This is a genomic window from Nostoc sp. DSM 114167 (assembly GCF_052692655.1).
Genome location: NZ_CP195116.1, coordinates 1,940,001 through 2,170,686, shown reverse-complemented (window position 1 = coordinate 2,170,686; position 230,686 = coordinate 1,940,001). Strand labels below are relative to the sequence as shown.

Below are 230,686 nucleotides of genomic sequence, written 5' to 3'. Positions count from 1 at the left end.
ACAGGGCAGAGAACATCGAAAATGCGATTGCTGCTTCTACTGCTGCTTTAACTGTCTTCACCAGAGAAGCTTTGCCTCAACAATGGGCAACAACGCAAAATGAACTCGCTGGTGCTTACTGGTATAGAATTAAAGGAGACAAGGCAGAGAATATCGAAAAAGCGATTGCTGCTTCTACTGCTGCTTTAACTGTCAGAACCAGAGAAGCTTTGCCTAAAGATTGGGCAGTAACTCAAAATATTCTCGGAGCTGCCTACAAGGATAGAATCAAAGGAGACAGGGCAGAGAACATCGAAAATGCGATTGCTGCTTTCACTGCTGCTTTAACTGTCAGAACCAGAGAAGCTTTGCCTCAAGATTGGGCAGCAACGCAAAATAATCTCGGACTTGCCTACGAGGATAGAATCAAAGGAGACAGGGCAGAGAACATCGAAAATGCGATTGCTGCTTTCACTGCTGCTTTAACTGTCAGAACCAGAGAATCTTTGCCTCAAGATTGGGCAATGACGCAAAATAATCTCGGAATTGCCTACAGGGGTAGAATCAAAGGAGACAGGGCAGAGAACATCGAAAATGCGATTGCGGCTTATACTGCTGCTTTAACTGTCAGAACCAGAGAAGCTTTACCTCAAAATTGGGCAAGGACGCAAAATAATCTCACTGGTGCTTACAGGGAGAGAATTAAAGGAGACAACGCAGATAACATCGAACAGGCGATCGCTGCTTCTACTGGTGCTTTAACTGTCTTCAGTAGAGAAGCTTTGCCTCAAGATTGGGCAGGTACGCAAAATGAACTCGCTGGTGCTTACGGGTATAGAATCAAAGGAGATAAGGCAGAGAATATCGAAAAAGCGATTGCGGCTTATACTGCTGCTTTAACTGTCTACACCAAAGAAGCTTTGCCTCAATTTTGGGCAATGACGCAAAATAATCTCGCTGGTGTGTACATCCAGAGAATTAAAGGAGACAGGGCAAATAACATTGAAAAAGCGATCGCGGCTTGTACTGCTGCTTTAACTGTCTACACTAGAGAAGCTTTGCCTCAAAATTGTACAGAAACTTTGTGGATACTGGGGATTGCTTACCAAAACACAAACCAGTTTCCCAAAGCTTACAATAATTTTGAGTCTGCTATTGCCACTATAGAATCTTTACGAGAAGAAATAGTATCTGGAGAAGAAAGCAAACGCAAACAAGCGGAACAGTTTAACAAAGTTTATCGCAGCATGGTAGAAGTTTGCTTGGAATTAGGTAATATCACGGCAGCGATTGAATATGTTGAGCGTAGCAAAACCCGCAATTTAGTTGAACAAATCCTCGAACGCGACTCTAAAAACATTTTCTCTCCAGAAGTATTCACTCAATTAGAAAAATACAGAGATGAAATAGCCGTAGGACAATATCAAATCCAAAATGGCAAAGCTGAAAATCCAAAAGTCCTTGCCCAACATCTCCAACAGTTGCGAAACCAGCGTAATGAATTGCAAAACCAATACTTACCTATTGGTTATGGTTTCAAATTTGGCTCATTCCAACCTTCTTTGGATGAGCTTACAGCCATTATCGAGTGGTATATTCTCAATGATAAAATTCTGGCGTTTATTGTCACAAAAAAGGGAGAGGTAACAGTTTGGCAATCCCAACCAGAAGATAGAAAAGCTTTGACTGATTGGATAATTCAATATTTGCAGAATTACTACGAGCAAAAAGACCAATGGCTGAATAACTTAGGGGAAGAACTTAAACAATTAGCCTCAATTCTGCACATTGATGAAATATTAAACCAGATACCGACGCACTGCGATCAACTCATCCTCATTCCCCATTTGTTCTTGCATTTATTCCCTCTTCATGCAATTCCAGTAAATCAAAATTCTGAAAATTCGCGCTGTCTTCTAGATTTATTTGCTGGTGGTGTGAGTTATGCACCCAGTTGTCAACTACTGCAACAGGTGCAACAGCGCAAACGTCCTGATTTTCAATCCCTGTTTGCAATTCAAAACCCCACAGGTGATTTAAACTATACAGATTTAGAAGTAGAAGTTATTCAAAGTTACTTTAATACTTCCAACGTCCTGAAAAAAACAGACGCGACACTGACAGCAATTAATCAATCTAATTTAAATAATTACCACTGCGCCCACTTTAGCTGTCATGGCGAATTTAACTTAACAAACGCCAGTAAATCAGCCCTAATTTTGGCGAATGCACCCGTCGCAGACACACCAGCAAAACCCGACTCCGAACGTTACCTGAATTTGCGAATAGGGGAAACCGTCGAGTTAGAAAAATGCCTTACCCTAGATAAAATCTTCGCTCTCAAATTAGAAAAATGTCGCCTCGTCACCCTTTCCGCTTGCGAAACTGGATTAATTGATTTTGACAATGCCAGCGATGAATACATTGGTTTACCTAGCGGTTTTCTATTAGCAGGTAGCCCTAGTGTCGTTAGTTCCCTATGGAAAGTAGATGACCTTTCCAGCAGCTTTTTGATGATTAAATTCTACGAAAACTTATTCAAACTCGGTCGATTGGAAGCAGGAGATATTGCTATAGCCCTTAAGCAAGCTCAAAACTGGCTGCGAAATCTGACTATTGAGGGATTAGACATATTTCTGGAGGAACACAAAACCCAGATTGAAAAAGTCCTTGCTCAACTAAGAGTAGGACAACGCATCATATTTCAAGAATCTTTGAAACTAATCAAGCAACATCAACCCCTACCTTTTGCAAATCCATACTACTGGGCTGGATTTACAGCTTCTGGACTTTAATCACCAGGTTCCGATACTTTACAAAACTTTTTCGCACCCAGTTTAAAAACACAAATACTTAGTGCAGTCGCAGTACCTAGAGGAATGCCTGCACTAACAGCCAATGGTTCTACAATTGGAGCAATTAATCCAGATTCCAAAAATTGTCTAACTTCCTCCTGACAGAGGAATTGGCGGCTTCTTTCGAGCAAATCATTTAACGATTTATCTGCTTGCTGTGCAGTCTCACGCATAACAAGCAGTGGAACTGCATCGTCTAAATAGCCTTCACACTCTTCTATAGTATCCAAAGCTGCTAAAGCCCCTGGACTATCCGCCAACTGGCTGCGAAACTGAGTAATTTCCTCTGGTGTAACAGTAATCATCTAGTTTTAACCAGTCAATAAATACACAAAAACCTTGAGTAATTATACATCTAATGCCGAATCTAGAGATGTGGTGCTGACACGATATCAATAGTAGAAGTAATTTTGGAGTGCGATGTCTACGACGGGCTACGCCTACGCCCATTTTCAACAACCAGAAAAATTCACCTAGATACTTGGTTAATTAACACATTTTTCTGGTGCTTCTATAACTTTAATTCCAGACTAAAATTCCCGAACAATATCTTGCCCAATTCCTTAAAATCTGACCCAAACAACTGGAATATACTAATCTTCGCCTTCTCGCACACAGGAATAATCAACTTCACCAAATGATAAGGTTGACTTTGATTTGTTGTTGAGGCTATCCTCAACGATTCTATGATTCCTCCTAAATCTCCCAATAACTTCACATCCTTTCCAATTGCTTGTTCAAACACTAACAAAATCAATTGTAATTTTCGGGTTAACTCGATCGGGATGGGTTTATAACCTAATTGGGGAGTAAGTGCAATTAATTCGCTAATTCCTTGAATATTAACTCGATATTTCTCTATTTCCTCTTCGCCTTTAATTTCCTGTCCTAACCACCCGTAACAACGAGAGCAAAATCCCGCAGGCGAAAGCCTAGCCATCACAGGTAAACGGGAACCACAATGAAGACATTCTTCTATTAATAGCTGTTTGTGAATCAAACAAAGTTCCACATCCTTAAATGACCATGATAATGGTTCATAGATAGTTTTGTTTTCCTGCATCCACTCTTCCCAACAACAAGGACACCAAGCGCGATAGTTCCGAAATAACCCCTTGTCATAAATCATTCCTTTCCAGCTTAAAAGGGTCAAAAAGCGTAAATCCTGACGCATTGTTAACTCTTCTAAGACAGTAACTAACTTTCCTGTCATTTCTCGCATTCCGTTGATAATCGGTTTAGCGTCGCTATTTCCCAATAGGTGACTCAGATTTTTTGACAATAGCTCAGATTTATCCTCATCTTTAAGAATAAGTGGCGCAATTTCTCCCATAACGAGCTTCTGAGAGGTTAAACAATGCGCCTGCGCTAAACGATGGAGATAGCTACTAAAACTTTCTGCATGGGGAGTTCCCACTGCCACAGGTTCAAGAGAAAATAACCGACTCCGTTGCGGAATTTCTGGAGGTTTTAGGTTCCAATTTTCTGAGTAAATAGTCATCCCTCTGGGATTAACCTAAAGGCTAGTATTTTAGTTTTAACAGCCAAATTTCAGGAATTAGTTTCCGATTCACTCTTAACCTCGATACCGTAATTAACAAAGAGATCGGAGACAGATATCTCCAAAGCTGCGGCTAACTTAACAATATTTTTTAACGAAGGGTTACGCTCTCCGGTTTCGATTCCTGAGATATAGTTGCGATGAAGTCCTGACTTTTCAGCCAGTTCTTCTTGGGATAAATCTAACTCTCGCCTTCGCCGCCTAATCGCTTTGCCAAAGCGGTACTCAATACTGGAGTGTTTCTGCGTCACCAAACAATACTGAACCAGTATCGCCATTAAATCCATCTACTATAAGTGGATTTTTGCACAATATAAGTGTTATAAAGTTAATTAGTATAGCATCAGGCAAGCAAGTTCCTAACTTTATGGTCTTATTTTGATAGATTCATAAAATAAAGCGCTTTGCGCTTACTAAGGAGTATATGAAAGAGCAATTTGAACAATGGGTTGCTCGCCTTCAAATATCCGAGGCAGGGCAAAAAATTATTGAGAAAGTTCGCTCATCTGAGCCATCCCGCCGCGTTGGTGGCGGTAGCAAGAATGTTTCGGGACGCTACCCTAGCCGCAAGATGGGAGTCACGATTCAATTTGAGTCTCATCGGGTTGAACTGCCAATTATCTATCAGTTAGAACACGATCAAGATGTTCTAGAATTCTACGATCAACCACCACAAATTAAACTTGACTATCAAGCAAGTAATGGACGTAGATTAGGCGTTTTACACACCCCAGATTTCTTTGTCATCCGAACCAATTCGGCTGGTTGGGAAGAATGTAAAACTGAGCATGATTTGAAAAAACTAGCAGAGAAAAACCCCAATCGTTACTTTTACTCTCAAGAAGATAATCAATGGCATTGTCCGCCAGGAGAAGACTATGCTAACCAGTTTGGGCTTTATTACCGCATTCGCTCAGATCGGGAAATCAAGTGGGTTCTGCAACGTAATCTGCAATTTTTAGAAGATTATTATCGCTCAGAATCTCTAGTAGTGGAAGAAGCGATCGCTCAATCACTACTTGCAGTTGTGTCATCTCAACCAGGAATCACTTTAGCAGAATTACTCAATGGGTCAACAGGAGCTAAATCTGACGATATCTACACCTTAATTGTTCAAGAGCGAATCTATTTTGATTTAAATGCTACACCACTTGCGGAACCAGAAAGATGTCTAATCTTCCGTGACGAACAAACTGCTAGTGCCTATAGGTTAATGGTTGAGCAGCCAAGTGTAAATCTTCCGGCTATCTCTCCTGTAATCAATATTGTTACTGGAACGCCTGTTAGTTGGGACGGCAAAGGTTTAAATATCATCCATGTAGGAGAAACAGAGGTTATACTTGGCGCAGAAAATAATCAGTTAATTGAACTCAAAAAAGCTATATTTGAGAATCTGGTTCGCCAAGGAAAAATCACAAGTCTCCAAGCACCAGATAAAACAGCTATTAGCACAGAATCTTGGCAGCAATTTTATCAAGCTAGTCCAGAAGACCAAGCAGAAGCTCTTGAACGCTACAGAAGTATCGAACCTTATTTAAACGGACATCCCCCAGAAAACGAAACAGTACCAGCCCGTACCATTCGTCACTGGAAAGCTAAATATCTAACTGCACTTCAAAAATACGGTTGCGGCTACATTGGGCTTTTGTCCCATCGCAGTGTCAAAGGTAATCGTCAGCGCAAGCTGCCCGAAGACACCTTAAAAGAGATGGAGAAGTTTATTTTAGAAGACTATGAAACTCTTAAGCAAAAAAGAATGTTGGAGGTTTACGGGGCTTTAGTTCGAGCTTGCGAACAATCTAGTGTAATTGCTCCGAGCTATAAAGCATTTACCAAAGAAGTAAAACGCCGCACTGGTTACGAACAGACTAAAAAACGCCAAGGTCATCGTGCCGCCTATCAGCATGAATCCTTCTATTGGGAGCTTACTACAACTACCCCAAGACACGGCGATCGCCCTTTTGAAATTGGACATATAGATCATACTCAGTTAGATGTAGAGCTAGTTTGCTCTGATACAGGTCGCAATCTTGGCAGACCTTGGGCAACATTTCTCGTAGATGCTTATTCACGGCGATTGCTGGCAGTTTACCTAACGTTTGACTCACCCTCATATCGTTCTTGCTTAATGGTGCTAAGAATTTGTGTCAAGCGTCACGGCAGGCTTCCCCAAGTTGTAGTGGTAGATAACGGTGCAGAGTTTCACAGCGTTTATTTTGAAACACTACTAGCTACTTTTGAATGTACAAAAAAGCAAAGACCCCCAGCCAAAGCTCGTTTTGGTTCGGTTTGCGAACGCCTATTTGGAACTTCCAATACTCAATTTGTCCATAACTTACTTGGTAATACACAAATAACTCGTAATGTCCGCCAAGTGACCAAGTCAGTTAACCCTAAAAATCTAGCTGTATGGACACTTGGTTTACTTTATGAATATCTTTGTGCTTGGGCTTACGAAGTTTATGATACAGACGAACATCCGGCACTTTTCCAGAGTCCGAGGGATGCGTTTGCTGCGGGTATGGCGATTGGAGGCAGTCGGGTTCACCGCATGATTTCTTACGATGAAAACTTTCAGATTCTTACCCTACCTACAACATCAGAGGGAAAAGCAAAAGTTCAAGTTGGACGTGGTGTAAAAATTAACTCAATCTACTACTGGTCTAATAGTTTCCGCGATCCCCAAATTGAAAATACCTCTGTTCAGATAAGATATGACCCGTTTAATATTGGTATCGCTTACGCCTTTGTTCGAGGACAGTGGGTACAGTGTGTCTCTCAATATTATGCAGAACTCCAAGGCCGTTCAGAAAAAGAACTGAAGTTAGCTAGTATCGAGTTACGCAAACGCTCTTCAAATCATACACAACAATCTAAAGTTTCGGCTAAGAATTTAGCAGAATTTTTAGCGTCGGTAGAAGCTCAAGAAGCTCTATTAGAACAGCGTTCCTATGATGCAGAAGTTAAGGAAGTCTTCAGAGTAATTGAGGGCACAAAAGCGGCAACAAGCCGTAACGAACAACCAAAACTTATTCAAGTTACTTTTGGCAATACCGATTCTCAAGCGGATGAAGATGAAGCGATCGTCCCAGAAATACTTGTAGTTTATGAGGAGTTTTAATTATGACAAGACTTAATGGATTTCCTCTTGAACTCCTCACACGACCTACTACAGAAAGGCTTGCCTACTTTAAGCAATACACTGTAGCGCATCCTCGACTTAAAGAAGTCTATGAAATTCTCATGCGAACAATTGCCGAACCCGCAGGAGCATCATTTATCTTTGTCTATGGCCCTAGCGGTATCGGTAAAACAACTTTGTGGCAAAGAGTTGAGCAAAAATTAAAGGAACTAGCATTACCTAAACTGGAAAGCGATCGCGCTCGTGTTCCTGTTGTTGGTATTGAAGCTCTAGCCCCAGAATCGAGATACTTCAACTGGAAAGAATACTACACACGCGCCTTAATTACCTTGGAAGAACCATTAATCGATCACAAGTTTGATTATGGTGTGCGTGGTATCTCTCGCAATGATTTTGGCAAAATTAATGTTGAGTCTAAAGTAGTTGCACCTGCTCTACGCAGAGCTTTAGAAAATGCTCTCATCCATCGTCATCCAGACGTATTTTTTGTAGATGAAGCACAACATTTTGGGAAGGTGGCAAGCGGATACAAGCTACAAGATCAATTAGACTGTCTCAAATCTTTAGCAAATATGACAGGCATCTTGCACTGTCTATTAGGAACATACGAACTACTTACATTCCGTAATTTGAGCGGTCAACTCTCACGTCGTAGTGTTGATATTCATTTCCGCCGTTATTGTGCTGATAGTCCAGAAGATGTACAGGCTTTTAAGAGTGTGTTGTTAACTTTTCAACAGCATATACCACTAGCAGAAACTCCAAATTTAGTTGATCATTGGGAATATTTTTACGAACGTACTTTAGGATGTGTTGGCACACTGAAAGATTGGCTGATACGCGTTCTTAATGATGCTTTGGATCGACAAGCAACAACAATCACTCTCAAAAATTTACAAAAACGTGCTTTGTCGGTTGCTCAGTGTCAGAAAATGTTCAAGGAAATTCAAGAGGGTGAACGACAATTATCTGAAACAGAAGCAGATGTGCAAAACTTACGCTCTGCATTAGGACTTGGCGCAAAACCAATTGTGCTACCCGAAGAAACCCCAAAAACTACTCGTCCGCCAGGAAAGGTTGGCAAACGCAAACCTAAAAGAGATCCCATCGGAGTGCAGCAAGATGTTATCTAGTGTATTAGAAACATACGAATCTTGGGATTTTAAAAAGCCATTAATTCCACAACGTAGTCGCCTCTATCAACCTCAACCTGTAGGTCTTGGGACTCCTTACATAGAGAGTTTAACAGGTTATATTGCACGGATAGCAGAGTTGCATGGAGTTCTTCCAGGGGTCTTGATGACTAGAGAAATTGCTCCGCTTGTCAATAAACTATATTTCCAAAATGGAGCTAATCGAGGTTTTCGTGAAATATTCAATCGTAGTCAAGCGTTAAATGGCATGGGAGAGATGGCAGCAGATTTAGTTCAAGTGTTACAAAAATTGACGCTTAGAGATGACTTGCGTTTTTTAACCATGCTGTTTTGGTCTAACATTTTGACTCCACGCAATTTATTTCGCACCAACAAAGCTTGGTGTCCAATTTGTTATCAAGAGCGGCATCAAAATGGGCAGGTAGTTTATGAGCAATTGCTTTGGACAATCAACCTAATTACAATTTGCCCTCAGCATCAAAAACCCTTGGTTGATCTTTGCCCTCACTGCAATCATAAATCACCTTTATTAAACTGGCACTCAAGACCTGGTTACTGCTCAAAGTGTGGAGAGTGGTTAGGCGCAAATCAATGCCTTAATACATTTACAGATGGTGAAGCATCAATAAAATTACAGTTGGAGTGTCAGTCTTGGGCTGCTAATGTTGTAGGAGAGCTAATTTCATCTGCTCAATGCTTTGAATCTGCCCCATCAAAAGAAAACATTACAAAATCGTTAAATTTAGTTATTGATAAAGTTGCACAAAATAATGCGGCTGCATTTTCTCGTATTATTGGAGTGCCAAAAAACAGTTTGTGGATGTGGCAGTCTACTAACACCTTGCCAGAACTAAATATCCTTCTGAAGATTTGTTACGAATTAGAAATATCTTTGGTAGAATTTCTTACTCCAGAAAATCTGATTACTAAATCTTTTACAAAAATCTCGCAGAAGTACCTCCAGCTTCCTCGCACACTAAGGGTATCTCCAAAAGTTTTCGACCAGCATAAGGTAAGAGATGCTTTATTAGCAATACTTGCAGGTAATGAAGAACCACCACCAACAATGGAAGAAGTTGCAAAGCGTTTAGGTCATCACAATAGAACTATTTCTAGACACTTTCCAGATTTGTGTAGTGCTATTTCTGCTAAATGTCGTAATTACAATAAAGCTTGCCGTCTCAAAAGCATAGAAAAACTTTGCAGCGAAGTTAGAGAGATTGTCCTTAGCCTTAATGCTCAGGGTGTGTATCCCACAGAAGGTCGCGTTTGTGAATTAATGCCAAATCCGGGGTGTTTTAGATATAAACAAGTCCGCGCTGCTTTTAATGATGCACGACGTGAGTTTGGTTTGTAAGCTGTTATATGTAAAACTATGACAGCTTATATAACTGGAACCATAACCTTGCCACCCTTTATTGGAAGCATAAGCTTGCCGTTGCGGCAAAGTTATGGGTAAAGTCACAAAAAAACCGCCAAATTGACGGCTTTCTAAATATGGGCAGTACCAGACTCGAACTGATGACATCCTGCTTGTAAGGCAGGCGCTCTACCAACTGAGCTAACCGCCCGTTTGACTAATCCTTAACTAATATAGCAAAACATTTCATATTGCGCTAGTAGTTTCAAGAAAATCTTTTTTTCTCTTATACTGACTCAGTATTCAGTCACTCAGGATTTAGGATGCCCTCTGGTCGGACGCACGATCGCATTACTATGTATGCTCTGCCGTTGGTGGCGGGTGTTACTTTCTGGCAGACTCGCAGTAGCAATGCGACTTTGTTGGTTGCAGGCGGGTTTCTCTTTGGTGGGCTGATGTTTGGCCCCGATTTGGATATTTACTCTGTGCAATTCCAACGCTGGGGTTTCTTGCGCTGGATTTGGCTACCTTATCAAAAAAGTCTGCGGCATCGTTCTTTTTTATCCCACGGGCCGATTATTGGCACGATTTTGCGGATACTTTATCTGGGGTGTTTACTTGCTATTTTGGCAATTTTCGTTTTGGCGATCGCTCAAAGGTTATGGAATCTGAGTTTTAGTTGGCAAGATTTGGGACAAACTTTGGGGCGATCGCTCGTGCAATACGATACTGAATATATCGCCTTGTTTTTGGGTTTAGAACTCGGTGCAATGAGTCATTCTCTTAGCGATTGGGGGGGATCAGCTTATAAACGGTTTAAAAAGCAGGGGGTTCGGGGGTTGCTTCCTAGTGGCAAAATTAAGAGGCGGAAAGTGAGGAGTGGCGGTCGTCGGGCGAGAGTGAAGAAATAATTTTTTTAAACGCAAAGGGACGCTAAGGGAAGCGCAGAGGTACGCAGAGGTATGGAAAAGGAAAATGAGAGTTTGGCGGCGTTGCAAGAATTAATTGAGGTGGTGGCGAAGTTGCGATCGCCTGATGGTGGTTGTCCTTGGGATTTGGCGCAAACTGCGGAAACTTTGACGCCCTTTGTGATTGAGGAAGCTTATGAGGTGGTGGATGCGATTAAGAGTGGGGATAAGGGTGCGATCGCAGAGGAGTTAGGCGATTTATTATTACAAGTGGTATTGCAAGCCCAAATCGCTAGCGAATCGGGGCAATTTTCTCTCAAAGAAATTACTCAGGGGATTTCCCAAAAGTTGATTCGCCGTCATCCTCATGTGTTTGGTGATGTGTCGGTGGCCAGTGTGGATGAGGTGCGGCAAAATTGGGAACAAATCAAAGCGGAGGAAAAGGGCGAAGCATCTCCAGATGCCCAAAAATTTAGTGCTAAACTCGCTCGTTATGGACGTACCCTTCCCCCACTGACGGCGGCGATGAAAATTTCTCAAAAGGCTGCGGCGATCGGGTTTGAATGGGAAAATATTCAGGGTGTTTGGGATAAGTTTCATGAGGAGTTGGGAGAGTTCGAGCAAGCTTTAGCTGAGGAAACACCGGAACGGCAAGAAGCAGAATTAGGCGATTTACTATTTGCAGTCATTCAGTTAGCGCGTTGGCATAATCTTGACCCCAGCACCGCTTTACAAGGCACAAATCAGCGCTTTGTCCAGCGATTAGAAAAAATGGAGGCGGTTGTTGACCGTCCTCTTTCTGATTACAGTTTGCATGAGTTAGAAAACTTGTGGCAACAGGCAAAAGCTCAACTGGCGAAAGAAGGGAATGGAGAGTAGGGAATGGGGCATTGGGCATGGGAAGAGACAAGGTAGACAAGGTAGACAAGGTAGAGGGGGGAGACTTGGGAGAGATTTATTCAATAATTCCCCCTTGTCCCCCTTGTCCCCCTTGTCCCCCTTGTCCCCCTTGTCCCCCTTGTCCCCCTTGTCCCCCTTGTCCCCCTTGTCCCCCTTGTCCCCCTTGTCCCCCTGCTCCTCGGTCACTGAGCGTAGCCGAAGTGCTGCTCCCCTGCTCCCTTCTTCAAGATTTTTCAACGTCAAACCACTTATCATATAGCGATTGATAAGTGCCATTTTCTTTGAGACTCAGCAAAGCCTGATTAATTGGTTTGCGGTAGGGACTGTTATTGGGCAGAATGATGCCATAGCTTTCTTCACGCAAGATACTGCCTACAATCTCTACTTTCCCTTTGCCTTCATTGGCAGCATAGAAGAGGAGTACAGGTGCATCAAACACTACGGCATCAGCTTTTTTTGTTTGCAGAGCATTATAAGCTTGCTCAATTTTGGTAACTTCTAAAACTGAAATCTTATGTTCTCGCAGGTATGTGGCGGCTGTGCTACCCGCAGTTGTGGCTACTACCTTGCCGGGTAAATCATCTATACTCCTGATATCGCCCTGAAGCTGTTGCACTGTCAAGGAGGTAGTCGCGCTGGCTGTAAAGTAGGCGGCAAAAAGTACTCCGATGAACATCCAAACAATACCTACTAAGCGTCCCATTACTCCCTTGGGCATTTCATCAGCTTGGGTTGCTAAGGTGGCAGCCGACCACCAACAGGCTTTGAAAATGCCAGGAAAGTATGATTTGGGAATCATCCCATCTTTGTGATGACGCTCAGATAACCAAATAATGTGGGCTGCTACGATAATTAACACTAGGGCAACGCCTATTACTTGCAAAAGGCTACCGGAGAAAAACAATTGCAAAATATTTGGGAAGGCACTGTTGTTTTGCTCTGGGTTTCTCACCATAATTTGCAGCCCCCCAGCAAAAATAGGTAATGAAAAATCAAAATTTTGCTCGCGTTCGGCTGTAATTGAGATGGCTGAAATTCCCAAGTTGGCTTTGCTTTCCTTAATAGCCGAAAGCACTTGCGGCACTGTGGAATATTCTATAAATTTAGACTCTACACCTATTTGGTTAGCGATTTTGCGCCAGAGGTCGATACTGAATCCTGATAGCTCACCTTTGTTTGATAGCACAAAAGGCGGTATAACTCGTGTCGCTACTAATAACGGTTGTTGGAGTTGTGGTTTTTGGGCTACTCCTGGGGACGCCATTAACAACAATGCCAGAATTCCACCTATTAATCCTATGCAGGTATACAGTGCTAAGGAACGCTTGGTTTTGTTTTTCGGGTCATATCTGCCAATTAGGCTGTTTTTCCGAGCCATAAATTGGCGAAATCTACTAGCGATCGCATTTATCATCTGAATTCTCTCAGGGTTGTGTGCATAATCTATTTATCATGCCCACCCTATACCAAAGATCGCATTCATCATCTCCATAAAACCGATTTTTTTCAAATTTACGGCGACTGGAGATAAAGGGCGGGGGAAATAGATATTTCTTCCCTTTCCCCTTTCCCCTTTCCCCTTTAACCTTTCCCCTTTCCCCTTTAACCTTTCCCCTTTCCCCTTTAACCTTATTGTGTGTAATTCACTTTCTAGAACTCGCGCAAAACAAACTTCTATCTTTTGAGCAATAGTTTTGAGATCGGCTTTTAGCTAGGGTAGATTTGGGTTTATATTTAGCCTAATGTTTTCTCTGGTGTGCCCTTCTTAGTCTTGGCAAAGTGAGCAATATGGATGTAGACGATTTCAGTCAACAAATAGAGACATTGCGCTCATGGGTAACGGGATTCCTGCAAAAAACTACAAGTGAGGCGTATTCACAGCACGAGCTAACAGCAGAAACTTTTGAGGAACTGCAAATCACTTTGGAAGAACTAAAAGTTGCCTCCGAGGAACTACAAGCAACACGAATGGTAGTAGAGAAAGAACGTCAGCGCTACCAAGAATTATTTGATTTTGCGCCTGATGGTTACTTGGTAACTGATACATTCGGCATTATCCTGGAAGCTAACCGTGCTGCTACTGTGCAACTCAATGTTTTACAGCGATTTTTGATTGGCAAACCGCTACTTACTTTCATTGCCCAGTCAGATCATCAAGCTTTTTTTAATTACCTAACTCAGTTGCGGCAGCTCGACCGAGGTGGAAAATGGGAGGTGTGTTTACAACCACGAGAAAAAATCTGTTTTGATGTTGCTTTGACAGTAGTTACCGTTCGTAACGAAAAAGATGAGCCAGTTGCTCTGCGCTGGCTAATGCGTGACATTAGCCAGCGTAAGCATTTAGAGTTGCAGCGCCAGCAGTTATTTGCTAATGAGCAAGCCGCCCGAATTGCAGCCGAAGCCGCAGAAAAACGCTCTAATTTTTTAGCTGAAGCAAGTAGTGTATTGGCATCTTCCTTGGATTATCGCACTACCCTAAGGAGCGTCGCGCAATTAGCAGTGCCTACTCTTGCCGATTGGTGTATTGTGGATGTCATCGAAGATAATTTGCCAATCTTTACTAACCCAGTCATCGTTGCATCTGAACCAGGAAAGCAAGCACTGCTAAGAGAACTCCAACAACGCTATCCAATTTCTATTGATGCTGATTACGGGCCACCGAAAGTTTTACGGACTGGTCAGCCGGAACTGATTACAAATATTCTTGAGTCTTCATTACAGAAAAAGTCCTCGAACGAGGAACACTTTAGTCTGCTGCGCCGACTCGAAATTAAATCTCAGATGATAGTACCACTATTAGTACGCGAACGCAAACTGGGGACAATTCTATTTGCGTCTGCACAACCAGAACGCCATTACACGACTGTAGACCTAGAAATGGCTGAAGAACTTGCTCAACGAGCAGCATTCGCCATTGATAATGCCCAGCTTTATCGGCAAGCCCAAGAAGCTAACCGCATCAAGGAAGAGTTTTTAGCGATCGTTTCCCATGAACTTCGTACACCTCTCAATTCTATGCTGGGTTGGGTTCAACTAATACGTACTCGCAAATGGGATGAAGCAACTACCTCTAAGGCATTGGAGACAATCGAGCGGAATGCTAAACTTCAAAGAAAACTGATTGAAGATATCCTGGATATCTCACGCATTGTACAAGGACAAATTCGCCTAAATATCCGTAAAGTTGACCTTGTACCGATAATTCAGGCGGCAATTGAAGCTGTACATCCCACATCTGAAATTAAGGATATTCAAGTTGAATTTAATCTTGATTCTTCAGTTGGTCAAGTTATGGGTGATGCCGAACGCCTACAACAAGTTGTCTGGAATTTGCTCTCTAATGCCGTCAAGTTCACACCTAACGGAGGGCGAGTTGAAGTGCATTTGGAACAGGTAAATTCAAATGTCCAGATAACTGTCTCTGACACAGGTAAAGGAATTAGTCCTGACTTTCTACCTTATATCTTTGAGCGTTTCCGTCAAGCTGATAGCACAACTACTAGATCGGACAATGGTTTGGGGTTGGGGCTAGCAATTGTACACCATTTAGTAGAAATGCACTCAGGCACAGTCTGCGCAGTTAGTGAAGGGGAAGGAAGGGGAGCAAAATTTACAGTGTTGTTGCCTCTGGTAGAACCGCAACCAGAACAGTTAATTAAAGAAAGTAAAGAAAAAGTCGAGAATCTCTCAATACTCAACGGCTTGCAAATACTTGTTGTCGATGACAATGCAGATACACGCGAGTTAATTGCCTTCATTCTTGAAAAGTCTGGAGGGCAGGTGACGGCAGTTAGCTCAGTAGGTGAAGCTCTAGAAGCACTAGAACGATTAAAACCAGATGTGCTAGTCAGTGATATTGGAATGCCAGATGAGGATGGTTATTCTCTGATTCGGAAAGTGCGGGTGCAGGAAACAGAGCAAGGGGAGAAGATTCTAGCTGTAGCACTAACGGCATTTGCTAGAGAAGAAGAACACAAACTAGCTCTGGAAGCCGGATTCCAAGTTCATGTATCCAAGCCAATTGAGCCAGAAGAGTTGGTGAAAGTGGTAGCGAACCTGATCAAAAATAGCAAACAAGTTTAATGCACAATTAAGCTTTTGGTAACAATTGCGTTCGCCAAAGCTACAATTGCGTTCGCCAAAGCTACAATTGCGTTCGCCAAAGCTACAATTGCGTTCGCCAAAGCTACAATTGCGTTCGCCAAAGCTACAATTGCGTTCGCCAAAGCTACAATTGCGTTCGCCAAAGCTACAATTGCGTTCGCCAAAGCTACAATTGCGTTCGCCAAAGCTACAATTGAGTTCGCAAAATCTACAATTGCGTTCGCAAAAGCTACAATTGCGATCGCAAAAGCTACAATTGCGATCGCCAAAGCTACAAATGCGTTCGCAAAAGCTGCAATTGCGATCGCATCTGTAGTAGAAGTAGATGCAGACACAATACTTCTCGGTTAAAGGGAAAAGGTTAAAGAAACTCAAAATCCTTTCCCTTTAACCTTTACCCTTTTCCCTAAGAGTGCAAAAATATATTTTTGCAAGAGGTCTACTTTACAACAATAATGGACGTAACTGGATTCGAACCAGTGACCTCTACGATGTCAACGTAGCGCTCTAACCAACTGAGCTATACGTCCTTAACTACACAATTATCAATAGTAGCATATACTTCTCTAATAATGCAAGATAAAAGACCAAATCAGGCGAACTCGATCGCTCCCTAAGTAATCGAGTGAAGTATTTGTTTGATTTGTAAAAAGGTTGCACCACTTGCTACTAATCAAACAAATAAGTCAAATCCTTTTTCCTTTTGCCTCCAGCAAGACTGCCTAATTTTCTGCAAACATCTTTAAGTTTCTCGAATCCAAAATGCCAATCCTCCCCCACGGCCGCGAGCTGCAATGAAATCTTCTGTGACTAAAAAGAAGCCAAAGAACGGTAGTTTCGCTATAGGTTGGTTGTAGAAATCTTCTGTTTGAACTTTACCACCACGGATTGCTCTGTTGTAAATAACACGACCAAACAAACTGATAATCATCTGGTTAAAGTCAAAGGCCAATAAATTTTTCTTCCCGAAATATTGCACTGGCCCCGTGAGTTTCAGTGAAACTGGGTTAAGCTCAACCTGATTAGCAATTTCGCCTCTGTCTGAATTTTGTTCCAAAGTGGCATTAAAGGAAAGATGAATTGTCATGAACTTGGGTACATAGAAACCGTTGCCTAAGACAATTTTGCCGCTACCTCTGTTTTTCTTAGTGCCAGTGACAAAGCAAAGTTGCCATTTACCGAGCAGAAACTCAAAAGGATAAGTCAACTTTTGTTGCTTGCCAGTTTTTTCTGCTTGTAGCAATGCCTTTACTAATATTTCAGCACTAGGGCGTATACTTTTTGGTTCTCTATACTTAGCCGCAGCTTGGGATAGCACGTTAATAAAGTCAAATGTCGTTTTAGGTGTTAAATTAGCCGTCATGAAGCCACTCTAGATTTAACTACTTCTTGATTTTCTGATAGATTGTAGCGTTCATCCGCAAAAACCCTAATTTCTCATTGCTCCTCCCTTTCCCTGTGGGAGAGGTTCATCGAACTCACGTTAATAAAATCTCCAGCCTCCTGCCTACTAAGACTTGATATTCTCTATCTTCACCAAGGATTACCAACCATTGTAAATCCAGCCCAATAATAAGGATGCATAAGTGATTCATCAGCACTATCAGCAGGTAAAGGCAAATTTCCAACTCCTCCTAAACCTTGCACTTGTCCATCCTTGACATAAATTTGTCCTTTGAGCATAGCTACCTGAGCCTGTCTGAGAGCTTCTGCCTTGATTGGAGTTGTCTTTAAATTCTCATAAAATTTTGTCATCAACGCCGCTGTGCCAGCATCATTAACCGACCAAAGACTAGCAACACTAGTTTTCACACCTGCCAGCACTGCTAAACCTGCAAATCCCAGTTCGGATTCTTCATCCCCTAAAGCTGTTCTACAAGCACTCAGCACGAGCATTTCAACTTCAGGTTCATTCAAGCGCAACTGTCGTAATTGATTCAAGCGTAACTTGTCTTCCCACAGTTGAATATAGGAATTATTCAAAGCACCCCTAGCAAAATCGGCATGGGTTGCCATGTGAATGATTCCAAAAGGTTGTTGGCGGCGGATAGTTTTGAGATTTTCTAAGGTGGCTTGCTTGTCTAACAATAATTTGCCCTGCCAGAGTTTAGATACTAGTGTTGATAACTCAAGGGGGACTGCTGGTAAAGGCTCTTGTCCCTGAGTACTCTGAGAAATCCCCAGCGCTAAAATTTGAGATTTTTTGATGTCTTTATAGAGGGTATTAGTCAAACTAAGACTAGGCATTAAGCCAATACTATATTTTTCTACTAGAAATCCTTTACCATCGTGAAGTGCTGCCATTGGGGTTGAACGTAAACCAATATCTGGTAAAAAGACCAGATTATTGATTCCTCTCGCCTGTAAATCTGCCTCTAGTGGTGCAATAATCCAGCGATAAAGTTGTTGAGATGAACGCAAATAACCGGTGCGGCGACGGTTTTGTGGACTAACGATTTGGTCGCGAAATTCTTGAGCTACTTGCAGAACTTTGGTTTTTGTTGTTTCTGGGATGCGCTTGCGGATAGGATCGCCTTTTCCAGTTACTACTACAACTTCTAGTTGGTCGCTATCTTTTTCTGCTACGGTATTTAACTGTTTCGTAAATTTTTGAACTTTGCCTAAATTTACTTCTGGTAGAATTTCCACAGGGACAAAACTGATGTATATAAATGCAGGTTTAATACCAGTAGCTTCTTCAATTTTACGAGCAATTTCTTTGGCATCATCTAGTGTTTTGATTCTAGGGCTGGATATGCCTAAATGGTCGGCAAAATCATCTGTGAAATTGTCTTCGGGAGTGGGGTCAGTATTAAGAACGGAGTTATCAATCTTAGGATTATTGAGGACAGGGTTATTCGGTTTACTTGGTAGATTGCATTGGAATGTGCAGGGGTCAGGACTTGGGGTAGGACTTGGAGTAGGAATTGGGGTAGGAATTGGGGTAGGACTTGGAGTAGGACTTGGAGTAGGAATTGGGGTAGGACTTGGAGTAGGAATTGGGGTAGGAATTGGGGTAGGACTTGGAGTAGGACTTGGAGTAGGAATTGGGGTAGGAGCCTGACTGACGTTGATTCCTATCTGTACAGGTGCAGAAGAGGAAACGCCGTCATTTGCGCTAATTACAAAGGCATTTAGCGACCCATTTGTATCTGCTGGAGGTGTGTATACCAAAGTATCGCCGCTAGATAAGGTTGTAACGCCAGGGATGACGGGAACGCCATTGACAGTGATATTTCCCGTATTCACGACATCGATCTTGATGGAGGTGATGTCATTATTAACATCGCTGACCAGTGGAGCCAAACTAGAGAACGTTAAGGTAACTGGTTGATTAGTCTGGGTATCGGGTAGCGATGAGTTTGCTGTTAATGTCGGCGGTGTGTTGACAGATGTAATGGTGATGCCGGTTGGTGTACCGCTAGCATCTCCACCATTTGGCAAGACTGGAAAGCTATTAGCGATTATTGAATTGTCACCTGTATTAATTGATCCTGCTGTACCATTGACACTTGCATCACCGACGATAAAATCTACATTGTTTGGGCCACCATCATGGCGAATGCTAACAGTACCTCCTGCTGAAGGTTGAACGTTAGTACCTCCTTCGCCAGTAAAAAATCCACCAGTTGCGATCGCTTCACCGGTTCCAATTCCTTGAATCAGTCCGTTGGTTAGCACTTGCACATTGCCACCTTGAACTGTATTTCCATCAACAAAGTCGTCTGCGATCGCCTGGGTGTTGATGTTGGTAAAACGAATATTGCTACCAAATGTATTGGTAGTCTGTAAAGTAACGTTGCCAGATGTCAGGTTTCCAGTTCCATCGACTCCAAGGGCGATCGCTGAGGCGTTAATGGCATCGTTCACGGTGATATTATCTGTGCTAGTTAAACTAATCGCGCCAGCTGTGCCGATAAAATCGCCACCTCCATCTTTGACTACAGACGAGTTAATTGCCCCTGTGGTAATACTGCCGCCTGTGGTTGTTGCGACTACATCGCCAGCCTGACCTGAGTTATTAGCATCATTTGAAAAAGAATCAATCCTACCTGTGAGAATATTGCCTGCGGCAGTCAAACTGACTGTTCCAGCAGTATTAATAGTATTAAACCCTTCAGTGTTGCTGGTATCGAGATTATTTAGAGTAATCCCACCACTGCTGCTTGTGACTGTAATATTACCTGCCAAGTAGCCTTGGCCACTGGCGATAATGTTGCCCGCAACGATGTCGCCAGTCGCAGACAAGTTGACATTGCCACTATTGCCAGAAAAATCAGTAGTTGTATTGAGATTGCCCAGTGATAAACTAGCTCCAGAAATGTTAATCGCTCCTCCAGTTGTCTGGATGGTGTTGGTGGGATTGACAAAGTTTACAGAACCAGTTTGTGAGGAGAGGTTGAAGCTACCGCCAGCACCCAAATTTAATGTCGCGATACCAGGAGTCGTTACTCCGGCTGTAGCTCCGGTGATGTCATCGATGGTAATGTTCCCTGTAGCTTGTAAGTTGATATTTGCACCTGAAGCGGCGATCGCACCCCAAGAAACTGTATTCGCCCCAATATCTGCATCGCCAAAGGCAATATTGCCTGCTGTAGCATCAAAATCACCTGTTCCGGCTGCACCATCGATAATTGTCAATGTGCTGGGGTCTACTAATAAAGTGCCAAAGTTGCCATTGACGGCTGAAGTATCTACCAAACCGTTGAAGGTCAAGAAATTTTTGCCTGATACTTCTACAAAACCACCATTGCCAAAATTTGCTCCTGCACGAGCCGAAATTTTTCCAAAATACTGGGTTGTGTCGTTACCCCAAACAATTACCCGTCCGCCATTTCCATTCAAATTACTATCTGCATTAATAACGGATTTTGAATCCACATAAGTCCGATCTGCGTTGGGTAAAGTCCCCTTACCTTGATAATCGCCACCAATTAGCACAGTACCACCGCCATTATTCCCAGAGGCGTTAATATTGGCATCAATCACCGCGACTTTTTTACCCAAAGCAGTTACCGTACCGCCTGTTTGACTCGCTGTATTAACTGTTCCAGAAACAATCGTTGTACCTGGAGTTATGGGAATTGTCACATTAGAGTTTGTCAATTTTACAGTTCCATCAGGATTGGCAGTTAACCCTCTGTTACCAACTGTCAGCAATTCGGGTATTGAGGCGATGGGAATTGTCCAGTTATTGGGTTGGCTGCTACTAGAGGCGAGGGGCTGAATTTCTAGACTCAGCAGATTTCCTGGCTGACTGAGACGCACCCAATTTTGTCCTGGTACTGATGTAACGTTAATTTGCCCTCCCGGTGCTGAAAGTTGCCCGGTGTTGACTACAGTACCGCCGAATAAATTCAAATTTTGCCCAGCACCTACTACCAAATTTCCAGCATTGGCGATCGCTCCTGGTTGGTTCATACTAAAGGCAAATCCGTTGGGGTTTCCAACTAAATTTATGTAATCATTAACACCAATAGCATTGAACCAACTGCTGCCAAAACCGATGCCGTTGGCTGTTGTCACCGTGAAAGCACTAGGCACATTTAAACTAGCGTTTGCTCCAAAAACAAATCCGGCTGGATTCATCAAGAAAAGGTTAGCATTGCCACCTGTCACCTGAATTAAACCATTGATAACCGAGGCATTCCCGCCTGTAATTCGACCAAGGATATTTTGCAGCGCCGGACTAGCTTGAAAGTTGGCAATTTGTTCTGGCGAAATCCCAAACTGTTGAAAGCTGTGAAAGAGGTTTGCACCATCTCTTGAAGTTGTGCCGCCGGTGATATCAAGTCGATTGCCGTTGGGAGTTACAATTGTGTTTGTCCCATCGTTAGCAGGAACTATTTGTTGTGCTTGGGCCAATTTGGGATTTACCAGCGAGGCAATAATTAAGACTGAAGCGGCGATGTTGTGTAGTAGAGGTTTTTTGCAGCGTAATCTGAAGCGACTTGTGGGCAATTCTACCTCGATTTGTAACTTGTCTGCTAATCCGCGCCGCCAAAGTGCTTGAGCGATCGCTCGTTTAGACCAGAGTATTTGTTCTTTTTGTCTAGTAACAGAGATGCTTTGAGAATGGTTTCGGTAGAAATAAAGTGGCTCTTTGACTCGGCGCACTTGGGCTACTTCTGAAAGTCGCAGACATAGGTCATAATCATAGGCACAGCAAGAGAACGATTCGTTAACACCTCCCACTCGGTCATAAACCGATCGCCGCATCAAGCGGAAGTGGAAAGTCATGAAATCTACCAACAGACCCGATCGAGAGTAAGGAATGTTACAGCGATGACCATAACCGATAACTTTGCCGTTTCGATCGATATTTAAGTAGTCAGTGTAAACAAATCCCGTTTCTGGATGGCGATTGAGGACTGTAGCGGTTTGAGCAAGAGCTGTGGGGGCAAGGATATCATCATTGTCTAATATACCGATGTAAGTGCCGCTAGTTTGGCCGATCGCTGCCTTACAAGCCGCAGCAACTCCTTGATTGTCTGCCTCCACCACCCGCACTCGCCCATCTTTTTGAGCATAAGCGCGAGCGATCGCCACCGATCCATCTGTAGAGCCATTATCCCAAATTAGTAGCTCAAAGTTTTGCCATGTTTGCGTTAAGACGCTAGCGATCGCTTCTTGAAGGTAAGACTCCCGATTGTAATTGACGATGACAATGGAAATCAGTGGTGACATCGAAGTTTTCCCAAGTTTTCTACCTGTTACCACAATATAATGCTAAGGACTATCACTTAGAAGAAATCGCTGTTAATTTATAGTTTTAGTTACAAATCTTTTGAAATTTGAATATCAAAAATATGATATTGAAATACTCATACAGCCATAGCACACTCAAAAATCAAAATCAGCCCAGTCGTTAAATAAGGCACTCCACTGAAGAGAAATGAGAAAAGAAACAGAAACTGGTGTTCAGCCTAGAGCAACGACTCAGCAAAAAATTGTCTATTTATTTCATCAGTTAGATAATTGCTGGAGTTTGGCAATTACTAAATGCAGTCAGCACAGTTTCAGCTTTCGGTGCGGCTTGCTAATTCTGCCTGCGGTCTGGATTGTAACTGCAAATGGACTGAGAGCTAGAGCTAATATTTTTACACCGGACTCGATTCAAAATAGCAGTCAGTCAGAGTTACAAATAGTACAGTCAACAGAACCTACTCCAGCAACTAACCCCCAACCAGAAACACCACAACGGATTCGGGTTCGGAAAATTCAGGTTGTAGGTAGCACAGTTTTTCAGGAAAATGATTTTAATCCAGTAGTGAAACCGTTTGAAGAACGGGATTTAACTTTAGAAGAAATCAGACAAGCCGCCGATGCCGTTACCCAGCTTTACCTAAATAAAGGCTATATAAATTCCAGAGCAATTCCAGATACTCAACAATCTAGTACCGCAAATGGTATTGTGGTAATTCAAGTGTTGGAAGGGCGTTTGACAGAGATTGACATCCAAGGGACGCGGCGATTAAACCCATCTTATATTCGTAGTCGCATCCAACTAGGTGCTGGTATTCCTCTCAATACTGGTAAGCTCGAAGAACAACTAAAATTATTGCGACTCGATCCCTTATTTACCAATGTGGAAGCGAGTTTGCGTCCAACGGGTAAGATTGGTCAAAGTATTCTCGTTGTCAGAGTTGAAGAGGCGAAAACTTTAATTGGTAGTTTGGGTGTAGATAATTATTCGCCTCCCAGTATTGGCGCGGAAAGATTGGGTGTTGAATTGCGATCGCGCAATTTAACCGGTATGGGAGATGAGTTAGCTGGCTCCTATTACCATACACTCTCTGGTGGTTCCGATGCCTTTGATTTTAGTTATCAGGTTCCTGTGAACGCCATGAACGGCAAAGTGCAGATTCGAGCCGCATTTAATCGCAACGAAATTACTGAGCCACCCTTTGATGCCTTTGACATTCGGGCAAACCAGGATCTTTATGAAATCAATTATCGTCAACCATTGGTGCGATCGCCCAGAGAAGAATTTGCCCTATCTTTAGGATTTACCTATCAAGATGGTCAAACCTTCCTGTTTGATAACCTCGCAACTCCCTTTGGCATTGGGCCTGATGCCAATGGCGTTAGCCGCACCAGTGTAATTAAATTTGGTCAAGATTATATCAGGCGCGAACCAAAAGGAGCTTGGTTTTTGCGATCGCAATTTAATTTTGGCGTTGATATATTAAACGCAACTATCAACAATGACCCCATACCCGATGGTCGCTTTTTTAGTTGGCTAGGTCAAATACAGCGCGTGCAGCAACTCAGCAACGATCATCTGTTGCTGATCCAAGCAGACTTGCAGCTGACACCAGATAGTCTTTTACCTTCCCAGCAATTTGTCATTGGTGGCGGACAATCTGTAAGGGGATATCGCCAAAATATCCGTTCTGGGGATAATGGATTTCGGGTAGCGATCGAAGATCGGTTTACAGTCCAGCGTAATGAATCTGGATTATCGACAATTCAACTTGCGCCATTTGTGGATATGGGAGCAGTTTGGAATCAGTCTGATAACCCCAATCCGCTACCCAATCAAACTTTTTTAGTGGGCGCAGGCTTAGGATTAATATGGAATCAGGCAATGGGAATTGATAATCTCTTTTTGCGGCTCGATTATGGATTTCCATTTATCGATCTGAGCGATCGTGGTAATAACGCTCAGGATGATGGTTTTTACTTTAGCCTTCGCTATCAACCCTAGCTAAAGACTATGGTAATCATAACTAATTCTGCGGGCATCATATTATTTGAGCCGGATTTGAGGAAGTCGAATTTAATCAGCAAAATGCTCTAAAACGCTCTTTCACTTACTCCTTTTGGTAGATGACGCACTGATTTCAGTATTTTCCACAGTTAATTAGCTGTTCTTCTGCTTTATCCTAATATTGAACTAAAAAATTAACTTCTTTCTTCAGGAATTTGAATTTTATCCTGTGTATATACACAAAGGGATAATTTTTAGTTTATAAATTTAAGAAGGGAAGAATTATAAAAGAAAAGTTATGACACAACCTAACTCTCAAGACAAAAACAGCTTTCTTTACCCTCGTAGTCGGTATTATGGTAAATTTCAGCCAGAGAATTTGGTGTTTAATGCTAACCTCCAAGAATTCTCTCAAAAAATTAGTTACATCACTTCCCTAGAAACAGGGGGAAAATTGTCTCAAGAAGACGCTTATCAGCAAATTAAGTCTCTTTGGAAAGAGTTGAAACATAGCAAAAAACAATTGTCTATTGGCGGAAATCAAGAAATTTAAACTAATAAGAAGGAGGCATTGGTAATTTTTTTAAATCTAGTGCAAAAAGACTATTGCAAAAATACTTGAGCCGCCCAGAAATTGATTTTAGGGCGGTTTTTTGGCTTTTGCAAGAAGTATCTTTTTCGTCATGTTAATTCTACTTGGTTTACAAAAGTATCTCTTAAAGAATCCGAAAAGCAACAACTTTATTTTGTAGCTTATGATGTACTTACAAAAGCGAGATTTAGCGATCGCCATAAAGTTTTTCAACAGGAGTTAAGCTATGACGCGGCGACTGACTCAAGAGCAATTATCACAAATAGTTACAGAAGTAGAAGGTCTGCAATTGCGTCGGGATGCGGAACTAGACCAACAGCAGGTTAAAGAAATTTTACAGGAGTTGAATTTACCGCCAGAGTTATTAGATGAAGCGCTGATTCAGTTAAATCGCCGCCAAGCACTGGAAGTACAGCAACGCCGGAATCGATGGATTACCTCTGGAGTGGTGGCAATTGTAGTAATTGTCATTGCATTTACAATATTTTTCATGCAGCAGCAAAGTTCTACACTTTCTCGTGTTTCCACTCAACAAGACCGCATCACTTTGACACAAGATAATGGCGGCGACTTAAAGACAATTTCTCGCCAAACCAATCCAGAAGTGTTGTATCGTGTCACCTTAAAGGATGCACCTTTGGGTAAAAAGCTGGCTCTCTCTTGTAATTGGATTGACCCAAGTGGTCAAATTGTCAAGCAAAACAACTATCAAACCCGCGAGATTAATACGTCTGTCTGGGATACCCAGTGTCGCTACACCATTAACCAGGCTACAACTGTTGGCAATTGGAAAGTGCAAATGTTCCTAGAAGGTCGGCAGATTAGCGATGCAACCTTTGAAGTTAAATAGTCTAGATGGGTATCCCGCATCAGTTTCTTGGCTATTGGGGTTACGGCGCTCAACAAAAGTTGGAAGCGCTGTTAACTAGTGTTTTGGAAAACCTCTCTCCAAACCTCTCCCTTACAAGGGAAGAGGCTTTGAACTTTCCCCCTTCCCTGCAAGGGAAGGGGGTTAGGGGATTAGGTCAGAAAAATTATCCTTTTCCCATCTGGAATGTTGTTCATATAGGACTGGATGGCAATTCCCCACCGCAACAAAATCAAATTGCTGCCATCTCCGCATCAGGATTATTTAGTTCACCCGATGCTTGGGTAATCCAAGAAAACAACTGCCTAGTTTTGGGAAGAGAACCTTTCGGAAGAGTTCCTTTGTATTGGACTGTGCAAGAACAAATAATTTGGTTTGCATCCCAACTGCAATTACTTTTACCGATTTTGCCACAATCAGAAGTTAGCATTCCTGGGTTATATGGCTATAGCTGTTTTTCTTACGTTCCCACACCCTTAACTCCTATTAATCAAGTGTTTGCAGTGACGGCGGGGACAGAATTAGTTTGGCAGAGCGATCGCCAATCAGGTAAGCTGCTAACACCTGAATCTAAAAAAATCCACTCATGGCGGGAAGCGCCAAAACAGTTAACAGATGAAGCTACAGCAATTACTGAATTGCAAACTCTCCTTAAAAACTCCATTGAGCGACAAATTGCCGATTTAAAGGATGAGCCTGTCGGGGTGTTTCTCTCTGGCGGACTCGATTCTTCAGTAGTGGCGGCGCTGCTAGTACAAGCAGGGGTGAAAGTCCGCGCCTACACTTTGGATTTTGGGAACGCAGGGATTCCAGAATATCCATACTCTGAACAAGTCGCCCAATTTCTCAAAATTCCACTTGTTAAAGTTGCAGTAACCCCCAGTTCCATCAAGAATGCTTTAATTCCGACTGTACAAGCATTAGATTTGCCCTTTGGAGATGGCGTGTGTGTGCCGTTATATCTTCTATCTCAAAGAGCGAGTCAGGAAACTCAAGTAATTTTTAACGGTGAAGGTGGAGATCAATTGTTTGCTGGTTGGACGAACAAACCTTTAATTGCCGCAGGTGTTTATCAAGCAGAAAATCCCGCCGGACAGGAAACTTTTATCCAGCAATATCTCCGCACCTTTCACCGTCTTGGGGGATACGAATCTCAAGTTTATCAGCCGGAGGTTTATGCACATATCCAAAATTTGCATCCTGAAGATTGGCTATTGGCGGCTTTAGATCGCGATGAGTGTCCATCTTTGCTGCATCGCCTCCGCCGTGCCAGTTTGATGCTCAAAGGAGCGCAGAATATCCATCCCCGTGCGACTGCATTGGGGTTTGCTCATGGGTTGTGGGTGCGATCGCCTTTTTGTGATTTACCTCTAGCTGAATGGACATTCCGCCTCTCTGGAGAACTCTGCTTACAGGGAGCTTGTGAAAAATATATCCTCAAACGGGCTGTAGAAAATTGGCTTCCACCCGAAATTGTCTGGCGACAAAAACGGGGTATGGGGGTTCCCTTAACTTCTTGGTGTTTAAATGATTTTTGGCATCAATTGGGCATTTGGCTAAATCCAGAAAGACTTCGCGCCAACAATCACTTTTATCCTCACATTGCGGCACAAATCGTTGAAGGCAATTTAGGAGCAGCTATTCAAGGACGACGGATTGGTGAGACTCTCTGGTTACTAATTATGTGGCAACTTTGGCGATCGCACGTTTTAAATGAAGAAATAACTAAACAGTCTTGGGATCATCCCTTTTGGTTACATCGTTGGCTATGGAGAAATTACAAGCGATGGCAAGGTTAGATAAAAAAGAGTTAGGAGTAGAGACGCGATTAATCGCGTCTCTACAACAGTTAGGAGTTAGGAAGGAGCAATTAATTTCCTCATCTTTCCCATTCTCCAGGGAACTTGCCGAGGAGTTACTGAATAACTACGGTTCTCCGCTTTATGTTTATAATGGCGATCGCTTGCGCGAAACTATTGAGCGAATTAGCAAAGCAGTCGGTTATCCTCGCACGCAATTTCGGTTTGCCAGTGTTACTAATGGCAATATTGCCTTGTTAAAAATTTTTCGCTCCTTTGGGTGGGGACTTCATGCTAATACACCAGGAGATATTTATCTGGGATTGCAAGCTGGTTTCGATCCTAGCGAGATTGTTTATAGCGGCAGTAATTTGAATCAGGCTGAGATGATACAAGTCTTGAATTGGGGAGTTACAACTCTCAATTTTGATAGCCTCGCTCAATTACAGTTGTGCTGCAAAGTTTTGCCCAAACGCAGAGAGAAAAATATTCGGCTAGGTTTACGTCTCAATTTGCCAGAAATTACCGGAGATAGCCGCATTGGTGTACGTCCAGAGGAATTTGATCGTGCGATCGCTTTAACTGGTGAAGTGGGATTAAAGCTGAGTGGTTTACACTTCTATCGAGGAACGGGAACTAACGCCACAGCAGCTTTTACCCAAGTAATTGATACGCTAATCGCCACAGCCCAAAAGTTACCTGATTGGGAATATTTAGATTTTGGTGGTGGCTTTGGCTATCCATATCATCACAACAAAACAGCCTTTGACTGGGAAATATTTGGAGCTGAGTTAACCGAGAGAATTACTTGTTTAGGACGGGAAATTGATTTGGTGATTGAACCGGGACGAAGTGCGATCGCTGGATGTGCAACAATGCTTGCTCAAGTTGTTTCGGTGAAATGGCAAGGAGAAAAACAGATTGTTGGAGTTGATACCACAGTTGCTAATCTTTCAGTACCCTCAGTACACGGCGGCTACCGAGAAATTATCACTTGGAAACTTCCCTACTCTTGTACAGACGCGATTAATCGCGTCTCTACTCCCCATTCTCTATTCACAACTGATATTTGTGGTAACACTACCTATTCACGAGATTATCTAGGGAAAAATTGTCAACTCCCAGCGTTAGAAATTGGCGATATCGTTGCCATTCTAGATGTCGGTGCTTATGGTTATGCAATGTCGTCTCACTTTTTACACCGTCCTAAACCTGCTGAAGTCTTGCTAGAAAATGGCACACATCGGCTGATTCGTCGGCGCGAAGATTACAGTGTTTTATTAACAAATCAGGTGTTAGATAATTAACATCAAATAACCATTATGAAGTGTATTAACTGCGGAACTGATAATAGACTAAAAGACCGGACAGCTAATCAAGGTCGGTGTATAAAATGCAATCATCTCTTTGCCTTTGAACCGACTAGTATGAGTAATGTTCAGATTACCGATCCTTTTTTTGCAAAGGCGATCGCTGACATTTCTGCAAATAACACCTTATTTTTTACACCCAAGCAGCTGCTTTATTTTCTAGATAATCGTTTAAAAAAAAGCTCAAAGTCAATTTCACGATTTGGCTGGTTACTTCCTTTTCTATTTATTAATCTTGTTACATCACTAACGATTTTTATACCGCTAATAGTAAATCTTGCGTTTATTAATTTTTTTCATGAAAGTAGCAAATCAACTAAACTCAATCTTGTAAGTCGCAAACAGTATGCGAGGAATTTACAAGTTATAGGAGGAATTATCCTTTCCATAGGAATTCTTGCTTTAAAGTCATTTCCCCTCTTTGTCATTATTGTTATTGTGGGAATGCTACCTATATATTTAGGAACTCGACAGCTAGGGCGAATCCAATTATTAACACAAGAATTTTTAATTTCTGAATCTCAGATTAACGATTGGCTAAATCGCTGGCAGCAAATAAATGGTTCGATTCTCAAAATTCTTCCTTCACCAAAGCAGGAAAATACACCAGCCACAATTAATCCTGACGTAACTGCTTACAGTTTTGATAGATTAGTCGTTTGTGATAGTGCTAGTATTGCTCAACTATTAATCGCTAATAATTTCCACTTTGAAAATAACTGTGCAATTCTCAGCATTACTGGATATCCCCAAAGCATTTTTGACATCACAATGCAAATGCTGCGGCGCAATCCCGATTTGAAAGTTTATGCAATACATGATTGCAATCCCCAAGGAATTAGTTTAGTTCATAATTTAAGAACCAATGCTAATTGGTTTCTCAATAGCGAAATTGTAATTATTGATATTGGACTAACGCCACGTCAAATTATCGCTACTAAGCGTGGGATGTTCATTCAATCCTCTCCAGAGTCGGCGCAAGCAGCTAAACAATTACCTGAAGAAATACGTCAAAGTTTATCTGCTGAAGAATTAGCATGGTTAGAATCTGGAAAGTTTGTAGAATTAGAATCTTTCACTCCCCAAAGAATAATTAAAGTTCTGCAAAAGGGTATTGCTGGTAGTCGAAATTTAGAAAGTGATGACAGTAGTTTGCTTTTAGTAGGCGATACAGGAAATGATATGTACGTTGTGCAAAGTTTTGGTTAGTATTCTCATTTCAGTTGTAGGGGTAATTCATGACTTGCCCCTACATGAATAAAGCGCAGTTTCACATAAAATTTGTTTAATTGATTTACAGATTAGATTTATTCAATTTGTTGGTTTAACCAAGCTTCTAAATCAGAAATAGCTGAAAAGTCTAACAAAGCCTCTCCTAATGCCTCCAATTGTTCAATAGATAATCCTTGAACTCGCTCAATATTAGATGAATCAATCTCACCGAAACGGCGATTTAGTAGACGTATAATTAAACGTTGTTCCCCTTGTTGTACAGCTTGCTCTCGGTCTTGTTGATAAAGTGGTTTTAATCGCATAATTAACTCCCGATCGTCTTCTTCTGAATTTTGATTAACTTGCAAGTTTTGCCGCAAGTTATAAAGTAATTCTAGCGTTGCTCTGCGAAATGGATGATTTGATGGTAGTGCTTCTAATTCATCTATTGCTTGTTTTTGTACTGTTTCTCGACCGTCAACTGAGAAGTAAAAATATCTCTAATATGCATACATAATTTTTAATTTATTTCAAACTTCTTTCCATAAGCATTTGAGGTTCGACATTCTCAACATTAGCGATCGCTTCTAACTGAGAAATCCCAGCGATCGCATCAACAATCTTACCTGATTTAGCACGCAACCAAGCGGTATGAGGCGCATAAGAAAGGCTTTGTGCAACTTCATAACCCGCTCGATTAATTACCTCATGTTGCGATTCCACATCAACGCTTTCAGCAAAGCGGATAAAAACCAGTCCAGTTGGTACTGCTAAGGAAGCATTGGATTCTAGTGTATAAACCGGACTCAATGTACCCTGTTCTGATTGATTGGGTTCGCCTGAAAAAACTGCGATCGCACCCTCGTTAAGTCGTAAAATTGCCCCTATTACCAAAGTACCGGGTTGATTATAGTGTACTGCGTAGTAGCCAGGTTTACGAATGTAGGATACAGCAGTGCGTAGGCTTACATCGCCACTAACGCGAATTTGTTCAGGATACTCAGAAAAGTAGTCTTTTTGAAATCTCACTTCACCAATCAGGGGTAGAGAGTACACCTGTAGAAAATACTCAACCGGAAAATAAAACATCTTTCTCAAGTTCTAATGATGTTATAGCGTTTTTCAGTGGTATGGAATACATTCTTTTCATCGTGATTCACAGTTAGTTATACGCCCCTACTGATAGTGAAGATTCTTAAAACAATCTGATTTTGAATCCCCTCTTTTCTGGAAAGACGAATCGAAGGTTTCTATGAACTTAGATAGATTAAATTCTGTATCGTAATACACATATAACACATGAAATCAGAAGCATCCATAAAGTAAACGTAAGTCTACAATACGTGCAGCAAGCTTTAAAAATAAGGCATAATACGGTTTTCCAATTCTCTTATGAGTGCTGAGTAGGGAATCCTAACTTTTTTACTCACGACTGGGAATTGTTATGCCCAATACTTCGGCTACGCTCAGTACAAGTGCCCAATGCCCAATGCCCAATGCCCAATACTTCGACTTCGCTCAGTACAAGTGCCCCATGCCCAATGCCCAATGCCCAATTCCCAATTTTCAAAACATTTTAGGAGATTAAACAATGGTTCAGGTTCGCTATGGTGGACAGAACGGCCAACAGTATGAATTTGCTATCAGTAACGAACACGTTGTAGTGCGTACCGAAAGCCGCAGCACAATTGTTGGTGCAAGATCCTTTGAAGTCGCACCTGTGTCACCTACAGCTCGTAGCATCCTCAATCAATTTGAGTTAAAAACCCGGTTTCGGCAAGCGGGTGTAGAAATTTTACAAGCGAAAGTTCCGAACCAGGGTGTTGCTTTGCGCGATATCGCGCCCGTGAAATTCTTAACAATGAGTCCGAAGTCCAATTTGCCGGACGTGTCTTAATCGATCCAGTATCCCAACAACCTGTAGTTTATACTGAAAACCTTTTTGTTAAATTTGATAGTGAAGAAGAGTTAAGAGTCTGCCAAGAGGTTTTAAGACGTTACAACTTAACAATTAAACGCCAACTTGAATACGCACGAAATGCTTATTTTGTCAGTGCCCCTACAAATACTGGTATAGCCGTCTTTGACATCGCCGAAAGACTTTTAAATGAGGAATCAGTTGAACTGTGCCATCCCGAACTAGCGCGCGAGTCACGCCAACGTCAGGTTTTTCCGCAGCAGTGGCATTTAAAGCAAACAACAATTAATGGTAAAACAATTAATGCCCATGCCAACGTTGAAGCAGCTTGGAAGTTGAGCAATGGCACGGGGACAATTATTGCAATTATCGACGATGGGGTGGATCTCGATCATGAAGAGTTCCGTTCCTCTGCCAAGATTGTTGCCCCGCGTGATGTCACACGTAAAACGAACAATCCCAGACCGGGAAATGATAATAACCACGGTACATCCTGTGCGGGAGTAGCCTGTGCAAACGGTAACTTTGGGGCATCTGGTGTAGCACCGGGGGCAAAACTCATGCCGATTCGTCTAGCTTCGGCGTTGGGGTCACAAGATGAAGCAGATGCTTTTATTTGGGCGGCTCAAAATGGTGCTGATGTTATTTCTTGCAGCTGGGGCCCAGCAGACGGTACTTGGTTTGAGCCAGACGATCCCGCACACAACCAAAAAGTACCTTTGCCTGATTCCACACGCCTTGCTATAGACTTTGCAATCAATAAAGGACGCAACGGCAAGGGCTGTGTAATTTTATTCGCAGCTGGCAATGGTAACGAAAGCGTGGATAATGACGGCTACGCCAGCAACCCAAAGGTAATTGCGGTGGCAGCTTGTAACGACTACGGCACAAGAAGCGCTTACAGTGACTTCGGTCAGGCGGTTTGGTGTGCCTTCCCCAGCAACAATGGTGATATTTCTCAAACCACTGGAATTTGGACAACCGATCGCTCTGGTGTACTTGGTTATAATTCGGGTAATCGAAATCTGGGTGAGGCCGCAGGCAACTATACGAACGAATTTGGCGGAACTTCTAGTTCCTGTCCAGGTGCAGCAGGTGTCGCAGCCTTGATTCTTGCTAGAAACCCAAATCTGCGTTGGGATGAAGTGCGAGACATTATAAAACGCTCCTGCGATCGCATCGATCAAGCTGGAGGTAAGTATGATGCCAATGGTCGCAGCCCCTTCTACGGTTACGGTCGAATCAATGCTCTGAAAGCTGTAGAATTGGCCAAGCCACCGCAAACATCACCCATCAGCAGGTTCCAAGCAGCGCAAGATGTGCCAATTAACGATCTCCAAACATCAACATTATCGGTGGCGATCGCTAATACCACCCTGCTGAAATCCATCAAAGTTAATGTAGACATCGAGCATACTTATATTGGGGATCTTGTAGTTACTCTTCTTCCCCCAGTGCAAATAGGCATACTTCCTATAAATCTGCACGATCGCCAGGGTGGAGCTACAGATAATATTAAAACAACTTATGACGAAGTAAACACCCCTAAACTTGCTGCTTTTAAAGGTAAAAGTCCCCAAGGAACCTGGACTCTGGAAGTTGCAGATAAAGCTGAAGGAGATACAGGAAAAATTCGCAGCTTAACCATTGAAATGGGATTTTAAATAGGTTTAGCACAGCTGTGTATTGGTGTCAACTTATGTTAAATAAACGTGAGTTCGATGAACCTCTCCCTCCCAATCTCCCTCTCCTAAAAGGCGAACGCGAGTGCGTCTTTGTAAGGAGAAGGAGGAGTAACGAGTAATATCATGTCCGGCTAATCACTTATGATTACCGTATCTGTGCAAAAATCCCAAAAGTCTCTTTCCCCCTGCTCCCTGCCCCCAGCAAGAACTGCCCTTTAAATGATAAGTCTTCAACCGGACATGATATAAGGAGGGTTTTTGCTCCCCTCTCCTGGTAGGAGAGGGGCTGGGGGAGAGGTCAAAATCGCACTCGTCGACCTCACGTTAAATAACTACATATTACGGAGCAAAAATCAAAATATTCTTCCCTGCAAGAACTTCCGCTTTGACGTTTCCGTGTTTCGCGCAGTCTGTAGCAGCTTCCGCCTTCCCTGCAAGAACTTCCGCCTTGACGTTTCCGTGTTACGCGCAGTCTGTAGCAGCTTCCGCCTTCCCTGTAAGAACTTCCGCTTTCACGTTTCCGTGTTACGCGCAGTCTGTAGCAGCTTCCGCTTTCACGTTTCCGTGTTACGCGCAGTCTGTAGCAGCTTCCGCCTTCACGTTATCACAAACAAGTAAGTAGGCGTAATTAAACGCGATCGCATAGATTACCAACCAGAATTACTGATTTAGCTTTGATTGGGGAGCGATACCTTCTCTAAGAGAGGCTACGATTACTCTTGTACGAAGTAAAAGTGCGTAGTTTACCGCCGTAGGCATCGCAACTAACCTTACAGCTAAAATACATGAAAATTGCTATAAACGAATAGCGATCGCAAAGGTTTAATCATCACACTACCCACAGTTGAGTAAAACGTTCAGCCGTCCATCCAACAATATCTGATACTTGCCCGTCACTAATTTCTACAATTCGTTTAGTACCATCTCTACGCTCTATTACATCCACTGAAAAAAATTGACTTTTAATGCGCTTGACACACTCAGAAACAATCTCTGGAATTTCTTCATCTGGTAAAGCGGCAAAAGGTTTACCATATACGACAAAGTAACGCATATATGATTTCATCAGATAAAAATCTTGATTTTAACCTAAAACTTATACATCGAATAATAAATGATCGGATAAAATTTATAACTCGTTTAACATCTTTAGAACCTCAAGATGAATTGCGAACAGAATTAGGTTCTATACTTTTAGAGACTTATAGTGGTACTCGACTGTATATTGATGTAGATGAAGGTATGGCAAATATTCTACTTTTCGATGCTAGCGATCCAAGTCAACCAATTAATCAAAACATCAAGGCAATTACTTATAAATATTTTATTTTTCCGAGGATGGAAGGTCAAGACTCACTTGCATCTTTACTGGTTCAGCCTATTTCTGATATTGAAGTGATTTCCCGCGATAATGAATATTATGGTTTTTATAGTATGTGTGGTTTTAGACTGAACTTTCCTAATAGTAAATCTTTATGTATAGGTACTTATTTAACTGCTGACAAAATACCAGGGGCTTGGATTTTAATGCCTGAAGAAGTGGATGTGAATTTGCGCTATCAAGCCATTACAGCAAAATCCGAATAAATATCAAAATTGCTCAATTGATATTTAGCAGCAATGAATTCCAAAATTGTTCAAAAAAATTGCTTCTTGGACTGATTTAACATTAACTGATAATCTCTTAATATCAATTTTTCCTGTATCATTGTCAGTCATTTTCAACAGGTAAATCGGCTCTACATTATTCTTTATACCTATTGCTAGTAAAGTGTCTCCTTGAGATGAATCTAACTCAACAGCTTGTAATTCTTTTTTAATACCTTCATAACCAATTATTTCAATTAGCAATTCTCGCACTTCCAAGTCATCTTCTTCTAATAACCATTTTGCTTCCCATTCTGTTGGAGGCAACTTACTGTATTTTTCTGGTAATCTTACACCATGATAAGCGTAGACACTAAAACCATCAGCATACTCAATAGCTGGTTCAGCTTCTGCATGTAACCGCTGTTGATTATCTAATAATAATTTTGTAGGGCGATCGCAAATAACGCAAAAATCACTATCTTCAATAATCCAACCACATTCTTGAACTAATGATTGAAATATTTTCCAGTCTTCTTTAAAATCACTAAGACCTGAGACAGAAAAGCCAAAATCAAACATGGCTGCCCATAAATGATTTTCGGGTTGTAAAGAATCATTAATTTGAGATTCCAGATAACGATATTTTTCAGGAAATTGACTATTTTCTGAAACTCTACTTTCTATTTTATTTAACAAATGCTTATATAGTTGACTGTTAAATGGTTCTCCTCCACCTTGACCGCAATAGATTATGTCTCCGAATTGCTCGTAAACTTTACTATCTATTTGTTCAAATAGAGGATTTTGTAGCTTTTCATATATGTGGTAAAATAGCAAATTATTTAAAGAAGTATCTTGATTATTTTCCCAGTTCTTTATCTTTTGAAAGGATAGATGGTTAGAGAGCCAATTGCACGCAGCGTCAGGACTATCACAAAAAGTAATTTGAGGAATGGGTAAACCAACCATTGCATAAGCATCTTTTACAGCGGACTCTGCTTTTTTTCTATCAATTCGCTGAGTAGAAAGTCTAATATTTTCCCATTTGCTTTTATAAACTGAGATTAAAGCTTCTTCTTCTGGAGTTAGTTTTTCAATTTTTTTATTGGACATGTTTGTGTGAAAACATAACAATATTAACTAAGTTGCCGCATTAAGAGCTTAAACCATTATTATTTCCATTAATTCTAAAACGGAATAAGCTACGTTTAGCGTCTGTTGGCGTAGCCTCTGGTAGAGAAGAGAAGCTTAACGAAGTTATCATCACAGATTACGTAAAGTGTAAAAATAAGAATTTGTACTTAATTGGGATGGCCACTTTATCTTTTAAAAGCGGCCATCTTATCCTTTAAGTGTCAATTTCTGGTGAGGTTACGGTTCACAATTTAGGTTAAATTATGGGTAAAAGCACAGTCTCGCCCGTCCGTTGCGGCAAGATAGCCACACCACAAGAAATAGATTTATACACTGTTTTAGCTGTATCACGTTAGTACAAAACTATTTCTCTTTGCGTCACCCCGTCCCAGTATAAATTAACTTTGAGTCACAGGCTCTTTCGCCAAGAACTTCTCTAATTCTGTCAGCGCATCAGCATCAACCTTAGTTTGCATTGGGCAGAACTTAGGCCCACACATCGAACAAAACTCAGCAGTTTTATAGATATCTGCTGGTAAAGTTTCATCGTGATATTCCTTAGCTCTTTCTGGATCGAGTGATAATTCAAATTGACGGTTCCAATCGAAGTTGTAACGCGCCTTAGAAAGTTCATCATCTCTATCCCTTGCACCAGGGCGATGTCTAGCAATATCAGCCGCATGAGCCGCTATTTTATAGGCAATCAACCCATTTCGCACATCTTCGGCATTTGGTAGACCCAAATGTTCTTTAGGTGTTACATAGCACAGCATTGCAGTACCGTACCATCCAGCCATCGCGGCTCCAATGGCTGAAGTAATGTGGTCATAACCGGGAGCAATATCTGTCACCAATGGCCCCAAAACATAGAAAGGTGCTTCAGAACACTCTTCCATCTGCTTACGGACGTTGAACTCAATTTGATCCATTGGTACGTGCCCAGGCCCTTCCACCATTACCTGAACATCATCTTCCCAGGCTTTGCGAGTTAGCTGTCCCAGAGTTTTCAACTCAGCTAATTGTGCTTCATCTGAGGCATCATGGGCGCAGCCAGGACGCAGGGAATCTCCTAAACTGAAAGAGACATCGTACTTTTTGAAAATCTCAACAATGTCTTTAAAGTGGGTATAAAGCGGGTTTTGTTTGTGGTGATGTAGCATCCACCGTGCCAAAATACCGCCGCCGCGAGAGACAATACCAGTGATGCGATTTCTCACCAAGGGCAAATGCTCAATCAAAATCCCCGCATGGATAGTTTGATAATCTACTCCTTGCTGGGCGTGCTTCTCGATGATATGGAGAAAATCATCAGCAGTCAGGTTTTCGATGGTGCCGTGGACGCTTTCTAAAGCTTGATATACTGGCACTGTACCAATGGGAATAGGTGAAGCTTTGATAATTGCGGTACGAATTTCATCCAAATTACCGCCACCTGTGGACAAATCCATCAGAGTATCAGCACCGTACTTCACCGCCAGATTCAGTTTATCAACTTCATCCTGAAGATTAGAAGAGTTGGGGGAAGCGCCGATATTAGCATTTACCTTACATTTAGAGGCGATGCCAATAGCCATCGGCTCTAGATTAGTGTGATTAATATTAGCGGGGATAATCATTCTTCCCCGCGCTACTTCGTCACGAATCAGATCGGCCGGGAGATTTTCCCGTTTGGCGACGTAGTGCATTTCTTCGGTGATAACACCTTGGCGGGCGTAGTGCATTTGAGATACATTAACCTGCCCACGTCGTTTAGCAACCCATTCAGTCCGCATATTGTGATTCCTCAATAAACAGCTTCCCTCCGCTGGTATTACCCAGACTCAGGTGTTAAGGGTGTGATCTCAGCCTCGTTATGTAGGCACCCCTAGCATGGATGTAGTGTAGCACCTTGGTTATGTCTGGGAGCAAAGGTGTTAACAATTTATGAGGTAACACAATTTTGGATTTTAGGGTTTAGGCGCGAATTTCATTTGCACAAGGACGACCCTGTTCAATATCGGTAATATTAGCAAAAGTTGTTTCGGCAATATTGTAGAGAGCTTCTGCTGTAAAAAAGGCTTGATGTCCGGTAATCAGTACATTGGGGAACGTTGTCAAACGCTGGAAAATATCATCTTGAATAATTTCGCCAGACAAATCCTCAAAAAACAATTCCGATTCTTGTTCGTAGACATCCACACCAAGGTAGCCAATTTTACCAGACTTTAATCCCTCAATTACAGCTTGGGTATCAATCAGCGCTCCTCGGCTAGTATTAATTAGCATCACACCTGGCTTAATTTTTTCTATAGCTTCAGTGTTAATCAAGTGATGCGTTTCGAGGGTTAGAGGGCAATGCAGGGAGATAATATCAGACTTGGCAAATAGCTCAGGTAGTTCTACATACTTTCCACCCAACACTTCCAATTCTGGATTGCGATAAACGTCATAGGCGAGTATGTGACAGCCAAACCCCTTCATAATCTGTCCTAAAATCAGACCAATTTTGCCAGTGCCGACAATCCCGACTGTGCGCTCATGCAAATTAAATCCCAACAGTCCATTTAAGGAAAAATTGCCTTCTCGGACACGGTTATAGGCACGATGAATTTTGCGATTTAGGCTTAAAATCAATCCTACAGCGTGTTCTGCTACCCCATAAGGTGAATAGGCGGGAACACGTACAACGGTAATTCCTAAATCTGCTGCGGCTTGTAAGTCTACATTGTTAAACCCCGCACAGCGAAGGACAACCAGACGAGTTCCCCCTGAGGCGAGAAGTTCTAAAGTTAGGGCATCAACCCGATCGTGGACAAATACGCAAACCGCCGGAAATCCGTCAGCCAGGATAGCCGTATCTCGATTTAAACGGGGTTCAAAAAACACTAACTCGTGTTGGATAGGAGAATTTGCAGCTGACAAAAACTGGCGATCGTAGGCTTTTGTACTGAAAACTGCTACTTTCATGCAAAACCTCAGACTTTATGTATGCTGCACGGTGTTCGAGTACATAATACGTTGACGTTTAGAAAAGCGATGTCTACAACGAGCGTAGCTGCGGCATTTTAAACATTTTTTAATCGTTTACTCTGGCAGGATAAGTTAAATCAGCGATGTCTACGATGGTCACTGAGCGACTGGTGAGCGAAGTCGAACCATGCCGTTCGCGGAGCGTCTCGTAGAGAAGTGCGGGCTACGCCTACGCACTTCGGTTAAATGGAACTGCTTCTAATACTGCTCGCTTTGTGCATTTTTAAATCGGAATTGGGTTTGGGGAAAAGGTTAAAGGGTAAAGGTTAAAAGTTTTTTGTTTCCCTTTTCCCCCGCCCCTTATCTCCTTCTTGGGGCCCCACCTTCCCCTTTTCCCCAAAACCCGACAAGTATTGGAACTGCTCCAAATTACTACAAATATGCAATGCCGCATTTCGCTCATATTTCCATCACATTTATTCTTATAATTTTGCCGAGCGGCTAATAGTCAATTTTGACAGAAACGAAATGACAGCAACATCTGAAAAAATCATCCAGCTACGTGAATGGTAGAATAGACCTCTTGGCATTTGTGCTTTTTGCACTCTTGGCAAAAAGGGTAAAAGTTAAAGGGGAAAGGGACTTTTGCAGAACCTTTTTCCCCTTCCCCTTTCCCCTTCTCCCGACAAATGCCAAGCTAATATACAAACATCGAAGGTGTAATTTATTTGAGGACATCATTTAACTTGTGCTGTAGTTGTGTGAGGTTTTTACAATTTTCAAGCTTGGAGTTTATCCCATTCTGTATTAAGATGCACATAACAAGACTGCCCTCTAGTCCGCCCAAGTAACGATAGGACTACAGGGGTGAAATACAACAGGTTTCAAGGAAGGTAAAGTACACAAAGATTCGTCTCAAAGCCTGATATGAAGCGCGTTTTACTCCTGGATTCTGCTGTATATCCAGCTTCACAAAGAAAAAGTATAAGTCAGGAATATGTTTATGAGTAGCTTAATCTTATTATTAATTGGTTTAGGAACATTATTCTTGGTTTTCAATACTAGAGATGAAATTAATCGCATTACTGCTATGATCAGCGGGACAATTCTTTTGATTTGGGGTTTGGCTCTAACTCCCTTGTCATTTCAATTACTAATTGAGATTGTTTCAGTTTTAGCAGCTTTCTCTGTTTGTATGCGTTGTTTAGGTTGTGGTTTTAACCGCGATTGATTTTTCACTTGATAACTTATAAGTTTAAAGTAAAATTTATAAATTCTGCTTCTATTGTTAAAAGAGGATTCAAAAGTCAAATGCCCCATGCCCAATCATTACCGATATATTATTTTTTACAAACCATACGGCGTTCTCAGCCAGTTTACAAAAGATACTCCCACACATAGCACCCTAAAAGATTATATTGATGTGTCTGATGTGTATCCTGTGGGACGTTTAGACTGGGATAGTGAAGGATTGCTGCTGTTAACCAACGATGGACAATTGCAACATCGCCTTGCTCATCCGCGTTTTGGTCATAAACGTACTTACTGGGTACAGGTAGAGCGAATTCCAGATGCAGAAGCTATCAAAAGGTTGCAAACAGGTGTGGAAATTCAAGATTACCGCACTCAACCAGCAGAAGTGAAGTTATTACCAGAAGAACCACAGCTACCTGAACGCACCCCACCAATTAGATTTCGTAAAAATGTACCGACAGCTTGGCTGGAAATGACTTTGACAGAGGGAAAAAACCGCCAAGTTCGGCGCATGACTGCGGCTGTTGGATTTCCGACTTTGCGACTGGTCAGGGTCAGCATTGCTCACCTACAATTAGATGACCTACAATTGGGTCAATGGCGCGACCTCACCGCCTCTGAGATCCAATTTCTGCATAATTTTAATAAATTGAAAAGTTTTCCCTCCAAAACCGTCTCATAATATTAAATCTATCGCGTTCAATTTCTTTATACCGCAAATTACCAGCCAAGCTCCTCCAGAGGAGATTAACAACAACGGTGTTAACCAATCACCCCAACGCACATATAAAGTCTTTGTCTGTCGCCGATAAATTGTTTCAGCATGAGTTTCGTAGGTATTATATCCAGACATCCACAAAGTTCTGCCATGAGGATCTATAAAGGCTGAATATCCGGTATTAGTTGCTCGTGCTGACCAGCGATCGCTTTCAATTGCCCGCATGATATCCTGTGCATGATGCTGGAATGGCATGGATGCAGTGTAATGGGCATCGTTAGAAGAACTGACAATAAATTGTCCACCCGCCGCCGCTTGACGGCGAAATTGTTCGGGAAAAGCAGATTCATAACATATACTAGCGATCGCCCGACCAAAAGGAGTGTCAAATAGCTGATTTGCTGAACCAGCTACTTGGTGTGCATCCAAAGGCGACAAGCGCTGAACTATTTTGCCTAAAATGCCTTCAAAGGGAATATATTCTCCCAAAGGTACTAATTTAGCTTTGTCGTAGCGGCTGACAATCTCACCTTTACTGTTGAAAGTAAACAAACTAATTGTATAACTATCTCCCCGTTCGCCAAAAGCCCCAATCCAAGCAACTACACCTTTTTCTTTCACGGCTGCAACTAAGGCCGTTTCCAGCAAATTACGCTGGAAAACAGGTAAGGCTCCTTCTGGAGTCAGGACTGCATCTACACCTTGGTCTGCTAAAGTGAGATATCCATTAGTATAGTTTTCTTGGGCGCGACGAAACCCTTCGGAACTTCGTAAAAGTCGGTTCGGAATATTACCTTGAATAATTCCCACTTTTAAGACTGCTTCTGGGGGTTGAGCAATGGGACGGCTATATAAGATAAAGCCTATGAGGTGTAAACTTATTAATAATCCTGTGGCAGTAACTAAGTATTTATTAACGAACCGCAGAGGCGCAGAGAAGCCAGTGCGCCCTTGCGGTTCCCCGACTTGTAGCAACTGGCGCGACACAGAGGAAATTCTCTCTGCGCCCTCTGCGTCTTGGCGGTTCATCCATCCTTCAGCAATTAACCCATTCACAGCAACTATTGCTGCTGTCACAGTATTAGGCCCAGAGAGTTGCCCTAGATGTACAATTACGAGATTATGCGGACTTTGGGTGTAAGCAAGGGAACTCCACCACAAAGGCCCAGCACTCCACAGACTCTCTAAGCCGCACCACACGGCTGTACCAATCAGTATACGTAGCCACGGTTTTTGCCCGCTTAGGCGAACCATTACAGCCGCCCAAATAGTAACGAATACCCCTCCCAATACAGTGATAAATCCCCAACAAAAAATCGTGATTGCCAAGCTTGGCAACCAAGGAACGCCCAACCAAGTCATCGGATGAATTCCGGTAATCCACCAGAGGGCGACACCGTGAAAACCAATACCCCAGAAGAAAGCAGGAGGGAATTGGTTTTTGCGTTTGGTCGAAGTGACAACTAACACCCATAAAGGAACTATGGCAATCCAAGCCAATAACCATGCACCTACTGGGGCCACAGTTAGCCCCATTAAAATGCCGCTACCTAAGGCAATCCAGTAAGGGAGTAAGGAAGTTAACCTCTCCCCCTGCCTCCCCTGCAACGCCAGCTCCCCCTGCTTCTTACTCTGCTTCTTCTGCATCGGCAGCATCAGGTGGAACTACTGCCACTCCGGTAATGGCATCGTCTTCATCTAAACGCTGCACTCTAACTCCAGTTGCCGATCGCGATTGGATCGAAATTGCATTCACCGCTTGACGGATGATAATACCGCGATTTGTCACCATCATGATTTCATCATCATCGTTGTTCACAATGCGTAGGGTTGCTAGCTTGTCTTTGGTTTTACGATTTTTGAACTTGGTTGCCATTAAACCCTGACCAGCACGATTTTGCAGCCGGAATTGGGCAACTGGAACGCGCTTACCATATCCTCCCATTGTAATTACCAACACCCAAGGGCCAACTATGCCACTGCTAGGCACTTCTGCGGACTCTTCAGTAATTTCGGTAATTTCGATATCTTCTGTTTCGATTGTTTCGATATCTTCAATTTCTGCTTCTGCAACATCCAAACTTTCCAGAATTGCTGCGGGGAGAATATCCATACCCACGAGTTCATCTTTATTTTTGAGTTTCATGGCTTTCACGCCACGAGTTGCCCTACTTAAAGGACGCAGTTGTTCGTGGTTGCATCGGAAGTGAATCGCCATCCCGTGACGAGAACCAATAATTACACTATCCTCGACTCTAGCGCGTCTCACCCAGCGCAGTTGGTCGCCTTCTTCTAAGGAAATGGCAATCAAACCATTGGCGCGAATGTGACTAAAGGCTGCCAATTCGGTTTTCTTGATATTGCCACCTTTGGTGAGCATAACCAAATATTCTTCGTTGCTAAACTCGTCAACCGGTACAATCGAGGTGATTTTTTCTTCTTTGGGAATCGGTAGCATCTGAACGATTGGTGTGCCGCGACTGGTACGCGAACTCACGGGAATTTGGTACGCTTTTAAGCAGTAAACAACACCACGCTCACTAAAGAATAAAATACTATCGTGATCGCAGCAAGTCAAAAAATGCTCAATGGTATCATCATCTTTCACCTTGGCTGCGGCTTTGCCTCTGGTAGCACGGCTTTGGGCTTCAAAGGTGTTAATTGGCATCCGTTTGATGTAGCCTTGCTCTGTCACCAGAATTATCGCTTTTTCATTGGCAATGAGGTCGCGATCGTCTAATTCGCCTTCCCCTGGTAATATCACCGTGCGGCGGGGTGTAGCAAAGCTAGTTTTCAGTTGTGTGACTTCGGTTTCAATGATTTCTAGCACTCTCTCCCGGCGTGCCAAAATATCTTGTAAATCGGCAATTTTCGCTTGTAATTCTTCGTGTTCCAGACGAATTTTGTCTGCTTCTAAAGCAGTCAAGCGGCGCAATTGCATTTGTAAAATCGCATCTGCTTGTACTTCTGAGAGTCCGTAAGTTGTGATTAATTCGCCTTTGGCTGTGGGTGCATCGGGAGCATGACGAATTAAGACAATAATTGCATCTAAATGAGACAAGGCTATTAATAACCCTTGCAGGAGATGGTCGCGTTCCTCTGCTTTCCGCAGTTCGTAGCGGGTGCGTCTGGCAATGGATTCGATGCGGAAATCTAAAAAGACGGTTAAGAACTGCTTGAGGGTGAGTACTTGCGGTTCACTATTTACCAACGCCAGCATATTCGCGCCGAAGTTGGCTTGCAGTGGCGTTTGCTTGTAGAGGTTGTTCAGCACGACGCGGGGATAAGCATCACGTTTGAGTTCGATCACAACTCGCATCCCGTCGCGATCGCTTTCATCTCGGATATCTGCAATGCCTTCTAGCCGCTTCTCGTTTACCATTTCGGCGATTTTTTCAATCAGCGCCGCTTTATTGGTTTGATAGGGCAATTCGGTGATGATAATTGCTTCTCTATCTGGGCGTCCCCGTTGTTCAACGGTTTCAATGTTAGCGACACCACGCATGGTAATAGAACCACGTCCGGTAGTGTAAGCTTCTCGAATGGCAGATGTTCCTAAAATCTGCGCCCCAGTCGGAAAGTCTGGGCCGTGGACATAGTGCATCAATTCGATGTCGGTGATTTCGGGATTGTGGATTATTGCCACCAAAGCATCGATCAATTCGCCTAAGTTGTGGGGGGGAATGTTGGTGGCCATACCCACGGCAATCCCAGAGGAACCGTTGAGCAATAACTGGGGAATCCGTGCTGGTAAAACTGTCGGTTCTTGCTGGGAACCGTCGAAGTTATCGGCGAAATCTACGGTTTCATACTCGATGTCGTGGAGTAGACCAGCACTAGTCAAAGCTTGCAACCGACATTCGGTGTACCGCATAGCGGCTGGCGGATCGTTATCTACCGAACCAAAGTTACCATGCCCGTCAACTAATGGCGATCGCATGGAAAAATCTTGCGCCATCCGCACCAAGGCGTCATATACTGCCGTGTCACCGTGGGGGTGATATTTACCCAATACTTCACCGACGACACGGGCGCATTTCTTAAAGGGGCGATCGTGGAGCAGACCTAGCTCGTGCATTGCGTAGAGAATGCGACGATGCACAGGTTTTAGACCATCCCTGGCATCTGGCAGCGCCCGACCCACTATCACGCTCATGGCGTATTCCAGATAAGACTGCGACATTTCGTTTCGCAAATCTGTCGGGATAATCCTCTCCTGTGAGGTTGTCATAACCTAAAAATCTCCAAAAATCGTAGATTTTAGCTCTTTTACTCAACAAAGCGCAAAATTATTCTAAATTGCTCTTGAATAATTGCTATAATTTGATACAATTTTAGCATATATTGCTTTTTTATGCCTGGGCAGCTAACTCAGCCGCTTATTTAATCCGTAGCTTCTCTCTGGGATTTGAGTTGAGCTGCGATCAGAGGAACTTTCGGGGCAAGAAAAAATCCCATCAAACTGGCAAAAAGGATTGGTGTAAGGGGACTCAAGTTAGTCAGTTTTGACAGTAGCAAAGTCGTACTTATTGGTGTGCGGGTTACAGCTGCGTTGACAGCCGCCATTGTACAAATCATGGCCAGGGCAGGATCGAGTCCTGGAATTAAAACTGCTACTGCTTTACCAATGCAAGCACCAGTGAAAAATAGCGGAATGATGAATCCACCGCGCCACCCACCTGTTACCGTAATGCTAATGGCAGCCATTTTCCCAAGAGCTAGAGTTAAGAGAAAAACAGCACCAAAGTTAGCTCTTAGGACTGAATCTAACTCTTCATGTCCAAAATAACGGGTGAGGGGTAATAAAACTGCTAAAATGCCAAGTCCCACTCCTGCTAGTGTTGTCCGCACATAAATGGGAACAGGAGTTGATGAAATGCCCAAACGTGAAACAGCTTGCCAAAAGGCATCGCAGCCGCGAAAAATGCCCATAAAAATCCATCCCGCCACTGCCCCGATCGCTCCAAAGGCGATCGCGATCGCAAAATCATCAATCCTTTCTAAGTGATACTGAGGAAAATGCCAAGTGGGGGCAATACCCAAATGTGTAATTGCTGCAAACACCAGATAGCTAGCACAACTCGAAACAATGGCTGGCATTAAGGCTTCGTAATATTCCACAATATGCTCGTGGTGCAAAATCTCTAAGGCGAACATTGCACCGCCAAGAGGTGCGCCAAATAAGGCAGTGAAGCCAGCGGCCATTGCTGCTAAACTCATAGTTCTGAGGTCTTCACCTTGGAGTTTTAAGCGATCGGCAATCCAAGTACCAAAAGAACCTGTTACCTGTACCAGTGGCGCTTCTGGGCCAGCACTACCGCCTGCCGAGATGCTGACTAGAGAAGCAAGAATCATTGAAGGATTTTTGCGAACATCTAGGCGTCCGCCACGAAAATGAATATTATCAACAATCACAGCGATTTCACCGGGATTTCCCAAAAAATGAATCACCAGACCGATAAGTAAACCGCTAAGTGGCATCACTATCAGCAGGCTAAAACCCTCAAATCGCTGGAGTCTGTGAGTTAAAAACTCTAGAACATTCCAATACAACGCCGCAAATAGACCACCAGCAGTCCCCACGACTATCCAGCGGATGACCCACTGCGAAATCATTAGGGGATTACGCTTTACCAGTCCAAAAAGTTGAGCAAATGTCCAGCGTTGAGTTTGATTACTAGCGGGGGGCTTGTTTGGTAACACTGCTTATTTCCTATTTGTGAAACCTAGAGTACTGAATATTTACGCTTTTTATGGTAAAGGCTATTTAGTTTAGTGAATTATTTATTTCTTGTATTTACTATATTTAAATATTATCTATGCAGCAAAACCCGCATTTTTAGTGAATGCCTACCTTTACGATGAGGCATATATAAAGTCGAGCTAAGTAAATATTCTATATTGAGTTAGTTATAATGTTATTTAGATATTTCCTATTTTGAAGCCAAATACCCAAGGGTAAAGGACAAAAATTCCTTTCCCTATAGCCCATCAAGTGTTCCCTATTTTCTAATTAGTAAGACTAGCCCTTTTCAGGTGAGCATATATACTATCAAGGTTTTTACGGCATTTCAGGCTTCGGCTGGAATTGAATAAAGAATTTATGGATTAAACTCTAAATTTTGGAACTCTAAATTAAGCGATCGCAGCCGCCAAAATACCAAAAATGGCTTAAAATATCATTTTTTGGATAGTACAAACGTTCATATTGAAAGGGCTAGTAGTAAGACTTACGCATTGACAAAATAACTAAATTATGAGTTGTGGATTTTCGACATTCAAGCTCAATTTTTCAACTCTTCTTTAGCAATGTCTATGGCAGATGTTTGCCTATGTGACTGATAAAGGATGATTGAAATTAGCTTGAAATTAGTTTTTTGCGAATCTACACGCTGATGAATTTTAGACGGACTTAAGACTTAGATAGTCCTAAGTGCTTGGATAAGTAATATTTGCAGGTCGATTGAAAGGAGGATATTCATCAAAAATTTCTAACCTTCAAGAGTGAGAAAAGTATGTCGAAAGCCTCAATTTTCGGCGAACTTTTGTGCCTTTAAGCACTAAAAGTTGAAAACTTAAAGTTACTGCCAAACATCTATTAAGGAAAAAGAAAGTAATGACACATACTATCATTGGAACCAATGGAAATGACACCCTAGACGGCACTAACGACCCCAACATAATTAACGGTAAAGCTGGGAATGATATCATCTTTACAGGTTATGGTGCCAACGATACTTTAACGGGTGGGGGCGGTAAAGATACATTTGTTTTTTATAGGTCAGGCGGCGGCACTGATATAATCACTGATTTCGGTGGTGTAGGTAAAGGAACAAATCCAACAGCAGCAGTAATTGCGGAAGTCGATACGATCGAATTTTTGGATGAATTGAATGCGCGAAATTTGCTACTCACCCAAAATGGTAACAATCTAGAAATCACTTTTGAAAACGTATATGATACCACAAAAATCATTTTACAAAACTTCAAACTAGAAGACTTGGATAACCTGAAAGCTTCTGGTACAAGACCAGCCATAGGCAATATCTTGTTTAATGGGTTTGAGGAAACTAGTATCACTGATAGTTTTGATGTCCTGGATGCCAATACTGATACAAGCATCGCCACCAAGAATACGGTAACTTTCCTCAATGACCTGAATAACAACATTACAGGTTTAGACAACTCAGATGATGTGGTGAATGGTCAGGGGGGCAATGACAAAATTGATGGGTTAAGTGGTGACGATTTGCTGCGGGGTGGTACAGGCAACAATACTCTCATTGGTAGTCTGGGCAATGATACCCTTGATGCTTCCTATTCTTCTGGAAATAACATTCTCACAGGGGATGCAGGGGATGACTACCTTGATATTAGCTACTCTACTGGCAACAATACGGTTTCAGGTGGAGATGGCAATGATTACTTTTACACCCCTGGAGTTCAGGGTAGCAACATCCTAAATGGAGGGGATGGCAATGACTCCTTCAGTTTGTTTGTTACAGATACTGCTCTTTCTTCCTTAGCAACTCAAACGATAGACGGAGGGACAGGTGACGATTTGTTAACCGTCAATTCCAATGCGACTGAGGCAATCACTTCGACTTTCAATCATGCTACTAATACTGGCTCGATTACAACAGGCACATATCAGATTAACTATAAGAATATTGAACGATTAGATATCTCAGGCACATCCTACAATGATTACATTGTGGGGAGCAATGGCAATGATACCATCAGACCTAGTCCTGGTAACGACACTTTAACGGGTAGCGGTGGCAAGGATACATTTGTTTACGACACTTATAGATCGGGTGCAAGTAGTGATACAATCACTGATTTCGGTGGGGTAGGTAAAGGAACTAATCCAACAGCAGCAGTAATTGCCGAAGTAGACACCCTAAATTTCGCTGGCGACGGCTTAACTGCTCAAAATTTAGTGCTGACTCAAAATGGCAGCAATCTAGAAATCACCTTTGACGCGGACTCTAGTCCCAAAATCATCTTACAAAACTTTGCTTTAGAAAACCTGGATAACCTAAGCTTATCTACAGGAGCAACTGTCAACTCGGGCAATATCCTGTTTTCTGGCCAAACTACCATTACTGACAGCTTTGATGTCTTCAATGCCAACTCCACTCAAGGTACTCTCTTCAACAAGAACACAGTCACCTTCCTTAACGATCTGAACAATAATGTTAGTGGCTTTGACAACTCAGATGATGTCATCAATGGTCAGGGGGGTGACGATCTTATTGATGGCAAAAGTGGCAATGATTTACTGCGGGGTGGTGCAGGCAATGATACTCTTATTGGTGACGTAGGGAATGACATCCTCGTTGAGGATACTGGCAATAACTTTCTTGTTGGTGGTATTGGTGACGATAGTTTGAATGTTGACTCTTCAACAGGCAAGAACACCCTCGATGGTGGCGCTGGTGACGATACATTGTATGCTCGGGGTTCACAAGGCAATAACTTACTCTCTGGCGGCGATGGCAATGATTTTCTTGACGCCTCTGAGCTTGCTATTGCTGAGGGACACGACTTTATTGGCTCCTCAGGTAATAATACCCTCAATGGTGGCGCTGGTGACGATACATTGCGTGCTGAGTCTCCAAAAAGTAATAGCTTACTCTCTGGAGACGATGGCAATGATTATCTTTCCACCTCTGGCCTTGAGTATTATAGATCGGACTATAGTTTTAGATCCTCAGGCAATAACACCCTCAACGGTGGCATTGGTGATGATACCTTGCTTGCTGAAATTTCAACAGGTAACAACCTACTCTCTGGTGGCGATGGCAATGATTTACTCTCCATCTCTGGCGTTGTCATCGGAACCAGCAGTGGAGATATTTACGGTCCCTCCTCAGGTAATAATACCCTCAACGGTGGCACTGGTGACGATACATTGCGTGCTGAGATTTCAACAGGCAATAACTTACTCTCTGGTGGCGATGGCAATGATTCCTTGTATCTAAGCACCTCATCCCCAGATACTGTCCGCTCTTATTTAGTGACTCAAACGGTAGATGGAGGTCAGGCTGACGATTTGCTTTCCGTGGATTATAGCAATGCTACTGGAGGAATCACAACAACATTTAATGCCACTACTAACATTGGCTCAATGACAGCAGGCAAGTATCAAGTTAGTTATCAGAATATTGAAAGATTAAATATCTTAGATACAGCCTACGATGACAACATTGTGGGGAGCAATGGCAACGATACTCTCTCCATAGATAGTGGTGGCAAAGATACGATAGACGGCGGTAAAGGTGACGATTTGTTGTCTGTCGAATACAGCAATGCTACCACAGGAATCACAACAACATTTAATCCTACTACTAACATTGGAGCAATTACGGCGGGCAATAATCGCGTTAGCTATAAGAATATCGAAAGATTAAATATTTTAGGTACAGACTACAATGACTTCATTGTGGGAAGCAATGGCGACGATACGCTTTCTACGGGATTTGGTGGCAATGACACAATAGATGGGGGTAAGGGTGACGATTTGTTGTACTTCAATTACAATTACTACGATCCTAGTGAAGGAATCACAACGACTTTCAATGCTACTACTAATATTGGCTCAATTACAAAAGGCACGAGGCTAATTAGCTACAAGAATATCGAAGGATTAAATATCTCAGGTACACAATACGATGACTTGATTGTAGGGAGCAATGGAAATGATACACTCGATACGGGCTATGGTGGCAATGACACAATAGATGGGGGGACAGGTAACGATTCCTTGACTATCTATTTCAATAATACTACTACAGGAATCACAACAATATTTAATCCTACTACTAACACTGGTTCAATTACGGAGGACACGAGACTAATTAGCTACAAGAATATCGAAGAATTAAATATCAAAGGTACACAATACAATGACTTGATTGTAGGGAGTAATGGAAACGATACACTTGATGCGGGCAATGATGGCAAAGACACAATAGATGGCGGTAAAGGTGACGATTTGTTGTCCGTCGATTTTGGAAATGCTACTACAGGAATCACAACAACATTTAATGCTACTACTAACAAGGGAGAAATTACAGCGGGTAGGAGAATAGTTAGCTACCAAAATATTGAAGGATTAAATATTTCAGGTTCCTACTCTAATGACTTGATTGTGGGGAATAATGGTAATGATACCCTCGACGGTAGTAGTGGCAATGATACCCTCAAAGGTGGTAATGGTAATGATGTCCTCATAGGTAGCAGCGGTAATGATAGTGTTTATGGGGGAGCTGGTACTGATACCTTTGTTTTCAATACTTTTAGTGAAGGCGTCGAGCGCCTATATGACTTTGACACCACTAATGAACTAATTAAGATATCAATTTATGGTTTTCCTAATCACGATTTCTCACTAGGTGTACTTAAGACAAATCAGTTTACAATCGGAGCATCTGCAACCACAAGTAATCAGCGATTTATATATAACTCGACTACAGGTGGATTGTTCTTTGATGAGGATGGTAGTGCTGGTGTCAATACTCAGGTACAGTTTGCACAATTATCTCCTGGCTTGTCACTAACCAACAACAATTTTGTGCTTTTTACTCCTTATTAGCACTCTATCACTTGAAGCAGAAAAAATAGAAAATCGTCGAATTGCGATGTGCTTAAAACAGATAGGGGAGAAGAGGTAGTATTTTCTCCCTTATCTCCCCAAGAAGGATAATTTTTGAATACTGAATTAGTATTCTAATTACCCAAATAAGTCACTTCAGTTTTCTGCGATCGCACCCTATTTAACGAGAGTAAGGGTTATTGAAGGTTTCCCAAGCAGCAATAGCCGCCTTTTGCACGCGAAAGCTGAAGTCTACTAAGTCTTTCATCAATAAGTGCCAGTTTCTTTCAGCTTCATCCTGAATTACCGCCCAAGAGTTTTCTAAGCGATCGCGTTCTATCACTTTCCTTCCTTCAATTAATTCCCGTGCTTGGCGCACAACTTTCAAATAGGTTTCACGGGTGAGAGTACCTGCTGAATCAGCCTCAGCTTGAGCGCGTCTTTTTAGCGCCTCAATCAACGCTTTGGTTTCGCGCTTCACCTCATCAGTTTCACCAGCCATTTCGGTTTCCACTAATTTGTCGGTTTCAGAACTTATTTTTACAATTACTATGGATTCAGTAGATTCGATATTGTTAGAATTCATACTTAAAACATCCTTAATTGCAAAGTTTACTCTCCAATAAAAATTGCACCCTATCTTAATAGTCATTAGCCATTGATTTATTTTACAAATGACTAATGACTAATACTTCTCTACGAGAGGCTGCGCCAACGACTACGCGGTAGTTGAATCTCGACTTACTTCGACTACGCTCAGTACAAGTCGCTCGATTGCCGCGCAGCCGAAACTCAGTACAAGTGACTAATGACAAATTAATAAGCTTTTGTTGGCAGTTGTTGCTCTAATTTTAGCAATGCTGCAACTCGCATTTCTGTAGCCGGGTGACTGGAGAATAAGTTACCCAAAAACTGTCCAGAGATGGAATTGATAATTAATAACGGCTCATAAGCTGGATTAGCATTTAAAGGCATTTGCTTTGCTGAAGCTTCTAAGCGTTGCAATGCCCTAGCTAAGGCGCGAGGATTACCAGTTAATCTAGCAGAACCTGCATCAGCAGAAAATTCTCGCGTGCGCGAAATTGCTAGCTGAATAATTGTCGCAGCCAGTGGCGCAAGCATGACTGTTAATAAAACTCCTATTGGATTTCCACCTCTATTGTCATCTCGCGAACCACCGCCAAACCATAGGCTGTAACTAACCATTTGAGCTAAGAATGAGATCGCACCAGCCACAGTAGCAGCAACAGCTTGAGTGAGAGTGTCACGATTAATAATATGGGTTAGCTCGTGGGCGATAACGCCTTCGAGTTCATCCTCTGGCAACATATTTAAAATACCTTCAGTGACAGCCACAGCAGCGTGTTCTGGATCGCGCCCTGTAGCGAAAGCGTTAGCACCAGGGCTAGGAACGATATAAACTTTAGGCATGGGAATGTTAGCGCGATCGCTCAATCTCTGCACCATCCGATAAAGTCCTGGTGCTTCCCTTTCACTCACAGGTTGCGCTTGGTATACTGCTAGGGCAATTTTATCTGATTGATACCAAGAAAATAGATTTGTGACTGCTGCCAAGCCAATGCCGATAATCAAGCCACTAGAACCGCCAATTACCCAGTAACTAATTGCAATCAAAAGACCACTTAATGCCGCAAGCAAAGTAGCCGTTTTCAATTGATTTGTCATGTTTTTGCTCTCCTGCTAATGCTGTGTAAATTTTTCAGAAAACAGCATTACTTCAGCTACATTTTGATTTTATCCAGCTAAACTTAGATATATGGTAGAGAAAACCTATCAGATAAGTACGGTTTTCCTACTTAAGTTTTAGTCATAGAATAAATATTTATAGATAGTAAAAACGCATCTATCTATAGGAATAAATTGCTTATCTAGGCAGGAATTACGAGTGTGATGCTTAGATTGAGCTATGCCTAACTATTAGTTAAGATCCATTTACTTATAAAGATTCTGAGTCTATTCCTTGTGCTTGATATATCTGTTGGGAAAATAGCTGAAAATCCAATTCGCACGCCTTCAAAGCTTCAGTGGCTTGTGAGTATTTTGGGGCATCAAACAAATCGCGATCGCGGATTTTTGACAACCAAGAACGCAATTTATTTAATTCCGCCTCGTTCTCTTCTAATTCTGCAAAGGTGAGATTACCTATTTTCCGTTCCTCGCTCAATTCGCTATGCAAATCCCGACATTGCCCCAAAAACTCTTGATATTCTCGATCTGCCTGTTGGTGAAAACGATTTACCAACATAGCGTTTTGCTCGGGTTCATCAATCCAAATAGTCAATAAATCTGCTTCACCACCACCTGCTGTAATGTCTGCTTTCAATTCTGCCAAATATTGTTGCAAGTCTTCTCTATGCGGTAGCACGCACACCGACTGCTGTAGATAAAGTGCGCCCCAGCCCTTGAGTTTACGCCAAACATACACCCGTTGCGTTGAAGGCTGTGCGGGTACTTTGTACACCAATAAGTTCCAACACTTTCTGTCCATAGATAGATTGTAACAGGTGTTGCATTAAATTGATTTTATTGTTAGTCTACTTATGAAACAACTGTTGCATTCCAGAAAAATTATGAGTCTGAATCATCAAGTCGGAAGCTCACTTATTGGTTCTCAAGGGTTACAGAGTTGATGTAGTAAAAGCCAGTCAGTTAAACAGGAAATATGCAACTACAAAATAAATTTGTCCAGACAATTCCCGGCACTGTTTGGGTATTGGGATTTGTCAGTTTGCTGACAGATATTAGCTCTGAGATGATTAATTCTGTATTGCCCTTATTTTTGGTATCAGTTTTAGGGGCGAATGTTTTGACTGTGGGCATCATCGAAGGCATTGCAGAAGCAACAGCTTCAGTTTTAAAAATCTTTTCGGGAGCGTTGAGTGATTATCTCGGACATCGTAAAGGATTAGCGGTGTTTGGGTACGGCTTATCCACCTTTGTTAAACCACTATTTGCTGTAGCTACCAGTCCAACTGGGGTGTTAATAGCTCGATTTGGCGATCGCGTTGGTAAAGGTATTCGGGTAGCGCCCCGCGATGCCTTAGTTGCCGATTCTACTAATGCAGATGTACGCGGTGCAGCTTATGGATTGCGTCAATCCCTCGATACTATCGGAGCATTTTTGGGGCCTTTGGCAGCATTTGCTCTGATAACTGCTTCCGAAAACAACTTCCGCTTGATTTTTTGGCTAGCACTCATTCCTGGATTCTTCGCAGTCGCTTTATTAACAGTGGGAGTGCGCGAACCACAAACAAGTGAAACTCAAGGAAATCGAAGCAACCCTCTGCAATGGGAAGCTTTACGCAGTTTGGGTCAAGGATACTGGGTAATTGTAATAGTGGCATTACTATTCAATTTAGGTAACTCTAGCAATGCTTTTTTATTACTGCGAGCTGAACAAACAGGCATTTCTGCCTCACTCATCCCATTGACATTAATGGTGATGAACATCGCCTACTCATTGAGCGCTTACCCATTAGGAATACTTTCCGATCGCGTCGGTAAATTTGGGTTACTGGTGGGTGGATTTCTCCTATACGCTTTAGTCTATCTGGGTTTCGCTTTTGTGCAGACACCTTGGCAAGCCTGGGGATTGTTTGCCCTTTACGGTCTGCATTTGGGTATGAGTAAAGGATTGCTGTTAGCGCTAGTAGCAAATAGTATACCTGCAAATCTGCGTGGCACTGCTTTTGGATTCCTCAACTTAGCTGTGGGATTAGCGCTTTTACCTGCCAGTTTGCTAGCTGGTGGGTTGTGGCAAACACTGGGAGCAGAGGCGACATTTATTGCTGGGAGCTTGTTTGCATTGGCAGCTGTATTATTGTTAGTTACTCAAAAAAACAAATATTGAAAAGCAAAAATGGTATCCTTGATTTGAAATCAAATCAATGGCGATGGAGCTCGCCGAAACCGCCTTTTCAGTCCTAAAATTCATCACTGGAAGGCTGATGGCTCCTACTTTCCTTGCTAACTGCGGGAGAGTAGGGCTTGGCTAAATGCATTACCTGACTCCCCTGTAGAAAGTATCTGTCTACAAATCGCACCTCAAGGAGTCATGGTATGAAACACTTTCGTCAGTTTGAACCATTTATTGCCTTACCCGATCTAATCAAGTGGTTGCCTATTTCCTTTGTCGTTGGCATTCTTGCTGGAACGGCCTCGGCGGCTCTTTTAGCATCATTAGAATGGGCAACTAATTGGCGAGAATCACATCGGTGGATTATCGCCTTGCTTCCTCTTGGTGGCTTCTTAAGTGGTTGGATTTATCATCAATTTGGTCGGACTGTAGAAGCAGGAAATAACCTTTTACTCGAAGAAATTCATAACCCCAAAAAGATTATTCCTTTTCGTATGGCTCCTCTTGTTTTACTAGGAACAGACCTTACCCATTTTTTTGGTGGTTCAGCCGGTCGTGAAGGTACAGCATTACAAATGGGTGCTTCTTTGGCAGACCAGTTAACTAAAATATTGCATTTCCAAGGGGCTAATCGGCGAATTTTGTTAACGGCAGGTATCAGTGGGGGATTCGCTTCAGTTTTCGGTACTCCCTTAGCTGGAACCGTATTTGGTCTAGAAGTTTTAGCGATTGGTAGAATTCATTACGATGCTCTTTTTCCTTCTTTAATTGCTGCGATCGTCGGAAATCAAGTAACCTTACTATTTGGTTTAAATCATACTGCATACCGACACGCTCCCTCTATACCGACGCTCACAATTTGGGGATTGATTTCTGCGATTATCGCAGGTGCAATTTTTGGAATTATCGCGAGATTTTTTGCTAAAGTAACTCACCAAATTAGCCACTTATTTAAAGCAAAAATATCTTATCCTCCACTGCGTCTTTTGATAGGCGGTGCGATGATAGCAGTAATTGTTGGGTTGAGTGGTACGACTAAATACATTGGGCTTGGTATACCTACTATTGTTGATTCTTTTTTCACTCAACTACCTCCTTGGGATTTTGCAGCAAAATTGGGTCTGACTGCTTTAACTTTAGGAGCAGGTTTTAAAGGAGGAGAAGTGACACCTTTGTTTTTTATTGGTGCAACTTTAGGTAATGCTTTATCGTTGCTTTTAGCATTACCTGCACCACTGTTAGCAGGAATGGGATTTGTGGGTGTATTTGCGGGTGCAGCAAATACACCATTGGCATCCACGTTAATGGGAATTGAATTATTTGGTCTGGAATCGGGGTTATTTATTGGTATTGGCTGTGTAGTGAGCTATTTATTTTCAGGTCATTCTGGAATTTATTCTGCACAGCGTATTGGGTTGAGTAAATACTCTGCTGTATATTTAGAAGAAGGGGTGACTTTGGCTAATTATAGGCAACCGAAAATTGATTTACCTGATGATGGTGAAAAAGAAGGAGGTAATTCTCAGGAATAATTCTATGTATTCAGAGCCAGAAAGTCATTCTGCCAAACTTACTTAAAATGCTAAGTTGACAAGCACAACGTGAAGGCGATCGCACTTTATCTTAATCTAGAGAATGGGAAGTTTTAACCAATCCTATCAGGATCTCAATAAATCGGCGTAATCCCTAGCTCTTGTAATTCTTTGAATATCAATTTTTTGCACTCAGCTTGAGGATAATAGTATTTTTCAGATTCATAGAAGTCTTTTTGTTCTATTAAATAATAGGCATTTTTTTTGCTTTTTTCTTTAGAAAAGCTGAGAGGATCGCAATCAAATACATACCTTGATGTAAATAAATAGCATGGATGCTCTTCTTCATTTTTTATGTTCCAAATAACTTCTTGCTCAAAAGCAAAAGTTCCTTTTTCTATTGTTACTCTGACACCAAACGGCTCAATATCTCTAATTTTATCGCCAATATTACCATTGTGGCTATAATGATTAGTTTCAATTAATTCATAAAATTTTATACTAAATGAAGCTTCAGCAATTTTTGACACTGAATACTTTCCTTGAGCGGTAACAATAATTGCTTGTCCTGCTCCAGATCCCATATCTACAGTGCCATCTTCATTAAAAAGTAAATAATGAAAGTAGCTATAGTAGTGAGGATTTGCATTTAAACGACCGATTCCGAAAACGTTTTGCATAAATATCTATATGTGCAATAGATTAGAAACTAAAGTATAGCTTTTGAGTATGACTACTAACATAAAGATACAAACTATTAAGCTTGGCATTTTTTGAATTTATCCCTTGCACGTTCTACTACGTATTTTATTTACTAAATCCTAGCATCCAATTCTTCTAAAGCTTGAAAACTTCCTACTTGCCAACTACGTTCCACAGCAGCAGGGATCATCTCAGTAATCGCTATATCTTCAAAATTAGGACTGGTGTTAAATTTTATATATTTTCCCTCTTTCAGCAAATAAATAGAAAGGTTTCCACTGTCGTAAACCCATAGTTCTGGAACTTCAATGGCTTCATAAGCATCAAGAGTAGTTTTTGATGTCACATCAGTTTCAATTGCTAAATCTGGCGGCGGATCATCAGGCTGCAAGCGGCGATGACCAATCATTTGTTGATAATTCTGAATATAAAAGCAAGCATCAGGTTCAACTCCTGCTACACCTTGTCGTTTAAAGGTGGTGGAACCAAAAGGTTGATATCTGATATCTTTAGCCTTCAGCAATATTTTGACAATATCAGAAATTAAATCTTTGGGTATTTCATGTTCTGGTAAAGGAGCCATAATTTCTAAAGTACCCTGGCTGTAGGCAATTCGGGTAGTTCTTTTTTCTCCCAATTCTTGTAATATAGATTCAAATTCTTCCCAGCTAACATCTGGAATTGTCACTGTGCTACCAGGTGCTAACTGCATCCGGCTAACAGCTTTAAAAACGGGAATAGCAGTAGTCACGTCGCTTCGCTCCAATTCAAAATTCAAAACTTGTACTGAGCTTGTCGTTGGCGTAGCCTCTCCGCCAGGAGAAGTATTCAAAATTCAAAATCTATTAGGTTGCGGTGGATAATACAGCCCACCGTAACCTTTAGATTAATAGAATGAGTTTAACAAAAGTGGCTAAAAGCGATCGCTCTACACTTTAAACTTCTCGGTAATCCGTTTCATCGCCTCTTCCACATTCTCCCGGCTGTTAAACGCCGATATGCGGAAGTAACCTTCACCCGCAGCACCAAAGCCAGAACCAGGTGTCCCCACAACGTTGACAGTTTGCAGCAGCTTATCAAAGAATTCCCAACTGGATAAACCATTAGGCGTTTTTACCCAAACGTAAGGTGCATTCACGCCACCATAAACTGATAATCCGGCGGCTGTGAGTTTTTCGCGGATAATTTTGGCATTTTCTAGATAGAAACTCACCAATCCCTTGATTTGTGCCTGTCCTTCTTCGGAGTAAACTGCTTCGGCTCCCCGTTGGACGATGTAAGAAACGCCGTTAAATTTGGTAGACTGGCGGCGATTCCACAGTTTCCACAGTTCGACATCGGAACCATCGGCGGCTTTTGCTGTGAGTGTCTTTGGTACTACAGTTAACGCGCAACGGGTTCCTGTAAAACCTGCATTCTTGGAAAAAGACCGAAATTCGATCGCAACTTCTCTTGCACCTTCAATTTCATAAATTGAGTGCGGAATCGACGGATCGGTAATATAAGCTTCGTAGGCTGCATCAAAGAAAATAATCGAGTTATTAGCTTTGGCATAGTCTACCCATGTTTTGAGATATTCCTTGGTAGCAGTTGCGCCAGTGGGATTATTGGGAAAGCAGAGATAAATTAAATCGACTTTCTTTAACGGAATCTCGGCGGTGAAGTTGTTATCAGCTGTAATTGGTAGATAAACTAAACCCTCAAATTCGCCTTTATCGTTGGCATCCCCAGTATTTCCCACCATAACGTTAGTGTCTACATACACAGGGTAAACTGGGTCAGTAACGGCTATAGTGTTGTTATGACCGAAGATTTCTAGAATGTTGCCTGTATCGCACTTGGAACCGTCGGAGATAAAGATTTCGGAAGCATCTATGTCGGCTCCTCGTGCTTGGAAATCATGAGTAGCAATTTTCTCCCGCAACCATGCGTAGCCTTGCTCTGGCCCGTAGCCTTTAAAAGTATTGCGATCGCCCATTTCTTCTACAGCTTTAATCATCGCTGTGCGGCAAGCCTCCGGCAGAGGTTCGGTAACATCACCAATACCCAGCCGGATGATTTTAGCATTACTGTTAGCTTCTGCAAAGGCATTCACCCGCCGAGCAATTTCTGGAAACAGATAACCCGCTTTCAGCTTCAGGTAGTTGTCGTTAATAGTTGCCATTATCTAGATTATGAAAAAACGCCCTCAAACAGCTTACTGCTAATTGATGAGGGCGATAACTTTGTTATGGGGAGCAGGGAGGGAGGGAGTGAGGGAGTGAGGGAGTGAGGGGACAAGGGGACAAGGGGACAAGGGGACAAGGGGGACAAGGGGGACAAGGGGGACAAGGGGGAATTATTGAACAACTCTCTCCCAAGTCTCCCCCCTCTTCCTTGTCTACCTTGTATCTTCTCCATACCCAATGCCCCATGCCCAATTAGACATTTATCGGCTGTTTATTATCGGCTGAATAATTGTTGCGATCGCTAATTACAAATTCCGTGATGGTTTCTTTTCCTGTAATCAATCTTGCTCCACGATTACGGGTGAAATAGCTCCATGCCCACTGAATCATTACTACTAATTTGTTGTTAAATTCAATTAAGAAGTAGATGTGAATAAATAGCCAAAACAGCCATGCAACGAAACCTTTCAGCTTGGTAAAGCCCAAATCTACCACAGCAGAATTGTGCCCAATCATCGCTAAACTACCATGATCGGTATAAGTAAAGGGTGGTAAATTTTTACCTGCAAGCCTGTTTTGGACTAATGCTGCTACATATTCACCTTCTTGCTTCGCTACAGGTGCAACACCAGGTAGGGGTTTACCATTTTGATGAGAGAAATTTGCTAAATCGCCAACTACAAAAATATTCGGATGTCCCTTAATACTTAAGTCAGGTTCAACGATAATCCGTCCAGCGCGATCGCATTCTGCACCTGTGCGTTCTGCTAGAACTTTTCCCATTGCGGAAGCTTTCACACCTGCCGCCCATAATACCGTTTTTGAGGCAATTTCTTTAACTTCATCGCCTTGTTTGAGGGTAACAATATCATTTTCAATATTTGTCACCAACGTTTTTGTCTGCACAACCACACCCAAGCGCGTCAGTGATGCTTCCGCTTCTTGTGATAACTCTGGTGCAAAGGGTGGCAAAATCCGATCTAAACCTTCTAATAGCAAAATCTTGGCTTCTGATGTGTCGATGTTGCGGAAATCATCTTTGAGAGTTTGATTTGCTAATTCGGCGATCGCACCAGCTAACTCTACACCAGTTGGGCCACCACCCACAATTACAAAAGTTAACAAAGCACGGCGTTTTTCTGGATCGGTTTCTTTTTCTGCGGCTTCAAAGGCTGAAAAAATCCGGCTACGCATTTCTATCGCATCTTCTACAGTTTTCAAGCCGGGAGCAAATTCTTCCCAGTTGTCTTTGCCAAAGTAGGAATGCTTCGCACCTGTGGCGACAATTAACGTATCGTAAGGTATTGCTTCGTCACCCACAATCACTTTTTGCGCTTCTGGCTCGATGTTATTTACCTCTCCCAGCAGCACTTTTGTATTCTTGCTCTTGCTGAGAACAGAACGCAACGGTGAGGAGATATCAGCCGGAGATAGCGCACCTGTGGCGACTTGATATAAAAGGGGTTGAAATAGATGAAAGTTACGTTTATCAATCAGAGTAACGTTTACTGCCGCTTTGGCGAGTGTTTTTGCTGCATAAAGTCCACCAAAACCACCGCCAACGATTACTACTTTATGGGGTGGATTATTGTCAAGTGAATTTACCATAAGAAATATTATCGTGTATGCCGACTATTGTAACTATTCTTAACAGATTTGTATCAAAATTGTCATCATATATTTTGTATTGCTCTTTACATTTGAAAAAGTATTAAAGTAATCGAGACTACAGGATAAACAAAATTGTTTAAGAGAAAGGTACAGACAATAAGAGTTTGAAATCTTTCAATTTTTGTTTATCTATGTAGATTTATCAGAGGTAAATGTAGAATTTATGCAAGTTTAGTCAGAAATAGTTGACTCTGGTGTTTGTGTCAAACGTGGTGAATGAGTTCGCCGCCAACGCCTAAAGCCATAGATAAGAGCAACAAAAATTAACAAATAGGGGCTGTAAACAATTAACCAAATACCCAGTTTAAGTAAGCCAACGGAAAATGCACTCAAAGAATGGGTAGAGTTATTCCAAGTTTCCTTAACTTGCAAACCCAAAGCAGGTTGAGGGCTGGTACTAGAAACTGCTGCTTCTAGGTTCAGCGTAATTGTGGAATAAGCAACTTGATTTTTGAGGTTTTTCAGTTGGGCATCAATTTGTTCTATGGTTTGCCGGACATTACTCAGTTCTTGAGAAACACTAAGCACATCTCTAATAGAACCAGCCCGATCCATAATTTTTTGTAAATTGGCTTCAGTTTTTTGCAAATTAGTTAATCTGGCTTGGAAATCTACCAGGCGATCGCCTACATCTTCAGCAGTGATATTACGACTATTAACAGTGCCCAATTTAGCTAATTGTTCTAAAGTAGGTTCTAGCCGATCCTGTGGTATCCGCAATTGGATTGTTGCTGTGTAACGCGGGTTATCGTTTTTGGGTTGTTGTTGTTTCAACCCGATTAAATCCCCTTGCTGTTGATTAATAATTTGCGAAACAGCATCAATAGTCTTATCTACAGAGTTGACAGTCAAAGAGATTGCTGCCTTTTTGATGAGTTGGGGACGAGAACGCGCTATTGGTGCAGCTTCCGCCTTTTGGGAAATATTGTTTTCACGGGCACTTAATTGATTTACCCCGCCATTAGCTGCAATTTGAGGTACAGACTGAGATGCAGACTTACTTGCTGTCTGTTGGGAAGAGGCGCAACTAGTGAAAATCATCCCTCCCAATAACGCACTTATAAATAAAGCAGATGTGCGCGGTAATTTGGTCGCAGTATACATAATCTACCCCTAGATAGATGAAGTTAACCCTAGTATTACTGAATAAGAACTCAAAGCCTGTATTGTTGCAATTTATGTAACAGGGTTTGTCATTTTTATATTGTTTGATTTTGAAAACAAGTTGGATCTGCGATCACTGCTTGCAAATCTGCCTTTATACCAATTCAGAATCCCCTACGGTATCTGTCGATCAAAATTCTCTGGCGCTTTCAGCAGCCTGTCTCAATGCTAAAAAAGCTTCTTTTAGAGGTTGGCTAACGGCACTGTCTGGTTCTGTTAGCACTAGCTGTTGATAGGCTGATAAAAATTGCGATCGCAGCCTATGGAACAAATGCAGAAAGTGGCGTATAAAGCTGATACAATCCAAAACCACAATCTCTATGCCACCTGTGCGATCGTACATACTTGAGGCATATTCGGAAATACCTTCTTCGATCGCATCCGTCGTGATAAAAATATAGTTGTCAACCCGCTTGCCTGTGCTGTTGATTTTTTGCAAGGCACGGTCAATATCCGCTAAGGTGACACGCCGGGTCTTCATTTCATAGCTGGTAATCACCTTCTCATCATCAACTAAAGTAATTTCCAAATCTCCTAAGGCCCCAGTCTGCTCGTCTGCGGCGTTGTGGGATTCTAGAGGTAAAAAACGCTCCCCAATATATTGTTCTGCTACTTGATAGGCAGCAGCAACAATTAGTACAGGAAGGCGGCTTGAACCTCGACAAGCCAAATGCTGTTGCAGGAGTGTAACGATTTCTTCTGCTGACAGAGGTATTGCGTCTTCGGATTTCTTCAAGTCGGCTAGCAGTGTTTCCATGCGCTGCCGCTTCTCGTTCCGAGCAACAATCAAACAGCGAATAGTTTCTGCTAACAGATCCTCAGCAGTTATCCTGCCTTGATGAACATCATCAAGTAATTCCAGGGCGGCTTCGTAGAGTTTCGGCGGTCGTCCCACCAGATTGACTGCTGGGGTCAAGGTGATGTTGCGGTTACGTAATGCAGGGGTGAGGAACGCAGTTGTGGGATTGCAAGGCAGCTCGTGCTTGTTGATGAAGGCAGTGATGTAGCTTTCATCGTAGTAGCGCCCAGAGTAAGCATCTGATGTGCCTATTTCGGTGTAAGGCTTGCGGATATCAACATTCCCACGGTGAACCGTTGCCAAAGAGCAGGCAAGTAACAAACGAACCACAGCACGATTGCCTACATAGCGCGATACATAGTCAATTTTTTCGGCAATGCTGGGGTTGGTGACAATCGGTTGAACTATCGATGCTTCGGCTTTTTGTAAGGCTACATCAAGGATAGCTGCTGGGGTTGTGGACATGGAGCGATTTCTTCAACAGTAAGCGTGGAGATTGTCGGGTCATAATTGACCCAAAGTACTTCTTGCCGTAACTCCTTGATAGAATGGCAGTGCTTCAGGGGTGCTTTAATGCAGTTCCAGTCACCATATAGTTCCTGCATCAACGAACAATCATAGCCTGAAAGGGCAACTTTACCTTTAACTGAACGCAAAACATCCGCTAGTTGCCGATGTTCGTCATCGGTCATTTCATAAGCGTAAGCCTTGCTATCCCCACGGGAATCGTGCGGATAGGGGGGGTCACAGTAAAATAATGTTTCTGGACTATCGTAGCGTCGAATAATATCAATTGCTCGGTCGTTCTCAATTTGGACGCGTAGCAATCGTTGCACGATTTCGGGCAAATCCTCAACACTGCCCAGCCACCGGGAAACTGCACCAGCCATTCCAGCACGGCTAGTAAGTTTGCAGTGCGCCCATCGTCCTTGACTTGCGGTTTGTGCCAAGCCTGTTCTCACTTGTCGGGCCCGGACAAAAAATCGTCTAGCCCTTTCCAAGTCGGACAAACTCTTTTCTTCTTTGGTAATAGCAATCCGAAATTCTTCACGAGAAAACGGCGTTAACCCAATCGCCTCGATGAGTTGGTCTTTTTGGTCGCGTAGTACGCGAAAAAAGTTGACTACCTGACCATCAATATCATTGTAGGTTTCCACAGGCGAAGGCTCCCGGTTTAACAACACGGCTGCTGAACCGCCAAAGGGTTCGCAGTAGTGGGTCGTTTTTGACAACAAGGGTAAGAGCCAGTCTAAATGACTGTACTTGCCGCCATACCAACCAAATGCAATTTTCTTTGCCATGAAAGTCAACCTCAAAGGGAGTGCTTTACCCGAAACCGAGGATAAGGGTAAAACGCAATTTATTATATAGTGTTGAGAAATAAAGTATAAACAAACAAGAATACTTACATTATTTTTTCAGAGAATAATCTATCATTCTTGTTCGGTAAGGCGATCGCCACCATTGCAGTATCGCTCATCAACTTGGCCTTTTTCTCGTTAACAGTTCATCTGTGTTACTCAATTTGGGGTACAATCGTAAGCCTGCCAAGAAATGATGATGCTTGCTGACAGGAGATGCTTCTATGGCCCGGATGTATTATGACGAAGATGCCAATTTAGACCTTTTGGCTGGAAAAACTATTGCTATCATTGGCTATGGTTCCCAAGGTCATGCCCACGCTCTCAATCTCAAAGATAGTGGTTTGAATGTGATTGTGGGACTATATCCGGGTAGTAAGTCAGTTGCAAAAGCTGAAGCAGCTGGGTTAACTGTGAAAAATGTTGCCGATGCGGCCAATGCTGCTGATTTCATCATGATTTTGTTACCTGATGAAGTTCAAAAAACGATTTACAAAAACGAGATTGAACCCAATCTAGAAGAAGGGAATGTGTTGGCTTTTGCTCACGGTTTCAATATTCACTTTGGGCAAGTTGTACCACCGGCTAACGTTGATGTGGTGATGGTAGCACCAAAAGGACCGGGGCATTTGGTACGACGGACTTATGAAAGTGGTGAAGGCGTACCAGCGCTGTTTGCAGTTTATCAAGATGCCAGTGATCAGGCACGCGATCGCGCTATGTCTTATGCTAAAGGTATCGGTGGTACTCGTGCCGGTGTTCTGGAAACTACTTTCCGTGAAGAAACTGAAACAGATTTATTTGGCGAACAAGCGGTATTGTGCGGTGGTTTGAGTGCTTTAATCAAAGCCGGATTTGAAACTTTGGTAGAAGCTGGTTATCAACCAGAATTGGCTTATTTTGAATGTCTGCATGAAGTCAAGCTGATTGTTGACTTGGTTGTAGAAGGCGGTTTAGCCAAAATGCGCGACAGTATTTCTAATACGGCTGAATATGGCGATTATACCCGTGGCCCGCGAATTGTCACCGAACAAACCAAAACTGAAATGCAGAAGATTCTGGGCGAAATTCAATCTGGGCAATTTGCACGAGAATTTGTTCTGGAAAACCAATCTGGTAAACCAGGATTTACCGCCATGCGTCGTAAAGAAGCTGAACACAAAATTGAGGAAGTTGGTAAAGATTTACGGGCTATGTTTAGCTGGTTGAAAAAGGCTTAAGCACTTAAGTTGTGCTTTCACTAGTTTAAACACACAATTGCTTAGAAGCAGCACAGTTTTGACCTCACTTCCATTCCTCTCTCCTAAGAGGATAGAGGTTTTGAATCTTACTCCCCTTCCCTAGTAGGGAAGGGGTTGGGGGTTAGGTCTGTATTGGACTCAACTGCAAACCGCTATAGTATGCGACTGAGGCATATTCTGTTAATCTTTGACATCTTGAACAATCCGAAAACCAGCGTGCTGATAAAAATTGGGACGGAACCAGTTGCGGTAATATTTTAAAGCTTCTGTACCATTAGTTATCCAACATCCTCCTAACATCATTTGATGTTTATCATCAAAAAATATCGCAGAATTATCTTCATAAAGAAAATGAGGTTGATATCCTGGAAGCGGGTTTAAGTTATTATTTAACCATTCCCAAACATTCCCACGTAAATCATACAATCCCGAAGAACTTTTGGCTGTTTCTAACATCCCAACAGGACTAGGGGAGCCAAATTTGAAATTGAGATTATAATTTTCTACATCATCTAATAAACTATTACCATAAGTTGCTAAATGGTATTCTGCTTCACTCATTAAACGAGTATCTTTCCCTTGCCAACGACAATAAGCCATTGCTTCATAATGATTGACTTCTACAGGCCAATCTAGGGGTAAGTCGATTTCATCAAACATAGCTCGATATTTGTAGCTACCATTTTCATGTAACCAAAATTTGGGACTTTGAATACCGTATCGAGTTTTCCAATCCCAAGATTCTTCATCCCAATATTCTTGATTTTCGTAACCACCAGCCTTGACAAAATAAATAAAATCGGCATTGGTAATCAGATATTTGCTAGCGAAAAAGGGTGCAACTTCAACAGTGCGATCGCCATAATCAATATCCCATCCATAAGTTGAATCATCTAAAGCTTTACCAAGTTTTACTACCCCACCAGCAACTTCGATCGTTTCGTTCTGAGGAGTGTAACCATTAAAAGGAGCATATTGCCAATTTTGAGGACGTTTCACTCTCTCAATTGGTAGTTGACGAATTAACATCGAAGAAGTTTCAATGTGAATACGCTGGTGTTCAATCCCCATCATTAAAGCCCAAAGAGGATGATTGGGATGAATTGGCAAAGTAATTGGGATGGTTTTAATTAGTTCAGAAATTACAGAATATGCTTGTTCTCGATACTCCCAAGTTTGTGCAACTTGCGACCATTCCAGATGAGCGATCGCTGCATTCAACTCTTCTGGTTTTTCTGGATCTACTCCAATTTCAAACAAAATCTCATACTCTGGATTGAGGCGTTTTTCTAATAACCCTACCTGAATTAATTTATTGATGTAGAAAACAGCCGAATGTCCCAGATAAAAAATTAGAGGATTTCTCAAAGGGTCAGGATTGAGATAAAATGTCTCTTCCCCAACTAGACTTTTCAATAATATATCTTCCAGTTGCCAAGCATTCTCAAAGTAATTGAGGATCGCTTGGTTATTACAACTATCAAGTTTTGGAGGTTTAGCAGATTGTAGACTATTCATGGTCTAATTCCTATTAGTGAACGATGAAACAAATTAATTATCTATAATTCCAATTTGATTCCTGAATTTACTTGCATAAGTAAAAAATACGAAAAAAAACAATATGTACTAAGTTTTTTGAAAAAAAATACTAATCTTATCGGATGTGTTAAACACAATAGGATTTAAGCAGAAATCAATAAGATTCTTAAATATGACAGATTTATTATTTAATAGCAATACTTATTATTTAATATTAGTTTTTTAAATAGTACTAAAACTGCATCGATTTAGTGTAGTAATTCTGGGGTTTTGAATAATTTAATATTTGTTGAATAATTAAACTCTCAGCCAAGAAATCATTCAGTGGTAATCAATATAACTACAGCAGATTGCGGCTAACTGTAGTACACACTATTCGTCTCAAAGTTAGACATAAAGGCTATTTTACTTTTGAATTCTGCTATATATGATTAAATCTAAAGACTCTTGAAACTATTTATTACCAATGAAAAATTACAACTCTCTAAAGAGGGTTTTATTTGTCTTAACTTATTTAAAATTAAGGGAAAAATAATTGTAGGTTGAGTAGTGAAGCCCTCACTACAAACCTTTAATTGTTTGCATCGTCCTACTCAGGTGGGTAAAGTAATGACTACAATGCAAGATACATCTCCAATTATTATTGCACACCGAGGTGCTAGCGGCTATCGTCCAGAACATACTTTAGCTGCTTATGAATTAGCGATCGCACTTGGGGCTGATTATATCGAACCTGATTTAGTTTCCACTAAAGATGGTATTTTAATTGCTCGTCACGAAAATGAAATTTCTGAAACCACCGACGTTGCAATTCATACAGAATTTGCTCACCTGCAAACCACTAAAATAATTGATGGCGAATCAAAAACTGGCTGGTTTACTGAAGACTTTACCTTAAAAGAATTGAAAACACTACGAGCTAAAGAGCGAATTCCCCAACTGCGATCGCAAAATACCACTTATGATGGACTTTTAGAAATTCCCACGCTGCAAGAAATCATCAATTTAGTCAAGGTTAAAAGTGGCGAAATTAATCGGACGATTGGCATTTACCCAGAAACGAAGCACCCAACTTACTTTCAATCTATTGGGTTAGCCTTAGAAGCACCCCTACTTGCAACTTTAACAGCCAACGGTTATCAGGGAGCTAACGCACCTGTTTTTATTCAGTCTTTTGAAGTCGGTAATTTACAAGATTTATCCACAAAGACTGATTTACCTCTAGTGCAATTGCTCAATAACAGTGGTAAACCTTATGATTTTGTCGTTAGCGGCTGCGAACGCACTTATGCAGATTTAGTCACAGCATCAGGTTTAGCAGAAATTGCCAAATATGCACAAGCGATTGGGATTCACAAAAATTTACTGGTTCCTAGAGACAACAATGGTAAATTGCGTTCGCCTACATCATTAGTGATAGATGCTCATGCGGCTGGTTTGCTGGTTCATGTCTGGACTTTCCGCAATGAAGACTGTTTTTTGCCATTGGATTTTCAAGGAAATCCTCAAGGTGAATATGAATTATTTTTCAGCTTAGGTGTTGATGGCGTATTTAGCGATTACCCAGATACGGCAGCTTGCCACCGTACTCTTCAGTGGTAATTTGGTAAGGGAATAGAAAATCACGGCAAGATAACATGGTTTTACTTAAGTGGAAATCCTGTATAACAGCAATAACTTTCACCGCAATCAGTCTGACTGCATCTAAGTCGGCATTGGCGGTATCTTTATACTCAGTTACTGACTTAGGTAATCTTGCAGGAAAAGCCTACAGTTATGCTACAGACATTAATGACTCAGGTGAAGTAGCGATTAATTCTTTGGACAGTTCTTTTTTTTACAGTAATGGTTCGGTCAAAAAAATTAGTCCGTTACCTGGGGATAATATACTTGCAGTGAGTGGTATCAATAACTTGGGGCAAGTAGTTGGTAATTCCATCGGTAAGACCGACGGTGATAATAACGTCTTTATTTACAGTGATGGAACAACGCAAAATACTGGTCTTAAAGGCATTCCTTATGCCATCAATGACTCAGGTGAGGTAGTTGGCGGTACAACTGGTGGCGGTATATTCCCAAAACTTGCCTTTCCCAACGGAGCCGCTTTCCTATACAGCAATGGTACGACGACTATTATTAACAATAACTTAAAAGAAAATTATGTTGCCTATGGCATAAATAATCTAAGTCAGGTAGTTGGCATTTTCGGTTCTTCCGGCCGAGCCTTTTTATCCGACAAGGGTGTAATCACTAATCTCGGTACCCTCCCTGGTGACAGGTATAGTCAAGCAAATGATATTAATGACTCAGGACAAGTAGTTGGTAGTTCGGGACTCACTGGCGTAAATGATACTCGTGCTTTTCTGTATAGTTCCAGCACGGGACTCCAAGACCTCGGTAGGTTACGTCCTACAGATTTGTTTAGTACTGGTTTGGGGATCAATAATTTAGGTCAAGTAGTCGGATTTTCTGGTACTAACAATAACTTTTTTGCCGCAGACGGCAATGGTTTACGGGCTTTTCTTTATAGTGATAACACTATGTACGACTTAAATAACCTGATTGCTCCTGGCTCAGAGGGTGGCTTTACCTTAACAGCGGCATCTGCCATTAATAATAAGGGGCAAATTGTCGGTCGTGGTGCAGTTAATGGTGAATTACACGCCTTCCTCTTGACGCCAATCTCATCTGTCTCTGTAGCTGAACCAACTTCAGGTGTTCCTATTTTGTCGTTCGGCGCTGGTGTAATTTTATTTGCAGCACTTAAGCGCAAACCTCACTCTAAAAGTGCAGCCATATAGGAATCCGCTTTGATTCGGAAAAATTATTTGCGTGGTGCGCGTTCGCAAAGCGTCTCGCAGAGAAGCGCAGCGTAAGCGCAATAGGGAGGGAATAGGGAACAGGGAACAGGGAATAGGGAATAGGGAAGAAGGAATAAATATGTACTGAGTTTTTCCACGCAATCAAATACGAGTCCTATATAACAAAGAAGTTAATGCAATAACTTCAGGCAGACAAAATGATTACTTGGGAATATGGATTTATAAAAATGCTGGTTGAAAATCTTTAAGGATATGTCTCTAAGCCACGCTTCGAGACACATCTGTACTTTAAGCAAGAGATAACATCACTTAAGTTGTTCTTTATTTTCACAAACTAGTCATCACCTGAGCTAATTGATTAGATAAATCAATTACAGACTCCTGGGATTTTTTAAATAAAACTCCAGCTAAAAAATAATAATCGCCAGAATAAAATGCCATCTGATTTTTTTGGAGTTTTTCGATGTGCTTCTTCACTTTGGGGTCAGAGCTATAGTAGCCGAACTTTAAAGGTAAAACCATGAAGTTTTGAACATAATAACCATTTTGTTTTGCTATGTTCAATGTATTGATTGGATTAGAAAAGCTAGATATTAAAACCAATACATTTTCATAACCTAACGATAAAAGCTCGTTGGTAACTGTGGCTCCATCTACACCCCCAAACAGAAGCGGCATATAAATGTCGTTATCTGGTGCGGGTAGATAGGGCGGATTAGCTACAAGATACTCAGCATCGGGTTGAGAAGAATTAAACAAAGAAGAGTTGTGGATAATGTATTTATTAGTAAGATTGTATTCATCGATGGTTGAATTTGCGACTTTCCATGCAGAAGTATTTAATTCAAATCCCTGGATGACTCCATCAAATTTGTTTCTCAATAAGGAATTAATTACAGGGCTGCCATCTCCTGAACCAAACTCCACAATAGATTCAGAATTTTTACAATTTCTGATCACAAAGCTTTCTAAACAATTTGAGTAGAAATTAGATTCTTCAGGACAAAAAAAGATATCTTTCATTTGATTTAATTTCCAGGTGTAAGGTATAATCAATGTAATAGGTGGTTGTTTGTTACCTTGTATTCAGGCAAAAAAACTTTTCCTTTAGCAAAGGATTGCTAAAGAAATCTGAGCGCAAGTGAATTAGCAATAAAATGATTTAAGGATGTCAAATTAAAAGGCTAATAATAACTTGCTATTTTTGATTTTTTAGATTGCTTATACAAATAAGGCAGCTTATTCTGCTTCGCGTATCGATCGCACAACAGCACGAGCAGCGCGATCGCCCATTTGTTTCTCCTGGTCATAGCCAAGCAGCAGTTCCCACGCATCATTGGGATATCGTTCTGCCAAAGGCAAAGCTACATCATCTAACATCCAACGACCGTGGCGTTCATCTTCCTTGATGTGTAGTTCCCAATAACCCATCGCTGCTTCTGAGAGTCCCAAGCGTTGCGCCGCCGCCAGATAGTTTTTGTAAGTCGCAGGGCCAGCCACTTCAAAAAATGTCAACGCGCCACTGTAACGCAGGAAATAGCGTTTGCGATCGGTAGTCAAAAAGTTATGATTATCGCAAGCTAAGACTTCCCAAGGCACTAAATCGAAGTATCCTTCTGGTTCAGTGTTCATTCCAAACTCAGCCAGCATTTGAGCAAAAAAAGTCGAGTGCTTGCGGGCTAAACGACCATTGCCGTACTCTTCTAGTAGTACTCGCACCAGCGTACACTGCACTTCATTAGCAGCACCACCCAATACATAGCAAAGACGGCTACCTTCCACCAAACCATCAAAGGAACCGATCGCTAACAAGTGACGATAGCCAGCTTCAGTCATTTCTTCACGAATGTAGCGGCTATTCTCCGATAAAGGCGGATTTAAATCAGCAGATGCACGCTCAATTAAAGCTTGTTTGACATCGAGTTGTTGTAGTGCAGCCACATTGATTTGTGCTAGTTCCCACTGTTGCCAAGCAGCTTCAATTTGGTTGCGACAAGATTGCAAATATAGCGATCGCTCATTGTTATAATGCCGCAAATCGTCGTACCAAAAAAGCTTTAGCCGATTAATTCGATAAAGTATCCGTTGGAGAAAACGGTGAGCCTGTTCATCAGAGCGATCGTTTCCATAAGCAGCCCCAATTGCCATAGAGAGCGCCTGTTCAAACTCACTGGCTATTGAAGGATTTGCATCCAGTTGACGATCCAAATCCTCCATTGCTAGCAGTTCTATAAATTGCTCCTGGGCACGGTCGTATTTGGTAATTGTCCTTTCTTTAGTTTGCGTGCTATTTTTCGCAGCCTCAGTCTTAGGAAATATAACTAAATTGCTTTGCATGGAATCTTCGGTACTTTGGAAAAGTGAGAAATTACTTTCACCTCTAATATCTAGGTTTCCACACCAGTAGCTTTCTGTACCTCTTTCCCTGGTTATAAAGAAAAATTAAGTTTCAAAGGTAAGGGGCATTGGGCGTTAGGAGTGCTGAGTGCTGAGTGCTGAGTTAAGAGTTAGAAGTTAGGAGTTTTGTTTATCTCCTTGTCCCCTAACTCCCTCACTCCCTCACTCCCTGCTCCCCCTGCCACTCCCTACGGCACTCCCTTCTGTTGCTCGATCGCTTTACTAGGCGGAATCTGCTCAAGAGGAATCAGTGCTTCGATCACCGACTTCACAATTGGCGCGGCGACAGTAGAACCATAAGCACTTTCTCCTTTTGGCTCATCCACCAGTGCAAACACTACATAGCGAGGAGATTCCACGGGTAAAATAGCCACGAAACTGGTCATTCTCGCCCCTTTGATGTATCCGCCATTGGGACTAGCTTTTTGGGCTGTACCAGTTTTACCAGCAATGCGATATCCCGGAATTTGCGCCGGCTTACCGCTGCCTTGAGTAACAACAGTTTCCATCATTTCCACAACCTTTTGAGTTGTTGCAGTTGAGAAAATTTGCCGGGGGATAGTATGAGTGGGTGAATCATGCATCTGCCCTTTGCTATCAATCAACCCGCGAACTACATGGGGTGTAACTAACTTACCGCCATTAGCTAAAGCACCGTGCATTTGCACTAGCTGTAAGGGTGTCATAGAAAAGCCTTGTCCAAAGGAAGTAGTAGCTGGTTCAATTGGCGAAGCGATAAATTCTTCTTGACTTTTGAGCCGTCCGCCGACTTCAAAAGGTAAATCTGTATCAACTTTTTGTCCTAATCCCAATCGTTCTAACCAGTTGTAATAAATTGAAGGCTTTAAACGTTGGATAATTTGCACCATGCCAATATTGCTAGAATATTGCAAAATCTGAGCGATGCTGATTCGCCCATTACCATTATTCATGGCATTTTTGATGGTGTAATTAGCGACTCGAATCGAACCAGAATCATTAAACATATCATCTGGTTTGATGATGCCATTTTCCAGAGCGATCGCCACATTCAAAGGCTTAAAAGTCGATCCCGGTTCATAAAGATCCGCTACTGTCCAGTTTTTAAATAGTGAAATATCAGATTTAGCATATTCATTAGGATTATAAGTAGGCTGAGAAACTAGGGCCAGTAAGGAACCATCCAATGCATCCATGACAATTACCGCTCCACGTTTGGCGGCAAACTTCTGCATCTGCTGTTTAAGCGCAATCCGAGCAATTCGTTGCAGACGGCTATCGATAGTCAGTTGTAATCGCAAATCGTCAAAATGCAAAAAACCTTCGGGCGCCCGATCGGGCATTAAGTCCCCATTTCCCGACCGACTGAGCCGTACCGTTTGCACAGGACGTTCTAGCAACTTCTCTTGAGAGTATTCCACACCAGCTTGACCGCGGCGGTCAATGTTCACGTAGCCCACCACATCAGCAACCAAATCATCTGGCGGATAATATCGGGAGTATTTTTGAGCCCACTCCAAGCCATTTAAACGCAAAGAAATGACGCGATCGATAATTTCTTCTGGTAAGGCTGGCGCAAGTATAATTCCGCTTCTTTTGCTTTCAAAAGTTTTCACCAATTCAGCAGTATCTTTTGCCAAAATTGGCGCAAGTCGCTCTGCCATCTCTTCATTAGATTTATCAAACAGCTTGGGGTGAGCGTACAAAGTATATACAGGGCGGTCAATAGCCAACAGATCGCTATTGCGATCTACCACTGGGCGACGGGGCATAAAAGGTCGCACATTCACCATTTGTTGGTTGCGTGCATACTCAGTTAACTTTGGCCCCTTGACAATTTGGAGATTATACAAGTTAATGGCCAACCCCAACCCTGATGCCATTAATACGCCCCAAACGATGAACAGTCGGGACTTAGTGTTGGATGTTTGGTCTTGCATACTAGAGGCTAATTTTCCCAAAAGCCCTCGTTTATAACCCTTTTGTTGGCTTGTGAATGCTGGATTTTGAAACTTTCTGAATTTTGTTCTGCTTGGTGACTTCTGCATTGGGTTCGTCCTTTGTCCTCTCTTACAAAGTTAAGCCACTGCGTTGGACGGGTCTCCCGGCTTGAAGCAAGTGGCGTCTGATGCCTGCGGCGGGCTACGCCAACGAAGGAAACCTCCGCTCAACGCCAGTGACGCTCCTGCGTCGCTACCGCTGACGCTCGAGGACTTGCTCTAAGCGAAGCCATGCCGTTGGCGCAGCCTCTCGTAGAGAAGGCTTTACACTTCGCTATCGCTAACGCACAAGTCGGGGAACCCGCCCAAGTGACTGGCTCGACTTTGCGCTTTGTCTGTTGCCTTTTGTGATTAACCAGAAGTCTCAGTCCTAATGACTAATGACTAATGACTAATGACTCTTAGAGATTAATATCCCAGTGGCGAGAGTGTATGCGCTTGGGTTTCAGAATTTGGCGTTGTGTTAGGCGATGCTGATTTAGGACTCCCAGATGCGGGAGGCAAGAAAATCACCCCTTCAGGAGTTGGTGATACCAGCCCTGCTGTTGGTTGTTCTGCTTCATTAGCCATTTTATTTTTCAGCGTCGCGTTGGTTGTCGTTAGCAGCCGTTCGTGACGTTGGAGGTTTTGCAGTCTGCGATATGACTGACCCCAAAGCTCTTGAGAATAGACTGTCCAACCATAAACAGCAAGTGTCGATGCTACTAACAAGAACGCCACAACTGACGAATAACGATGAAAGGTATACAAGCGCAACAACCACAAAGGTGCAGCTCCAGAATTAGGCATTGTGGGAAGCCCAAGAAAACCTTCCTCCGGACTCTTTTGGTTCGCATTCAACTGTTCGTTGAGTGGTAATTGTTGTCTACCCAACTCTTTCACCGATTTAGCTATAACTGCCTTATTTGTGGGAGAAACCGCTAAATTTTTCGAGGAACGCTGTTGTCTTGAAGACGATACTGGTGTAGAAGCACTCCCTGCTGCTGACTCCATAGGCGCAGAACGTCGCCTTCCTAAAGAAAGGATAGAATCTCGCCGGAACCAATTACCCCTTGTAGAAACAGTAGATTTACGAGCAACTACCATAAATTTTTAAATTTTTTAGATGGAAAATACTGCACTTTTAGATTGATTGTCTTTTTTGCTAAGGTTTAAATCACCTTCTGTGCAACCAGCACACATAACAGACTATACCTTTTAACTTTTTTGATAGGTAGCTGTATCAATGTTTGCATCGCCTAGATATGCAATTGCAATCAGCGATTAGAAACTGGACAGCTTACCTTTTAGGTATCGCACCTAAAGTATGGCAACGTCAGGTAGCCAGATGCAATACTCTGTGAAAAAAATAAAATTTTTTGCTATCATAGCTCCGTTTGCTAAATAAGTTGGTATTTTTCGTTTTGCTCCTGAGTTAAGAGAAACTAATCAGGATACGTAATTCCAAAAACAATACCCCAAAGGAATGTTTTTTTTAAGTATGTAATCTCGCAGAATTTAAAAAAAGCAATAAATACGGTATCGTATTCAACAGGCGAAAAATTGTTCTAGCCACAATTGGTGAAAGAGGAGTTATGAAAACAAAAATCTTTGGTTTTGCTTTAATGTTAAGTCTGGCTGCAATTCTTGGGGCCTGTGAAGGTGGTGGTGGTGATGGTGCTGGTACTGCTACTCCAGCCGCTACAGGTGAACCAACTGATGCACCTGCTGTTAAGACTACTCCTGCCGCTACCCCAGCAGCAACTCCCGCAACGACTCCCGCAGCGACTCCCGCAGCGACTCCCGCAGCGACTACTCCCGCTAAACCTAAATAAGGCATCTTAAACTTTAGTTTAAATAGCGCCCAGAACTACTTAGTGACAGCATTCCTCACTACATAGCTCGAAATATCGCTCGAATTAATTGGATTGACGAAAAAACCTCATTTTTATGCTGGTTTATCAAAGCCGAGAGTCTGCTCAAATCTCAACTAAGTAGGGCAGGAAGTAGAGGACACTGGTAAAGAGTGCTGAGTTCCTAGTTCCGAGTGCTGAGTTAAAAGATCGCCCACGTTCGCGCAGCGTCTCGCAGAGAGGGGCGGGGCTTTTGCTATACTGCAAAAGTACTGAGTACTCAACTTCAAAACTCAGCACGGGCTAAACGCCCCGCTACCGCTAACAGCACCAGTATGGTAAAGAGGGTTATGTCCTTTACCAAGTGTCCTTCTGAAAGTCCCGCCCGCTCAAACGTTGTTCTCAGTCCAAGGGAGTTGAGTTAATCTAAGCTATTTTGTTAGGCAAAGACTTCTCTCATTTGGCATTTTAAATTACTTATACTACTGAGTTGTGAGAGGGTAAAAAAATTTATCGCGATCGCTGGCAATTGCTCTTGAGCATTCCTGTAGTCTATTCCGTATCAGGAAAGACTTGGTAATCTCCCTTGATATTGCCAGATTTTTATTGGGAAAATTTGGGTATAAGAAAAACAGATTTTCATCCTGCGTTGTGAACGTAGTTCAGGAGATGAGGAGAGTTAAAACGAGAAAATCTATAAAATTACTCAGCTTAATAGTAATTAGTGCTACTTTGATTTTTTTAAGTAACTATTGGAGATCGGCAGCAATAGCATTACCGCCACCAGAGGATACACCAGAAGAAATATTACGGACAAAGATTATTATAGAAGCGCGATCGCCTATTGATGGAAAATCCCTAACAGCTGCTGAGTATATTCAATTGCAAGCCCAGCTGCAAGAAGTCCCGCCACCAAAACTAGACCCCAAAATTCGAGAACAGATTTTCTTGCTTCGCTTACGTAAAACCTTGTTGCAGTTTTTTCCATTTTTAAATTTTTGATAAATTTGTCATTAGTCATTAGTCATTAGTCATTTGTCAAGAGTTATTCTCCCCCGTTCCTCTGCTCCTGTGCCCCCACTTCGGCTACGCTCAGTGACCACCTGCTTCCTCATCCCCCATACCCTATGCCCTATACCCAACGCCTCATGCTCAATACTCCATTCTGATGTAGGATAACGGTGGCGACAAAATTGCAAATAAATGTAAAGAATATATATAGATATTAAAAAAGTAGATTTAGTCAATCACGTTATTTCACTTAGGTAGCTTCATGTCCATGACCACGATCGCCCCTGAGCAGGTTAACAGCATCGTTTGGAATCAGCATAACGATCCCTTTGAAATACTAGGTTCTCATCCTATACAGCAAGACGGCAAAACTGTCTGGGCTGTACGGGCCTACCTACCAAATGCAAGTGCAGCATGGGTGGTTCTTCCCGAACAACGCAAGGAATACCCAATGCAACCAGTGCATCATCCCCACTTTTTTGAATGCACGATTGACACTCCAGAACTGGCAAACTACCAGTTACGGATTAAAGAAGGAGAACATGAGCGTGTCACCTATGACCCTTACGCTTTCCGTTCTCCCAACTTGACAGATTTTGACCTGCATTTGTTTAGTGAAGGCAACCATCACCGGATATACGAAAAGCTGGGAGCGCACCCTACGGAAATAGGCGGCGTTAAAGGCGTTTATTTTGCAGTTTGGGCGCCTAACGCTCGCAACGTTTCATTGTTGGGAGACTTCAACCTCTGGGATGGACGTAAACACCAGATGCGTAAAGGCCCCACCGGGGTTTGGGAATTGTTTATTCCTGAAATTGGTGTAGGAGAGTCTTACAAATATGAAATCAAAAATTTTGAAGGACACATTTACGAAAAATCCGATCCCTACGGTTTCCAGCAAGAAGTTCGCCCGAAAACAGCATCCATTGTCACTGATTTAGATGCTTATAGTTGGAGTGATGAAAACTGGATGGAAAAGCGGCGTCGTACTGACCCGCTAACTCAGCCCATCTCAGTCTACGAAGTACATTTAGGCTCTTGGTTACACGCTTCGAGTGCAGAACCAGCTAAACTTCCCAATGGTGAAACTGAACCAGTAGTTGTCGTTTCTGGATTAAAACCGGGCGCACGTTTTCTTACCTATCGGGAACTGGCTGACCGACTCATTCCTTATGTCAAAGAATTAGGATACACCCACATAGAAATGCTGCCCATTGCGGAGCATCCCTTTGATGGCTCTTGGGGTTATCAAGTAACTGGGTACTATGCCCCTACCTCGCGTTTTGGCAGACCCGAAGATTTCATGTATTTCATTGACAAATGTCACGAAAATGATATAGGGGTAATTGTAGATTGGGTTCCCGGTCACTTCCCCAAAGATGGACATGGTTTAGCTTTCTTTGATGGTAGCCACCTGTACGAACACGCTGACCCCCGTAAAGGCGAACATAAAGGATGGGGTACTTTGGTGTTTAACTACGGTCGCCATGAAGTTAGTAATTTCCTCGCCGCAAATGCCCTCTTCTGGTTCGACAAGTACCACATTGACGGGATTCGTGTTGATGCTGTTGCCTCGATGCTCTACAACGATTATTGCCGCGAACCAGGGGAATGGCTGCCCAACCAGTACGGTGGCAGAGAAAACCTAGAAGCAGCAGATTTTCTGCGTCAGGTAAATCACATTATCTTTAGCTATTTTCCCGGTATTCTCTCAATTGCGGAAGAATCCACTTCTTGGCCAATGGTATCTTGGCCAACCTATACAGGCGGACTGGGCTTTAACTTGAAGTGGAATATGGGCTGGATGCACGATATGCTGGATTACTTCAGCATGGACCCGTGGTTCCGCCAGTTCCACCAAAATAACATCACCTTTAGTATGTGGTACAACCACAGCGAAAACTTCATGCTGGCTCTGTCCCACGATGAAGTGGTGCATGGCAAGAGCAATATCATCGGTAAAATGCCAGGAGATACATGGCAGAAGTTAGCTAATGTGCGTTGTTTATTTAGCTATATGTTTGCTCACCCAGGCAAGAAAACCATGTTTATGAGCATGGAGTTTGGGCAGTGGAGTGAGTGGAATGATTGGAATGATTTGGAGTGGCATTTATTACAGCATGAAGCCCACCAACAGTTAAGAACGTTTTTCCGGGAATTGAACCATCTCTACCGTTCGGAACCAGTATTGTACACCCAGGATTTTGCTGAACCGGGGTTTGAGTGGATTGACTGTAGCGATAACCGCCATAGTGTAGTTGCCTTCATGCGTCGTGACAAGGATTCTGATGATTTTGCGGTCGTTGTTTGCAATTTTACACCGCAACCCCATTCTCACTACCGCATTGGTGTACCGCAAAAGGGATTTTATACGGAGTTGTTCAATAGTGATGCACGTCAGTATGGCGGCAGCAATATGGGCAACTTAGGTGGTAAATGGACAGATGATTGGTCTTTGCACAGTCGTCCTTATTCTCTGGATTTGTGTTTACCACCTTTGGGTGTGTTGATTCTCAAGTTGGATAAGAAGAAGACTGCTGAGGTAATTGGATAAAAATGTGGGGTGGGTGCTGCCCCAATACGCTTCGGTTAAAGGGGAAAGGGAAAAGGGAAAAGGTATTGGTTTTGAATACATCCTTTACCCAATACCTCCAAACCCATTCCCCAGACCACACTCGATTGTGAAAAATGCTTATCCGAACCGTATTGGGTAGACTTCTTGGCATTTGTGGGGAATTGGGTTTGGGGTATGGTTCGACAAGCTCACCAACCAGGGGAAAGCGGCTCATAAAAACCCTTTTCCCTTTTACCTTTTCCCTTTCCCCCCCTCTTGCAAAAGTTACTTTTGCAAGAGGTTTGGTGATGTCCCATCCTAAAGATAATTTCGCCTATTTACAGCTACTCAACCCAGTTTTCTAATGGACTCTGTGAAATTAAATATGCGTTATTACCTTTGTAGAGCCGTAGCATTGCTATGTCTCTACATTCTTTTATATAGCGATTTATTGACTCGCGATCGCTCTAAATTTTTTACCCGTAAAATTATACTTAGTACTCAGGGGAAGCTTACTACTGAAGTTTACGATGCGATCGCCCTATGCAAGTATTAGGTAGCGGGGGATATGGCTCAAAAGCCAAAATTTTGTATAGTACAAATGTATGATTTGTTAGCCTTGTCTTAGATATTTTATAATTTTATGACACAGATTAAGCCGGAAGTAAAGCGCACAGAAGAATTGCGCCAGTTATTGCAACAAGCAAGCTATGCTTATTACGTCCTAGATGCTCCAATCATGGAGGATGCAGTCTATGACCAGCTATATCGAGAATTGCAACAATTAGAAACTCAATATCCAGAATTGACAGCACCCGATAGTCCGACTCAGCGCGTGGGTGAGAGACCGGCAACACAGTTTACCTCGGTGCGGCACAATATCCCCTTGTATAGTCTGGAGAATGCATTCAATATTGATGAGTTGCAAGCATGGGATCAGCGTTGGCGGCGACAAGTACCGAAAATAGATGCAGTGGAATATGTCAGCGAACTGAAAATTGATGGTTCTGCTTTGGCTCTAACTTACCAAAATGGGATTCTAGTTAGAGGCACAACTAGAGGTGATGGGGTAACGGGTGAAGATATTACCCAAAATGTACGGACAATTCGCTCTATTCCCTTACGTTTGAATTTTGAAGGGTTAGAAATTCTCGAAAGAGTGGAAGTGCGAGGCGAGGCGTTTTTGCCGTTGGAAGTATTTAAACAAATCAACGAAGAAAGGCAAAAAGCCAGCGAGCAATTATTTGCCAATCCCCGCAATGCCGCAGCTGGTACACTCAGGCAATTAGATCCCCGCATTGTGGCTAAACGGCGCTTAGATTTCTTTGGCTACACCTTGCACATTCCTGGTAGGGATGACACCAGTATTGCTAATACCCAATGGGAAGCGTTGGAGTTGTTGGAAAAGATGGGTTTTCGAGTCAACCCCAAACACAAACTCTGTGCTTCGATCGCAGAAGTGGCAAAATATTACGAATACTGGGATACGGAACGGCTGAATTTACCTTATATGACTGATGGGGTAGTAGTAAAGCTGAATTCTTTTAAACTTCAGGAACAGCTAGGATTTACGCAAAAATTTCCCCGATGGGCAGTAGCCTTAAAGTATCCCGCCGAAGAAGCACCTACCCGTGTGGAAAATATTGCTGTAAATGTGGGACGAACAGGGGCATTAACGCCATTAGCAGAGATGCGCCCGGTGCAACTGGCGGGAACAACAGTTTCCCGCGCCACTTTACATAATAGCGATCGCATTGCTCAATTAGATATCCGCATTGGCGATACTGTGATTGTCCGCAAAGCTGGAGAAATCATTCCAGAAGTGCTGAGGGTAATCAAAGAACTCCGTCCGGCTGACACCGAACCCTTCCTTATGCCTACCCATTGTCCAGTTTGCGGCCAATTGGTGGTGCGAGAATCCGGTGAGGCGGTGACTCGATGCGTCAATGCTTCCTGTGCGGCGATTCTTAAAGGTTCCATTGAACATTGGGTAAGTCGTGATGCCTTGGATATTAAAGGCATGGGCGAAAAGCTAGTATATCAACTCGTTGATAAAGGTTTGGTGGATTGTGTTGCCGATTTATATGAGTTGACAGCAGAGAAGTTATCTGCATTGGAAAGGATGGGGAAAAAGTCGGCAGAGAAATTAGTGGATGCGATCGCCCAGTCAAAAAATCAACCTTGGTCAAGGGTATTGTATGGTTTAGGCATCCGTCATGTTGGCAGTGTCAACGCTCAATTGTTGACTCAGAAATATTTTACTGTAGAGCAGTTAGCAGCAGCAAAGCAATCAGATATTGAAGGCATTTATGGTATTGGTGCTGAAATTGCTCAATCTGTGTACCAGTGGTTTCGGATTGATGCTAACCAAAGGTTGATAGAACGCTTGCAAGCAGAAGGATTGCAATTAGCTGCCACCGAGGAAACAAAAATAGTTGGGGATGGTAATCAAAAATTTGCAGGTAAAACTTTTGTAATTACAGGTACATTGCCAACCTTGAAGCGAGATGAAGCGAAGGCTTTGATTCAAAAAGCTGGGGGAAAAGTAACTGATTCAGTGAGTAAAAAAACCGATTATTTAGTGTTAGGAGAAGATGCCGGTTCCAAGTTAGACAAAGCAATTTCCTTGGGAATTACGCAGTTAAGTGAGACGCAATTGTTGGAAATGCTTGAAGATTAAAATCAGGTAAATAGCCTGGAAAGCTATATATTTCGTGAATGAATCCAGGCAATTAACTCATACTTATCGATTAGCCCAAAAGTATAATCGCTCCAACCTGTATTATTTCCTTGGGTGATAAAATCTGCTTATGTTTTATATTTTTTCGACTCTGGTATCAATATATATTTAGCACTCCTTAATACTTAACTAATACCAATTCGTAATTAAGAAAGTCAGTTAGGATCTGGGTTTCGGGGTTTGAATCTGTTGCCAGATTTTAGAGAATTGGTATAAATATAACTTCATAATCCCTTTTGCGGAATTTTGATATCTTCTTGTGTATCAAACTTTATTGGCTTATATCTTGCTTCTAGAGCGAGTCTACAAGCGTCTTGATTCTCACCGGAGCGAGCAAAGGCGGAGCGTCTCCGGCTTTGCTCCTGTTAGCGGATAGCTAAGGTTTAGCCCATTGTGACTCCTGAATTCTTCAATCTCATTTATCTGAAAGCTGGGTGCAAGATATAAGCCAATACGAACAAAAACAATTAAATTTTTGTATATTTACAGAGATTTGTTATGAACAAAAGACAACAGGTTTTTAACGGCATTGTCTTGTGGTTGGGACTATTATTCCTGAGTTTAATGCTACAAAACTTTTACAGTGTATTGCAATATATTTTCTTTTTGCGAGTACCTATAATTGTTGGTTTATTGCTGTTATTCTTGCCAACAATTTCAGTGAATCCTGGTTTATCAGCAATGTTAAAAAACTTATTTGTACTGCGCGCTAATAATCAGTTGGTTGTAGTTATTGGAGGTGCAGTTTTAGCAGGACTCGCTACGATCCAAGTTTTCGACATCATCTTGTATAATTCTCATCTTCGTTTTGATGTACCTCAGCAGCAAGTAATTCCAGTATTTATCCAATATTTAATCGCTATTATCTTAAGTCTTCCAATTGCCATCAAGGCGACTCAGCTTTCTAAAAAAGAAATACAAGAAGCAGATTGTAGCTGGGAAGGTTGGGGAATTATATTTGGCATCATTGCAGGAGCTTTATTGTTAATAACCAATTACTTTAACAAGTATTTTTTTGAACATAATCAGTTTTTAAAACAGGTTTTATTGAAAATAATTTATTTTTTACCAGAAAGAATACAAAGGGGTTATGTAGATGTAGATGGTAATTTATCTTACGGGATTGCTGCAATCACCGTATTTTCAGTTTTTCTATTAATTGTTTATGGGTTAGGTTATTTTATCTTGAAACCTCGCCCAATTAGTAATAGGTTTGAAGCTCCTGCTCTTTTTTATATTACTCTCATTTTGTCAGTTATTGTAGTGTGGATAGGAGGAATTTCTTACTTTATTGATGTGTCTCGCATACCTACATTGCTATTATTTTTAGCAATTTCATCCGTTTCTTATGCTATTTTTCAGGTAGACCATTTTTACAAAATATACTCAAAAAATAACTGGCTAAAACCAACAAAAGAAAAGTGGATTAATATTATCTCTCAACGTCTGAAAAATCAACAAACTGAAGATAAAACTTTAGTAGTAGTTTGTGCTAGTGGTGGAGGTATTCAAGCATCTGGATGGACAGCTAAAGTTTTGACTGGTTTACAGCAAGAACTTGGATCTAAATTTACCAAAGCTATTGGTTGGATAAGCTCAGTTTCTGGTGGTTCTGTCGGAACAATGTTTTATTTGGATAGATTTGGAGATCGGGGTTATCCAGAAGAAAATCAATTAAAACAGATTTTTCAAAGCGCTACAGAAGATAGTTTGGATGCTACAGGCTGGGGATTTGCTTATCCAGATTTACTTCGTTTTGTTGGTTTACCTTTTGTCGTACCAAAAGAGAAAGATACTACAACTGAGCAAGACCGTGGTACTGCTATCGAAATAGATTGGAAAGGGGAAATGAAAGATCCCAAGGCAAGTTTAGGTAGCTGGAGCGATAAAATTGACCAAGGAATTATTCCTATTCCTATTTTTAATGCAACTTTAGTTGAAGATGGACGGCGTTTTTTAGTTAGTCCAATGACTTTTAGTCCGCACAAGGATTGCAAATCTATAGATTTTAATACCCTTTATCCAGAATATGATATTGATGTGACGACAGCCGCTAGATTATCTGCCACTTTTCCTTATGTATCTCCTGTGTGTCGTCCTAGTCAAGACACTAGATGGAATTATCATATAGGTGATGGTGGTTACTTCGACAACTTTGGTATTGGTACTACCATAGATTTACTGAATCAACTATTAGAAACTGAGCAATCTTCCCAAATTAAAAAAGTTGTTTTAATCCAAATAAATGCTTTTCCTGATGATGAGAATCCCCAAAAAGAAAAAGGCGCTCCGGGATGGCAGATGGAAGTTATTGGTTCATTGCTCGCTTTATTAAATGTTCGTAGTGATACACAAAACGAAGGCAATACATTAAATATAGAACTTTTGACAGACAAGTATAAATGCGGCTACAAGCATGATGAGCCGGAAAAAGTGCAGCAATTTTTAAAAGATAAATCTTGCCAAAAAGGAATACAAATTATGCATATTCCCATTAAATTCCCTCGTGGTAAAATTAATCCTCCACTTTCTTGGCAATTAACTCAAGAACAAAAAGAAGCTATTCAAAATGCATGGGAAGAATGGAAAACAAGCCACTCTGATATTATTTCTGAACTAAAAAAGATATTTCCAGAGTGATGAGTATTAATTCATAAAATGATTTAGAATTTCTGTAATAATCCTCTTCGATTTATAAGCCGCAGATTTCCGACCCTAAATCTCTCTCCCAAGCTTGGGAGAGGGACTTTGAAATTGCCTCTACTCAAACGGGGGCAAGTTATTCGGGTCAATACCTTGAGATTGTAAGTAAGCAATTAGTCGTTCTTTTTGCTGGCGTTCTTGTTCTGCGCGTTGGCGTTCTTGTTCTGCGCGTTGGCGTTCTTGTTCAATCTGTTCTACAGCCCACGGTAATAAATTACCATCTCGATCCCACCAGCGCAACCAATAACCAGTTCGCGCTTCTTTTGTTCCTTGCCAAGTTCCCAAAAATAAGCCCATTACATCAATCCAATGACGACCATTTTCGTCAGGTTGCTTTAACTCATAGCGCTTATTTTCCAGTTGATAATATTCTAATAAACCGCCATCAGGTTCAAAAATTATGTAGATGGAAATTTGCAAAATTTGCTCGTAGAAAAACCATTTTCCTGGTGGATAAGTTCGCTTTACCGAATATTCTCCACCGTCAGTATCGGATAAAAATTCAATAGCGATCGCCGGAATATCACCTTCTAAATTGGGTGTATAACTTTTGCGGTTAGCCACCACTTGATTAACCGATGGCACATAAACCCAGTCTGGTGCTTTGGCAACAAATTGCTCGTTGACTGTCGCACAAAGACCAAAGTTTGAAGCTATCAACATCTGAGGTTGGATGAATCCACTGATTTCTAGGCTTTCACGCAAAGCACCAGCTAAAAGTGGCTGACCGGTATTCTCCACTGGTTCATCCTCTAGTTGAAAATCTTTGGGTAAGGCTTCCCAAGAGATTACCAGTTCTGTTGGTGATTTGGCTTGGCTGAGTTGGGTTGCCATAAACACAGCATGAATTTATTCTCGATCTTATCGCAAGGGACTGGGGACTGGTGACTGGGGATTGGGTGAAAAGTCTTGTTGTGTCTAAGTTTTATCATCTGTTAATGTCCTAACCACGTTGGCTGTTGCTATATCGCAAGCGATACTAGGAGCAAAAAAAGGGGCAGAAAACCCGCCCCCCTATTTAACCAGGAAAGTAAAAATGCTCTAAAGCAGTACTTTAGCTAAAATCGGTTCCACACTCTTAGAAATCTCTGGCACATACACCTGTGAAACGTAGTCGGCAATCATCCTGTCGGTGTTGAATAACGGCGCATTTGTCTTAATGGACGTTTTCATCATCTGCACCCAACGATGGGGAATGCCTTGGGCATCTTGGTCATAGTATAGAGGAACGATTTCTTCTTCTAATAGCTGATAAAGCGATCGCGAATCAATCCCATCTTGCAATTCTTGATCGCTAGTATGAGCATCTTCACCAATTGCCCAACCGTTAATTCCTTTACCATCGGGCCCTGTTTGGTAGCCTTCGCACCACCAGCCATCTAAAACGCTGCAATTAAGACCGCCGTTGAAGCAGACTTTTTGTCCACTTGTACCAGACGCTTCCAAAGGACGACGGGGATTATTTAACCAAACATCCACGCCTTGCACCAATTTTTGACCAGTGTAAATGTCGTAATCTTCAATAAAGGCAACTCGGTTGATAATCCCGGAATTGTGACACCACTCCATCAAGCGTTGGATAATCCGCTTACCTTCTTCATCGGCTGGGTGCGCTTTACCTGCAAAGATAATTTGTACTGGACGTTGAGCATTACCAAAAATCTTCAGTGCGCGTTGGGCATCGCGCAAAATCAGATCCCCGCGTTTATAAGGGCTGAAGCGTCTGGCAAATCCAATAGTCAAGACATTGGGATCGAGTAATTTTTCTGTTGCTTGAATGAGTTCATAATTTTCGCCACGCAACTCCCGTGATTTCTTTACCTTATAACGGGTGAAGGCAATCAATCTTTCTTTGAGAATGAGATGCCGCGACCACAATTCCTCATCGGGAATCTCGTCAACTTTAGCCCACATTTTGGGATCGACGGCGCGATTTTTCCAGTCTTCTCCCAAATATTCCTCATATAAGTCACCTAACAAGGGTGCAGTCCAAGTGGGTGCATGAACGCCATTGGTAATGTAACCAATTGGTACTTTATCTTCGGATCGCTGCGGATAGAGAACTGTCCACATTTTACGGGAAACTTGACCGTGCAATTCACTTACGCCATTACAAGCACGCGACATCCGCAATGCTAAAACGGTCATGCCAAAGGGTTCCCAAGGATCGCCCAATCGCCTTGCACCCAATGCTAAAAATTGTTCGCGAGAAAGTCGCAATTGCGGCCAATAGCTGGCAAAGAAGGAATCGATTAAATCGGGTGAGAAGACATCATGACCAGCGGGAACGGGGGTATGAGTGGTAAATACGCAACTATTCCGTACCTTGGCTTCGATATCATAGAACGATTTACCAGTCCGCTCAATTTCTACCCGCGCAACTTCTAAGGTGCAGAATGCAGCGTGTCCTTCATTGAGGTGATAAACAGAAGGTTCAATTCCCAAAGCGTGTAGGGCGCGAACACCGCCAATTCCCAAAACTACTTCTTGAGCAATGCGGGTTTCCAAGTTGCCACCGTATAGGTGTCCCGTTAGCCAACGGTCAATGGGATCGTTATCGTGGCGATCGCTATCTAATAAATATAAGGTGACTCGCCCAACTTGCACTCGCCAGATTTGCACTTTTACAACTCGTTGGCGAACTTGTAACTCGATAGTCAGCGATTCCCCTTGCTCATTTTTAATCAACTCTAAGGGCATGTGGCCAAAGGGATTGTCAATATAATAATCTTCTTGCCAACCTTGGCGGTTCAAGCGTTGCCGAAAATAACCTTGGCGGTATAACAAGCCAACACCAACCAACGGCACACCCAAATCTGATGATGATTTCAAGTGATCCCCGGCGAGAATTCCTAAACCACCAGAGTAGACGGGTAGAGACTCATGGATGCCAAATTCGGCGCAAAAGTAAGCAATGGGGTGGTCTTTGGATACTTGCGGTGCAACTCGACTAACCCAGGTATCTTGCTGGTTAATGTATTGGTCAAATTCACGCGCGAGGGCGGATATCTGCTTTAGATAAAATGGGTCTTCTGCTAATTGCGTCAGACGCTCATAAGTTGCCGACTCTAAAATTGCGACTGGATTATGCCCACAGCGTTCCCATTCTTGGGGATCGATGCTTTGGAATAGAGAGATGCGATCGCCACTCCAACTCCACCAATAGTTATAAGCCAAATCTGCTAAACGTTTGAGCGGTGAAGGTAACTTTTCACTCAAGTGTCGTGCTGCGGTGATTGCACTGCTATTAGCCATACTAAATCTATGTCCTCGCGCTTAACTTTTTCTCTATGTATCGGGAACTGGGGAAGAAGCAAGGGAGCAGGGAGCAAGGGAGAATTTTCCCTTTTGCACCCTGCCCGATGCCTCTTTTCCATGCCCAGTCCCTTTTATTTACTCTTCAGGTTTATAACACCGGAGCCTTCACGTGCTGAATTCTCCCCTGAAGTTGGAACAGTTTCTCGACATCAAACCTTATCCAAGTAAATGGTTTGTATTGTTTTCGTCTTCTAAAAATTATCTCTACTTTTGGACAGATTTAATATGTTTTTTCTATCAAATTCGTTGACATTATTTTACTTTTTTTATTGTATTGTAAATATTTATTTACATTTTTACAATCAGCAACTAAAGTTATTTATATGTCTTGATAATAGTCAATTTTTAACTACAGCTACTTGCATCCTAATAATGCTTTTTATCTGAATTTCTTTTATTCCTTGGTAGTAAACCATTGTAGTGGCAAAAATTTCATAACATTTGTTACGGTTTTTAAAGTTTTTAATTCTGGTATATCTGGTTTTAATTGTTCTGCGATCGCTAATTTTGGTTCAGCTTGTGTAGGTTGAAAATTATATAAATAAACAAAAGCTAAATAAATCCATGTGTAAGGATTTTGAGCATCATATTTAGTTAATTCTTTTAAATTTTGGATTAATTCTGGGACTTGGCGCTGTAAAAGTTGTGATAAGACTAAAGTGTAACGCCAATTTAAATTACTTGGCTCCGTTTGCAGATAATAATTAGCCGCAAAATCAATTTGTTTTAAATAATCCTGAGTGGGATCGTATTGATTGAAATGACCTATCTGCGCAAAGATATTATTTAATTTACCCTGTTGTAACTCTTGCGCTAGCTGTGAAGTTCGGGTAACTAAATCTAAAGCTGGCGATTTTTCTACTGTTCCTACATCTGTCACATTTACAGTAGTATCTGGAATATTTAAAGATGTGGTTTTGTTGTTTCTTCTATCTAAATATAGTGCTGATAGCTGATATTTTCCTAGTGGTAGTGTTTTCGGAATAAATGTAGCTAAAGCTTCTTTCACTCGGAAAGTTCCTTCAGGATGACATTTGATGCCACAGTATAAATTACCTAAACCAATAGCGTGATCGTGATACCAGGATGATTGGCCATTTTGCCATTTTAACAGTAATATACCATTTTGCAAATCATTCCATGAACCTGTTATTTCATAGTTTACAGGATTGTTTTTATCTAAAATTAATTGTTGAGAAATCGCCACTTTTTCTAAACTAATTGCAGACTCGCTATTATTGATTTTTTCAACAGTTACAGGAGGATTTTTACAGTTATATAAACGCATTTTATCTCCATGAGGTAATATCCAATCACCCTGTAATTTCAAATCAGTAGAAGATTCGACTAAAGATTTTAATTTCCTTTTAGTCTCTCCACTTTCTCCAGGTCTATATGGTTCATTATCCCTAGTAATATACCAACAAAAATATTGTAAATCTTGCTCTATCTGAGATAATTTGGTTGTTAATTTTCTACCAGATACGCGAAAATCTGCTAATGCCCCAAAATAATTTAAAGTATACTCATTTATCTGTGGTGTAGAAACAGGAATTACCCCTAAATTAGACCTTAAATATAAATTAGTTTCGGTTATTTTGTGTATCAATTTTTCTAGAGGATATTCTTTAGCATCATTATTAGGTAGATGTCTACCACCCCATGCTTGAATTAAGGGTAATGGAAACAAATTGTTTAGTAAAACTATGCAACTTAATACTAAAGTGGCTAATCTCAGTCTATCAAAATATCTATTCTCAACTAAATTAAATAAATCCGCCAATATTAAACTAATTATTGGAAAGCATGGCAGAATAAATCTAATGTCTTTATTTGTGCCCAAAGAACAAATTATATAGCTACTTACTAAGGTAACTAATAACCAAATTCGAGCCGATTTATGGAGATTTGCTGAAATTAAATTAGTAGTAGATTTATATTTAATCAGATAAACCAATAAAATGCCAATACTCGCACATAATATTGGTAAACCAACGCTTTCTGGGATCATTTGTGGATAGTATAGCCATCCAGCAATAGTTGTAGGCGAAGGATCGCCCTCGCTTTTTCCAACGTGGTTAGCGTTTAATGCTGATGTAATAATTGTTAACCAATTTAAGCCATACCAAAAACTACAAATTAACCAAGCTATTATCAAAGATAAGCAAGCTTGAATTAGTTTGATAAATCTACGTTTTCTAATAAAACTAATTAATACCCAAATACTAGGAACTAAAATAAAAATAAAACCTGTCGGTTTAGCCAACAAGATTAAACCTATTCCAACGCCCAATAGGATAGTTAATGCCCATGAGAAAAACCCAATATAACTATCTTTCCAAATTGTCAGGACTGTAAAAGTTACTGTAACAATTGCTGTTAAACCATAATCTAATAAATAATCTGTCCGAATAATTCCTAAAATAGGAAATAACACACAAAATATGCTGGCAGTTATGCTAATTTTTCGATTGTCAAATAAAAAATTACCTAAATGATATACTGAAACTATAATCATTGCAGTATACAATAAGTTGACCAAACTTGCTTGGTCATATCCACGGCCAAACAACATCAAAAATGGAACAGTGCAAATATATACAAAAGGAGCGCGATAACTCGGAGTTAATTGCCACAGAGATAACCACCAATCTCCTGAAAAGATATTGAAGTTTTGAAAAATTTCATAATGACGTAATGCTATAGCTAAATGCGCGCTTTGATCGTAGGCTGGAATTGAGTCATCTATGAAAAACCAAGCTCTATCTATAGCTAATGCTATCACCCAAATTATTAATAAAATCAGATAATCTTTTCGATACTGAGAATGGTCAAAATTGCTCATATTAATTTGCTCAAAAACCAAGTTTAAACAATTATATATCTGTCATGTATCGACTTTTATTAATACCAAAATAAATATGTATAGTGAAGACCTATGCCGCTTCCAAAGGTCAAGAGATTCTAGTAGCGGAAGATTCGCCGATTCAGACGCTGGCCGACCTAAAGGGTAAAAAGCTCGCTTTTGACAAAGGCTCAAGCGCTTATTATGTGCTTGTGCGATCGCAAGCAAAAGTCGGACTCGATTTTAGTGGCATTAAACCAGTTTATTTGGCACAATCGAAGGCGCTGCCCCGATTCCGCCCAGGTGAAATCGATGCTTGGGTGATTTGGGTTCTCTACACAGCTACTCTTGTCCATTGCAGATTTAGAGAACATATTTGATGATAAAGCCTACTGGCGTGGCAAGACAAAAATAGTGCATAAAATTTAGCTCTTGTGGGGTGGGCCGGAAAGCCCGCCCGGACGGGTGAGGACACCCATCCCACAAGAAAATTTATTGCAACATTTAAGGCTTGCCACGCTACTACAGTTTACAGACTAAGCAAAACTGGATTTATTAATCTGACACTGACAATTTATACAGCTTTGCCTAAAATAGTTACGTTTTTAAACGCAAAGCGACGCTAAGGAAAGCGCAGAGGTACACAGAGCTTTTTTAGTGAGATTTCTATACTCACTCGCGCGTTCAAGATATCATCTGGCTATCTGAGCCGAATGCTTGCTCTGTAAGCCTAAATTTAAAGTTCTTGACGTGTCGGACGGATGATCATTTCATTCACATCAACATCACTGGGTTGCTCAATGGCGTATGCGATCGCACGGGCAATGGCATCTGCATCAATGGCGATTTCATAAAGTTGGTTAATTCCCGCTGCTGCGTCTTTATCGGTAATCGTGTTAGCAAGTTCGGTGGCAACGGCTCCTGGTGAGATATTAGTCGAACGGATTTCACCATTTGACTCTAACCGCAGCCCCTCAGAAATCGCCCGCACTGCGTACTTAGTGGCACAGTAGACGGCTGCTCCCGGAAACACCTTATGTCCGGCTACTGATGATAGGTTAATGACGTGACCAGACTTTTGCTGACGCATAATCGGCAACACGGCAGCAATTCCATAAAGAACGCCCTTAATGTTGATATCGATCATCCGCTCCCACTCCTCTACCTTTACTTGGTCGAGGGCAGAAAGCGGCATCAATCCGGCATTATTGATTAGCACGTCGATCCGGCTGTATGTACTCAAAGTTTCCTTGGCTAAAGCTTCCACTTGGGCGCTATCTGCTACATCCGTTACTTGATAGGTTGCAGTCCCTCCTGATTTAGCGATCGCTCCAACCAATTCTTTGAGCCGATCTTCGCGTCGAGCAGCCAGCATCAGTTTGGCTCCACTAGCAGCAAGTCGCTTGGCAGTTGCCTCGCCTAACCCACTGCTGGCTCCGGTGATGATTACCACTTTGTTTTCAATCAGAGACATATTTATTCCTGGGGATTATTGAGTATGGCTCGTGAAACATCGGGTGCTGTTTCAGATGAACTCAGCATTATTTAACCATATCAACTAGTTTGTATACTCGATCGACGTTTTTGGATCGCCAACATCACTAATCCGAACCGCTACAATACTTTTCGGGTAAAGCATTTTTAACTCGGAATCGGGTTTGGGGAAAAGGGTAAAGGGGAAGGGGAAAGGGCAATACACTAATGTTCTTTTCCCCAACAAGTTACGAAGCCCCTATTTTTAAATATGGAGAATAAAAAAAGAAGATTTTTAAGACACGTAGTGCGATAAGTAAGCCGCGTCCATATTTGAAACCCCTGCTTTTAAGTTACTGGTTCCCTTTCCCTTTCCCCTTTCCCCCTTTCCCTTTCTTCACCGTTCTTTGCCGCTTTTGCGAGTAAGTCACAGACTTCTTCATCGGTCGTTTGAGGAAAGCTTTCGTACCAAAGACCAACGCTCTGGAAAGGGTTGGGTCTGGAGATGCAAACGATTTCGTCAACCTCAGTTTCTAACTCTTGGCAAGTTTCAGGTGCAGCCACAGGCACAGCAATCACAATCTGAGCGGGTTGCTGTTTTCGCACAGTTACCACAGCAGCCCACATCGTTGCACCCGTTGCTAAACCATCATCTACCAAGATGACTGTACGTCCTTTCAAATCTTTTAAGGAGCGATTTTGGCGATAAAGGCGTTCCCGCCGCTCTAACTCCCGTTCTTCTTGTAGCGCTACCCTGGCAATTACTTCATCGGATATCTTCACCAGGTTAATAATATATTTATTGACTATCCGCACACCACCAGAAGCGATCGCTCCCATCGCTAGTTCTTCTCGATCGGGCACACCCAATTTACGTACCACTAAAACATCTAAGGGAGCATTTAAGGTTTTGGCAACTTCAAAAGCAACGGGTACACCACCCCTTGGTAGCCCTAATACCAGAACATTGGGGTTGTTAGCATAAGCAGTTAACTCTTTAGCCAAAACTTGACCCGCAAACCTCCGATTTTTAAATAGCATGATGTAATATTCCTAATTGGTTTTCAAAAAAATAAATAAATATTTACAATACGTTTGTTATTAGGCTATCAACTTCAAAAAATGGAGCAATTGAATAAATTCCAAACTTGTTGTTATAGTTCAGATGTTCTAAATCGATCTTAGAAAGCTAAATATTTCCTGTCCTCCACTAACGGAGCGACATCTTCAATCTACAGTTCTATCAAACGGATGAGTTAGCTTTAATGCACAAGATTTCTGCATCTTGTGTTGAGACTATTTTACTATTCCCCACTCAATATCCTTCCCCAAATGGCTTGTTGAAATGAGATTGTGACGTGGTTAACTCTCACTGTGGGGGGTTTACTGCTGTAGGTAACTGGTGTTAGCGTGAAGCAAAGTTATAGGGCGATCGCAAAACAAGGGTAATATGGAAAACCTAATGTTTAAGTAGGGGTGCATTTGAAAACTGCTATAAGTTTTGCCACTTGCTAACATTTACTGTTAGACTTTTACTGAGTATCTTTTTTACTATCAATTGAAAAAATACTTAATTGTTAGCAGATGCAAAAATCTATGAAAATCCAGTGATAATGCAATTGTTAATTCTTCGCATGTCCCCTATTGCAGACCTTGTGTTGATATTATCTTTACATTATCTCTAAATTGTGAACATAAGATAATGCACCATCTGCTTGTTCGTTATATAATGCTTAATATTACAGAAAAAAGTCATCAAAGTTACCCAATTAACACTTTTGAATAAAAATTAATAGGGTAGAATTACTGAATATGCTTGAAAATCAAAAGAAGGGTGTTTTTAATGATCGGCTTAACCAATTCAGAAAACGGCACAGTTAGCAGCACAGCAGCTACTAAGAGACTGGCAAGGGCGATGATGGTTTCTGGTGGACAGTTTTCACTGTTATTAGCTTGTTGTAACAGTGTTCAAAAGCAGGAGCAAGTGCTGAATTTGCTAACAGAATTTTCATCAGCAGATATCCACGAAATTTTGCTCTCACCTACTGACGAAAAATTATACACAGCTATTAAAAGTGAAATTGGTACTACTCAACCCGAAGCTTTGATGGTACGAGGCTTAGAATCTGTAGTGGCAATTAACCAACTGATTACTAGTACCAATATCATGCGAGATGAGTTTCGGAAACAGTTTCAGTTTCCCTTGGTGTTGTGGGTCAATGATGAAATTCTGCGTAAGCTAGTCTGGCTAGCACCCGATTTCAAAGACTGGGCAGCTAGTACTATTAGATTTGATGTACCGAATAATCAGTTAATTGAATCTGAACAACCTATTAGCGCTTAATATTGCCCGAAATTGCTTTCACAATCTTATATATGCTAAGTTGAGCCGAGCAAAACCGAAGCTCAGATTCTGTCAAATTATTTTCTAAAATTACTTTTATTTAACCCTCCTGACCAAGTAAGCTAAAAGCTCCTGAAAGCTATTTTCAAAATTAGAAGATAGTAAAAATTAAGGGTTATAACAATTAAAAATTAGACATCTTGCATCAAAAATAAAGAACTCTACCCCGCATTTGCTAAGGAAAACGCTCCCCTGCCCAAAACATCGGGGAGGATTTGGGGCAATACAGTTCGGTTAAAGAGAAAAGGGAAAAGGAAAAAGATGAATTCAAACCTTTACCCGCAAACCCATTCCCCTTTTCCCAAACCACAACAAATATGAAAAGTGCTTATCCGAACCGTATTGAGCGTGGGGTGTTAGAGACTTTTGTAAGAGGTTTTATTGATTGTTTTGTTATCAGCGTGCCGATGATAAAATGAACTATTTTACTAATACTATTTTACTAATATTTAAGTGCTTCAATGTTCATCTCATCGTCACCCTTACTTACAATTTTCTCGCTAACCATCGTCACAAATCTTGTTTGAAATAGCTGAATCAGCTCTCCCACTCAATAGGGATTTGAATCAATCCGTCCCCTTTTGACACTCCTGAGATAGTATCCAGAAGTTGGTCTATTTCTTAAGTTGAAGGTGTCGCCACTGCGGACTTTCCAAATTTTGTAATTGGAAAAGGTCAAAGGCTTTCGGGGTTCGCATACTTCTGGCAGATGATTGCCAAGTACAAAGTATGCCGCACCCCTACCCATAACTTTCACCAAACCGTTTTTATCCACAAGAACCGATGTACTTTCACTAACCGCTATACCTAAAACACTGCTAGATACACCATCCTTAATTTGACGGGCAATGAAAGTCATAATTCGACCCATTCTTTCCCGCCTGTCAAAATGTGTATCTACGATAGTTCCCTTCAAATTACTCCAATTGAAAAAATTGTAAGTAAAAGTAATGTCTCGGTACGGATCTTCGAGTGCGTCTCTAGTTTCAATGCCTTTTTCGGAAGAAGCGCAAGCATCATAGACACAATCACTTTGGATCATTGCACCTGCACTAGTGCCACCAATTCCACCTCCCTTAAGGTAAACTGACTTAACGGCAGCCTCAAGCTTGGTATCTTTCCAGTTGCGGATATATTGACATTGATCCCCGCCAGCAAAGAAAACTACATCAGCATTTCGGATTTTTTCATAAATCTCAGCTTTGTTTGCCTCTTGTCTATCCCTAACCAGAAGAGTTTCCACAAAATTTACGCCCTTCATGGCATAAATTAGCCGATTGTAATCGTGATTACCATTAGTGCGGAGAACTACAACATTAACTTTAGTGCTGGAGTTACTACCTCCCCTAACTTGGTTAATCATCCACTGGATAGCATCATCGACATCGGGGCCTCCCCCACCCAAACTCAGGACTGGGCCCGCTAAGGAGGGACGGACATCAAAGGAGGGAGTGGAGGAGCGAACATCAACAGTATCACCCAGGAAGAAGCGTTTCCAGCTTGCAATAAAACGGGTTATTAGGAAGGTTCCCATCTTCAACAACTTGATTCCTGTACTTTTCAAGCGCCTTGCTATGCTTGGGAATGCCTTTGTCATACTAAACTTCTAGAGCAAACTGCAATTATTGCTAGGCTGTGACGTATTTTAATTGCTTATTTATTCGTGAAATTTGTCCTTTGTCATTAATCATTTATCAGTTGTTGTGAATAACCAATTGACTTAGGACAGTCTTAACGAAAAATGTGCAATTTAGACGCGCACTAGCTTAACTGTGGCACTAGATCGGGTAAAATTTCCAGCGTACAGGTCTTGTACTGTTTGTTAACGCAAAATAACGCAGAGCGATCGCTAATTCTCTGCGTTACTGTGCAAAAATCTCTACATTGCTTGTAGCGTTTAATTCTGGTCAGATGAAACCTAAAATAGATTAGGTGTTGGTTGTCACTGTCCAGATCCTTCCGTAGTTACTGGGAATAGTTACCCAATATTCTGAATAACTGGGAACGCCGATTAAATTGTTTTCACCATTTAGTTCTTCCTGATAATTGCCAGCAATTGGGAACCAGAAGGGTACATCTCGATCGCGATCGCTAAAGTTAAGTGCTACTAGGCTAAACTTGTTACCATGTTTGCGCGAGAATAGCAGCACATTTTTGGAATGATAGCGGTCATAATCGTTGTAAAAGAAATGGTCGCCTTCGGTAAACTGCGGTTGCTGACTACGCAGTTTAATCAACTTACGTACTAAGGAAAGTACGCTCTTACCAATGGGGTCATAAAAATAATCCCATCGTACAGGTCGAAGCAACATCACTCTACCAAAACCTTGTTCTGGCAGGAAATAGTTTTCACCAAATTCCTGACCTTGCCACAGTAGCGGAATCCCTTTACCAGTGAAAATCCCAATTAGGTAAGGCTGGACTTTATACCATAAGTCACGATTACCTTCTTTTAATAAATCATTATCGCGGGCGATCGTACCAAAGTTACAAACAAAGCGGGAGTGGTCGTGATTTTCTATATATTGCAGTGCTGTTTTAGCAATTTTGTCACCATTGTTTGTAATCTCTGAAGGATAGCCATCTAGACCAAGTTTAAAGCCAAGATTAGCTAAATCACCTTTATTTCCATGAGCTACACTTTCAGCTGCACCAAAAGTTTCATTTTGCCAGGTAGAGTTGGTATAAGTTTGTTCGAGAATCTCCTTTGGCCCTTCTAATTGTTCAGCACACTGAATCAAATTGATCGTGTCATCCTTTGTGTCATTGTTAAAGAATCTCTGCCAATACTCGCCAGCTTGTCTTTTTTCTTTGACTGTTTTGTAAGTGTTAAAAACTAGGTTAGCGTAACCAACTCCTGTAGAACCATCCCAGTAATTGGGTACGCAGTCATAGCGAAAACCATCGACATGATAAACATCTAGCCAATGATAGTTGACTGTATAGAAAAAGTCTTGGGTAAACTTGCGATTATAGTCTGTACTTTCGCCAAATAAATCTTTAGCAAATTTTCCCATAAAAGGATTATCACGATACCCTAGTTTTCTGTAAACATAAGAGTAGGGAAAACTATCACCAGTGTGACCATAAACGGCATCTACAATTACAGCAATGTTGTTTTGATGTGCCGCATCAATTAAAGCCTGTAAATCTTTTCTGTTACCAAATCGTTCATCTACACCAAAATAGCCAATTGGTAAAAACCCCCAATCTACTGTTAAGGCTACATTGGAAAGTGGCATGATTTCCAGACAATTAACTCCCAAATCTGCTAGATAGCCGAGTTTTTCAATTGTTCCATCAATATTGCCGCCGAATTCATCAATCATCAATTCGTAGAGAACAATATCTTTTAAATTTGGAGTTTTCCAGGTTTTTTCTTTCTGGCTCCACTCATATTGTTGATAGCCAAGTGTGAAAGCGGATAATTTACCTACACCAAATTCTCTGGCAAAAGGGTCAATAATCCAATCTATTTCTCCCCGCTCGGGATTTTGTAAGCAATAGCGGTAAACATATCTACCTGGTTCTCCCCATGCAGATTTGACACTGGGTTTTGATTGAGTTTTGATATCTATTTGAGTTGACCAATAATCACCATACTCTGAGTCGATAGAATGCTTGAGTTCAAATTCTAAGGGTTGAATATCTTGGAGAAATTGATCTTTTTCGTGGATAATTTTAATTATTAGTCGATTTCCATCCTTTTGAGAAACCCAAGGCAAAAATAGTCCAAAATCAACAATACCGTTGGCTTCTCTAGCTCCTAGTTTATCTAAAGGAAGCAGTTTCATATAGTCATCCTTGATAATTAGCTTTTTCTAGTGTTACTGATTTCGGAATTCCAAAAATACAGCATAATTCAGGAGTAAAACACGCTTTCTACCTGGGTAACAGATTTAGCTTGTGTACCTTACCAACTTGAACTATGCTGTAATAGCTAAAACCAGATTAAATTTGCACTACTTCAGAAATTGCAGCAGTACCAGCTATAAACTTATCAAAGGTTGATTAAGGATTTATGCAAGTTCAAATAAAATTTTAGCTCCCCAACTTCTTGAAGAAATCGGGGAGGTATCTTACCACGGTATTTGCGATCGCTCTTGCACAACTTGCTGATATACTTGCTCAGTTTGCTTGGCTAGTTTTGGCCAGCTAAAGCGGCGCTCTAAATCCTCATAAGCGTTATCCACCAGCCATTGGCGATAACCTGGATTTTTCAACACTTCCAAAATTCCCCAAGCTAAAGAATCGGGATTGTTCACCCAAGTGACAATGCCTGTTTTGGTATGTTGTACCACTTCTGGAAAACCACCAGTATCAGAAACTACTACAGGTACACGAGAAGCAAAGCTTTCTAAAGCCACAATTCCAAAGGGTTCGTAAAGACTCGGAAAAACCGCACAGTCAGCGACAGTTTGAAATTTATCTAAGTATTCATCGGAGAGAAAACCGGTAAAATAGCAATGATGCCAAATTCCTAAATCCCAGGCTTGGCGCTTGAGATGGTCAGTATTGCCGCCACCAACGATTACAAATTTCACATTACCTCCCATTTCTGAAAGGATTTTGGGTGCGGCATTAAGTAATATGGGTATACCTTTTTCGTAAGTCATACGACCGAGGTAGTAAACTATTTTCTCTTCGTCTGCGGCAAATTGGCGGCGAAAATCCAGAGCATGAAAATCGATATGATGCTGTTTCTTTTCGGCTCGGATACCGTTATAAATGACATCGATTTTGTCCCAAGGACTATGTAGCGCTCGTTCTACTTCTTGGCGCATATAGTCGCTACAAACAATAATCCGCCAAGCGTTGTAAGCGAGCAAAGTTTCTTTGCCATTTATATAACTTTGAGTATCTGTGTGAATACCGTTATAGCGTCCGTATTCAGTAGCATGAATTGTGGCAATTAGTGGTATTTTAAAATTATGCTTGAGAGCGATCGCAGCATCTCCGACTAACCAATCATGGGCATGAATTAAATCAAAGGGCCCTTCTTCTAAAATCAATTTACCACCGTGATCTCCCATACTCAAGTTGAGATTCACTATCCAGTGGAAAAAGTCGTTGCTATATGCCACTGGCACTCGATGTATCTTTACTCCTTCAACTACTTCATACATCGATGCGTGACCAAACTCAGCTGTAATCAGGTGAATTTCATGTCCTAGCTTTACCAGTTCCGGGTACAACTCCGCCACATGTCGTGCAATTCCCCCAATAATCCTTGGTGGAAACTCCCAACTCAGTACCAGTATCTTCATCTACTAGACTCCCCAACACTTTATAAATATCTAACAAACTACATTTACCTAAAAATACAAGTCTGGCGAATGTAGTGAGTACTTTTACTAGAATTTTTAGATTTTTTAACAGTGATTTTGTTAAAGGCTATCGACTTTAAGCTCAGGATAAAAAGCAAGATATAGTAATAATTCGTAATGAAAACAATTGAGCCTCTGGCAACTCAGTTGTCAAGAAGGGATAACGACGGAAACTGCATGAACTCGATCCCGTCCTTGCTGTTTGGCTACATAAAGTGCTTTGTCTGCTGCATTAATCAAGTCTGGCGGCGAAATTTCGGAATTTGGCACAATGCTAACAACACCTAGACTAACGGTAACACGATCGCATACGCGAGATTGAGCATGGGGAATGGCTAAGTCGCGGACTGCTTGTCGAATAGTTTGAGCTACATAGATTGCTCCTTGAATCTCTGTATTAGGCAGAATGATAGCAAATTCTTCTCCACCGTAACGAGCAACTAAATCGGCTGGACGCTTAAGAATATTTTTGAGGGCACTTGCTAATTGCCACAAACAATCATCCCCTCCTAAATGACCATAAGTATCATTGTAGAGTTTAAAAAAATCGACATCTAACAAAATTAAAGACAGTGAAAGTTGCTCGCGTTTGAGTCGCTGCCACTCAGCTTCAAGATACTCATCAAATCGGCGGCGATTGGCTATTTGAGTCAAGCCATCTAGGGTAGCTAATCTTTGTAATTCTTCATTGGCTGCTTGCACTTGCTGGTAAAGTATTGATTGATGAATAGCGATCGCTACTTGACTAGCCAATTGCTGCAACAAATTCACTTCAAACGCTTGCCAATAACGAGGTGCGGTACACTGGTGAGCAATGAGTAAACCCCACAGATGCTCTTCATTCAAAATCGGCACTATTATAGCCGCTTTAACTTGATAGAGTTGTAATAACTCAAAAACCTCGGCTGAAAAATCAGATTCCTGAATATTATGGAAGACTTTAGGTAATCCCTGGTAATAGTCGCTAAAATCTCGTTTGAGCGAAAATGGGTGCATTGTCAGTTCTAATCTCTGAGGATAGTCATCACCCACTGATTTTGCCGCAAAATTCCCACTTCCGTCAGATTGTAACTGGTAGATAGCTACGGAATCTGAACCCAAACACTGGCGAATACTATTTACTGTTGTATTCAGAACCTCCTCCAAATTCAGTGATTGCCGAATCTGTTGAGTTACTTCAGTAATTAGCCGTTCTCCCTCTGCTTGCTGTCGCAACATCACTTCGGCTTCTTTACGAGTGCTGATGTCTTCTACCGAGCCAAGAATCTGCGTTGGAGTGCCGTTAGCATCTCTGGTAAATACGACTTCTCGTGTATTTAGCCAACGCCATTCTCCATTTTTGTGTCGGAATCGGTATTCAGTGGAAAGTACTTCATTGTCTTTAAGGTTGACAAAGCGAGTTGGTAAGTTATGGCAGAGGTATCGATCGTCTGGATGAAAGCAATTTATTAGCCACTGCGGATCTGCGTTACAAAATTCCTCTGGAGAGTAGCCTAAAATAGCCAGACTTTTCTGATTAAGATAGATACTTGTTCCTTGTAAGAGGTCAAACAAATACAAAATATGGGGTATAGTATTAGCAACCTTTTGCAGAAAGTCTTGACTGGAGCGCAATGCCTCTTCAGCTTTGCGGCGTTCCTGAAGTGCGACTTTATATTCAGTAATATCTCGTCCTTCAGAAATGAGTAGTGTCACACGCCCGGTTTCATCGAGTATGGGACGCAGTGAGAAATCAATCGCGATCGCTTGACCATCTCGACCTACAATGTCAATTTCATAGCGAATCGATTCACCATTAGCAGCAGCTGCGATCGCAGTTTTTAATTGCTCTTGAGTATTTAGAGAAATTGTCCACCACTTTGCTTCCCAAAAAGGCTTGCCAACTACTTCTTCCCGATTAATCCCAGCAAAGTCTAGTGCTGTTTGATTGGCTTCTAATACAATTCCATTCGGCTGAAGCAATCCAATAAACTGAATGGTTTGATTGAAAATCGCCCGGAATTTTTGCTCATTTTCACTTAAAGCTTGTTCTACCCGTTTGCGATCGGTAATATCTCGTCCAACAGATTGAAGTTCTACAATCGCACCTCGATCATCAAATATTCCTCGAACAATCCACTGCGTCCACCGCACTCCTTGGCAAGCTACAACGCGATTTTCAATTGCGATCACGGGATTTTCTAAGCTAATGGAATTTACCAGACTAAACACACGTTCCCGATCTTCCTCAAACACAACAGGTTCGTAGTGCTGACCGATAATTTTGTCTCGCTCCAGTCCAAAAAATCGACAGTAAGCTTCATTAATAAAGGTAAAAGTGCCATCTGGTAAGCCTCTAGCAATCAATTCTGTTTGGTCTTCGAGGATGGTACGATAAAGTTCTTCGCTCTCTTGTGCTTGTTTGCGTAAACAAAGCTCGTCATAGACATCGCTAATATCCAATACTAAACCCTGAAGTAGCTGAGTTTGTCCATCGGCACAAAAAACGAGATTGGCTTGGTTTCGTACCCAAATTATTCTGCCATCGCGCCTAATCATCCGATACTCAATCCTCAAAGGCTCTCCAGTAGCGATTGTAGTATTTACAGCTTGCCAAAGGCGATCGCGATCGTTTGGATGAGTGTAATCTAACCAACTATTGAAACCAGGATTCCAATCTTCGGGAGCAATGCCCAATAATTGTTTCAGTTGCGGACTAATATAAGCTTCATTTGCAGTGGTATTAATCGGTGAGATATATACAACGCCCGGAATTTGTTCTACCAGAGTGCGATATTTTCGCTCTGCCTCAGAGAGTTTTTCTTGGGCCTGCTTGCGACTCATGATATTTTGGCTAGTGGTATAAAAGTAGTGATTTTTCTCTTGTCAGTCCTTATATAGCAAGGGTTTACAGTCTCTGCTATCACTATATATTTACCACTACCTGAGAAAATATACTAACAGCAAGTTACCACAATACTACTCGCTTTGTGCATTTTGAACTCAGAATTTGGTTTGGGGAAAAGGTTACTGGGGTTGGGTTAAAGGTTTTTTCTTTCCCTTTTCCCCCGCCCCTTATCCCCTTCTTGGGGCCCCACCTTCCCCTTTTCCCTAAAACCCGACAAGTATTGCAAGTTACCACTATTTCTTAAAAGATGCTGGAATTTTTCACTTTCCTTGTGGTCTGGGGAATGGGTTTGCGGGTAAAGGATGTATTCAAAACCTTTTCCCTTTACCCTTTCCCCTTTACCCTTTAACCAAACCGTTTGTTTTTGGATAAACACTCTTAAATTAGCTTTGATCCAAGCGCAGTACTGCCATAAAGGCTTCCTGGGGTACATCTACAGTACCTACAGATTTCATCCGTTTTTTACCTTTTGCTTGCTTCTGCAAAAGTTTTTTCTTTCGACTGATGTCACCACCGTAGCATTTGGCTAACACATCTTTGCGCAAAGCCGGGATGTGTTCGCTGGCAATAACTTTACTGCCAATAGATGCCTGAATTGGCACTTTGAATTGATGGCGGGGAATTAGTTCCTTGAGTTTTTCTGCCATTGCCCGTCCGACGTTGTAAGCTTTATCTCGATGCACAATCATCGCCAAGGAATCGACGGGATCGCCGTTAATCAGGATATCCAACTTCACCAAAGGATTTTCACGGTAGCCAATGATGTGATATTCCATACTGGCGTAACCACGCGATCGCGATTTCATCTGGTCAAAAAAGTCAGTTACAACTTCCGCCAAAGGTAGCTCATAAGTAAGTGTAGTTCGTCCTTGGGCAAGATATTTCATATCTTTGAAGATGCCCCGACGATTTTGTGACAACTCCATCAAGGTGCCAACATAAGTTTCCGGGGTAATCATCTCTACTTGCACGTAAGGTTCTTCAATTTTTTCGCGATCGTTGGGAGAAGGTAAACGGCTAGGATTATCGATGTACAGTTCCTCACCTTTGATAGTAATCACCTTATAAACCACCGAGGGGGCTGTAATGATTAAATCCAGGTTATACTCTCGCTCTAGACGTTCTTGGACAATTTCCATGTGCAGCAAACCCAAGAACCCGCAACGGAAACCAAACCCCATCGCGCTGGAAGTTTCTGGTTCGTAATGCAGCGCTGCATCGTTGAGTTCCAGCTTTTCCAAGGCTTCCCGCAAATCTTCAAATTGATCGGCATCAATGGGGAACATTCCACAAAAAACCATCGGGTTCGCTTCTGCGTAACCTGGTAAGGGTGCCTCTGCTTTCGCCTTACTGAGGGTAATCGTGTCTCCTACCCGTGCATCAGCTACAGCTTTAATTGCCGCTCCCAAATAGCCGACTTCCCCAGCGTGCAGTTCATCAACTTGCTTTTGCGTCGGAGAAAGGACACCTAACTCATCAATTTCAAATTCTTTACCCGATGCCATTAAATGGATGCGATCGCCTTTTTTCACGGTGCCATCCATCACCCGGAAATACACAATTACTCCCCGGTAACTGTCGTAATAGCTATCAAAAATTAACGCTCGTAGGCGTTCATTTATCGTATTTTGCGGTGGCGGTATCCGCTCAACAACTGCTTCTAAAATCTCATCAATGCCAATTCCTTCTTTGGCAGAAGCCAGAATCGCCCCACTGCAATCTAGACCGATGATTTCTTCAATTTCGCCAATTACCCGTTCTGGTTCAGCCCCTGGCAAATCAATTTTATTCAAAACCGGGATAATTTCCAGGTTATTCTCTAACGCTAAATATACATTAGCCAAAGTTTGCGCCTCCACACCTTGGGACGCATCTACTACCAATAGCGCTCCTTCGCAAGCAACAAGAGAGCGGGAGACTTCATAAGAAAAATCCACGTGTCCCGGAGTATCAATCAAGTTCAGCACATACTGCTGACCATCTTTAGCTGTGTAGTTCATCCGGGCAGCTTGCAGCTTAATCGTAATGCCGCGCTCCCGTTCCAAATCCATATTGTCGAGAAACTGTTCCTTCATCTGTCGGTCTTCAACAGTGCCAGTAGCTTGTAGCAAGCGATCGGCGAGGGTTGATTTCCCGTGGTCGATGTGAGCAATAATACAAAAATTGCGAATGCGAACTGCGGGAACGTCAGTCATATACTATCTTTGCCTTAGCAGCAACCAAAGTTAAAAGGGCAATTTACTTAATGTATTTTAATGCTTTCTTAGCCAAGACGCTGCTAGCTTTTAGTGCTGAGTTAGGAGTTAAGAGTTATTATTTTTCCCCTGCTCCCACTTCGGCTCATTTCGGCTACGCTCAATGACCAACGCTCAGTGACCACCTGCCCCTCGGTCACTGAGCGACTTGCCTTGAGCGGAGTCGAAGCGAGTCGAAGTGCTGCTCCTCTGCTCCTCTGCACCCTGCGCCTCTTCACCCCATCTTGAACTTTTGATCTAAATAGGTGGACGTTTAAGAATATTATGAAGGTCTATTTGTCGCTGCTAGTATTCAACAGTTAGGAGCGTACAATAAATGTAAATAAGTACATCTAGGGATCGTGTCGGGATCGTGGGCAATTGCGACTGCTAATTGCCCGTAATTGCCAGATCGAGCGGCAAAATTTCTAGAGCCATTGTCTAGTCAGTTATATGAAAAATGCGATTTAAAACTTAAAACTGTTACTTTGGTGCTATTTCAGGGAACTATTGAACTGTGCCCTTGAAAATTTTTCAGCGAATTAGCCCAAATAAATGAATATAACTACTTTACAAAGCTTTAGACCAAACCAATTCAAAGAATTCAGAGTATATAAACCTATGAATATGAGAGAGAAAACTACCAAAGCGGAAAATACACCAGCCGATAAGGTAGAAATTGCTGTCCGCCTAGACTCCGAGTTACTAGAGCAAATTCAGCATCTCACCAATGACCCAAGTAAAGTAATTGAGGTGGCGATTCGCCAGTGGTTACGGGGTGAACTCCTTAGAGATGACGAACTAACGCGTACACCTGTGCGTACCCCTGTTCCTCCTCGCGGTGAATGGAACGATTAACGCCATTACCATTATTTAACTGTCAATGCAAGTTAAAAAAGTAAAGTTTGCCAATCTGGTTTTCAGAACACCAAAAAATACCCCATCAAACACAAAAAAGCTGTAAAAATTTATGTTTAAATTTCAGCGGCTTTAGTAAAATTACGGTCGGATACCCTTTGTCTATCCAACTCAATTAATGACTATTACTGCCAATTCCCAATTGTCAAATGTATTTTCCCAAAATCTGGAATCTATTACCAGTAAGACTGATGGCTCATTACCAACTCTAGGAGCCGAGTTAGTTTATACGCAAGATGGGGCAGGACGCTATCTGACCTTTTGTTGGCAGTACAGCGAACTCCTGGGGTTAAATACTGAAAAAATAGTTGACGAGCTGAACCAGACTCAAACCTTTGTCCCAGTCGATAAGGTTAGTTATTTGGAACGATTGCACCGAATTTTGACAAGTTTGGTGCCAGAAAGGTTTCAATGTTGGTTTAGCTACCACCAGGAATTATTTGAGTTGGACTTAGCGATCAGTCCGATTATGCCGAGTTTGGGAACCACTGCCACTACCGTTTTAGTGATGGGAAGGTTAGTACAAGCCACACTCAACAAAAAACAAGCGCGTGTGGCATCAAAAACGCCCACACAAATAGAGTTGGCTTTGCGATCGCAGCAGCACCAAAAACTGGTAAATCGCATTACCAGAAATATTCGCCGGACATTAGATTTAGATATTATTTGGCAACAAACAGTTGACAGTTTAGGGAAAGCACTGCGGCTAGAACGCTGCATTATTTGTCCTTATCAGCCCTCAAGCTCAAAAGTGCAGGTGAAAGCTGAGTATCGCCAGCCAGAACTCAAATCAATGCTTGGTTTAGACATAGATATAGCTTCTGAGCCTGCCTTTGCTCAAGCCTTGGCAACCCTAGAACCAGTTACGATGGAAGTGCCTGGATACAAAGAGTCTGGGCGGCAGAAAACTTTAGTAGTTGCGACTTGCTATCAAGACCAAGCTAATGGATTGGTTGCCTTGAATTGGCAGGATGAATGCTACACATTAACAGAATCGGAATTAGAACTGGCAAAAGAAGCAGCAGATCAATTGGGAACTGCGATCGCTCATGCTACTTTATATGAAGAATTAGAAATAGCGCGTCAAAAAGCCGAAGAAGCTTCCCGCCTCAAAAGCGAGTTTCTGGCTAATGTATCTCATGAAATTCGTACCCCCCTCAACGGTATGATTGGCTTTTTGAAGCTGATTTTAGAAGGGATGGCAGACGATCCAGAAGAACAAAATCAGTTTTTAGCAGAAGCTCATCACTTATCGATACATCTGCTGAATATCATCAACGATATTTTGGACATTGCCAAAATCGAAGCTGGGAAAATGGAGCTAGCTTACGCTCCAGTCAAGCTAGATGAGCTATTCAGTCATGTAGAAGGTTTCATGCGTCCCCAAGCCGAAATGAGAAACCTCAGCTTTCAGATGCAAATGCCTGCTACCTCCGATGAAATCATTGTTCAAAGCAATTACCAACGGTTGTTACAAGTCATGCTCAATTTGGTAGGTAATGCCATCAAATTTACCCATGAGGGTGGCGTTACCGTCAGCGCTGATTTAGTACTCAAAAAGGCGAACTTTCAAGAGCAGCAATTTCCTGGCATGGTGAGAGTACGTGTGGCAGACACTGGTATTGGTGTTTCCTTAGACAAACAAGATAAATTGTTTCAATTATTCTCTCAGGTGGATGGCTCCCGCACTCGCCAGTACGGCGGCACAGGTTTGGGACTGGCAATATCCCAGAAGCTAGTGGAGGCAATGGGCGGCGAGGTACATTTTTATAGTCTGGGCGAAGGACTTGGCTCAACAGTCACATTCACCGTGCCACTATATCAACAACCAGTCATGGTTTCGTCTAACGATAGCGACTCAACAAGTAGTGCTGAGTGCTAAGTACTGAGTTTAGATACTTGGCAATAGTGGGTTTTGAGTTTTAAACTTTAAAGTTTTTTAGTAATTATTATTTAACCCACCTTCTGCACTCAGGACTGTCATAATCGGTTATTGCAGCAAGACTTTCAGACGTTACGTAGCTGCTCCATGTCATGCTTACTACTTTTACCCCTCATTGTCATTGCTGTTATATTTAATAAACCAATTTGTACTACTAACAATTCCTGTTGTTAGACACTGGGTTTTGATCCTTTGTAGTTTCTCGTTTACTCTAGCTTGAAGAGAGTCTAAAATTCGTTTAGCCTTTTCTGTCATTGCAGCCGCATATTGCCTCGTTTTTGAAGTATCCTCTGTATTCGCCCAAAAATCTTTTTGCTCCTCAAACCATATTTCTGCTCTACTTACTTCATCAAATGTATAACCTAGTTCTCGTATGGCTTCGTCATTAAGCCGATCAGCTATACATAGACGCATACGCCATAAACAATCTTCTAAGGTGCCATAATTGTAGTCTTGCTTTTCACCGTCAGGTGCGTTATTATCCTGTCTTACAAATATCCACTTACTCTCATCTGAGTATTTGCTATTAACCATAAGCCTTTTCGTTATGGAATCGTTCTTTACGACATTAGTAAATAGTACAGTTTTTACCAAAACCCGAACATAGTGTCAAATGTCAATACGACCTCTGTGAGGGTTGGCAGCTTGCAAAAGAGACTTAACGGAAAAAGTCAGATTACTTATTACTCAGCACTCTTGAGGGGTATTGGAAAAAACCTTCCTTGTCCTCACCTGTTTGTGTTCTCTTCAGTACTTTAAAAGCTAAAGTAGAGTAGGAGGGCTTGCACGAGAAATTGTTCAGCTAACCTAATATCGAGTTGCTAAAACCAGCAGTGGTTGAGTCAAAAGTCATAAAAAACTGACGCCTGACAATCTAGCGGCAATTAGATTTAGGATCGATTTAACAAAGCTGGAAAATAAAACTTTGGATAATGGTTAATGAGTAAGGGTGCATTGGTTAGAGGGATCTTTATTATTCAATGCCCCATGCCCCATTCCCCATGCCCATCCCTAACTTAGCAGGTCTAAACTATGGAACTCACAATTGACAACGTTGAAACAGTCTTAGATGAAATGCGCCCTTATCTCATGTCTGATGGCGGCAACGTGGAACTCGTAGAACTTGATGGGCCCGTTGTCAAACTGCGGCTGCAAGGTGCTTGTGGATCTTGTCCCAGTTCTGCAATGACCCTGAGAATGGGTATTGAGCGCCGCCTTAAGGAAATGATTCCCGAAATTGCAGAAATTGAACAAGTGGTGTAAAAGTTAGGAGTTAGGAGTTAGGAGTTATGAGTTTTGAATTAACTCCTAACTCCTCATTCTTAACTCCTAACTATTTCTATGTCCCATCCTCTCTACATTGCTTTTATCTGGCATCAACATCAGCCGCTGTACAAGTCCCCTGGCAGCGGCGTTTCGCTATCTCCCAGTCAGCAGTACCGTCTCCCTTGGGTACGCTTGCATGGAACTAAAGATTATTTGGATTTGGTATTGCTCTTAGAGCGGTATCCTAAGTTACACCAAACGGTGAATTTAGTTCCATCGTTGATATTGCAACTCGAAGATTATATTGCTGGCACTGCTTTTGACCCTTACCTCACAGCCAGCTTGACACCGGATGAGCAACTCACCCAGCAACAGCGTGAATTTATTATCCAACACTTTTTTGATGCCAATCACCATACCCTGATCGATCCTCATCCCCGCTATGCCGAGTTGTACCAGCAAAGGCAGGAAAAAGGGCAAGCTTGGTGTTTAGCAAATTGGGAATTGCCAGATTATGGTGATTTGCTAGCTTGGCACAATTTGACTTGGATCGATCCGCTGTTTTGGGATGACCCGGAAATTGCTGCTTGGTTAAAAAAGGGTCGGAATTTTACTTTAAGCGATCGCCAGCGCATTTATTCTAAACAGCGAGAAATTCTTAGCCGAATTATCCCCCAACATCGGAAAATGCAGGAGGCGGGACAGCTAGAAGTTACCACCACGCCTTACACCCACCCGATTTTACCCTTGCTAGCTGATACCAACTCCGGTCGGGTAGCTGTGCCCAATATGACACTACCAAAGCAGCGCTTTCAGTGGGAAGAAGATATTCCCCGCCACTTGCGGAAAGCTTGGAACTTTTATAAAGAGCGCTTTGGACAGATACCTCGTGGTTTGTGGCCTTCGGAGCAGTCCGTAAGTCCACAGATACTTCCACACATTATTAACCAAGGGTTTAAGTGGATATGCTCAGATGAAGCCGTCTTAGGGTGGACGCTGAAACACTTTTTTCATCGGGATGGAGCGGGGAATGTAGAGCAACCAGAATTGTTGTATCGACCCTATCGCCTGCAAACCGCCGAGGGTGATTTATCAATTGTATTTCGCGACCATAGATTATCAGACTTGATTGGTTTTACTTATGGTGCAATGCCTGCAAAAAAGGCAGCCGCCGATTTAGTAGGACATTTGCAAGCGATCGCTAAAATGCAAAGAGATAGTCATAGCGAACAACCTTGGCTAGTTACCATCGCTTTGGACGGCGAAAATTGCTGGGAATTTTATCCCCAAGATGGCAAACCTTTCCTAGAAGCTTTATATCAAAGTTTGAGCGATGAACCTCGCCTCAAACTCGTCACTGTCTCCGAATTTCTCGAAGAATTTCCAGCCACAGCCACCATTCCGGGAGGACAACTACATAGCGGTTCTTGGGTAGATGGCAGTTTTACCACTTGGATCGGTGACCCCACCAAAAATCGTGCATGGGATTATTTGACAGAAGCTAGAATTATGCTTGCAAATCATCCCGAAGCGACGGAAGAAAACAACCCCGAAGCGTGGGAAGCATTGTATGCCGCAGAGGGTTCCGACTGGTTCTGGTGGTTTGGTGCAGGACACTCCTCAAATCAAGATGCCATCTTTGACCGATTGTTTCGAGAACATCTGTTTGGCATTTACAAGGCATTAAATGAACCTGTACCGCCCTATCTCAAGCAACCAGTAGAAATCCACGAAGCACAGAAAAACCACACCCCACAAGGATTTATTCATCCCGTCATTGATGGTAGGGGTGATGAGCAAGATTGGGACAAAGCTGGACGCATAGAAATCGGCGGGGCGCGAGGGACGATGCACAATAGTAGTGTCATCCAGCGACTTTGGTATGGGGTCGATCACTTAAATTTCTATTTACGGCTAGACTTTAAAAGTGGTGCTGCACCAGGACGGGATTTGCCAACAGAATTGAATTTGTTGTGGTTCTATCCAGAAAAAACAATGGTCAATAGCCCAGTTCCCTTGGCAAATGTACCAGATGCAGCCCCACTGAATTACCTTTTCCACCATCTTTTAGAAGTTAACTTGCTGACGCAATCGATTCAGTTCCGGGAAGCGGGAGACAATCATCAATGGCATCCCCGTTTCAGTCGCGCTCAAGTAGCAATAAATAGTTGTTTAGAGTTGGCAGTACCGTGGGCAGACTTGCAAGTTCCGCCAGATTATCCTCTGCGTCTGATTTTGGTGCTTGCAGATGAAGGGCGTTTTTCCAACTATTTGCCAGAAAATGCTTTGATTCCCATTGAGGTGCCTTAACATTTAATATTCTTGGTGTTATACCATTTCACGAAATACATATTTAGGGGCGTACATCTGTATGCCTCTACAGATGATTCATTGATGTTACAAAGATTTTTGAAAATCATATTTATTTAATTTTTTTAGTCTTAAATATATTTGGCTATGTTCAAACTATATATTTAGACTAGGTTTCAGAACGGAGAGGGCAGGGTGGTTTCATACGAAAAAAGAAAAATACATAAGTCTTGATTTCTCATGTATAATCATAGATTTTGACCCCTCTCCAAACCTCTCCCCGAAGCGGAGAGAGGCTTTGAAACCCATTTTTAGTTTTTCTCTCGTTACATAAAACCACCCTGGGTTTCAGAACGGAGAGGGGGGGATTCGAACCCCCGTTAAGTTTCCCTAAACAGACTTTCCAGGTCTGCGCCTTAAACCACTCGGCCACCTCTCCAGGTGTCACAAGTTCCGATCATACTATAAAATCCCAGAAAATGCAAAGATAAAGAAAGATATTCTAGATTGAATTTGATAGTCCTAATCCCAAAACGCAAATCCAGATGTCCCGTACATACACAATTAAAGTTCGCGATCGCGCCACTAACAAAACATACACCCTACAAGTGCCAGAAGACCGCTACATCCTGCACACTGGCGAAAAACAAGGGGTGGAACTACCGTTTTCCTGTCGCAACGGGGCTTGCACTGCTTGTGCTGTGAGAGTGTTATCAGGAGAAATTTACCAACCAGAAGCGATCGGCTTGTCGCCAGATTTACGTAAGCAAGGTTATGCCTTGTTGTGTGTGAGTTACCCCCGTTCTGACTTGGAAGTAGAGACGCAAGATGAAGATGAAGTCTACGAACTCCAGTTTGGACGCTATTTTGCTAGGGGAAGAGTTAAAGCAGGTTTACCCTTAGATGAGGAATGAAGAACAATTCAGAATTCAGGAGTCAGAATTCAGAATTCTGTCTCGATAAACAATTCAAAATCACCGAATTTTTGATGCCTGTAAATTTTGGTGAGTGGGTGCGAAAAATAGCGATTTTGGCTTGCTTATTGCTCTTGGTGAGTTGTCAAGGTAAAAACCAGCTGCCGAACAATGAAGCCCAGGTGAAAGTAGCGCGGGTAGTTAGTGGGCAAAGTTTGGAAGTTTTGGGCATGGCTGAACAACCAAATTTGATTTCCCAAGTGCGGTTAGTGGGTGTTGATGCACCAGATTTGCGACAACGCCCTTGGGGGGAAGCAGCAAAAGAACAGTTAGAGAATCTAATTGGTGGTGTAGAACAATCGGTAACGCTGGAGTTTGATTTAGAAGCAAAAGACAAAATCGGGCGAACTCTAGCTTATGTGTGGAAAAATAAGGTGTTATTGAATGAAGAATTAGTTAAACAAGGAAATGCAATGTTTGTAGGGCGATCGCCTAACCATAAGTATGACCTGCGTTTAGAACGTGCCCAACAATGGGCTAGACTCATGGGGCAAGGAATCTGGAACCCAGAAAAGCCCATGCGCCTCACTCCCGCCGAGTTTCGCCGCCAAAATCTTTGAGGAGCAGGGGGCAGGGAGCAGGGAAAGCAGGGGGCAGAGGAGCAGGGGAGCAGGGAAGCAGGGGAGGCAGGGGGGCTGGGGAAAAGGTTAAAGGTTAAAGGGAAAAGGAATAAATTTAATCTTTCCCCTTTTCCCCTTACCCCTTTCCCTTTCCCCATACCCAATGACAAATGACAAATACTTCGGCTTCTCTTCGAGACGCTACGCGAACGCTCAGTACAAGTGACAAATGACAAATGACAAATTTACAAATTTTTCTAGATATTGCGACAGAAGCGGCCTTGGCTGCTGGTGCTATTTTGCAAGGTTACTTGGGTAAGTTAGAAGATGCAATTATTGAAAAAGGACGCTCTGGTGATTTAGTCACAGCTGCTGATAAAGCTTCAGAAGAGTTAATTTTAGAAATTTTGCGTTGCCACTTTCCCCAGCATTCGATCCTCGCTGAAGAATCAGGGAAATTAGGTAATCAACAGAATGAGTACCTCTGGGCAATAGATCCTCTCGATGGCACAACCAACTACGCTCATCAATACCCATTTTTCGCCGTTTCCATCGGGCTGTTAATTAATGGTGTTCCCCAAGTTGGTGTAATTTATGACCCATTCCACAACGAGCTATTCCGTGCTGCTGCTGGCTTCGGGGCAACGCGTAACCGTCAGCCCATCAAGGTTTCATTAACATCTGAACTGAGTAAAAGCCTACTAGTAACAGGATTTGCCTACGATCGCCGCGAAACCTCTGATAACAACTACGCAGAATTTACTCATCTTACCCATCTTACCCAAGGAGTTAGACGTAGCGGTTCGGCATCGCTCGATTTGGCTTATGTTGCCTGTGGACGTGTCGATGGTTACTGGGAACGGGGACTTTCTCCTTGGGATATTGCTGCTGGGATAATTTTGGTACAAGAAGCCGGGGGCAAAATCACCGCCTACGATGGTACTGCTGTCAAAATTGAGTCAGGTAGAATTCTTGCTACAAATAGTTATATTCACGACTCTCTCAGTAACGAACTTTTACGGGTTCCGCCACTGTCAGCTTGGGTGTAACAAATGGGGGCTTTCTCTACGACTTTGGGTACACTAAAAGCAATCTAACTGCTCCCTTGGTGTAAAACTCTATATGTCTTTCAAAATAGATCGTGGACTATTTAAATATGATTTCATAGATCATCACGCAGTGCTGTGCGCTCCTGTTGATGCGGATGTCAAAGAAATTCGCAAACGCTATCTCCAAGTCGCCCGTCGTTTGCACCCAGACAGTAGTCTTACTGAAACGGCTGCTCAAAAACATCTCGGTAATGAATTGTTATCAAAGCTGGTTAACCCGGCTTACGAAAAACTCTCTGGCGATCGCACTCGCACTGAATATATTCTAATTTTGTCGCAAATTGGCAAGCGTCTGGTACAAGAATCGACTGCGGTAACTCTAAATACCGACTTGGCTAAACAGTTAGTTGAGGCAGCTAATATCGATCATTTCTATAAAACTGCGATCGCAAAACTAGCCCAAACTCAATATGATTCTTTAGAACAAGCACTGCAAGTCATTGCCCAAGCTAGTGAGTTGAATTTAGTGTATTTAATGCGGAGTGCGGGTAAAGCATCCGCCGCGCCGCCACCTGTTCAACCCAAAGTTCAATCAGGTACACCTCAACCAAATACAGCAAAAAATACACCACCACCAGCAGCACCAGCAGCACCAAAAGAAGACTTGATTGTAGAACAGTATATTCGTCGCGCTCAATCTTTGATTGACAAAAACCAATTTGCCCCAGCCAAAGTAGAGTTGCAAGAGGCCCTGAAGCTAGAACCGAAAAATAGTCGCTGTCATAGCTTAATTGCAATGGTGTATTTGAAGCAAAATCAGCTAAAAATGGCCAAAATCCACTTTGACAACGCTCTAAAATTAGATCCCAGTGACGAAACGGCTCTACAATGGAAACCTAAAATAGATAAGGCTTTAGGACAACAACCTAGCGATCAGAAGGTGACTTCATCCCCCAATAATGGAGATAAGCAACCAGATAAATCTGGTAGTGGTTTGTTCGGTGGTTTGTTTGGTGGGAAGAAAAAATAATGGTGTATCAACCAGCAGCGGGAGCCAGGGATTTATTGCCCTTGGATGTGGAGAAAAAACGCTGGATTGAAGATCGGTTACAGCAGGTGTTTCATCGCTGGGGATATCACAGGATTATCACCTCGACTTTAGAGCGGATGGATACCCTGATGGCGGGGGAAGCAATCCAGCGTCAGATGGTGATTCAACTACAACAAAATGGTGAAGATGATGAATTGGGACTACGTCCAGAATTAACAGCATCTATTGCTCGTACTGTTGTCACTCGGATGGCTGGTGTCACTTATCCACAACGGTTGTATTACAACGCCAATGTGTTTCGTCGCACTTGGGAAAGTAGGCATAATCGCCAGCAAGAGTTTTATCAAGCTGGGGTGGAATTGTTAGGTGCTGGCGGATTGTTGGCGAATGCCGAAGTCCTGCTGTTAGTAGCAGATTGTTTGGCAGCATTGGGTTTGCAGGGATGGCATTTAATTTTGGGTGAAGCGGGAATTACCCGATCGCTCCTGAGTGCCTTTCCTGCTAATTTACAGGATCGAGTTCGTAGTGCGATCGCTCATCTTGACCGCATCACCATAGATAATTTACCCCTAAGTGACAAACTCCGCGATCGCGCCCAAATCATCATGGATTTGCGCGGGCCAAGTACAGATGTGTTGCAAAAAGTTAGTAGTCTGGATTTAGATGAAGAACAGCGAGAGGCAGTGAATAACCTCAAATCCCTAGTAGAATTACTAGAATCAGAGAAAAAATTTCCGTTGATCCTCGATCTGAGCCTGATCCAAACCATAGATTACTACACTGGTATTGTATTTGAAGTTGTCAACGATACCGAATCCCAAGCCAGAGTTTTAGGGCGCGGTGGTCGCTATGACCAGCTTTTGGGGCTATATCATCCTCAAGGAGAAAACATTCCCGGAATTGGTTTTGGACTAAGTATCGAAGATTTATACCAAGTTTTGTTGTCTACTCAGCAATTACCACAAGAAACTCCAGCGACTGACTGGTTGGTAGCACCAGAGACAGCTAGTGCTAACGCCGCCGCCTTTGTCTATGCGCAAAAACTCCGAGATTCTACTGATTTGGTGCGAGTAGAAATTGACTTAGGAGGAAGAGATGCAGAGGCGATTCGCCAATATGCAAGCGATCGCCGCATTGCCCAAATTGCCTGGATCAAAGCTGATGGTTCGCCAAAAATAGAACCATTACGTTAACTAAGTTGGGCATCGGGCATGGGCCAAACAGGGCATGGAGAAGAGACAAGGTAGACAAGGAAGAGGGGGGAGACTTGGGAGAGATTCAAGAATTTCCCCTTGTCTCCCTTGTCCCCTGTCCCCTTGTCTCCCCTGCTCCCACTTCGGCTACGCTCAGTGACCGAGGAGCAGGTGGTCACTGAGCGTAGTCGTTCGCGGAGCGTCTCGCAGAGAAGTGCTGCTCCCCCTGCTCCCCCTGCTCCCCTGCTCCCCTGCTCTCCCCTCCCCTGCTAGTCTAGAAAGAGCCGATACAGAAGAGAGGGAATCGAGAACATGCCGCATACAATTGTTACAGAAGTCTGTGAAGGTGTTGCAGACTGCGTAGATGCTTGTCCAGTAGCTTGTATTCATGATGGCCCAGGCAAAAATGCCAAGGGAACAGATTGGTACTGGATTGACTTTGCCACTTGCATCGACTGTGGTATCTGTCTCCAAGTTTGCCCTGTAGAAGGGGCAATTCTTCCAGAAGAACGACCAGAGTTGCAAAAAACTCCGTAATAGTCCATAGTCAACAGTCAATAATGATGTTTGACTTGACCGTGCCAATTTTAGATTTTAGATTTTAGATTTTAGATTTTAGATTTTAGATTTTAGATTTTAGATTTTAGATTATTCCGGTTCATGCTCCGTCCGTTCGCGTAGCGTCTCGTAGAGAAGTCAAGCGGAACAAATCCAAAATCCAAAATTTAAAATCATTTTGCCCCGTACCCTACTTCGACTACGCTCAGTACAAGTTGTGGTCGGGGTCAATCCAAAATCCAAAATTTAAAATCCAAAATCGATTGATCAATGACAAATACTTCGGCTTTGCTCAGTACAAGTGACCAATGACTAATGACTATTTATTAGAAGTTCAAAATGTTCGCGCTGGATACATCAAAGATGTAGATATCCTGCAAGGTGTGAATTTTCAGGTTGCACCAGGAGAATTGGTGACAGTGATTGGCCCCAACGGTGCAGGTAAATCTACTTTGGCAAAAGCAATTTTTGGGCTTTTGATCCCCCACACAGGCACAATTACTTTCAAAGGTGAAAATATCGTGGGGCTAAAGTCCAATCAAATTGTCCAACGAGGAATGTGCTACGTACCGCAAATCGCCAATGTTTTCCCTTCTCTAAGTGTTGAAGAGAATTTGGAGATGGGTGCTTTTGTGCTTAACACTCCCCTGAAACCAATTAAAGATAAAATATTTACTATGTTTCCGAGATTAAGCGATCGCCGTCGTCAACGTGCTGGTACTCTCTCTGGAGGAGAACGCCAGATGCTAGCGATGGGTAAGGCTTTGATGTTGGAACCTAGTTTGCTGATTTTAGATGAGCCATCTGCTGCTTTGTCGCCGATTTTGGTGACACAAGTGTTTGAGCAGATTAAACACATTAATCAGGCAGGTACTGCGATCGTATTAGTAGAACAAAATGCCCGTAAAGCTTTAGAGATGGCTAATCGTGGGTATGTATTAGAATCGGGACGTGATGCGATCTCCGGCCCTGGTGAAGAATTGTTGAATGACCCGAAAGTGGGTGAGCTATATCTAGGAGCAGGTAAGAGACATTAACCCTTTTTTATCACTCTTGCCCCATTCAACATAACACCAGCTTAATATCGGAGCTTCACCAGTCTATAGCGATGACTAGGTTGGGCTGCGCCGACGCTATCTATAACTAATACAAAAGCCATAACATTACCTGCCACTGCCGCGACCGTCGTTTTCGATGCTCAAAGAATTCTCCCTAATAATCCGTTTCTGATCACATCTACAGCTAGTCGAGAGGCAAAACAGGACATTCATTCAGGAAAAACTGACTAAAATCTAAATTACCCGGATTTACCAAAATCCTCATTCACAATGACGCTCTCTACGAGACGCTAAAAGCGTAGCTTGCTTCCCCGTAGGGGTACGCAGACTCGCTTGCCGCCGGCGCTGACGCAATTCTGAATTACGTTATGGATGAGTATTTAGACCTCAACCATAAATTAAATGTATGGGTATCCAAAAATATATCGGTCGAATTAAAGAATCTGGACGGACTATTCGCCGTCATAGCAGTTTTTATATTGGATTATATGGATGGATATAAAAGATTCCTACGAATTAGTTGCCGAATTATTTATACTAAGTCCTAACAAGCACCAGTACTACCAACAAGGACAAAGGGCGATGAGGCTTTTTTTATCTTGCATCCTAGCCCAAGTTGTAGCCCCGTAAGCTTGCACAGAGACGTAAAGGACAGAGAAAGAAACTTTCTAGATTCTTAGCGTCTCTGGGATTATTTTTATCTTGGGCGTCCCAATGTAGTGATATATAAAACAGCTTCATCAGTAGGAATGCCTAAAACTTCATTTACTTGGTCGTCAAAGAATCCACCGATACCACTGACGCCTACATTCAGGTGCATTGCTGCTAAATTCAGGCGTTGTCCCAAATGACCGGCATCCATGTGTAAGTAACGGTAAACGCGATCGCCATATTGTGCGATCGCAGCTTTCAAATCGGCTGTGTGAAATAATACCGCTGCCGCATCCCGTCCTAATTCTTGTCCCAAACAGAGAAAATGTAACTCTCGCCGAAAGTTTTTAAACCGGATTTGGCGTAATTCTTGGGCTTTGGGGGCGTAATAGTAACAACCCGCCTCCAGTCCTTTGACTCCGCAAACAGCAATGAATGTTTCGATTAAATTTAGATCGAAGTAGTCTGGAGAAATATCTAAGCTTTGGTCGATGTAATTTTGCGGTTGGTAAGTGAAATCGAGTAAACTTTTCAATTCATCGAAGCTTAAATCATCACCATTGTAAGCGCGGGTAGAGCGTCGCTTATACATAGTGGTTTCCAGTTCTGATAGTTTTTGTCCCCAGTTTATCGGTGCGGTGGTGGTGGGAATTTTTAAACAGAAAGGAAAATTGTATTTATCCTCTAAAGATTTTTCTTGTTTAATAGTTGGTAGATTAAGATTACCAGTTACACCTGATTGGATCTGGGTATGTTGATGGAAATATGTTAGTAGTTCGCCATCAGGGATTTGAGGATAACTGGTTTCAGTAGCGGAAGGTAAAGCAGTACATCCCAATGGTAAATTTTGATTAATATCTAACAAGTCTGCCAGAGGTAAGACAGCGATCGCACCTTCTTGTTGCGGATCGATATAAAGCAGATCGTTAACCGATTCATCGACAAAGCCGCCGATTAAATGGGGGCGATAATCAGTAACCGCACCAGCTAACTCGATATTACCCAACAGATGTCCCGTATCCAGAAAAATCCGACGGTAAGCCCGATCTTCATAGCGCCACGCAGAACGATAGAATACCGCAGTCACAATAATTGCCAATTGGGTATTTTCTAAAGAAGGATGCCAAAAACAAGCTGCTTGCAGAGTTTGCCAAACATCACTTTCCCAATAATGCATGAGAGAATGAGATCGACACTGGTAATTATATAGACCAGACGGCAAAAACGATGTACCACGGGAAACCACATACACCTCAGCAGGGTATAATCCACCTGCACTAGGAGCAGCGCGTAAATACACTGCACTACCCATAGAAGGCATTCTCGCTGTCAATCCATAACTGCGAAACAATAGCCGTGAAAGTCTTTGCCACCATTTAGCATCTGGATTATTAGCATAAGCCTCTGCTTTTTCTTGGATATAGGGTTTGAGATCAAAAGTAGAGCCAATTTTGTACTCTTTAAAGGGTACTGGCTGTTTAGTCCAGTCTAACCGCTGACTTTTAGAGGCGAGAGTATCAGGGTTGTATTTAGTCCGTTCGTGATAATGCTGGGCAATCGATTGGTGTAATTCTGGCATAGTACTTTTAATATCCTTGAGGCATCCTTTTCTCGATCTTGGCATTCATTAGCGTCATTATTTCGTGTCAATTAGTACAATCCTCAAAGTCATAAAGTGGTAGATGATAACAATTGAATTGGGCATGGGGCATTGGGTATTGGTCATTTGTCATTAATTATCTATCCTCCTCTGCTCCTCTGCTCCCACTTCGGCTACGCTCAGTGACCACCTGCCCCTCGGTCACTGAGCGTAGTCGAAGTGCTGCCCCTCTGCCCCCCTGCTCCCCATCTTCTTTCGCAGTACCATATAAACGCAAAACTATCTAAGCCTGGATGTGCAATGATGCCTGTACGTCAAACTTTATCAAAGCCTGATATCCAACTTTCTTATTTAGAATGGAATCAAGGTCAAGAACCTTTACTGCTGTTACATGGCTTAGGCGATCATGCTTTGGTGTGGTCTAGTTTAGGAGATTACTTGGCGGCGGATTACCACATAGTTGCGCCAGATATGCGGGGACATGGCCAAAGTAGTAAACCAGAGATAGATTATAGCTTTGAAAGTGCGATCGCAGACCTTGAAGCGCTTATGGATAGTCTTGGATGGACTTTTGCCCATATTGTAAGTCACTCTTGGACAGGTAAATTAGCCGTCATCTGGGCAAGACAAAACCCAAAGCGTTTACGGAGTATAATTCTCGTCGATCCGATTTTTATCTGGAAAATGCCCAGTCTTTTCAGGGTAACTTTCCCGATGTTATATCGCTTCTTGCCTTTTCTTAAAAGTATGGGGCCTTTTGCCAGTCAAGAAGAAGCCGAACAACAAGCACGGCAATTAAAGCAATATCAAGGATGGACTTCTTTACAAAAGCAAGTCTTCCAAGCAGGAATAGAACAAAAACCCGATGGAAGTTGGGGCAGCAAATTTACTATAGCCGCCCGCGACGGAATTTTTGAGGCAGTCATGCAAGTGCCCGGTTTTACAATTCCCCTTGACATCCCTGCCCTATTCATTCAGCCAAAACAAGGATTAAACCGCCAAAATTGGCAAATTCAACCCTACAAAACCTATCTTCAAAACTTACGTATCTGCCAAGTTCCCGGCAATCATTGGCCGTTTTTGACACAACCAGAGGCATTTAACCAAACTGTGGCAGCTTTCTTGGCAGAACACAGATCAAAAATCTCATGATTATTAGACGGGATTAGTCATACAGCAACAGAAGAATTAATAGGAGCGATGTCTAGGGGGATTAGGCATTGGGAATTGGACAAACAGGGCGTTAGGAGTGCTGAATTAGGAGTTAGGAGTTAAGAGTTAAGAGTTAGGAGTTAGGAGTTTTGTTTATCTCCTTGTCCCTTTGTCCTCTAACTCCCTCATTCCCTCACTCCCTCATCTCCCTGCTCCCCCGGTTACTGAGCGTTGGTCATTGAGCGTAGCCGAAATGAGTCGAAGTATGCTCCCCTGCTTCCCCACTCCCTACTCCCCACTCTTCTGTCATGAGCCTTTGTATCAATCCCGTTTGCCCTAAACCAAATCACCCGAATAATCAGCAAAACCGCTTTTGTCAAAGTTGTGGTTCCCATCTAGAATTGCTAGGGCGTTATCGGGTGACGTGCCTGTTGAGTGACAAAACAGGTTTTAGTAAAGTTTATGAGGCATACGAACAAGATACCCCCAAAATTCTCAAAATACTCAAAGAAGATTTATCAGGCGACGCCCAAGCAGTAGAACTATTTCAGCAAGAAATAACGGTGTTGGGACAATTCAAGCATCCTGGAATTCCCAAAGAAGATAGTTACTTCCAGTATCAAACCCGAAATGGTTTAGTGTTGCATTGCATTGCAATGGAAAAAATCGATGGCTACAACTTAGAACAGTGGCTACAGCAGCAAAATAACCCCATATCCCAAGAACAAGCCATAGACTGGTTAAGACAATTGATAGAAATTTTAGATGTAGTACATAGCAAACAGTACCTACATCGAGATATTAAGCCATCTAATATTATGGTTAGACCCTCTCTTGAGAAGGATTGGGGGAATCTAGTACTGATTGATTTTGGCACCGCCAGTGAAATTAAGAAAACCTACCAAGACCAACTAAGCAATGGCGACAAGATGACAGCACTTATGTCATCTGGCTACAGCGCCCCAGAACAAATGAATGGTCAAGCAGCACCGCAGTCAGATTTCTTTGCTTTGGGACGCACTTTTGTATTTTTGCTGACAGGATATCATCCTTTGGAGATGTATGATGTCCAGCAAAATTTGTTGCACTGGCAAAATCATGCGACCCATATTTCACCTTTACTATTGAATTTAATTGATTGGCTAACAGCATCAGATATAGAAAAACGTCCTGCCAGTACTCAAGAAATTTTGCATTCCTTAGAAGAAATAGAAACTCAATTAACAGACACGACTCCGACAAATAGTAATATTCTAGAATCTTCTAATATTGAGCATTTCAATACAGATATTAATAACAACTCATCACCTCCAAATAAGCAGTCGGAAAAAGTGCCGTTATTGACTTTTTTTGCAGTTTTATTAGTAATATTAGGGTTACTTAGTATAGTTACTTTAGCCACACGCAAATCAGATTTTCCTGACACATCTTATTACAGACAATATCCAGAAAAAAAAGGTAATATAGATTACTTTTCTTATCAAGAAGGTAAGGATAGTCAGGGAAGAATAGCTGAATTTAATATAGCGGTTTTATCACTAAAATATAAATGGCTTTTAGGTAGCAACTTTCAAATTAAATCCAATGATGAAATTATTAGTGTTGACCTTTTAAAGTTGAATTTAGAACAAGAAGGTATAGAAAATATAATGCAAGCTCCCAATGAGATTATCTCTGTCGGTACAGCTTCTTGTAAAGGTGATAGATTAATTCAAGAACGTGTGGCTTTAGAACGTTCTAAACAAATACAACTTTTGGCTAAAAAATTATTTATTAATACACCAAGTGTCAAAATTGATCGCTTATTGAATTTGGGTCAATTCCAACGGAGTGATTGTCAGGCAAATCAGGATTTAACGACATATCAAACAAGTGTGATAATTATTGGTGTGAAAAGAGAATCATCAGGTGTCATTCTTGACGAGGCGCTACGGAATAGGTTAGAAAAGAAGCCTTTTGCTGATTTTAAATTAGAAGATTATTCTTTGGGATCTGCACAGAAGTTCAAGACTATACCGAGCAATTTATAAAATCTCTAGCAAAGTAAAATCAGTATATAGGCATATCTCTTATGGCTAGAGCAGCAGATATCAGCACCAAATACTGTATTTGTCTTTGTTGACAGATTACTAGTAGCATCTTCCCAACTAACTAGGACGGTTATTCGCACCGTGAGTTTTTAGGATGATTTGTCAAAATAAATGATAACTGGAGGTTCAAAATATGAAATTTTCAATCCAATCACTTTATACCTGGTATCGCAGTGTACTTCGTAACCCCAAATACCGTTGGTGGGTAATTTTAGGAACGTTGGTTTATTTGGTCAGCCCATTTGATGTTCTCCCAGATTTTATACCCGTTGTGGGAGAGATTGATGATGTTTTCCTCTTGACTCTGCTAGTTGGTGAGGTGTCTGGGCTAGTGATTGAAGGCTGGAAAGCTCGTAAGGGTGAGGTGGGTACTGAAGTACCTAATACTACTGAGGGTTCTACCTCTAGCTCTAGTGGAAGCACTATTGATGTTGATGCTGTTTCTGTTAAGTAGTTTTAACAACAAAATAAAATTGAATAAACCCCTGCTTTTGGCGTCTTAAAGTAGGGGATATTTTTTTAACGCAAAGGAACGCGAAGGGAAGCGCGGAGGATCGCAGAGGATGAGATAGAGTGACAGGGAGAGTTAGAGGTTGTTAGCTACGCGTTTAATACCTTCTTTGAGGTGGAGGACGTTAAAGTTAAGGAGAAGACCTAGTTTGCAATTTGCTAGTTTGAGATAGGTTAGGAGTTGAACGGAGTGAATTGGGTGGAAGGACTCTACAGATTTAATCTCTACAATTACTTGGTTTTCGACCATCAAATCTAATCGATAAACACATTCCAATTGCACATCTTGATAAACTAAGGGCAATGGAATTTGTTTACCAACACTTAACCCAGCCTTCTTCAACTCATAATCCAAGCACTCCTCATAAGCCGACTCCAATAAACCAGGCCCCAAAGCAGTATGCACCCTCATCGCACACCCAATAATCACCCCACTCAACTCATTCTCTCTCATCCTCTGCGTTCCTCTGCGCTTCCCTTTGCGCTCCTCTGCGTTTAAAAATCCTTCACAAATTCCGTCAAGAACCTGAACGCCTTCAAAATATAACTAGCGCAATCTCTAGGAGAAGTATTGTAAAACGATCGCCACGCACTCGCCTTATCCTCATCATAGCGATCGCTACGTTGACTATGATTCTCTAACCACGCCAATCGCACTGCATGACCGATTAATACATCCAACACGATATATCCTTCAATTTGCAGCTTGGGATTATTAGCAGCGATCGCTCCTAATTCGATTAATGCTTCAATATTTACTTGGCGGTATTCTGGAGCTTCGATTTTATTCAGCAAATGCTCAACTAACAGCGCAAAATTCCTTTCCCCGGCTGTCATTTCCGACAGCATTATCTCACTATCTAAACGATTGCGGCGCTCTAGTTTATCACCAATTACTAGACCTTTGCAATGTTGCATTAATAGCCAAACTTGCTTAAAAAATTCTTTTGGTACGCGCCCTGTCGCACCCTCGGCTTGGCGAAATCGCCGCCAACCACCTGGCGGAACTTCTATCCCTTCGGCGATTCCTGGTGACACTACCCAAGCTATATCACTTTCTTTTTGTTTGACGTGCAGCGATTCTTGCTGGCGCAACAGGTTACTCATGCCAGTATATCCAGTTAATACCTGGCGTAAGCGCATTTTCACTTCAAAGGGTGAAAGTTGCATTAAGCGATCGTAAGCTTCATCTTGAGTGACATGCAATTCCCGCGCTAGTTCGCTGGTGATTAATAAGATCAGATAGCCGACTCTCAAGGTTAGTAGTCCTTGGAATAGTTCGGGTTCTGAGCGAATTAAAATACCAACATAGATTAAAATTTCTTGTGTGAGGACCCGATCGCGGATATCCTCACGACAAAAATGATTAATTTTATCGGCAATTTCATCGTGAGACATGGGTACGCTAATCAAGGAGGCTTCGCTGTAAGCTTTACCCACAGCAATTTGCTTACCCCGCACCAAAATACTCGTGACTGCATCTGATAGGCTGATATCAACCATTTGCCGTAATCCCGCAGCCCGACGCACTACTGCCCAAATGCCTAAATCTCCAGCTTTGGTGTAAACTTCATCTAGTAAATCGCCTACGGTGACAGGATATCCTGGGCCACCATATCCTGTATCAAATTTCATTCCCTGCAAGCGAGTTAATGTTTGCAATAACTCGATTTGCTCGTAGATATTCTCTGATGAACGCAAATAAGAAAGCAATAACCCCAAGTTAGTTTCGTATTCCATTTGAAATTCTTGGGTATGTCCTAAGCGCCAGTTTTTCTCAGGATGATAAGCTAAATAATAGCAATGTGGGCTAGCATTTTTTACTGGCGATCGCGAGAATTCTGCATTTGGTAGAAAATCAATTCTTTGGATTCCGGCTGTTAACATTAGCTGATTTAGCCGCCCTAATTTCACCCGCACGCCGTTACAAATACCATCTTTGAGTTCTTGCATCAGTTCTAGTAATGCTTCCGAACCTGCTTCTAACATGGTGTGCGTCAACATTAAAGTCAGAGTCGGACGCCCTAAATCGCTCCAATATTTTTGAATGTAAGCTAGTTCGCTTCTAATTTGATCCAGCAAAAAATGGTAATCAAGAGTTAAGTAAAATTGTTGAGAGTCAGAAAAGGAAGGCAAAAATACAATTGTTTCACCACGAATCCGAAAGATTCTAGATGTTGTTAAACTTCGCAGCCGCCGCACTGGCCGTCCAGTTAAACCAAGTTTGTCGTTACGTCCAATTTGGGTATAAATAGCTGAAAATTCTTCAGCTTTTCTCACCTGAATCGGTTCTACTTGGGTAGGCGTTTGCGCTTCAATTCCGTGAACTTCTAGTTTCGTTTGTAAATCTTCATCTTCTGCTAACAAGGCAATTTGTACTAATGCTTCGCGCTGTTTGCCCACACACAAATGTCTTCCTAAAGGATCGATATCACCAACTGCGATTAAACCTTCACTCAACATTTCACCAAGAAAATATAAACTCTGCGCCCACACCAAGGGAATATTTTCATTGGGCAAACGTGGTTGCGTTTGAGGTGTTAATTTTTCTGTCTCTATGTTTTCTGCGGAAACATAATAAAGTTCTGGCAATAAACGCAAACCATTTTGTTCTATAAGTAATGATTCTAAAAGATTTTGGTATTTTTTAACTTGTTCTCGATCGCCGCGAAATAATCCGTCTAGAACTAAATAAGTGAAAAATAACGGCCATTCGCATTCAATATGCTCAAATTGCTTGAGTTCCCACGGTTCGTAGTGTAAACGTTGATTATCTTCTAAAACCGTTTGGTGTCCATCGCGCAGAAAGCGTTTGCAGCCGTATTTACCTGCAAGTTTGTTGATAATATCGTTTAAGGTGCGATCGCGTAACTCCAAATCTTCTACCGCAAAGGCAGGATAACTAATAATACTTAACAGCGCCGCATCAATTTCTTTGGAACCAGATTCTCTCGGTAATAGTGATTCTAGAGTAATCCGGGCACGGGCGATTTCATCTGCTAGCACATGAATTACCGATGCTTGACTACCACGCACACCAAACAAATCCAGTCCGTTGATAGCTTCTAAAGCAGCTTTTGCCATACCTACAGAACTGGCATTTAATTCAGCATTTCCCCGATTAATTTTATTACCGCGTTCCCAAATACCGTAATCTGGCGTGCGGTAAGCTCGTCCAATGTAGTAAACCAAATTTTGGACGAAATTTACTTCATCAATCGTATAAATTATTGGCAATCCCGCAGCCGTCATTTGTGCCAACATCAGCAAAAATATAGATGTGGCATCAAGTTGCAAATGTCCCCATTCGTCATCACCAACAACAATGTCACCCGTCGCGGTATTGTATTTGGCGTGCAGTCCATCTAGTAGCGACTGAGTATGTTTAAATGTCTCTACTTTATGAGCCTGTCGCATCATCGCAAATAACAACCCACGCATCAGTTTGATGACACTGTGTTCTAGTTCATAGGTGCGTCCTTTGTCGTCGTCAATTTTGCGGTATGCAAGTCCTAAACCCCAAACTGCCAAAATGCTGTAAACATTGTCTCGCACCCAGGCATCTGTATAATCGCCGTGGGCTGTAATCGCTGTGCTTGCAGGTAGTAAACCCGTAATCGGATTTTGCCGAGTCAGGATGATTGTTTTGATTTGCTGGTAGTAATAGTCCAGGCGAGTTAGCAATTTGGTAGATGTTTTCATGGTTTGGTTCAGAACAACTTGCAAAATTCGACCCTGTGACTGTGAACTGAATTACCTAAACCAAGTCAGAACAAGCTCTGTAATGGTTGATGGAAGAACAGCGGAGGGTAGTAAGTTTATTATTATCTCCTGTTAATAGGTTTCTAGGTACTTAATTTTAGTGATTCCGAACTAAAATATGATACTTACTCAAACTCTTCTTGACGTTTGTAATGTTTTATACTTAATTTACAATTTTCTTAAGGCATAATCAATTATTTTTGTTGATAGTTTAAATTAGATAAACGAGTGCTAATTTCAGCGAGCGATCGCCGAACGTTTAGGATGTTATGAAGCGGAAAGAATTTATTACGATATCTTTTACAGCACTACTACTGAAAGCCTGCAACCTAAATCCAATAAACAATCCAATAAACAAAGTTATGAAGGATGAATTTTTCTCTTATGGGCTAGACAACAAAGCTTCTTTCCCTTGGATCAAGCTATCTGAAGATGAGAGAAAAAAATATTTATCACCATTAAAACTCTTTAAAGTTTTGCGATCGCATAAAGTAGGGAATTTAGTTAAAACAATCACAAAGATTGCTATTGATGAATCCCAAGAAATTATTGCTTGTTCATCAATAGATGGAAAGGTAAGTATTTGGCATCTTTTATCTGGTGAGCTTATCTCATCTTACTCTCATGAGAGTTATAGTCGTTCGGTTGTAATTGGAGAGCAGGGTAATGTAATTAGTGGAGGTTCAGACAAGAGAATAAAAATCTGGAATTATTTGTCTAATCAGCTTTCACAAACTTTAGAGACACCAAATAATGTCGGATGTTTGGCGATCAATCTTAAAGCTAATTACTTGGCTGCGGGGATAAATTACTCAGATAAAGTAATTATATGGAATTTGAAAACACTTAAACAAATTGCTGAAATTAGTGGCGAAAGATTCTGGGAATTTGAGCTATTAGAATTTAATGATACTGGAGAACGGTTATATGCACGATTTGGACTTGGAGAAAATCGAGTCTGGGAAATGCCTTCTACAAAGCTTATTAGAGCTTTCCCTGATAGTCATTATGGAGAATGGAGTTACTCCTCAATTGACGATAGACAAAGGGTTCTAGCTACTGCATCAGATCGTGAGAACGAAGTTTATCTATGGGATACTGTAAGTGGCAAAAGAATACAAGTAATTGAAGCAGCACCAGCATCGGATGGTGGGCCATTTGATCCCAACCTTCTTTTAAATCATAACGGTAGTATTCTCATCACTGCTGCACTAAACGGAAATATCAGAATCTCATCTACTGAAAGCAAAGAAATTTTGCAAGAATTTCCAGGTGAACACGAATCAGAGATCAGTTCATTAGCTATCAGTAATAAGTATTTGGTATCTGGAGATCATGATGGAAATCTTAAACTTTGGCAATTTACTGCCTAAGAGAGCATTTATAAAATTTTTGTTTGTATATCTAAGTATAGAGAAAACTAGACACACCCAAGAGCGATCGCTAAAGCTCAAACACCTTACCGCGACTATGAAGTGAAACCTGCTAACCCATTTCTGATTCTTCATCGGTCCAGGTGACTTATGCATGAAGTTGCTTGATGCCAAATACTACTTGTATAGATGTAGTAATATTCCAGGCGAGTTAGCAATTTGGTAGATGTTTTTATGGTTTGGTTTAGAACTACTTGCAGAATTTAACCCCTTGAAGGAGTGGGTTTCTTGCACTTGGGCTATAGGGAATGGGACATGGAGATGGGATTCGTACCGTAGGGCATAGGGAAATGTTAATCTTCTCTAGAAATATCGAGCTCTGCGTGGGTGAAATAATATCGTGTCCGGTTAAAGACTTATCATTAAGACGGCAGAGGTGAGGGCTTTTTGGGCTTTGTGCATAGATTCGGGATATAACTAATTAGCCGGACATAATATCAGTGATGGGATGATGTCAAAAAATCAAGAGTGCTTAACTTTGAAGGATGAGCTTATGGTAGTCTAAACTAAATCACTACTCCGAGGTTATGCTTATGCTGGTATAAAGTAAATCATTTTTTAACAAAAATATTTATTTAAATAAATATAATTTTAATGTAGATATGTTTTAAGATTGATGTGTTTGTGTTAAATATTCAGCAAATAATTGCAGCCAAGAAAGGGAGGTTATCCTCAACTCAATCAAGTTTGATAAAATAAGACTTATGCACTTTACAAATAAATCATTTTATGCATATACATCAAGATTTCAGCCTTTTACAAAGCATATTTTATTAGTTGCGTAGACAGCATTTACCGCAGGCATCGCCAAAATCTACCTAGAAGCCTTGAAAAGCATAGTTGCTATTGTGCCTTCCTTGTCAATGCTTAAGTCATAAAAAATTAATCAGTTTGTTGACATAAATAAATATCCTAGTTTGCTTGATTAAACCTTAAGATATTTACTAAATAATAGTTTCAGAAAAACTTATTAATTCACTTATTAACATAAATAATTGAAGCCCTGATTTAGAATAATATTAACTTGAAAAAGCAACAATTGTTATTGCTGTGAATGAATTAGGTAATTACTATTTTATCAAAAATAGCAGAAGATAGAATCAAGGGCGTAAAGATATAAAAAAATTAAAAGTTTTTTATCCAACATTTTGTTCGTTTTTGAGAAAGAGAAATTTTAATCTTATAAAAGGAGTAACACAATGAAAACAGTTGGGATGTATCGTCGAGCTTATCCGAGAGTATCAGAAACTTTTATCGGAGAACAAGCACATAATTTACAAACATACAAACCGTTATTTCTGACTTGTAAACTATTAGCAGATATTCCTTTTGACAATATTGCTATTAGTAATAATGACCAATGGAAGATTAAGCAATTATTTCATATAATTTCTGCTTCACCAAATATGTTTGGAAAAGAAGCTGAACTAAAAAATCTAAAATTAATTCACGGACATTTTGGGCCAGATGGTATTTATGCAATGCGATTGGCAGAGAAATTAAATATTCCTTTCCTCGTTACATTTTACGGTTTTGATATCACAGTTTCACGTCGATCTATGTGGCTGTCAGGTAATCCAGCATTCTATCAATTTCTTTTGCATGAACAAGAATTAAAACAAAAAGCATCTAAATTTATCGCTTTTTCTAGTTTTTTGTATAAAAAGATGATTGAATATGGTTATCCTGAAGATAAAATTATTAAACTAAATAGTGGTATAGATTTAGAGAAATTTGCCCCAGCCAGTGAATCAAAAGGTGAAAGATATATTTTATGTGTAGGCAGACATACTGAAAAAAAAGGAATTGATACCCTATTAAAAGCTTTTGCCCGGATTGCCAATAAGCATCCAGATGTGTCAGTTATTCAAATTGGAAGTGGCACAATGACTGAAAACTTTAAAAGTTTAGCAGAGGAGCTTGGTATTAGTAATAGAGTCAATTTTATGGGGGCAAAACCTTATGAAGTGATTCAAAAAACTATGAGAAATGCAGAAATATTTTCTCTACCCAGTCAAACAGCAAAAAACGGTGATAGCGAAGGTTTACCCCTTTCAATATTGGAAGCCGCCGCTTCTGGTTTACCAATAGCTTCTACCTGGCATAGCGCTATCCCTGATGCTATTTTAGATGGAGAAACTGGCTTTTTAGTTGATGAAAAAGACGATCGCTCTCTCGCGGAAAAATTAGATATTCTTTTGTCCGATCGGGCTTTAGCTAAAAGTATGGGTAAAAAAGGACGAGAGTTTATTTGCGAAAATTTTGATATTCGCAAGCAAACTGCCAAGCTAGAAGCTATTTATGATTTAGTAATCAGTTAACGACACTCAAGTAAGAGTATCTCAATTTAGAAAGCTGAACCTCAAGCATTTGTTAATGAGCAGAAGTTTTCTGATGACTTGTTTAGAGACAACTCCCCTTTTTTTAGCCATCCGTATGGTTATTTATTCGCGATCGCCAGCTCTCACAGATTATATTAGTAGCAAAGCTGACTACGATCGCAGAATAATTCCCCAAAAAATCAAGGTAGCAAGCAAAAAATTTATCTAAAGCTACTAAAGATATAAAATTTTCTCAGTATCTACCGGACAGCGCTGTTCCGGGTTAGGATGATGACTAGCAATGCTTTGATTTAGCTATCGATATTGATTTGTTGAAATTTTATGGACCATAGTCCACAAGATGGCAGTATCAACCTCCTCTGAGCTGTGGCGAGGAAGTCTCCCAGCGCGGGGGAGACTTAGGAGATATATATCATGCTCACAGAAGATATTCGTGATTTGTTGACTGATACTACCGATTTAAACCAGTTGAAATGGGATTTAAATCGCTTGCAACCTGTGGATGTGGGAGACTACATTACACAATTGCCCGAACAACAACGGGCGATCGCATTCCGTTTACTGAACAAAGCTCAGGCAATTGATGTATTTGAATATCTGCCGACAGAGGTGCAGGAAGAACTAATTAATTCTCTGCATGATGTCCAGGTAGTGCAACTTGTAGAAGCGATGAGTCCCGACGAACGGGCAGAATTGTTTGATGAACTACCGGCTGGGGTAATCAAACGGCTATTACAACAACTGAGTTCAGAAGAAAGGCAAGCAACAGCAACGATTCTCGGCTATCCAGAAGGCACGGCTGGGCGGGTGATGACAACCGAATATGTCCGCTTGCGGCAAGGATTGACTGTAGGTGAAGCTCTGAGTAAAATCCGCCGTCAGGATGAAGACAAGGAGACGATTTACTACGCTTACGTCACAGATGACAACCGGACGCTGGTGAGAGTAGTTTCTCTACGGCAATTGCTGTTTACTTTTCCCGATGTTTTCATTAAAGATATTGCTAGCGATCGCGTCATTAAAGTTAGAACCGAAACCCCTCAAGAAGAAGTAGCGCGAATTATGCAGCGCTACGACTTAATCGCGATCCCCGTGGTTGACCGAGAAGACCGATTGGTGGGCATTGTCACCATTGATGATGTCATGGATATTTTGGAAGAAGAAGCCACAGAAGATATCCAAAAACTGGCGGGTGTGAGTGGTGATGAAGCTGCTTTATCTTCTCCCTTACTCACCATTCGCAACCGCTTACCTTGGCTATTGGGGATCATGGCTCTGTATATTGGTGCAGCCAGTGCGATCGCCCCTTTTCAATCTGTAATTGCCGCAGTGCCAGTTCTAGCAGTGATCATGCCGATTTTTTCTAACACTGGTGGTACTGTCGGTATTCAATCATTAACGGTAACAATTCGTGGCTTGGGAGTGGGAGAAGTAACAGCCAAAGATACCTTAAAAATTCTTCGCAAGGAACTTCTAGCTGGTTTAGGTACAGCCTTAGCTTTAGCCACAACGATGTTCCTGCTTTCCTTAATTTGGGCGCAACCCCAAGAACGATGGGTGGCTTTAATTGCCGGAATGGTAATGGCAACTAATACAATTGTGGCTGTTACACTCGGTACTTTACTGCCAATGGGTTTGACACGGCTGAAGCTTGACCCTGCTTTGATCAGTGGCCCGTTAGTGACTACAATGCTAGATACAATTGGATTTTTAACATTCCTCAGCCTAATTTCTCTAGCTTTAAATGTTTTTCATTTACCAACTTGAAGGAAATGGGGCATTGGGGATGGGGCATTGGGCATTGAACATGAAGAAGAGACAAGGGAGATAAGGAAGAGGGGGGAGACAAGAGAGAGACTTGTTCAATAATTCCCCCTTGTCCCCCTTGTCTCCCTTGTCTCCCTGCTCCCCCTGCCCCCCTGCTCCCCCAGTCCCCAATCCCCAGTCCCCAAATATGCCTACTACCACTTGGAATCGTCATCACGTTCTTTCCCTAGCTGACTTCACGGCGGCCGAATACGATACAGTTTTGCAAACTGCTGCCAGTTTTCAAGAAGTGCTATCACGACGGACGAAGAAAGTACCAACCTTGCAGGGACAGGTGGTGGCGAATTTATTTTTTGAATCGTCTACCCGGACTCGCAGCAGTTTTGAACTCGCAGCCAAACGTTTAAGTGCGGATACGCTGAACTTCGCCGCCGCCACATCTTCTATGACCAAGGGAGAAACAATTCTCGACACGGCAAAAACCTATTTGGCGATGGGAACTGATATTATGGTAGTCCGCCATCGAGAGGCAGGAGTACCAAATGCGATCGCGGCTGAAATGGATCGTCTCGGTGTCCGAGTTAGCGTCCTCAATGCTGGTGATGGTCAACATGAGCATCCTTCTCAAGCACTGCTAGATTTATTTACCATAACTACTCTAATTGACCCAGACCGCCCTCGACTGGAACTTTTGAAGGGGAAAAAGATTGCCATTGTTGGGGATATTCTCCATTCTCGTGTGGCGCGATCGAATATTTGGAGTTTAATTGCTAGTGGTGCCGAAGTGCATCTGGCAGCACCGCCGACTCTCTTACCTAAATTTTTTGCCGAGTTTATCTCGGAGGAAGTAGAAGACAGAAATTATTCCCCCAATCCCCAACTATTTCTACATTGGCAGCTAGAACCAGCTTTGCAGAATGCAGATTTTGTCATGACTTTACGTCTGCAAAAGGAACGGATGACGGCTCATTTGCTGCCAAGTTTGCGAGAATATCACCAACTGTTTGGCATTACAAGCACAAAACTGCAACTTTGTAAATCAAACGTCAAAGTTTTGCATCCAGGCCCAGTTAATCGTGGTGTTGAAATTAGTTCTGAATTGATGGATGACCCAGAATTTAGTCTCATTCAATCACAAGTTACCAGCGGTGTTGCTGTTCGGATGGCACTGTTGTATTTATTAGGCAGCGGCAAGTCCTAATAACAGGATAAACTCAAGTTTTTTGGTTATCATTCTTAGATTTGTTTAATTTCTATAGTTGGGCATATTGACAAAATTTGCTCGTTTTTAACTTGTTACCAATGCTATACGCCTAAGTTATGACTTAAAATCCTTGAATTTTAATTCTATTGGACTACCTCACAGAAAAATACATAATCTTATAGAAATCATGTATTCCTCCGCTCGTATGAGGACAAAATTCTCTAATCTTGGCACACTGGTATCGTAGAAGATCGGGATTTAATGACTTCTAGAAGTGTCCGAGGTAAATTATGAAACGAATTTTTTTGACGGCAGCAGCCTTACTCAGCACGCTATCTTTAGCTGCTCCCATTCCCGTCAAAGCAGAAAATTCCGCCCCTGTCCGCCGCTTGTTAGAAACTAGAGAATGTTCAGGATGCAATCTAGTAGGAGCTAACCTCAAAGGCGCTCATCTAATCGGTGTTGACTTGAGAAATGCAAATTTAAAAGGAGCTAATCTCGAAGGTGCTAACTTAGAAGGTGCAGATTTAACCGGCGCTAATTTAAAGTCTGCTAATCTCACAGAAGCATTCGTCAGCGATACCATCTTAAATAATGCCAATCTTACCAACGTGAATTTGAGTAATTCCCGTTTATATAATAGTGACGTAGATGGCGCTGTTTTAGCTGGTATCGATTTAAGCGGTGCTGATGTATTTAATACTGCCATTAGCATTGGTGGTGAATACTAATGGTAAGTGATGATTTCCAAGTTAAGAGTTAAGAGTTAAACTCTTAACTCTGCACTAACTAATTTTTATTCGCCAGTAATCGATAGTTCATTAACCCAGATTTTCGGGCAAACTCCACCTGGCGTTAACTCTGGCTCTTTTTCTACATAAATAATTGACTTCAAGAGTTCCAAGAAATCGCCAGCAACAGTTGCTGACTCAATACTCGTTTTTACTCCCTTGTTAACTAGCCAACCATCAAACGGCAAAGAAAAGGAACCTTGCAAGGATTTAACTCCAGCATGGAGAGCTTGTAAATCATCAATAAAAATCACATTTTCAGCAGTTTCTAAGCTCAACTCTTGCTCAGGAGTTGCTGTTGAAAATACGTGATAAAAATTGGGACTAACGCTGACTTTTGCACCAATACTAGCATTACCCGTTGGTTGGGCATTTAACCTTTTAGCGGTGCCAGCACTATGGAGAAATCCTGTTAAAATGCCATTTTCAATCAACGAAATTTGACGAGTAGGTGTTCCTTCGCCATCAAAAGTTTCGGCACCTACGTTAGCTGGGTGCAGTGCATCATCATAAACTGAAAGTAGAGGAGAAGCAATTTCCTTACCTAAATCATCAGGAGTAGATAGACTTTGATTGTCTAAAATACTTTGGGCATTGAATAAGTTAGAAAAAGCGCCCAACAGACTTAAGAAAGCTTCCGCTGAAAAAACAACTCGATATTTACCAGTTTTGATTTTTTCATAATTCAAGTGACTGATAGTTTTATCGGCAGTTTCTTTAATGCAACCATTAATATCTAGTTTATCTAAACTTTGGTTGATTCTAAAAGCGCCTGCACTGCGCGGTTTTTTGCCATCTTCCTCAGTTTTGCTATAAAGATAAACTGATGCCAAAGAGTGAGATTCAGTTCTTACTGCACCGTCGCTATTGAGATAAAATCTGTCAATATCTCTTTGAGACAAACCATTATAAGGTACACCTTTAATTGCTGGATGAGCTGCTAGTAATTCTTTTTCAGCTACCAACAATTTTTCTATAAGTTCAGCAACAGGTGCTTGAGGTGCTTTATGCGGGGGTTTACTTGGAATCGGAACAGTAGCCTCTGGACTAAAATCAGGAACGTTCTCTTTAACACCAAAGAAACTGGCTTCGTAGGCAGTTTTCAAAGCTAATTCCAGTCCCTTGGGGTCTACATCTGTGGTGCTGGTCACACCCATTGTATTATCTTCATTCCAAACACGAACAGTAACACCAGAGCGGTTTGAAGCTTTGACCTGTTTTGGCTCACCTTGGTCTACTTGCACGCTAGTGTCATCTACTGTTGAGCCATAAATGTCAAATTTTTTAATGCCAAGTTTATCAGCATTATCCTTAGCAGAATTTGCAATCTCATTGATATTCGGCATAGTCAATTTTGGATTTTTGATTTTAGATTTTGGATTGGAAACGATTCCATTTTTGATATTAAAGTTTGGATTTTGGATGTTATGACTTATATTTTTAGACAAATAACTCGTAATGCCAACTGCTTTGTTCTAGCCTGAAACATCTGCTCATTCACAATCCAAAATCCAAAATATAAAATCTAAAATTCTTATCGTCCCCCTACAGTAATAGAATCAACCTTGATGTGGGGTTGTCCTACCGTGGTGTAAATACTGCCACTGACCGAGCCACAAAAGCCTGGTGCAATTTCCAAATCTTGAGAACACATGGAAATTTTATTCATAATTTCCTTAGCTTCACCGATGAGAATTGCTCCTTTGAGTGGTTTGGTGATTTTGCCATTTTCAATTAAATAAGCTTCATCAACACTAAAGTTAAATTGACCTGTAGCACCAACGCTACCACCACCCATCTTTTTACAGTAAATACCTTTATCAACAGAGGCAAATAATTCATCAATGCTATATTCGCCAGAATCAATATAAGTATTACGCATCCGGCTAGCAGCGGCATAGGTATAATTTTGGCGGCGTCCACTTCCAGTTCTGGGGTGTCCGGTGCGTGAGGAACCTGTTCTATCTGCTAAAAAGTTTTTCAGAACGCCTTTTTCAATTAAGAGGGTTCTTTGAGCCGGCATACCTTCGTCATCCATGTCAATTGTCCCGAAGGCATTTTCAGAGCGCCCTTCATCCCAGGCTGTCAAACTTTCGTGGGCAATTTTTTCGCCTTTTTTGTCAGCAAAGGGAGAGGTATTGCGTTCTATTTGAGTGGTTTCTAGTAGGTGTCCGCAAGCTTCGTGGAAGATGACGCCGCCAAAGTGATTGGCCATAATGATGGGATAAGTACCCGATTCCACGTAATCTGCGTAGAGCATTTTTCCAGCCGATTCTGCTATTTTCTCGGCGGCTTGTTGAGAATCCCAAGTTCTCAAGAAGTTGGCATCACTAGTATTACCCGCGCGATCGCCAATTGAGGTACGATTAGCACCATCAGCACACAACAGGTTAAATCCTACTGACTGGGTAAGGCGAATATCACGGGCAAAAGTCCCGTCACTAGCGGCGATTAAAACTTCTTGCCAATCCCGGAAATAGGTAGCACGGCGCGATTGGACGTGGCTAGCTTTTTGCTTCAGGTGGGCTGTACCATCTAGGAGGATTTCTCCCATTTCTCGGATGGAGCTACACATCGGTAGCCATGCATCTTTACCTCTTTTGGTAGCGTAATCTCTAAGTAATTCTAGGTTGATTTCGGGGATGAAAGCTTTAGCAGTGGGTAGTTGTAATCCCAAGATAGAAAGACCTTTTTCTAAGGCTGCTTTCAAACCGGAAAACGAAAGGTCATTAGTGCTAACGTAGCAGTCAGCTTTGCCACGAAATACTCTGACTCCCGCGCCTGTAGACAGACTGGGTGAAATACTCGTGATAGCGTCATCTTCTGCAAGAGAACTAATATAGTTGCGACGCTCTAAAAATAATTCGATGAAGTCAGCACCAGCGGCGCGTCCTAGTCCCAGAAGGGTAGCCAGGGGGGCTTCCCAGGTTTCATCGAAACGCTCTGGTGTGGAAGAATATTGGAGAGTGGGAAGTTGATTCGAGAGAAGTAGCGTACTTGTAAGCATGGGTAGCCTCGTCTGCTGGTGTAGTTCAGAGATTTGACTGAAAAATCCTGGTGTGTTCAGTCTAACAAATGAGCAAAAGCCACAGTTGCAAGAAAAACGTGTGGATTTCCCTCCCCTTTAACAACGCCTTGGCAAATCCGCTCACAGACTAGAAATTTGGAGCTATTTGACGAAGAATTCAGAAGTCAAAATACAAAAGCGGAGCAAGGAAAGCTCCGCTTTTGTATCAGCGTAGGATAAAATACAGTTCTATTTATATATTTACTGGCACTTTTCTCAACTAAAGAATCCAGACTTTTCTTCTCAGGTTTATTTACGGTTTGCCACTCTTAGTGGAATTTTAACTGTTTCTTGCTGTTTGAAAGTCTGACCTAAATTAGAAGTTGGCTGTGTTGATGCTAGGTTCTTAAACAAGAGTTTTAGTGTTCGAGTAATAGTTTTAAGAATTTTCATTTTGCTAGCAGTCGGCTTTTCATCGTATCTCAAAACCATTGGAATTTCTACGATTTTTGGTTTGAGGGCTTTGGCTTTCAGCAGTAAATCTATCATGCAAGCAAATCCACTTTCAGTGAATAGATTGTCCCCATAATACATATCCAGTTTATTGAGGAAAGTACGGTTATACAGTCTGTAACCACAAGTGTAGTCTTTTACGCCTGGTACACGGGCGGCGATTCTGAAAAGCCAGCTGGCTCCGTAACTCATCAACTCTCTAAATTTTGATAAGCCTATGACTTTAGAACCTTTGCGATATCTAGATGCGATCGCAATATCATAGCTACCAGCTATCATAGTGTCATACATTTTTATTAATAGCTCTGGTGGTTGAGTATTATCACAATCCATCGCCGCTAAGAAATCACCTTCTTTAGAAATTTCCAAAAAAGTCGTAAAACCTGTTTTAATTGCTTGACCTAAACCAGCATTTTTGGGATGTTGGACTAATTTTAGTAATATACCTAGTGATTGAGATTCATCTATTGCAGTCTGAGCAGTTTGATCGCTACTGCCATCATCGACAAGAATCAGTTCTATCTCTATATTAAAGATTTGCTGCAATGTTTGAAACTTTTTGAACAAGGGTCGAATTGATTCTTGTTCGTTATATGCGGGTAAAAGAACAAAAAGACTCATAAAAACCTCGTGTGATTTTTCAATTCAAATGTGATTACTCAAATTTCAATAATTCAGTAATGGTGATTTTTTGAGAAATTCATCGACTTGTCGAACTACTGCGTTGTTATTGACGCTATCATTGACCAGCTGTGAGGTATTGACAACGAAAAAATCATCGTTTTCAGTACTCACTTTGGGAACAAGGCTGGAATAATTTAAAACTTGTAGTGGCTGTACTTTAATCGCTCGATTAATATGTGCCGCTACAATGTCATCTGCTTTGAGTTCGGGGAACATTAAACGTATACCTTGGAAAAATATTGGACGTAATTCGTCATCTGGTTGTTTTAACAACGGGTCGGTGGAAAGGATATATTTTGGTAGGAATGTCATGTGATACCCTGCTGTTTCTTGTAAAGAAACTAAGTTACTCATACCGATAACTCCAGTAAAAGGAATATTTTTATCGGCAATGTTCACTACGTAATAAGGAATTAGAGGTTTACGAGTAATGAGTACCATGCAGATTACACCCAGGTATTCTACTGTTTCAGTAGTGTCTGCAACTTTCACCAGTTCCCTCGCAGCAACCTGTTGCAAGATATTAACTGGCCCAGTAAAGATGACTTTATCAAAATGCTCTTTTTTACCCTGATATTCTACCCACATTCCACCTCCGGGATGAGGTGCGATATATTCAACCGCAACACCTTTGTGGATATGACCTCCAGCCGCATAAATTAATTTTTCTATATGGTCAAAAACAGTTTTATAACCGCCGGAGACATAACCAAGTTGTTCTTTATTTAATGAAGAATCGCGCGCTGAAAATAGTCGTTTGATATAAGCCCAAATAAAAACTGCTGAGATTCGCTTATAGTTTTCTCCTAATTTGGATAAAAGCAAAGGTTTCCAGAGTTTTTCGTATGTGTTTTTACCACCAAGTTTCAATAGCCAATCTTCAACTAAAATCTTCTCTAAGCGCCGCCAGTTATTCAGGCGCGAACCATATAGAAGAGTAAAAGCTAATCTGATTTTACCTATAAGTCCAAATAGAGGAAAACGCAGAAATTCTATAGTGTTACTAATAGAATAAAACTTTTTATTGTCATAAAAGCCTGTTAAACTTCTATGCCAACGCAGTTTATCTCCAAGACCAATATCTCTGATAAAATTTATTAAGTGAGTATCAGAAGGTAGGATGACGTGATAAAAGCGATCCCAAGTAAATAATCCGTAATCATGATAGGTAGTAAGTCCACCAAGCTGCTTATTACTATCAAAGACAGTGACTTTATGTCCTTGATGTGAAAGACGTTGAGCTAATACTAGCCCAGTGATACCTCCGCCAACGATACCTATATTCATAAATTAAATTTAGATTTTGTGAAAATGTTTTAGAAGATGATGTTCGGAAACTGTTAATATTAATAATTTGAATCATAAAAGATTAATGTACAACTAGAATTACGCCAGTTATAATAACGGAAATCCCTAACCATTGACTAAAAACAACCTCTTCTTTTAAGAGATAGTGAGAAGCAATGGGTACAAATGCATACATTAATCCTAAAACTGGAAAGGCTTGACTTAAAGGAATTGTCCGCAATACATAAAGCCACAATATAGTCATAAATGTATAGCAGATAAACCAAATTAAAAAATAACGAGATAATAAAAGATTTTTGATAGAGCTGCTTTCTCCTTTATTAGAGTTAGAGATGTAAAGTCCATACTTGAGTGAGAGTTGAGCAGTTGTTCCAAACAAAACAACAAGCATTAAATTTAGCCAAGTAAAAATACTCATTTTTAATTGTTCAAGTAATTATCTAAATTTGAGTTTTTTTATGGGGTTAACTACTAAAAGAACACCCAAGAAGATAGTAATGACTCCTACTATTCGAGTTAGCGTAATCACCTCATTAAAAAAGTAATATGAGCCGAAAAGTATCCCAACATAATTTAAACTCGTCAGTGGATAGGCAATACTTAATTTTACAGAGCGCAGAGCCAATATCCAATTTACTATTCCTAAACAGTAGACAGTAATAGCTAATGATAATTTTTGAATAAAATCCCAAGTAAATACTCCCTCATTTGTATAAATCATGGCATTTTTCATGAGCAATTGTCCAGAAATACTAAGTAAAATACTTACAAATAAAATAATATAAGGGGTTATTTTAAAGTTTGAATTTTGAGACATCGATTTCATAGTACTTTGCCTTCATCAAGATGGTAGGTATGAACCAAATAGTAAATAAAAAACCAGTCTTTTTAAATGTTTCATATCTCGGCAACACTTCTCTACAATTCGATTTCCACTTCAGTAAATAGACAACAAATTAGGAAAGCTATGTTGAAGTGACTGATATTAAAACGATCCTTGAAGCTTATGCCCTATTAAAAACTAAATATTATGTAGTATTCCAGGATAGTTGCTCTATCATGGCAGCGTTCGATATGATTGGTAGTAAAGCACGCTTAATTGTTTGACTGGATTATACTCCCAACCAAACCAGTTTATTGCTTGACAATTGGCACAATCAATTTAGAGTTTGCCTAACTGTAAATTACAGATATTTTCTGTGCTACCCAGGTTTGCTCTAACACTATTAGATTAGCGCGATCGCGATAATCTAATAGTGGATACAGACATAGAGAAATCTGAGAAGTTTGTCACAACTTCTCCATACATACACATTTGCAGTGTGCGTAGGTGTAGCCAGCACTTCGGCTGCGCTCAGTGACCATCGTAGACATCGTTGATGTTGAACTTTGATTCCACCCACATATTCAACAGATGCACCTAAATCAAAATGGATTACCATAATTTTTGATTAATCCATTCATTAACTTTCTATCAGTTGTATCCTGCTGTAGAAATCTTTTGAAGATACTATTGATATTCTCAAGCTATAAAACCTAGCTGGATTGAGAAATATTCTCTATTTGCTCCAAAAAAGTGGATTAATGTACTGACATATCATAAAACTTCTCCCGGCTCACAGACATATCTGTAATCTCGGCTGGCAATTAAGCCGATTTATAAAAGTAATGGTTTTTACTCAAATCGAGTATGTATACGTGCTCTTTTTGGGCATGGGAACACAGGAAGTAATATAAGTCTGACTGGTTGCGTAAATTAATAGAGAGATAAATCAATCTACACTACAGTAATACGCTTTACAGATTTATGGGGAATTTTACTGGATGTCCAAACGGAGCTTTTTTACAAAACAACTAATGCAAACTAGAGTTGGCTAATTAACTTGAAATTAAGATTGCTTGCATTGAATTTGAGATATTTCTACATCATCTAGTATTATTTTTGCTTGACTTTTCCGCGTAATTTTTTAAATAGGCTTTTTCCTCCAAATTTATTGTTACATGTAATTACTTACTAGAATACCATGAGAAAGGTATGTTGCAAATTTATCGCGATACTTTATCAAAAATTTATTTACTGACAAATACAATTAAACAAAAACTTCATAAAATAAAAATCTTCCACTATTCTTAATTTTTGCCAGGTAAATTTGTACATTTATGAAGTAATTTATGGTACTAAACTTGTATAAGTAAAGAGTTAGTATTAGACTCGATAATGCAAAGCTAAGAGTTAACTCAAGGAAAATTGAAACTCGAACAAGACTACTGGCGTTGACATTGTTACATAAGTTACATTAAATTACAAGCTGAATTTTTAGATGATAATCGAGAGTTTGAATTATTTTTTATCTACTCAGAAAATATTCATCTAAATTTACATATTTCAGATAGAGTTAGTAGTCTGCCAATTTTCCTTCGCTGGGTAGAGGTTTTTTTATTATTTGGACTGATTATCCTCATCAAGGTCTGATGGTAATCATGATTAACAATCCAAACTGAATCTGCCAAGATATTAATGCTTGAGTAAAATCAAGCTAATCGCTGCAAAGTAGGCAATTTCATTGGTACCCTTTTTGAACAAGCAGGTAGTAGCTCAAACAGGACATAGTGGTATAAAGAAAAACAACGCTAAGTTCTCTTGGTTGGATAGAGGTTTCTCTAGGTTGTTTTCCTATTGTTTGGACTCATTATTTTGCAAAAGTCTGTTGGTAATGACGAAGACAATGATTAATAATCCAAACTGAATCTGCCAAGGTGCTAATATTAAACTTAAGATCAAGCTAATCGCTGCGAATACACCTGCAAGATATGCTATTTCATCAGTACTGTTTTTGAACAAGTAGCCTGTAGCTAAAGCAGTACATAGTGGTATCAAGAAAAACAAAAGCATTTTCCTCACCTCTGAACTAAAGGTTGTAGTGTTTTTAGAACAAATTTTTTGGAAGTGTGGTTAATCTTACATCCAATCAGGTTTTGGCTACAACAGTCGAGCGAAATAAATATTATAGAAAATCAAGATTATGCAAGGTTGGATTTTATGCCAATTGGAATAATTATTGCAATAGATGAAGCGCCAAAAGCTTGACAACTATTTTTTATGTGTTTGAGTGTGTGCGTAGCAAGATTTAAAATGTGGTACGAGATGCTACGTGAAATTGCGTGGTGTTTAGTAACAGACAATTCCTGTGGGTGATGCTATTTTTGTCCTTCTCCTGACTCAGCCAAGCTAAATTGAAAGGGTTATAAAACTTGCGTATGGGTTTTGTTTATTTCGCCAATTACACTCTTGCGAACAATCATCTAGTAAATTAGCTTAAAACTTTGGACTTGCGCCAGGATAAGGATCTAGCATATTACCTTTAGAAGTAGCATTTTCATTTTAGACACCTAATGCTGAACATTCCTCAAATACTGGCAACTGAAATCAACCTCAAATCCCATCAGGTGCAAAACGCGCTGGAACTTTTGGCGGAGGGTGCAACAATTCCCTTTATTGCACGTTACCGCAAAGAACGCACCGATGAGATGAATGAAGTGCAACTACGCGAACTGGCCGATCGCTATACTTATTTAACAGAACTGGAAGAACGAAAATCGGTTATTTTAAGTGCGATCGCCCAACAAGGTAAACTTACAGATGAACTCAAAGCCAAAATCTCATCCTGCTTACAAAAAACCGAACTTGAGGATTTATATCTACCCTATCGCCCAAAGCGCCGCACCCGCGCCACTATCGCCAGAGAAAAAGGACTCGAACCACTAGCAGAGTTCATCAAGTCGCTAAATATCAAAAATGCTGCAATTGCATCCTTAGAATCAGAAGCGGCTAAGTATATTTCACAAACGCAGGGAGTAAAAACAGCAGAAGAAGCACTCAAAGGTGCTGCTGATATTTTGGCGGAAGAAGTAGCTGAAAAAGCTGAGTTACGCGCATATATCCGCGATTATCTTTTAGAGGAAGGGGTATTTGTCTCCCGCATCAAAGACGATTATCTTGAAGGTACAACCAAATTTGAGATGTACCGTAACTATCAAATTAAGGTAAAAAATATTGCACCACACAATATGCTGGCGTTGTGTCGGGGTGAAACTGAAAAAATATTAAGCTTTGAAATTGCTTTCGATGAGGATGCGGTACTTTACTATCTTGAGTCGAAAGAAATTAAAACCAAAGTCCGGACAATTCGAGATTTTTATCAGGCGATGCTGAAGGATGCATTCAATCGTTTGATGAAAGTCTCTCTTATGGGAGAGGTTATTGCTGAGAAAAAAGTTTATGCAGACATAGAATCAATTAAGACATTTGAAACTAATCTGCGGGAGTTGCTGCTGTCTGCACCAGCAGGGATGAAACCAACCCTGGCGATAGACCCCGGATTTAGAACTGGGTGTAAGGTTGCTGTCCTCGACCAAACGGGAAAATTTTTGGAGTACCAAGCGGTTTTTCCCCACCAAGCGGCTGAACAACGCGCTAAAGCAGCACAAACTGTCAAAAATTTAATTGAAAAATACAAGATTGAATTAATCGCCATCGGTAACGGTACAGCGTCCCGCGAGACAGAGGAATTTGTCACGCAAGTATTGCAAAATATAGAACGCAAACCAGTGAAGGTGATGGTGAATGAATCTGGTGCATCTATATATTCTGCAAGTACTGTAGCGCTAGAAGAGTTTCCCGATTTAGATGTTACCGTGCGCGGTGCAATTAGTATCGGCCGGCGTTTGCAAGACCCCTTAGCAGAACTAGTGAAAATCGATCCCAAATCCATTGGTGTGGGACAATATCAACACGATGTCGATCAGAAGTTGTTGAAAAAGAAATTGGATGACACTGTAGAAAGCTGCGTTAACTACGTCGGCGTAGACTTGAATACCGCTTCCAAAGAACTTCTAACATCCGTCTCTGGAATTACGGCAACAGTAGCCAATAATATTGTCGCCTATCGCAACCAGCATGGAGCCTTTAAAAATCGCCGACAACTTTTGAAAGTTCCGAAGTTAGGGCCAAAAGCTTTTGAACAAGCAGCGGGTTTTCTGCGGATTCGCGGCGGTGATAACCCTTTGGATAATACAGCAGTGCATCCAGAGAGTTATTCTGTAGTAGAAGCGATCGCATCCGATCTAAATGTGCCATTAAATCAAGTAACACAAATTGCCGAAAAACTCAAAAAGACCAACCTGAAGAAATACGTTACCGATAGCGTCGGCGAACCCACACTGCGCGACATTCTCAACGAACTCGAAAAACCAGGTAGAGATCCTCGTGCTGAGTTTAAGTATGCCACCTTCAAAGAAGGGATTAACGAAATCAGGGACTTGAAGGTGGGAATGGAACTAGAGGGAATCGTGACCAACGTCGCCAATTTCGGTGCTTTTGTCGATATCGGCGTACATCAAGATGGCTTGGTGCATATATCCCAACTTGCTGATAGATTTGTAGACGATCCCAACAAAATTGTCAAAGTTGGACAAGTAGTGAAAGTGCAGGTATTAGAAATCAACGAGAAACTCAAGCGGATTAGTTTGTCGATGAAAGCAGTTAAACAATAATTAGAAACAGCAGATGGCAGTTTATCAAGTTCGATTTATCAATCCTACACTTGGATTAGATCGCACCATTCCAGTACCAGACGATCAATATATTCTAGATATGGCGGAAGAAGCTGGTATCCGCTTACCATCTGGGTGTAAACAAGGCGAATGTTCTGCGTGTATTGCTAAACTTATTAGTGGTGAAATCGATCAAAGCGAGCAACAATTTCTGCGTCCAAGTGAAATACAGGCTGGTTATGTTGTTACTTGTGTAACTTACCCTTTGTCTGATTGCACTTTAGAAACCCATCAAGAACAAGTCTTATATAAATCAGCCCTTTACTATAAGCCTGAGTTGGGAAAACCTGAGTGATTTTTGCCTTGTGACATTAAATTAATCTTAAATTTCTAGGGTGTGTTAAGTTTGTTTAACGCACCCTTCAAAACATTGCGATATGTTAGACATCTTCAGAAATTAATATGTGTTATCCACAATCCTTATAGAGAGGTAGTACTGCTATGTCTTTACTCCTATGTCTAATAGACCTCTTGCAAAATTTACTTTTGCAAGAGGCGGTAAAAGGGGAAAGGTTAAAGGGGAAAGGTTTTTTTATTCCTTTTCCCTTTCCCCCAAACCCAATTCCCTACAAATGCCAAGAAGTCTAATGTATAGGCGTACAGATGCGCCCATAAAATGTATTTAAAACCGCTATATTTTTCTCAACGATAGGCCTAATGGTAGAAAGAAATTCTATCTTGCAAGGGAGGTGAAACCCTAGCAAATAGTCAAAGATGATATAAGAAGTCGCAAAAAAATCTCTAGTTATTAGGTAAAAACAATGTTGACTCCATTTTTAACCGCGCTAGCTACGGCTTTGAGCCTGTTGATTGTTGATATCGTTGTTCCAGGCGTTAATATTGCTAATTTCCCCGCAGCTTTGATTGCTGCTGTAGTAATTGGTCTAATTAACGGTTCGGTTAAACCAGTTTTGTCTGCTCTTTCTTTACCACTTAACTTTCTCTCATTTGGAGCATTTTCGCTCGTTGTCAACGGTTTATGTTTTTGGTTAGCAGCAGTGCTAGTTCCTGGATTCGCAGTTCGCGGAATTATTGGTTTCCTGCTTGGTCCAGTAATTTTAACTTTTGCTAACACCTTTATTAACAACTACTTTGTTGAAAGAAACCTTTTAACCAGCAGTGGTGATGTAAAGAATCAAGCTGAATTACCTTCTTCTAGATAAGTTTAGAACGAATAGAAACGCCAGTTAAATCACGTTTCTCACCTACATAAAATTTCCGAAGGTGGATTTCCTAATTCGGCATCTCAAATGTAATTAAACAAAATCACACAGTTGTAACATCATGAAATTAGTTCGTTTCCTTTTAGGTTTGTTAGTTCCCCCTTTAGGTGTTTTCTTGACAGTTGGAGTTGGCCCGACACTGATTATTAATATTTTGCTCACAGTTTTAGGTTGGCTTCCCGGTAGTATTCATGCAATTTGGGTTATAGCCAAGCATGACGAACAACTTAATCGAGAAGGGCGTATTTACTAATACGCAATATTAAAGCCCTCATTCCCAACCCCTTCTCCCAAATTGGGAGAAGGAGAGGTAATTTCAAAGTTTTTCAAGTCCCTCTCCCAAGCTCGGGAGAGGGATTTTAAGTGAGGGATTTTAATTTGTCAACAAAAGTAGGGTAAGAATTTCTTACCCTACTTTTAGAAGTCAATTAAACGTTAAAACAGTTTATTTATGAATAGTCTCGCGTTCTTTAGCAGCAGGTTCCTTATCTTTGAATAAATCAGCCGCCGTTAAAAGTAACTCTCTCAAAGTTTGTTTGATTTGGCGCTCTTTTCTGGCTAGAGATGTACCAGCTTCACCTAGTTTATCTTCTAGTTGCGATCGCTTCTGTTCTACCTGTACAGCCATCGATTCTGCTTGGGGACGAGCTTTATCATACCAGTGTTTCGCCTCGTCTAGATAATCTTGAACTTCCATATTCCGCCCACCATAGCGTGCAGCCATATTAGCTCGGACAATGGCTAGCTGCGCTTGCAGTTGCGCGTAACGTTTCTTTAACAACCCGACTTCTTCACTATCTTTAATCGCATTGATAGCAGAATCAATTGCAGTTTTGGTACTTGCAGGTTTTTCCTTACCCGTCTCTTCAATTTCTGCCAGAATTACATCAACCTCTTGTTGGAGTTGTTCTTCTTCACCATCCAATTGAGCCTGTAGCCGCTTAATATCTGTTTGAGTTTTAGCAATGTCTTCGTGTCTTTTGCTATTAATTCCTTCCAGCGCTCCTTCAATGGAAGCTGTCACTTCATCTTTGAGTTCGCTGCCTTTTTCTTGGAAGTTTTCAATTACAGCAGAAACAGCATCTTTCACAATGCTACGAACTTCAGTAGAACCTTGTTTAAACTCAGAAGCTACTTGAGAAACTGCGGATTTTACTATTTCTCGAATCCGCTCAGTTCTTAATTGTCCAGTTTCTTTTGCTTGTTGCAGGTCGGCTTGAATTTGTTGTTTGATATTGTTAGGCATTTTCAACTCGTAGTATTTAACTAATTGGGATAATATTTTCTAGAAATGTTCCTACATCCATATTATGGCGTAACCCAAACTAGCTTGGTACTTCCTTTAGATATAAAATTGCAATCCTAAAGAGGTGATGTGTAAGATATTGCCTATTTGTGAGATGATGAGTATTTAGTGGTAGTAATTGGAAGTAGAATATGTGGCAAGTAAATATTACTTGTTCGGATGATGCCTGGAAAATTTATGGTACTGAATTAAAAGCGATCGCAGCGAAATATCAAGGTGAATTGATTGGTTCCAAAAAAATGCCAAATGGTACGCGCATCATGTCTTATAAAATTGAGGATGTTAGCGATGCTGAAGCTTTTCAAGAAGATTGTGCAAATTTTGCTGGATTTACAACTGACTTTGAATCCCTCTAGTATTGGTTTTGATACTTCTGCCTACAACTAATATGTTCGCTGGAGAAATTAATTGAAGAAAATACTTACATTGATATTAGTAACATTTTTGTTATTAATCAGTACTTTTACTCTGCCTGTTAAAGCAGCAGACACAGTTAACGGCGAACAAATATTTAGCGTTCATTGTGCTGGTTGTCATATCAATGGTAGCAACATCATCAGGCGTGGTAAAAATCTCAAAAAGCCAGCCCTAAAAAAGTATGGTATGGATTCAATAGAGGCAGTTACATCTATAGTTACCAATGGTAAAAATAATATGTCAGCCTACAAAGATCGTCTCAACGAACAGCAAATTCAAGACGTTGCTGCTTACGTTATCGAACAAGCGGAAAAAGGCTGGCGTTAGAAAGTAGAGACGCGATTAATCGCGTCTGTACAAAAGTTAGGAGTTAAGAGTTAAGATTTAAGAGTTATTGATTATCGCTGTTATAAATGGTTCTTAAGAAGGCATAAAAGCTAAGAATGTTGTAATAAGATGCTTCCAAACTCACTAATTCTTCATTCCTCTCACTCCTAACTCCTAACTCCTCACTTATCACTCCTCCTAAACTTGAAAATGAACTTACCCACAGCTAGTCGTCTCCAATTTACTCCCGATTTGAATATCTGCCGGATATTAAATGGGATGTGGCAAGTCTCCGGCGCACACGGACAGATAAATCCCCAAGCCGCTATTGAGACTATGTTCAAATATGTAGATGCAGGCTTTACTACTTGGGATTTAGCAGATCATTATGGCCCTGCGGAAGACTTTATTGGTGAGTTTCGTTGCCAACTAATTGATACTCGTGGGAAAGACGCTTTATCTCAGGTACAAGCTTTTACAAAATGGGTTCCTCGTCCTGGGAAAATGACCAAGAAACTCGTCGAGGAAAATATTGATATCTCCCTAAGAAGGATGAATGTGCAATCGTTAGATTTGATGCAATTTCATTGGTGGGAATATCAGGATAAAAATTACCTGGATGCCCTCAAATACATGGCAGAGCTTCAGGCTGAGGGTAAAATTAAGCATTTAGGTTTAACTAATTTTGACACAGAAAACTTAAAGATTATTACTGAAGCGGGTATCAAAATTGTTTCTAACCAAGTGCAATTTTCCCTAGTTGACCGCCGTCCTGAAGTTAAGATGGTGCAGTTTTGTCAACAGCATGATATAAAGCTATTTACTTACGGTACACTGTGCGGCGGTTTGTTATCAGAAAACTATTTGGGGAAACCAGAACCGCGAGGATTTGATTTGTCCACTGCTAGTTTGAAAAAATATAAAAATACGATCGATGCTTGGGGTGGTTGGCAATTATTTCAAGAGTTGCTGGCTATCTTAAAGGAAATTGCTAATAAGCATAGGGTAAGCATTTCTAACATCGCAGTGCGTTACATTTTAGATCGGCCAACAGTAGGCGGTGTGATAGTTGGTGCCAGACTTGGTGTATCTGAACATATAGAAGATAACGCCAAAGTATTTAGTTTTAATTTAGATGAAGACGATCGCGATCGCATTAATGCAGTATCTCGTCAATCACGCGATTTGTATCAGCTAATCGGCGATTGCGGCGACGAATATCGGCGATAAAACTTTTGAACAGTTCAACAAAAAATTTAATAATCCTAGTTCCGTTTCCTGTTTACCTGGAAACATATAATCTTTTGCTTTATAAGGGGAGTTGGGGGGGAATGTCAAAATTTAATATGCTATACGACACTTTTCAAACATCTTCTTAGGCAACTATGATTAGTATTGGATCGCTGAGTGGGAAATTGCGATCGCGTTAATCTTAAATTAATCGCTCACAATGTAACCAGCTTATGCAATCCTTCAATATTACACTGCCAGATGCGATCGTTTAGACAACTATGATTATTGTTGGATTGCTGAGTGGGGAAATGCGATCGCGTTAATCTTAAATTAGGGACTTCCAAGAAATAAATTATCCACTCTTGTGGGGTGGGCGATACGAGCGCCCGTTGACAGGGGCGGACAAGATGTCCACCCCACAAGAAAAGTTGTATATTTTTTTATTTGTCAGTCCCTTAATTGATGACAATACCAGATTAACGAGTATCAAAGACTCGTTCATCCACCTCAGAACTCCGTTCATCCACCTTTGATACTCGTTCATCCACCTCAGAACTCCGTTCATCCACCTTTAATACTCGTTCATCCACCTCGGAACTCCGTTCATCCACCTTTGATACTCGCCTTGGCAAAAATCATTCGCGGCTATACAGACAAAACCCACCTCCGTGGGTTTCAATTTTCTGAGTCCGCGCAGGCGGACTTAGTTTGTGTAGCCGCGATTTCTAATCGCCCAGTATATTTATTTACAAAGGTCAGATACTCTCATACATCTGTTTATGCTTGACTAAAAGCTCTTGATATTTCTCATTTGTCTTTGCTTCTACCCACTTAGCTTTAAATATAGCTGCTGATTCCGCTTTCACTGCGTCTACTTCATAAGGAAGAATTTCTTTTTTATCACCTGAAGTATCCGAATTCTGTTTATATTTTCTGCCGCTTTTATGATTAGCATAACGGCGGGAGCGAGTATAACCCATTTGGATAAACTTTCGTGCCATATCCGCACCAACAAAATCATCTTGTTCTAGATAATCAAGAAACATCTCATAAATTTTTTCACTCGACTCTCTAGCAATATCAGGAGTTTTAAACCGCCAGTAGGGAAGAATTTCAGATTTGTATGGTTCAACCAAAAGTACACCCTGCTCACCCTTGCCAACACGATAGAGTTCAGGATGTTGGCGAAAATCAATATTTTTAAAGTCTAAAGAATAATCAAATGCCATGATAGATTTTTATTATGAATACTAAACTTTAAGTAAAAAGTTCAGCTTCTATCAAAGTATTGAGATTTTGTTCTACTATGCTATCTAGCACCCAAACCGCGAACAGTGTCCTTGCGCCAGGAAATCTGCGTAAAGTGCATCACATTGCCCTCAACGTCCAGGATATGCAAGCTTCCCGCCACTTTTATGGCACAATCCTGGGTTTGCAGGAACTCACAGGCGACGAAGTACCCGCAACCCTGGTGGAACTTGTTGCATCTGGGAAAGTAGCCAACTTCATCACCCCAGATGGTACGATTCTCGATTTATTTGGTGAACCAGAATTATCACCACCAGATCCCAATCCAGAGAAGACATTCACCAGAGCATACCATCTCGCCTTTGACATCGATCCGCAGTTATTCGATCGCGCGGTGACAGTAATCGGGGAAAATAAAATAGCGATCGCACATGGCCCTGTCACCCGCCCTACTGGTAGAGGAGTGTATTTTTACGATCCAGATGGCTTTATGATTGAAATTCGTTGCGATCCAGAAGCTAGTTAACTTAAGGGTAATAACAAAAGTATCTACTATGACCGCGAAACTCACGGAAATATTTAAAGTAATTGAAGATGCGATCGTAAAACCACCAATTCCACACGAACCATACAAGCAATCATTGAAAGCCTGGGCGATGTATTGTTTGCGAGACAAAGGTTTTATAGTCGCTTATGCTCAAAATGCCGACTTTGCCATTGAAAGAAAACGTGAAGAAAAGCTATATTTCAAAGTTTCAAATAGCCCCGATGATTTAGATAATTCTCTTAACTGGATTGTTTGGGATAGTGCAACCAAAAGCGCCAGTCTCATTCCTCAAAAAATAGACTGATGTCAAAACAGTCATCAAATGTTTCCCTGATTCTTTAACTATTCAGATGGATGTATTTTGACGAACTATCTTCCTTCATCAGACAACTGCTGCACAAATATTTGATGTTCTACTGAATTTAATCCCAACTGCAATACAGCCAATACTTGCTGCATATTGCCAGCAAGTAAATTAGATATTGACAACCACAAACCAGGAAATACTTGACTTTTGATAATTCCATCTGTGTTCACTTCTAAAGACACATATTCTCCTTGTTGCAGACCAAACCAATCTAATTTATTTTCAAATATTTGCCAAACGATGTATTCTTTTACCCCATTTCTACCATAGACTTTTTTCTTGTCATGTAAATCAATAGCAACACTACTAGCTGCTATCTCTATTACGAGTTCTGGCGCACCTTCGATGTAATCATCATCGCTGAAACGAGATTGTCCTTGAGATGTTGGTGTAATTAATAGCACGCCATCTGGTTGTGGTTCATTGTCTCGATCTAAGCGGACTGTTGGCTCAATTCCCAATCTCACACCAGGGGTTGATGCTTCATAAACTCCCAACCAAGTGATTGTATGGCCATGTGGTTCAGCATGACTTTCAAAACGTAATGGGGAAGCCAAGTATACAACTCCTTCAATTAATTCTGCCTTTTGATGACGGGGCATTGCTTGATAGCGTCGTTCAAATTCGTAGCGAGTGAGGCGATCGCCATTTTCTAAATGAGGAATTCGCTGCTTGAATGATAGATTGACCATGATTTTCTGCTCTGGCAAGGAGTTTTACTTTATTATGGCTTGAAACCTTAATTACGAATTACGTAGCTTGCTTCTCGCCTTTGGCGAGTATTACGAATTACGAATTAGTGTTGGGTTTCTCAAACACCATTAAATGCTGTTGAGGTAACAAGTTTTTAGTTTCCCGCCAAACCAAACCAACAGCTTGCATTTCTTTACGGACTTGCTTTTGAGTCATTTTGTGCAGACGTTTAATCATAATAAAAGGATTTTCACCGCGATACTCAACCAGCACTACCCTCCCACCTGGTTTAAGTGCTTTCACAATTCCTTGCATCACTTCTTGGGGATACTCAAGTTCATGATAAGCATCCACCATCAAGGCTAAATCGATGCTTTCAGATGGTAAATTAGGGTCAGTAAAAGTGGCTAAAACAGGCTCAATATTGGTGATATTTTTCTCTTTTTTGAATAACTCAATAATTTCCAACATTTCTGGTTGCACATCTACAGCCAACACCTTACCTGTTGTTAATAACGGCGCGATGCGAAAGCTTAAGTAACCTGTACCAGCGCCAATATCCGCCACCACATCATTAGGTTTGAGATTGAGGAGGCTGACTACCTTACTTGGCTGTTCTTCTCGCTCTCGGCTGGGACGTTCTAGCCAGCCAGCGCCAGTGTATCCCATAACTTGGGCAATTTCGCGCCCCATGTAGTATTTGCCGATACCATCTGGACTATGGATAAAACGCTGTTCGTAAACAGTGGTAGATGAAGACGCAGCTTGTGCTGTCAGGGTTGGGTTCAGCAACGAGCAACTCAAGATCGCAATAAGGGTTACTATAAAGTGGAGAAAATTTGACATTTGGTTATGACCGATCGGGATAGCTATAAGCAGCAATTAAAAGAATTTTATGGTAGTAGAACGACTTATGACTATGAGGAAGGTACTCGCCATCCTTTAGAAGCCAAAATTTTACTTGAATTTGTTCCACTACATTCGGAACAGAAAATCCTTGATGTCGCGACTGGAACGGGTTTAGTTGCGATACCCGCAGCCCAAAAAGTTGGTTCAGAGGGCTACGTGATTGGGATTGACATGACCCCTGGAATGTTGCATCAAGCAAGACTTAAAATTGCAGCAGCAAAATTACAAAATATCGAGTTGATTGAGGCGGATGCAGAATATTTAAACTTTAGCGATCGCAGTTTTGATGCTGTCTTTTGCTGTGAAGCAATTGTACTTTTTCCTGATATCCTTACTATTTTGCAAAAGTGGTATAGCTTCTTGAAAACAGGAGGGTATGTGGCATTTACCTGTCCTCCGGAAACTGCTTATATGGCATCTCTTCAGCAGAGGATCTGCGCTAGAGTTTTGGGCGAATCATTACCACATATTCTTGAACCACTGGGGACTCCAGAAAAATGTCGAAGTTTGCTCAATCAGGCAGGTTTTAGAGATATTGAAATTAAGATTGAACCCTCAGGACGTTACCGCCCTCTTAGGGATAACAAATTATCTTGGACAGCAATTAATATAAATTTTAAAGGTAATCCGTTATTGTCAAAATTATCACCAGAAAAATTAAATCAGTTGGAAGTTGAATACACTACAGAAATTGAGAAACTAGCAACCGATCGAGGTCTTTGGATAGACACTACAAAGTTCTTTGTTCGCGCTCGAAAATAAGTTGATGAGCTTTGCTGCTGAACTGACAGCTAAGGGCGATCGCACATGATAATCTTGCGGTTAATAATAACAATCACAGTTTAAGCTTCTAGACCGGTGTGTAAGTAAACATTTTCAGGATTTACTTGAACAGCCTCTTTAAAAATTTGTAATCCAACCTGTGGACGCTTATATGCAAAACCTGTCCCTAATGTTAGTGCCTGTACTCGCTGCACAGAAAGCAGCAGGTGATGGTTTAATTAAACCTCTCGGTCATCACGAGCTGCTGTTGGTGCTGGTGCAACTGTCACTATTGCTTCTCGTAGCGCGGGGATTAGGTGAGTTGATGCGCCGGATTAACCTCCCGCCTGTTGTTGGAGAATTACTGGCGGGTGTGCTGCTGGGCCCTTCTCTATTTGGTTTGCTCCTTCCCGGCTTACAGGCAGACATCTTTCCCAAAAGCCAAGAACAGTCTAATTTACTTTCGGTGATTTCTTGGTTGGGTGTGTTATTTTTGCTGATTGTGACTGGGTTGGAGACGGATCTAAAGCTGATTCTTCGTAAAGGTAAAACAGCTCTGTTGATTTCACTGGGCGGAATTATTGTCCCGTTTATCACCGGATTTGGATTAGGGTGGCTATTGCCAGATAGTTTTTTAGCCGACCCAGAAAAGCGATTGGTATTTAGTCTATTTATCGCCACAGCAATGAGTATTTCAGCAGTACCAGTGATTGCGAAGGTGCTGATGGACTTAAACCTGATTCGCCGTGACATTGGTCAAGTCACCTTAGCTGCTGGGATGACTGACGACACCATCGGCTGGATTTTACTTTCTGTGGTTTCAGGTTTAGCTAGTAGCGGCAAATTTGACTTTGGGACAATATTCCATTCTGTGAGTGCGGCCATATTATTTTTAGCGATCGCCTTTACAATTGGGCGTACCATCATAGACCAGATATTGCGGTGGGTTGATGACTATGTTGGTGGAATTGCCGCGAGTATGTCGGTTGTGCTGATTCTTTCGCTCTCGGCAGCAGCACTTACCCACGCATTAGGTCTAGAAGCAGCATTAGGTGCTTTCGTACTGGGGATTCTAGCAGGTCAATCCCGCCGCTTTAGCAATGAAGCTGGACACATGTTAGAAGTCTTCACAGCAAGCTTTCTAGCACCAATTTTCTTTGCTTCAGCTGGCTTGAAAGTTAATTTGCTCGCTCTGTTAGTCCCACAGACGTTGCTATTTGGTTTGATTGTTCTCGTTGTTGCCTGTGTTGGCAAATTTACAGGTGCTTACCTTGGTTCTCGTGCGGGCGGCTTGAGTCATTGGGAAGGTTTGGCAATGGGTTCCGGGATGAATGCTCGCGGGGCAATGGAAATTGTTGTTGCCACCATTGGTTTATCTTTGGGAGTGCTGAATCCCCAGATGTACTCGATTATTGTCATGGTGGCGATCGTTACTTCTCTAATGGCTCCACCCCTGCTGCGCTGGTGTTTGTCAAAGGTGGTTATGGGTGAAGAGGAAGCTCGACGTTTGCAACGAGAAGAACAGGATAGCCGCAGCTTTATCAAGCAGATTCACCGTATCTTAATACCTACTAGTGGTGGCCCCAACATCCAACTGGCGGCACAACTAGTCGGTTACATGGCTCACCAAAACTCGATAGAAGTTACATCTCTATATGCTCTGAGTGATAAGCAACCTCAAAGCAAAGCACGCCGGATGGAGGCAACCCAGGTAAAAGATACTGCCGCAGACCTTGCTCTAGCTGCTGTGACTGAGGAAATGCAGCTACCTGCTGATACCACCCTACAAACAAAAACGGAGTCGGGGCGTAATAAAGCGGAGGTAATTTTGAATGAAGCAAACAAAAACTATGACTTGATTGTATTGGGAGCTTCAGAACAGATCCGCCCCCAGAAAGCATTGTTCAATTTGCTTGTCGATCGGGTTGTCCAAGAAGCACCTTGTGCAACGATGGTGGTAAAGTCGCATCTACCCCAACCGAAAGGCGAGATATGCAAAATTCCTCAACAACAGCTTAAAAAGATTTTGGTGCCAACGGTGGGGACAGAATATAGTAAAAATGCTGTAGAGATCGCAAGTACGATCGCGGCTCAAACCGGGGCATTAGTGACGATCGTTAACGTAATTAATTTGCCACAGGTTGAGTATATTCTTTACGAACAGCGATCGCTAGCTCCAGTCAAGGAAATTGCTCACGATATGCTCGAACAGCAAGCAGAAATGGGCCGCAATCTGGGTGCTGATGTCAAAACTTATATTCTTCAAGGAAGCAGTCCAGAAAAGGAAATCCTCAAGTTTGCCCAAACCGAGGAAGTTGACTTAATTATTTTAGGGAGTAGTATCCGCATGGTTACGGGTCGCGTTTTCTTCGGTCATAGAGTCGATGCAATTCTGAGTAAAGCCCATTGTCCAGTAGCGGTAATTACTGTACCTTAAGAGTGCTGAGTGCTGTTAGCGGTAGCTCGGCGTTTAGCTCGTCCTGAGTATAAACCCAGTTGGTTTAAAGCTTTGAGCAATCAACACTGTCCTAATACCAATTGGAAAAAAGAATGCGACAAATAGACCATTTGTAGAGACGCGATTCATCGCGTCTTTACCCAAGAATATGTTCCAATCATTAATTGAATTGGTATAACATATCTGACTACAGCTATACATTAGACTTCTTGCAGAAGTCGGGGAAAGGGTAAGGGGTAAGGGGTAAGGGGAAAAGGCTCCCTAAACCTTTCCTCTTTAACATGAGTCCCTTTCCCCCAAGAGTGCAAAAGTTACTTTTGCAAGAGGACTATTTATTTCATAAACATTGCAAAAAAGAATGTAGAGACGTAGCTATGCCATGTCTCTACAAAGGTTCTAGATAACGCATATTTAATTTCACCAGATATCTAATGATTTGGTCTTAGCGCGAAGCTCTGGATGTTACCGATCTTTGTAAATTAGCTAAAGCGCGATTGTAATCCAAAATAGCTGTAACTCGATTACCTTCTGCTCTTGTCAGGTCATTTTCAGCATCAATTACCTCTGTTTGAGTACCCACACCAGCTTGAAACCTCAACCTTGCTAAATTCAGAGCTTCCCTAGCTTGATTTAAAGCCACACTAGAAGTCTGCACATTATTTAAATTGGATTGCAATTGAGCATAGTACTGTTCTACATCAAAGCGAATTAGGTCGCGCTGACTAGCAAATTGAGTCTCTGCGATCGCAATATTAGCTCTCGACTGAGCCGCTCTTGCTCTTGCTGCTCCTCCTTCAAATAAAGTTAGATTGCCTTGAAGTCCTACTGAATAGCCATCAGTAATGCTCGCGCCATCATTATACCGATCTAGCAGATTGTAGTTGCCTACCAAACTAACTTGCGGTCCTAGCTGTGAAAGTGCCTGTCGTCGCTGTTGCTCAGAAATATTACGTTGTGCCAAAAACTGTTGCAACTCTGGACGATTTTGAAACGCTTGGACAATACTTTGCTCTACCGTCTGCGACCAAAGACCCGCTAATTGTACGGGATCTGAGGCAGTGATATCAACTGACTGCGACAAACTTAACAACGTAGCAAGCTGACGACGGGCAATTTGCTGCTGTGAGATCGCATTAGTCAGTTGTTGTTGGGCGTTTGCTAAATTCACCTGAGCTTGCAGCACATCGAACCGCGTACCCACTCCAGCCTGTTCTCTAGCTAGAGTATCCCGCAAACTTGCCTGGGCATTGATCACAGCAGACTGATTAATTCTGACTAGTTGATCTGCTTGTTGCAAATCGTAGTATTGAGTGGTCGCATTCAAGCTAATTGTCAAAGACTGACTTTCAACATTTAATTCATCTACCCGTAGCTGTTCTTCGGCGGCTCGGATAGCCGCTTGTGTGTTCCCAGAAGTATAGAGATTATAATTCAGTTGTGCTGAACCATTAAAAGAAGTGCTGGCTTGAGACGAATTGCTCTTAAAACCATTACCATTATTAGTCACACTACTGTTAATACCAAGAGTAGGAAACAAAGCAGCTTGAGACTCGCGTAGCGCTGAACGACTGCGTTCTAGCTGTAATATAGCTACCTGTAAGTCTCGATTATTGCGTTTTGCGAGTTCCAAAGCTTGTGCCAAACTGATTGGCACAGTTCCCTGAATCCTTACTTCCTCCGGTTTAGTTGGAAATTGCAGAGGGTTGGGATTGGGGTTGAGGCGATCGGGAACTTGTACAGAGCTTGAAGAATTCTGTGCTTTTAGCTCAGTTGCTGCACTTACTGCATTTGGAAGAAGAATCGCCAACGCCACAGCAACCCAAGCAGAATGCACGAAGAATAAGCTGAAATTCATAATCTAGAATAGTCATTAATTAGGTTTTTTGAGGATATAATTAAAAGTTTTCATCCTGATTGACCTAAGAGATTTAAATCTTAAATTCCTCCTCAGAAGGTTAATCTTAACAAATTAGCCGACAATCAAACCATCCTGAACTCGAATAATCTTTCTGGTTTGAGCAGCGATATCAGGTTCATGAGTGACAATCACAATTGTGATCCCTTGGTCATTAAGTTCAGTCAGTAAATTCATCACCTCATGGGAAGTTTCAGTATCTAAAGCTCCTGTTGGCTCATCTGCCAAAACTAATGCAGGTCGGTTGACCAAAGCACGAGCGATCGCTACTCGTTGTTGTTGTCCGCCAGAGAGTTGACTAGGACGGTTAGCTATACGTCCCCCTAATCCTACCCTTTCTAAGGCTTCTAATGCCCTTTCTCGGCGTTTTGGCTTGGGCAAGTTAGCGTAAACCATTGGCAACATCACGTTTTCTAACGCTGTCGCCCGCGCCAATAGGTTAAATTGTTGAAACACAAAACCTATCCTTTGGTTGCGGATATAGGCTAATTCATCATCATCAAAAGTCGTTAGGTTTCTGCCTTCAAAAATATAATTTCCAGTTGTGGGACGATCCAGACATCCCAAAATATTCATCAGCGTCGATTTACCCGAACCTGATGCACCCATAATTGAGACATATTCCCCTTCCTCAATAGAGAGTTGAATTCCCTTGAGTATGGGAACGCTAACTTCTCCCAAGTGGTAAGTTTTAGTAATGGATTCCATCCAAATCATTGTTGGCATAAGAGTTAGGAGTTAGGAGTTAGGAGTTAGGAGTTAGGAATTACGAATTACGAATTATTTAGTCGCTTCTTAAAGCAGTAATTGGATCTAATTTTGCGGCGTTACGTGCTGGAATTACCCCAGCGATTAAGCCAACAGTTAACGAGAGTGCAAAGCCAGCAACGATCGACAATAAAGAAATTACAAAGGGAAATTTGAAACTGTTTGCAGCTACAAAGGCTAATAAAACGCCAGTCGCCATCCCAATACCTCCGCCGACAATGGAAATCACGATCGCTTCCGCTAAAAATTGATTAAGTATTGCCGAATTGGTTGCTCCTACAGCTTTGCGAATTCCGATTTCTCGCGTTCGCTCGACTACAGAAACTAGCATAATGTTAGCAATACCAATACCACCAACCACTAGAGAAATTCCAGCGATCGCTACCACCATGACTGTAAATAAACCCACAATACTAGTGAAGGTACTAACAATATCAGCTTGATTGGTCAGCCGAAAATCATCAGCTTGTGGCGGATAAATGTTATGACGCAGCCGTAAAAGATTGGTGACTTGAAACTGAGCGGCTTCTAACTGTTCCTGATTCGCGCCTTTAACTAAAATTCCACTTACAGAAACGCCTACTAGGGCATTATTCCCAACTAGTCTCTTGGACATACTAGTTAGAGGAATAAAAATCTGGTCATCTCGATCCATCGGCCCCTGAGCGCCTTTAGGTTCCATCACCCCAATTACTTCATAAGCCTCTCCCTGAATCCGAATTCTCTCACCGATCGGATTTACACCTTGTGCAAAGAGTGTTTTTTGAACTGTCGGGCCAAGAATGGCAAGCTGTGCAGCAGTATCTAGTTCTTCTTGGGTAAAATATCTCCCTTGTTGGGGATGAGTATTTCTGACTTCTGGGTAGTTCAAATCAGTGCCATAAATGGTTGTTGAGGTGTTTTGTCCTGCATAGACAACTTGAGCAGTGCGTTGGAGATAAGCAGAAACCAGCTGTGCTGATGGTGCTTGTGTAGCGATCGCCTTCGCATCTTCCCAGGTTAAGGTACTGCTAGAACCTACTCCTTGACGGACATTTCCGCTTCTTGCCGCACCAGCTAAAATTTGGATGACATCTGTACCCAATGCTTGGATCTGTTGCTCAACCCCTTTTTGCACTCCCTGACCGACAGAAGTAATGGCAATAACTGAAGAAATCCCAATAATCACGCCCAACATAGTTAGACCTGTGCGTAATTTGTTACTCCACAGAGTCTCTGCCGCCATTGTCAATATTTCCAGCAATGGTACTGTGCGGGTATTCTTCGCTTTATAAAAGCCCTTAAATATCTTAAACATAATGTTTTATTTAAAACTAACTTTAAGGGGAACCACCGCTTTGAGAACGACCACCCCCAGAACCGCCGCCTGAACGACTTCCGCCGCCTGCTCCTCTTCCGCCGCCACCACCGGCTCCACCTCCACCTAGACCTGGGAAAACTCCTCCTCTTGGTGTTGATTGCGGACGCGATCCTGGTGGGAAACTGAGCAATACTCTTTCGTCTCCTGTCAATCCAGACTTAACTTCGGTAAAGTTATTCGCAGTGACGCCAGTCTCAATGCGAGTGAACACAGGTCTGTTATTTTTTCCTTGCACAAACACGCCTGTAGCATTTTCTTGACGTACCACCGAGGCTGTTGGCACTACTAAAACATTTTGAACTTGACCGACTTGAAAATCTACTTCTGCATTCATCCCAGACCGCAATAGTCTTTGAGGGTCTAAAAGTGATACTCTCACTTCAAAACTGGTGACGTTTTGCTCTACTATTGCTTGGGCAGCAATTTGGCTGACTTTACCTTCAAAGGTTTTTCCTGGGTAGGCATCTGCTTTAATCGAGACTTTTTGACCAAGGCTGATTTTGGAAATATTTGTTTCCGCTAAATTGGCGACAACTTCATTTGTGGAAGCTAGAGACAAGATTGAAGAAGAAGAAGAAGAAGCTACTTCACTACTGGCAGTTGTGGGTGTTACGAAAGCACCGGGATCGGCATATTTCTTTGTCACCACACCATCAAAGGGTGCGCGAATAATCGTGTCATTGATTTCGGCTTGGATGTTTTGCAGCGAACCACGAGCCGATGTTACCTGGGCACGAGCGGCATTAATATCTTCTTGGCGCGTTCCGGCTTTCAGGAGTGCTAAAGCTTGCTGTCTCTGCTTCACCACAGCTCGTGCTTGCTCAATGTCTTCTGGACGCGACCCGGCTTTTTGCAGAGCCAGTGCTTGCTGTGCTTCATTTACACTGGCTTGAGCGCTGTCGCGATTGGAGCGGTTTTGGTTGAGAGTCTGAAGGGAAATACCGCCTGCATTGTAAAGTTGCTGATTGCGAGCAAAATCATCTTCGGCTTGGCGAAGGGCAGCTTGAGCGCTTTGCAAGCGTGCTTGTGCTTGGGCAATATCTTGAGAACGATTACCTGCGATCGCTTTTTGCAAATTCGCCTCGGCTTCGTCTAATGCTCCCTGTGATTGGGCAATATCTTGAGGACGATTACCTGCGATCGCTTTTTGCAAATTCGCCTCGGCTTGTGCCAATTGTCCTTGTGCAGAGGTAAGTTGTCCCCGAAGGTTGGAATCATCCATGTAAGCGACAATCTGTCCTTGTTTGACGATATCTCCTTCTTTTACCAATAGGCTTTTCAAGATGCCAGAATTTTTCGGGCTGAGATTGATTGACCGCTCAGGCTTCACCGTTCCGTTCGCTGAAACTGTAATTGTTAAACTCTGCCTTTCTACAGGTCTTGTCAGCACTCTGCGTCTGGCTTCTTGACGAGGAGCAACCGTTACTTGGTAATAAACGGCATAGCCAATTCCACCCAAAAGGCAAAGAGCAATTAGCCAAGAGAGCCAATTACGTCTGACCTTTTTTTTCTTTATCTCTGGAACTAAAACTGATGAATCTACGGTATTTGGTGTATCAATTTTCATATCATTTTGTCTATAAGGAACGGCTACCGAGCTATTTATTCACGGCTAAAACTATAGCCTGGTAGCCTAATACTGACAATGATTTTGAGTTTTTAGGGTTTTAAAGGTTTATTTGCAGTACCAATCCACTAGGAAGTCTGAAGTAATCATCATGCACTCTTACTAATCTCCCAGCAGGAACAATTTCCTGATTGGGAAGCAGAATATCCCCGTTAGGAAGTCTGAAGTAACCTCGATCGCGCAGTCTGACTACGGATCTAGCAGGAATAATTTGCCCATTGGGATATCTGATATCACCATTACCAAGTCTGACTACTCTGCTATTAAATTGGTTGTCACGATTCCAATTATCCCGATCTCTAGGGTTTCTGACTTCTACAGGATAGGATCTGCGATCGCGGTTCCAATTCTCTCTGTCTCTAGAGTTTCTGACTTCCCTAGAATTGGATCTGCCGTCGCGGTTCCAATCTCGATCGCGATCGCCACCAACGTAGACTTTCGTCTGGGCACTTGCAGGCGCAGTCAAGAGAGTAGGAACAACGATCAGGGCAGCAGCAGCTAATACAATCGATATCCGGTTTGGTTTCAACATAGAATTGACTCCTTATTTACATTAAAGTTCTATTCTGTCGATCTATGGATTAAGCAATCTTAGACAGTTGCTTTTTTTGATATCAAAGTGTTTAATATTTACCTCATCGTATAAATTCATACATAATAATTATCATTCAAAACATCAAAATTGATGTATGACCAAAGTCATTAGTAATTCCAGACTGATGTATGACCAAAGTCATCAATTATTGAGTATGGGGCATTAGGAGTGCTGAGTGCTGAGTGCTGTTAGCGGAAGCGGGGCGTTTAGCCCGTGCTGAGTTAGGAGTTAAAAGTAGAGACGCGATTAATCGCGTCTGTACAAGAGTTAGGAGTTTTGTTTATCTCCTTGTCCCCTAACTCCCTGCTCCCCTGGTTACTGAGCGACTTGCCTTGAGCGTTCGCGTAGCGTCTCGTAGAGAAGCCGAAAGGAGTCGAAGTATGCTCCCCTGCTCCCCCTGCTCCTCTGCTCCCCCTCTTTCAAGGGCAGGCTTTTAGGCTTTCGATAAATAGTTGAGAATGTTCTCAATTATTGAACGTAGTTTTAAGTTCTCAGACAATGGTTTTGGTTTTAAAATCCCAAAAATTTGTCTAATCAAAAAAACCTGCCCCAGAAAGCTGCTCCCCCTGCCCCCTGCTTTCTGCCTTTCTTTGTAAGATTTTGCTACCGTCAACAGCGCAGATCGTTTAAGCTAGCTGAAAGATTCTTTGATTAGTGGCTTAAAGGCGGTAATGTGCCTAAACATGTTCGTTTGATTTCTTTTCTAATGGTATGTAGTTTATGGAGTATGCCAAAAGCCGCTAACGCGCAGGCATTAATACCCCATACACTGCAACTAGATGCGACAAAGTTAGAAAAACAGGGATTGAGCTTGGCACAAGAGGCGGCTCAACTAGCTCAGTTTCAACAGGTTGATTTAGCTTTGCCACGAGCGCGGCTGGCTAGTCAACTCGCTCCTGGGAATGATAAAGTGTGGTTGCTCTTAGGTGGATTGCAGTTGCAATCCAAAGAATTTGATGGGGCGATCGCTAGTCTGAAAAAAGCGCAATCTCTCAACCCCAAAAATGGTGATATTTTGTTTGCTTTGGGTTCAGCGAATTTTCAGCAGAAAAATTACCAGGCTGCTGTTGTCAATTATCAAGATGGTTTGAAGTTAAAACCCAACGATCCAGAGGGTTTATTTGATTTGGGTAATGCTTACTATTTGCTGGGTAAATTGCCAGATGCGATCGCCCAGTACGATAAAGCCGTCTCCCAAGATAAAAAATTCTGGCCCGCGCTCAACAATATTGGCTTAATCAACTACGAACAGGGTAATATCCCCGAAGCGATTAAGCGATGGCAATCTGCTGTAACCCTTGAAAAACAAGCCGCAGAACCTTTATTGGCCTTAGCCGTGGCACTGTATACTAAAGGCGATCGCCAACAAGGACTAACCTTGGGAGAAGCTGCACTCCGTATCGATTCGCGCTATGCTAATTTGAATTTCCTCAAAGAAAATCTCTGGGGCGATCGTCTACTGTCTGATACGAAAAAATTCCTAGAATTACCACGTATTCAAGCAGCCATACAGCAACGAGAAAACTCATCATCAGCGCCTACGCCTAGAAAACAGCCGACTCAATAGGAGTTAGAAGTTAGGAGTTAGGAGTTAAAAGTTAAATATTTCAACTCCTCACTCCTCACTGATAACTCTTAACTCTCCTATTACCACTTGCCTAACAGTACCTTTTCGTAGTACATCTATACTAGATAAATACAGGAATTAGTTGCCCAAAAACATTGGCAAGCAAGTATTCCTGAAAATAAGTCGTTAATTCTCAGTGTTAGTCTGTGGGTAGAAGTGCGATGATTTGGTCAACGAACTGTTGATGGTCAACAACTGGCTTAGAAATGTAGCCATCAGCACCGCTTTGCTTGAGAAAGTTCTCGCGATCGCCTTCCATAGCATGTGCTGTTACCAGAATCACAGGTAAGTTTGCTGTTTTTGGATCGGATTTTAACATTTGTGTAATCTTAATTCCATCAACAGACTTGCCTTGGTAAACACTTCTGGAGAGAGAAACATCCATCAAAATCAGGTCGGCTTCTCCTGATTGGGCAATTTTGATGACTTCTTCCACATTTTCAGTGTGTTTTACGCCCAAGCCACCACGCTTGGACAAAATTTTGGAAAAAACACGAGCATTAATTAGATCGTCTTCGACAATTAAAACAGTTTTCATGAGAATTTTAGTTATAGAGGTGAAGAGATTCAAGAATTCCAGAATACAAAATTAAAGATTTGCAATCATGATGAAAAGAAGTCAGAAGACAGAATTCAAAATACAGAATACCCCAACACTCAAGTCAGGGGTAAGAGTCATGGAAAGAATTTTTTCTTTACGCGCGTTTAAAATCGCTTGCTCTAAACCTGAATTTTCTATCCAGTCCCACAAAATCCATTTTGAATTCCGTCTCCCGAATTATAAATTTTTCTTCGGTAAGTATCATGGCTACTAAGTTTATGTAGATTATACTCGTGTGCATCCTTTTTAATAGTCAATGTGCATCTTCGTCATCAAGGATGATACTACTGCTTTTTCTTCTGTGACTATCAAAATTTTGTTATGAATCTCATTTCATCCGTTATGCTGTGGTTGCCGCAGTGTTGAGTTCCATCGGCTTTTGTGTAGTTAAATTTCAGGGAAAAAACTCATGGCAAAACAGTTAAACCTTCTCTCAACGGGACAGGTAATTCCAACAGCCCTGCATACCGAGATGCAACGGTCTTATCTAGAATATGCCATGAGCGTGATTGTCGGGCGAGCGCTACCAGACGTGCGTGATGGCTTAAAACCAGTGCATCGGCGCATTTTGTATGCAATGCACGAACTCGGTTTGGTACCAGATAGACCTTATCGAAAATGTGCTCGTGTAGTGGGTGATGTGTTGGGTAAATACCATCCCCACGGCGACCAATCAGTTTACGATGCCTTAGTCAGACTGGTGCAGGATTTTTCTAGCCGCTATCCCTTGCTGGCAGGACATGGTAACTTTGGCAGCGTCGATAATGACCCGCCAGCAGCAATGCGCTACACAGAAACGCGCCTCGCACCGATCAGCCATGAGGGAATGCTGACAGAAATTGGTGAAGAAACTGTGGAATTTGTCGGTAACTTTGATAATTCCCAGCAAGAACCAACAGTGTTACCTGCTCAGTTGCCGTTTCTGTTACTTAATGGCTGTTCTGGTATTGCTGTGGGAATGGCGACAAATGTACCACCCCACAATTTGGGGGAAGTTGTTGATGGGTTAATTGCTTTAATCGACAACCCAGATTTGCCAGATGAAAAATTATTTGAGCTAATTCCAGGGCCAGATTTTCCCACTGGTGGGGAAATAGTTGGTGAAACGGGAATTCGGGAAGCATATACCACAGGTAAAGGTGGAATTCTGCTGCGGGGAGTCGCAACTGTAGAGGAAATTCCCGCCGCTAGGGGAAGCAAGCGCCGGACGGCAATTATCATTACAGAATTGCCTTATCAAGTGAATAAGGCTGCCTGGATTGAGAAGGTAGCGGACTTAGTCAATCAAGGACGCTTGCAAGGAATTTCCGATCTTCGGGATGAGAGCGATCGCGAAGGGATGCGGGTGGTAATTGAACTCAAACGCGATACCAATCCCCAAGAAGTTCTCCAGCATTTATATCAGCAAACTGCTTTACAAATGACTTTTGGGGCGATTCTGCTGGCAATCGTAGATGGACAACCCCGCCAGTTAAGTTTGCGTCAACTGTTGCAGGAGTTTTTGAGATTCCGAGAAGAGACACTGAACCGTCGTTACAATTACGAGTTGGGTAAGGCCCAAAATCGCGTGCATTTGGTAGAAGGTTTGCTGAAAGCGCTGTCTAATTTGGATGAGGTAATTCAAATCTTGCGCCAAGCTCCCGATGGGAGTACGGCAAAAATTAACCTTTGTAGCCGACTGGATTTGAGTGAGGTACAAGGAGATGCAATTCTCGCTATGCCGTTGCGTCGCCTCACTAGTTTAGAACAGCAAAATTTGCAGCAGGAATTTGAGCAGATCAGCGAACAAATTAGCTTATTGGAGCTATTACTGAGCGATCGCCGCGAATTATTGAAGGCGCTGAAAAAAGATTTGCGATCGCTTAAGCGCAAGTACAGCGATCCCCGGCGAACGAAAATTGCAGAGGAGCAAAAGTATAAGGTAGAGGAGCAGAAAGGCAGAGGGGCAGAGGGGCACAGAAGCAAAGGGGTAGAGGAGGAAGAACTTAAATCTTCAGAACCAGTAGAGGAAGCGATTTTAGAATTTACCCAACGGGGTTATGTCCGCCGCACCCAACCATCTGCGAGAAAGTCAAAAGCTGAAAATGGTCTGCACGATAATGACTTCATTATCCAAACTGTGTTGACTGACACAGGGAAAGACTTGCTAATACTAACTGGTGGCGGCAAAGTGTATCCGGTGAATGTGGGAGAAATTCCCCTAACTACTGGGCGTTCTCCACGAGGAAAACCTTTGATCACTATGCTCAGTAGTACTGCTCAAGGCACTCAAGAAGCTGTTGTCAGCCGCTTTTTGCTGCCGGAAAATCTCGAAACTAGACAGATGATTCTCTTAACGAAACAGGGAAGAATTAAGCGTCTGTCTCTGGGAGAATTCACTAACCTGACTCGGCGCGGCATCACGATTTTGAAGCTCAAAGACGATGATGAATTGTCATTTACCCAGTTCGCCAAACCAGGGGATCATCTGATTTTAGCTAGTTCCGGTGGGCGAATGTTGCGCTTTGCAGTTAATGATGAACAATTGCCGATCATGGGACGCACAGCAATGGGTTTACAAGCATTTCGACTATTGAGAAATCAGCAAATGGTTGGCTGTGTCACTGTCGGTAAAGATGACCAACTGCTGCTAGTTACTCAAGAAGGATATGCCAAGCGGATGGCTGCGAGTCAGTTAAGAGCGGCTAATCGCGGTGATTTAGGCACGCAAGCGCTGAAATTTGCTAGCAAAACTGACAACTTAGCTGGTATGGTCATAGCGATGCCAACTCTTGGAGACGCTACGCGTAGCTTGCTTCCACGAAGTGGTACGGCGGGCTACGCCAACGCATCTGGCGAAATAGCTTTAGTAACGAATAAGGAGCGGGTCGTGCGGATACCTGTGGAAACAGTGCCGCTCTTAGGTAGGGATGTCAAAGGTGAAAGCATCCTCCAACTCAACCGCGATGAAAAAATCATCACCGTGGCGGAAGTGCGATCGTAAATTAGGGTGATGTTCAACTTGCGACAAGCCAACTTGCAGGATTTAGAGGCACTAATCCAACTGCGTCTCGAACTCCTGCGGGAAGCTGGCGATATTAAAGGTGATGACACCACAAATCTAGCAGAAGCAACTCGAAAATATCTTGGCGAAAAAATACCGACGGGTGAGTTTTTAGCTTGGGTAGCTGAAGTGAATAACCAAATTGTTGCCACTAGCGGCTTGGTATTTTTTCAACGACCCCCTTACAACGGCAATTTCTCAGGCTTAGAAGGCTACATTCTGAACGTTTATACAATTCCGATGTGGCGAGGACAGGGAATTGCAACAGCATTATTAAAAGAAGTTATTAACTTTGTGAGAGCAACTGAGGCAAAACGCCTCTGGCTTCACGCCACTGAGGATGGTAAACATATCTACGAGAAGCTTGGTTTTGTCTCGACTGCAAAAGAAATGGAAATTGTCTGGTAGTCAACCTGAGTTCGGGATAAGGAAAAGGACAGGTAGTAAGCTGAAAATAACAACAAATCCAGCAACCTGTCCTATGTTTAGTTTAGATGCTTTGTTCTGTCATGTAGATGATTTCTGTAAAGCGTTTGAAGCTCAATGGCACAGAAAACTGTTAAATCATGGATGAATAAAACGTGTAAGAGCGAAAAGCTTGTGTTTAAGTGAAATAATGACAATTATCATCGCTTTTCATCAAAATCACTACCGGAATTTCAAACATTTTTATTTGAATCAGGTGAAACAGCAGTGGAGTTCTGCGTTTCCAGGTCTTCCTTCTTATCAACGATTTATTGAATGGATACCATCAACTTTAATACCTTTATGCGTCTATCTGAAGCATTGTTTCGGACAATGTACGGGTATCGGCTTTATCGATTCAACCTGCTTGAAGGTATGTCATAATCGTCGGATTTCTCGGCATAAGGTATTTAAAGGTTTAGCCGCTCGTGGCAAGACTTCCGTGGATTGGTTTTTTGGTTTTAAGCTTCATATTGTTGTCAATGAGCTTGGTCAACTCTTAAATGTGACTCTTACTCCTGGTAATATTGATGACCGTAAACCCGTACCAGATTTACTGTGTAAGCTTTTTGGCAAAATATTTGGCGTTAGCGAAGCTTACCGAAGGTATCGCGGCTATGTTTCTGAAAAACTTGCTTCTCAGCTTTTGGAAGAGTTCGGAATCCAATTTTTCGCTAAACCCCGTCGCAATATGAAGAATAGGCTGATGCGTCTTCATGACAAACTTTTGTCCCGTAAACGCTCAATTATTGAAACGATTAATGATCAACTCAAAAATATTTCTCAGATTGAACATTCTCGACACCGAAGCCCCGTTAATTTTTGCGTTAACGTTCTTTGCGGATTAATCGCTTATTGTCATCAACCTAAGAAACCTAGCCTTCAACTGGAGTGGCTTTTACCTCCTTATCTTTAACCCGAACTCAGGTTAGTCACTTAAATTATCAATAATTTTTCTATTTTAAAAGGCAAAATATATTTAAGATCAAGCGATTCAATTAAATTAATTGATAAATAATCTCAACAGTATAAAATTATTTATAAAGCTAAAAGTCTGAATCACATTTCTTTTACCTCAGAAACTCTTACTGAAGGCTGATGTTTTAGTCTGTATAAATAGCTATTTCTATTTATGTCAAGCTATGGAAACAAAAGTATAAAAAATGTTGTCTTTATGAAAATATTTGTTATATTAGTTTACATAAGGCAATAAACATTAAAAATTGAATTTGGAGTTCTAACCATGACAAATGCAACCACAACAAAAGTCACTACTCCCGTAATTGAAGATCGCAACGCTTGGCGTTGGGGCTTTACCCCACAAGCAGAAATTTGGAACGGTCGCTTGGCAATGATTGGCTTTTTAGCAGCCGTTTTGGTTGAGCTTTTTTCTGGTCAAGGCTTTCTACATTTTTGGGGCATCCTATAATAAGTTTTAATATTTAAGATGACCTATAAATAAAAAAACCTGGAGTGCTAATTCACTACCAGGCTTTTATTTTTTTGTCATTTGTTAGTTGTCATTTGTCATTTGTTTATTCACTAATGACCAATGACTAATGACTAGTTGACTACCGAATATATTCCTTGAGAACGCTGTTACGATTTGGATGGCGTAACTTGCGGAGTGCCTTCGCCTCAATTTGACGAATCCGTTCGCGGGTGACGTTGAAAATCTGACCGATTTCCTCAAGAGTTTTCATCCGACCATCATCCAAGCCGTAACGCAGTCTGAGGACATCACGTTCGCGGGGGCTGAGACTGTCGAGGACTTTTTCAAGGTCTTCGCGCAGAAGATTTTTGGAAACTTGGTCTTCTGGTGTCTCACCATCGGATTCAATAAAATCGCCCAATCGAGAATCTTCTTCTTTACCAATTGGCGTTTCTAATGAAATTGGTAACTGGGCAGATTTCGCAATAAACCGCAACTTCTCAATGGTCATTTCCATGCGAGTAGCGATTTCTTCCTCAGTGGGTTTGCGACCCATTTCTTGAGATAGTAACTTGGTAGTTTTCTTAATCCGAGAAATGGTTTCGTAAAGGTGAACTGGAAGCCGAATTGTGCGGGATTGATCTGCGATCGCGCGGGTAATTGCTTGACGAATCCACCATGTAGCGTATGTAGAAAACTTATAACCTTTTTCGTGGTCAAACTTTTCAGCGGCACGAATCAAACCGAGACTGCCTTCCTGAATTAAGTCCTGGAACGACAAACCACGATTCATGTATTTCTTAGCAATTGAAACTACAAGACGGAGGTTAGATTGCACCATCTTGTCTTTCGCCCGACGACCAACATGGAGGCGATAACGAAAGGCTGGTAGTGGCAGTTGTACTGCTTCTGCCCATTCACTATCTCGAGGATCGCGATCTAATTGCTCCGAGAGTCTTTCGCGTACTCTCTCTAATTCCAGCAAATCGGCTATTTTCCGCGCCAATTCAATTTCTTCGTCTGCCCGCAACAGACGAATTCTACCAATTTCTTGCAAGTAAAGCCGAATTGAATCTTCTGTGTAATGCTTTTTCTTGCTTTGTGTCCGACGACGCGATTTAGCGGCTTTTCCAGACTTTGCGTCGTCCTCATCAGACTGAGGCTCTAAAAATTCCTCGTCACCTTCATCTACGATCAGCAAGTCCTCTTCATCGTCTATTAAGAGTTCTTCTAACTCGAGCTCAGGCTGATTCATTATTTCTAGGTCAGGCTGATATATGCTTTCGAGTACGTTGTTAGCCTGGTTCATGCCGCGTTCCTCATGCTCCTTGCAGAATCAATTACTCAAGATGTGTTTACTGCTCTTTTAAACGAGCCAATTGCCAACCGAAAATAAACTTTTTGGCAGATTTGCCAGAGATATTTTCAGAGGTTTTAGACCTCCGGTAGGAGGGTTTTTACTTTAGTTTAAGCAACTACTAAAGGTGACTTGCTCACTTTAGTAAATGTTATATGTGTTGCTATCACATATTGCTTTCAACTAACTGGTCAAAAGAAAGACTCGCCTTTATCAAAAAATTTACCACTCTATACAAATGAGTTCATACTGTTGGCAGATTTTTGTATAAAGACTCTTCCGATTGTAGCCTGTTTCACAGAATTTGCACTCTTTTTGTGTATTAATCATGAATTCATTAAGCAACTTTTAGCTACTTTTACCAAAAAGACATTGAAAACGGGATTTATACCCTGGAATTTTTTCTCCACTTTTCGGAATTGCAGTGACGCTCTTATTACATTACGAAGTAAGTACGCTTGCTTATGCCGAATTTCATGTATTTTACACAACATTAATTACTGAGAAAGAGTGCAATATACGTTAACTCAGACTATTCGTCTTAACTACCCATTTTTACATTTCCTTCATAAATTAAGCATCCCTTAGACTAAAACGGGTATTGTCCTTGGGTAAATACAACAACCGTGGTGGTGCTTGCCTGAAAGCAGTTAACCTTTTACGTACTACCTACCTTAACTGAGGAGTTGAGGCGGTGGCAAAATCGACCCGATCGAAGATCGATTTAGGTTTACTAATTCGGTCTTATTCACACGTTAGCGCACTGTGGTGATTTCAGCCCTATGAAACTTGACAAACTTTTTTTATTGTATACAAGGATATTTTAATCAATTCAAAAACAATTTGTCCTGCGAACTTGCCAATCTCATCTTACTTTTAGGCAAAAGTACATTAGATACATACAAGAAGATCGCGATCGCCACAGCACTACATGAAGATATTAACAAGTTTTCAGCCTTCTGGTGTGTACTTCCAACAGCTATTATCTCGAACACAGAAAATCCAGCAGATTACCTGATGATTTAGTTACAAAATTTTTTTTACGTAAATTAAATGTAAATTTAAATACTTTAGCTTCGGTAATTTACTGTCATCTAATGATGAGAAATCCTCAAAATACTTATTAATTGCTGTTGGATAGATGATATTTAGTTATTTCCTTAAAGCATAACAAATGTGTTTCTAGCTAGTGGTTCAAATTAATCAGCGAGTCAGAGCAAAAAGTATTATCTGGACTAGCTTTCCAATAGAGTTGGTAGTTTTGCTAACATTTGAGCATTGATTGTTTCGACAATATTGACAATTGGTAAATTATATGGCTCTACAAGCAGAAAAATTGAAGTATTTGTAATTTTTGTAGTGTAAACTTATCACTTGTATGACAAGTCAAATTAATTTTTTTAATTGATTATTAGAGATTAATTCAAAATCAGAGTGGCTTTCAAAGTTGAAAACTGGAGACTATGAACTTTGCAAAACTAGCGTGGTGTTGGGGTGGTGTTTAGACTTGCAGGAAAATTAGGTGGCACAAGTACCTGGTCAACTACATGAACAATGCCGTTACTAGCTGGGATGTCTGGCTGAGTCACTTTAGCGTTGTTGACTGTGATTGAGTTGCTGGCGCGATCGACTGCGATTTTAACCGGACTACCCTCAACTGTTTTAACTTCTCCAGATGTCAATTGCTGCGAGGTAATTCCTCCAGGTATGACGTGGTAGGACAGAAGCTTGACTAATTGTTGTTTGTTTGCTGGTTGTAAGAGTTGGTCTAGAGTAGCTTTTGGTAAAGCAGAGAAAGCAGCGTCAGTAGGTGCAAATACTGTATAAGGGCCTGGTGTAGCCAATTGTTCAGTTAATCCGGCAGCTTGCACTGCTTGAATGAGAGTTTTAAACTGTCCTTGATTAGCTGCTGACTTTGCTAATTCTGCTAAATTTTGGGTGGCAATAGTGGGAGTAGGAGTTGGCGTGACGGGCAAGACAGTTGTTGAAGGGACAGTTGCTGTAGGAGTTTCTACAACAGGTTGAGCGCAGGCAGACAGAGCAACTAAGCTACCGATGCCAATAAAATTGAACAATGTTCCTACTATGCCTTTGCTCACTCTCATAGCTTTGTGTAGAATCCAGTTAAATAAGGAATTATTAACAATAGTTAATGAATTTGTGGATATAGTCACTCATCTAACGACATAATTTGTAGTAAAAATATTAATACAACAAGTTTATAAATTACATAATTTGTCATCCTCCAAAAGATGTAGTTTTTATATAATTTTGGCTATAAAGTCTTTAGCAAAATCTGTTGCAGGAATATCAAGTAATATTTCAAAGTTAAAGATCCCCGATTTCTCGAATAAATCGGGGATCTTGTTTTTTACGAATGATTTAGGACTGTTGGTACTTAGATATCTAGATCGGTGAAGTTGAGTTTAGAGCCATAGGTTTCGATAAATTCTCGTCTGGGTGCGACCCGATCGCCCATTAAAATTGTGAAGATGCGATCGGCTTCGGCGGCATCCTCAATTTCGACTTGCTTCATTTTACGAGTTTCTGGGTTCATGGTGGTGTCCCAGAGTTGTTGTGGCATCATTTCACCCAAACCTTTGAAGCGTTGGATGGTGTAGTTGGCGTTAGCCGGAAATTTGGCGATCGCTTGATTTTTTTCGCGATCGCTATAGCAGTACTCATGATTACGTCCCCGTTCTACTTTATACAGTGGGGGACAAGCAATATAAATAAAGCCTTGTTCGATGAGCGATCGTTGATATCGATAGAAGAATGTTAACAACAAAGTCCGAATGTGCGCTCCATCTACGTCAGCATCAGTCATGATGACTATCCGGTGATAGCGCAGTTGGGTGGAATCGAATTCATCACCTTTGACACCTAAACCGAGGGCTGTAATTAACGCTTGAACTTCGTTATTTTTATAAATTTTAGCGTCGTCGGTTTTTTCAATGTTGAGAATTTTACCACGTAGAGGCAAGATAGCTTGAGTACGGCGATCGCGTCCTTGTTTTGCACTCCCGCCGGCTGAGTCCCCTTCTACGATGAATATCTCAGATTCGCCAGGGTCACGAGAACTACAATCTGCCAATTTACCGGGTAATGGCGAAGATTCCAGTACAGATTTGCGTCTGACTAATTCCCGTGCATGACGTGCGGCTTCTGCGGCTTTAAAAGCTTGGATAGCTTTATCTAAAATCGCATCAGCAACGCTGGGATGAAATTCTAGATACTCGGTAAGGACTTCTCCTACCAAAGAATCGACAATTCCCCGGACTTCGGTGTTACCGAGTTTAGTCTTAGTTTGTCCTTCAAATTCGGGATCGGGGACTTTAACCGAAATTACCGCAGTCAAACCTTCGCGGACGTGTTCGCCACTGAGGTTGGGTTCATTTTCTTTAATTTTATTTCGTTTGCGGGCGATCGCATTTAATGTCCGAGTCAGAACTGCTTTTAACCCTTCTAAGTGCGTACCACCATCTACCGTGCGAATATTGTTAGCAAAACCTAGTACATTATCCGTGTAAGCATCAGTACACCATTGCAATGAAACTTCTACTTGTACGTTGTTGCGTTCTCCCTGCACATAGATAATTTCTTCATGCAGCGGTTGCTTTTCGCGGTTCATGTACGCAATGTACTCTTTAATGCCACCCTTGTACTCGTAGGTTTCTACCTTGGCTGTATCGCTTTTTAGTAGTTCTAAACGGTGGTCAGTAAAAGTAATTTTGACACCTGCATTCAGATACGCCAATTCTCGTAGGCGAGCTGATAAAGTGATGTAATCAAACTCAATGCTCGTAGTGAATATTTGGATATCTGGCTTAAAAGTAACAGAAGTTCCAGTTCTAGCTTCTTTGTAAGGCTTGACTTGCAGTTCGCTAACTGGGACACCACGTTCATAGCGCTGAAGATGAACCTTTTTATCTCGCCAAACCGTAACTTCTACAACTTCAGATAGGGCATTAACAACAGAAATACCAACCCCGTGCAATCCTCCAGAAACTTTGTAACCACCACCGCCAAACTTACCACCGGCGTGCAGTACCGTCATTACGGTTTCCAATGCCGATTTCCCAGTACGCGAGTGAGTATCTACGGGAATACCGCGACCATCATCTGTTACAGTCACCGAACCATCAGCGTTGATATCCACTTCTATATGAGTGCAATGACCCGCCAAAGCCTCATCGATTGAATTGTCCACCACCTCGTAAACTAAATGGTGGAGTCCTCGCGGCCCAGTGGTACCGATGTACATTCCTGGTCTTTTGCGGACGGCTTCCAGACCTTCCAGAACTTGAATCTGATCGGCACTGTAACTGCTCGTCATGTAAACTCTCCTGATGTGTGGGTTTAAAATCGCCGAAAGGCAAATAAAAGGAAAAACACTCCAAAATTGTAACACAAAAGCCTTGCTGGCGTCTGTAGGGCATTTTCAAGAGAAGTTTATACTGGGGTTGTAGTACCGTGGAAAAAGCCAAGGGAGGCAGGGGGGCATACTTCTCTACGAGAGGCTACGCCAACGACTGCGCTCAGTAACCGGGGGAGCAGGGGAGGCAGGGGGGCTGGGGAAAAGGTTAAAGGTTAAAGGGAAAAGGAATAAATTTAATCTTTCCCCTTTTCCCCTTACCCCTTTCCCTTTCCCCATACCCAATGCCTAATGCCCCATAACAAATGACAAATGACAAATGACAAATGACTAAATTAATTGTGATTTGTGGAGCGACGGCAACGGGTAAATCGGGTTTAGCTTTGGCTTTGGCGATGCGTTTGGGTTGTGTAATTCTGAGTGCTGATTCTCGTCAAGTTTACCGTGAGTTTGATATTGGGACAGCTAAACCGACTGTAGCTGAACAAAAATTGGTGCCGCACTATTTAATAGATATCTGCAATCCAGCAGATATGATGACAGTATCAGACTATCAGCAGCAAGCACAAGCTTTAATTGCTTCTGTTGGTGTTACACCACTGTTTCTAGTTGGTGGCACTGGTTTATATATACGTTCGATTGTCCAAGGAATGAAAATTCCGAGAGTTGCACCACAGATGGAATTGCGATCGCAGCTTGAGTCTCTCGGACAACCACAACTCCACGCAATTTTACAACAAGTCGATCCAGTTGCAGCACAAAAAATTCATGGCAATGATTCAGTACGAACTTTAAGAGCATTAGAAGTATATTATGTTACTGGATATCCGATTTCAGAACAGCAAGGGGAGAATCCGCCCAATTATCCGATTTTGCAAATTGGTTTAGATTGCGATGTTGAAAAGTTGCTTGCTCGTATTCAACAGCGTACTGAGCAAATGATAGCAAATGGTTTGGTCGCTGAGGTGGAGAATCTTTGTCAAAAATATGGCGCTGATTTGTCTTTGTTGAATACTTTGGGCTATCAAGAAATTAAACAATATTTGGCTAGGGATATTTCCTTAGATGAAGCGAAAGAATTAACAATTTTGCATACGCGACAATTTGCCAAGCGACAACGTACTTGGTTTCGAGCATATCCAAAAATTGAATGGTTTGATGCAGACGATCCTAATTTATTAGAGAAGGTTTGGCATCGGATAAATGAGTTTATAATTCACGCAAGTTAGTGAGAATTTTTTTATTCATTCATCTATTGAAATTATTACTGAAGATGAGTGCAATCGCAATCTCAGCCTATCGAATCTGTGTTTTTACTCCCATATCCTTTGAACTGGGTATATATCAAAGACAGCATCTATACTTAACAAAGGCATCTTTTCAACTATTGCCTGAGCGATTAAAATTCGGTCGAAAGGATCGCGGTGATGACTTGGCAAAGCTTCTAAAGCATAGATATGAGTCAATTCAATAGGTAATATTTGTAGATTATTCACTCGCTGTTGAGTTTCGATGAAATTTGGAAGCGACGAGCTTAAATTTAGCTTACCAAGCTGAGATTTTATTTGTAATTCCCAAACACTAGCCATACTAACTACCCAAGAATTGTTAGTATAAATTAATAAATTTCTAACTCTCTGCGATAGTTTGTCTGGGTTTCCTGCTGACCAAATAATTACGTGAGCGTCTAATAATAGTCTCATCCCTCACTTTCACCTAACCAAAATTTATCAGGTAAAGGTTCATTAAAATCATCACTTATCCAAATCTTACCTTGGTTTAAACTTAGTACCCGCTTTTGGTCTGTTTGTTGGGGTTGAGCATATTTTTGTGCGAGAAATTCGACAAAATCTAGCACCTCTTGCTGCTGTTCTGGTGCTAGGGTTTGCAGCTTTGCAATTAATTTTGAGGTGGAATCTAAAACTTGGTAAGTCATTTCACACTCTCCTGTTAAATGTCTGACTCTATGTTAATCTAGCCCCACAATTAACAGAATATCTGAATTCTACCATCATTCAACGTACTCCTTAGAAGACATCGCGCCTTCCGTACTTAAATTATGCGATCGCTTTTACTCACATTTGACTGCTATTCTTGCAACAATAGTAATTACAGCTATACTAACCAGCCTGCAATATCTACCTTGAATTTGAAAAAACTATGCTTACCCAAGATAAAAAACAACGCAACTGGAAACCTATTCTCAAAGCATTCGAGGCTGTCCTTGGCAAAAATGGTGTGGTGCAACGCCGCGAAGAACTCATTACCTATGAATGCGATGGTTTAACTGGTTATCGCCAACGTCCGGCTGTGGTGGTTTTACCCAGAACTACAGAACAAATTGCCCAAATTGTGAAGATATGCAATCAATACTCTATCCCCTTCATAGCACGCGGCTCTGGCACTGGTCTATCTGGCGGTGCTTTACCATTAGAAGATTCTGTTTTAATTGTCACTTCTTTAATGCGGCAAATCCTCAGCATTGATTTAGAAAATCAACGGACTGTTGTACAACCTGGGGTGATTAATAGTTGGGTAACACAAGCTGTTAGTGGTGCTGGATTTTACTATGCTCCTGACCCTTCCAGTCAAATTATTTGCTCTATTGGGGGCAATATTGCCGAAAATTCTGGTGGCGTACATTGTCTCAAATACGGTGTTACTACTAACCACGTTTTAGGATTAAAAATTGTCACGCCAGAGGGGGAAATTATCGATTTAGGCGGGCAAATTCCTGAAATGCCTGGTTATGATTTAACAGGTATTTTTGTTGGTTCTGAAGGTACTTTAGGAATTGCCACAGAAATTACTTTGCGAATTCTCAAAAGTGCAGAATCAATTTGTGTGCTGTTGGCAGATTTTACTAGTATTGAAGCTGCCGGGGCAACTGTTTCTGACATCATCAGCGCCGGCATTATTCCTGGTGGTATGGAAATGATGGATAACTTCAGCATCAATGCAGTTGAAGATGTTGTCGCAACTAATTGTTATCCCCGCGATGCTACAGCTATTTTGCTAATAGAAATTGACGGTTTAGAAGTTGAAGTTGCAGGGAATAAACAGCGAGTTACCGAAATTTGTCAAAAGAATGGGGCGCGGAATGTCACTTCTGCTACTGACCCAGAAACTCGGTTGAAATTATGGAAAGGACGCAAAGCTGCTTTTGCTGCGGCTGGACATTTAAGCCCAGATTATTATGTTCAAGATGGTGTTATTCCTCGAACTCAGTTGCCTTATGTTCTGCACGAAATTAAGACATTAAGTGAACAATACGGTTATCCTGTTGCTAATGTATTTCATGCTGGCGATGGCAATCTTCATCCGCTAATTCTTTATGATAATTCTGTGTCTGGTGCATTGGAACAAGTAGAAGAAATGGGTGGTAAAATTCTCAAACTTTGCGTCCAAGTTGGTGGTAGTATTTCTGGCGAACATGGCATCGGCGCAGAGAAAAGGTGCTATATGCCACAGATGTTTAGCCAAGTTGATTTAGAAACCATGCAATGGGTACGGCAAGTTTTTAATCCTAAAGGGTTAGCAAATCCTGAAAAGATATTCCCCACACCACGAACTTGTGGGGAAGCAGCAAATACATCGACACTAAAACAATTTGAAGGTGTGGAAAGATTTTAATAAGAAAGAATTAAGGAGTCAGAATGGGCTAAACCTTAGCTATCCGCTAACAGGAGTCAGGAGTCAATACAGTTCAGATAAAACCAAAACACTTGTAGAGACGGCGATTTATCGCGTCTCAAAAACCTACGATTTTGTACAAGTAGCGGTTTGAACCGTATTGAGTTAAAAGTTGGGAGTCAGAATTTATTAGGTTTTGGTATCGTCAAGTATATTCATAACTAAAACTGGCTCCGTATTATTTCAACTATCCTGACTCCTGACTTCTGAATTCTGAGTTCTGAATCATCATTTCTTTACATCATCCGGAGGATTACAACTTTATTTTGTAGTTATATATATTCCGATCGCACTAGGTCACGCTTACAAATGAATCGGGTTGCTCGCCGTTGTGTTGCTTACTTGCTGTGTTTGGGATTAGTAGTCACTTTAACAGTTTTTTTACCCTCTTCACTGCCAGTTTATTCCCAAAAAAACAGTCCTTTAACTACAGAAATTCGCGGCGTTTGGCTGACTAATGTTGCTAGTGGTGTACTATTTGTCCCTTGGGGTATTAACCGTGCTATAAATCAATTATCGACTCTCAACTTTAATACGATTTATCCTGTAGTTTGGAACCGAGGACATACTTTTTATAAAAGTGCTGTAGCCAAAATAACTACAGGTTCAGAAACTCAACCTTTGCTTAACTTCATGCACGGTGGACAGGATGTTTTAGCAAAAATAATCACACTTGCCAAAAATAAAGATTTGAGAGTCATTCCTTGGTTTGAATACGGGTTCATGACGCCGCATTATTCACAATTAGCAAGGCGTTATCCTGACTGGTTGACAATTGGACAAGAAGGTATAAACTCTATTCAAGATGTTCCACCAGAAGAAATCGACAATCTTTTAATCACTAAACAAGCTTGGCTGAATCCCTTACATCCACAAGTACAAGAGTTTATCCAAGGGTTAATTTTAGAAGTAGTCAGGGATTATGATGTGGATGGTATTCAACTTGACGATCATTTTGGGATGCCTGTACAGTTCGGTTACGATCGCTTCACTATTGAACTCTACCAGCAAGAACATCAAGGCAAAAGTCCCCCTAATGACCCTTTTAACCCAGAATGGATGCGGTGGCGGGCAGATAAAATTACTGATTTCATGGCAGAAATCTATCAAGCTGTGAAGGCAGTTAAGCCCAAACTCAAAATATCTCTGTCTCCCAACTATCAAGCTTTTGCTTATAAATACTATTTGCAAGATTGGGAAAATTGGGTAAAAAAAGGTTTAGTTAATGAGTTAATTTTACAAGTATATCGAAATGACAAAAAGTCTTTTATCGCTCAACTAGAACTTCCATCGATCAAATTGGCTCAAAGTCTAATTCCTGTAGGTATTGGGATATCAACAGGAACGGTAGGTAATCCGGTAAAAATGGCACAAGTTAGAGAACAGGTTCAGGTAGTGCGCGATCGCAATTTTGATGGTATCTCCTTTTTCTACTGGGAGAGTCTGTGGGGTTACATCGTACCGGAATCACCCCAACAGCGACGCAAAGGTTTTTTTGAGATGTTTAATGCAAAAACTGTCAGACTATTACAAACAAAGCAACTTTGATGCCATTCGCGCCTAATAATACTAGATTTGGCTTTACATTGCTGTGGACTTTAGCTACTTTTGGCGGATTTTTATTGAGTTTACTCTTAATTGAAGTCGGCGAAAAGCCAGATGTTGGAGTGGTAGAGGCTGCGATCGGCGGATTTGCGATCGCACTTCCTCAAGGCTGTCTTCTCAAACAACCTATATTTTGTATCAGGTGGATTTTGTCAAGTCTTTTGGGTTGGAGTATTATTACTGCGATCGGTATTGGTGCGGTGGGTTGGATTGTACCTAGCACTCAGATTCTTCCTTTGAGAATTTTGTCAGGGGCGGTTTATGGTGCCCTTGGCGGCTTGGGGATTGGATTGGCACAATCGTTAGCAATTCCCCAGCCTGTAGCTTGGCGATGGATATTCGTCTCTGCGGCAAGTTGGGCGGTTGCTGTCCCTGTGGGTTCTGCTGTAGGGATAATCTGGCGCTACTTAAGCCAGTTATTTTTAGGCGAAGTCATCGGCTTAGGCATCACTTGGCTGCTGGTTGGTATCCTCACAGGAATCAATGCTCATAAATTGCGATTATAACTCTTCTTATTAAGAATTATAAACTTAATTGATATATATTTAGGTTTGCACCTAGATATATGCAACAATCTTAAAAAACTGTTAAAAATAAATTGCAGTAAGTTTGCCCTCACCTGCAAATGTATTTTCACCTTCAAAAAGCAGGATTTTGTTAAGCTGACTTTTATTAGCTTTCCTAGATTTCTGACAAGAAGTAGAGAAAGAGCAAAATTTCGATGAGCAACAGCTGACAAGACTTTGCTATAGGCGCTAAAGTGCATCTACTACAAGCGTAACGACAAGAGAGCGCCTAGAAGAGTCAGTAATACAAGACAGGGACTCTCGCATGAATCTAAATCCAGTGGAATCAACTATGGAGTTGACAAAATTATCGCCACCTCAAATTCTTTTTGGCACAGAAGTAGATGAAAAAAGTAGTAGCGAGCAGTTTCTACTAAGCATGTACGATTCTGTACAGGCATCAATATTTGTAGTTGATGTTTTGGAGGATGGAGATTTTCAATATGTGGCTCTTAATCCCACTCATGAACGGTGGATAGGGATTCGCTCAGACGATGTTCGCGGCAAAAAACCAGAGGATATTCTCTCTGCTATTGATGCTGCAAAGGTGCGTCAACATTATGCGGACTGCGTGCGATTCGGCACAACTATTTCTTACGAACAATGTTTGCAATTCCAGGGAGTTCCCACTTGGTGGAGTACGACTCTCACGCCACTAAAGGATGCTAACTCCAAGGTTTATCGATTGATTGGTACTAGTAGCAATATTACTTCTGTAAAGCAAGCAGAACAAGCAATTGGACTCCAGGTTGAACGAGAGCAACTGCTAGAAGCGATCGCTGGACGGATTCATCAATCAGTAGAATTAGAGACAATTCTGCATCAAACAGCAATTGAACTGCGGCAATTTTTGAATTGCGATCGCGTGTTGATTTATCGTTTCGAGGCTGATGGTAGTGGAGTAATCATTGCCGAATCAACTGTAGCTACCAGCGATCCCCTATTAGGCAAAAACATCACCGATCCCTGCTTGAGTGGCAAACATCCAGAACACTACGGACAAGGTTGCATTCAAGTTATCGAAGATATTTATGCAGCCGACTTGCATCCTTGCCATATAGATTTCCTGACATCTTTGCAGATCGGAGCTAATCTCGTCGTGCCGATTTTCCAAAAGCAAGATATGTGGGGGCTATTGATTGCCCAGCATTGCCACCAATCGCGTCAATGGCAGCAAACAGAAACTGACTTACTCAAGCAGTTGGCAACTCAAATCGGCATTGCAGTCCAACAGGCAGAACTGCATCAGCAACTCCAGGATCTCAAAGCCAAGATGGAGTTACAAAAGCAGAAACACATCAATCAGTTGCAGCAGGTGCGAAACTTTGAAGCCTTGGTGCGACGGATGACAGAACAAATCCGCGACAGTCTCGATCAAACTCAAGTATTGCAGACACTTACCCAGGAATTAGCAAAATTACTAAACCTTGAGCGTTGCCAAATTGAACTCTACAGTACTTGTCAAACTCTAGTTACTATTGCTTACGAATACAGTATTAATTTGCCTCAATGTCAAGGATTAACCAAACAGATTGCAGATTATCTGGAAGTTTATCAGCCGTTGTTGCAAAAACAACCATTGCAATTTTTGGAAATTCTACCAGGATGGGAACCCAAGTTGCTAGTTATGTCCCAGATGGCTTGTCCAATTTTCGATCCTCAAGGAATTTTAGGAAATATTTGGTTGACAAGACGATCGCAAGAGGCTTTTGACGAATTTGAAATTGAGCTAGTGCAGCAGGTAGCAAATGAATGTGCGATCGCCATTCGTCAAGCCCAGCTTTACAAACAAAACCAGGCACAGGTAAAAGAACTAGAAAAAAGCGATCGGCTCAAAAACCAATTTCTCAGAACTTTATCCCAAGAACTGCGGACACCAATAACCAGCATTAGCCTTGCAGTCCAAACTCTCGAAAGTGTCCTCACACCAGCAGAAATATCAGAGATAGAAATAGTGCCGCAACTCTTGCAGATTCTGCATAACGAGTGTGGGCGAGAAAGCAAGTTAATCAACGACTTACTCACACTCACATATCTCGAAGCCGAACCCGATCCTCCAACCTTGATTGCCATTGACTTTCAAAGTTGGCTTCATCCCATTATCGAGTCTTTTCGAGACCTCACCAACTGCCAGCGACAGCAGTTAAACCTGACTGTAGATCGGGCGCTGCCACCTTTGGAGACAGATATCACTGATTTGGAGCGGATTGTCACCGAACTGCTCAACCATGCCTGCAAATACACCCCAGCTGGGGAAGCGATCGCAGTGTCTGCTCACTTAAGAGAGGATGCAGTCGAGCTTAATATTACCAATTCCGGAATAGAGCTTACCAACAATGAACTCTCACGGATTTTTGAACCTTTCTATCACCTTTCCAAACACGATCCTTGGAAACATAGTGGTACGGGGCTGGAGTTGGCATTAGTGCAGAAAATGGTCAGACATTTAGGCGGTTCAATTTATGTAGAGAGTGCAGCAGGTCAAACTACCTTTACCGTCAAATTTCCCCTTTAATTCGTTTTTTGGGCACGGCACTGGCAAATCTGTTAGAAGTTTGCTATCATGGTTTTTCGTGCGGGTGACTAGCTCAACGGTAGAGCAGTAGACTCTTAATCTATTGGTTGCGGGTTCAAATCCCTCGTCACCCACTATTCTCAGGCTTCTAAAATTGCCCTTGACTAATTCTTGACTAAATTGAGTCGGCAAACACCTCTTAAAGCCTTGTCAATCAAGGACAAACAGACGAAAAGTTTTGACTAATTTGAATAAAAACGCTCACTGCCCAGTAGCTTTCTCGTGTGTCCACTGGGCAGTTAAAATTTGAAGGCTCACACGCCAGGGGCCGCCTGACCTTATTCCCGGTTCCGGTGGTATTGCCTTGGCTTTAATATAGCAAGTGACAAAAACGGAATTATGACCAATGCGATTTAGGAAATTTGATAATCCCTATCATGCTGCTATTGACCGGGTATCGCGAATCCTATCACCAAAAACAATTCATAGGATTTTATTAGAGCCATATTACTTAGGCTGGCAGAAATTACCGCCAGACGTTTTTATAGCAGCTTGTATTATTGTCTGCTTACATAGAATTTCTAAAAGTCCATTAGCATTATTCACTTTTGGGAGTTATGCCACAAGATAAAATAATTCATTATGTCCCTGGGCATTGGGGCGGACAAGCATTTTTAACTGCTGTATGTGGAGAAAGAGTGCTTTATTATGAATGCTCGTCGCTAATAACTAATTGCCCAAGATGCCAAGATAAAAGGGCTGAGGTCAAGCCATCAGTAAAGAGCGTTGACCTGCCTAAGTGACGAAATGGAGATTTTGATTTATGGAGGATCTGAGTACTAGTAACGCAGCAAAACGCCGATTCTGCTGCACTTGTGGAAGATACTGCAAAGAAGATGAGCAGTACTTTCCTGAATCTGTAAATTGCCTTTGGTGCTACACCCTGCAAGATTTCATCAAGCAGAAGAGATTTTTCATAATCCCCCACGCCGCTAAATGACTAGAGTGAATCCCCACAGAATTACTTTTGAGGTGCTGGAGATTGAGGTTGTTCGCCAGCCGCAGGTTGTTGTACTAGATACCCCAGTGCGGCTGTGGCAAACCCGCCAATAGTACCAGCAACAGTGTGATTAATCACCCCAATGCTACCAAGGAAGTTAGCAGCACCAGCAGCCAACCCAAGAATTGTAGTGAGAGTATTTAGAGTAGATTTAGACATTTGAATTACTCCTCGTTAGTGTGTTCGTAGTATTCCCGGATTTTGAAATCAGAATCACGTTGTAAAAAGCTCTGAATGTCACGGGTATAAAACAGAACTTTTTTAAATTTGTGGTCAACCTTCTCGTTAAGTTGACCAAAAAGCATTTGCACAACATCTTTTCGATTTATATATTCTTGAAGATGCAAATCCAGTTTTCGATCGAGTTGGTCAATTCTTTTACCATTGTCAGCGTGTTCTTTTAAATCTTTCTCGATTTGAGCAATTGAAGAAGAAATACGGCTGATGCTGCTAACAACTTTAAAGCACACTCCAGCTAAAACAGAAGCGCTAACAAGAATCCCTAAAAATATTCCAGTAGACTCAAGGGTAATGGTTATCCCTGGAGAACCATTAGAGTTGGTAATAGCTATTGTTGGCGAAGTAGACATTATTTAAATTGAAATTATATTTTTCTCGCCCAGATTTTTCGTCCAGAAAAGTAGTAATTGCTAGATGAAGGATTCTTACCGATTACAGTAAATTTAAACTCATGCATTCCATCCGAGGGAATGAAAATATTTTTTTCAAGCACCCTATTAAATATGGTTGAACTACTGTAGAGATCGAGATCGCTAAAAGATGTCACCCCATTGATTTCTAGCTTTAGGATTCCTAAATTTGTGTACCCCACAGTCAATATAGAAAGAATGTAATTGCCAGCTTTTAAGTTTTTGTTAAAACTAAAACTGTCGTTAAGCGCAGGTGGGTCTTGGTAGATTTCAGTTCCGTAAGCAACACTGGTGTTTGTGTCAATTCTTATGGCTCCACCTGTTTTTATGGTACTTTCATCATGCCAGTGGGTGAAGTTAATTGGAAGCAATAACTCAGGCAATTCTTCTTGATTGAATAAAGGCATTAAGTCAACTCTCTAACTAAAGCATTGCCATTAGCAGCAGACCAAATACCACTAATTACGCCAGTGTAATGAAATGGTACTTCATAGTAACCACTAGGATTTAATTTTGCAGTAAAAGCGCTTGTTGTAGCTGTTGCACCAAATTCTAGATACAAAGTAGCCGTGCTATCGTTCCAAATCGTTGCACCTTTGCGGTTGGAATTAGCAGCAAGAATTGTCTCACTAGTAGTGCTAGCATCAACTGTAGTCGGGGTTGAAGTGCTACTGGTTGATTCAACCAATATCGCTGTAGCTGGGTTATAAAGAGCCATTATTCAATACACTCCGTGAAAGTTAATTTACAGTTACTAGCAGAAATAGCCGAAACCTTTCCAATATAAAGATTGGATTGGTTGATTTCGTAGCTGCCTCTTGGCTTTAAAACAATTCCTCTACCAATAGCGCCTTTGGATTTATCACCCAAAATCAAAGTGATATCGGAAGAAGAATTGTTTATAAAAGCTGCGTACTGTCTGTTACTGTTGGCGTTGAGAACTGTATCACCAACAGTAGCTGTTAAATCCTTTACTCCATGAGTGCAATTGCTAAATTTAGCAATTTCAATCGTGTTAGAGGAATTATTAATCATAATTAATCAGTGGGGTCATCAAGATTATCAACAAATAATGCTGTGTCAACTTTGACTCGCACTGTAAATTCAAACTCTGGCGCTTCTGGTGTACCTGTTATTTGTTGCGATGCAAATTGAATAGGTGGGAGATTAGCATCAAGCCTTGATTCGTTTACTTGCTCAGTAAGTGAGGATAGTGCTTGCATTAACTTAACAATGCCTTTGACACAGGATGAACCTAACGTTAAATTTGCGCCTGATTCTGTTACCAAACTCAAATTAAGTTTGACTTGATTATTCCCAACAAATTCAATCGAACCATCTGGTAACTTTTCGGCTAATGCGGTGTAGCTTAATGTGGTCATAAATTATTAATTTTGAATTCAATTGTTTCTAACTTGGCTCTAACAGTCTGAATCAATTCCTCTGTTGAGTCAGTTTCAGTGCCTGTGTACTCCCAAACCCCAAGGGTAATTTCTTCAATCCAGGGGAGTGCTTCAAAACGCAAGCGAAAATTGTCTGAGATTTTGGGAAATTGGACAAGCTCAATCGCATTGAGCTTGATCGTTCGGCGAGTGTAGTCTACTTCTGTGCTAGGAACTGCCCCCAATCCCTCAAAAATGATGGTGTCGTTGATTTGGATGCCATCAATTTGTTGATAAAAGTACCCGGCTCTGAGCCAACTTGGTTTAGCTTTGCTCGACGTTGCCCCTACCAAGAATAAATGTTTATCTGTCAAGTAAGGCAATTCAATCGGCTCAAGAATTGGCGCTCGAATGCGGCGGTTATTCAGGTTGCCTGTGTGCTTTTGGTAGTAGGTGAGTTCCCACGCTCCGGCAGCTTTGAGGTCAACTTGTAATGTCATCGCCTAACCACTCTTGAGCTAAATCGAAAACGTCGTTTCCTGCCTCATCCAAGAAATCAAGGAAAGTATCAGCGTGAATCTCACCGTTGATAAAGGCTGCTGTATACTTTGCCCTGACCATCATCAAATCTATTTCTTCCTGGATGTCTTCATCAGTTTGCCCAGGATACCAAATAGCTGGAGTAGACAAGTTAAGCATTATTCGCCACTAGCTGCGTAAGGATAATCTTCTGGCTCAAACCAGATGCGACCGTATGCACCGCCAACAGAACCCTTTTTAGCTGCGATTACAGCTTCTACCTTAGTTTTTAAGTTGGCAGGAGTATCGGCTGTGATTGGTGCAGTGAAATTGTATTGAGTGCCACCGCCTCTACTGCCCGATCCGTAGCGGGTATAAGCCCGACCGCTATCTTTAGCCCTAACGACTGCGGGGCTGCTATCGCTAACCATTGCCAAAATCCTAGCGGGTTTAAAGCCTCTGGGTGCTTCGGGGTCTGTAGCAACTGCGGCCAGTCCTAGAGGTGTGATGCCACCGAAGAAATCAATTGATTTTTTTGAGGCTTGGATGGTAAATGCTGCGTCTGCTGCGGCTAAAGGCGAAAGAACAGCATATTTAACACCGATTTTTGGCTGTCTGCGAGTAGCTGCACCGTCTTCTCTTATTGGTGCTTGATATGCCTCACGCGCTTTAGCATATTTCAACTGCTCCTCTAATTGTTTTGCGCTTTTGCGTCTGCCCATGTCAGTAATTGGTTGTAGTTTGTACCTATCTATACTTCAGTCATAGCAGGCAATATCACTCACTATTTCCAACCGGATAACATGTGTTGTCCGTCAAATTTTTGTGATGATTCTCCCTAAACTCGTTCAATGACACTTCGCAGGCGAGAGCCAGACCTAGCAACCAAGTTAATCGGATTTTGTTTGCCCCAGACTAGTAGTTGAGCAAAGCTGAACTTTACCGGAGCCGTTCTTCTCTTCACAAATTTTTTGACTGTACGTCCGTAAACTCGATGAGTTCCGGGACTTGTGGAATAAGTACGATCGTTGTCGATGAATTGCAAAAAATCACGGTCAAATGGGTGTTCTTGAATTTCTAATACTGCTCTGATGATTCGTTCTCCCTCAGCTTTACTAGGAACTAAAAGTTTTAATTCATAACCGCGTTCTGTATCAAAATAGGTACATTTGAAGTGTCCTTTGTGCCAGAGAAAGGGAGGAGTAGCAAAGATGCTTTTAATCTGTCTAGCAAGTCTTTCAGCATCGCTTCTACTAATAGTTTCGCTAGATTCATGCATTAATCTAAAGGTGATTTCCCCTTCTAGCTGAGGTGTTGATTCACTGCCGTGAATTTCAAAATCGTATGGTTCTAAAAAATAAAGTTTTACTTGGGGTTTGAAAGTCCGCTCTGATTGCACTTCAAACCAAGGAATACCGTATACAGGACGTTGTACGCTCTGCAATCTTCCTGCTGTTACTTCAAACAACCACATTCTCATCATTGTCATCGTTGAAGTATCTGAATCTTTCATCGTGCAAGCCACTTTTAAGGACTGCTTGGGAGTATCTAAACTATCCGATTCAGTATTTTTAAAATATTGATTTACTGCTTTATTATGCCAGAGTCTTACAGTGTCTTGTAAATGTTCCCATTCGTCAAAGTTATCTGGTAATGGCATTATTCATCAGTCCCCTCATCTGCTTCAAAATCCGTATCATTAAGTTCTATTCCGGTAGCGCTCGCTAATTTAGAGGCATCGAATGCCGCTTTAACTTTTGCTGCTTCTGGTGGTTGTACGCCTTGTTTTGAGTTATCTTCTTCACCCAAGGTTTTTGTTAACTCATTTTTTAGTTCTCCAATTTGAGCAACGTTTTGCTCTACAGAAACGACTTCAGAAGCCACCTGATCCACTTGAGAAACAACGTTAGTAACACCTTCTACTGTGGTAAAAAATTTATTGTGAAAGTTTGGCTGTGGATTGAACCACTTGTAAGCGCTTTCCCCAACTTCGCCCCATTTACGCAAAGCATTGCCGATTAAAGCTACATAACTGCCAACAACTTCTAAAGCACTTAATATTGAATAACCAATAGACTGCAAAGCATTGAATATGTTTGCAGTGGCTTGATATATTCGATTAGCTTTTTTGTAATTAGCTACTAATTCTGTATAATTTTCTTCTCCAAATATGGCTTTGAAAAAGTCGGCAGTCCATTCAGACATGATGCTTGCAAAACCAGATTCCTCACCTTTCTCATTTTTCCATTTAAACCCAACAGCTTGAGAGATATTATCAATAGCTGCAAATAGAGTTTGAGCTAAATTATTAGAAAGCATCAGGGCATTGTGGAAAGTAGTAATTAGAATCAGAATGTTGAGGATTCTATCTACTTGCAATGTTTGCCATAATCTAGTGAAAGTCCCAGATAAACCGCCAGGAAGTAAATCGCCCAGTTTTGTATTGATTAATTCTAAAAGTGCCAATTGTGCAGCATTAGCACCAGCGTTAATTTTGTCTAGAAGATTAGCTGTATTTTGATTATTGTTTTGGTTGATGTTATTAGCAGAATCATCTATTGCATTCCTCAAACATCCCCCAGGTTGAGAAATTTCGCACACAGCCCCTTGAGTTGTTTCTTTGTTTGCGGCTTGTACAGTGGGAGATTTTGCGATCGCGTCTGGTATGCCCTGTATCGCTGGCGTTAATGCCGCCAATCCCGTGGCGATAACTGTCAGGCGTTTGATCTGTTCATCAAAATCTTTCTTTTGCTTTTCTATAGTTTCGTTGGTTCTATCGGTTGCTACCTGTTCGGGTGTTTTCGGTATTGGTTGAGCTTTTGCCTTTGGTACGGGACTATTGCCATCACTAATCGGTATTGGTTGCGCGGTTTGTGGAACGTAGGGGGGATATGCAAACGTGGATGGATTCGTCGCTGTCGTTGCAGCCGTCCCTTCTGATATCGGCGTGCGAGGCACTGGCATATCTTCTGCCTCGGCGAATGGTAACGGCTGTGGCGCGTTTTTGATCGCTGGCAACATCCCACCAAGGTTTGACGGTTGGTGTTCTGGATTGGGTAAGTAGCTTGGCGCAAGTCCACCGTGACCAACAAACCCACGTGCCCCATTAGGCGTATTGTTTGAAGGCATTGATGGAGCAACGGATCGGGTTTCTCCCTTGTTTTTTCCCGCTGATGGCTTGCCAGAGGGAATAGTATTGTCGTTCCCGATCGGGGAGGAATCGTACCTATATGGAGAGTTATCGCGTGGCGGCGATGGTGAGCCATTTTCTGGGTATGCATCAATTACACCGTCTTGGCGGTTTACCGATACAATTTTCCACCTACTAGTTGAGTCCCCTAAATCCAGTACGTTGCTACCACTTGAGCTTATGAACTTTGCATTATACCGATTGGTATCTACTTGAGTTTCTTGTATGCCGATCAGCTGCCCGCGTAGCTCGAATGTGCGTGAGTCAGTAATCTCTCCGTATGAATTGAAATTTTGAAGAACGACAATGTATAAAACTCCCGGCGATTGACCGTATACCGTTGTCGTGTAGTTTGGGGCATAAGCTTCAAGATGTGCAGCAGTAGATGGTAGATTTTGAGCGAATAGCCAATCAGAAAAGAGCGAAGCCGCAGTACCACCAATCATTCCGCCGACAACGCCACCGATCGGCCCGCCGATCGCAGTGCCCGCGATTGCACCAATCCCAGTACCAATTAATCCAGCACCAGTACTAGTTACAGCTTGGGTAACAGACTGACCGACAACTAACCGCGTACCAATCGACAGGGCAGCACCGACGCCAGGTATAACCAATCTCCCCGCCGCTTGTGGTAACGCCCTTGGCAAGGCGCTAATCGCATTTCCCGCAGTCGTGGCGATTGCTTCACGTAATATTGCTGGGCGTGGCGTAGCGGTTGGCTCTACCAAGGAGTCGGCGCGTGCTGCTGTGCCGTTTAGTGTTGGCGGTGGACTGCCTGTAGATGGCAAAGGTTGGCGTTCGGGAGTAGATCGCTGGATTTGTGCAAGCGGTGATTCGCGTCGTGTCTGTTGAACGAACTCCGCTTCTATAACTTCACTTCCACTAATGCGGCTTCGTAGTTCGCTGCGTTGAGCTTGGGCGCGTTCGAGTAGTAACCTGTTTTTTTCATTAGTTTCAGCAGTTTCATATCTGATCCTTTGTTCGGCGGCTGCTTGCCGCTCTAGCCGTAATGCAATCTCGGCGGGACTTTCCTTGTATTCGTAATTTGGCAGCGTGCGCTCGTATCGCACACGAGCACTTATTGCTTCAAAGTCAATCGGATCTCCAGCCGCGACAGCACTAGCTGGGCGATTTGTCAGTGAACCGTGTAACCCCGCATCGCTGGCATCAAGTGAAGCAAATTGGCGTGGGTTTTCCATATTGACCCTTAATTTGCTTTAAACGAAGCAGGCAACGCAGTATTACTTAATGGCTGAATATACGTCCAGTTCTTGTTACTGCCACTGGCTTGATCGGGCGATACTTCCAGAGAAAAACGAACAATCATGCGCGTCTTTGCATCTGCTGATACCCAAAAATTATTCGCTTGACAAGCCCGTTCCGTGTATCCAGCCCCTTCGACGACGGTCAGTGTGGGGTTGATAGTAAAAAGTGCAGATCCCAACCAAGCCGCAAGTTTTTCTAATGTGTCGATCTGAGATGGAATATCTGTTGCTGGATTAAATGCTGTCATTTGAAGAGATTTATAAATAGTTACTCTTCATTTTTATGAGCCAATCAAAAATAAGTAAATGTTCCACTTTTATGTAGAAGTGGAGTATTCACGGATTACGCCAAACCATTGCCAGTAATACGATAGAGCCTATATTTGCTTATTGCAGATAGAAAGTAAATTCCACTTTTACCATTAGCCAAAGTAAAAGTGGAACATCCAAAAGTTGGTTCTTAATATGAAAAATAACAGAAGTGGACAAGCTGCTACATTGTCCAACGATGAATATTCTAAAATCCGTAGACAAATCGTAAGTGAAAAGTACAAAATCCTTTTCGCTTTGGGGTGGTATACCGGCGAACGCTGGGGAGCTTTGATTCAGTTAAAAGTTTCTGATGTTTATGATGCCGATGGTAAGCCATACTCAGAAATTACTTTCAGAGCTACCACCCGCAAGAAAGACCCAGACGGAAACAGCGAAACTCGCCAAGTTCCGATTCATGACCTGTTGCGTGAGCAGTTGAGCTACTACAAACCCGACAAAGACAGTGCTTGGCTTTTCCCTGGACGAGAAATCGAAAAACATATCTGTTGGCGTAATGCCTACGATATCCTCACTAGCGCTGTTGAGAAGGCCGGACTAGCAAGCAAAGGTGTTAGTACTCACAGCACTCGTAGAAGTTTTGTTACCAATCTGCATAATAACGGTATTAGCTTGGCAACCATTAAACGAATTACTGGACATAAAGACATCAAGTCTTTAGAGCGTTACATCGATATTGGTACTGACCAGTTAAGGGGCGCGATCGCAACTCTATAACTAAACCATGTGACAAAGTTTGCTCTCTTAAGTAAGCTGAGCTAGGACAACACCTAATATTCACTGCATCGGATTTACTCGCGATCGCACTTCACCTCTGACCAGTGCGATCGCTTTTTAAAGGAGAAAATATGACTACAACCGAAGAACAGACAACAGAAGAACTGACTGTAGAAAAACTGATTCTTGAATTACAAGACTTTCCCAGTGATGCACATATCTGCTTGACAGATGCCTACGGTGAAACGTTTACCATCATCGGTTTTGAGGCTGGGACTGACTGTGTGAATGTCGTCATCTCTGAGGATGATGAAGACGACGAGAACTAAACCCAAATACGGCAGGGTTTTCGCTACGTTAACAGTATGTAGTCTCATGCTGGTAGCTCAGTTTTTAGCTACTAGCATGATTTCTTGTATTTGCGATACTTGTCGATCGCACTCTGCCGGATTATAATGTCAGGCTTTTGCCAGTTGGTGCGGGAAGTAAGGTTTTGCAAGTCGTTTTTTGTGATCGTCAGATTTGAGCCAGACGCCATCGGCTCTAATGTCAGTGATAGTGGCGAAGGTTTCATTGAGCTTACCAACTAAAATTACTACTCTGTCTCCCACGCTGAAGTCGTGCCTGGGGGACTTGTCGCAACATTGTAAATCAGTAAATTGCAAGCTCCACCTACCCCGCCCTGGAACCTGGCAACTGGCCTCAGACATCTCATCAAAAATCATGAATACTGTAACCTCCCGCTGAAACGACATACTCCAGTAGGTAGCCTTCTCCTCAATCAAAGGTAGGGGGAGGTGATTGTCATCGAGGACAATCACCCCATCAGCACCCCCATCAGCACCCCCATCAGCACCCCCATCAGCACCCCTAGAATTGTTGCCTAACAAGGCTTCTGGCTGTCGCTGATTGTCGAGGCGCGAAAATTGCGCGTTATTTTTTTCTGACTCAGATTTTTGTTCTAGCGATTTTTCTGTACTTAGATAATCACCAACCTCTACATCGCTTGCTGTGCATGGGTCAATGGGGTGCTGGTCAGGGGTGCTGGTGGGGTGCTGGTGGGGTGCTGGTGGGGTGCTGGTGTATTCCACAATACTGCTAATCTCAGTAGATTGTGGTTGACCGCTAACAACGCTTTGAGATGTCACAGATTCGAGTACTAGAAAATAGTTGGTGGCGTATCCTTCTCGCGGTTCAGCCGAGATTAGCCCATCAGCGGCTAGTCCTAACAAACTGTTGCGGGTATGACTGTCTGAGTATCCCAGTCGATGAGCCAATTCTTTGGCGGTAAATTTTACGTTTCGATTCTTGCTGAAAAATTCTAAAAGTGCGTCTTTGGCTGATTGCTCGGAGACGCTTGACCCCTGTTCCGGTTCTTCTCCCAGAAATGTGAAGCTGATATCTTCGGGGTTGAAGTACATACGGTATTTCTTACCGCTTGATCGCGATCGCGATTTGTTGATCTCTAAAAGGCGATCGTAAGGGGTGGCAGTCTGGCTGTTGTCTTTGGTCAGCGTCCACACTTCCGAGACTGCGTTTCTGATCGCAGTTGTACCACGCACTCCGCCTTCACGGTTGGTATGGTGAATTATCAAAAAAGTGGTTTTGTGTTGAGTGGCCAGCCCAGTCATTTGCAAGATGGGACGGGCGTACTCCATCTGCGACTCTTGGTAAACAGAGTATTTGTTAGCGGTTGAGAGCGAGTCAATTACTACGAAGTCCGGTTGAAACTCCTTTAAATCTTGGATGAGTGCTGGCATATTCTCAGCGCTCCACCCAAAACGGACTCTCACGTATGGTCCGATATCGTCTTCGGAATAACCAAGAGATTGTAGGGCTTGTACCATGTCGCCTGGACTCTCGTCCCCTTGGTAATAAAGAATTTTTCGTTTCTCACCTGTGGCAATAAATTTTCCGAACTGAGTACCCTGAATCATTACTTTTGCTATTCCATAGGTGAATTTAGTTTTACCAATTCCACCATCTGCTGCTAGTAAAATTGTGGTGCTTTTTGGTACTAAGCCATTAACCAACCACTCACGAACGGTAGAACCTGCTAACTGCTTTAATTCCTCGTAGGTGAGTAAATTACTACACACAGCAGTAAGACTTTTTAGATAAAAATGTTCGAGAAAAGTTGTAGTAACTGAATGCTCTTTAGCCAGTTCATGCAGTTTCAGGAATCTAAACGATGGCTCGACTACTGTTGTATAAATACTTGTCACTTCTTCTAGTAGTTGGTCGTGTTTCCATCGCTGGTATTCATCTTTAGTTGGTGCAACTGGTGTATCGGTTACTGCTTTGATTTTGTTAGTAACCGTTGTAAAAATATCAACTAAATCTTGTTCCTCATCATAGGCTAACTTGATAGTCCGATGCCCTTCCCTGATGAGTTCGCGGCGTTTGGATTTTCTGATTACCGTGTCTGCTTGCTTATCGATATTTACGGCGGTAACTGTTCTGTCAACAAGAGTAGCTAGCTTGTTTCTTCCGCCAATTCTTGCTAGTAAATCATTATCTGATAACCAGCTACTAACACTTAACAAGTCTGTTGATTCACCTTTCTTGCAAAGTTTAAGGCACGCTTGATAAATGTCTTTGTGTGCCCCGATGTAAAAATGTTCTGGTCTTAATCTGTCTTTAACTCTATAGATTGCAGATGGGTCTAATAGAATGCCACCTAGTACAGCTTCTTCTGCTTCAATGTTTTGTGGTAGAAGCTTGCTGTCGGTAGAGCTAAAGTCTAATTCTTCAGTGTAAGAATAGGGAACAGCTACCATTTTACTGTCCCCCGATTAGCTGGTTTTGAATTATTTAATGTGGTAGAATATGGAAAAGTAACGGATATTCTACCGCCTAATCTTTCTAAGTATTTTTTCATTTTTTATTAATCTTTTTGTTTTGGATTCACCAGTTCCTAAATTGGTGAGTTTTTTTTTGCGTGTAACAAATCAATCGGAGAGTTGTAGATAAAGAAGAAAGTTATCTAACTCTTCCTCGGTCAGCAGCCGCCGCGATCGCACTCCATAAAATTTCTGCAAATGTTCTCGACCCTGGTCAACCGTCCAGTTCAATCGCTGCATTTCGGTATCTATCTGCTTCATTAAGTTGTCGATGTTTGGGGATGTTGGTTCATTGGTCATTAGTCGTTAATCATCGGGAACTTCGTGGCGATCGCACTCCGACTTAAGGTGAGGCAGTCGCCACGAATAAAGCCGTCTACCCCCGTGGGGTAAACGGCTTTATTGATTTTGTTGAAGTTGTTTTTCTAATTCCTCTTGCAGAGCTTCGAATTCTTGGATTCTTTCTTCGAGGCGTAGAGCTTCACCTTCAGCGTTCTGGATTAGATTCTGTAGGAATTGGATTTGATGTTTCTTGGATGCCAGCTGATCTTTATAGTCCTTGATCAGTTGGCCGAGCATTCCCCCAGTAATTGTTGATCCGGGACTGAAGAGACTTGATTGCGAGCTATCTGCTCGATTAACTCGCTCTTGCTGATACCAATAGCTTTCGCTTTCTCTTCCAGCATCTGCATGCCCTCTGGTGTCAGTGTGAACATGACGTTCTTTTTCCTCTCCCCGTGCAACGGTTTCCTCATTCTTAATACCCATGTACAACTTCTCCATTCTACCTATGTACTATGTTGACATTCTACCTATGTACTATTAGACTACCTATAGTTGTACATTGGTACAATTAATTTTGCAACACGACATCACTCCCCAACGCCTAACCCTTTGCGTTGCAACCGGAGAAAGCACCCGCGCCACCTTGCGCGGAAACACCCTGTACCTGATGCCCAATGACTGATGACTGACAACTGCATTAACCCATAAGTCGTAGCGTCGCAGGGTTGCAGTCCAATTAAAAAGCGATCGCCCATCTACCAAGACTGCGATCGCGAATCAATAATGCTTCGTATTTAATATGTAAGGAGATTTTACTAATGTCCAAGCCATTAGGCTACTACACGGCTTATACCCCAGGCGATGGTTCGTACCTGGAATCTTTGGAAAACAGGTATGGTGCTACGTTCGAGAAGATGACTAAAAAAGAAAAACTCTTTCTTGTGGCAGCCATCGCGGATCAACTCTCCGCAGAACAAGACGGTAATGCTCGTATCGAGATTAAGCAATTGCCTGCTGAGATGTACGAAAATTCGGTAACAGATAGCGACCTCATGGGCTTACTCGAAGCACTCATTGCACAAATTCGCTGGGGGCAACAACATGAGCCAGTTGTACACCACTCCTGAAGCCGCCAAGTTAACCAACATTCCAGAAAGTACAATCCGCAGTTGGTTAAGCCGACATCCTGAAGTTTTCCAGTTTAACGTTCACGTTGTCAGCGATGAACACAAGCAAAAGCTGTGGACTGAGGCGGGAATTGAACTGTTGCAGAGCCGACGTGCAACGAAAACTGCAACGGATGACGATGCAAATCTTGACGCAGAATCCGACGCACCCGATTTACTTGAGTCGCTCTTGGAGGAGGATGCACAGCGCCTAGCTAATGAATATTACCGACAGCTACCCGGTCGCACCTTGCAGCGGATAAAGCAGATGCGGTTTAATCCCACACCCGAACAACGCAAAATAGTCGAGTTGTCATTTCGCGCAGCGCTCAACGCCGGAACCGAGCATCTACTCTTGCCCACATATCAGCCGATGTTGCTAGAGGGAGGGGGAGATGAAACAGACTAAACAGCAACGCAGCAGTAAGGTTGTGCCGTTCACTGGGGAGTTTTACCCAGACATACCAGAACCCACGCCAGCCGGGAATAACCTCGCTGCATTTTTAGTCATGATCGCAGCTGCATTAGTCGCCGGCTTAAGCATAGGTGCAATCTCCACTTACCAGAGCGCGGATCAAGTCCAGTTGAGAGAAATGAAAGCCCAAAGCCAGCAGTTAGAGAAAGTTAAAAACCAGGTTTGTAATAGATAGGAGTTGACATGGGAATCCTTGCACGAATTACCAGTGCTGCAAAATCCAGCAGCAATAGTAGTGAGTCCTCGCTGTCCACGGGCGGCCACGGCATAGATAAAAATCGGGTACTGTCTCCAACAGATCCAAGTGTCGTAAACCCAATAAACGCGGGTACCTGGGAGACTGTCAGGACAGCACCAGTAAATCATACCCCGCGTTACTTTAACAAAGCGGAGGCTGATGCACTCAAGCGAGTTGCAACTCAGAAGAGAGAGGAAGCGCGTCAGGCAAAACGCGCTTACAAGTCTCTTAGAAAGCTGGAAGAATCAGACGCACAGGTACATACTGCTCATCGTACCTACATTAAAGGCGTTGCTGATAATGAACTTACCAAAAAACGCTCTGATGCTTCCACAGCCAGACATTTGCATACACTCAGACCAGAATACGCAAAACTAGGCTTTGGCTTAGACCGCGCTGAGGACAAGGCACAGCAACGGATTGATGAGTTAAGAGCCAAAGCTAAGGAACAATACTAATGGCAAAGGCGGTACACCTGGGGGCTTGGTTTCTCCTGGGGTGTATCGCCTCTAGCTCAGTGGCTTGGCTAGGGGCGCTGCATCCTGCTTTGTTTCGTGTGATGTGGGTTGTCTATATTATGTCTTTTGTGGGGTTAGCCCTTGCACTGCTGACAGATGATGCAATGAGAACGTTTCTCAAACTAGCAGAGCCAGACTATTATGCCTTGCTGATTGCGATCGCAGTTTCAATTGTCTTGGGAGGAATGCTGTCATGGCTGATAGGTGGTTAAAAACCAACTGTTTGCTAGCTAGTGCAACAGCTTTTTGGCTGACTGCACTTTCTCCAGTTCCCGCGATCGCAAAGGGAATTAGCTATAGTCTGGCGCTTGTTGCATCAGTGCAACTTGTCCAGGAGTCGCGCCGGCTGATTGTGCAGGATGCTCGACGCGCAGCGTTGGCGGCGATGAACCAAGAACTAGAGCAAACAGAATTTGCACTGCACACCCAGCAGCAAGAGCAAGCGCTCTACGAAAGCTATAGCGATGCACCGACTTACCCGCCGGAAGTTAAGCAAGAACTGACTACCAGCCTGGAACACTTATATAGAGAGCCGAGCGCGGATCGAACTGAGGAAACTTCCACTTCCACTTCCCAAAAGAAAGTCTTTTATATGGCGATCAAGTCACTTCTGGAAGTGAAAGGCAAAACCCATGTTATTGAAGAAATTTTAAAAATGGGTGGCCGTCAGTGGGAGGAAGCAGAACGTCTGTTGCAGCAAATTTTAGAGGAGGGACAGAGGAATGGATGGTAACGAAGTGCTGGGTTTGGTGCTTACAAAAATGGCAACGTCTCCAGTCAAGGCGGATCGAGATGCGATCGCGCGAATTGAGCGCGAATGCCAAGCGGATATTCTCAAAATTACTACCTCATTAGAGAACTCGCGGATCATTGCCGAAGCACTCAAGAGCTATGAACAGGGTAAAGGATTGAAGATATTAGCAACCGGTCTGTTTTGGTCTGGTGTTATTGGTATCGCCACTCTCTTTGTCAGACCTTCTTACGTCTGGTGTGGCGTGTCGCTGGGCTTTGTGTCTGGGATTGCTGGCAGAGTTATGGAGCCGTTCAAAAGTTAATTTGTTTGCGATCGCGCTTCTGGTTGAAAAGTGCGATCGCAGCTAAAAGAAAAACCAATTCAAACAAGTCAAAAATATCACACAACTGTTATGGGAGCTATCGACCAAGGAAAGGAAATTATCAAGGAGGCGATTCGAGCGACTCAAGCGGGTTTGGTGGCTCGAATTCCGGTTGCAGATGAAGCCAATTTAGTTGTATTTCAGAGAGCTTTAAGAGCGGCAGACGTTCAGCGAATGCTTATTCAAAAAGGGATTAGGGTTGAGTTTTATTTTCCTGAACCGCCAGTGGAGCAAGCCAAAAAAGCTATGTTGCAAGTTATCAGGAGTGCGTCTGCGGAAATTCAAGAAATTGTGTTTCCTGTTATTCCACAAGACTATGCGGATGCCGAGATAGCCTTAGCCAGTGCAGAAGTGCAACAAGCGCTCAATCGACGCGGTATTACTGCGTCACTCCGGCGACAGGGATCTCAACCAGAAATAATTGTTGCCAGCATCGACCAAGTGATTAGCGGTGAACTTGACCGATATATGAGGGAACGGGGAATAGGTGATGACTGACTTAAAAACACCTAATTGTATTAACTGTGGTTCTCCTAATGTTAGGTATGATTCAGAATTTGGTTTTTACAGATGTGAGAGTTGCTCAACACTTTGGGGCAACGATGAAGACGATCCAGATTATGACGAAGAACCACTAGACCTTGGGGCTTGTTGCGGTTGCGGCACTACCAACTCACTGGTGCGAAATATCCTCACACTCCACAAAAAAGCGCTAGTTCCCGGCACGGGTTGGGAGTGCTTCATTTGTGGCATACCCGCAAATGGCGCTATAGCTGTTATCTGTGATGATTGCCTAGCTCAACTCGAAGAAGGAAAAGAAGTGTTAAAACAAGCTGTTTACGGGGATGTACTAGGTAAACAACGATGTGATATCGCCCAGTTAACTGAAGATTTTGATCATAAGAACATACCGCATGAATAATGGGCACCGTGCTTGACACGGTAGCCATCATTTCAATCAGGATTTTGACTTCAGCCAAGTAGTTTTATCCCAAAGAGAAGTAGATAAAAACCTGCTTCCTTTTGGGATGGATTTTTCATGGAAATAAGCTAATGAAAAATATTGAACACCGAATCAAGGAGGCGAACGGACGACTCCGTAATTTCGGCATAAATATTGAGCAAGTTGGCAGCAGGCTTTACCTACGAGCAACGCTTCCACCAAAGCCACAATCAATAAAAAATAACTGGTATCAACAAAGAATAAATATTGCTGTCGCTACTTCGGACGGTGTAAAGGTTGCTGAAGAATCAGCCAAAGTCTTGAGGCTTCGACTAGACACTAAAACATTTGATTGGTCTAATTACATGGAATTAGAAGGCAAAGCGATTGGTCAGATTATTGAGGAGTTCGAGAAGGACTACTTCCAACGCCGTGCCAAAAATTTTAAATCAGAATCAACGTGGAGAGTTGAATATGCCACAGTATTTAAAACCTTAAACCCCAGTAGCCTGCTAACTAGTGAAGTTTTAAAGACTGCAATTTTAGCTACTCAACCAGATACAAGAACAAGAAAACGGTTTTGCTCAACGTTGGGAGCATTAGCTAAATTTGCAGGAATAAACTTTAACCCTAGCAAATACTCAGGTAAGTACAGCCCAGCAAGAAGAAAGCCTAGAGATTTACCTACCGACAATTTGATTGCCGAATGGTATGCCGAAATTCCAGATCATAAATGGCGATGGGTATTTGGAATGTTGGCTACCTATGGTTTGAGAAACCATGAGGTCTTCTTCCTCGACTTTGAGGAATTGAAGTCTGGCAACAAAATTATTTCTGTGCTTCAGGGCAAGACTGGCTACCGAAGAATATGGCCCTATCACCCCGAATGGTTCGACCAGTTCTCCTTAAAAAACGTAAAAGTTCCTGAGATTAACTGCGATCGCGATAATTCATCTATTGGCAGAACAGTCACCCAGAGATTTAGACGTAACGATCGGTTGCCATTTAAGGTTTATGATTTGCGTCACTGCTGGGCAATCAGAACGCTCGAATACGGGGTTGATATTTCATTGGCCGCGCAGCAAATGGGGCACAGTCTGCAAGTGCATTCGAGCCTTTACCACACCTGGACATCTGACCAGCATCACCAGAGAGCTTTCGACTTGGCGATGAACAAAAGCGATCGCCCAATGCCACCAGAGTGATAAATTTATAATTAACTTTGAGTTGAGCCAACCAGCATCTAGTATGCTGGGTTTTTGCATTGCAATAGCTGAGTTGTGTAGACTCTTAATCTATTGGTTGCGGGTTCAAATCCCTCGTCACCCACTACTTCCAGCCTTTCAGAAAAAACCCCTTGCCTAAATGAATTAAGGCTACCTTTGCAGGAGTAAGGGTTGTTTTTTAGTTTAGGAGTGGAAGGGAAGATGCCTGCGGTAGTCTACATCAAAGCTTTTTAAATATTCTCCACCCATAAAAGATTACTTGCGTAGCTACTAGTTTTCAGTGCGTTATAAAATTTTTCGTCTGCTGTTACCATCTGGCATTGTTGAGTAATAGCAAGGGCTAAGTATAAACTGTCATACACTGCACGATCTGTCTGAAGGGCAATATCTAAAGCAAGTGGCATTAAAGGTTGAGATATGTACACCTCTACAGGAACTGCATTTAAATCTGCTAATATTTGTCTTGCATTTTCAGCCGTGTCTTCACCACGACGGACTCGTTTCCACAAGACGTTTCCCACTTCTGGGAAGAAAAAATCTGGAACTAAGAAAGTATGATTACTTCCTACTAAACGCCTAGCTGCACCAGAGTAGACTTCAGGAATGAACCACTTGATAGCAATGCTAGCATCTAAAACATACTGACTCACCGTTCTCTATCCTCGCGGATAAGTTCAGTACTATCACTAAAAATTTTTCCTGTATATCTAACTTGAGCGCGTGCTACAGCTTCTCTGGTTCTTTCCATGTCGCCGCCAGTGTGGTAGTGTGTCGCTTTTTCAGTCGCTTGTTGTAGGATCTGCTTTAGTTCTTCTTGCAAAGACCTACCGTGTTGTTTGGCAAGAGTTTCTAGCTTTTCTAGAATAATAGGATCTAAATTTTCAACTAAGATTTGAGCCATAATTCTATGGTTGTTTTTTCTCTACTTTTATTCAAGATTTAAAATTAGTTTAGCAAGTGTAGACGCAAAGCAGCTTGTCTTGAGACATCACAATATTTCTGTAAAGCTAGGCTCCGGTTCTTTAAGCTTTCTTATGTGAAAATTAATATAAGTATTTTGGGGCTACAAATGTAGCTTGGATAGCAGGCAATCAATTGCAAGGGCGCCCGAATTCAATAAACAATTGCCCGAATTTAATATTGCGCTTCTCGCTTGATTGCAATATGGGAGTACAGCAAACACCAATATCCCATTCATAATGAGACATTTAAGGTAATTAAAAATTGGAGCAAAGCAAGTTGACTAGCTTCACTCCCAAATAATCTCAAAGTACGCGCAGTAAGCTGGGAATGCTTTCGATCGCTGATAAATTCTGAATTTCTGCCAAAGCTTGCCTAAAATTGCCTTCTGGCACATCATGGGTGACAACCACAATCTCTGCTAGTTCCCCTTGAAAGCCAGTTTGGACAACTGACTCTAAGCTAACGCCATAGTTGCCAAAGCAAGTACCCAATTTACCGATAACTCCGGGTTGGTCATTGGTGAGGAAACGGGCGTAAAATCGAGTTATCAACTCTGCCATCGGTGCAATTTGGCAGTATTCCTGATGCCCACAAGTTAATAATGGATTTGTAACTGCTGTATTAGTTTTGAGGACAGCAACTAAATTCAAAATATCCGACGTGACAGCACTGGCGGTTGCACCAGCACCAGCGCCGGGACCAAAAAACATTACTTGCCCAATAGGTTCTCCTTCGACAAGAATCGCATTATAAACGCCGTTGATGCTAGCCAAAGGATGGGCTTGCGGTACTAAAGTAGGATGAACTCTGACAGAGAGGGAGGATGAGTGAGTATCACGTTTAGCGATCGCTAACAATTTAATCACAAATCCCAATTTTTCGGCGTAGGCAATATCTGTTTTGCTCACTTGCCGAATCCCCTCAGTATAAACATCTTGGAGGTTGATGCGTCCTCCGAAACCTAATGATGCCAGGATGGCAATTTTATCAGCTGCGTCTAAGCCATCTACATCGGCTGTGGGGTCAGCCTCAGCATAACCCAAACGTTGGGCATCAGCTAAAACATCATTAAAGTTACTGCCTTCTGTTTGCATCCGCGTCAGGATGTAGTTTGTTGTACCGTTAACGATACCCGTTACAGTATGAATTCGGTTAACACTTAAAGATTGCTTTAGAGGTTGAATCACTGGAATACCACCACCCACAGCAGCTTCTAGCATGACGTATACGCCAGCTTGATTGGCAGTTGTGAAAATTTCTGCTCCGAAGCGGGCGATCGCTGCTTTATTGGCTGTGACTACATGCTTACCATTACTTAAAGCTTTGAGAATGAGCGATCGCGCCGGCTCCAATCCACCCATCACCTCGACAACTATATCTACCGCCGGATCGTTGACAATTGATTCTAAATCTGTTGTTACTACTTCCGTAGACAATTCTACTGCACGAGGTTTATCTAGCGATCGAACTCCCACCCGATAAATTTCTATCTCTTGCAACAATGGGTGACGCCCAGCACTATCTTGCAACAACTGCACTGTTCCCGTTCCCACGGTGCCTAATCCCAGTATTCCTAGTTTCACACCCATTTTGCACCCAATTTCACCAATAACAATTGTAGGTAGAGCGTTTGCCCTACCTACTGATTATCCTGCTTCCTTTGTCATTTGTCCTTTGTCCTTTGCTAATGACAAATGACTAATGACTAATGACTAATTTAGTATGTTTCTACGTGCCAGCGATGAGCTTTCTTAAGTTGCTTCTGGTAATCACTCCAGGTTACGCCTTCTTTGGCAGCAGCAGTAGTTAAGGCTGCATCAATACCTTCTTCCATACCTCGCAAACCGCAGATGTAGGTGTGGGTTTTTTCGTTTTTAATCAACTGCCACAATTCATCAGCATGTTCTGCTACGCGGTCTTGGATGTACATTCTACCGCCTTGAGGATTTTTTTGTTCGCGGCTAATGGCAGGAGTCAGGCGGAAGTTATCAGGATATTTTTGTTCGATTTCTTCCAGTTCTTCCTTATATAAAAGGTTTGGAGTTGTCGGCACACCAAATATTAGCCAAGAGAATCCTTTAAATTGGTATTCTGGGTTAGCTGCTCTTTCCGCATCTTTAAACTGACGCCACAGATAAGCTCGCATGGGGGCAATACCTGTTCCGGTTGCCATCATGATGACATTAGCATCAGGGTCATCGGGTAACAACATTTCCTTACCCACGGGCCCGGTAATTTTTACATCTGCTCCTGGTTCTAGGAAACACAGGTGTGTAGAACAAACACCGTAAACTGTTTCGCCAGTTTCTGGGTGCTTATATTCTAATTGGCGGACGCACAGTGATACTGTCTTATCATCCACATCATCGCCATGACGAGTTGAGGCGATGGAATAGAGTCTAAGTTTTTCTGGCTTGCCGTTCTTGTCTAATCCTGGTGGAATAATCCCAATACTTTGACCTTCTATATACTTCAAATCCCCAGCGGAAATGTCAAATTTCAGGTGTTGAACAATACCAATACCACCTTCTTTGACTAGGGGTTCATTAGATATTACTTTGCCAATAAATGGAGCATTGGGACGGTAAGTGTTAACAGGAACGTCACCGTGGTCTTTTTTGGCTTTCGCTTGAGTCATGGTGTTGCCTTTCTTGTCCTTGTTCTTGAGCTGTTCTTCAGCTGATGATTTAGCGAGGCCTTTGGCTTCACTACCAGCATTTACAGGTGTGGCTTTACCATTCCCTTCACTGTCAGCAGTTTCCCCAGATGTTGCTAACTCGCTGACAACGCTTGTAGCATTCCCAAGTGAGGCTTTACCATTAACTGGCTCTAGAGCAGTTACGGGTTGGATGCTAACAATTGTGCCGCCTAGACGAGTGATACGTCGCATTTCTTGATTCATGCGGTTGTAAGGCACTCTGATGAACACACTGCCACTTTTCCGAATTGGGTAGTTAGTTTGGTCGGTTTCTTCACTCTGACGCAAACCCACTACTTCATAAAGGAAGATGCGGCTACCTAATTCTGTGTTGGCAGCACCCTCAACAGCACCTTGATTGTACATTCGTTCTACCACTCCGATAATTTACTTAACCGTTTTTCAAAAAAAACTATTCCCCTACCTTGCCAGCTTTAGTTTACCGGATTTTCGTTTCACAAAACTGGAGAAAGAAGGAAAAACGGCATCATTAAATTAATGCCTTGCTAAGTACACTCACCAAAGACATGCAGGCATAGCAAAAAACACACCTGTTCACCTTCTAAGGTAAAGGATAAGTCTTGTGGAGAATGTTAATAATGAATCAATTTAATCTTTTTTTCGTTAACTACCACCCCCATTAGGGAGATAGCTTTTTACCTTAGTACCCTACGATCGACTCACAATCTGACAATAGTATATATTCTCGGAGGGTTACTTTGATCGCTAGAAGCTACCGCTTGAAGTAACCCTCCACAAGCTTCCCTTGTGCTTGCTTACTCCAGGGGTTGAAATCGGAGAATGTCAAGAAAGGAAGGTTTTCTTCCGATTGGTTTTACTTCTCCAAATCTACTACTCTTCTGGAATGTTGTTAGCTATCTTCATTACCTATCTATGGACAATTACATAACTAGGACAACTCCAGCCACAAATATCACGAGATAGACAATCATAATTTCAGCAACTGTAATTAGTTTCACTTGATGTGAAAAATCTGTCAACCTTGCATCAGTACTTTGCCATAACGTCAACGCTTCTATATGAGCATATTCATAAATTTACAGCCAATAATTTGGGTAATGCAAGTTATTTCCTCATTCGTTGGATAGATTTTTGCTTTGAGTAGATTAAGTATTGTCGAGTAATAATTACAATTTAGGAACATTAGAAAATTTGCGGCAATAATAAATTATACCTTATACTCTTGATTCTATAGAGTCACAAGTAGCAGACTGATAAAGGTGCAACACTGATGGGTAGTAACGATCCCCATTTTTAAATTAACAACTAAATTAACAAAAAAATGATTAAGTAACCACGTTAATTCTTCTTGAGAGCAAGCTTGTATGGGATACCCCCTTCTGTTAAAATCAAATATATCACTAGGATTAAATACTTACCGGCACCAACATTCAGGCTAGTCCGACGAGTAGCAACTTAATTACTTTGTTGTCTACTTGCTTGGTGTCTTATAGATGTGCTAGGTAGCAAGAACGCAGGATAAACCAAAGGGGTAAACTCCTGGCTTCAAAATCTGCTGTGTGAAAAATTATTGACACAACTTTAGTATTTTAGAGGAGATTTATGACAAGTAAGCCGGAACGCGTGGTACTGATTGGAGTAGCCGGAGACTCTGGTTGCGGTAAATCTACGTTTTTGCGTCGTTTGAGCGATTTGTTTGGTGAAGAGTTAATGACAGTCATCTGCTTGGATGACTATCACTCGCTGGACCGCAAACAGCGCAAAGAAACGGGGATAACGGCACTAGACCCCAGAGCAAACAATTTTGACCTGATGTATGAGCAAATTAAAGCGCTCAAAAGTGGTCAAGCGATTGATAAGCCGATTTACAACCACGAAACCGGCTTGATCGATCCGCCAGAGCGGATAGAGCCGAATCATATTATAGTTGTTGAAGGGCTGCATCCTTTATATGATGAGCGGGTGCGATCGCTAATCGACTTCAGTGTTTATTTTGACATTAGCGATGAGGTCAAAATTGCCTGGAAAATCCAGCGAGATATGGCTGAACGCGGTCATCGCTACGAAGATGTGTTAGCACAAATCAATTCCCGCAAACCTGACTTTGATAAATTTATCGAACCACAAAGAGAATTTGCTGATGTGGTTCTCCAGGTATTGCCCACAAACTTGATCAAAAATGATACAGAACGTAGAGTCTTGCGGGTACGTATGCTCCAGCGGGAAGGTAAGGAAGGCTTCGATCCAACTTACTTATTTGATGAAGGGTCAACAATCAATTGGACTCCCTGTGGACGCAAGCTGACCTGTTCTTATCCTGGTATGCAACTATACTACGGTTCAGATGTTTACTACGGTCGCTATGTCTCAGTACTAGAGGTGGATGGTCAATTTGACAACTTGGAAGAAGTCATTTATATCGAAACCCATCTCAGCAATACATCCACCAAATATCAGGGTGAATTGACTCACTTGTTACTCCAGCACCGCGAGTATCCAGGTTCCAATAATGGTACTGGTTTCTTCCAAGTGCTTACAGGTTTGAAAATGCGTGCTGCTTATGAGCGGTTGACAGCTACGGAAGCAAAGTTAGCGATTCAGGTTTAAAGCAGCAGTGTTTGTGTCAAAGCTTGTGGGGGCGCTTCCGGGTGCTCCTTTTTTTGTGTTATTAAATACATTTAAAATAAAAAGTAATTAGCATACATTTATCTTACTTACGGATATTTACCTTATAGTTAGTGGTTTTTATCAATATCAAGAAGATACTAACGACTGAAGTATAAATATTGTTATGATTTCAGAAATTAGTAGTTGAACTAAATACCCACATTTAGTCAACGAAAAAACTCTTGATGGAGGAATTTCTTTTGTCTCGTCGATATTTATTTACCTCTGAGTCAGTCACCGAAGGTCATCCAGATAAAATCTGCGATCAGATTTCTGATACTATTCTGGATGCCCTATTGACACAAGATCCGAGCAGTCGTGTCGCGGCTGAAGTCGTAGTTAATACTGGTTTGGTGCTAATCACTGGTGAAATAACCACCAAAGCTAATGTAAATTTCGTCAATCTCGCCCGGAAAAAAATTGCCGAAATTGGTTATACCAACGCTGATAATGGCTTTTCTGCTAACAGTACCAGCGTTCTGCTGGCTTTAGACGAACAATCACCCGATATTGCCCAAGGCGTTAACACCGCCCAAGAAACCCGCGAACAAGATAGTGATGAACAATTCGATAAAATTGGTGCGGGCGATCAAGGTATAATGTTCGGTTTTGCCAGCAACGAAACACCAGAACTGACACCATTGCCCATCAGTCTCGCCCACCGTATTGCTCGCCGATTGGCAGCAGTCCGTAAAACAGGTGAACTGTCATACCTGCGTCCTGACGGTAAAACCCAAGTAACTGTGGTTTACGAAGATGGACGCCCAGTAGGTATTGATACGATTCTAATTTCCACTCAGCATACAGCCAGTATTGGGGAAATTACGGATGAGGCGGCGGTACAAGCCAAAATTAAACAAGACCTCTGGTCAGCAGTGGTTGAACCTGTTTTTGGCGACATTGACGTTAAACCCAATCAGGAAACACGTTTTTTAGTCAACCCCACTGGCAAATTTGTCGTTGGTGGTCCTCAAGGAGACTCTGGTCTTACAGGACGAAAAATAATCGTTGATACCTACGGTGGCTATTCACGACATGGTGGCGGCGCATTTTCTGGCAAAGACCCCACGAAAGTAGACCGTTCTGCTGCTTATGCGGCTCGCTATGTAGCGAAAAATATTGTCGCCGCTGGGTTGGCAGAAAAAGTTGAAATCCAGCTATCTTATGCCATAGGTGTAGCGCGGCCTACAAGTATCCTAGTAGATACCTTTGGCACTGGCAAAGTGGATGAAGAAACCTTACTGGAATTAATCAACAAGCACTTTGAACTCCGTCCAGCAGGGATTATTCATACCTTCAACTTACGGAACTTACCAAGTGAACGAGGCGGACGTTTTTATCAGGACGTCGCGGCTTACGGTCATTTTGGGCGGGCTGATTTAGACTTGCCTTGGGAACAGACCGATAAAGCCGAATTGTTGAAGCAAGCAGCAAATGAGTCACTTTCGGCAGCAGTTGCTCAGGCAGTAACTTAAACTTATAGGCTACTACAAAAACTTAGTTTATCTACGTGAGGGTATTGGCAACTTAACAAGTTAGCAATACCCTCATTTTTTTGCTAGCCACCTGAATATCCACAAGCAAAACTACTACCAATACGGTTCGGTTAAAGGGGAAAGGGTAAAGGGGAAAGGTTTTGAATACATCCTTTACCCTTATGCAAATTAGATGTTTTTTAGCTGATTACGGATCGATGATGGTTTTTGGTTGCAAAGATACAGATTGCCCATTAACTGACAATGCTGTAGCTTCTAAAATCTGGCCGTAACGATTGCGAGTGCCGAATCCTTTGGCTTGAATTGTGTTTTTGATGTTCGCCATACTGGTTAGCTGTTCGCCTACATGGGGCGGGAACTTGACAATAGTGCCATTAGAGATAATGACTCCGTTAATTTCTCCTCGATGTCCCACCAACCAATTCTGAGGAGTTCCCTGTGCAGATAAGGTACTGTAGTTGCTCAAGCTGGGTGGTTGGGGGGCGGTTGTGGGAGGTTGTTCGACTAAAGTCTGTCCAGTTTGAGAATTGGTGATGCTTTTGGCTCTCACTTCCTGTCCAAAGCGAGTGGAAAAGCCAGGATCGCCAAAAATGCTCACTTTCGTGTTTGGGGTAATTATCCGCACTAAACTGTCCGCCATCTGGGGAGGAAATTTCACCTGTAGCCCGTTATTGAGTAATAGCCCATCCACCTTACCTTCAGGGTTGAGAAGATACTGTTTTACCTCTCCAGTGAAAGTGGTTCCGGCTGTGGGGGGTAATTGTGTCGGGGGTGCTGGGGGAATATCTAGAGGATTAGGATTGGCTAAATTGGCACTTGGGAAATTAGCTTCTAGCGATCGCCCGCTTGGTGTAGCATTACTAGCAAAAGTATTGTATGTCCAAAAACCGAAAAGTGCGATCGCGGCTCCGATGCCGCCACTAGTTAAAATTAACTTTAACTTGCGTTGGCGATCGCGCTCTCGGATTTGCTTGGCTTGAATCTGCTGTATTGCTTGTTGAATCATCTCTGGAGGAATTTGTACTTCTGCTCCAGCCTGCATAATTTCTTCTAAAGAATAATCCTGATTTTCTTGGGCATACAACTGAGCCGCTAGAGCGAAAACATCGGGAGCAATTTCTTTCGGAATGCGAACTTTAGAGTTATTCATCTACTTTAATTCAATTTAATCCCTAACTAGAACTGTAAGAGTGCAAAACTCGTGCCATAGATACAAGACACTTGTTAGCTAGTAAGGCAGGATGAAAATTAAAGAGGGAACAGGGAACGGGCAACAGGGAACAAAATGTAATGTATGGTGATTTAAAACCAACACATAACTTGCTACTTGATAGTTGTAGGGGTCTCTTACTCCCTCCAGGCACAGAAAATAGGAAAAACTATTCCCTGTTCCCTATTGCCTATTGCCTGTTCCCTATTGCCTATTGCCTATTGCCTGTTCCCTATTGCCTATTGCCTATTGCCTATTCCCTTCTTAAATGAGCAACTGGAATTTGGCATAGTTTTTGCGCTTCTAGAAGTTCTAACCCTTATTCCATGCAACCTATTGTGTTATCTCAACGTTGGACACTCCGGCGACAGCTAACAATCCTCAGCATCCTTTTTTTAGGTTTAAGTGGAGCTGCTTTATGGTTAGTGGTACAACTATTTGAAAGTCTGGAAGGTGCTGTTGTTGCCAGAAATCAGAGAGAATTAGCTTTTGCAAACACCAGACTAATTAAGCTGTTTTGGGAATCAAATCTTGGGCAAACACCAAAGCCAGGTAAGCCGTTGGCGGAACTTTCAAACGATGCCCTAACTGTTTTCCCAAGGGTAGAAGGCGGATTTTATCTGCTGCAACAAGACCAGCTTTTAGGCTATGCCTATCCTACCCACGGGGGTCCTGTCCCCAAAAAAGATATTCCTCCTGCTGAGCGAGACACAATTTTGCAATTGACTCGGAGAGCCACAAGCCAAGGTTTACCCCAGGAATTAGTATTGCACCCCGGTCTGGATATCTTGATACTGCGTGCTGACCCTCTACCTTTGTGGGGAGCAGTGTGGACGATGAAACGTATGCCTCATCTAGAAGATAGCAATCAAAAAGTTTTAAGTGTTTTCGTAGTTTTAGGAATTTTAGTTGTAGGAGTTTGGACTTTTTATATTGCCTTACAACTTCAGTGGGGAGTGCAGCGACTCCAGCAAAGTATTAAAGCAATGGAAGAGGATAAAGCTTCGCTAATTCCGCCGCTACCCGCAGAAATGGGACTGTTGGGAACTGCAATTAATAGTATGCAATACCATCGCCAAGAGTTAGAGCAGCGCTTGCACCGAGTTGAGCGCTTGGCTTCTCTGGGACAACTGGTAGCGGGGGTAGCTCATGAAGTCCGCAATCCCTTAGCTAGTATGCGCCTCAATTTGCAATATACAGAACGGCAATTAAAAAAGCAGGGAATTACGACTTTACCGATCGCTAGTTTACTAGAACAAGTAGACCGTTTAGAGATGTTGGTGCGACGGCTATTGTATTTTGACCAAAATCAGCAAGAAGAAATGGTAACAACTTCCCTAGAAGCGATCGCTTTTGAATCAGTTTCTCTATTACGTCTCAAAGCCGAAGAACAGGGAGTAACACTTTTTTATCGCTCTGCTGCTGAACCTTTGCCCCAAGTACCACTACGCCACCGGGAGTTAGGACAGGTGATGGTTAACTTAATCTTAAATGCCATCCAAGCAAGTCCACCAGCAAGCGAAGTTGAGGTTGGTGTCAGCCAAGAGCAAAACTACTTAGTGACTTGGGTAAAAGACACTGGTGCAGGTTTAGCACCAGAAGAACGCGATCGCATTTTCGATCCTTTTTATTCTACAAAACCCCAAGGAACAGGTTTAGGTTTAGCAATTAGCCACGAGATTGTCACCCGACACGGAGGGCATATTGATTTTAAATCTCAACCGGGTTGCACCGTTTTTAGCGTTTACTTACCGAAGAATCATAACGATGGCTAAAATTTTGATTATTGATGATGAAAAAGCCTTGCGTCAAGCGATGGCACAGATTTTAAAAGATGAAGGCCACGACGTAATAGAAGCGGGAGACGGAGAGCAAGGACTGAAGATAATTCAACAAAATACCACATCTCGTCCTGACTTGGTATTTCTAGATTTGAAAATGCCCAAAACTCAGGGTAATGCTGTTCTGAAAACTTTAGGTAGCAAAACGTTATTTGAACTGCCAGTAATTGTAATGACAGCTTATGGAACAAGTCGTACAGCCATTGAAGCTATGCAGTTGGGAGCTTATGATTATTTAACTAAACCCTTCGATTTAGAAGATTTAGTCAACTTGGCGCAAAAAGCTTTAGCTCATTCCCAAGCAGCCGCCGAGCAAATTGGTGAAGCAAATATTCAAAATCTCGGACAACCAGAAGAACTGTTGGGGCGATCGCCTAAAATGGCAGAAGTTTTTAAACTCATTGGTAGACTTGCCCAAGGAAACACCACAGTTTTGATTGTCGGCGAATCAGGTACTGGCAAAGAGTTGGTCGCTTCCACACTGCATAATGCTAGCCCTCGCAGTCGCGGTCCTTTAGTAAAAGTTAACTGTGCAGCCCTCCCAGAACATTTATTAGAAGCAGAATTATTTGGTCACGAAAAAGGAGCCTTCACTGGAGCGAATCACTTGCGAATTGGTCGCTTTGAACAAGCCAATGGCGGCACAATTTTTCTCGATGAAGTCGGAGAATTGAGCCAGATAATTCAAGGGAAATTGTTGCGAGTATTACAAGATAAATCCTTCGAGCGCTTGGGTAGTAACCAAACCAAAACTGTAGATGTCCGCATTTTAGCTGCCACCAATCGGAATTTAGAACAATTGGTACGCCTCAATCAGTTTCGAGAAGACCTTTATTATCGCTTCAATGTAGTACGAATTGAACTGCCACCTTTGCGCGATCGCCCCGAAGATTTAGAACAACTTACCCAACATTTTTTAAGTTCTATTGCCCTCAGAAATGGAATTAAAAATTTAGCAATTACCTCAACCGCCCTAGAAAAGCTCAGAGATTACGCTTGGCCAGGAAATGTGCGAGAACTCCAAAATACTTTAGAGAGAGCAGCAGTTTTTTCTGGAGGAAGAACCATTCTTTCAGAGCATCTCATTTTTAATCAAAAATATCAGATGAATTTGAACTTAGAACAAGCGATCGCTCAGTTAGAAATAAACTTTATCCGCCATGCTTTAGCACTTTATCCCCAAGAACCCCACAAAGCATTAGGAATTTCTGTCGAAAGCTTTGAACAAAAAAAGAAACAATGGAATTTATAGCAAAAACTTTCAACTTCTCGTTCCTTAGCAGAGCCAAGGAATGGCTTTGGCGAGGCTCCGCCTCCTTGGACTATAGGCAGAGCCTATAGATGGGCATTCCCATGCAGAGCATCGGAACGAGATAAAACTACTAACTCCTAACTCCTAACTCCTAACTCCTAACCAATGAATTCCTTAAACTCAGCATCTACACTAGAAACACACTTAGAAACTCAAACTGTTATTTACCCAACTCTACAGTATTTAGTTCGCTTTTTGCCGTGGAATGGTAAACGAGTATTCGACCATCTTCGAGAAGAATGTAAACACAATCCATTTATAATAGAAAATTCTGATTTCCATAACAGCGAAGTACTTTTAGACGATATTAAACCTAATTGGTACAGTCCCATCGCCCAGGAATTAAGCCTAAGTGAGCATCTTCTCGGACAAATATCAGTTTTATCAATCCCATCAAGACAACGTAAAGCCTTAACCTATCTAACTCAGTGGTTATCAAACTCTGGTTACTTACAAGAAACTCCAGAAGTTTGGGCAGATGGTAGTATCTGGAGTGCAAAAGAACTAGAGGCTGTAGTGCCTATTCTCCAAAGTTTAGATCCACCTGGAATTGGTACGCGAACCCTACAAGAATGTTTGTTAGTACAACTTAAAGACCAGCCTGAAAGCCTAGCTTTTTTACTAGTTAAAAATTATTTACAAGACATAGCAAACTGTATTGGCAATACTTCAGAGTCAAAGCAAAATTATCAAGTACTATTACAAAAACTGAACCAAAATATTAATGTTGACATCGAGAAAATCATCAATGCTATTCATGACATTCAAGAATTAGAACCCCGTCCCGCCAGAAACTTCGGCTGTTGCGACGCTTCCATCGTCACCCCCGATTTAAAAGTTGAGCTAATAGCTGGAAGTTGGCAAATTTCTTTAGCTTATGAAGTCAAACAACGTTTTTGTCTGAATTCCGAAGCCATTAAGCTTTTGCAGGAATCACCAAAATCAAGGCGAGATACCCAACAATTAGAAGCATTATTACAAAAAGCTAGAAATTTACTCACAGTTTTGCAACAATGGCAGGAAAATCTGCTCAAAGTTGGGAAATTTTTAGTTGAGCGTCAGCAAGTTTTTTTGCAGAGTCGGGATAAATTAGACTTAGTATCTACCCCTCAGCAATTAGTAGCTCAATCGGTGGGACTTAGTAACTCTACAGTCAGCCGGATTGTGCGGGGACGGTATATATTAGTTTGCAATCAACACAGCCAGATAATTCCGTTGCATTCACTATGTGTTCCTGTAGGAGTAGGCGGACGTACTCCTCAACAAATTCAACAGATGCTATTACAGTTAATTGCAGAAGAATCATCCGCCAATCCTTATACTGATGAGCAATTAGCCCAGCTTTTGAAAATTCAATTTTGTCTGCCAATCACTCGCAGAACAGTCACAAAATACCGTAAAATTGCCGGAATAAAGTCATCACATCAGCGCAAGTTGACTGATAAAAAGATGGGAAGCAAGAGCAAGAAGCAAGGAAGTCTCTTGAAATATCAAAGTTGAGCCTTTGAACCTGAACATTGCGGCTTTAAACCTAAACGTTGAGCCTTTGAAGGTGAACGTTGCGGCTTTAAACCGGAACATTGCGGCTTTGAACCGCAACATTGCGGCTTTAAACCGGAACATTGCGGCTTTGAACCGGAACATTGCGGCTTTGAACCGGAACATTGCGGCTTTGAAGGTGAACATTGCGGCTTTGAACCTAAACGTTGCGGCTTTGAACCTGGAAGTTGCACCTTTGAGCCTGAACGTTGCACCTTTGAGTCTGGAAGTTGCACCTTTGAACCTGAAATTTTAAGTTTGATTGTTGACAAATGACAAATGACAAATGACAAATGACTAAATCCAAAAATAAGCCAAGATAAGAGTCACGACAGTTAACGGTAGACCAAAACGCAAATGTTCCCAGAATGACAACTGATAACCAAGTTTTGCAACAGCCTCAGCAACAATTAAATTGGCAACTGAACCTAACAAAGTTAAATTACCAGCTAAAGTAGATCCTGCTGCTAAGAGTAACCAGGTTTTCGTGTCTGGATGGGGGATTAAATGTTGTAGTAACAATACGGCTGGAACATTAGAAACTAAATTTGAAAGCAGAGCAGTAATTCCTAATATGTTTAAGGGAGTATATACTAAACCGCTAAATAAATTCAATATTCCTAATTTTTCTACTCCAGCAGTCACAACAAATAGTCCAGAAAACATCACCAGTAAATCCCAATCTACTTTATTTAAAACTCGTTGCGGTTTGATTCGCCTAGTAATGAACAGTAAACCAGCAGCTACCAGTGTTGCTTGGGCTGGAGGTATCCCAATTAAAAATGCAATTAATAGTCCTCCTGTTATCAATAGGCTTTTAGTAAGCAACGGTTTAAATATGCGGTAACGCACGGGGGTTGCACTCGCACAAGACTTAGTAGAACGCACATCAGGATAAAGCCACCACAGTAACCCAATTTGGATTAACAAACTTACTAATGCGATGGGAGTCAATGCTTTTGCAAAATCGAGATAGCTGATACCAGAGAAGGAACCAATCAGAATATTTTGCGGATTGCCACTTAAGGTAGCTACTGAGCCTAGATTAGTTGCTCCCGCTAAGGCAAGTAAGTAAGGAATCGGATTGAGGTTCAAAGTTTGGGTTAAACCGAGAACCAAAGGAGTCAAAATTAGAGCGATGGTATCATTCAGAAAAAAAGCCGAGAGCATTCCACTGCCGAAAGTTAAAACAATTAGCAAACCTAAAGGGCTGCGGGTGAAGTGTGTAACTGTATCAAGGGTTAATTGGAAAAAACCAGCGTAAGCTAAGTTTGTGCTGATTACCATCATCCCAAACAGGAAAATCAGCGTTTTATAGTCTATCGCTTGCCATGCTTCTTTGAGGTCTAATACCCCAAATGCCATCAGCAAAGATGCACCAACTAAAGCAATACTGGCTCGGTTCATCCGCAAGCCAGGGAGATATCCTAAACCCAAACCGATATAAGTCAGTCCAATGATGATGTATCTGAAAACAATCATGATTTCGCTATATTCTTTTGATTAAGTAGTCATTGGTCATTAGTCATTGGTCATTGGATTTTAGTGCATACCTCGCCCCTTGTGGGTGGAAAAACTTTGTCTTTCATGGGGCTAATTCAAGCTGTGTTAAAGAGTGGGCGTGGTTTTTATTGGACTAATGACAATAACTAATGACTGCCCTAAGCGGTTTGATGTGATGCTTTTCTATTAACTCCTGTTTTTGTTTCAGGTACACAGAACCAAAAAACTGCCAAAGCTACAACTGCGATCGCTGCTAAAATCAAAAAACCAACATTGTAACCAGCACTTTTAACCACAAATCCAGCCAGCACGTTGCTCAAACCCGCACCAATTCCAATAGCAGTGTTGAGCATTCCTTGGGTAACATTAAAGCGTCCCGTGCCTTTAGTCAAATCAGCTACCATTAACACCGAAAGCACACCAAAAATCCCGCCTGCAATACCATCCAGAATTTGCACAGAAACGAGAAAATAGGGATTGCCCGAAAGCGTATACAGCACTCCTCGAATCGGTAAGACGGCAAAGCCCAGCAAAAATATGGGTTTTCGGGCTGTATGTGCGAAACGCCCAGCCAAGTTAGACACTGGAATCATCACTAACTGAGCCACAATAATACAAGCAGACATATAAACTGTGTCACTTGTGCCTTTACCCTGTGCCAATTCTTGACCAACTAGCGGTAACATAGCAGCATTGGCAAAGTGAAACAGAACTACTGCAACAGTAAAAAATAAGATTTGGCGATCGCTTAATAATTGCAATATGCCTTCATAGCGCTGGTGATGTTTTTGATTATCTTCCTCTTCTCTCTCTTCACCATCTCCACGCGCTAGTTCGTGGTCAATCTCTCTTTCGCGAATCATCCTCACTGAAATAATACTGCCCACAGCCATAGCTGCAACCAGGAAAAATATTGCTTTACGTGCAATAAAGTAACCCACTAAACCAGCGAGAGTAGCAGCTAGCAGATTTCCTGTATGGTTAAATGTTTCATTACGACCTACGCGCCTATCTAATCTCTCATGTCCTACGAGTCCCAGAGTAATAGCAGTAATCGCAGGTGGGAAAATTGCAGCAGCAATCCCAATCATAATCTGAGAGCCAATGACAACAGGCAAGTTGGGGAACAAGCCCATAGCAATAGAGCCGATAGAAACAAACACAGCCGCCAGTACAATCAACATCCGTTTTTGACGTAGCCTGTCAACCAATGCACCAGCTGGTGTTTGAGCAATAACTGTGGCAATTGTCGAAACTGACATCGCCAATCCAATTTGAGCCGGGTTCCAATTTGCTGAGGCTTTCAGGTAAATACTCAGATATGGCCCAACCCCATCGCGCACATCTGCGAGAAACACATTTAAGTAATCAAGCGATCGCAAACTCTTCTTACTCGGTCTTCGCTCTTTTTGCATAAGTCTTTAGTGGTATTTTGTCAGCTATGGAGAGGTCACAATACTCTTATGCAAAAATCGTGCCAAATCAATCTGAGTTTTCACGTCATGTAGAAAAGCCAACGGAAAACCTAACCCCCCAGCCCCCTTCCCTACAAGGGAAGGGCCAGGGTGGTTTCATACAAAGAAAGAAAAAACTTTGTGTAGTTGATTGGATAAGGCACGTTGTGCTTGAGGAATAGTTCGGAAACCAAAAAATCTGGCGATCGTAATGAAAAAGGTGTGCAAAATTGCCCAATTGACAGGAGCATTGCCACCACGACGCAGTGGAAAATCTTCGGAAAATGTAACATCTTTGACCCAGTGTAGCCGATTTTCAATTCCCCAGTGTCCTTGAGTATCAGCAAGCAATTGTTGAGCTTCGAGATGTTGACTACAAATGTAAAACTGACATTCGTGAAATGGTTGGCGATCGCGTTCACCCTGACGCTCGACAACAACAAACGTTTTGAGTCCAGCCCATTGATTTTGAAGTGATTCTGGAACTGCAAATACTTGGCAAGTGCGTTTGACAATTCTTGAATGCCGCGAATCAATAGCTGTGGCACAACTGAGTGGAGATGATTGAAGGAATTGAGTTTGAGCCATTTTGTAGAGTTTAGGCTGGTTTTCCTTCAATCCAATCAAATAATTATTATCAGCATTGATAATCAACGATACTGTTTTTTTTGACAGTGCAGAGCATCAAGGGTAAACATGACGCTAGAAGCTGTAAACTCAGATATTAACTGTTGCACAACCGCGACTTCACTGACTTGTTTATTAGCAAATGCTTGCATTTGGACAACAACACCACGTTGGTGACTAAATACTGACACAACCGAGATAAAGTTCTGATATGACTGGCTATAATCTGTCAGTGTGCAACGAATGCTCTTAGCATCAACTGCCAATCGTTCCTCTGGTTTTGGTGAGGCGATCGCCAATGCCCAAGTAAAAAATTAAGTCTGTTAATGGCTGAAAATCGATGGTTTTTAGTACCCGTCGGAATGTCGAGTATGAAGGAAACTTGATATCAGGTGTCAGTTGTAACATTTGAATCAAGCTTTGCCGATGTACGTTAGTAAAGTCCTCCAGTGGTCGATAACCCCAGTATCCCGTCATTGCTCCTAGTAATATCAGCAACAAAACTAACCATAGTTCGTGTCTTCGTCCTCGGATATGCCGATAGTCTGGCACTTGTTGTAACTGCTCGATCAGATTCATACTTCGCCTGTTGTAAATGTTTCATTACCCCCTATAAATCATTATTATTTTTCTCTGTTTGTATGAAACCACCCTGCTTCCCTACAAGGGAAGGGGGAGAAATCAAAGCCTCTCTCCTTGTAGGGGAGAGGTTGGGAGAGGGGTTTTCCATATCCCGTGAAAAGTCAGCCAAATCAATGGGCATCTGGGGAGAAAACCTTCTTTGTGCATCTGATGGGAAATCACAAAGATTTTCAGATTTTAATTGCACTTTTTTGTGTGGATATCAGTGCGATCGCAAAAATAAATCCCCTCTGCTTTTGCCATAGTAAAGCGATTACAAGGCAGAGGGGTTTCATTTTGATTAATATTTTTGTAGAGGCAGGTTTTAAGGATAATTCTGGTAAAAAACTAGTTTATTTGATTTAAAACCCACCAAAACCTATGTTGTATTGATTTTTAGCTGTGTAGTCAGTTGGGCTATTTCCAATCGGGAATTTCAGCGTCTTCACCACCAATCCCAATTCCAGTGTTAAATATTTCTGCATCAGTGAGATTTAGATCGTTCATTGATGCTTGATACACATTAGAATCGTGAATCGTAGCCCGAGTAAAATTTACTCCGTTGAGATTAACTTGCTTTAAATTCACATTGGTTACATAAGCAGATGTTAGGTTAGCACCTGCTAAGTTTGCACCAGTTAAGTCAGCACCTTCGAGATTAGCTCCTACAAGGTTAGCTCCTTGGAGCTTCGAGCCTCTCAAGTCAGCACCAATTAAATGAGCGCCACTGAGGTTAGCTCCTGATAGTTCGCACTTAACACATTCCCCAGTTGAAAGCAGCTTTTGTAAATCTTGTGGATTCTCGGCTCTAACCGAGCTAGCGAAAAATAGGGGTGTTGCTAAGGCCATGGCCGCTAATAGCTGGAGTTTCATAAATTTTCCCCCTTAATAATCAAGTTGCGTCCGTTCTGTCCCTCACAACTCTATTATCTCACTAAACTTCGTGAGGTCAATCTCTCTTGTGACAATCTATTTTCTGACAAGTTAGTTGCGATCTGAAACCCAGATAAAAGTAATGTCAAAAATGCCATTAATTCGGAATTTTTGGCAATTTTTACCGAATAATTCCTCAAAAACGCCCCCTCTTAAATTACTATTAAATCTTGAAAAATGAAAAGCTGGCGCTATCCGCTATAGCTAATTTTATGAGTATTTATACTTTATTTATCAATTGATAGTTTAGCTTAAGTCCTCAGAAATTCTCGCATATACTGGTTAACCAATTTTGGCTGTTCTTGCTGCACCCAATGGCCACAATTAGGAATGTACTTGATTTGAAAATCCCTGACATAAGCTGCGGTGTCATAGGTTAGTTCCTTACCAAGTGCAGGGTCATTTTCTCCCCAAATCATCAGTGTTGGCACTTCCAGAACGCTCCTATTTGGATTTACCATTCTTTGTTGAAAAATATTGCGGTAGTAGTTCAACATTGCTGTAAGGGCACCGCGTTTTGCAGCAGCATTTTTATAAGTGTCTATATCCGCTTTGGTGAAAGCACTCTTGTTAACTGCCATACTTTTAAAAGCTGTTTCAATAGCTTGGTAGTCTAAAGATTGTAAAAGTAATTCTGGTATCCACGGTAGTTGAAAGAGGAATATGTAATTGCTACGTAGCAACTGTTGGGGAGTGCGTAACCCTTGAGCAAATTTTGCAGGATGAGGCAGGTTAAGAATAATTAATTGTTCTAACATTTCGGGGTGAGCATAAGCAAAATTCCAAGCGATCGCACCACCCCAATCATGCCCAACTAATACACACTTTTCGTATCCTAATCCTCTAATTACTCCCTCAACATCTTTGATAAATTCATCCATGACATAAGCTGATTGCTCATTTGGCTTATCACTATCGTTGTAGCCACGCAAGTCAACGGCGACAACTTTAAAATTTTGGGCAAATTCTGGTATTTGATGCCGCCAAGAGTACCAAAACTCAGGAAACCCATGCAACATCAACATTAAGGGCCCTTCACCTTGGGTAACGTAGTGTAGTTTTACCCCATTGGTAGTTATATATTCGTGTGTCCAAGAAGTTTCTATTAAAGGCATAATTAATCCAAATTAAGCATTAAAAAACACTAAATAATAATACTGTACTTCATGACTGTAATATTATTTTGAGCAGTCTCACATCTATTAAAAGACAGTATTAAGATAGTGATTTTTTGCAAAAATATTAGACAATTTGCCTTGGGATAGATGTGAATCATGGGTAAATCTTGGTAAAAGGTAGATATAATTATCTCCAACTACCATGACACAACAGTTGACAAACCATGCTTCATTGTGGGTTGAGCGACTGGGACGATTTGGCTATGTTTCCAAGGGAGTAGTTTACGGTATAGTTGGATTACTGGCAGCACAGGCGGCTTTTGGCAGGGGTGGTAAAACAACTGATACCCAAGGCGCTCTCCAAACAATCGTCAACCAGCCATTTGGTAAGTTTTTGCTGGCTTTAGTTGCAATTGGGCTAATTGGATACGTAATCTGGCGTTTTGTACAGGCAATTAAAGACCCAGAAAATAAAGGTAACGATGCCAAAGGTTTGGCAGTGCGAATTGGTTACGCAGTTAATGGCTTGATTTATGCAAGTTTAGCCTTAAGTGCGGTGAAAATTGTTATGGGTACAGGCAGCGCTAAAAATAGTAGTGATTCTACTGAAGATTCGACAGCACGTTTGCTTTCTCAACCCTTTGGTGAATGGTTAGTTGGAACTGTGGGAGTGTTTGTAATTGCTCTAGGTTTTTATCAGTTTTATCAAGCTTTTAGTGGTAAATTTTGTAAAGAACTCAATTTAACTGAGTTAAGCAACACACAAGCCCAATGGGTAATGAGAATTTCCAGATTTGGTTTAGCGGCACGGGGTATAGTGTTTTGCATTATTGGTTGGTTTTTAATTGAAGCTGCAAGGCAATCGAACGCCGCTACCGCCGAAGGTTTAGATGAAGTATTACAGACGCTAGCTCAACAGCCTTATGGAGCATGGCTTTTAGGTATTGTGGCACTAGGTTTGGTTGCCTATGGGATTTACACAATAATACAGGCGCGGTATCGTCGGCTAGTCAATGTTTAGATGGTGCAGTGCCAAGAATTTCAATCAAACAGAATTCAGAAGTCAGGAGTCAGAATTAAGAATTAATTCTGTACGATTGGCAGACGAATAATCTGGTTTAAAACCCCTACAAAACAATAAAATTTGGCCCACTAATTGCTTCTGACTCCTGAATTGTGACTCCTGAATTCTTCTTCAAAGAAATGGCAATAATAGAAACTCGTGGTATTTGGTTGACTACTACTGATAGTCAAGTTCTCAGGTCAAAGGAAAGCATTGCTGAAGCGATGGATTTTCTGGCTGAGACAGGATTTAATGTGGTGTTTCCTGTTGTTTGGAATAAGGCGGTAACTCTGTATCCCAGTCAAATAATGCAGCAGACATTTGGAGTCGAAATTGACCCAATGTCTGTAGGCCGCGACCCTTTAGAAGAGGTGATAGTTGAGGCGCGGCGAGTCGGATTGAAAGTCATTCCTTGGTTTGAATACGGTTTTGCCAGTTCCTACAATTTAAATGGTGGCGTACTTTTACAGAAAAAACCAGAATGGGCTGCGCGTGATTTTAATGGCAACTTATTGAAGAAAAACGGCTTTGAGTGGTTGAATGCCCTCGACTCACAGGTGCAGGAATTCTTCTTGAACTTGGTATTGGAAGTTGTAAAGAATTATGATGTAGATGGGGTTCAAGGAGACGATCGCTTCCCTGCATTCCCGTGTGAAGGCGGCTATGATGAGTTAACTGTCAGCCGCTATCGCCAGGAATTTGATCGCAATCCGCCAGAGAACCCCAAGGATAGGCAATGGTTACAGTGGCGTGCAGATATTCTCACTGAATTTTTGGCGCGTCTCTACCGGGAAGTGAAAGGGGTGAATCCTAATTTATTAGTAGCGATCGCACCTAATATCCATGATTGGGCATTCCAGGAATATCTGCAAGACTCACCCGCATGGCTGAACCGGGGAATAGTCGATATGATTCAGCCGCAGATTTACCGCCGTGACTTTAGGAGTTACTGTGCGATCGTTGATAAACTAGTAAACCAGCAGTTTACAGATACAACACTGCCCAAGTTAGCACCGGGAATACTGATGAAGCTTGGCTCTTACTGTATTAGTGCAGAATATATGGTGCAGACAATTGAATACAATCGTCAACTTGGCATTCAAGGAGAGGTATTCTTTTTTTACGAAGGTTTGCGCGAGAATAACAATGCCCTTGCTAAAGTTTTGCGAAATGGGCCTTATGCTAAGTCTGCATCATTTCCTACTCTGTCAGATTTGAGTGCAGGTGGTGTGAGTCACAAGAGGACATCTTCTATTTGGTTAGGAGTGGAAAATTTGTTAAAAAAGATTTTTTAAGGGAAAAGGCGCGTGGAATATAAATTGCCAGTGGAAAAGGTAATTAATACTTTAAAAGAAGATTTACCGACACTTTTTGAAAAAGATATTTCCTATGACATTTATACACAGGATATCTATTTTAAAGACCCTGTAAATACATTCAAATACAAATTTAACTATCGCATTATATTTTGGACTTTACGATTTCACGCGCGGCTATTTTTTACTCATATTTACTTTGATGTACATGAAGTTTATCAGTCAGCCGAAAACACGATTTTAGCAAAGTGGACGGTGCGGGGAGTGTTGCGCGTTCCCTGGAAAGCAGGGTTGCTTTTTAATGGCTATTCAACGTATAAACTCAATCAAGATAATTTGATATACGAGCATATCGATACCTGGGATAGAAAGCCAAGAGAGATTTTACAACAGTTTTGGCAAAGACAAGGAAACAGCTAGTTAGCTATTATATAATCGACATCATATCAAATTGCTACGGTATGCTTTAGTCATTCGCTCACAAGGTACTGTTATCGATAAATTTCAGCATCAACTTTGTGAGCTTTCTTATCAATAGCCTCCCACTTTTAAAACATCCTCTAAGATCGAGTTAGAAATGAATTAATTTTTTTGAATTATTACGAACCTTGTAAAATGTCATTTATTGAACTTATACTCTGTTTTATTAAGTCTGTCATAGAAGTTCTTAATAATTCCAAATTTACTGTTGAAAAATTGAGTAGTCCCCAAGAATATAATAGGCTTGAAATACCAATAAATAAAGCTAATATTCTCCCAAAACAACCAGGATTTATTTCAATAAAAGCTAATTTAGATTGACCTATTACAGCAATCGTTATAAAAACAATTCCTACTATTAAAAAAGTGCTGTTTGGAGTGAAATCTGTCATTTTTCGATTAAAATATCTCAGCATTTTTATTGTAGCTATTATTAGTCAAAATTTCTGCTTCTGCTATATGCAAAAATATAAAAATTTTGCAACTCAACATTCACACCAACCTAATAAGCCTCTGGCTATTGCAGTATTGGTATTGGAACTTATGGTGTGCTATAATCTATAAAGATATATTTTGATTTAAAAACTTATTGAGCAATAAATAAAGTTGATTGCCTCAATTGTGTATCAATTTTTCTATCTTACTCAGATATTCAAGGAAAAACCTAGATTCTGCAAGAAGCGAACTACCTGATGTGTCTCTAGCAGAAATTCAGATATCGTGAAGTGGCAGTTTATTTAAACTCAATTTTGCTCTTGACGATTTTGCTGAAACTATGCAGTGGTAAAACTTTCAGCATCAAAAAACCAAAATATCATAACTCCTGTACTAGACGTTGATTTAGTTTATATATTAAACTACCTTAAGACTATAGGAATAGTGGGTTTTTATGGAAAGCGTCCAAAGCGTTAGTCAAGAGTTGAATGGAACAAGAGACACAGCACTAGAGCAATTACAAAAGTCTACTCCAGCAGAGTTCAAAAAAGACATTTTTAAAAAACTTAGAGGTGGATTTTTTGTAGTACTAGGATATTTATTATCACCGCTATGCTGGTGGAATGACCTACTATTCAATCTGCCAATAGCTTATGCTTTTGGGTATGTATGTAGTTTTCTTTCTCCAAAATTGCTTCTACCTTGTTCAATTATCGGATATTGGCTCTCTAACATTGTAGGAATTCTCTTGATGCAATTTGGTTCTAAGGACATTTTTCAAAATGAACCTCAAGAACATAACCTCAAAAAAGAATTGCTCACAGGTTTAATCTCTTCAACACTTTATACCCTGTTGATTATACTATTGCTCCAGTTGAAGATTCTTGATTCTCCCATTTTATTCTCCAACAGTTAATTTAGTTTATCACCTTTATACAAGGGAATTGATAGTATGGGCGCACTTCTATACGTCCATGCTATATCTATAGCAATTCGATTTGTTTTCTGAATTTCTTTGACAACTTGTTGTTGGTCTTTTAGGATCTTACTATTAGATAAGTTCCTTATCTCCAAATTTAATATTTTTGATTTACGAAGATTAATACTGATTTAACCAAAATGTAAGTCAGGCATTCGATGTTTCTGAGTCTCAGGATGGATAGTTAATCAGCAAACAAAAATATTAATTTTCAATCAAATTTTAAAAATTCACTTAAATTCAACAATTTTGGAGCCTCCTTACTTACAATTAATGGCAGCTTCCCATTCCATTTTTCTATTGCTTGCCTTTGCAGAATTTCTGGAGTTAAACCATCACGTAATAATCTGTGCATCTCAGCTTCTCCTTTGGCTAAATTAACTTTTGCTTCAGCCTCTTTTGTTGCTTTCAGTGCTATGAACTCTGCTCGTTTTGCTTCTTGTTCAGCAATCTGCTTTGCCTCTACTGCCTCACCAAACCGTTCAGAAAAATGGACATGAACTAGAGAAATATCATTAACTGCAACGTGATAGCTACCCAATCGTGTGGACAACGCATTATCTACTCCACTTTTGATTTCTCCTCGTTTAGTAATAATTTCTTCGGCAGTATATTTTGCTATTACTGCTTTTAGCACTTCTTCAACAGCTGGGTTAATAATCCGAATAACTACATTTTGTTCATCTCCAATTTCTTGAAAAATGGCATTTGCTTCCTGGGGAATAATATGCCAATTGAGAGCTATATCAGCGAAAACATTTTGTAAATCTTTGGAAGAAGCCTCAGTGGAAATTTCCTGTTTTTGGACTCTAACACTCAACTTTGTCACAGTATTGACTATAGGAATAATTAAGTGAAGTCCTTCTCCTAATATCTGGTTTTGTACTTCACCAAATTTCATTAATACACCACGTTCTCCTGCATTTACAATCACACAAGGTGTCAGGAATAGAGTTATCAGGAACAAAAGAGCGGTCAGTTTACCGGCACTGTTGAAATTTGTAAATTTTATCATCTGTGTGAACCATGTATGCATCTTGTATAGAGACACATATTTTAGGAGCTATAAGCTTCTTTCCGTCATGATTTTAGCTCGACTTTATCCAAAAAAAATTAACATGTCCCAGACAACATGAGTGTATCTATCATAAAAGCCCCACGCCAGATGAGTGTGGGGCTTGATGTGAGAAAAATTAAACCTGGCATCGAGCTATTTTTGCGTAGGGCGACCCCTAAACTATC

Annotated in this window: 190 protein-coding genes, 4 tRNA genes, 1 rRNA gene, 4 pseudogenes and 2 riboswitches (2 of these 201 only partly in view); of the genes and pseudogenes, 98 read left to right on the top strand and 101 right to left on the bottom strand. The window is 41.8% G+C overall.

Going from position 1 to position 230,686, the window contains the following annotated elements:
• Positions 1 to 2,774: the 3' portion of a CHAT domain-containing protein gene (locus NSTC731_RS09315; protein WP_445630557.1), read on the top strand. Its footprint begins 1,471 nt before the window's first position; only the last 2,774 of its 4,245 coding nucleotides appear in the window; its start codon lies off the left edge, out of view; the stop codon is at positions 2,772 to 2,774.
• Here the strand turns inward: NSTC731_RS09315 and NSTC731_RS09310 are convergent.
• From NSTC731_RS09310 to NSTC731_RS09300, 3 genes are all read right to left on the bottom strand, one after another.
• The gene (locus NSTC731_RS09310) at positions 2,771 to 3,139 is read right to left on the bottom strand and encodes a hypothetical protein (RefSeq protein ID WP_445630556.1); all 369 of its coding nucleotides are present in this window, start codon (positions 3,137 to 3,139) and stop codon (positions 2,771 to 2,773) included. The two genes, NSTC731_RS09315 and NSTC731_RS09310, sit on opposite strands and share 4 nt — an antisense overlap.
• Before the next feature lie 206 nt (positions 3,140 to 3,345).
• On the bottom strand, positions 3,346 to 4,335 hold the full coding sequence (locus tag NSTC731_RS09305) for a TniQ family protein (RefSeq protein WP_445630555.1): 990 nt from the start codon (positions 4,333 to 4,335) through the stop codon (positions 3,346 to 3,348).
• A gap of 50 nt (positions 4,336 to 4,385) precedes the next feature.
• Positions 4,386 to 4,673, bottom strand: coding sequence for a helix-turn-helix domain-containing protein (locus NSTC731_RS09300; protein ID WP_445630554.1), 288 nt, complete (start codon positions 4,671 to 4,673; stop codon positions 4,386 to 4,388).
• A 146-nt stretch (positions 4,674 to 4,819) separates the two neighbouring features.
• On the opposite strand from NSTC731_RS09300, the gene NSTC731_RS09295 reads away from it, so the two are divergent.
• Genes NSTC731_RS09295 through NSTC731_RS09285 form a run of 3 tightly spaced genes read left to right on the top strand, consistent with a single transcriptional unit; the run spans position 4,820 to position 10,048 of the window.
• Entirely contained in the window at positions 4,820 to 7,516 is a 2,697-nt protein-coding gene (locus tag NSTC731_RS09295) for a TnsA endonuclease N-terminal domain-containing protein (protein ID WP_445630553.1), read from the top strand.
• A gap of 2 nt (positions 7,517 to 7,518) precedes the next feature.
• Complete coding sequence (locus tag NSTC731_RS09290) at positions 7,519 to 8,670, top strand: ATP-binding protein (protein WP_445630552.1); 1,152 nt, start codon at positions 7,519 to 7,521, stop codon at positions 8,668 to 8,670.
• Complete coding sequence (locus NSTC731_RS09285) at positions 8,660 to 10,048, top strand: TniQ family protein (protein ID WP_445630551.1); 1,389 nt, start codon at positions 8,660 to 8,662, stop codon at positions 10,046 to 10,048. Before NSTC731_RS09290 ends, NSTC731_RS09285 begins: the two co-directional genes overlap by 11 nt.
• A 141-nt stretch (positions 10,049 to 10,189) precedes the next feature.
• On the opposite strand, the gene NSTC731_RS09280 is transcribed toward NSTC731_RS09285, so the two are convergent.
• A tRNA-Val gene (locus NSTC731_RS09280) sits at positions 10,190 to 10,262 on the bottom strand.
• Positions 10,263 to 10,374: 112 nt separating this feature from the next.
• Between NSTC731_RS09280 and NSTC731_RS09275 the strand changes: the two genes are divergently transcribed.
• A complete protein-coding gene (locus NSTC731_RS09275) occupies positions 10,375 to 10,962 on the top strand; it encodes a metal-binding protein (protein ID WP_445630550.1) in 588 nt (195 codons plus the stop codon).
• Positions 10,963 to 11,013: 51 nt separating this feature from the next.
• Positions 11,014 to 11,838 carry a nucleoside triphosphate pyrophosphohydrolase gene (gene mazG / locus NSTC731_RS09270; RefSeq protein ID WP_445630549.1) on the top strand — a complete coding sequence of 275 codons (825 nt, stop codon included), beginning with the start codon at positions 11,014 to 11,016 and terminating at the stop codon, positions 11,836 to 11,838.
• A 244-nt stretch (positions 11,839 to 12,082) separates the two neighbouring features.
• Here mazG and NSTC731_RS09265 read toward each other — a convergent pair whose 3' ends face one another.
• Entirely contained in the window at positions 12,083 to 13,273 is a 1,191-nt protein-coding gene (locus tag NSTC731_RS09265) for a transporter substrate-binding domain-containing protein (protein WP_445630548.1), read from the bottom strand.
• Between the two features lie 374 nt (positions 13,274 to 13,647).
• Between NSTC731_RS09265 and NSTC731_RS09260 the strand changes: the two genes are divergently transcribed.
• Complete coding sequence (locus tag NSTC731_RS09260) at positions 13,648 to 15,942, top strand: ATP-binding protein (RefSeq protein WP_445630547.1); 2,295 nt, start codon at positions 13,648 to 13,650, stop codon at positions 15,940 to 15,942.
• Here the strand turns inward: NSTC731_RS09260 and NSTC731_RS09255 are convergent.
• The 4 genes from NSTC731_RS09255 to NSTC731_RS09240 all read right to left on the bottom strand — a co-directional run bounded on the left by NSTC731_RS09255 (position 15,939) and on the right by NSTC731_RS09240 (position 22,650).
• Positions 15,939 to 16,298: a hypothetical protein gene (locus tag NSTC731_RS09255; protein WP_445630546.1), complete on the bottom strand. Its 360-nt coding sequence runs from the start codon at positions 16,296 to 16,298 to the stop codon at positions 15,939 to 15,941. The genes NSTC731_RS09260 and NSTC731_RS09255 overlap by 4 nt on opposite strands.
• Positions 16,299 to 16,419: 121 nt before the next feature.
• Positions 16,420 to 16,493, bottom strand: a tRNA-Val gene (locus tag NSTC731_RS09250).
• Positions 16,494 to 16,705: 212 nt separating this feature from the next.
• The gene (locus NSTC731_RS09245) at positions 16,706 to 17,326 is read right to left on the bottom strand and encodes a hypothetical protein (protein ID WP_445630545.1); all 621 of its coding nucleotides are present in this window, start codon (positions 17,324 to 17,326) and stop codon (positions 16,706 to 16,708) included.
• Between the two features lie 170 nt (positions 17,327 to 17,496).
• Complete coding sequence (locus NSTC731_RS09240; protein ID WP_445630544.1) at positions 17,497 to 22,650, bottom strand: CHAT domain-containing protein; 5,154 nt, start codon at positions 22,648 to 22,650, stop codon at positions 17,497 to 17,499.
• A gap of 208 nt (positions 22,651 to 22,858) precedes the next feature.
• Here NSTC731_RS09240 and NSTC731_RS09235 point away from each other — a divergent pair, with 208 nt between their 5' ends.
• The 6 genes from NSTC731_RS09235 to NSTC731_RS09210 all read left to right on the top strand — a co-directional run bounded on the left by NSTC731_RS09235 (position 22,859) and on the right by NSTC731_RS09210 (position 30,514).
• Entirely contained in the window at positions 22,859 to 24,673 is a 1,815-nt protein-coding gene (locus tag NSTC731_RS09235; protein ID WP_445630543.1) for a ShlB/FhaC/HecB family hemolysin secretion/activation protein, read from the top strand.
• Positions 24,674 to 24,974: 301 nt separating this feature from the next.
• Positions 24,975 to 25,229, top strand: coding sequence for a DUF7219 family protein (locus NSTC731_RS09230; RefSeq protein WP_445630542.1), 255 nt, complete (start codon positions 24,975 to 24,977; stop codon positions 25,227 to 25,229).
• A gap of 265 nt (positions 25,230 to 25,494) precedes the next feature.
• Positions 25,495 to 26,118 carry a DUF3859 domain-containing protein gene (locus NSTC731_RS09225; protein ID WP_445630541.1) on the top strand — a complete coding sequence of 208 codons (624 nt, stop codon included), beginning with the start codon at positions 25,495 to 25,497 and terminating at the stop codon, positions 26,116 to 26,118.
• Between the two features lie 5 nt (positions 26,119 to 26,123).
• A complete protein-coding gene (locus NSTC731_RS09220) occupies positions 26,124 to 27,935 on the top strand; it encodes an asparagine synthetase B family protein (protein WP_445630540.1) in 1,812 nt (603 codons plus the stop codon).
• The gene (locus tag NSTC731_RS09215) at positions 27,923 to 29,242 is read left to right on the top strand and encodes a diaminopimelate decarboxylase family protein (RefSeq protein ID WP_445630539.1); all 1,320 of its coding nucleotides are present in this window, start codon (positions 27,923 to 27,925) and stop codon (positions 29,240 to 29,242) included. The genes NSTC731_RS09220 and NSTC731_RS09215 overlap by 13 nt, the downstream gene beginning before the upstream one ends.
• 15 nt (positions 29,243 to 29,257) lie before the next feature.
• Positions 29,258 to 30,514, top strand: a complete 1,257-nt coding sequence (locus tag NSTC731_RS09210) for a hypothetical protein (protein WP_445630538.1) — start codon at positions 29,258 to 29,260, stop codon at positions 30,512 to 30,514.
• A 98-nt stretch (positions 30,515 to 30,612) separates the two neighbouring features.
• Here the strand turns inward: NSTC731_RS09210 and NSTC731_RS09205 are convergent.
• A pseudogene (locus NSTC731_RS09205) lies at positions 30,613 to 30,993 on the bottom strand (DUF4351 domain-containing protein); the annotation flags it as partial.
• A 49-nt stretch (positions 30,994 to 31,042) separates the two neighbouring features.
• The gene (locus NSTC731_RS09200; protein ID WP_445630537.1) at positions 31,043 to 31,606 is read right to left on the bottom strand and encodes a hypothetical protein; all 564 of its coding nucleotides are present in this window, start codon (positions 31,604 to 31,606) and stop codon (positions 31,043 to 31,045) included.
• 502 nt (positions 31,607 to 32,108) lie between these two features.
• Here NSTC731_RS09200 and NSTC731_RS09195 point away from each other — a divergent pair.
• Positions 32,109 to 34,099 (top strand): annotated as a pseudogene (locus NSTC731_RS09195) (S8 family serine peptidase).
• An 850-nt stretch (positions 34,100 to 34,949) separates the two neighbouring features.
• Here the strand turns inward: NSTC731_RS09195 and NSTC731_RS09190 are convergent.
• Positions 34,950 to 35,174 carry an ATP-grasp domain-containing protein gene (locus NSTC731_RS09190; protein ID WP_445630536.1) on the bottom strand — a complete coding sequence of 75 codons (225 nt, stop codon included), beginning with the start codon at positions 35,172 to 35,174 and terminating at the stop codon, positions 34,950 to 34,952.
• 2 nt (positions 35,175 to 35,176) lie between these two features.
• Between NSTC731_RS09190 and NSTC731_RS09185 the strand changes: the two genes are divergently transcribed.
• The gene (locus NSTC731_RS09185; RefSeq protein WP_445630535.1) at positions 35,177 to 35,707 is read left to right on the top strand and encodes a hypothetical protein; all 531 of its coding nucleotides are present in this window, start codon (positions 35,177 to 35,179) and stop codon (positions 35,705 to 35,707) included.
• Between the two features lie 24 nt (positions 35,708 to 35,731).
• Here NSTC731_RS09185 and NSTC731_RS09180 read toward each other — a convergent pair whose 3' ends face one another.
• The 3 genes from NSTC731_RS09180 to NSTC731_RS09170 all read right to left on the bottom strand — a co-directional run bounded on the left by NSTC731_RS09180 (position 35,732) and on the right by NSTC731_RS09170 (position 39,790).
• Complete coding sequence (locus tag NSTC731_RS09180) at positions 35,732 to 36,823, bottom strand: DUF6745 domain-containing protein (RefSeq protein ID WP_445630534.1); 1,092 nt, start codon at positions 36,821 to 36,823, stop codon at positions 35,732 to 35,734.
• A 419-nt stretch (positions 36,824 to 37,242) separates the two neighbouring features.
• The gene (gene thiC / locus NSTC731_RS09175; RefSeq protein ID WP_445630533.1) at positions 37,243 to 38,616 is read right to left on the bottom strand and encodes a phosphomethylpyrimidine synthase; all 1,374 of its coding nucleotides are present in this window, start codon (positions 38,614 to 38,616) and stop codon (positions 37,243 to 37,245) included.
• Between the two features lie 7 nt (positions 38,617 to 38,623).
• A riboswitch (TPP riboswitch) is annotated at positions 38,624 to 38,720 on the bottom strand.
• 77 nt (positions 38,721 to 38,797) lie between these two features.
• On the bottom strand, positions 38,798 to 39,790 hold the full coding sequence (locus NSTC731_RS09170; protein ID WP_445630532.1) for a 2-hydroxyacid dehydrogenase: 993 nt from the start codon (positions 39,788 to 39,790) through the stop codon (positions 38,798 to 38,800).
• A 1,006-nt stretch (positions 39,791 to 40,796) separates the two neighbouring features.
• On the opposite strand from NSTC731_RS09170, the gene NSTC731_RS09165 reads away from it, so the two are divergent.
• Together NSTC731_RS09165 and NSTC731_RS09160 are read left to right on the top strand one after the other, a co-directional pair.
• A complete protein-coding gene (locus NSTC731_RS09165; protein ID WP_445630531.1) occupies positions 40,797 to 41,024 on the top strand; it encodes a hypothetical protein in 228 nt (75 codons plus the stop codon).
• A gap of 87 nt (positions 41,025 to 41,111) precedes the next feature.
• Positions 41,112 to 41,729 (top strand): rRNA large subunit pseudouridine synthase E, encoded by a 618-nt coding sequence (locus NSTC731_RS09160; RefSeq protein WP_445630530.1) that lies wholly within the window; start codon positions 41,112 to 41,114, stop codon positions 41,727 to 41,729.
• On the opposite strand, the gene lnt is transcribed toward NSTC731_RS09160, so the two are convergent.
• The 3 genes from lnt to NSTC731_RS09145 form a co-directional block, all read right to left on the bottom strand.
• Positions 41,724 to 43,412: an apolipoprotein N-acyltransferase gene (gene lnt, locus NSTC731_RS09155; RefSeq protein ID WP_445630529.1), complete on the bottom strand. Its 1,689-nt coding sequence runs from the start codon at positions 43,410 to 43,412 to the stop codon at positions 41,724 to 41,726. The two genes, NSTC731_RS09160 and lnt, sit on opposite strands and share 6 nt — an antisense overlap.
• A complete protein-coding gene (gyrA, locus tag NSTC731_RS09150) occupies positions 43,393 to 45,996 on the bottom strand; it encodes a DNA topoisomerase (ATP-hydrolyzing) subunit A (RefSeq protein WP_445630528.1) in 2,604 nt (867 codons plus the stop codon). Before gyrA (NSTC731_RS09150) ends, lnt begins: the two co-directional genes overlap by 20 nt.
• 152 nt (positions 45,997 to 46,148) lie before the next feature.
• Positions 46,149 to 47,468, bottom strand: coding sequence for a chloride channel protein (locus NSTC731_RS09145; RefSeq protein WP_445630527.1), 1,320 nt, complete (start codon positions 47,466 to 47,468; stop codon positions 46,149 to 46,151).
• A gap of 913 nt (positions 47,469 to 48,381) precedes the next feature.
• On the opposite strand from NSTC731_RS09145, the gene NSTC731_RS09140 reads away from it, so the two are divergent.
• Positions 48,382 to 52,365 carry a beta strand repeat-containing protein gene (locus tag NSTC731_RS09140; protein ID WP_445630526.1) on the top strand — a complete coding sequence of 1,328 codons (3,984 nt, stop codon included), beginning with the start codon at positions 48,382 to 48,384 and terminating at the stop codon, positions 52,363 to 52,365.
• A 181-nt stretch (positions 52,366 to 52,546) separates the two neighbouring features.
• On the opposite strand, the gene NSTC731_RS09135 is transcribed toward NSTC731_RS09140, so the two are convergent.
• From NSTC731_RS09135 to NSTC731_RS09125, 3 genes are all read right to left on the bottom strand, one after another.
• Complete coding sequence (locus NSTC731_RS09135) at positions 52,547 to 52,951, bottom strand: hypothetical protein (protein ID WP_445630525.1); 405 nt, start codon at positions 52,949 to 52,951, stop codon at positions 52,547 to 52,549.
• Positions 52,952 to 53,181: 230 nt separating this feature from the next.
• Positions 53,182 to 54,051, bottom strand: coding sequence for a zinc metalloprotease HtpX (locus tag NSTC731_RS09130; RefSeq protein WP_445630524.1), 870 nt, complete (start codon positions 54,049 to 54,051; stop codon positions 53,182 to 53,184).
• A 271-nt stretch (positions 54,052 to 54,322) separates the two neighbouring features.
• Positions 54,323 to 54,847, bottom strand: coding sequence for a Chromate resistance protein ChrB (locus NSTC731_RS09125; protein ID WP_445630523.1), 525 nt, complete (start codon positions 54,845 to 54,847; stop codon positions 54,323 to 54,325).
• A 201-nt stretch (positions 54,848 to 55,048) separates the two neighbouring features.
• Here NSTC731_RS09125 and NSTC731_RS09120 point away from each other — a divergent pair, with 201 nt between their 5' ends.
• Positions 55,049 to 56,236, top strand: a complete 1,188-nt coding sequence (locus tag NSTC731_RS09120; protein ID WP_445630522.1) for an MFS transporter — start codon at positions 55,049 to 55,051, stop codon at positions 56,234 to 56,236.
• Positions 56,237 to 56,266: 30 nt separating this feature from the next.
• A riboswitch (Fluoride riboswitch) is annotated at positions 56,267 to 56,350 on the top strand.
• Between the two features lie 95 nt (positions 56,351 to 56,445).
• Positions 56,446 to 57,774: a voltage-gated chloride channel family protein gene (locus NSTC731_RS09115; protein WP_445630521.1), complete on the top strand. Its 1,329-nt coding sequence runs from the start codon at positions 56,446 to 56,448 to the stop codon at positions 57,772 to 57,774.
• Positions 57,775 to 57,908: 134 nt separating this feature from the next.
• On the opposite strand, the gene NSTC731_RS09110 is transcribed toward NSTC731_RS09115, so the two are convergent.
• From NSTC731_RS09110 to NSTC731_RS09080, 7 genes are all read right to left on the bottom strand, one after another.
• The gene (locus tag NSTC731_RS09110) at positions 57,909 to 58,454 is read right to left on the bottom strand and encodes a hypothetical protein (protein WP_445630520.1); all 546 of its coding nucleotides are present in this window, start codon (positions 58,452 to 58,454) and stop codon (positions 57,909 to 57,911) included.
• A gap of 134 nt (positions 58,455 to 58,588) precedes the next feature.
• The gene (locus NSTC731_RS09105) at positions 58,589 to 59,227 is read right to left on the bottom strand and encodes a Uma2 family endonuclease (RefSeq protein WP_445630519.1); all 639 of its coding nucleotides are present in this window, start codon (positions 59,225 to 59,227) and stop codon (positions 58,589 to 58,591) included.
• A 177-nt stretch (positions 59,228 to 59,404) separates the two neighbouring features.
• Positions 59,405 to 60,640, bottom strand: coding sequence for an LL-diaminopimelate aminotransferase (locus NSTC731_RS09100; RefSeq protein ID WP_445630518.1), 1,236 nt, complete (start codon positions 60,638 to 60,640; stop codon positions 59,405 to 59,407).
• A gap of 256 nt (positions 60,641 to 60,896) precedes the next feature.
• Positions 60,897 to 62,252 (bottom strand): NAD(P)/FAD-dependent oxidoreductase, encoded by a 1,356-nt coding sequence (locus NSTC731_RS09095; protein WP_445630517.1) that lies wholly within the window; start codon positions 62,250 to 62,252, stop codon positions 60,897 to 60,899.
• Between the two features lie 234 nt (positions 62,253 to 62,486).
• Entirely contained in the window at positions 62,487 to 63,419 is a 933-nt protein-coding gene (locus tag NSTC731_RS09090) for a DUF4349 domain-containing protein (RefSeq protein WP_445630516.1), read from the bottom strand.
• Positions 63,420 to 63,609: 190 nt separating this feature from the next.
• Positions 63,610 to 64,743: a DNA methyltransferase gene (locus tag NSTC731_RS09085; protein WP_445630515.1), complete on the bottom strand. Its 1,134-nt coding sequence runs from the start codon at positions 64,741 to 64,743 to the stop codon at positions 63,610 to 63,612.
• A complete protein-coding gene (locus NSTC731_RS09080) occupies positions 64,710 to 65,579 on the bottom strand; it encodes a DNA adenine methylase (RefSeq protein WP_445630514.1) in 870 nt (289 codons plus the stop codon). The genes NSTC731_RS09085 and NSTC731_RS09080 overlap by 34 nt, the downstream gene beginning before the upstream one ends.
• Positions 65,580 to 65,863: 284 nt before the next feature.
• Between NSTC731_RS09080 and ilvC the strand changes: the two genes are divergently transcribed.
• Entirely contained in the window at positions 65,864 to 66,859 is a 996-nt protein-coding gene (gene ilvC, locus NSTC731_RS09075) for a ketol-acid reductoisomerase (protein ID WP_445630513.1), read from the top strand.
• 201 nt (positions 66,860 to 67,060) lie between these two features.
• Here the strand turns inward: ilvC and ovoA are convergent, their stop codons facing one another.
• Positions 67,061 to 68,398, bottom strand: a complete 1,338-nt coding sequence (gene ovoA / locus NSTC731_RS09070; RefSeq protein WP_445630512.1) for a 5-histidylcysteine sulfoxide synthase — start codon at positions 68,396 to 68,398, stop codon at positions 67,061 to 67,063.
• 630 nt (positions 68,399 to 69,028) lie between these two features.
• Here ovoA and NSTC731_RS09065 point away from each other — a divergent pair.
• Both NSTC731_RS09065 and NSTC731_RS09060 read left to right on the top strand, forming a co-directional pair.
• Positions 69,029 to 70,021 carry a glycerophosphodiester phosphodiesterase gene (locus NSTC731_RS09065; protein WP_445630511.1) on the top strand — a complete coding sequence of 331 codons (993 nt, stop codon included), beginning with the start codon at positions 69,029 to 69,031 and terminating at the stop codon, positions 70,019 to 70,021.
• A gap of 35 nt (positions 70,022 to 70,056) precedes the next feature.
• Entirely contained in the window at positions 70,057 to 71,220 is a 1,164-nt protein-coding gene (locus NSTC731_RS09060; RefSeq protein ID WP_445630510.1) for a DUF3466 family protein, read from the top strand.
• 348 nt (positions 71,221 to 71,568) lie between these two features.
• On the opposite strand, the gene NSTC731_RS09055 is transcribed toward NSTC731_RS09060, so the two are convergent.
• The 4 genes from NSTC731_RS09055 to NSTC731_RS09040 all read right to left on the bottom strand — a co-directional run bounded on the left by NSTC731_RS09055 (position 71,569) and on the right by NSTC731_RS09040 (position 76,703).
• Positions 71,569 to 72,264 carry an SAM-dependent methyltransferase gene (locus tag NSTC731_RS09055; RefSeq protein WP_445630509.1) on the bottom strand — a complete coding sequence of 232 codons (696 nt, stop codon included), beginning with the start codon at positions 72,262 to 72,264 and terminating at the stop codon, positions 71,569 to 71,571.
• Between the two features lie 216 nt (positions 72,265 to 72,480).
• Positions 72,481 to 73,578 (bottom strand): iron-containing redox enzyme family protein, encoded by a 1,098-nt coding sequence (locus tag NSTC731_RS09050; protein ID WP_445630508.1) that lies wholly within the window; start codon positions 73,576 to 73,578, stop codon positions 72,481 to 72,483.
• Positions 73,579 to 73,826: 248 nt separating this feature from the next.
• Positions 73,827 to 75,665, bottom strand: a complete 1,839-nt coding sequence (locus NSTC731_RS09045; RefSeq protein WP_445630507.1) for a peptidoglycan D,D-transpeptidase FtsI family protein — start codon at positions 75,663 to 75,665, stop codon at positions 73,827 to 73,829.
• Positions 75,666 to 76,025: 360 nt separating this feature from the next.
• The gene (locus NSTC731_RS09040; protein ID WP_445630506.1) at positions 76,026 to 76,703 is read right to left on the bottom strand and encodes a hypothetical protein; all 678 of its coding nucleotides are present in this window, start codon (positions 76,701 to 76,703) and stop codon (positions 76,026 to 76,028) included.
• A gap of 488 nt (positions 76,704 to 77,191) precedes the next feature.
• On the opposite strand from NSTC731_RS09040, the gene NSTC731_RS09035 reads away from it, so the two are divergent.
• From NSTC731_RS09035 to NSTC731_RS09010, 6 genes are all read left to right on the top strand, one after another.
• On the top strand, positions 77,192 to 77,431 hold the full coding sequence (locus NSTC731_RS09035; protein ID WP_445630505.1) for a hypothetical protein: 240 nt from the start codon (positions 77,192 to 77,194) through the stop codon (positions 77,429 to 77,431).
• A 687-nt stretch (positions 77,432 to 78,118) separates the two neighbouring features.
• The gene (locus tag NSTC731_RS09030) at positions 78,119 to 78,451 is read left to right on the top strand and encodes a hypothetical protein (RefSeq protein WP_445630504.1); all 333 of its coding nucleotides are present in this window, start codon (positions 78,119 to 78,121) and stop codon (positions 78,449 to 78,451) included.
• A 271-nt stretch (positions 78,452 to 78,722) separates the two neighbouring features.
• A complete protein-coding gene (gene glgB / locus NSTC731_RS09025; protein ID WP_445630503.1) occupies positions 78,723 to 81,014 on the top strand; it encodes a 1,4-alpha-glucan branching enzyme in 2,292 nt (763 codons plus the stop codon).
• A gap of 385 nt (positions 81,015 to 81,399) precedes the next feature.
• Positions 81,400 to 81,570: a hypothetical protein gene (locus tag NSTC731_RS09020; RefSeq protein ID WP_445630502.1), complete on the top strand. Its 171-nt coding sequence runs from the start codon at positions 81,400 to 81,402 to the stop codon at positions 81,568 to 81,570.
• Positions 81,571 to 81,657: 87 nt separating this feature from the next.
• Positions 81,658 to 83,694, top strand: a complete 2,037-nt coding sequence (ligA, locus tag NSTC731_RS09015) for an NAD-dependent DNA ligase LigA (protein ID WP_445630501.1) — start codon at positions 81,658 to 81,660, stop codon at positions 83,692 to 83,694.
• 558 nt (positions 83,695 to 84,252) lie between these two features.
• Positions 84,253 to 86,394 carry a hypothetical protein gene (locus NSTC731_RS09010; protein WP_445630500.1) on the top strand — a complete coding sequence of 714 codons (2,142 nt, stop codon included), beginning with the start codon at positions 84,253 to 84,255 and terminating at the stop codon, positions 86,392 to 86,394.
• Between the two features lie 120 nt (positions 86,395 to 86,514).
• Here the strand turns inward: NSTC731_RS09010 and NSTC731_RS09005 are convergent, their stop codons facing one another.
• The 3 genes from NSTC731_RS09005 to NSTC731_RS08995 form a co-directional block, all read right to left on the bottom strand.
• Positions 86,515 to 87,291, bottom strand: a complete 777-nt coding sequence (locus NSTC731_RS09005; RefSeq protein ID WP_445630499.1) for a Uma2 family endonuclease — start codon at positions 87,289 to 87,291, stop codon at positions 86,515 to 86,517.
• Between the two features lie 207 nt (positions 87,292 to 87,498).
• Positions 87,499 to 89,712: an alpha-glucan family phosphorylase gene (glgP, locus tag NSTC731_RS09000; RefSeq protein WP_445630498.1), complete on the bottom strand. Its 2,214-nt coding sequence runs from the start codon at positions 89,710 to 89,712 to the stop codon at positions 87,499 to 87,501.
• 457 nt (positions 89,713 to 90,169) lie between these two features.
• Positions 90,170 to 92,620, bottom strand: a complete 2,451-nt coding sequence (locus tag NSTC731_RS08995) for a hypothetical protein (protein WP_445630497.1) — start codon at positions 92,618 to 92,620, stop codon at positions 90,170 to 90,172.
• A gap of 83 nt (positions 92,621 to 92,703) precedes the next feature.
• Here NSTC731_RS08995 and NSTC731_RS08990 point away from each other — a divergent pair, with 83 nt between their 5' ends.
• A complete protein-coding gene (locus tag NSTC731_RS08990) occupies positions 92,704 to 93,000 on the top strand; it encodes an ABC transporter substrate-binding protein (RefSeq protein ID WP_445630496.1) in 297 nt (98 codons plus the stop codon).
• A gap of 356 nt (positions 93,001 to 93,356) precedes the next feature.
• On the opposite strand, the gene NSTC731_RS08985 is transcribed toward NSTC731_RS08990, so the two are convergent.
• On the bottom strand, positions 93,357 to 94,094 hold the full coding sequence (locus tag NSTC731_RS08985) for an SDR family oxidoreductase (protein WP_445630495.1): 738 nt from the start codon (positions 94,092 to 94,094) through the stop codon (positions 93,357 to 93,359).
• A 347-nt stretch (positions 94,095 to 94,441) separates the two neighbouring features.
• Entirely contained in the window at positions 94,442 to 95,134 is a 693-nt protein-coding gene (locus NSTC731_RS08980) for a phosphoribosyltransferase (RefSeq protein ID WP_445630494.1), read from the bottom strand.
• An 802-nt stretch (positions 95,135 to 95,936) separates the two neighbouring features.
• Between NSTC731_RS08980 and NSTC731_RS08975 the strand changes: the two genes are divergently transcribed.
• Positions 95,937 to 96,437, top strand: a complete 501-nt coding sequence (locus NSTC731_RS08975; protein WP_445630493.1) for a hypothetical protein — start codon at positions 95,937 to 95,939, stop codon at positions 96,435 to 96,437.
• A gap of 610 nt (positions 96,438 to 97,047) precedes the next feature.
• Here NSTC731_RS08975 and NSTC731_RS08970 read toward each other — a convergent pair.
• The 5 genes from NSTC731_RS08970 to lepA all read right to left on the bottom strand — a co-directional run bounded on the left by NSTC731_RS08970 (position 97,048) and on the right by lepA (position 106,906).
• On the bottom strand, positions 97,048 to 98,094 hold the full coding sequence (locus NSTC731_RS08970) for a cyanophycinase (RefSeq protein WP_322696019.1): 1,047 nt from the start codon (positions 98,092 to 98,094) through the stop codon (positions 97,048 to 97,050).
• Between the two features lie 331 nt (positions 98,095 to 98,425).
• Positions 98,426 to 100,291 carry an alpha-amylase family glycosyl hydrolase gene (locus tag NSTC731_RS08965; RefSeq protein WP_445630492.1) on the bottom strand — a complete coding sequence of 622 codons (1,866 nt, stop codon included), beginning with the start codon at positions 100,289 to 100,291 and terminating at the stop codon, positions 98,426 to 98,428.
• 285 nt (positions 100,292 to 100,576) lie between these two features.
• A complete protein-coding gene (locus tag NSTC731_RS08960; protein ID WP_445630491.1) occupies positions 100,577 to 101,764 on the bottom strand; it encodes a glycosyltransferase family 4 protein in 1,188 nt (395 codons plus the stop codon).
• A 210-nt stretch (positions 101,765 to 101,974) separates the two neighbouring features.
• Positions 101,975 to 104,647, bottom strand: coding sequence for a PAS domain S-box protein (locus NSTC731_RS08955; protein ID WP_445630490.1), 2,673 nt, complete (start codon positions 104,645 to 104,647; stop codon positions 101,975 to 101,977).
• Between the two features lie 447 nt (positions 104,648 to 105,094).
• The gene (gene lepA / locus NSTC731_RS08950) at positions 105,095 to 106,906 is read right to left on the bottom strand and encodes a translation elongation factor 4 (RefSeq protein WP_445630489.1); all 1,812 of its coding nucleotides are present in this window, start codon (positions 106,904 to 106,906) and stop codon (positions 105,095 to 105,097) included.
• A gap of 660 nt (positions 106,907 to 107,566) precedes the next feature.
• Here lepA and NSTC731_RS08945 point away from each other — a divergent pair.
• Positions 107,567 to 107,803 carry a hypothetical protein gene (locus tag NSTC731_RS08945; protein ID WP_094353260.1) on the top strand — a complete coding sequence of 79 codons (237 nt, stop codon included), beginning with the start codon at positions 107,567 to 107,569 and terminating at the stop codon, positions 107,801 to 107,803.
• 178 nt (positions 107,804 to 107,981) lie between these two features.
• Positions 107,982 to 109,745 (top strand): sensor histidine kinase, encoded by a 1,764-nt coding sequence (locus NSTC731_RS08940; RefSeq protein ID WP_445630488.1) that lies wholly within the window; start codon positions 107,982 to 107,984, stop codon positions 109,743 to 109,745.
• A gap of 165 nt (positions 109,746 to 109,910) precedes the next feature.
• Here the strand turns inward: NSTC731_RS08940 and NSTC731_RS08935 are convergent, their stop codons facing one another.
• Positions 109,911 to 110,339, bottom strand: a complete 429-nt coding sequence (locus NSTC731_RS08935; RefSeq protein WP_445630487.1) for a hypothetical protein — start codon at positions 110,337 to 110,339, stop codon at positions 109,911 to 109,913.
• A 498-nt stretch (positions 110,340 to 110,837) separates the two neighbouring features.
• Between NSTC731_RS08935 and NSTC731_RS08930 the strand changes: the two genes are divergently transcribed.
• Together NSTC731_RS08930 and NSTC731_RS08925 are read left to right on the top strand one after the other, a co-directional pair.
• The gene (locus NSTC731_RS08930; RefSeq protein ID WP_012408256.1) at positions 110,838 to 111,068 is read left to right on the top strand and encodes a NifU family protein; all 231 of its coding nucleotides are present in this window, start codon (positions 110,838 to 110,840) and stop codon (positions 111,066 to 111,068) included.
• A 78-nt stretch (positions 111,069 to 111,146) separates the two neighbouring features.
• Complete coding sequence (locus tag NSTC731_RS08925; protein ID WP_445630486.1) at positions 111,147 to 113,381, top strand: glycoside hydrolase; 2,235 nt, start codon at positions 111,147 to 111,149, stop codon at positions 113,379 to 113,381.
• Between the two features lie 354 nt (positions 113,382 to 113,735).
• Here NSTC731_RS08925 and NSTC731_RS08920 read toward each other — a convergent pair.
• Positions 113,736 to 113,820: transfer RNA gene (locus NSTC731_RS08920), tRNA-Ser, on the bottom strand.
• A 106-nt stretch (positions 113,821 to 113,926) separates the two neighbouring features.
• Between NSTC731_RS08920 and NSTC731_RS08915 the strand changes: the two genes are divergently transcribed.
• The 8 genes and pseudogenes from NSTC731_RS08915 to NSTC731_RS08880 form a co-directional block, all read left to right on the top strand.
• Positions 113,927 to 114,295, top strand: coding sequence for a 2Fe-2S iron-sulfur cluster-binding protein (locus NSTC731_RS08915; protein WP_445630485.1), 369 nt, complete (start codon positions 113,927 to 113,929; stop codon positions 114,293 to 114,295).
• A gap of 74 nt (positions 114,296 to 114,369) precedes the next feature.
• The gene (locus NSTC731_RS08910; RefSeq protein WP_445632050.1) at positions 114,370 to 114,915 is read left to right on the top strand and encodes a thermonuclease family protein; all 546 of its coding nucleotides are present in this window, start codon (positions 114,370 to 114,372) and stop codon (positions 114,913 to 114,915) included.
• Positions 114,916 to 115,151: 236 nt separating this feature from the next.
• A complete protein-coding gene (locus NSTC731_RS08905) occupies positions 115,152 to 115,964 on the top strand; it encodes an inositol monophosphatase family protein (RefSeq protein ID WP_445630484.1) in 813 nt (270 codons plus the stop codon).
• 73 nt (positions 115,965 to 116,037) lie between these two features.
• On the top strand, positions 116,038 to 116,994 hold the full coding sequence (locus NSTC731_RS08900) for a J domain-containing protein (RefSeq protein ID WP_445630483.1): 957 nt from the start codon (positions 116,038 to 116,040) through the stop codon (positions 116,992 to 116,994).
• Positions 116,994 to 118,208 (top strand): ATP phosphoribosyltransferase regulatory subunit, encoded by a 1,215-nt coding sequence (locus NSTC731_RS08895; RefSeq protein ID WP_445630482.1) that lies wholly within the window; start codon positions 116,994 to 116,996, stop codon positions 118,206 to 118,208. The genes NSTC731_RS08900 and NSTC731_RS08895 overlap by 1 nt, the downstream gene beginning before the upstream one ends.
• Positions 118,209 to 118,520: 312 nt before the next feature.
• On the top strand, positions 118,521 to 118,745 hold the full coding sequence (locus NSTC731_RS08890; RefSeq protein ID WP_104907250.1) for an indolepyruvate ferredoxin oxidoreductase subunit alpha: 225 nt from the start codon (positions 118,521 to 118,523) through the stop codon (positions 118,743 to 118,745).
• Between the two features lie 329 nt (positions 118,746 to 119,074).
• Complete coding sequence (locus NSTC731_RS08885; protein WP_445630481.1) at positions 119,075 to 119,803, top strand: ABC transporter ATP-binding protein; 729 nt, start codon at positions 119,075 to 119,077, stop codon at positions 119,801 to 119,803.
• Positions 119,804 to 120,221: 418 nt separating this feature from the next.
• Positions 120,222 to 120,454: pseudogene (locus NSTC731_RS08880) on the top strand (IS4 family transposase); the annotation flags it as partial.
• Between the two features lie 67 nt (positions 120,455 to 120,521).
• Here NSTC731_RS08880 and NSTC731_RS08875 read toward each other — a convergent pair.
• The gene (locus NSTC731_RS08875) at positions 120,522 to 122,054 is read right to left on the bottom strand and encodes a SagB/ThcOx family dehydrogenase (protein ID WP_445632049.1); all 1,533 of its coding nucleotides are present in this window, start codon (positions 122,052 to 122,054) and stop codon (positions 120,522 to 120,524) included.
• Positions 122,055 to 122,378: 324 nt separating this feature from the next.
• Here NSTC731_RS08875 and NSTC731_RS08870 point away from each other — a divergent pair, with 324 nt between their 5' ends.
• The 3 genes from NSTC731_RS08870 to NSTC731_RS08860 all read left to right on the top strand — a co-directional run bounded on the left by NSTC731_RS08870 (position 122,379) and on the right by NSTC731_RS08860 (position 125,771).
• Positions 122,379 to 123,227, top strand: a complete 849-nt coding sequence (locus NSTC731_RS08870; protein WP_445632048.1) for an alpha/beta fold hydrolase — start codon at positions 122,379 to 122,381, stop codon at positions 123,225 to 123,227.
• Between the two features lie 308 nt (positions 123,228 to 123,535).
• Entirely contained in the window at positions 123,536 to 125,257 is a 1,722-nt protein-coding gene (locus NSTC731_RS08865) for a protein kinase domain-containing protein (protein ID WP_445630480.1), read from the top strand.
• A gap of 193 nt (positions 125,258 to 125,450) precedes the next feature.
• On the top strand, positions 125,451 to 125,771 hold the full coding sequence (locus NSTC731_RS08860) for a YkvA family protein (RefSeq protein ID WP_445630479.1): 321 nt from the start codon (positions 125,451 to 125,453) through the stop codon (positions 125,769 to 125,771).
• 132 nt (positions 125,772 to 125,903) lie between these two features.
• Here the strand turns inward: NSTC731_RS08860 and NSTC731_RS08855 are convergent, their stop codons facing one another.
• Together NSTC731_RS08855 and NSTC731_RS08850 are read right to left on the bottom strand one after the other, a co-directional pair.
• Complete coding sequence (locus tag NSTC731_RS08855) at positions 125,904 to 126,281, bottom strand: GxxExxY protein (RefSeq protein ID WP_445630478.1); 378 nt, start codon at positions 126,279 to 126,281, stop codon at positions 125,904 to 125,906.
• Positions 126,282 to 126,322: 41 nt separating this feature from the next.
• Positions 126,323 to 129,529: a glycoside hydrolase family 15 protein gene (locus tag NSTC731_RS08850; protein WP_445630477.1), complete on the bottom strand. Its 3,207-nt coding sequence runs from the start codon at positions 129,527 to 129,529 to the stop codon at positions 126,323 to 126,325.
• Between the two features lie 329 nt (positions 129,530 to 129,858).
• Here NSTC731_RS08850 and NSTC731_RS08845 point away from each other — a divergent pair, with 329 nt between their 5' ends.
• The 6 genes from NSTC731_RS08845 to NSTC731_RS08820 all read left to right on the top strand — a co-directional run bounded on the left by NSTC731_RS08845 (position 129,859) and on the right by NSTC731_RS08820 (position 137,066).
• Positions 129,859 to 130,962, top strand: a complete 1,104-nt coding sequence (locus NSTC731_RS08845; protein ID WP_445630476.1) for a WD40 repeat domain-containing protein — start codon at positions 129,859 to 129,861, stop codon at positions 130,960 to 130,962.
• A 1,259-nt stretch (positions 130,963 to 132,221) separates the two neighbouring features.
• Positions 132,222 to 133,343, top strand: coding sequence for a glycosyltransferase (locus NSTC731_RS08840; protein WP_445630475.1), 1,122 nt, complete (start codon positions 132,222 to 132,224; stop codon positions 133,341 to 133,343).
• 55 nt (positions 133,344 to 133,398) lie between these two features.
• Positions 133,399 to 133,572: a hypothetical protein gene (locus NSTC731_RS08835; RefSeq protein ID WP_445630474.1), complete on the top strand. Its 174-nt coding sequence runs from the start codon at positions 133,399 to 133,401 to the stop codon at positions 133,570 to 133,572.
• Positions 133,573 to 133,778: 206 nt separating this feature from the next.
• On the top strand, positions 133,779 to 135,131 hold the full coding sequence (gene mgtE, locus NSTC731_RS08830; RefSeq protein WP_445630473.1) for a magnesium transporter: 1,353 nt from the start codon (positions 133,779 to 133,781) through the stop codon (positions 135,129 to 135,131).
• A gap of 187 nt (positions 135,132 to 135,318) precedes the next feature.
• Positions 135,319 to 136,332, top strand: a complete 1,014-nt coding sequence (locus tag NSTC731_RS08825) for an aspartate carbamoyltransferase catalytic subunit (RefSeq protein ID WP_445630472.1) — start codon at positions 135,319 to 135,321, stop codon at positions 136,330 to 136,332.
• A 293-nt stretch (positions 136,333 to 136,625) separates the two neighbouring features.
• Positions 136,626 to 137,066 (top strand): pentapeptide repeat-containing protein, encoded by a 441-nt coding sequence (locus NSTC731_RS08820; protein WP_322695469.1) that lies wholly within the window; start codon positions 136,626 to 136,628, stop codon positions 137,064 to 137,066.
• 65 nt (positions 137,067 to 137,131) lie between these two features.
• Here NSTC731_RS08820 and NSTC731_RS08815 read toward each other — a convergent pair whose 3' ends face one another.
• The 7 genes from NSTC731_RS08815 to NSTC731_RS08785 form a co-directional block, all read right to left on the bottom strand.
• A complete protein-coding gene (locus tag NSTC731_RS08815) occupies positions 137,132 to 138,472 on the bottom strand; it encodes a TldD/PmbA family protein (RefSeq protein WP_445630471.1) in 1,341 nt (446 codons plus the stop codon).
• Between the two features lie 188 nt (positions 138,473 to 138,660).
• On the bottom strand, positions 138,661 to 140,133 hold the full coding sequence (locus NSTC731_RS08810) for a TldD/PmbA family protein (RefSeq protein ID WP_445630470.1): 1,473 nt from the start codon (positions 140,131 to 140,133) through the stop codon (positions 138,661 to 138,663).
• A gap of 309 nt (positions 140,134 to 140,442) precedes the next feature.
• Positions 140,443 to 141,267: a glycosyltransferase family 2 protein gene (locus NSTC731_RS08805; RefSeq protein WP_445630469.1), complete on the bottom strand. Its 825-nt coding sequence runs from the start codon at positions 141,265 to 141,267 to the stop codon at positions 140,443 to 140,445.
• A 45-nt stretch (positions 141,268 to 141,312) separates the two neighbouring features.
• Positions 141,313 to 142,617, bottom strand: a complete 1,305-nt coding sequence (locus NSTC731_RS08800; protein WP_445630468.1) for an NAD(P)/FAD-dependent oxidoreductase — start codon at positions 142,615 to 142,617, stop codon at positions 141,313 to 141,315.
• 82 nt (positions 142,618 to 142,699) lie between these two features.
• Complete coding sequence (locus NSTC731_RS08795; protein WP_445630467.1) at positions 142,700 to 143,056, bottom strand: EamA family transporter; 357 nt, start codon at positions 143,054 to 143,056, stop codon at positions 142,700 to 142,702.
• Between the two features lie 18 nt (positions 143,057 to 143,074).
• Positions 143,075 to 143,455: an EamA family transporter gene (locus tag NSTC731_RS08790; protein ID WP_445630466.1), complete on the bottom strand. Its 381-nt coding sequence runs from the start codon at positions 143,453 to 143,455 to the stop codon at positions 143,075 to 143,077.
• 1,857 nt (positions 143,456 to 145,312) lie between these two features.
• Positions 145,313 to 145,531, bottom strand: coding sequence for a hypothetical protein (locus NSTC731_RS08785; protein ID WP_445630465.1), 219 nt, complete (start codon positions 145,529 to 145,531; stop codon positions 145,313 to 145,315).
• Positions 145,532 to 146,031: 500 nt separating this feature from the next.
• Here NSTC731_RS08785 and NSTC731_RS08780 point away from each other — a divergent pair, with 500 nt between their 5' ends.
• The 4 genes from NSTC731_RS08780 to NSTC731_RS08765 all read left to right on the top strand — a co-directional run bounded on the left by NSTC731_RS08780 (position 146,032) and on the right by NSTC731_RS08765 (position 149,727).
• Entirely contained in the window at positions 146,032 to 148,191 is a 2,160-nt protein-coding gene (locus tag NSTC731_RS08780; protein WP_445630464.1) for a Tex family protein, read from the top strand.
• A gap of 13 nt (positions 148,192 to 148,204) precedes the next feature.
• On the top strand, positions 148,205 to 148,546 hold the full coding sequence (locus NSTC731_RS08775; RefSeq protein WP_445630463.1) for a 2Fe-2S iron-sulfur cluster-binding protein: 342 nt from the start codon (positions 148,205 to 148,207) through the stop codon (positions 148,544 to 148,546).
• 466 nt (positions 148,547 to 149,012) lie between these two features.
• Positions 149,013 to 149,414 carry a phage holin family protein gene (locus NSTC731_RS08770; RefSeq protein WP_445630462.1) on the top strand — a complete coding sequence of 134 codons (402 nt, stop codon included), beginning with the start codon at positions 149,013 to 149,015 and terminating at the stop codon, positions 149,412 to 149,414.
• A 121-nt stretch (positions 149,415 to 149,535) separates the two neighbouring features.
• Complete coding sequence (locus NSTC731_RS08765) at positions 149,536 to 149,727, top strand: YqaE/Pmp3 family membrane protein (protein WP_445630461.1); 192 nt, start codon at positions 149,536 to 149,538, stop codon at positions 149,725 to 149,727.
• Positions 149,728 to 149,919: 192 nt separating this feature from the next.
• On the opposite strand, the gene NSTC731_RS08760 is transcribed toward NSTC731_RS08765, so the two are convergent.
• On the bottom strand, positions 149,920 to 150,720 hold the full coding sequence (locus tag NSTC731_RS08760) for a histidine kinase (RefSeq protein ID WP_445630460.1): 801 nt from the start codon (positions 150,718 to 150,720) through the stop codon (positions 149,920 to 149,922).
• A gap of 191 nt (positions 150,721 to 150,911) precedes the next feature.
• Here NSTC731_RS08760 and NSTC731_RS08755 point away from each other — a divergent pair, with 191 nt between their 5' ends.
• The 3 genes from NSTC731_RS08755 (at position 150,912) to NSTC731_RS08745 (ending at position 152,754) form a co-directional block, all read left to right on the top strand.
• Complete coding sequence (locus NSTC731_RS08755) at positions 150,912 to 151,136, top strand: hypothetical protein (protein ID WP_445630459.1); 225 nt, start codon at positions 150,912 to 150,914, stop codon at positions 151,134 to 151,136.
• Between the two features lie 52 nt (positions 151,137 to 151,188).
• On the top strand, positions 151,189 to 151,524 hold the full coding sequence (gene petJ, locus NSTC731_RS08750) for a cytochrome c6 PetJ (RefSeq protein WP_445630458.1): 336 nt from the start codon (positions 151,189 to 151,191) through the stop codon (positions 151,522 to 151,524).
• A 210-nt stretch (positions 151,525 to 151,734) separates the two neighbouring features.
• Entirely contained in the window at positions 151,735 to 152,754 is a 1,020-nt protein-coding gene (locus NSTC731_RS08745) for an aldo/keto reductase (protein WP_445630457.1), read from the top strand.
• A 479-nt stretch (positions 152,755 to 153,233) separates the two neighbouring features.
• Here the strand turns inward: NSTC731_RS08745 and NSTC731_RS08740 are convergent, their stop codons facing one another.
• Both NSTC731_RS08740 and NSTC731_RS08735 read right to left on the bottom strand, forming a co-directional pair.
• Positions 153,234 to 153,389, bottom strand: coding sequence for a hypothetical protein (locus NSTC731_RS08740; protein ID WP_445630456.1), 156 nt, complete (start codon positions 153,387 to 153,389; stop codon positions 153,234 to 153,236).
• A 123-nt stretch (positions 153,390 to 153,512) separates the two neighbouring features.
• Positions 153,513 to 153,986, bottom strand: coding sequence for a DUF4385 domain-containing protein (locus NSTC731_RS08735; protein WP_445630455.1), 474 nt, complete (start codon positions 153,984 to 153,986; stop codon positions 153,513 to 153,515).
• A gap of 77 nt (positions 153,987 to 154,063) precedes the next feature.
• Between NSTC731_RS08735 and NSTC731_RS08730 the strand changes: the two genes are divergently transcribed.
• Complete coding sequence (locus tag NSTC731_RS08730) at positions 154,064 to 154,531, top strand: VOC family protein (protein ID WP_445630454.1); 468 nt, start codon at positions 154,064 to 154,066, stop codon at positions 154,529 to 154,531.
• A 28-nt stretch (positions 154,532 to 154,559) separates the two neighbouring features.
• Entirely contained in the window at positions 154,560 to 154,856 is a 297-nt protein-coding gene (locus tag NSTC731_RS08725; RefSeq protein WP_445630453.1) for a hypothetical protein, read from the top strand.
• A gap of 65 nt (positions 154,857 to 154,921) precedes the next feature.
• Here the strand turns inward: NSTC731_RS08725 and NSTC731_RS08720 are convergent, their stop codons facing one another.
• Both NSTC731_RS08720 and NSTC731_RS08715 read right to left on the bottom strand, forming a co-directional pair.
• Positions 154,922 to 155,611 (bottom strand): Uma2 family endonuclease, encoded by a 690-nt coding sequence (locus NSTC731_RS08720; protein ID WP_445630452.1) that lies wholly within the window; start codon positions 155,609 to 155,611, stop codon positions 154,922 to 154,924.
• Positions 155,612 to 155,708: 97 nt separating this feature from the next.
• Positions 155,709 to 156,458: a class I SAM-dependent methyltransferase gene (locus NSTC731_RS08715; RefSeq protein WP_445630451.1), complete on the bottom strand. Its 750-nt coding sequence runs from the start codon at positions 156,456 to 156,458 to the stop codon at positions 155,709 to 155,711.
• Between the two features lie 6 nt (positions 156,459 to 156,464).
• Between NSTC731_RS08715 and NSTC731_RS08710 the strand changes: the two genes are divergently transcribed.
• Both NSTC731_RS08710 and NSTC731_RS08705 read left to right on the top strand, forming a co-directional pair.
• A complete protein-coding gene (locus NSTC731_RS08710; protein ID WP_445630450.1) occupies positions 156,465 to 157,283 on the top strand; it encodes a class I SAM-dependent methyltransferase in 819 nt (272 codons plus the stop codon).
• 172 nt (positions 157,284 to 157,455) lie between these two features.
• Positions 157,456 to 159,720: a cation:proton antiporter domain-containing protein gene (locus NSTC731_RS08705; RefSeq protein WP_445630449.1), complete on the top strand. Its 2,265-nt coding sequence runs from the start codon at positions 157,456 to 157,458 to the stop codon at positions 159,718 to 159,720.
• Between the two features lie 463 nt (positions 159,721 to 160,183).
• Here NSTC731_RS08705 and NSTC731_RS08700 read toward each other — a convergent pair whose 3' ends face one another.
• From NSTC731_RS08700 to NSTC731_RS08680, 5 genes are all read right to left on the bottom strand, one after another.
• Positions 160,184 to 161,596 carry a TolC family protein gene (locus NSTC731_RS08700; protein WP_445630448.1) on the bottom strand — a complete coding sequence of 471 codons (1,413 nt, stop codon included), beginning with the start codon at positions 161,594 to 161,596 and terminating at the stop codon, positions 160,184 to 160,186.
• A 114-nt stretch (positions 161,597 to 161,710) separates the two neighbouring features.
• A complete protein-coding gene (locus NSTC731_RS08695) occupies positions 161,711 to 162,382 on the bottom strand; it encodes an ABC transporter ATP-binding protein (RefSeq protein ID WP_445630447.1) in 672 nt (223 codons plus the stop codon).
• A 58-nt stretch (positions 162,383 to 162,440) separates the two neighbouring features.
• Positions 162,441 to 163,721, bottom strand: coding sequence for an ABC transporter permease (locus NSTC731_RS08690; protein WP_445630446.1), 1,281 nt, complete (start codon positions 163,719 to 163,721; stop codon positions 162,441 to 162,443).
• 22 nt (positions 163,722 to 163,743) lie between these two features.
• Positions 163,744 to 165,351, bottom strand: coding sequence for an efflux RND transporter periplasmic adaptor subunit (locus NSTC731_RS08685; protein WP_445630445.1), 1,608 nt, complete (start codon positions 165,349 to 165,351; stop codon positions 163,744 to 163,746).
• Positions 165,352 to 165,451: 100 nt separating this feature from the next.
• Positions 165,452 to 165,943, bottom strand: coding sequence for a hypothetical protein (locus NSTC731_RS08680; protein WP_445630444.1), 492 nt, complete (start codon positions 165,941 to 165,943; stop codon positions 165,452 to 165,454).
• A gap of 736 nt (positions 165,944 to 166,679) precedes the next feature.
• On the opposite strand from NSTC731_RS08680, the gene NSTC731_RS08675 reads away from it, so the two are divergent.
• A complete protein-coding gene (locus tag NSTC731_RS08675) occupies positions 166,680 to 167,573 on the top strand; it encodes a tetratricopeptide repeat protein (protein WP_445630443.1) in 894 nt (297 codons plus the stop codon).
• A gap of 199 nt (positions 167,574 to 167,772) precedes the next feature.
• Here the strand turns inward: NSTC731_RS08675 and NSTC731_RS08670 are convergent, their stop codons facing one another.
• Positions 167,773 to 168,171: a response regulator gene (locus tag NSTC731_RS08670; RefSeq protein WP_069073372.1), complete on the bottom strand. Its 399-nt coding sequence runs from the start codon at positions 168,169 to 168,171 to the stop codon at positions 167,773 to 167,775.
• A 472-nt stretch (positions 168,172 to 168,643) separates the two neighbouring features.
• On the opposite strand from NSTC731_RS08670, the gene gyrA (NSTC731_RS08665) reads away from it, so the two are divergent.
• The 4 genes and pseudogenes from gyrA (NSTC731_RS08665) (at position 168,644) to NSTC731_RS08650 (ending at position 173,171) form a co-directional block, all read left to right on the top strand.
• Positions 168,644 to 171,217, top strand: coding sequence for a DNA topoisomerase (ATP-hydrolyzing) subunit A (gene gyrA / locus NSTC731_RS08665; RefSeq protein WP_445630442.1), 2,574 nt, complete (start codon positions 168,644 to 168,646; stop codon positions 171,215 to 171,217).
• 9 nt (positions 171,218 to 171,226) lie between these two features.
• Positions 171,227 to 171,685, top strand: a complete 459-nt coding sequence (locus NSTC731_RS08660) for a GNAT family N-acetyltransferase (RefSeq protein WP_445630441.1) — start codon at positions 171,227 to 171,229, stop codon at positions 171,683 to 171,685.
• A 73-nt stretch (positions 171,686 to 171,758) separates the two neighbouring features.
• Positions 171,759 to 172,658 (top strand): annotated as a pseudogene (locus NSTC731_RS08655) (IS982 family transposase).
• A gap of 327 nt (positions 172,659 to 172,985) precedes the next feature.
• Positions 172,986 to 173,171, top strand: coding sequence for a chlorophyll a/b-binding protein (locus NSTC731_RS08650; protein ID WP_109009401.1), 186 nt, complete (start codon positions 172,986 to 172,988; stop codon positions 173,169 to 173,171).
• Positions 173,172 to 173,313: 142 nt separating this feature from the next.
• On the opposite strand, the gene rpoD is transcribed toward NSTC731_RS08650, so the two are convergent.
• Positions 173,314 to 174,483, bottom strand: coding sequence for an RNA polymerase sigma factor RpoD (gene rpoD / locus NSTC731_RS08645; protein ID WP_322669476.1), 1,170 nt, complete (start codon positions 174,481 to 174,483; stop codon positions 173,314 to 173,316).
• An 891-nt stretch (positions 174,484 to 175,374) separates the two neighbouring features.
• Here rpoD and NSTC731_RS08640 point away from each other — a divergent pair.
• Positions 175,375 to 175,557, top strand: coding sequence for a hypothetical protein (locus NSTC731_RS08640; protein ID WP_445630440.1), 183 nt, complete (start codon positions 175,375 to 175,377; stop codon positions 175,555 to 175,557).
• Between the two features lie 452 nt (positions 175,558 to 176,009).
• Here NSTC731_RS08640 and NSTC731_RS08635 read toward each other — a convergent pair whose 3' ends face one another.
• Positions 176,010 to 176,636 carry a fasciclin domain-containing protein gene (locus NSTC731_RS08635; RefSeq protein ID WP_445630439.1) on the bottom strand — a complete coding sequence of 209 codons (627 nt, stop codon included), beginning with the start codon at positions 176,634 to 176,636 and terminating at the stop codon, positions 176,010 to 176,012.
• Between the two features lie 293 nt (positions 176,637 to 176,929).
• Positions 176,930 to 178,867: a DNA topoisomerase (ATP-hydrolyzing) subunit B gene (gyrB, locus tag NSTC731_RS08630; protein WP_445630438.1), complete on the bottom strand. Its 1,938-nt coding sequence runs from the start codon at positions 178,865 to 178,867 to the stop codon at positions 176,930 to 176,932.
• Between the two features lie 365 nt (positions 178,868 to 179,232).
• Here gyrB and miaA point away from each other — a divergent pair, with 365 nt between their 5' ends.
• Complete coding sequence (gene miaA / locus NSTC731_RS08625) at positions 179,233 to 180,135, top strand: tRNA (adenosine(37)-N6)-dimethylallyltransferase MiaA (RefSeq protein WP_445630437.1); 903 nt, start codon at positions 179,233 to 179,235, stop codon at positions 180,133 to 180,135.
• Positions 180,136 to 180,219: 84 nt separating this feature from the next.
• Here miaA and NSTC731_RS08620 read toward each other — a convergent pair whose 3' ends face one another.
• Positions 180,220 to 180,609, bottom strand: a complete 390-nt coding sequence (locus NSTC731_RS08620; protein WP_445630436.1) for a type II toxin-antitoxin system VapC family toxin — start codon at positions 180,607 to 180,609, stop codon at positions 180,220 to 180,222.
• Positions 180,606 to 180,842, bottom strand: coding sequence for a type II toxin-antitoxin system VapB family antitoxin (gene vapB / locus NSTC731_RS08615; protein WP_445630435.1), 237 nt, complete (start codon positions 180,840 to 180,842; stop codon positions 180,606 to 180,608). The genes NSTC731_RS08620 and vapB overlap by 4 nt, the downstream gene beginning before the upstream one ends.
• A gap of 224 nt (positions 180,843 to 181,066) precedes the next feature.
• Between vapB and glcD the strand changes: the two genes are divergently transcribed.
• The 5 genes from glcD (at position 181,067) to NSTC731_RS08590 (ending at position 187,419) form a co-directional block, all read left to right on the top strand.
• Entirely contained in the window at positions 181,067 to 182,539 is a 1,473-nt protein-coding gene (glcD, locus tag NSTC731_RS08610) for a glycolate oxidase subunit GlcD (protein ID WP_445630434.1), read from the top strand.
• Between the two features lie 369 nt (positions 182,540 to 182,908).
• On the top strand, positions 182,909 to 184,147 hold the full coding sequence (locus NSTC731_RS08605; protein ID WP_445630433.1) for a glycoside hydrolase family 10 protein: 1,239 nt from the start codon (positions 182,909 to 182,911) through the stop codon (positions 184,145 to 184,147).
• Entirely contained in the window at positions 184,147 to 184,710 is a 564-nt protein-coding gene (locus tag NSTC731_RS08600) for a hypothetical protein (protein ID WP_445630432.1), read from the top strand. The genes NSTC731_RS08605 and NSTC731_RS08600 overlap by 1 nt, the downstream gene beginning before the upstream one ends.
• A 325-nt stretch (positions 184,711 to 185,035) precedes the next feature.
• Complete coding sequence (locus NSTC731_RS08595; RefSeq protein ID WP_445630431.1) at positions 185,036 to 187,285, top strand: sensor histidine kinase; 2,250 nt, start codon at positions 185,036 to 185,038, stop codon at positions 187,283 to 187,285.
• A gap of 62 nt (positions 187,286 to 187,347) precedes the next feature.
• Positions 187,348 to 187,419, top strand: a tRNA-Lys gene (locus tag NSTC731_RS08590).
• Positions 187,420 to 188,306: 887 nt separating this feature from the next.
• Here the strand turns inward: NSTC731_RS08590 and NSTC731_RS08585 are convergent.
• The 12 genes from NSTC731_RS08585 to NSTC731_RS08530 form a co-directional block, all read right to left on the bottom strand.
• Complete coding sequence (locus NSTC731_RS08585; RefSeq protein ID WP_445629264.1) at positions 188,307 to 188,504, bottom strand: hypothetical protein; 198 nt, start codon at positions 188,502 to 188,504, stop codon at positions 188,307 to 188,309.
• A gap of 5 nt (positions 188,505 to 188,509) precedes the next feature.
• Complete coding sequence (locus tag NSTC731_RS08580; RefSeq protein WP_445629265.1) at positions 188,510 to 188,935, bottom strand: hypothetical protein; 426 nt, start codon at positions 188,933 to 188,935, stop codon at positions 188,510 to 188,512.
• Between the two features lie 14 nt (positions 188,936 to 188,949).
• Positions 188,950 to 189,402 (bottom strand): hypothetical protein, encoded by a 453-nt coding sequence (locus tag NSTC731_RS08575; protein ID WP_445629266.1) that lies wholly within the window; start codon positions 189,400 to 189,402, stop codon positions 188,950 to 188,952.
• Positions 189,402 to 189,713, bottom strand: coding sequence for a hypothetical protein (locus tag NSTC731_RS08570; protein ID WP_445629267.1), 312 nt, complete (start codon positions 189,711 to 189,713; stop codon positions 189,402 to 189,404). Before NSTC731_RS08570 ends, NSTC731_RS08575 begins: the two co-directional genes overlap by 1 nt.
• Positions 189,713 to 190,030: a hypothetical protein gene (locus NSTC731_RS08565; RefSeq protein WP_445629268.1), complete on the bottom strand. Its 318-nt coding sequence runs from the start codon at positions 190,028 to 190,030 to the stop codon at positions 189,713 to 189,715. Before NSTC731_RS08565 ends, NSTC731_RS08570 begins: the two co-directional genes overlap by 1 nt.
• Before the next feature lie 2 nt (positions 190,031 to 190,032).
• On the bottom strand, positions 190,033 to 190,377 hold the full coding sequence (locus NSTC731_RS08560) for a hypothetical protein (protein WP_445629269.1): 345 nt from the start codon (positions 190,375 to 190,377) through the stop codon (positions 190,033 to 190,035).
• The gene (locus tag NSTC731_RS08555) at positions 190,374 to 190,877 is read right to left on the bottom strand and encodes a hypothetical protein (protein ID WP_445629270.1); all 504 of its coding nucleotides are present in this window, start codon (positions 190,875 to 190,877) and stop codon (positions 190,374 to 190,376) included. The genes NSTC731_RS08560 and NSTC731_RS08555 overlap by 4 nt, the downstream gene beginning before the upstream one ends.
• Positions 190,861 to 191,076: a hypothetical protein gene (locus NSTC731_RS08550; RefSeq protein WP_445629271.1), complete on the bottom strand. Its 216-nt coding sequence runs from the start codon at positions 191,074 to 191,076 to the stop codon at positions 190,861 to 190,863. Before NSTC731_RS08550 ends, NSTC731_RS08555 begins: the two co-directional genes overlap by 17 nt.
• Positions 191,076 to 191,618, bottom strand: a complete 543-nt coding sequence (locus NSTC731_RS08545) for a hypothetical protein (protein WP_445629272.1) — start codon at positions 191,616 to 191,618, stop codon at positions 191,076 to 191,078. Before NSTC731_RS08545 ends, NSTC731_RS08550 begins: the two co-directional genes overlap by 1 nt.
• Positions 191,619 to 191,734: 116 nt before the next feature.
• Positions 191,735 to 192,556, bottom strand: coding sequence for a hypothetical protein (locus NSTC731_RS08540; protein ID WP_445630430.1), 822 nt, complete (start codon positions 192,554 to 192,556; stop codon positions 191,735 to 191,737).
• Positions 192,556 to 195,285: a hypothetical protein gene (locus NSTC731_RS08535; RefSeq protein WP_445629274.1), complete on the bottom strand. Its 2,730-nt coding sequence runs from the start codon at positions 195,283 to 195,285 to the stop codon at positions 192,556 to 192,558. The genes NSTC731_RS08540 and NSTC731_RS08535 overlap by 1 nt, the downstream gene beginning before the upstream one ends.
• Positions 195,286 to 195,293: 8 nt before the next feature.
• Complete coding sequence (locus NSTC731_RS08530) at positions 195,294 to 195,599, bottom strand: glucose-6-phosphate dehydrogenase (RefSeq protein WP_445629275.1); 306 nt, start codon at positions 195,597 to 195,599, stop codon at positions 195,294 to 195,296.
• 217 nt (positions 195,600 to 195,816) lie between these two features.
• Between NSTC731_RS08530 and NSTC731_RS08525 the strand changes: the two genes are divergently transcribed.
• Positions 195,817 to 196,398, top strand: coding sequence for a tyrosine-type recombinase/integrase (locus NSTC731_RS08525; RefSeq protein ID WP_445630429.1), 582 nt, complete (start codon positions 195,817 to 195,819; stop codon positions 196,396 to 196,398).
• A 131-nt stretch (positions 196,399 to 196,529) separates the two neighbouring features.
• Positions 196,530 to 196,727 (top strand): hypothetical protein, encoded by a 198-nt coding sequence (locus NSTC731_RS08520; protein WP_445630428.1) that lies wholly within the window; start codon positions 196,530 to 196,532, stop codon positions 196,725 to 196,727.
• A gap of 129 nt (positions 196,728 to 196,856) precedes the next feature.
• Here the strand turns inward: NSTC731_RS08520 and NSTC731_RS08515 are convergent, their stop codons facing one another.
• From NSTC731_RS08515 to NSTC731_RS08505, 3 genes are all read right to left on the bottom strand, one after another.
• Positions 196,857 to 199,178: a DnaB-like helicase N-terminal domain-containing protein gene (locus tag NSTC731_RS08515; protein WP_445630427.1), complete on the bottom strand. Its 2,322-nt coding sequence runs from the start codon at positions 199,176 to 199,178 to the stop codon at positions 196,857 to 196,859.
• A gap of 171 nt (positions 199,179 to 199,349) precedes the next feature.
• Positions 199,350 to 199,541 (bottom strand): hypothetical protein, encoded by a 192-nt coding sequence (locus tag NSTC731_RS08510; protein ID WP_445630426.1) that lies wholly within the window; start codon positions 199,539 to 199,541, stop codon positions 199,350 to 199,352.
• 99 nt (positions 199,542 to 199,640) lie between these two features.
• Positions 199,641 to 200,009: a hypothetical protein gene (locus tag NSTC731_RS08505; RefSeq protein ID WP_445630425.1), complete on the bottom strand. Its 369-nt coding sequence runs from the start codon at positions 200,007 to 200,009 to the stop codon at positions 199,641 to 199,643.
• A gap of 335 nt (positions 200,010 to 200,344) precedes the next feature.
• On the opposite strand from NSTC731_RS08505, the gene NSTC731_RS08500 reads away from it, so the two are divergent.
• The 10 genes from NSTC731_RS08500 (at position 200,345) to NSTC731_RS08455 (ending at position 205,186) form a co-directional block, all read left to right on the top strand.
• Positions 200,345 to 200,653, top strand: coding sequence for a hypothetical protein (locus tag NSTC731_RS08500; RefSeq protein ID WP_445630424.1), 309 nt, complete (start codon positions 200,345 to 200,347; stop codon positions 200,651 to 200,653).
• Positions 200,628 to 201,101: a hypothetical protein gene (locus NSTC731_RS08495; RefSeq protein WP_445630423.1), complete on the top strand. Its 474-nt coding sequence runs from the start codon at positions 200,628 to 200,630 to the stop codon at positions 201,099 to 201,101. Before NSTC731_RS08500 ends, NSTC731_RS08495 begins: the two co-directional genes overlap by 26 nt.
• Positions 201,088 to 201,342, top strand: a complete 255-nt coding sequence (locus NSTC731_RS08490; RefSeq protein ID WP_445630422.1) for a hypothetical protein — start codon at positions 201,088 to 201,090, stop codon at positions 201,340 to 201,342. The genes NSTC731_RS08495 and NSTC731_RS08490 overlap by 14 nt, the downstream gene beginning before the upstream one ends.
• A gap of 8 nt (positions 201,343 to 201,350) precedes the next feature.
• The gene (locus NSTC731_RS08485) at positions 201,351 to 201,863 is read left to right on the top strand and encodes a hypothetical protein (RefSeq protein WP_445630421.1); all 513 of its coding nucleotides are present in this window, start codon (positions 201,351 to 201,353) and stop codon (positions 201,861 to 201,863) included.
• The gene (locus NSTC731_RS08480) at positions 201,863 to 202,135 is read left to right on the top strand and encodes a hypothetical protein (protein ID WP_445630420.1); all 273 of its coding nucleotides are present in this window, start codon (positions 201,863 to 201,865) and stop codon (positions 202,133 to 202,135) included. Before NSTC731_RS08485 ends, NSTC731_RS08480 begins: the two co-directional genes overlap by 1 nt.
• Complete coding sequence (locus NSTC731_RS08475; protein ID WP_445630419.1) at positions 202,117 to 202,656, top strand: hypothetical protein; 540 nt, start codon at positions 202,117 to 202,119, stop codon at positions 202,654 to 202,656. The genes NSTC731_RS08480 and NSTC731_RS08475 overlap by 19 nt, the downstream gene beginning before the upstream one ends.
• Positions 202,646 to 202,978, top strand: coding sequence for a hypothetical protein (locus NSTC731_RS08470; protein ID WP_445630418.1), 333 nt, complete (start codon positions 202,646 to 202,648; stop codon positions 202,976 to 202,978). Before NSTC731_RS08475 ends, NSTC731_RS08470 begins: the two co-directional genes overlap by 11 nt.
• A gap of 30 nt (positions 202,979 to 203,008) precedes the next feature.
• Positions 203,009 to 203,536: a hypothetical protein gene (locus NSTC731_RS08465; RefSeq protein WP_445630417.1), complete on the top strand. Its 528-nt coding sequence runs from the start codon at positions 203,009 to 203,011 to the stop codon at positions 203,534 to 203,536.
• Positions 203,529 to 203,960 (top strand): hypothetical protein, encoded by a 432-nt coding sequence (locus tag NSTC731_RS08460; protein WP_445630416.1) that lies wholly within the window; start codon positions 203,529 to 203,531, stop codon positions 203,958 to 203,960. Before NSTC731_RS08465 ends, NSTC731_RS08460 begins: the two co-directional genes overlap by 8 nt.
• Positions 203,961 to 204,091: 131 nt before the next feature.
• Positions 204,092 to 205,186 (top strand): site-specific integrase, encoded by a 1,095-nt coding sequence (locus NSTC731_RS08455; protein WP_445630415.1) that lies wholly within the window; start codon positions 204,092 to 204,094, stop codon positions 205,184 to 205,186.
• 251 nt (positions 205,187 to 205,437) lie between these two features.
• Here NSTC731_RS08455 and NSTC731_RS08450 read toward each other — a convergent pair whose 3' ends face one another.
• The 4 genes from NSTC731_RS08450 to petH all read right to left on the bottom strand — a co-directional run bounded on the left by NSTC731_RS08450 (position 205,438) and on the right by petH (position 209,234).
• On the bottom strand, positions 205,438 to 205,857 hold the full coding sequence (locus NSTC731_RS08450) for a type II toxin-antitoxin system VapC family toxin (RefSeq protein WP_445630414.1): 420 nt from the start codon (positions 205,855 to 205,857) through the stop codon (positions 205,438 to 205,440).
• Positions 205,854 to 206,108: a FitA-like ribbon-helix-helix domain-containing protein gene (locus NSTC731_RS08445; RefSeq protein WP_445630413.1), complete on the bottom strand. Its 255-nt coding sequence runs from the start codon at positions 206,106 to 206,108 to the stop codon at positions 205,854 to 205,856. Before NSTC731_RS08445 ends, NSTC731_RS08450 begins: the two co-directional genes overlap by 4 nt.
• 364 nt (positions 206,109 to 206,472) lie before the next feature.
• Positions 206,473 to 207,759, bottom strand: a complete 1,287-nt coding sequence (locus NSTC731_RS08440) for a homoserine dehydrogenase (RefSeq protein ID WP_445630412.1) — start codon at positions 207,757 to 207,759, stop codon at positions 206,473 to 206,475.
• 128 nt (positions 207,760 to 207,887) lie between these two features.
• Positions 207,888 to 209,234 (bottom strand): ferredoxin--NADP reductase, encoded by a 1,347-nt coding sequence (gene petH / locus NSTC731_RS08435; protein ID WP_445632047.1) that lies wholly within the window; start codon positions 209,232 to 209,234, stop codon positions 207,888 to 207,890.
• A gap of 1,218 nt (positions 209,235 to 210,452) precedes the next feature.
• On the opposite strand from petH, the gene NSTC731_RS08430 reads away from it, so the two are divergent.
• Positions 210,453 to 211,457, top strand: a complete 1,005-nt coding sequence (locus NSTC731_RS08430; RefSeq protein WP_445630411.1) for a phosphoribulokinase — start codon at positions 210,453 to 210,455, stop codon at positions 211,455 to 211,457.
• Between the two features lie 260 nt (positions 211,458 to 211,717).
• Entirely contained in the window at positions 211,718 to 212,992 is a 1,275-nt protein-coding gene (gene metK, locus NSTC731_RS08425; RefSeq protein ID WP_322688170.1) for a methionine adenosyltransferase, read from the top strand.
• 208 nt (positions 212,993 to 213,200) lie between these two features.
• On the opposite strand, the gene NSTC731_RS08420 is transcribed toward metK, so the two are convergent.
• The gene (locus tag NSTC731_RS08420) at positions 213,201 to 214,163 is read right to left on the bottom strand and encodes a hypothetical protein (RefSeq protein ID WP_445630410.1); all 963 of its coding nucleotides are present in this window, start codon (positions 214,161 to 214,163) and stop codon (positions 213,201 to 213,203) included.
• Between the two features lie 386 nt (positions 214,164 to 214,549).
• Between NSTC731_RS08420 and NSTC731_RS08415 the strand changes: the two genes are divergently transcribed.
• From NSTC731_RS08415 to NSTC731_RS08400, 4 genes are all read left to right on the top strand, one after another.
• Positions 214,550 to 215,998, top strand: coding sequence for a sensor histidine kinase (locus NSTC731_RS08415; protein ID WP_445630409.1), 1,449 nt, complete (start codon positions 214,550 to 214,552; stop codon positions 215,996 to 215,998).
• Positions 215,991 to 217,316, top strand: a complete 1,326-nt coding sequence (locus NSTC731_RS08410; protein ID WP_445630408.1) for a sigma-54-dependent transcriptional regulator — start codon at positions 215,991 to 215,993, stop codon at positions 217,314 to 217,316. Before NSTC731_RS08415 ends, NSTC731_RS08410 begins: the two co-directional genes overlap by 8 nt.
• 165 nt (positions 217,317 to 217,481) lie before the next feature.
• Positions 217,482 to 218,876, top strand: coding sequence for an RNA polymerase factor sigma-54 (locus NSTC731_RS08405; protein WP_445630407.1), 1,395 nt, complete (start codon positions 217,482 to 217,484; stop codon positions 218,874 to 218,876).
• A 4-nt stretch (positions 218,877 to 218,880) separates the two neighbouring features.
• Positions 218,881 to 219,171: a hypothetical protein gene (locus NSTC731_RS08400; RefSeq protein ID WP_445630406.1), complete on the top strand. Its 291-nt coding sequence runs from the start codon at positions 218,881 to 218,883 to the stop codon at positions 219,169 to 219,171.
• 41 nt (positions 219,172 to 219,212) lie between these two features.
• Here NSTC731_RS08400 and NSTC731_RS08395 read toward each other — a convergent pair whose 3' ends face one another.
• The 5 genes from NSTC731_RS08395 to NSTC731_RS08375 all read right to left on the bottom strand — a co-directional run bounded on the left by NSTC731_RS08395 (position 219,213) and on the right by NSTC731_RS08375 (position 223,078).
• Entirely contained in the window at positions 219,213 to 220,397 is a 1,185-nt protein-coding gene (locus NSTC731_RS08395) for an anion transporter (protein ID WP_445630405.1), read from the bottom strand.
• Positions 220,398 to 220,576: 179 nt separating this feature from the next.
• Positions 220,577 to 221,833, bottom strand: coding sequence for an MFS transporter (locus NSTC731_RS08390; RefSeq protein ID WP_445630404.1), 1,257 nt, complete (start codon positions 221,831 to 221,833; stop codon positions 220,577 to 220,579).
• Positions 221,834 to 221,989: 156 nt separating this feature from the next.
• A complete protein-coding gene (locus NSTC731_RS08385; RefSeq protein WP_445632046.1) occupies positions 221,990 to 222,499 on the bottom strand; it encodes an ISAs1 family transposase in 510 nt (169 codons plus the stop codon).
• A gap of 23 nt (positions 222,500 to 222,522) precedes the next feature.
• Entirely contained in the window at positions 222,523 to 222,765 is a 243-nt protein-coding gene (locus tag NSTC731_RS08380) for a hypothetical protein (protein ID WP_445630403.1), read from the bottom strand.
• On the bottom strand, positions 222,755 to 223,078 hold the full coding sequence (locus NSTC731_RS08375) for a transposase family protein (RefSeq protein ID WP_445630402.1): 324 nt from the start codon (positions 223,076 to 223,078) through the stop codon (positions 222,755 to 222,757). The genes NSTC731_RS08380 and NSTC731_RS08375 overlap by 11 nt, the downstream gene beginning before the upstream one ends.
• A 156-nt stretch (positions 223,079 to 223,234) precedes the next feature.
• Here NSTC731_RS08375 and NSTC731_RS08370 point away from each other — a divergent pair, with 156 nt between their 5' ends.
• Complete coding sequence (locus NSTC731_RS08370; protein ID WP_445632279.1) at positions 223,235 to 223,486, top strand: hypothetical protein; 252 nt, start codon at positions 223,235 to 223,237, stop codon at positions 223,484 to 223,486.
• 51 nt (positions 223,487 to 223,537) lie between these two features.
• Here NSTC731_RS08370 and NSTC731_RS08365 read toward each other — a convergent pair whose 3' ends face one another.
• Both NSTC731_RS08365 and NSTC731_RS08360 read right to left on the bottom strand, forming a co-directional pair.
• Complete coding sequence (locus NSTC731_RS08365) at positions 223,538 to 223,993, bottom strand: pentapeptide repeat-containing protein (protein WP_094353507.1); 456 nt, start codon at positions 223,991 to 223,993, stop codon at positions 223,538 to 223,540.
• Positions 223,994 to 224,304: 311 nt separating this feature from the next.
• The gene (locus NSTC731_RS08360) at positions 224,305 to 225,168 is read right to left on the bottom strand and encodes an alpha/beta fold hydrolase (protein WP_445630401.1); all 864 of its coding nucleotides are present in this window, start codon (positions 225,166 to 225,168) and stop codon (positions 224,305 to 224,307) included.
• A 205-nt stretch (positions 225,169 to 225,373) separates the two neighbouring features.
• Here NSTC731_RS08360 and NSTC731_RS08355 point away from each other — a divergent pair, with 205 nt between their 5' ends.
• The 3 genes from NSTC731_RS08355 (at position 225,374) to NSTC731_RS08345 (ending at position 227,970) form a co-directional block, all read left to right on the top strand.
• Positions 225,374 to 226,192: a DUF1206 domain-containing protein gene (locus tag NSTC731_RS08355; protein ID WP_445630400.1), complete on the top strand. Its 819-nt coding sequence runs from the start codon at positions 225,374 to 225,376 to the stop codon at positions 226,190 to 226,192.
• Positions 226,193 to 226,374: 182 nt separating this feature from the next.
• Positions 226,375 to 227,529 carry a glycoside hydrolase family 10 protein gene (locus NSTC731_RS08350; RefSeq protein ID WP_445630399.1) on the top strand — a complete coding sequence of 385 codons (1,155 nt, stop codon included), beginning with the start codon at positions 226,375 to 226,377 and terminating at the stop codon, positions 227,527 to 227,529.
• Between the two features lie 12 nt (positions 227,530 to 227,541).
• The gene (locus NSTC731_RS08345; RefSeq protein ID WP_445630398.1) at positions 227,542 to 227,970 is read left to right on the top strand and encodes a DUF2358 domain-containing protein; all 429 of its coding nucleotides are present in this window, start codon (positions 227,542 to 227,544) and stop codon (positions 227,968 to 227,970) included.
• 179 nt (positions 227,971 to 228,149) lie between these two features.
• Here the strand turns inward: NSTC731_RS08345 and NSTC731_RS08340 are convergent, their stop codons facing one another.
• Positions 228,150 to 228,422, bottom strand: a complete 273-nt coding sequence (locus tag NSTC731_RS08340; RefSeq protein ID WP_445630397.1) for a hypothetical protein — start codon at positions 228,420 to 228,422, stop codon at positions 228,150 to 228,152.
• A gap of 497 nt (positions 228,423 to 228,919) precedes the next feature.
• On the opposite strand from NSTC731_RS08340, the gene NSTC731_RS08335 reads away from it, so the two are divergent.
• Positions 228,920 to 229,381 (top strand): hypothetical protein, encoded by a 462-nt coding sequence (locus NSTC731_RS08335; protein WP_445630396.1) that lies wholly within the window; start codon positions 228,920 to 228,922, stop codon positions 229,379 to 229,381.
• A 274-nt stretch (positions 229,382 to 229,655) separates the two neighbouring features.
• On the opposite strand, the gene NSTC731_RS08330 is transcribed toward NSTC731_RS08335, so the two are convergent.
• Complete coding sequence (locus NSTC731_RS08330) at positions 229,656 to 230,459, bottom strand: prohibitin family protein (RefSeq protein ID WP_445630395.1); 804 nt, start codon at positions 230,457 to 230,459, stop codon at positions 229,656 to 229,658.
• 182 nt (positions 230,460 to 230,641) lie between these two features.
• A 5S ribosomal RNA gene (gene rrf, locus NSTC731_RS08325) occupies positions 230,642 to 230,686 on the bottom strand (it continues 73 nt past the right edge of the window).

What these genes read in the sequence shown, in the direction of transcription:
- lepA (WP_445630489.1), bottom strand. Translation starts at nt 106,906, where the DNA reads ATGACTGACGTTCCCGCAGTTCGCATTCGCAATTTTTGTATTATTGCT.
- NSTC731_RS09230 (WP_445630542.1), top strand. Translation starts at nt 24,975, where the DNA reads ATGACACAACCTAACTCTCAAGACAAAAACAGCTTTCTTTACCCTCGT.
- NSTC731_RS09065 (WP_445630511.1), top strand. Translation starts at nt 69,029, where the DNA reads ATGACTACAATGCAAGATACATCTCCAATTATTATTGCACACCGAGGT.
- NSTC731_RS08545 (WP_445629272.1), bottom strand. Translation starts at nt 191,618, where the DNA reads ATGGGCAGACGCAAAAGCGCAAAACAATTAGAGGAGCAGTTGAAATAT.
- NSTC731_RS08765 (WP_445630461.1), top strand. Translation starts at nt 149,536, where the DNA reads ATGAAATTAGTTCGTTTCCTTTTAGGTTTGTTAGTTCCCCCTTTAGGT.
- NSTC731_RS08530 (WP_445629275.1), bottom strand. Translation starts at nt 195,599, where the DNA reads ATGACAGCATTTAATCCAGCAACAGATATTCCATCTCAGATCGACACA.
- NSTC731_RS08770 (WP_445630462.1), top strand. Translation starts at nt 149,013, where the DNA reads ATGTTGACTCCATTTTTAACCGCGCTAGCTACGGCTTTGAGCCTGTTG.
- ovoA (WP_445630512.1), bottom strand. Translation starts at nt 68,398, where the DNA reads ATGAATAGTCTACAATCTGCTAAACCTCCAAAACTTGATAGTTGTAAT.
- NSTC731_RS08415 (WP_445630409.1), top strand. Translation starts at nt 214,550, where the DNA reads ATGCAACCTATTGTGTTATCTCAACGTTGGACACTCCGGCGACAGCTA.
- NSTC731_RS09225 (WP_445630541.1), top strand. Translation starts at nt 25,495, where the DNA reads ATGACGCGGCGACTGACTCAAGAGCAATTATCACAAATAGTTACAGAA.
- NSTC731_RS09285 (WP_445630551.1), top strand. Translation starts at nt 8,660, where the DNA reads ATGTTATCTAGTGTATTAGAAACATACGAATCTTGGGATTTTAAAAAG.
- NSTC731_RS08470 (WP_445630418.1), top strand. Translation starts at nt 202,646, where the DNA reads ATGGATGGTAACGAAGTGCTGGGTTTGGTGCTTACAAAAATGGCAACG.
- NSTC731_RS08445 (WP_445630413.1), bottom strand. Translation starts at nt 206,108, where the DNA reads ATGGCTCAAATCTTAGTTGAAAATTTAGATCCTATTATTCTAGAAAAG.
- NSTC731_RS09120 (WP_445630522.1), top strand. Translation starts at nt 55,049, where the DNA reads ATGCAACTACAAAATAAATTTGTCCAGACAATTCCCGGCACTGTTTGG.
- NSTC731_RS08600 (WP_445630432.1), top strand. Translation starts at nt 184,147, where the DNA reads ATGCCATTCGCGCCTAATAATACTAGATTTGGCTTTACATTGCTGTGG.
- NSTC731_RS09080 (WP_445630514.1), bottom strand. Translation starts at nt 65,579, where the DNA reads ATGGCAAAGAAAATTGCATTTGGTTGGTATGGCGGCAAGTACAGTCAT.
- NSTC731_RS09265 (WP_445630548.1), bottom strand. Translation starts at nt 13,273, where the DNA reads ATGATAAATGCGATCGCTAGTAGATTTCGCCAATTTATGGCTCGGAAA.
- NSTC731_RS08635 (WP_445630439.1), bottom strand. Translation starts at nt 176,636, where the DNA reads ATGAGAGTGAGCAAAGGCATAGTAGGAACATTGTTCAATTTTATTGGC.
- NSTC731_RS08365 (WP_094353507.1), bottom strand. Translation starts at nt 223,993, where the DNA reads ATGAAACTCCAGCTATTAGCGGCCATGGCCTTAGCAACACCCCTATTT.
- NSTC731_RS08480 (WP_445630420.1), top strand. Translation starts at nt 201,863, where the DNA reads ATGGCAAAGGCGGTACACCTGGGGGCTTGGTTTCTCCTGGGGTGTATC.
- NSTC731_RS08585 (WP_445629264.1), bottom strand. Translation starts at nt 188,504, where the DNA reads ATGTCTAAATCTACTCTAAATACTCTCACTACAATTCTTGGGTTGGCT.
- NSTC731_RS08685 (WP_445630445.1), bottom strand. Translation starts at nt 165,351, where the DNA reads ATGAAAATTGATACACCAAATACCGTAGATTCATCAGTTTTAGTTCCA.
- NSTC731_RS08440 (WP_445630412.1), bottom strand. Translation starts at nt 207,759, where the DNA reads ATGGGTGTGAAACTAGGAATACTGGGATTAGGCACCGTGGGAACGGGA.
- glgP (WP_445630498.1), bottom strand. Translation starts at nt 89,712, where the DNA reads ATGGCTAATAGCAGTGCAATCACCGCAGCACGACACTTGAGTGAAAAG.
- NSTC731_RS09085 (WP_445630515.1), bottom strand. Translation starts at nt 64,743, where the DNA reads ATGTCCACAACCCCAGCAGCTATCCTTGATGTAGCCTTACAAAAAGCC.
- NSTC731_RS08340 (WP_445630397.1), bottom strand. Translation starts at nt 228,422, where the DNA reads ATGACAGATTTCACTCCAAACAGCACTTTTTTAATAGTAGGAATTGTT.
- NSTC731_RS08940 (WP_445630488.1), top strand. Translation starts at nt 107,982, where the DNA reads ATGACTATTACTGCCAATTCCCAATTGTCAAATGTATTTTCCCAAAAT.
- NSTC731_RS09310 (WP_445630556.1), bottom strand. Translation starts at nt 3,139, where the DNA reads ATGATTACTGTTACACCAGAGGAAATTACTCAGTTTCGCAGCCAGTTG.
- NSTC731_RS09185 (WP_445630535.1), top strand. Translation starts at nt 35,177, where the DNA reads ATGATTTCATCAGATAAAAATCTTGATTTTAACCTAAAACTTATACAT.
- NSTC731_RS09170 (WP_445630532.1), bottom strand. Translation starts at nt 39,790, where the DNA reads ATGAAAGTAGCAGTTTTCAGTACAAAAGCCTACGATCGCCAGTTTTTG.
- NSTC731_RS08785 (WP_445630465.1), bottom strand. Translation starts at nt 145,531, where the DNA reads ATGCTTTTGTTTTTCTTGATACCACTATGTACTGCTTTAGCTACAGGC.
- NSTC731_RS09110 (WP_445630520.1), bottom strand. Translation starts at nt 58,454, where the DNA reads ATGCAAAACGTTTTCGGAATCGGTCGTTTAAATGCAAATCCTCACTAC.
- glcD (WP_445630434.1), top strand. Translation starts at nt 181,067, where the DNA reads ATGCTTACCCAAGATAAAAAACAACGCAACTGGAAACCTATTCTCAAA.
- NSTC731_RS08800 (WP_445630468.1), bottom strand. Translation starts at nt 142,617, where the DNA reads ATGAATATAGGTATCGTTGGCGGAGGTATCACTGGGCTAGTATTAGCT.
- NSTC731_RS08805 (WP_445630469.1), bottom strand. Translation starts at nt 141,267, where the DNA reads ATGAGTCTTTTTGTTCTTTTACCCGCATATAACGAACAAGAATCAATT.
- NSTC731_RS08375 (WP_445630402.1), bottom strand. Translation starts at nt 223,078, where the DNA reads ATGAATCTGATCGAGCAGTTACAACAAGTGCCAGACTATCGGCATATC.
- lnt (WP_445630529.1), bottom strand. Translation starts at nt 43,412, where the DNA reads ATGCAGAAGAAGCAGAGTAAGAAGCAGGGGGAGCTGGCGTTGCAGGGG.
- NSTC731_RS08930 (WP_012408256.1), top strand. Translation starts at nt 110,838, where the DNA reads ATGGAACTCACAATTGACAACGTTGAAACAGTCTTAGATGAAATGCGC.
- NSTC731_RS08705 (WP_445630449.1), top strand. Translation starts at nt 157,456, where the DNA reads ATGCAAAACCTGTCCCTAATGTTAGTGCCTGTACTCGCTGCACAGAAA.
- NSTC731_RS08895 (WP_445630482.1), top strand. Translation starts at nt 116,994, where the DNA reads ATGGTGTATCAACCAGCAGCGGGAGCCAGGGATTTATTGCCCTTGGAT.
- NSTC731_RS08330 (WP_445630395.1), bottom strand. Translation starts at nt 230,459, where the DNA reads ATGATAAAATTTACAAATTTCAACAGTGCCGGTAAACTGACCGCTCTT.
- NSTC731_RS08985 (WP_445630495.1), bottom strand. Translation starts at nt 94,094, where the DNA reads ATGTCTCTGATTGAAAACAAAGTGGTAATCATCACCGGAGCCAGCAGT.
- NSTC731_RS08515 (WP_445630427.1), bottom strand. Translation starts at nt 199,178, where the DNA reads ATGGTAGCTGTTCCCTATTCTTACACTGAAGAATTAGACTTTAGCTCT.
- NSTC731_RS08605 (WP_445630433.1), top strand. Translation starts at nt 182,909, where the DNA reads ATGAATCGGGTTGCTCGCCGTTGTGTTGCTTACTTGCTGTGTTTGGGA.
- NSTC731_RS08995 (WP_445630497.1), bottom strand. Translation starts at nt 92,620, where the DNA reads ATGAGCAATTTTGACCATTCTCAGTATCGAAAAGATTATCTGATTTTA.
- NSTC731_RS08580 (WP_445629265.1), bottom strand. Translation starts at nt 188,935, where the DNA reads ATGTCTACTTCGCCAACAATAGCTATTACCAACTCTAATGGTTCTCCA.
- vapB (WP_445630435.1), bottom strand. Translation starts at nt 180,842, where the DNA reads ATGACTTACCAAGTTTTAGATTCCACCTCAAAATTAATTGCAAAGCTG.
- NSTC731_RS09045 (WP_445630507.1), bottom strand. Translation starts at nt 75,665, where the DNA reads ATGCAGAAGTCACCAAGCAGAACAAAATTCAGAAAGTTTCAAAATCCA.
- NSTC731_RS09010 (WP_445630500.1), top strand. Translation starts at nt 84,253, where the DNA reads ATGAACAAAAGACAACAGGTTTTTAACGGCATTGTCTTGTGGTTGGGA.
- NSTC731_RS08855 (WP_445630478.1), bottom strand. Translation starts at nt 126,281, where the DNA reads ATGAGAGAGAATGAGTTGAGTGGGGTGATTATTGGGTGTGCGATGAGG.
- ilvC (WP_445630513.1), top strand. Translation starts at nt 65,864, where the DNA reads ATGGCCCGGATGTATTATGACGAAGATGCCAATTTAGACCTTTTGGCT.
- NSTC731_RS08810 (WP_445630470.1), bottom strand. Translation starts at nt 140,133, where the DNA reads ATGCTTACAAGTACGCTACTTCTCTCGAATCAACTTCCCACTCTCCAA.
- NSTC731_RS08790 (WP_445630466.1), bottom strand. Translation starts at nt 143,455, where the DNA reads ATGTCTCAAAATTCAAACTTTAAAATAACCCCTTATATTATTTTATTT.
- petH (WP_445632047.1), bottom strand. Translation starts at nt 209,234, where the DNA reads ATGTACAATCAAGGTGCTGTTGAGGGTGCTGCCAACACAGAATTAGGT.
- NSTC731_RS09090 (WP_445630516.1), bottom strand. Translation starts at nt 63,419, where the DNA reads ATGTATACTGCGACCAAATTACCGCGCACATCTGCTTTATTTATAAGT.
- NSTC731_RS08550 (WP_445629271.1), bottom strand. Translation starts at nt 191,076, where the DNA reads ATGCTTAACTTGTCTACTCCAGCTATTTGGTATCCTGGGCAAACTGAT.
- NSTC731_RS08835 (WP_445630474.1), top strand. Translation starts at nt 133,399, where the DNA reads ATGAGCAGAAGTTTTCTGATGACTTGTTTAGAGACAACTCCCCTTTTT.
- NSTC731_RS08725 (WP_445630453.1), top strand. Translation starts at nt 154,560, where the DNA reads ATGACCGCGAAACTCACGGAAATATTTAAAGTAATTGAAGATGCGATC.
- NSTC731_RS08925 (WP_445630486.1), top strand. Translation starts at nt 111,147, where the DNA reads ATGTCCCATCCTCTCTACATTGCTTTTATCTGGCATCAACATCAGCCG.
- NSTC731_RS08505 (WP_445630425.1), bottom strand. Translation starts at nt 200,009, where the DNA reads ATGGGTATTAAGAATGAGGAAACCGTTGCACGGGGAGAGGAAAAAGAA.
- NSTC731_RS08945 (WP_094353260.1), top strand. Translation starts at nt 107,567, where the DNA reads ATGAATATGAGAGAGAAAACTACCAAAGCGGAAAATACACCAGCCGAT.
- NSTC731_RS08730 (WP_445630454.1), top strand. Translation starts at nt 154,064, where the DNA reads ATGCTATCTAGCACCCAAACCGCGAACAGTGTCCTTGCGCCAGGAAAT.
- NSTC731_RS08870 (WP_445632048.1), top strand. Translation starts at nt 122,379, where the DNA reads ATGCCTGTACGTCAAACTTTATCAAAGCCTGATATCCAACTTTCTTAT.
- gyrB (WP_445630438.1), bottom strand. Translation starts at nt 178,867, where the DNA reads ATGACGAGCAGTTACAGTGCCGATCAGATTCAAGTTCTGGAAGGTCTG.
- NSTC731_RS08760 (WP_445630460.1), bottom strand. Translation starts at nt 150,720, where the DNA reads ATGCCTAACAATATCAAACAACAAATTCAAGCCGACCTGCAACAAGCA.
- NSTC731_RS08570 (WP_445629267.1), bottom strand. Translation starts at nt 189,713, where the DNA reads ATGGCTCTTTATAACCCAGCTACAGCGATATTGGTTGAATCAACCAGT.
- mazG (WP_445630549.1), top strand. Translation starts at nt 11,014, where the DNA reads ATGGAAAAGGAAAATGAGAGTTTGGCGGCGTTGCAAGAATTAATTGAG.
- NSTC731_RS08575 (WP_445629266.1), bottom strand. Translation starts at nt 189,402, where the DNA reads ATGCCTTTATTCAATCAAGAAGAATTGCCTGAGTTATTGCTTCCAATT.
- NSTC731_RS08430 (WP_445630411.1), top strand. Translation starts at nt 210,453, where the DNA reads ATGACAAGTAAGCCGGAACGCGTGGTACTGATTGGAGTAGCCGGAGAC.
- NSTC731_RS08905 (WP_445630484.1), top strand. Translation starts at nt 115,152, where the DNA reads ATGACAAATTTACAAATTTTTCTAGATATTGCGACAGAAGCGGCCTTG.
- gyrA (WP_445630528.1), bottom strand. Translation starts at nt 45,996, where the DNA reads ATGACAACCTCACAGGAGAGGATTATCCCGACAGATTTGCGAAACGAA.
- NSTC731_RS09095 (WP_445630517.1), bottom strand. Translation starts at nt 62,252, where the DNA reads ATGGTAAATTCACTTGACAATAATCCACCCCATAAAGTAGTAATCGTT.
- NSTC731_RS08710 (WP_445630450.1), top strand. Translation starts at nt 156,465, where the DNA reads ATGACCGATCGGGATAGCTATAAGCAGCAATTAAAAGAATTTTATGGT.
- NSTC731_RS09020 (WP_445630502.1), top strand. Translation starts at nt 81,400, where the DNA reads ATGCGTTATTACCTTTGTAGAGCCGTAGCATTGCTATGTCTCTACATT.
- NSTC731_RS08755 (WP_445630459.1), top strand. Translation starts at nt 150,912, where the DNA reads ATGTGGCAAGTAAATATTACTTGTTCGGATGATGCCTGGAAAATTTAT.
- NSTC731_RS09275 (WP_445630550.1), top strand. Translation starts at nt 10,375, where the DNA reads ATGCCCTCTGGTCGGACGCACGATCGCATTACTATGTATGCTCTGCCG.
- NSTC731_RS08670 (WP_069073372.1), bottom strand. Translation starts at nt 168,171, where the DNA reads ATGAAAACTGTTTTAATTGTCGAAGACGATCTAATTAATGCTCGTGTT.
- NSTC731_RS08795 (WP_445630467.1), bottom strand. Translation starts at nt 143,056, where the DNA reads ATGAGTATTTTTACTTGGCTAAATTTAATGCTTGTTGTTTTGTTTGGA.
- NSTC731_RS08975 (WP_445630493.1), top strand. Translation starts at nt 95,937, where the DNA reads ATGATCGGCTTAACCAATTCAGAAAACGGCACAGTTAGCAGCACAGCA.
- NSTC731_RS09115 (WP_445630521.1), top strand. Translation starts at nt 56,446, where the DNA reads ATGAAACACTTTCGTCAGTTTGAACCATTTATTGCCTTACCCGATCTA.
- gyrA (WP_445630442.1), top strand. Translation starts at nt 168,644, where the DNA reads ATGGCAAAACAGTTAAACCTTCTCTCAACGGGACAGGTAATTCCAACA.
- NSTC731_RS08525 (WP_445630429.1), top strand. Translation starts at nt 195,817, where the DNA reads ATGAAAAATAACAGAAGTGGACAAGCTGCTACATTGTCCAACGATGAA.
- NSTC731_RS09295 (WP_445630553.1), top strand. Translation starts at nt 4,820, where the DNA reads ATGAAAGAGCAATTTGAACAATGGGTTGCTCGCCTTCAAATATCCGAG.
- NSTC731_RS08890 (WP_104907250.1), top strand. Translation starts at nt 118,521, where the DNA reads ATGCCGCATACAATTGTTACAGAAGTCTGTGAAGGTGTTGCAGACTGC.
- NSTC731_RS09190 (WP_445630536.1), bottom strand. Translation starts at nt 35,174, where the DNA reads ATGCGTTACTTTGTCGTATATGGTAAACCTTTTGCCGCTTTACCAGAT.
- NSTC731_RS08825 (WP_445630472.1), top strand. Translation starts at nt 135,319, where the DNA reads ATGCCTACTACCACTTGGAATCGTCATCACGTTCTTTCCCTAGCTGAC.
- glgB (WP_445630503.1), top strand. Translation starts at nt 78,723, where the DNA reads ATGTCCATGACCACGATCGCCCCTGAGCAGGTTAACAGCATCGTTTGG.
- NSTC731_RS08395 (WP_445630405.1), bottom strand. Translation starts at nt 220,397, where the DNA reads ATGATTGTTTTCAGATACATCATCATTGGACTGACTTATATCGGTTTG.
- NSTC731_RS08500 (WP_445630424.1), top strand. Translation starts at nt 200,345, where the DNA reads ATGTCCAAGCCATTAGGCTACTACACGGCTTATACCCCAGGCGATGGT.
- NSTC731_RS09060 (WP_445630510.1), top strand. Translation starts at nt 70,057, where the DNA reads ATGGTTTTACTTAAGTGGAAATCCTGTATAACAGCAATAACTTTCACC.
- NSTC731_RS08695 (WP_445630447.1), bottom strand. Translation starts at nt 162,382, where the DNA reads ATGCCAACAATGATTTGGATGGAATCCATTACTAAAACTTACCACTTG.
- NSTC731_RS08875 (WP_445632049.1), bottom strand. Translation starts at nt 122,054, where the DNA reads ATGCCAGAATTACACCAATCGATTGCCCAGCATTATCACGAACGGACT.
- NSTC731_RS09215 (WP_445630539.1), top strand. Translation starts at nt 27,923, where the DNA reads ATGGCAAGGTTAGATAAAAAAGAGTTAGGAGTAGAGACGCGATTAATC.
- NSTC731_RS08780 (WP_445630464.1), top strand. Translation starts at nt 146,032, where the DNA reads ATGCTGAACATTCCTCAAATACTGGCAACTGAAATCAACCTCAAATCC.
- NSTC731_RS09220 (WP_445630540.1), top strand. Translation starts at nt 26,124, where the DNA reads ATGGGTATCCCGCATCAGTTTCTTGGCTATTGGGGTTACGGCGCTCAA.
- NSTC731_RS08460 (WP_445630416.1), top strand. Translation starts at nt 203,529, where the DNA reads ATGACTGACTTAAAAACACCTAATTGTATTAACTGTGGTTCTCCTAAT.
- NSTC731_RS08900 (WP_445630483.1), top strand. Translation starts at nt 116,038, where the DNA reads ATGTCTTTCAAAATAGATCGTGGACTATTTAAATATGATTTCATAGAT.
- NSTC731_RS08410 (WP_445630408.1), top strand. Translation starts at nt 215,991, where the DNA reads ATGGCTAAAATTTTGATTATTGATGATGAAAAAGCCTTGCGTCAAGCG.
- NSTC731_RS08535 (WP_445629274.1), bottom strand. Translation starts at nt 195,285, where the DNA reads ATGGAAAACCCACGCCAATTTGCTTCACTTGATGCCAGCGATGCGGGG.
- NSTC731_RS08595 (WP_445630431.1), top strand. Translation starts at nt 185,036, where the DNA reads ATGAATCTAAATCCAGTGGAATCAACTATGGAGTTGACAAAATTATCG.
- NSTC731_RS08885 (WP_445630481.1), top strand. Translation starts at nt 119,075, where the DNA reads ATGACTAATGACTATTTATTAGAAGTTCAAAATGTTCGCGCTGGATAC.
- NSTC731_RS09160 (WP_445630530.1), top strand. Translation starts at nt 41,112, where the DNA reads ATGCCCAATCATTACCGATATATTATTTTTTACAAACCATACGGCGTT.
- mgtE (WP_445630473.1), top strand. Translation starts at nt 133,779, where the DNA reads ATGCTCACAGAAGATATTCGTGATTTGTTGACTGATACTACCGATTTA.
- NSTC731_RS08650 (WP_109009401.1), top strand. Translation starts at nt 172,986, where the DNA reads ATGACAAATGCAACCACAACAAAAGTCACTACTCCCGTAATTGAAGAT.
- NSTC731_RS08820 (WP_322695469.1), top strand. Translation starts at nt 136,626, where the DNA reads ATGAAACGAATTTTTTTGACGGCAGCAGCCTTACTCAGCACGCTATCT.
- NSTC731_RS08680 (WP_445630444.1), bottom strand. Translation starts at nt 165,943, where the DNA reads ATGTTGAAACCAAACCGGATATCGATTGTATTAGCTGCTGCTGCCCTG.
- NSTC731_RS08490 (WP_445630422.1), top strand. Translation starts at nt 201,088, where the DNA reads ATGAAACAGACTAAACAGCAACGCAGCAGTAAGGTTGTGCCGTTCACT.
- NSTC731_RS09200 (WP_445630537.1), bottom strand. Translation starts at nt 31,606, where the DNA reads ATGTTTTATTTTCCGGTTGAGTATTTTCTACAGGTGTACTCTCTACCC.
- miaA (WP_445630437.1), top strand. Translation starts at nt 179,233, where the DNA reads ATGACTAAATTAATTGTGATTTGTGGAGCGACGGCAACGGGTAAATCG.
- NSTC731_RS09030 (WP_445630504.1), top strand. Translation starts at nt 78,119, where the DNA reads ATGAGGAGAGTTAAAACGAGAAAATCTATAAAATTACTCAGCTTAATA.
- NSTC731_RS09305 (WP_445630555.1), bottom strand. Translation starts at nt 4,335, where the DNA reads ATGACTATTTACTCAGAAAATTGGAACCTAAAACCTCCAGAAATTCCG.
- NSTC731_RS09135 (WP_445630525.1), bottom strand. Translation starts at nt 52,951, where the DNA reads ATGAATTCTAACAATATCGAATCTACTGAATCCATAGTAATTGTAAAA.
- NSTC731_RS08390 (WP_445630404.1), bottom strand. Translation starts at nt 221,833, where the DNA reads ATGCAAAAAGAGCGAAGACCGAGTAAGAAGAGTTTGCGATCGCTTGAT.
- NSTC731_RS08815 (WP_445630471.1), bottom strand. Translation starts at nt 138,472, where the DNA reads ATGCCGAATATCAATGAGATTGCAAATTCTGCTAAGGATAATGCTGAT.
- NSTC731_RS08495 (WP_445630423.1), top strand. Translation starts at nt 200,628, where the DNA reads ATGAGCCAGTTGTACACCACTCCTGAAGCCGCCAAGTTAACCAACATT.
- NSTC731_RS08560 (WP_445629269.1), bottom strand. Translation starts at nt 190,377, where the DNA reads ATGACCACATTAAGCTACACCGCATTAGCCGAAAAGTTACCAGATGGT.
- NSTC731_RS08355 (WP_445630400.1), top strand. Translation starts at nt 225,374, where the DNA reads ATGACACAACAGTTGACAAACCATGCTTCATTGTGGGTTGAGCGACTG.
- NSTC731_RS09290 (WP_445630552.1), top strand. Translation starts at nt 7,519, where the DNA reads ATGACAAGACTTAATGGATTTCCTCTTGAACTCCTCACACGACCTACT.
- NSTC731_RS08360 (WP_445630401.1), bottom strand. Translation starts at nt 225,168, where the DNA reads ATGCCTTTAATAGAAACTTCTTGGACACACGAATATATAACTACCAAT.
- NSTC731_RS08420 (WP_445630410.1), bottom strand. Translation starts at nt 214,163, where the DNA reads ATGAATAACTCTAAAGTTCGCATTCCGAAAGAAATTGCTCCCGATGTT.
- NSTC731_RS08970 (WP_322696019.1), bottom strand. Translation starts at nt 98,094, where the DNA reads ATGACAAAGGCATTCCCAAGCATAGCAAGGCGCTTGAAAAGTACAGGA.
- NSTC731_RS09165 (WP_445630531.1), top strand. Translation starts at nt 40,797, where the DNA reads ATGAGTAGCTTAATCTTATTATTAATTGGTTTAGGAACATTATTCTTG.
- NSTC731_RS09260 (WP_445630547.1), top strand. Translation starts at nt 13,648, where the DNA reads ATGGATGTAGACGATTTCAGTCAACAAATAGAGACATTGCGCTCATGG.
- NSTC731_RS08735 (WP_445630455.1), bottom strand. Translation starts at nt 153,986, where the DNA reads ATGGCATTTGATTATTCTTTAGACTTTAAAAATATTGATTTTCGCCAA.
- NSTC731_RS08865 (WP_445630480.1), top strand. Translation starts at nt 123,536, where the DNA reads ATGAGCCTTTGTATCAATCCCGTTTGCCCTAAACCAAATCACCCGAAT.
- NSTC731_RS08980 (WP_445630494.1), bottom strand. Translation starts at nt 95,134, where the DNA reads ATGCTATTTAAAAATCGGAGGTTTGCGGGTCAAGTTTTGGCTAAAGAG.
- NSTC731_RS08475 (WP_445630419.1), top strand. Translation starts at nt 202,117, where the DNA reads ATGGCTGATAGGTGGTTAAAAACCAACTGTTTGCTAGCTAGTGCAACA.
- NSTC731_RS08455 (WP_445630415.1), top strand. Translation starts at nt 204,092, where the DNA reads ATGAAAAATATTGAACACCGAATCAAGGAGGCGAACGGACGACTCCGT.
- NSTC731_RS08510 (WP_445630426.1), bottom strand. Translation starts at nt 199,541, where the DNA reads ATGACCAATGAACCAACATCCCCAAACATCGACAACTTAATGAAGCAG.
- NSTC731_RS08520 (WP_445630428.1), top strand. Translation starts at nt 196,530, where the DNA reads ATGACTACAACCGAAGAACAGACAACAGAAGAACTGACTGTAGAAAAA.
- thiC (WP_445630533.1), bottom strand. Translation starts at nt 38,616, where the DNA reads ATGCGGACTGAATGGGTTGCTAAACGACGTGGGCAGGTTAATGTATCT.
- NSTC731_RS09210 (WP_445630538.1), top strand. Translation starts at nt 29,258, where the DNA reads ATGAAGTGTATTAACTGCGGAACTGATAATAGACTAAAAGACCGGACA.
- NSTC731_RS09005 (WP_445630499.1), bottom strand. Translation starts at nt 87,291, where the DNA reads ATGGCAACCCAACTCAGCCAAGCCAAATCACCAACAGAACTGGTAATC.
- NSTC731_RS08850 (WP_445630477.1), bottom strand. Translation starts at nt 129,529, where the DNA reads ATGAAAACATCTACCAAATTGCTAACTCGCCTGGACTATTACTACCAG.
- NSTC731_RS08775 (WP_445630463.1), top strand. Translation starts at nt 148,205, where the DNA reads ATGGCAGTTTATCAAGTTCGATTTATCAATCCTACACTTGGATTAGAT.
- NSTC731_RS08335 (WP_445630396.1), top strand. Translation starts at nt 228,920, where the DNA reads ATGGAAAGCGTCCAAAGCGTTAGTCAAGAGTTGAATGGAACAAGAGAC.
- NSTC731_RS09130 (WP_445630524.1), bottom strand. Translation starts at nt 54,051, where the DNA reads ATGACAAATCAATTGAAAACGGCTACTTTGCTTGCGGCATTAAGTGGT.
- NSTC731_RS09235 (WP_445630543.1), top strand. Translation starts at nt 22,859, where the DNA reads ATGAGAAAAGAAACAGAAACTGGTGTTCAGCCTAGAGCAACGACTCAG.
- NSTC731_RS08405 (WP_445630407.1), top strand. Translation starts at nt 217,482, where the DNA reads ATGAATTCCTTAAACTCAGCATCTACACTAGAAACACACTTAGAAACT.
- NSTC731_RS09140 (WP_445630526.1), top strand. Translation starts at nt 48,382, where the DNA reads ATGACACATACTATCATTGGAACCAATGGAAATGACACCCTAGACGGC.
- ligA (WP_445630501.1), top strand. Translation starts at nt 81,658, where the DNA reads ATGACACAGATTAAGCCGGAAGTAAAGCGCACAGAAGAATTGCGCCAG.
- NSTC731_RS08565 (WP_445629268.1), bottom strand. Translation starts at nt 190,030, where the DNA reads ATGATTAATAATTCCTCTAACACGATTGAAATTGCTAAATTTAGCAAT.
- NSTC731_RS08845 (WP_445630476.1), top strand. Translation starts at nt 129,859, where the DNA reads ATGAAGCGGAAAGAATTTATTACGATATCTTTTACAGCACTACTACTG.
- NSTC731_RS09240 (WP_445630544.1), bottom strand. Translation starts at nt 22,650, where the DNA reads ATGTCACCACTGATTTCCATTGTCATCGTCAATTACAATCGGGAGTCT.
- NSTC731_RS09300 (WP_445630554.1), bottom strand. Translation starts at nt 4,673, where the DNA reads ATGGCGATACTGGTTCAGTATTGTTTGGTGACGCAGAAACACTCCAGT.
- NSTC731_RS08715 (WP_445630451.1), bottom strand. Translation starts at nt 156,458, where the DNA reads ATGTCAAATTTTCTCCACTTTATAGTAACCCTTATTGCGATCTTGAGT.
- NSTC731_RS08540 (WP_445630430.1), bottom strand. Translation starts at nt 192,556, where the DNA reads ATGCCATTACCAGATAACTTTGACGAATGGGAACATTTACAAGACACT.
- NSTC731_RS08555 (WP_445629270.1), bottom strand. Translation starts at nt 190,877, where the DNA reads ATGACATTACAAGTTGACCTCAAAGCTGCCGGAGCGTGGGAACTCACC.
- NSTC731_RS08960 (WP_445630491.1), bottom strand. Translation starts at nt 101,764, where the DNA reads ATGAAGATACTGGTACTGAGTTGGGAGTTTCCACCAAGGATTATTGGG.
- NSTC731_RS08745 (WP_445630457.1), top strand. Translation starts at nt 151,735, where the DNA reads ATGAACTTACCCACAGCTAGTCGTCTCCAATTTACTCCCGATTTGAAT.
- NSTC731_RS08915 (WP_445630485.1), top strand. Translation starts at nt 113,927, where the DNA reads ATGTCCCGTACATACACAATTAAAGTTCGCGATCGCGCCACTAACAAA.
- NSTC731_RS08965 (WP_445630492.1), bottom strand. Translation starts at nt 100,291, where the DNA reads ATGAAACTGCTTCCTTTAGATAAACTAGGAGCTAGAGAAGCCAACGGT.
- rpoD (WP_322669476.1), bottom strand. Translation starts at nt 174,483, where the DNA reads ATGAACCAGGCTAACAACGTACTCGAAAGCATATATCAGCCTGACCTA.
- NSTC731_RS09245 (WP_445630545.1), bottom strand. Translation starts at nt 17,326, where the DNA reads ATGACGGCTAATTTAACACCTAAAACGACATTTGACTTTATTAACGTG.
- NSTC731_RS08935 (WP_445630487.1), bottom strand. Translation starts at nt 110,339, where the DNA reads ATGGTTAATAGCAAATACTCAGATGAGAGTAAGTGGATATTTGTAAGA.
- NSTC731_RS09055 (WP_445630509.1), bottom strand. Translation starts at nt 72,264, where the DNA reads ATGAAAGATATCTTTTTTTGTCCTGAAGAATCTAATTTCTACTCAAAT.
- NSTC731_RS08840 (WP_445630475.1), top strand. Translation starts at nt 132,222, where the DNA reads ATGAAAACAGTTGGGATGTATCGTCGAGCTTATCCGAGAGTATCAGAA.
- NSTC731_RS08955 (WP_445630490.1), bottom strand. Translation starts at nt 104,647, where the DNA reads ATGAGTCGCAAGCAGGCCCAAGAAAAACTCTCTGAGGCAGAGCGAAAA.
- NSTC731_RS08720 (WP_445630452.1), bottom strand. Translation starts at nt 155,611, where the DNA reads ATGGTCAATCTATCATTCAAGCAGCGAATTCCTCATTTAGAAAATGGC.
- NSTC731_RS09035 (WP_445630505.1), top strand. Translation starts at nt 77,192, where the DNA reads ATGAAAACAAAAATCTTTGGTTTTGCTTTAATGTTAAGTCTGGCTGCA.
- NSTC731_RS08485 (WP_445630421.1), top strand. Translation starts at nt 201,351, where the DNA reads ATGGGAATCCTTGCACGAATTACCAGTGCTGCAAAATCCAGCAGCAAT.
- NSTC731_RS08860 (WP_445630479.1), top strand. Translation starts at nt 125,451, where the DNA reads ATGAAATTTTCAATCCAATCACTTTATACCTGGTATCGCAGTGTACTT.
- NSTC731_RS08690 (WP_445630446.1), bottom strand. Translation starts at nt 163,721, where the DNA reads ATGTTTAAGATATTTAAGGGCTTTTATAAAGCGAAGAATACCCGCACA.
- NSTC731_RS08700 (WP_445630448.1), bottom strand. Translation starts at nt 161,596, where the DNA reads ATGAATTTCAGCTTATTCTTCGTGCATTCTGCTTGGGTTGCTGTGGCG.
- NSTC731_RS09100 (WP_445630518.1), bottom strand. Translation starts at nt 60,640, where the DNA reads ATGGCAACTATTAACGACAACTACCTGAAGCTGAAAGCGGGTTATCTG.
- NSTC731_RS08620 (WP_445630436.1), bottom strand. Translation starts at nt 180,609, where the DNA reads ATGAGACTATTATTAGACGCTCACGTAATTATTTGGTCAGCAGGAAAC.
- NSTC731_RS08350 (WP_445630399.1), top strand. Translation starts at nt 226,375, where the DNA reads ATGGCAATAATAGAAACTCGTGGTATTTGGTTGACTACTACTGATAGT.
- NSTC731_RS09040 (WP_445630506.1), bottom strand. Translation starts at nt 76,703, where the DNA reads ATGGTAGTTGCTCGTAAATCTACTGTTTCTACAAGGGGTAATTGGTTC.
- NSTC731_RS08660 (WP_445630441.1), top strand. Translation starts at nt 171,227, where the DNA reads ATGTTCAACTTGCGACAAGCCAACTTGCAGGATTTAGAGGCACTAATC.
- NSTC731_RS09180 (WP_445630534.1), bottom strand. Translation starts at nt 36,823, where the DNA reads ATGTCCAATAAAAAAATTGAAAAACTAACTCCAGAAGAAGAAGCTTTA.
- NSTC731_RS09050 (WP_445630508.1), bottom strand. Translation starts at nt 73,578, where the DNA reads ATGCAAAGCAATTTAGTTATATTTCCTAAGACTGAGGCTGCGAAAAAT.
- NSTC731_RS08910 (WP_445632050.1), top strand. Translation starts at nt 114,370, where the DNA reads ATGCCTGTAAATTTTGGTGAGTGGGTGCGAAAAATAGCGATTTTGGCT.